The 230,686-nt window shown below is 68.9% G+C and carries 193 protein-coding genes and 7 pseudogenes (2 of these 200 cut by a window edge); 116 read left to right on the top strand and 84 right to left on the bottom strand.

The window, feature by feature from the left end:
* Window positions 1-305, top strand: a pseudogene (locus ACKTSN_RS40400) (ISAs1 family transposase); its annotated part reaches 257 nt to the left of the window's first position; the annotation flags it as partial.
* A gap of 66 nt (window positions 306-371) precedes the next feature.
* On the opposite strand, the gene ACKTSN_RS40395 reads toward ACKTSN_RS40400, so the two are convergent.
* From ACKTSN_RS40395 to ACKTSN_RS40380, 4 genes are all read right to left on the bottom strand, one after another.
* Window positions 372-1,625, bottom strand: coding sequence for an IS701 family transposase (locus ACKTSN_RS40395; RefSeq protein ID WP_409473602.1), 1,254 nt, complete (start codon window positions 1,623-1,625; stop codon window positions 372-374).
* Between the two features lie 180 nt (window positions 1,626-1,805).
* Window positions 1,806-2,432, bottom strand: a complete 627-nt coding sequence (locus ACKTSN_RS40390; RefSeq protein ID WP_224740285.1) for a YigZ family protein — start codon at window positions 2,430-2,432, stop codon at window positions 1,806-1,808.
* 567 nt (window positions 2,433-2,999) lie between these two features.
* A complete protein-coding gene (locus tag ACKTSN_RS40385) occupies window positions 3,000-3,902 on the bottom strand; it encodes an IS3 family transposase (protein ID WP_409468672.1) in 903 nt (300 codons plus the stop codon).
* Window positions 3,903-3,907: 5 nt separating this feature from the next.
* On the bottom strand, window positions 3,908-4,213 hold the full coding sequence (locus ACKTSN_RS40380) for a transposase (RefSeq protein WP_331269977.1): 306 nt from the start codon (window positions 4,211-4,213) through the stop codon (window positions 3,908-3,910).
* Between the two features lie 717 nt (window positions 4,214-4,930).
* Here ACKTSN_RS40380 and ACKTSN_RS40375 point away from each other — a divergent pair.
* The 7 genes and pseudogenes from ACKTSN_RS40375 (at window position 4,931) to ACKTSN_RS40345 (ending at window position 12,552) form a co-directional block, all read left to right on the top strand.
* Window positions 4,931-5,824, top strand: coding sequence for a reverse transcriptase domain-containing protein (locus ACKTSN_RS40375; RefSeq protein ID WP_409473601.1), 894 nt, complete (start codon window positions 4,931-4,933; stop codon window positions 5,822-5,824).
* A gap of 486 nt (window positions 5,825-6,310) precedes the next feature.
* Window positions 6,311-7,675 carry a group II intron reverse transcriptase/maturase gene (ltrA, locus tag ACKTSN_RS40370; protein ID WP_409473600.1) on the top strand — a complete coding sequence of 455 codons (1,365 nt, stop codon included), beginning with the start codon at window positions 6,311-6,313 and terminating at the stop codon, window positions 7,673-7,675.
* 874 nt (window positions 7,676-8,549) lie between these two features.
* Window positions 8,550-8,792 (top strand): annotated as a pseudogene (locus tag ACKTSN_RS40365) (reverse transcriptase N-terminal domain-containing protein); the annotation flags it as partial.
* A 62-nt stretch (window positions 8,793-8,854) separates the two neighbouring features.
* Window positions 8,855-10,318 (top strand): group II intron reverse transcriptase/maturase, encoded by a 1,464-nt coding sequence (gene ltrA, locus ACKTSN_RS40360; protein WP_409473599.1) that lies wholly within the window; start codon window positions 8,855-8,857, stop codon window positions 10,316-10,318.
* A 123-nt stretch (window positions 10,319-10,441) separates the two neighbouring features.
* Window positions 10,442-10,867 carry a group II intron maturase-specific domain-containing protein gene (locus tag ACKTSN_RS40355; RefSeq protein ID WP_409475038.1) on the top strand — a complete coding sequence of 142 codons (426 nt, stop codon included), beginning with the start codon at window positions 10,442-10,444 and terminating at the stop codon, window positions 10,865-10,867.
* Window positions 10,868-10,993: 126 nt separating this feature from the next.
* A pseudogene (locus tag ACKTSN_RS40350) lies at window positions 10,994-12,193 on the top strand (IS110 family transposase); the annotation flags it as partial.
* 50 nt (window positions 12,194-12,243) lie between these two features.
* Window positions 12,244-12,552: a hypothetical protein gene (locus tag ACKTSN_RS40345; RefSeq protein ID WP_409473598.1), complete on the top strand. Its 309-nt coding sequence runs from the start codon at window positions 12,244-12,246 to the stop codon at window positions 12,550-12,552.
* 62 nt (window positions 12,553-12,614) lie between these two features.
* On the opposite strand, the gene ACKTSN_RS40340 is transcribed toward ACKTSN_RS40345, so the two are convergent.
* Window positions 12,615-13,169, bottom strand: a complete 555-nt coding sequence (locus ACKTSN_RS40340; protein WP_409473597.1) for a SixA phosphatase family protein — start codon at window positions 13,167-13,169, stop codon at window positions 12,615-12,617.
* Complete coding sequence (locus ACKTSN_RS40335; protein ID WP_409473596.1) at window positions 13,166-13,942, bottom strand: hypothetical protein; 777 nt, start codon at window positions 13,940-13,942, stop codon at window positions 13,166-13,168. The genes ACKTSN_RS40340 and ACKTSN_RS40335 overlap by 4 nt, the downstream gene beginning before the upstream one ends.
* Before the next feature lie 143 nt (window positions 13,943-14,085).
* On the opposite strand from ACKTSN_RS40335, the pseudogene ACKTSN_RS40330 reads away from it, so the two are divergent.
* Window positions 14,086-14,310, top strand: a pseudogene (locus tag ACKTSN_RS40330) (CoA-binding protein); the annotation flags it as partial.
* Here the strand turns inward: ACKTSN_RS40330 and ACKTSN_RS40325 are convergent.
* Together ACKTSN_RS40325 and ACKTSN_RS40320 are read right to left on the bottom strand one after the other, a co-directional pair.
* Window positions 14,268-14,765 carry a transposase gene (locus ACKTSN_RS40325; protein WP_409473595.1) on the bottom strand — a complete coding sequence of 166 codons (498 nt, stop codon included), beginning with the start codon at window positions 14,763-14,765 and terminating at the stop codon, window positions 14,268-14,270. The pseudogene ACKTSN_RS40330 and the gene ACKTSN_RS40325 sit on opposite strands and share 43 nt — an antisense overlap.
* 260 nt (window positions 14,766-15,025) lie before the next feature.
* A complete protein-coding gene (locus ACKTSN_RS40320) occupies window positions 15,026-16,264 on the bottom strand; it encodes an IS701 family transposase (RefSeq protein ID WP_409475037.1) in 1,239 nt (412 codons plus the stop codon).
* Between the two features lie 174 nt (window positions 16,265-16,438).
* On the opposite strand from ACKTSN_RS40320, the pseudogene ACKTSN_RS40315 reads away from it, so the two are divergent.
* The 3 genes and pseudogenes from ACKTSN_RS40315 to ACKTSN_RS40305 all read left to right on the top strand — a co-directional run.
* Window positions 16,439-16,855: pseudogene (locus ACKTSN_RS40315) on the top strand (FtsK/SpoIIIE domain-containing protein); the annotation flags it as partial.
* Window positions 16,856-17,257: 402 nt separating this feature from the next.
* Entirely contained in the window at window positions 17,258-18,862 is a 1,605-nt protein-coding gene (locus ACKTSN_RS40310) for an ISL3 family transposase (RefSeq protein ID WP_409473594.1), read from the top strand.
* A gap of 54 nt (window positions 18,863-18,916) precedes the next feature.
* Entirely contained in the window at window positions 18,917-19,666 is a 750-nt protein-coding gene (locus ACKTSN_RS40305; RefSeq protein WP_409473593.1) for a class I SAM-dependent methyltransferase, read from the top strand.
* Window positions 19,667-19,789: 123 nt separating this feature from the next.
* Here ACKTSN_RS40305 and ACKTSN_RS40300 read toward each other — a convergent pair whose 3' ends face one another.
* From ACKTSN_RS40300 to ACKTSN_RS40205, 20 genes and pseudogenes are all read right to left on the bottom strand, one after another.
* Complete coding sequence (locus tag ACKTSN_RS40300) at window positions 19,790-20,869, bottom strand: 2-oxoacid:ferredoxin oxidoreductase subunit beta (protein WP_409473592.1); 1,080 nt, start codon at window positions 20,867-20,869, stop codon at window positions 19,790-19,792.
* Complete coding sequence (locus ACKTSN_RS40295) at window positions 20,862-22,775, bottom strand: 2-oxoacid:acceptor oxidoreductase subunit alpha (protein ID WP_409473591.1); 1,914 nt, start codon at window positions 22,773-22,775, stop codon at window positions 20,862-20,864. Before ACKTSN_RS40295 ends, ACKTSN_RS40300 begins: the two co-directional genes overlap by 8 nt.
* Window positions 22,776-22,903: 128 nt before the next feature.
* Window positions 22,904-24,199 carry a dihydrolipoamide acetyltransferase family protein gene (locus ACKTSN_RS40290; protein WP_409473590.1) on the bottom strand — a complete coding sequence of 432 codons (1,296 nt, stop codon included), beginning with the start codon at window positions 24,197-24,199 and terminating at the stop codon, window positions 22,904-22,906.
* Window positions 24,200-24,210: 11 nt separating this feature from the next.
* Window positions 24,211-25,176 carry an alpha-ketoacid dehydrogenase subunit beta gene (locus tag ACKTSN_RS40285; protein ID WP_409475036.1) on the bottom strand — a complete coding sequence of 322 codons (966 nt, stop codon included), beginning with the start codon at window positions 25,174-25,176 and terminating at the stop codon, window positions 24,211-24,213.
* A 17-nt stretch (window positions 25,177-25,193) separates the two neighbouring features.
* Entirely contained in the window at window positions 25,194-26,351 is a 1,158-nt protein-coding gene (gene pdhA / locus ACKTSN_RS40280) for a pyruvate dehydrogenase (acetyl-transferring) E1 component subunit alpha (protein ID WP_409473589.1), read from the bottom strand.
* Window positions 26,348-27,613, bottom strand: coding sequence for an AMP-binding protein (locus tag ACKTSN_RS40275; protein ID WP_409473588.1), 1,266 nt, complete (start codon window positions 27,611-27,613; stop codon window positions 26,348-26,350). The genes pdhA and ACKTSN_RS40275 overlap by 4 nt, the downstream gene beginning before the upstream one ends.
* A gap of 14 nt (window positions 27,614-27,627) precedes the next feature.
* On the bottom strand, window positions 27,628-28,149 hold the full coding sequence (locus tag ACKTSN_RS40270) for a flavin reductase family protein (protein ID WP_409473587.1): 522 nt from the start codon (window positions 28,147-28,149) through the stop codon (window positions 27,628-27,630).
* Window positions 28,149-28,973 carry a thioesterase II family protein gene (locus tag ACKTSN_RS40265; protein WP_409473586.1) on the bottom strand — a complete coding sequence of 275 codons (825 nt, stop codon included), beginning with the start codon at window positions 28,971-28,973 and terminating at the stop codon, window positions 28,149-28,151. Before ACKTSN_RS40265 ends, ACKTSN_RS40270 begins: the two co-directional genes overlap by 1 nt.
* Window positions 28,970-31,426, bottom strand: a complete 2,457-nt coding sequence (locus ACKTSN_RS40260; protein ID WP_409473585.1) for a beta-ketoacyl synthase N-terminal-like domain-containing protein — start codon at window positions 31,424-31,426, stop codon at window positions 28,970-28,972. The genes ACKTSN_RS40265 and ACKTSN_RS40260 overlap by 4 nt, the downstream gene beginning before the upstream one ends.
* Window positions 31,423-40,569, bottom strand: a complete 9,147-nt coding sequence (locus ACKTSN_RS40255; RefSeq protein ID WP_409473584.1) for an SDR family NAD(P)-dependent oxidoreductase — start codon at window positions 40,567-40,569, stop codon at window positions 31,423-31,425. The genes ACKTSN_RS40260 and ACKTSN_RS40255 overlap by 4 nt, the downstream gene beginning before the upstream one ends.
* 56 nt (window positions 40,570-40,625) lie before the next feature.
* A complete protein-coding gene (locus ACKTSN_RS40250; protein WP_409473583.1) occupies window positions 40,626-46,904 on the bottom strand; it encodes a type I polyketide synthase in 6,279 nt (2,092 codons plus the stop codon).
* A gap of 232 nt (window positions 46,905-47,136) precedes the next feature.
* Window positions 47,137-48,051, bottom strand: coding sequence for an NAD(P)/FAD-dependent oxidoreductase (locus ACKTSN_RS40245; protein WP_409473582.1), 915 nt, complete (start codon window positions 48,049-48,051; stop codon window positions 47,137-47,139).
* Between the two features lie 170 nt (window positions 48,052-48,221).
* Window positions 48,222-48,725: pseudogene (locus ACKTSN_RS40240) on the bottom strand (NAD(P)/FAD-dependent oxidoreductase); the annotation flags it as partial.
* 123 nt (window positions 48,726-48,848) lie between these two features.
* Window positions 48,849-51,653 (bottom strand): AAA family ATPase, encoded by a 2,805-nt coding sequence (locus ACKTSN_RS40235; protein ID WP_409473581.1) that lies wholly within the window; start codon window positions 51,651-51,653, stop codon window positions 48,849-48,851.
* 65 nt (window positions 51,654-51,718) lie between these two features.
* Entirely contained in the window at window positions 51,719-52,918 is a 1,200-nt protein-coding gene (locus tag ACKTSN_RS40230; RefSeq protein WP_409473580.1) for a cation:proton antiporter, read from the bottom strand.
* Window positions 52,919-53,070: 152 nt separating this feature from the next.
* Complete coding sequence (locus ACKTSN_RS40225) at window positions 53,071-54,345, bottom strand: NAD(P)/FAD-dependent oxidoreductase (RefSeq protein ID WP_409473579.1); 1,275 nt, start codon at window positions 54,343-54,345, stop codon at window positions 53,071-53,073.
* 147 nt (window positions 54,346-54,492) lie between these two features.
* A complete protein-coding gene (locus ACKTSN_RS40220) occupies window positions 54,493-55,503 on the bottom strand; it encodes an MBL fold metallo-hydrolase (RefSeq protein WP_409473578.1) in 1,011 nt (336 codons plus the stop codon).
* Between the two features lie 125 nt (window positions 55,504-55,628).
* Window positions 55,629-56,237, bottom strand: a complete 609-nt coding sequence (locus tag ACKTSN_RS40215) for a TetR/AcrR family transcriptional regulator (RefSeq protein WP_409473577.1) — start codon at window positions 56,235-56,237, stop codon at window positions 55,629-55,631.
* Between the two features lie 58 nt (window positions 56,238-56,295).
* Window positions 56,296-57,861, bottom strand: a complete 1,566-nt coding sequence (locus ACKTSN_RS40210) for an MFS transporter (protein WP_409473576.1) — start codon at window positions 57,859-57,861, stop codon at window positions 56,296-56,298.
* Between the two features lie 134 nt (window positions 57,862-57,995).
* Window positions 57,996-59,879: an AfsR/SARP family transcriptional regulator gene (locus tag ACKTSN_RS40205; RefSeq protein ID WP_409473575.1), complete on the bottom strand. Its 1,884-nt coding sequence runs from the start codon at window positions 59,877-59,879 to the stop codon at window positions 57,996-57,998.
* A gap of 316 nt (window positions 59,880-60,195) precedes the next feature.
* On the opposite strand from ACKTSN_RS40205, the gene ACKTSN_RS40200 reads away from it, so the two are divergent.
* Both ACKTSN_RS40200 and ACKTSN_RS40195 read left to right on the top strand, forming a co-directional pair.
* Window positions 60,196-61,035 (top strand): IS5 family transposase, encoded by an 840-nt coding sequence (locus ACKTSN_RS40200; RefSeq protein ID WP_409467188.1) that lies wholly within the window; start codon window positions 60,196-60,198, stop codon window positions 61,033-61,035.
* Between the two features lie 263 nt (window positions 61,036-61,298).
* A complete protein-coding gene (locus ACKTSN_RS40195; RefSeq protein WP_409467188.1) occupies window positions 61,299-62,138 on the top strand; it encodes an IS5 family transposase in 840 nt (279 codons plus the stop codon).
* A 388-nt stretch (window positions 62,139-62,526) separates the two neighbouring features.
* Here ACKTSN_RS40195 and ACKTSN_RS40190 read toward each other — a convergent pair whose 3' ends face one another.
* Window positions 62,527-63,348 (bottom strand): IS5 family transposase, encoded by an 822-nt coding sequence (locus tag ACKTSN_RS40190; RefSeq protein WP_409473574.1) that lies wholly within the window; start codon window positions 63,346-63,348, stop codon window positions 62,527-62,529.
* A 511-nt stretch (window positions 63,349-63,859) separates the two neighbouring features.
* Here ACKTSN_RS40190 and ACKTSN_RS40185 point away from each other — a divergent pair.
* The 7 genes and pseudogenes from ACKTSN_RS40185 to ACKTSN_RS40155 form a co-directional block, all read left to right on the top strand.
* Window positions 63,860-64,108: pseudogene (locus ACKTSN_RS40185) on the top strand (hypothetical protein); the annotation flags it as partial.
* A 291-nt stretch (window positions 64,109-64,399) separates the two neighbouring features.
* Entirely contained in the window at window positions 64,400-65,863 is a 1,464-nt protein-coding gene (locus ACKTSN_RS40180; RefSeq protein ID WP_409473573.1) for a B12-binding domain-containing radical SAM protein, read from the top strand.
* Between the two features lie 354 nt (window positions 65,864-66,217).
* On the top strand, window positions 66,218-67,570 hold the full coding sequence (locus ACKTSN_RS40175) for an iron-containing redox enzyme family protein (RefSeq protein WP_409473572.1): 1,353 nt from the start codon (window positions 66,218-66,220) through the stop codon (window positions 67,568-67,570).
* On the top strand, window positions 67,567-67,920 hold the full coding sequence (locus tag ACKTSN_RS40170) for a Rieske (2Fe-2S) protein (protein WP_409473571.1): 354 nt from the start codon (window positions 67,567-67,569) through the stop codon (window positions 67,918-67,920). The genes ACKTSN_RS40175 and ACKTSN_RS40170 overlap by 4 nt, the downstream gene beginning before the upstream one ends.
* Before the next feature lie 2 nt (window positions 67,921-67,922).
* The gene (locus tag ACKTSN_RS40165) at window positions 67,923-69,020 is read left to right on the top strand and encodes a 50S ribosomal protein L11 methyltransferase (RefSeq protein ID WP_409475035.1); all 1,098 of its coding nucleotides are present in this window, start codon (window positions 67,923-67,925) and stop codon (window positions 69,018-69,020) included.
* Window positions 69,021-69,120: 100 nt separating this feature from the next.
* A complete protein-coding gene (locus tag ACKTSN_RS40160; RefSeq protein ID WP_409473570.1) occupies window positions 69,121-70,401 on the top strand; it encodes an ATP-grasp domain-containing protein in 1,281 nt (426 codons plus the stop codon).
* A gap of 60 nt (window positions 70,402-70,461) precedes the next feature.
* Window positions 70,462-71,760 (top strand): MFS transporter, encoded by a 1,299-nt coding sequence (locus ACKTSN_RS40155; RefSeq protein ID WP_409473569.1) that lies wholly within the window; start codon window positions 70,462-70,464, stop codon window positions 71,758-71,760.
* A 564-nt stretch (window positions 71,761-72,324) separates the two neighbouring features.
* On the opposite strand, the gene ACKTSN_RS40150 is transcribed toward ACKTSN_RS40155, so the two are convergent.
* From ACKTSN_RS40150 to ACKTSN_RS40130, 5 genes are all read right to left on the bottom strand, one after another.
* Window positions 72,325-72,582, bottom strand: coding sequence for a group II intron maturase-specific domain-containing protein (locus ACKTSN_RS40150; RefSeq protein ID WP_409475034.1), 258 nt, complete (start codon window positions 72,580-72,582; stop codon window positions 72,325-72,327).
* Window positions 72,572-72,937: a LysR substrate-binding domain-containing protein gene (locus tag ACKTSN_RS40145; RefSeq protein ID WP_409475033.1), complete on the bottom strand. Its 366-nt coding sequence runs from the start codon at window positions 72,935-72,937 to the stop codon at window positions 72,572-72,574. Before ACKTSN_RS40145 ends, ACKTSN_RS40150 begins: the two co-directional genes overlap by 11 nt.
* A 6-nt stretch (window positions 72,938-72,943) precedes the next feature.
* Window positions 72,944-74,038: an IS630 family transposase gene (locus ACKTSN_RS40140; RefSeq protein ID WP_409473568.1), complete on the bottom strand. Its 1,095-nt coding sequence runs from the start codon at window positions 74,036-74,038 to the stop codon at window positions 72,944-72,946.
* A gap of 25 nt (window positions 74,039-74,063) precedes the next feature.
* Window positions 74,064-74,357: a LysR family transcriptional regulator gene (locus tag ACKTSN_RS40135; RefSeq protein ID WP_409473567.1), complete on the bottom strand. Its 294-nt coding sequence runs from the start codon at window positions 74,355-74,357 to the stop codon at window positions 74,064-74,066.
* 1,038 nt (window positions 74,358-75,395) lie between these two features.
* The gene (locus ACKTSN_RS40130; RefSeq protein WP_409473566.1) at window positions 75,396-75,968 is read right to left on the bottom strand and encodes a hypothetical protein; all 573 of its coding nucleotides are present in this window, start codon (window positions 75,966-75,968) and stop codon (window positions 75,396-75,398) included.
* 382 nt (window positions 75,969-76,350) lie between these two features.
* Here ACKTSN_RS40130 and ACKTSN_RS40125 point away from each other — a divergent pair, with 382 nt between their 5' ends.
* The gene (locus tag ACKTSN_RS40125; protein ID WP_409473565.1) at window positions 76,351-76,860 is read left to right on the top strand and encodes a hypothetical protein; all 510 of its coding nucleotides are present in this window, start codon (window positions 76,351-76,353) and stop codon (window positions 76,858-76,860) included.
* Between the two features lie 87 nt (window positions 76,861-76,947).
* Window positions 76,948-77,622 (top strand): hypothetical protein, encoded by a 675-nt coding sequence (locus ACKTSN_RS40120; RefSeq protein ID WP_409473564.1) that lies wholly within the window; start codon window positions 76,948-76,950, stop codon window positions 77,620-77,622.
* 123 nt (window positions 77,623-77,745) lie between these two features.
* On the opposite strand, the gene ACKTSN_RS40115 is transcribed toward ACKTSN_RS40120, so the two are convergent.
* The 12 genes from ACKTSN_RS40115 to ACKTSN_RS40060 all read right to left on the bottom strand — a co-directional run bounded on the left by ACKTSN_RS40115 (window position 77,746) and on the right by ACKTSN_RS40060 (window position 87,094).
* Window positions 77,746-78,198, bottom strand: a complete 453-nt coding sequence (locus ACKTSN_RS40115) for a hypothetical protein (RefSeq protein WP_409473563.1) — start codon at window positions 78,196-78,198, stop codon at window positions 77,746-77,748.
* Window positions 78,199-78,307: 109 nt separating this feature from the next.
* Window positions 78,308-78,739, bottom strand: coding sequence for a hypothetical protein (locus ACKTSN_RS40110; protein WP_409473562.1), 432 nt, complete (start codon window positions 78,737-78,739; stop codon window positions 78,308-78,310).
* Window positions 78,740-78,830: 91 nt separating this feature from the next.
* Window positions 78,831-79,718 carry a DUF7221 family queuine tRNA-ribosyltransferase-like protein gene (locus ACKTSN_RS40105; RefSeq protein ID WP_409473561.1) on the bottom strand — a complete coding sequence of 296 codons (888 nt, stop codon included), beginning with the start codon at window positions 79,716-79,718 and terminating at the stop codon, window positions 78,831-78,833.
* Between the two features lie 143 nt (window positions 79,719-79,861).
* Window positions 79,862-80,935 (bottom strand): hypothetical protein, encoded by a 1,074-nt coding sequence (locus tag ACKTSN_RS40100; protein WP_409473560.1) that lies wholly within the window; start codon window positions 80,933-80,935, stop codon window positions 79,862-79,864.
* A 71-nt stretch (window positions 80,936-81,006) separates the two neighbouring features.
* A complete protein-coding gene (locus ACKTSN_RS40095; RefSeq protein WP_409473559.1) occupies window positions 81,007-81,306 on the bottom strand; it encodes a hypothetical protein in 300 nt (99 codons plus the stop codon).
* 81 nt (window positions 81,307-81,387) lie between these two features.
* Window positions 81,388-82,338: a hypothetical protein gene (locus ACKTSN_RS40090; RefSeq protein WP_409473558.1), complete on the bottom strand. Its 951-nt coding sequence runs from the start codon at window positions 82,336-82,338 to the stop codon at window positions 81,388-81,390.
* A gap of 130 nt (window positions 82,339-82,468) precedes the next feature.
* Window positions 82,469-82,813: a hypothetical protein gene (locus ACKTSN_RS40085; RefSeq protein WP_409473557.1), complete on the bottom strand. Its 345-nt coding sequence runs from the start codon at window positions 82,811-82,813 to the stop codon at window positions 82,469-82,471.
* Window positions 82,814-82,899: 86 nt separating this feature from the next.
* On the bottom strand, window positions 82,900-83,322 hold the full coding sequence (locus ACKTSN_RS40080) for a hypothetical protein (protein WP_409473556.1): 423 nt from the start codon (window positions 83,320-83,322) through the stop codon (window positions 82,900-82,902).
* Between the two features lie 138 nt (window positions 83,323-83,460).
* Window positions 83,461-84,948 (bottom strand): hypothetical protein, encoded by a 1,488-nt coding sequence (locus tag ACKTSN_RS40075; protein ID WP_409473555.1) that lies wholly within the window; start codon window positions 84,946-84,948, stop codon window positions 83,461-83,463.
* Window positions 84,949-85,038: 90 nt separating this feature from the next.
* Window positions 85,039-85,404 (bottom strand): hypothetical protein, encoded by a 366-nt coding sequence (locus tag ACKTSN_RS40070; RefSeq protein ID WP_409473554.1) that lies wholly within the window; start codon window positions 85,402-85,404, stop codon window positions 85,039-85,041.
* 179 nt (window positions 85,405-85,583) lie between these two features.
* Window positions 85,584-86,714: a hypothetical protein gene (locus ACKTSN_RS40065; RefSeq protein ID WP_409473553.1), complete on the bottom strand. Its 1,131-nt coding sequence runs from the start codon at window positions 86,712-86,714 to the stop codon at window positions 85,584-85,586.
* A 143-nt stretch (window positions 86,715-86,857) separates the two neighbouring features.
* On the bottom strand, window positions 86,858-87,094 hold the full coding sequence (locus ACKTSN_RS40060) for a hypothetical protein (RefSeq protein ID WP_409473552.1): 237 nt from the start codon (window positions 87,092-87,094) through the stop codon (window positions 86,858-86,860).
* Window positions 87,095-87,354: 260 nt separating this feature from the next.
* Between ACKTSN_RS40060 and ACKTSN_RS40055 the strand changes: the two genes are divergently transcribed.
* From ACKTSN_RS40055 to ACKTSN_RS40000, 12 genes are all read left to right on the top strand, one after another.
* A complete protein-coding gene (locus ACKTSN_RS40055) occupies window positions 87,355-87,990 on the top strand; it encodes a hypothetical protein (RefSeq protein WP_409473551.1) in 636 nt (211 codons plus the stop codon).
* 68 nt (window positions 87,991-88,058) lie between these two features.
* A complete protein-coding gene (locus ACKTSN_RS40050; RefSeq protein WP_409473550.1) occupies window positions 88,059-88,283 on the top strand; it encodes a hypothetical protein in 225 nt (74 codons plus the stop codon).
* Between the two features lie 182 nt (window positions 88,284-88,465).
* A complete protein-coding gene (locus tag ACKTSN_RS40045) occupies window positions 88,466-88,840 on the top strand; it encodes a hypothetical protein (protein WP_409473549.1) in 375 nt (124 codons plus the stop codon).
* A gap of 91 nt (window positions 88,841-88,931) precedes the next feature.
* Window positions 88,932-89,738 carry a hypothetical protein gene (locus ACKTSN_RS40040; RefSeq protein ID WP_409473548.1) on the top strand — a complete coding sequence of 269 codons (807 nt, stop codon included), beginning with the start codon at window positions 88,932-88,934 and terminating at the stop codon, window positions 89,736-89,738.
* 99 nt (window positions 89,739-89,837) lie between these two features.
* Window positions 89,838-90,362: a hypothetical protein gene (locus tag ACKTSN_RS40035; protein ID WP_409473547.1), complete on the top strand. Its 525-nt coding sequence runs from the start codon at window positions 89,838-89,840 to the stop codon at window positions 90,360-90,362.
* A 150-nt stretch (window positions 90,363-90,512) separates the two neighbouring features.
* Window positions 90,513-91,343 (top strand): hypothetical protein, encoded by an 831-nt coding sequence (locus tag ACKTSN_RS40030; protein ID WP_409473546.1) that lies wholly within the window; start codon window positions 90,513-90,515, stop codon window positions 91,341-91,343.
* A 70-nt stretch (window positions 91,344-91,413) separates the two neighbouring features.
* On the top strand, window positions 91,414-92,271 hold the full coding sequence (locus ACKTSN_RS40025) for a hypothetical protein (protein WP_409473545.1): 858 nt from the start codon (window positions 91,414-91,416) through the stop codon (window positions 92,269-92,271).
* Window positions 92,272-92,368: 97 nt separating this feature from the next.
* Entirely contained in the window at window positions 92,369-93,079 is a 711-nt protein-coding gene (locus ACKTSN_RS40020; RefSeq protein ID WP_409473544.1) for a hypothetical protein, read from the top strand.
* 177 nt (window positions 93,080-93,256) lie between these two features.
* On the top strand, window positions 93,257-94,585 hold the full coding sequence (locus tag ACKTSN_RS40015) for a DNA cytosine methyltransferase (protein WP_409473543.1): 1,329 nt from the start codon (window positions 93,257-93,259) through the stop codon (window positions 94,583-94,585).
* 97 nt (window positions 94,586-94,682) lie between these two features.
* Entirely contained in the window at window positions 94,683-95,165 is a 483-nt protein-coding gene (locus ACKTSN_RS40010; RefSeq protein ID WP_409473542.1) for a hypothetical protein, read from the top strand.
* 181 nt (window positions 95,166-95,346) lie between these two features.
* Window positions 95,347-95,592, top strand: a complete 246-nt coding sequence (locus tag ACKTSN_RS40005; RefSeq protein ID WP_409473541.1) for a hypothetical protein — start codon at window positions 95,347-95,349, stop codon at window positions 95,590-95,592.
* Window positions 95,593-95,734: 142 nt separating this feature from the next.
* Complete coding sequence (locus tag ACKTSN_RS40000) at window positions 95,735-95,938, top strand: hypothetical protein (RefSeq protein ID WP_409473540.1); 204 nt, start codon at window positions 95,735-95,737, stop codon at window positions 95,936-95,938.
* Here ACKTSN_RS40000 and ACKTSN_RS39995 read toward each other — a convergent pair.
* Window positions 95,925-96,305, bottom strand: coding sequence for a hypothetical protein (locus ACKTSN_RS39995; protein ID WP_409473539.1), 381 nt, complete (start codon window positions 96,303-96,305; stop codon window positions 95,925-95,927). The two genes, ACKTSN_RS40000 and ACKTSN_RS39995, sit on opposite strands and share 14 nt — an antisense overlap.
* A 286-nt stretch (window positions 96,306-96,591) precedes the next feature.
* Here ACKTSN_RS39995 and ACKTSN_RS39990 point away from each other — a divergent pair, with 286 nt between their 5' ends.
* Together ACKTSN_RS39990 and ACKTSN_RS39985 are read left to right on the top strand one after the other, a co-directional pair.
* Window positions 96,592-96,975, top strand: coding sequence for a hypothetical protein (locus ACKTSN_RS39990; protein ID WP_409473538.1), 384 nt, complete (start codon window positions 96,592-96,594; stop codon window positions 96,973-96,975).
* A gap of 68 nt (window positions 96,976-97,043) precedes the next feature.
* The gene (locus ACKTSN_RS39985) at window positions 97,044-97,421 is read left to right on the top strand and encodes a hypothetical protein (protein WP_409473537.1); all 378 of its coding nucleotides are present in this window, start codon (window positions 97,044-97,046) and stop codon (window positions 97,419-97,421) included.
* 162 nt (window positions 97,422-97,583) lie between these two features.
* Here ACKTSN_RS39985 and ACKTSN_RS39980 read toward each other — a convergent pair whose 3' ends face one another.
* Window positions 97,584-97,814 (bottom strand): hypothetical protein, encoded by a 231-nt coding sequence (locus tag ACKTSN_RS39980; protein ID WP_409473536.1) that lies wholly within the window; start codon window positions 97,812-97,814, stop codon window positions 97,584-97,586.
* Window positions 97,815-98,059: 245 nt separating this feature from the next.
* Between ACKTSN_RS39980 and ACKTSN_RS39975 the strand changes: the two genes are divergently transcribed.
* On the top strand, window positions 98,060-98,542 hold the full coding sequence (locus ACKTSN_RS39975) for a hypothetical protein (RefSeq protein ID WP_409473535.1): 483 nt from the start codon (window positions 98,060-98,062) through the stop codon (window positions 98,540-98,542).
* Between the two features lie 100 nt (window positions 98,543-98,642).
* Here ACKTSN_RS39975 and ACKTSN_RS39970 read toward each other — a convergent pair whose 3' ends face one another.
* On the bottom strand, window positions 98,643-98,813 hold the full coding sequence (locus tag ACKTSN_RS39970; RefSeq protein ID WP_392759772.1) for a hypothetical protein: 171 nt from the start codon (window positions 98,811-98,813) through the stop codon (window positions 98,643-98,645).
* Between the two features lie 345 nt (window positions 98,814-99,158).
* Here ACKTSN_RS39970 and ACKTSN_RS39965 point away from each other — a divergent pair, with 345 nt between their 5' ends.
* The 12 genes from ACKTSN_RS39965 to ACKTSN_RS39910 all read left to right on the top strand — a co-directional run bounded on the left by ACKTSN_RS39965 (window position 99,159) and on the right by ACKTSN_RS39910 (window position 112,603).
* On the top strand, window positions 99,159-100,223 hold the full coding sequence (locus ACKTSN_RS39965) for a hypothetical protein (RefSeq protein WP_409473534.1): 1,065 nt from the start codon (window positions 99,159-99,161) through the stop codon (window positions 100,221-100,223).
* A gap of 144 nt (window positions 100,224-100,367) precedes the next feature.
* Window positions 100,368-101,849: a DNA-methyltransferase gene (locus ACKTSN_RS39960; RefSeq protein ID WP_409473533.1), complete on the top strand. Its 1,482-nt coding sequence runs from the start codon at window positions 100,368-100,370 to the stop codon at window positions 101,847-101,849.
* Window positions 101,849-102,271: a hypothetical protein gene (locus tag ACKTSN_RS39955; protein ID WP_393205360.1), complete on the top strand. Its 423-nt coding sequence runs from the start codon at window positions 101,849-101,851 to the stop codon at window positions 102,269-102,271. Before ACKTSN_RS39960 ends, ACKTSN_RS39955 begins: the two co-directional genes overlap by 1 nt.
* A 101-nt stretch (window positions 102,272-102,372) precedes the next feature.
* Entirely contained in the window at window positions 102,373-102,726 is a 354-nt protein-coding gene (locus tag ACKTSN_RS39950; RefSeq protein ID WP_409473532.1) for an HNH endonuclease, read from the top strand.
* A gap of 112 nt (window positions 102,727-102,838) precedes the next feature.
* On the top strand, window positions 102,839-103,429 hold the full coding sequence (locus ACKTSN_RS39945) for a hypothetical protein (RefSeq protein ID WP_409473531.1): 591 nt from the start codon (window positions 102,839-102,841) through the stop codon (window positions 103,427-103,429).
* A gap of 174 nt (window positions 103,430-103,603) precedes the next feature.
* Window positions 103,604-104,722, top strand: coding sequence for a DUF5677 domain-containing protein (locus ACKTSN_RS39940; protein ID WP_409473530.1), 1,119 nt, complete (start codon window positions 103,604-103,606; stop codon window positions 104,720-104,722).
* Window positions 104,723-105,147: 425 nt separating this feature from the next.
* Entirely contained in the window at window positions 105,148-105,789 is a 642-nt protein-coding gene (locus tag ACKTSN_RS39935) for a hypothetical protein (RefSeq protein WP_409473529.1), read from the top strand.
* Window positions 105,790-106,151: 362 nt separating this feature from the next.
* Window positions 106,152-106,838, top strand: a complete 687-nt coding sequence (locus ACKTSN_RS39930) for a hypothetical protein (RefSeq protein WP_409473528.1) — start codon at window positions 106,152-106,154, stop codon at window positions 106,836-106,838.
* A 269-nt stretch (window positions 106,839-107,107) separates the two neighbouring features.
* Window positions 107,108-108,904: a hypothetical protein gene (locus tag ACKTSN_RS39925; RefSeq protein WP_409473527.1), complete on the top strand. Its 1,797-nt coding sequence runs from the start codon at window positions 107,108-107,110 to the stop codon at window positions 108,902-108,904.
* 191 nt (window positions 108,905-109,095) lie between these two features.
* Window positions 109,096-110,025, top strand: a complete 930-nt coding sequence (locus tag ACKTSN_RS39920; RefSeq protein ID WP_409473526.1) for a hypothetical protein — start codon at window positions 109,096-109,098, stop codon at window positions 110,023-110,025.
* 17 nt (window positions 110,026-110,042) lie between these two features.
* A complete protein-coding gene (locus ACKTSN_RS39915; RefSeq protein WP_409473525.1) occupies window positions 110,043-112,175 on the top strand; it encodes an Eco57I restriction-modification methylase domain-containing protein in 2,133 nt (710 codons plus the stop codon).
* Window positions 112,176-112,378: 203 nt separating this feature from the next.
* Window positions 112,379-112,603, top strand: a complete 225-nt coding sequence (locus tag ACKTSN_RS39910; protein WP_409473524.1) for a plasmid mobilization protein — start codon at window positions 112,379-112,381, stop codon at window positions 112,601-112,603.
* 191 nt (window positions 112,604-112,794) lie between these two features.
* Here ACKTSN_RS39910 and ACKTSN_RS39905 read toward each other — a convergent pair whose 3' ends face one another.
* Window positions 112,795-113,214 (bottom strand): hypothetical protein, encoded by a 420-nt coding sequence (locus ACKTSN_RS39905; protein WP_409473523.1) that lies wholly within the window; start codon window positions 113,212-113,214, stop codon window positions 112,795-112,797.
* Between the two features lie 194 nt (window positions 113,215-113,408).
* On the opposite strand from ACKTSN_RS39905, the gene ACKTSN_RS39900 reads away from it, so the two are divergent.
* Window positions 113,409-114,416, top strand: a complete 1,008-nt coding sequence (locus ACKTSN_RS39900) for an IS110 family transposase (protein ID WP_409473522.1) — start codon at window positions 113,409-113,411, stop codon at window positions 114,414-114,416.
* Between the two features lie 398 nt (window positions 114,417-114,814).
* Here the strand turns inward: ACKTSN_RS39900 and ACKTSN_RS39895 are convergent, their stop codons facing one another.
* From ACKTSN_RS39895 to ACKTSN_RS39880, 4 genes are read right to left on the bottom strand one after another with little or no spacing between them, the layout of a single operon-like run.
* Window positions 114,815-115,981 (bottom strand): tyrosine-type recombinase/integrase, encoded by a 1,167-nt coding sequence (locus ACKTSN_RS39895; RefSeq protein WP_409473521.1) that lies wholly within the window; start codon window positions 115,979-115,981, stop codon window positions 114,815-114,817.
* A complete protein-coding gene (locus ACKTSN_RS39890; protein WP_409473520.1) occupies window positions 115,978-116,343 on the bottom strand; it encodes a hypothetical protein in 366 nt (121 codons plus the stop codon). The genes ACKTSN_RS39895 and ACKTSN_RS39890 overlap by 4 nt, the downstream gene beginning before the upstream one ends.
* 52 nt (window positions 116,344-116,395) lie before the next feature.
* The gene (locus tag ACKTSN_RS39885; protein WP_360393187.1) at window positions 116,396-117,367 is read right to left on the bottom strand and encodes a hypothetical protein; all 972 of its coding nucleotides are present in this window, start codon (window positions 117,365-117,367) and stop codon (window positions 116,396-116,398) included.
* A gap of 49 nt (window positions 117,368-117,416) precedes the next feature.
* On the bottom strand, window positions 117,417-117,821 hold the full coding sequence (locus ACKTSN_RS39880) for a hypothetical protein (RefSeq protein WP_409473519.1): 405 nt from the start codon (window positions 117,819-117,821) through the stop codon (window positions 117,417-117,419).
* Between the two features lie 78 nt (window positions 117,822-117,899).
* Here ACKTSN_RS39880 and ACKTSN_RS39875 point away from each other — a divergent pair, with 78 nt between their 5' ends.
* On the top strand, window positions 117,900-118,157 hold the full coding sequence (locus ACKTSN_RS39875) for a hypothetical protein (RefSeq protein WP_409473518.1): 258 nt from the start codon (window positions 117,900-117,902) through the stop codon (window positions 118,155-118,157).
* Window positions 118,158-118,557: 400 nt separating this feature from the next.
* On the opposite strand, the gene ACKTSN_RS39870 is transcribed toward ACKTSN_RS39875, so the two are convergent.
* Window positions 118,558-119,058 (bottom strand): hypothetical protein, encoded by a 501-nt coding sequence (locus ACKTSN_RS39870; protein WP_409473517.1) that lies wholly within the window; start codon window positions 119,056-119,058, stop codon window positions 118,558-118,560.
* Between the two features lie 633 nt (window positions 119,059-119,691).
* Between ACKTSN_RS39870 and ACKTSN_RS39865 the strand changes: the two genes are divergently transcribed.
* A complete protein-coding gene (locus ACKTSN_RS39865; protein ID WP_409473516.1) occupies window positions 119,692-119,850 on the top strand; it encodes a hypothetical protein in 159 nt (52 codons plus the stop codon).
* Window positions 119,851-119,856: 6 nt separating this feature from the next.
* Here ACKTSN_RS39865 and ACKTSN_RS39860 read toward each other — a convergent pair whose 3' ends face one another.
* Complete coding sequence (locus ACKTSN_RS39860; RefSeq protein ID WP_409473515.1) at window positions 119,857-120,657, bottom strand: hypothetical protein; 801 nt, start codon at window positions 120,655-120,657, stop codon at window positions 119,857-119,859.
* A gap of 578 nt (window positions 120,658-121,235) precedes the next feature.
* Here ACKTSN_RS39860 and ACKTSN_RS39855 point away from each other — a divergent pair.
* The 9 genes from ACKTSN_RS39855 to ACKTSN_RS39815 all read left to right on the top strand — a co-directional run bounded on the left by ACKTSN_RS39855 (window position 121,236) and on the right by ACKTSN_RS39815 (window position 128,631).
* Complete coding sequence (locus ACKTSN_RS39855) at window positions 121,236-121,559, top strand: hypothetical protein (protein WP_409473514.1); 324 nt, start codon at window positions 121,236-121,238, stop codon at window positions 121,557-121,559.
* A 205-nt stretch (window positions 121,560-121,764) separates the two neighbouring features.
* Window positions 121,765-122,007: a zinc finger domain-containing protein gene (locus tag ACKTSN_RS39850; RefSeq protein WP_409473513.1), complete on the top strand. Its 243-nt coding sequence runs from the start codon at window positions 121,765-121,767 to the stop codon at window positions 122,005-122,007.
* The gene (locus tag ACKTSN_RS39845) at window positions 122,004-122,669 is read left to right on the top strand and encodes a hypothetical protein (protein ID WP_409473512.1); all 666 of its coding nucleotides are present in this window, start codon (window positions 122,004-122,006) and stop codon (window positions 122,667-122,669) included. Before ACKTSN_RS39850 ends, ACKTSN_RS39845 begins: the two co-directional genes overlap by 4 nt.
* Window positions 122,666-122,935, top strand: a complete 270-nt coding sequence (locus tag ACKTSN_RS39840; protein ID WP_409473511.1) for a hypothetical protein — start codon at window positions 122,666-122,668, stop codon at window positions 122,933-122,935. The genes ACKTSN_RS39845 and ACKTSN_RS39840 overlap by 4 nt, the downstream gene beginning before the upstream one ends.
* On the top strand, window positions 122,932-123,204 hold the full coding sequence (locus tag ACKTSN_RS39835) for a hypothetical protein (protein WP_409473510.1): 273 nt from the start codon (window positions 122,932-122,934) through the stop codon (window positions 123,202-123,204). Before ACKTSN_RS39840 ends, ACKTSN_RS39835 begins: the two co-directional genes overlap by 4 nt.
* Window positions 123,183-123,422, top strand: a complete 240-nt coding sequence (locus tag ACKTSN_RS39830; protein WP_409473509.1) for a hypothetical protein — start codon at window positions 123,183-123,185, stop codon at window positions 123,420-123,422. The genes ACKTSN_RS39835 and ACKTSN_RS39830 overlap by 22 nt, the downstream gene beginning before the upstream one ends.
* A gap of 553 nt (window positions 123,423-123,975) precedes the next feature.
* On the top strand, window positions 123,976-127,410 hold the full coding sequence (locus ACKTSN_RS39825) for a CHAT domain-containing protein (protein ID WP_409473508.1): 3,435 nt from the start codon (window positions 123,976-123,978) through the stop codon (window positions 127,408-127,410).
* The gene (locus tag ACKTSN_RS39820; RefSeq protein WP_409473507.1) at window positions 127,407-127,883 is read left to right on the top strand and encodes a hypothetical protein; all 477 of its coding nucleotides are present in this window, start codon (window positions 127,407-127,409) and stop codon (window positions 127,881-127,883) included. Before ACKTSN_RS39825 ends, ACKTSN_RS39820 begins: the two co-directional genes overlap by 4 nt.
* Before the next feature lie 280 nt (window positions 127,884-128,163).
* Complete coding sequence (locus ACKTSN_RS39815; protein ID WP_409473506.1) at window positions 128,164-128,631, top strand: hypothetical protein; 468 nt, start codon at window positions 128,164-128,166, stop codon at window positions 128,629-128,631.
* 54 nt (window positions 128,632-128,685) lie between these two features.
* On the opposite strand, the gene ACKTSN_RS39810 is transcribed toward ACKTSN_RS39815, so the two are convergent.
* Complete coding sequence (locus tag ACKTSN_RS39810) at window positions 128,686-129,162, bottom strand: gamma-glutamylcyclotransferase family protein (RefSeq protein WP_409473505.1); 477 nt, start codon at window positions 129,160-129,162, stop codon at window positions 128,686-128,688.
* A gap of 85 nt (window positions 129,163-129,247) precedes the next feature.
* On the opposite strand from ACKTSN_RS39810, the gene ACKTSN_RS39805 reads away from it, so the two are divergent.
* Window positions 129,248-130,264: an NAD-dependent epimerase/dehydratase family protein gene (locus ACKTSN_RS39805; protein WP_409473504.1), complete on the top strand. Its 1,017-nt coding sequence runs from the start codon at window positions 129,248-129,250 to the stop codon at window positions 130,262-130,264.
* Between the two features lies 1 nt (window position 130,265).
* On the opposite strand, the gene ACKTSN_RS39800 is transcribed toward ACKTSN_RS39805, so the two are convergent.
* Window positions 130,266-131,591: a DNA-binding protein gene (locus ACKTSN_RS39800; RefSeq protein WP_409473503.1), complete on the bottom strand. Its 1,326-nt coding sequence runs from the start codon at window positions 131,589-131,591 to the stop codon at window positions 130,266-130,268.
* Window positions 131,592-131,882: 291 nt separating this feature from the next.
* On the opposite strand from ACKTSN_RS39800, the gene ACKTSN_RS39795 reads away from it, so the two are divergent.
* The 6 genes from ACKTSN_RS39795 to ACKTSN_RS39770 all read left to right on the top strand — a co-directional run bounded on the left by ACKTSN_RS39795 (window position 131,883) and on the right by ACKTSN_RS39770 (window position 136,739).
* Entirely contained in the window at window positions 131,883-132,362 is a 480-nt protein-coding gene (locus ACKTSN_RS39795; protein WP_409473502.1) for an ATP-binding protein, read from the top strand.
* The gene (locus tag ACKTSN_RS39790) at window positions 132,359-132,787 is read left to right on the top strand and encodes a DUF6415 family natural product biosynthesis protein (protein WP_409473501.1); all 429 of its coding nucleotides are present in this window, start codon (window positions 132,359-132,361) and stop codon (window positions 132,785-132,787) included. The genes ACKTSN_RS39795 and ACKTSN_RS39790 overlap by 4 nt, the downstream gene beginning before the upstream one ends.
* Window positions 132,784-133,494: a hypothetical protein gene (locus ACKTSN_RS39785; RefSeq protein ID WP_409473500.1), complete on the top strand. Its 711-nt coding sequence runs from the start codon at window positions 132,784-132,786 to the stop codon at window positions 133,492-133,494. The genes ACKTSN_RS39790 and ACKTSN_RS39785 overlap by 4 nt, the downstream gene beginning before the upstream one ends.
* Before the next feature lie 192 nt (window positions 133,495-133,686).
* Window positions 133,687-134,631: an endonuclease/exonuclease/phosphatase family protein gene (locus ACKTSN_RS39780; RefSeq protein WP_409473499.1), complete on the top strand. Its 945-nt coding sequence runs from the start codon at window positions 133,687-133,689 to the stop codon at window positions 134,629-134,631.
* Complete coding sequence (locus ACKTSN_RS39775; protein ID WP_409473498.1) at window positions 134,628-135,551, top strand: endonuclease/exonuclease/phosphatase family protein; 924 nt, start codon at window positions 134,628-134,630, stop codon at window positions 135,549-135,551. Before ACKTSN_RS39780 ends, ACKTSN_RS39775 begins: the two co-directional genes overlap by 4 nt.
* A 285-nt stretch (window positions 135,552-135,836) precedes the next feature.
* Complete coding sequence (locus ACKTSN_RS39770) at window positions 135,837-136,739, top strand: TauD/TfdA family dioxygenase (protein ID WP_409473497.1); 903 nt, start codon at window positions 135,837-135,839, stop codon at window positions 136,737-136,739.
* A 139-nt stretch (window positions 136,740-136,878) separates the two neighbouring features.
* On the opposite strand, the gene ACKTSN_RS39765 is transcribed toward ACKTSN_RS39770, so the two are convergent.
* Window positions 136,879-137,652, bottom strand: coding sequence for a glycosyltransferase family 2 protein (locus tag ACKTSN_RS39765; RefSeq protein WP_319645958.1), 774 nt, complete (start codon window positions 137,650-137,652; stop codon window positions 136,879-136,881).
* Between the two features lie 66 nt (window positions 137,653-137,718).
* Between ACKTSN_RS39765 and ACKTSN_RS39760 the strand changes: the two genes are divergently transcribed.
* The 8 genes from ACKTSN_RS39760 to ACKTSN_RS39725 all read left to right on the top strand — a co-directional run bounded on the left by ACKTSN_RS39760 (window position 137,719) and on the right by ACKTSN_RS39725 (window position 146,490).
* Complete coding sequence (locus ACKTSN_RS39760; RefSeq protein WP_409473496.1) at window positions 137,719-138,969, top strand: nucleotide sugar dehydrogenase; 1,251 nt, start codon at window positions 137,719-137,721, stop codon at window positions 138,967-138,969.
* 48 nt (window positions 138,970-139,017) lie between these two features.
* Window positions 139,018-140,403 carry a hypothetical protein gene (locus ACKTSN_RS39755; protein ID WP_409473495.1) on the top strand — a complete coding sequence of 462 codons (1,386 nt, stop codon included), beginning with the start codon at window positions 139,018-139,020 and terminating at the stop codon, window positions 140,401-140,403.
* Window positions 140,400-141,566 carry a glycosyltransferase family 4 protein gene (locus tag ACKTSN_RS39750; protein WP_409473494.1) on the top strand — a complete coding sequence of 389 codons (1,167 nt, stop codon included), beginning with the start codon at window positions 140,400-140,402 and terminating at the stop codon, window positions 141,564-141,566. Before ACKTSN_RS39755 ends, ACKTSN_RS39750 begins: the two co-directional genes overlap by 4 nt.
* Before the next feature lie 76 nt (window positions 141,567-141,642).
* Window positions 141,643-142,152 carry a hypothetical protein gene (locus ACKTSN_RS39745; RefSeq protein ID WP_409473493.1) on the top strand — a complete coding sequence of 170 codons (510 nt, stop codon included), beginning with the start codon at window positions 141,643-141,645 and terminating at the stop codon, window positions 142,150-142,152.
* 41 nt (window positions 142,153-142,193) lie between these two features.
* On the top strand, window positions 142,194-142,547 hold the full coding sequence (locus ACKTSN_RS39740; RefSeq protein ID WP_409473492.1) for a hypothetical protein: 354 nt from the start codon (window positions 142,194-142,196) through the stop codon (window positions 142,545-142,547).
* Window positions 142,547-143,551: a phage portal protein gene (locus tag ACKTSN_RS39735; protein WP_409473491.1), complete on the top strand. Its 1,005-nt coding sequence runs from the start codon at window positions 142,547-142,549 to the stop codon at window positions 143,549-143,551. The genes ACKTSN_RS39740 and ACKTSN_RS39735 overlap by 1 nt, the downstream gene beginning before the upstream one ends.
* A gap of 74 nt (window positions 143,552-143,625) precedes the next feature.
* Complete coding sequence (locus ACKTSN_RS39730; protein ID WP_409468959.1) at window positions 143,626-144,981, top strand: IS701 family transposase; 1,356 nt, start codon at window positions 143,626-143,628, stop codon at window positions 144,979-144,981.
* Window positions 144,982-144,999: 18 nt separating this feature from the next.
* Window positions 145,000-146,490: a hypothetical protein gene (locus ACKTSN_RS39725; protein ID WP_409473490.1), complete on the top strand. Its 1,491-nt coding sequence runs from the start codon at window positions 145,000-145,002 to the stop codon at window positions 146,488-146,490.
* 226 nt (window positions 146,491-146,716) lie between these two features.
* On the opposite strand, the gene ACKTSN_RS39720 is transcribed toward ACKTSN_RS39725, so the two are convergent.
* A complete protein-coding gene (locus ACKTSN_RS39720) occupies window positions 146,717-147,493 on the bottom strand; it encodes a DUF5677 domain-containing protein (protein ID WP_358278979.1) in 777 nt (258 codons plus the stop codon).
* A gap of 100 nt (window positions 147,494-147,593) precedes the next feature.
* On the opposite strand from ACKTSN_RS39720, the gene ACKTSN_RS39715 reads away from it, so the two are divergent.
* From ACKTSN_RS39715 to ACKTSN_RS39695, 5 genes are all read left to right on the top strand, one after another.
* Window positions 147,594-164,621, top strand: coding sequence for a hypothetical protein (locus tag ACKTSN_RS39715; RefSeq protein WP_409473489.1), 17,028 nt, complete (start codon window positions 147,594-147,596; stop codon window positions 164,619-164,621).
* A 10-nt stretch (window positions 164,622-164,631) separates the two neighbouring features.
* Window positions 164,632-164,901 carry a hypothetical protein gene (locus ACKTSN_RS39710; RefSeq protein ID WP_409473488.1) on the top strand — a complete coding sequence of 90 codons (270 nt, stop codon included), beginning with the start codon at window positions 164,632-164,634 and terminating at the stop codon, window positions 164,899-164,901.
* Window positions 164,902-164,996: 95 nt separating this feature from the next.
* A complete protein-coding gene (locus tag ACKTSN_RS39705) occupies window positions 164,997-165,602 on the top strand; it encodes a hypothetical protein (protein WP_409473487.1) in 606 nt (201 codons plus the stop codon).
* Window position 165,603: 1 nt separating this feature from the next.
* Window positions 165,604-165,813 (top strand): hypothetical protein, encoded by a 210-nt coding sequence (locus ACKTSN_RS39700; RefSeq protein ID WP_409473486.1) that lies wholly within the window; start codon window positions 165,604-165,606, stop codon window positions 165,811-165,813.
* A 140-nt stretch (window positions 165,814-165,953) separates the two neighbouring features.
* Entirely contained in the window at window positions 165,954-167,795 is a 1,842-nt protein-coding gene (locus tag ACKTSN_RS39695; protein WP_409473485.1) for an NUDIX domain-containing protein, read from the top strand.
* Between the two features lie 422 nt (window positions 167,796-168,217).
* On the opposite strand, the gene ACKTSN_RS39690 is transcribed toward ACKTSN_RS39695, so the two are convergent.
* The gene (locus ACKTSN_RS39690; protein WP_409468061.1) at window positions 168,218-169,225 is read right to left on the bottom strand and encodes an IS110 family transposase; all 1,008 of its coding nucleotides are present in this window, start codon (window positions 169,223-169,225) and stop codon (window positions 168,218-168,220) included.
* Between the two features lie 253 nt (window positions 169,226-169,478).
* Here ACKTSN_RS39690 and ACKTSN_RS39685 point away from each other — a divergent pair, with 253 nt between their 5' ends.
* The 22 genes from ACKTSN_RS39685 to ACKTSN_RS39580 all read left to right on the top strand — a co-directional run bounded on the left by ACKTSN_RS39685 (window position 169,479) and on the right by ACKTSN_RS39580 (window position 192,769).
* The gene (locus ACKTSN_RS39685) at window positions 169,479-170,768 is read left to right on the top strand and encodes a phage major capsid protein (protein ID WP_409473484.1); all 1,290 of its coding nucleotides are present in this window, start codon (window positions 169,479-169,481) and stop codon (window positions 170,766-170,768) included.
* An 84-nt stretch (window positions 170,769-170,852) separates the two neighbouring features.
* Complete coding sequence (locus tag ACKTSN_RS39680) at window positions 170,853-171,128, top strand: hypothetical protein (protein WP_280843911.1); 276 nt, start codon at window positions 170,853-170,855, stop codon at window positions 171,126-171,128.
* Entirely contained in the window at window positions 171,110-172,372 is a 1,263-nt protein-coding gene (locus tag ACKTSN_RS39675; protein WP_280843912.1) for a hypothetical protein, read from the top strand. Before ACKTSN_RS39680 ends, ACKTSN_RS39675 begins: the two co-directional genes overlap by 19 nt.
* 115 nt (window positions 172,373-172,487) lie before the next feature.
* On the top strand, window positions 172,488-172,949 hold the full coding sequence (locus ACKTSN_RS39670; protein WP_409473483.1) for an IPT/TIG domain-containing protein: 462 nt from the start codon (window positions 172,488-172,490) through the stop codon (window positions 172,947-172,949).
* Window positions 172,950-173,341: 392 nt separating this feature from the next.
* A complete protein-coding gene (locus tag ACKTSN_RS39665) occupies window positions 173,342-173,875 on the top strand; it encodes a hypothetical protein (protein WP_409473482.1) in 534 nt (177 codons plus the stop codon).
* A gap of 11 nt (window positions 173,876-173,886) precedes the next feature.
* Window positions 173,887-174,753: a hypothetical protein gene (locus ACKTSN_RS39660; RefSeq protein WP_409473481.1), complete on the top strand. Its 867-nt coding sequence runs from the start codon at window positions 173,887-173,889 to the stop codon at window positions 174,751-174,753.
* Window positions 174,754-174,772: 19 nt separating this feature from the next.
* Window positions 174,773-175,105, top strand: coding sequence for a hypothetical protein (locus ACKTSN_RS39655; protein ID WP_409473480.1), 333 nt, complete (start codon window positions 174,773-174,775; stop codon window positions 175,103-175,105).
* Window positions 175,105-175,635: a hypothetical protein gene (locus tag ACKTSN_RS39650; RefSeq protein ID WP_359585849.1), complete on the top strand. Its 531-nt coding sequence runs from the start codon at window positions 175,105-175,107 to the stop codon at window positions 175,633-175,635. Before ACKTSN_RS39655 ends, ACKTSN_RS39650 begins: the two co-directional genes overlap by 1 nt.
* Window positions 175,636-175,675: 40 nt before the next feature.
* On the top strand, window positions 175,676-175,942 hold the full coding sequence (locus tag ACKTSN_RS39645; protein WP_409473479.1) for a hypothetical protein: 267 nt from the start codon (window positions 175,676-175,678) through the stop codon (window positions 175,940-175,942).
* The gene (locus ACKTSN_RS39640; protein ID WP_409473478.1) at window positions 175,942-176,367 is read left to right on the top strand and encodes a hypothetical protein; all 426 of its coding nucleotides are present in this window, start codon (window positions 175,942-175,944) and stop codon (window positions 176,365-176,367) included. The genes ACKTSN_RS39645 and ACKTSN_RS39640 overlap by 1 nt, the downstream gene beginning before the upstream one ends.
* 72 nt (window positions 176,368-176,439) lie before the next feature.
* The gene (locus tag ACKTSN_RS39635; RefSeq protein ID WP_409473477.1) at window positions 176,440-177,036 is read left to right on the top strand and encodes a hypothetical protein; all 597 of its coding nucleotides are present in this window, start codon (window positions 176,440-176,442) and stop codon (window positions 177,034-177,036) included.
* Between the two features lie 101 nt (window positions 177,037-177,137).
* The gene (locus ACKTSN_RS39630) at window positions 177,138-177,662 is read left to right on the top strand and encodes a hypothetical protein (RefSeq protein ID WP_409473476.1); all 525 of its coding nucleotides are present in this window, start codon (window positions 177,138-177,140) and stop codon (window positions 177,660-177,662) included.
* A gap of 300 nt (window positions 177,663-177,962) precedes the next feature.
* The gene (locus ACKTSN_RS39625; RefSeq protein ID WP_409473475.1) at window positions 177,963-182,009 is read left to right on the top strand and encodes a hypothetical protein; all 4,047 of its coding nucleotides are present in this window, start codon (window positions 177,963-177,965) and stop codon (window positions 182,007-182,009) included.
* Complete coding sequence (locus tag ACKTSN_RS39620) at window positions 181,996-182,940, top strand: hypothetical protein (protein WP_409473474.1); 945 nt, start codon at window positions 181,996-181,998, stop codon at window positions 182,938-182,940. The genes ACKTSN_RS39625 and ACKTSN_RS39620 overlap by 14 nt, the downstream gene beginning before the upstream one ends.
* Window positions 182,941-183,024: 84 nt before the next feature.
* Entirely contained in the window at window positions 183,025-184,014 is a 990-nt protein-coding gene (locus tag ACKTSN_RS39615) for a hypothetical protein (protein ID WP_409473473.1), read from the top strand.
* Window positions 184,014-185,219: a hypothetical protein gene (locus ACKTSN_RS39610; RefSeq protein WP_409473472.1), complete on the top strand. Its 1,206-nt coding sequence runs from the start codon at window positions 184,014-184,016 to the stop codon at window positions 185,217-185,219. Before ACKTSN_RS39615 ends, ACKTSN_RS39610 begins: the two co-directional genes overlap by 1 nt.
* Window positions 185,220-185,366: 147 nt before the next feature.
* Entirely contained in the window at window positions 185,367-186,269 is a 903-nt protein-coding gene (locus ACKTSN_RS39605; RefSeq protein ID WP_409472455.1) for a transposase family protein, read from the top strand.
* 104 nt (window positions 186,270-186,373) lie between these two features.
* Entirely contained in the window at window positions 186,374-190,297 is a 3,924-nt protein-coding gene (locus ACKTSN_RS39600) for a hypothetical protein (RefSeq protein ID WP_409473471.1), read from the top strand.
* Window positions 190,298-190,311: 14 nt separating this feature from the next.
* Window positions 190,312-190,710, top strand: coding sequence for a hypothetical protein (locus tag ACKTSN_RS39595; RefSeq protein WP_409473470.1), 399 nt, complete (start codon window positions 190,312-190,314; stop codon window positions 190,708-190,710).
* Window positions 190,711-190,809: 99 nt separating this feature from the next.
* A complete protein-coding gene (locus tag ACKTSN_RS39590) occupies window positions 190,810-191,241 on the top strand; it encodes a hypothetical protein (protein WP_319646738.1) in 432 nt (143 codons plus the stop codon).
* A gap of 70 nt (window positions 191,242-191,311) precedes the next feature.
* Entirely contained in the window at window positions 191,312-191,635 is a 324-nt protein-coding gene (locus ACKTSN_RS39585) for a hypothetical protein (protein WP_280843930.1), read from the top strand.
* Window positions 191,636-191,947: 312 nt separating this feature from the next.
* Entirely contained in the window at window positions 191,948-192,769 is an 822-nt protein-coding gene (locus ACKTSN_RS39580; RefSeq protein ID WP_409473469.1) for a hypothetical protein, read from the top strand.
* A gap of 740 nt (window positions 192,770-193,509) precedes the next feature.
* Here ACKTSN_RS39580 and ACKTSN_RS39575 read toward each other — a convergent pair.
* From ACKTSN_RS39575 to ACKTSN_RS39540, 8 genes are all read right to left on the bottom strand, one after another.
* Window positions 193,510-193,680, bottom strand: coding sequence for a hypothetical protein (locus ACKTSN_RS39575; protein WP_409473468.1), 171 nt, complete (start codon window positions 193,678-193,680; stop codon window positions 193,510-193,512).
* Between the two features lie 56 nt (window positions 193,681-193,736).
* A complete protein-coding gene (locus ACKTSN_RS39570) occupies window positions 193,737-195,206 on the bottom strand; it encodes a hypothetical protein (RefSeq protein ID WP_409473467.1) in 1,470 nt (489 codons plus the stop codon).
* Between the two features lie 116 nt (window positions 195,207-195,322).
* Window positions 195,323-195,733 carry a hypothetical protein gene (locus ACKTSN_RS39565; RefSeq protein WP_359585646.1) on the bottom strand — a complete coding sequence of 137 codons (411 nt, stop codon included), beginning with the start codon at window positions 195,731-195,733 and terminating at the stop codon, window positions 195,323-195,325.
* Window positions 195,734-195,811: 78 nt separating this feature from the next.
* A complete protein-coding gene (locus ACKTSN_RS39560) occupies window positions 195,812-197,005 on the bottom strand; it encodes a DUF2637 domain-containing protein (RefSeq protein WP_409473466.1) in 1,194 nt (397 codons plus the stop codon).
* A 149-nt stretch (window positions 197,006-197,154) separates the two neighbouring features.
* Complete coding sequence (locus tag ACKTSN_RS39555) at window positions 197,155-197,976, bottom strand: ATP-binding protein (RefSeq protein WP_319646744.1); 822 nt, start codon at window positions 197,974-197,976, stop codon at window positions 197,155-197,157.
* A gap of 14 nt (window positions 197,977-197,990) precedes the next feature.
* Window positions 197,991-199,031 carry a hypothetical protein gene (locus ACKTSN_RS39550; protein ID WP_409473465.1) on the bottom strand — a complete coding sequence of 347 codons (1,041 nt, stop codon included), beginning with the start codon at window positions 199,029-199,031 and terminating at the stop codon, window positions 197,991-197,993.
* A 5-nt stretch (window positions 199,032-199,036) separates the two neighbouring features.
* Entirely contained in the window at window positions 199,037-199,330 is a 294-nt protein-coding gene (locus ACKTSN_RS39545; protein ID WP_280843937.1) for a hypothetical protein, read from the bottom strand.
* 56 nt (window positions 199,331-199,386) lie between these two features.
* Window positions 199,387-199,992: a hypothetical protein gene (locus ACKTSN_RS39540; protein ID WP_409473464.1), complete on the bottom strand. Its 606-nt coding sequence runs from the start codon at window positions 199,990-199,992 to the stop codon at window positions 199,387-199,389.
* A gap of 255 nt (window positions 199,993-200,247) precedes the next feature.
* Between ACKTSN_RS39540 and ACKTSN_RS39535 the strand changes: the two genes are divergently transcribed.
* Together ACKTSN_RS39535 and ACKTSN_RS39530 are read left to right on the top strand one after the other, a co-directional pair.
* Entirely contained in the window at window positions 200,248-201,510 is a 1,263-nt protein-coding gene (locus tag ACKTSN_RS39535) for an IS701 family transposase (RefSeq protein WP_409467247.1), read from the top strand.
* 185 nt (window positions 201,511-201,695) lie between these two features.
* Window positions 201,696-202,958 carry an IS701 family transposase gene (locus tag ACKTSN_RS39530; RefSeq protein ID WP_409467247.1) on the top strand — a complete coding sequence of 421 codons (1,263 nt, stop codon included), beginning with the start codon at window positions 201,696-201,698 and terminating at the stop codon, window positions 202,956-202,958.
* Window positions 202,959-203,094: 136 nt separating this feature from the next.
* Here the strand turns inward: ACKTSN_RS39530 and ACKTSN_RS39525 are convergent, their stop codons facing one another.
* Window positions 203,095-203,451 (bottom strand): hypothetical protein, encoded by a 357-nt coding sequence (locus ACKTSN_RS39525; protein ID WP_409473463.1) that lies wholly within the window; start codon window positions 203,449-203,451, stop codon window positions 203,095-203,097.
* A 49-nt stretch (window positions 203,452-203,500) separates the two neighbouring features.
* Between ACKTSN_RS39525 and ACKTSN_RS39520 the strand changes: the two genes are divergently transcribed.
* From ACKTSN_RS39520 to ACKTSN_RS39510, 3 genes are all read left to right on the top strand, one after another.
* On the top strand, window positions 203,501-204,478 hold the full coding sequence (locus ACKTSN_RS39520) for an IS630 family transposase (protein WP_409473462.1): 978 nt from the start codon (window positions 203,501-203,503) through the stop codon (window positions 204,476-204,478).
* 661 nt (window positions 204,479-205,139) lie between these two features.
* Window positions 205,140-206,852 carry a group II intron reverse transcriptase/maturase gene (ltrA, locus tag ACKTSN_RS39515; protein ID WP_409467920.1) on the top strand — a complete coding sequence of 571 codons (1,713 nt, stop codon included), beginning with the start codon at window positions 205,140-205,142 and terminating at the stop codon, window positions 206,850-206,852.
* A 38-nt stretch (window positions 206,853-206,890) separates the two neighbouring features.
* Complete coding sequence (locus tag ACKTSN_RS39510) at window positions 206,891-207,130, top strand: hypothetical protein (protein ID WP_409473461.1); 240 nt, start codon at window positions 206,891-206,893, stop codon at window positions 207,128-207,130.
* Between the two features lie 152 nt (window positions 207,131-207,282).
* Here ACKTSN_RS39510 and ACKTSN_RS39505 read toward each other — a convergent pair whose 3' ends face one another.
* On the bottom strand, window positions 207,283-208,545 hold the full coding sequence (locus tag ACKTSN_RS39505; protein ID WP_409467247.1) for an IS701 family transposase: 1,263 nt from the start codon (window positions 208,543-208,545) through the stop codon (window positions 207,283-207,285).
* A gap of 468 nt (window positions 208,546-209,013) precedes the next feature.
* Here ACKTSN_RS39505 and ACKTSN_RS39500 point away from each other — a divergent pair.
* Both ACKTSN_RS39500 and ACKTSN_RS39495 read left to right on the top strand, forming a co-directional pair.
* Window positions 209,014-210,248, top strand: a protein-coding gene (locus ACKTSN_RS39500; RefSeq protein ID WP_409473460.1) for an IS3 family transposase whose coding sequence is annotated in 2 segments (ribosomal slippage) — window positions 209,014-209,350 and window positions 209,350-210,248 — 1,236 coding nt in all. Because the reading frame shifts where the segments join, the coding sequence is not laid out codon by codon here.
* 53 nt (window positions 210,249-210,301) lie between these two features.
* Entirely contained in the window at window positions 210,302-210,700 is a 399-nt protein-coding gene (locus tag ACKTSN_RS39495) for a TnsA-like heteromeric transposase endonuclease subunit (protein ID WP_409473459.1), read from the top strand.
* A 73-nt stretch (window positions 210,701-210,773) separates the two neighbouring features.
* Here ACKTSN_RS39495 and ACKTSN_RS39490 read toward each other — a convergent pair whose 3' ends face one another.
* The 13 genes from ACKTSN_RS39490 to ACKTSN_RS39430 form a co-directional block, all read right to left on the bottom strand.
* A complete protein-coding gene (locus ACKTSN_RS39490; RefSeq protein ID WP_409473440.1) occupies window positions 210,774-212,012 on the bottom strand; it encodes an IS110 family transposase in 1,239 nt (412 codons plus the stop codon).
* Between the two features lie 268 nt (window positions 212,013-212,280).
* Window positions 212,281-212,586, bottom strand: a complete 306-nt coding sequence (locus ACKTSN_RS39485) for a transposase (protein WP_409473441.1) — start codon at window positions 212,584-212,586, stop codon at window positions 212,281-212,283.
* Window positions 212,587-212,722: 136 nt separating this feature from the next.
* The gene (locus ACKTSN_RS39480) at window positions 212,723-215,377 is read right to left on the bottom strand and encodes a non-ribosomal peptide synthetase (RefSeq protein ID WP_409475032.1); all 2,655 of its coding nucleotides are present in this window, start codon (window positions 215,375-215,377) and stop codon (window positions 212,723-212,725) included.
* A gap of 93 nt (window positions 215,378-215,470) precedes the next feature.
* On the bottom strand, window positions 215,471-216,847 hold the full coding sequence (locus tag ACKTSN_RS39475) for a hypothetical protein (protein WP_409473458.1): 1,377 nt from the start codon (window positions 216,845-216,847) through the stop codon (window positions 215,471-215,473).
* A gap of 81 nt (window positions 216,848-216,928) precedes the next feature.
* A complete protein-coding gene (locus ACKTSN_RS39470) occupies window positions 216,929-217,159 on the bottom strand; it encodes an MbtH family protein (protein ID WP_409473457.1) in 231 nt (76 codons plus the stop codon).
* A gap of 3 nt (window positions 217,160-217,162) precedes the next feature.
* Window positions 217,163-217,969 (bottom strand): hypothetical protein, encoded by an 807-nt coding sequence (locus ACKTSN_RS39465; RefSeq protein WP_409473456.1) that lies wholly within the window; start codon window positions 217,967-217,969, stop codon window positions 217,163-217,165.
* Window positions 217,966-219,510, bottom strand: a complete 1,545-nt coding sequence (locus ACKTSN_RS39460) for a condensation domain-containing protein (protein ID WP_409473455.1) — start codon at window positions 219,508-219,510, stop codon at window positions 217,966-217,968. Before ACKTSN_RS39460 ends, ACKTSN_RS39465 begins: the two co-directional genes overlap by 4 nt.
* Window positions 219,511-219,522: 12 nt before the next feature.
* Window positions 219,523-220,737 carry a cytochrome P450 gene (locus ACKTSN_RS39455; protein ID WP_409473454.1) on the bottom strand — a complete coding sequence of 405 codons (1,215 nt, stop codon included), beginning with the start codon at window positions 220,735-220,737 and terminating at the stop codon, window positions 219,523-219,525.
* 28 nt (window positions 220,738-220,765) lie between these two features.
* A complete protein-coding gene (locus ACKTSN_RS39450; RefSeq protein ID WP_409473453.1) occupies window positions 220,766-222,031 on the bottom strand; it encodes an ATP-grasp domain-containing protein in 1,266 nt (421 codons plus the stop codon).
* Window positions 222,028-222,270 (bottom strand): phosphopantetheine-binding protein, encoded by a 243-nt coding sequence (locus tag ACKTSN_RS39445; RefSeq protein ID WP_409473452.1) that lies wholly within the window; start codon window positions 222,268-222,270, stop codon window positions 222,028-222,030. Before ACKTSN_RS39445 ends, ACKTSN_RS39450 begins: the two co-directional genes overlap by 4 nt.
* Window positions 222,267-223,421: a cytochrome P450 gene (locus ACKTSN_RS39440; RefSeq protein ID WP_409475031.1), complete on the bottom strand. Its 1,155-nt coding sequence runs from the start codon at window positions 223,419-223,421 to the stop codon at window positions 222,267-222,269. Before ACKTSN_RS39440 ends, ACKTSN_RS39445 begins: the two co-directional genes overlap by 4 nt.
* A gap of 63 nt (window positions 223,422-223,484) precedes the next feature.
* Window positions 223,485-224,243: an FkbM family methyltransferase gene (locus ACKTSN_RS39435; RefSeq protein WP_409473451.1), complete on the bottom strand. Its 759-nt coding sequence runs from the start codon at window positions 224,241-224,243 to the stop codon at window positions 223,485-223,487.
* Between the two features lie 52 nt (window positions 224,244-224,295).
* A complete protein-coding gene (locus ACKTSN_RS39430; protein ID WP_409473450.1) occupies window positions 224,296-224,505 on the bottom strand; it encodes an MbtH family protein in 210 nt (69 codons plus the stop codon).
* Between the two features lie 261 nt (window positions 224,506-224,766).
* Here ACKTSN_RS39430 and ACKTSN_RS39425 point away from each other — a divergent pair, with 261 nt between their 5' ends.
* The 5 genes from ACKTSN_RS39425 to ACKTSN_RS39405 form a co-directional block, all read left to right on the top strand.
* The gene (locus ACKTSN_RS39425) at window positions 224,767-226,731 is read left to right on the top strand and encodes a non-ribosomal peptide synthetase (RefSeq protein ID WP_409475030.1); all 1,965 of its coding nucleotides are present in this window, start codon (window positions 224,767-224,769) and stop codon (window positions 226,729-226,731) included.
* 97 nt (window positions 226,732-226,828) lie between these two features.
* Window positions 226,829-228,064: an MFS transporter gene (locus tag ACKTSN_RS39420; RefSeq protein ID WP_409473449.1), complete on the top strand. Its 1,236-nt coding sequence runs from the start codon at window positions 226,829-226,831 to the stop codon at window positions 228,062-228,064.
* A gap of 6 nt (window positions 228,065-228,070) precedes the next feature.
* Window positions 228,071-229,459, top strand: a complete 1,389-nt coding sequence (locus ACKTSN_RS39415; protein WP_409473448.1) for a condensation domain-containing protein — start codon at window positions 228,071-228,073, stop codon at window positions 229,457-229,459.
* Window positions 229,456-230,226 (top strand): thioesterase II family protein, encoded by a 771-nt coding sequence (locus ACKTSN_RS39410; protein ID WP_409473447.1) that lies wholly within the window; start codon window positions 229,456-229,458, stop codon window positions 230,224-230,226. Before ACKTSN_RS39415 ends, ACKTSN_RS39410 begins: the two co-directional genes overlap by 4 nt.
* An 83-nt stretch (window positions 230,227-230,309) precedes the next feature.
* A protein-coding gene (locus ACKTSN_RS39405; RefSeq protein ID WP_409473446.1) for a thioesterase II family protein crosses the window boundary here: on the top strand, window positions 230,310-230,686 show its 5' portion. It continues 331 nt past the right edge of the window; the window shows 377 of its 708 coding nt (coding positions 1-377); the start codon lies at window positions 230,310-230,312; its stop codon lies beyond the right edge, outside the window.

Genomic DNA, 230,686 nt, shown 5'->3' with positions numbered 1-230,686 from the left:
TCCAGCCCCTGCTCGACCAGATCGACGACACAGACCTCACCGGGGCGGTCATCACCGCCGATGCTCTCCACGCCCAGCACTCCCACGCCGCCCACCTGCACGAACGCGGCGCCCACTACCTCCTCACGATCAAGAACAACCAGCGCCGTCAGGCCCGCCGACTCCACAAGCTGCCCTGGAAGAAGGTCCCCGTGATCCACCGTGACGACGCCCGCGGCCACGGCCGCCACGAGCAGCGTCACGTCACTCCTCTTTCTCTGGCCTCGCCCATGGATCTCAGTACTCCAGCAGCGGTTCGTGTCCTGAGCTGCGTTTTCGATAGTGGCAGCGGCGGGCGATGGCTTGGCGGCGTCTTCTCCAGGCCGACCACTTCAGTGCGTGGGTGACGGCGTTGCGGTCGGCTCGTGGGTGGGGCAGGAGAGCGTCCAGGAGTCGCCGTATCTCTGCCACGGTGAGCGGGACGAGGGCTGATCCGTTTCTGCAGCCCCCTTTGCGGTGGCGTCGGCGGCCTGGGCTGCGAGTGCTGTCAGGAAGGCGTGGGCGAGCATGGCCAGGGTGATGTGCCGGTACCAGCCGGTGTAACGGCGAACCTCGTACTGGTCGAGGCCGCATTCGTTCTTCGCGGCCTGGAAGCACTCCTCGATCGCCCAGCGGGAGCCGGCGATCCGGACCAGCTCGGCCAACTCAATCCCGACGGGTGCGTAGGCGAGGTAGTAGGCGAGTTCGCCGGGGTCGGACAGGCTGCGGCGGGCCATCACCCAGCGGTGATGGGTGGGCGGACCGGGGTCGAAGATGAAATTGGCGGGAAGCTTGGCCGCGGCCCAGTCGTAGACGCGCGGGCCCTTGGCGCCATCGCCGCAGGACAGCCGCTGCCAGGCATCGGAAGGGGCGTCCTTGATGAGCTGGTCGATGCGCCACATCCCGGCCAGGGACTTGATCTGCTGGGACTTGGGCACCGCAACCACGTAGCCGAGGTCGAGTTGTTCGAGCATGCGGCGGAAGTGCCAGTCCTGCCCGTAGGCCTCGTCCGCGGTGACCCAGGTGGCGGGCAGGCCGGCGGCGATGCAGCGACGGACGATGTTCCGGGCCAGTTCGCCCTTGGGGGCAAAGCCCCGCTCGTCAGGGATCTTCGCCGCCCTGCAGCGGTCGCGGTCGGATGTCCAGGCTTTCGGCAGGTAGAGGTCCCGGTCGACCAGGGCCCGGCCCGAGCTGGTGGCGTAGGCGGCGAACACTCCGATCTGGCAGTTGTCGATCTTTCCCGAGGTGCCGGTGTACTGTCGGCCGACCCCGGCCGAGGTGGTGCCTTTCTTGATGAACCCGGTGTCGTCGATGATCAGCACTCCGTCCGGGCCGAGACGTTCACCGACGTAAGCACGGACATCGTCACGCAGGGCATCCGCGTCCCAGACGCTGCTGTTCAACAGCCGCTGGAAGCCGTCCGGAGTGCGGTGGCCTGCCCATTCCGCAAGCTGCCAACCGTTCTTCCTTGCCGCTTGGCCCAGCAGACCGCGGACATAGTCCCGCATCCGCCACCGCAGATCCGCCCGACCGAACCGGCCCGCCACCCGCTCGAATACCGACTCCAACTCGGCGGCCCAGCAACCGACTTCAGTCATCCCCTCCATGCCAGGACAACGACAACCGCCAGCTCAGGACACGAACCACTGCTGAAGTACTAACGGCCGGGTCCGACACCCCGGGCGGTTACTCCTGTATCGCCCCGTCATGACCGGCCCTGCGCACATCCGTTATAGCCACTTGATGCAGATTGCCCCGTAAATCCTTGTGGTGCACAGCATCCTTCGCTACGCGTCCCCGTACGCCTCCCCGCCCAGCTCGAACCCGGCCGTCCCGGCGGTGACATCCGCGAGCCAGGCCCGGAAGGCATCCACATCGGCGTCCGGGAGTCCGATCTCGATCGTGACCGCCTCCGCGTAGCGCACGTCCCGCACCTCTCGGCCGGTGGCGCGCAGGTCGTTCTGAACCTTGCCGGCCCGCTGGTGGTCGACGGTCACCGTGGCCAGCCGGAAGCGGCGGCGGGTGATCGTGCCGAGGGCGTCCAGGGCCTCGCCGACCGCTCCGCCGTACGCCCTGATGAGGCCGCCCGCACCGAGCTTGACCCCGCCGTAGTAGCGGGTGACGACGGCGACGACGTACCGCATGTCCCGGCGCAGCAGCATCTGGAGCATCGGGACACCGGCGGTGCCGCCCGGTTCGCCGTCGTCGCTCGCCTTCTGGACCGAGGCGTCGGCGCCGATGACGTACGCCCAGCAGTTGTGCGTGGCGTCGGCGTGCTCCTTGCGCACGGCGGCGATGAAGTCCTGGGCCTCCTGCTCGGTGGCGGCCGGGGCGAGGGCGCACAGGAAGCGCGAACGGTTGACCTCGGTTTCGTGCACGCCCGCGCGGGCGACCGTGCGGTACTCGTCCTGCATCGGGCCAGCCTAATCCGTAGTTAAGGGCGTCCCGATGGAGCGGATGTTTCTCGGGACGTTCGAGTACGGGACTGCGATGCCTCCGGCCAGCCGGGTCTGCTGAGACCTCCGCACAGAGCGGCGCGCAGTCCCGGTGATTGGTGTGGTGGCGGTTGCGTGGACGCCGGGCGGACGCCTACTGAGGTCCCCGGCCCATGATGCCTCGCCCCAGAGCGAGCGCTGTTCGGCGTCTTCGTGGCCGCCACCACACAGCAGGGGTGTTGACGCCCGCCGGGGCCGGACGGACAGCTGAAGCCTGCACGGTCTGCGAGACCCAGGCTGAGACCTGATGCCGCCCGGCGCCGCCGAGCGTCAACACCCGAGGCTTGATCACTCGTTGGTGCTGGTGGTGCGAGCCCGCCACATGGTGACCTCTCAGTACGCCCGAGCCACTTGAGTTCCCGCGCAGACCGAGGCCCGTGAGGTGCGCTGGTGCCACGAACGGCTAGTGAGGTGTCGGCCCGACCCATCTGCGGTCGAGGCCTGGGATTAGGTTGAAGTTCCACCCTGTTCGTGGACAGCGGGTGGTTACGCTGCGGGGGTGAGGTCTTGCGTCGCCAGAGCTCTGGTTTCGAGCGGGGTGACGTAGCCGTACTCGGGGTGCTTGCGCAGGCGGGTGCGGTTGTACTCGACCTCGATGAAGCGGAACAGATCGGCTCGGGCGGTTTCGTGGGACTCCCAGACCGTGGTGCCGATCTCCGCTTTCAGCAGACCGAAAAAGCTCTCGGCAGCGGCGTTATCGTAACATGAGCCGGTTCGTCCCATACTCTGCCTCAGACCCAACTCCCGTATCACCGTGCGGTATTCACGCGAGGTGTACTCCGAACCGCGATCGGAGTGCGTGATGCAGTTCTCCTTCAGTCCGCCGCGGCCCGCGGCCATCCGAAGGGCGTCGACGACCAGTTCGGCCCGGTGGTGGTCGGCCATGGCGTAACCGATCACTTCGCGCGTGGCCAGGTCGAGGACCGTCGCGAGGTACCACCAGCCGGCGAGGGTGGGGAGGTAGGTGATGTCCGAGACCAGTTTTGTGCCGGGCTCCGTGGCGGTGAAGTCACGGCCGACCAGGTCCGGTGAGGGGGCGGCCTTGGTGTCGGCCCTCGTCAGGCTACGGCGCCTGCGGCGGGTGATACCGCGGATGTCGCGTTCCCGCATGATCCGCTCGACCTTCTTCCGATTGATCCGCCTGCCCCGGCGCCGCAGGACCGCCGTCACACGCGGGGCACCGTAGGCACCGCGGGACTTCCCGTGGATCTCCCTTATCTCCTCGGTGAGCTCGTCCTCGGCCCGCCGCCGCTCGGCGACGGTCTCCCGGCCGGCGAGCCACGAGTAGTAAGTGGAGCGGTTGACGCCCAGCACGCGGCACAGCCGCGCAACGCTGTAGCCATCGGGGTTGCCCTCGGTGGCCTTCTCCGCATCAATGAAGAGGCACACGGCGCCTACTTCACGATCTCCTTCGCGAAGAAGGCCGCGGCTTTTACCAAGATCTCGTTCGCCTTCTTGACCTCGGCCAGCTCGCGGCGCACACGCCGCAGTTCCTCGCGCTCGTCGCTGGTCAGAGCACCCGCCGGCCCCTCGCCCCGGTCGATCTTCGCCTGCTTCACCCAGCCCCGCAGGCCCTCCGGGCTCACGCCCAGGTCCCGGGCGACCTCCGTCACCGTCTTCTCCGACGACAACGCCAACGCGACCGCGTCCCTCTTGAACTCGGCCGAGTATCGCTTGCTCGTGTTGCTCTTCTTGCTCACTACCTGGGACTGCTTCCTCCGGGACCTGTCGTCCCAGTATCAGGCTGTCCAGCCCCAGGGTGGAACTTCAGAGGGAACACTTTGATCTACTGCGGAATCGACTGGGCAGAACGCACCGTGCGCCACGAGGCGCTTGAAGTCGAGCGGCGGTGAGAGACCTCCGCCTCCTGGCCGTCGCAGCGGCCGGGTGAAGCTGAGGGCAGCCTGATCCGGGAGACGCCGGGGAGGGTGGGAGCAGCCCTGACAACGCCGGGACGTGCCAGAACTGCCAGATGGCGCGGGCCCGGCTAGCGAGACGGGAAGGTGTACGAGAGAAACCAGTGCCTGATGCCCCTTAGCGGCCCACCAGCTCAAATCTGGCGGATATGGGCTGGTCGCGGTGCGTCCCTGCTTCGTGTGCGGAGCGGGGAACTCCAGGTTGTAAATGTTTGACCCGGCCTGGAGGCCACGGTGAATGTCTGCGGCGTAGCCGTGGCGATGCCGCAGGGGTAGAGCTGGGCGCCTCACCCGTCGATCGACTCTCAGGTGAACGTGGGAACCGTCCGGTGTCGTCCTCACCCCGCGCAGCCAGCGCGGCGGAAGGACAGGCACGTCGTCAGCTGACGGCACCGGGCGGGGCGGAGGCTCCGTAGTAGTCCGAGGCCGGGAAAGCCGGCCACATGGCGAAGGGGGCCAGCAAGTCGGTAGTGGAAGTGCTGGAATACCGGGAGACCGCTGGTGAATACGAGTGATCTGCCGCCCGGCTCGCTTCGGGCCGAGCGGCGGGTACTGGAGATCCAGACCAAGCTGCACCGTTGGGCGAACGACGATCCTCATCGTCGGTTCGACGATCTGTACAACCTCGTCTGTGATCCCGCGTTCCTGGCCATGGCCTGGGAGCGGGTCGCGGGGAACAAGGGCGCACGCTCGGCCGGAGTGGACGGCATGACCGTCGCCTTCGTCGGGGAACGGTTCGGCGAGGCAGGATTCCTCGCCGAGCTGCGGGATCATCTGAAATTCCGCAGCTTCCGTCCGGTGCCGGTCAGGGAACGGATGATCCCCAAGCCGGGGTCGCGCAAGCGGCGCCGCCTCGGGATTCCGACCGTGGCCGACCGGGTGGTCCAGGCGTCCTTGAAGCTGGTGCTGGAGCCGATCTTCGAGGCGGACTTCGCTCCGTGCTCGTATGGGTTCCGCCCAAACCGGCGGGCGCACGACGCGATGGCCGAGACGCGCTTTCTGGCATCCAAGACCTACGAATGGGTGCTGGAGGGCGACATCACGGCGTGCTTCGACGAGATCTCGCACTCGGCCTTGATGGACCGGGTGAGGGCTCGGATCGGGGACAAGCGCGTGCTCGCGCTGGTGAAGGCGTTCTTGAAGGCAGGCATCCTCACCGAGGTTGGCACCTTCAAGGAGACTGTCACCGGCACCCCGCAAGGTGGGATCCTCTCGCCGCTGCTGGCCAACGTGGCCCTCTCGGTCCTGGCCGAGCACTTCACCCAGATCGAGGGCGGTCCGCAGACCAGCCCGAAGCGACGGTTCACCCGGCGCCGGAAGGGGTTGGCCAACTACCGGTTGATCCGGTACGCGGACGACTGTGCGCCACGAACACAACAGGAGGTTCCGATGTAGACGGAAGCCCTTGACGTGGTGCTGCACTGGTGATGGAGGCAGGCCCTCTGGGATCGCCCACGCAGGGGGAGGTCTCAAACCACCGCAGGTTGCTCCGGTGAATGAGCCGGGGTGATGAGCACTGCGGAAAAGGCGCACGAGATGCGTCAGGTACGTGCCGAGAAGGCGAACGCGAGTGAACCACTGCTGAAGTGTCGTAAGCGTATGAGTGGTTGCCGAAACCGGGGTCCAGTTGTTGCCCCGGGATGAGTCTGACGGGTTCCTGTATTCCTGGTCAGGCGGCGGCCCGGCATGAAGGTGGCGCGAGCTCGGCGACAGGCACCAGTGCGGAACGTGGGAACCCCTCGCCACGATGCCGCCAACCGGTCCATGTTGAGGGCGGGTTGGTGTAAAGGGAGAACTCCAAGCAGCTGAAACTGCAAGGGGCTGAGTACCGATGCGTGGCAGGGGGACGGACCGCCTCGTAGTAGTGATGAAGCTCCTGTAATGGGGGTGGAGCGAAGGGGGCGGGTTGTCCTGATCTTGTTTGGTGGTCAACCGGGATTCTCCGGGAGGAGCCAGATGAACGGATCGAGGCCGCAGGCCAAGGTCAAGTCGTTTGATATCTCCAAGTCGATGGTGTGGGAGGCATTTCAACGGGTCAAGGCCAACAAGGGTGCACCTGGGGCGGATGGCGTGACGATCGAGCAGTTCGAAGAGAACCTGAAAGGGAATCTGTACAAGCTGTGGAACCGCATGTCGTCCGGCTCGTACTTCCCTCCGGCGGTGAAGGCCGTCGAGATTCCCAAGGCGGGCGGAAAAGGTGTCCGAGTCCTTGGGGTGCCGTCTGTGTCCGACCGGATCGCTCAGACGGTGGCCGCGATGTATCTGGAGCGGCGGGTGGAGGCAATTTTCCATCCGGACTCCTACGGTTATCGGCCGAGGCGGTCGGCGTTGGACGCGGTGGAGCAGTGCCGACGGCGCTGCTGGAGAAACGACTGGGTGGTCGATCTCGACATCCGGGCGTTCTTCGACAGCGTGGACCATGAGCTGATGCTCAGGGCCGTCGAGCGGCATGTCGACGCGGACGGGAAGTGGGTCCTGCTCTATGTCAAGCGGTGGCTGGTAGCGCCGCTGGCGAAGGCGGACGGATCGGTGCAGCAGCGGGATCGCGGGACTCCCCAGGGGTCGGCGATCTCGCCCGTGCTGGCGAATCTGTATCTGCACTACGCGTTCGATGTGTGGCTGGCGAGGGAGTTCCCTCAGGTCACCTTTGAGCGGTACTGCGATGATGCGGTGATTCACTGTGGCAGCGAGAGGTTGGCCCGCAGCGTGCGGGACGCTCTCGCGCAGCGATTGGCGCAGGTCGGTCTGGAATTGCATCCGGACAAGACGCGCGTGGTGTACTGCAAGGACGCTGATCGGCGCGGCTCGTACGAGCACACGTCATTCACATTCCTCGGATACACGTTCCGTCCGAGACTGGCCAAGAACCGGTACGGGAAGCACTTCTTAAACTTCCTGCCCGCGGTCAGCAAGGCGGCGATCAAGGCGATGGGTAAGGAGATCAGGTCCTGGCGCATCGCCTGCCGCAGTGACAAGTCCCTCACGGACCTTGCGCGGATGTTCAACAGCGTCGTGCAGGGATGGATCAACTATTACGGGCGCTTCTACAAGTCCATGTTGTATCCCCTTCTCCGGCGCCTCAACGAGTATCTGGTGCGCTGGGCTTGCCGGAAGTACAAACGACTCCACCGCCGGGAGAAGAAGGCGCGGGAGCTGTTGGCGGGCACCGCCCGCCGCTACCCGAACCTCTTCGCCCACTGGCGGTTCGGCCTCAAGCCTGACGGCTGGGCGATGGGAGCCGTGTGAGCCGAGAGGTTCCCGCACGGTTCTGAGAGCGGCGGCGGGTGCGATTCCCGCCGCCGACTCACCTCGTCATTCTGGTCTCGGGCACCCGAGCTCACACGGAAGCACTGCTTCCCGAAGTGGCGGAGGTCCTCTCCACCGTCGGCCTGCGGCTGTCGGAGGAGAAGACACTGATCACGCACATCGACGAGGGCCTCGACTTCCTTGGTGCGACACGATGTCGCTTGGTTCGAGTGAGCGCGCTGATTGGAGGGTTGAGCACGATGACAGCAGCGTAGCTCCGGATAAGTGTTCACAGGTCCGTCCCCTCTCTGACGTGCGTTGCTGGTAACGGCAGGGTGCGAAGCTCAGGGAAGACGCCCAAGGGCTCCCGCTCCATCCGGGGGTTACAGGCAAGGGGAAGGCCGGACGGGCGAGTACACGCGAACTCTCGATGATGCCTCGACATCGATACCCCCGGAGATGGGATGAACTGCTGGGGGCAGGGCTGGCCGTTGCGAAACGGCAGGCGGCGGCTGGTGACTAGGAGCCAGCCGCGCAGAACACCGCCGCCCCCGGGGTGCAGAGAGCGCCCACCCCGGTCGGGTCTCGACCATGCGGAACGTGAAAACCCCGTCGGGGTCCGGGACTTGTCCCGGTAAGCCGACCGTGAGGGAGGCCCAACTCCCCGGCGGGCGCAGGACGGTCCAAGAAGCCAATGCCGGTACGCCGAAAGGCGACGGGAAACCGGGACACAAGGCCGCACCCTTCGCGGTCGTCCCGCATAACCGGCCGGATACAGGCAGATGCCTGGCCCGAAAGGGAGCTGACGTGGACCGGGTGAGCCTTTGAGGCACCAAAGCTGAAGTACCGGAACCGAAGGACAAGTTGGACACAGATGACGGCACACGCATTCGCTCTCGCGATGGCGGCCCTCGGAGTGAACGGACCGGAGGACGCGGCACCCGACTGGGACGCCATCAACTGGCGCACCCACGAGGATCACGTACGGCGACTGAGGCAGAGGATCTTCAAGGCGACGAAGGAAGGGGACCTCAAGAAGGTCCGCAACCTGCAAAAGCTGATGCTGCGGAGCCGGAGCAACACGCTGATCAGCGTGCGGCAGGTCACGCAGCGCAATGCTGGCCGCAAGACGGCAGGCGTCGACGGCGAGGTCGCTCTGACCTCCCGCGATCGAGGGAGTTGGCGGAGCGGCTGCACCGCCATGCCTCGCCCCTCAAAGCCCTGCCGGTCAAGCGGGTCTTCATTCCGAAGGCGAATGGGAAACAGCGTCCCCTGGGGATTCCGGTGCTTGCGGACCGCGTGCAGCAGGCACGCGTGAAGAACGCGCTGGAGCCCGAGTGGGAGGCCCGGTTCGAGCCGAGGTCCTATGGATTTCGGCCCGGACGGGGCTGCCATGACGCGATCGAGGTCATCTTCAAGACGCTCTGCGGCAACCGCAGCAAGCGCCGATGGATCCTGGACGCGGACTTGGCCGGGGCATTCGACCGGATCGACCACGATCACCTTCTCGACAGTCTCGGCACCTTCCCCGCACGGGGAATGGTCCGGGCCTGGCTGAAGGCCGGCGTGATCGAGTCCGGCGAGTTCACGCCGACCGAGGAGGGAACTCCTCAAGGAGGCGTGATCAGCCCCATGCTGATGAACGTGGCCTTGCACGGAATGGAGCACGCGGCAGGGGTCCGCTACCGGCCCAGCGCACGCAGTGACGCTGAGACGGTCGAGGGATGCCCTGTGCTGGTCAGGTACGCCGACGATTACGTGGCGATGTGCCACAGCCGCGAGCAGGCCGAGCAGGTCAAAGCCAGTCTCACGGCGTGGCTGGAGCCGAGGGGACTCCGCTTCAACGAGGACAAGACACGCATCGTCCACGTTGAGGACGGTTTCTCGTTCCTGGGCTTCGACATCCGCCGCCGAGTCGACCGGCAGGGCAGCGGAAAGCTGCTCATCACTCCCAGCAAGGAGTCGGTCAAGCGGTTCCGGAAGCGGCTGTCCGCCGACGTGCGCTCCATGCACGGCGCGAACGCGGCCGCGGTGGTGTTCCGGCTCAACCCGGTCGTCCGGGGATGGTCGGCCTACTACCGGAGCGTGGTCTCCGGCCGGGTCTTCACCGGCCTGGACCACCACGTCTGGCACCTCACCTACCGGTGGGCCAGACGTTCGCATCCGAACAAGTCGAGGGGCTGGGTCGCCACCCGGTACTTCGGCAAGTTCCACAGGTCCCGGCAGGACCGGTGGGTGTTCGGCGACCGCGACAGCGGCGCCTACCTCACCAAGTTCGCCTGGACGAAGATCGTCCGGCATGTCCCGGTCCACGGCGGAGCGTCTCCGGACGACCCCGCTCTGGCCGAGTACTGGACCGAACGGCGGCGCAAGAAGAAGGCCCCGCCCGTGGACGAACACACCGCCCGGCTTCTGCGAAGCCAAGGCGGACGCTGTCCCGCATGCGGGGAATTCCTACTGCACGCCGAGCACGAGCCACGCAGCCCACGCGAGTGGGAGCAGTGGTTCATGACCATCCGGCGGGTGCTGGCCAAACAGCACATCGTCGAACAGGTCGACGGCCAGGACCGGACCTTCTACCGGCTCCTCCACGCGCACTGCCGACGGCAGATCCTTGCCGGAAGAACGGTGCACCAGCCATGACGCCGACGCGGAAACCTCGTCGCCCCCGGGGCTTGCTTGAGCCGTGGTGCCTGGAAAGCGGGCACGCCCGGTTCTTAGGGGGCGGGGACGCAGCAATGCGTCCCCGCTACCCGACGCTGGCGCATCCAGCGTCACCAGAAGCGGGGAGCTGACCGGCAGTACGTCTACAACTACCCGGCCAAGAAGGCACTTCGGTCCATCAAGGCCAAGACGAAGACGCTCTGTCGGATGAACGTCAGCCTGCCGCTGGCAGTCCTGCTGCACCGGCTCAACCAGGTGCTGCGGGGCTGGACCGCCTACTTCCGCGCCGGGGTGTCCGCCCGGGCCTTCCAATACCTGCGCATGATCGTCTGGCGTCAGGTCTTCGGATGGCTCCGGCGCAAGCACCCCAAGGCAGGGTGGAAGGAACTCCGCCGCCGCTTCTGCGACGGTGGATGGTGGCCGCGAGACGGGCACGTTGTCCTGTTCAACCCGGGATCGGTAGTCACCACGCGATACCGCCCCCGAGGGACGACCATCCCGTCTCCCTGGCCCAGCGCAACGAGCTGAGGAGAACAACGGCTCAACGGGGCTTGTGGAGAGCCGGATGCGGGGCCAACTCGCACGTCCGGTTCGGGAGGGCGGCGCGGAGAAACGGACCGGGAGGAATCCCGGCACCGCGCTCCGCGCCGACCCCACCACGACGTCGCCCTGGTCGACGACACCGGCCAGCTGGTGGCCAAGCGGCACATCACCGACGACGCGGACGGCTACAAGATCCTGCTGGAACTCCTTGCCGAGCACGGCGACACCGAGGAGAACCCGATCCCGGTGGCGATCGAGACATCCCGGGGCCTGCTCGTTGCCGTGCTGCGGGCCGGGACGCGGAAGGTGTTCGCGATCAACCCGATGGCGGCCGCCCGCTACCGCGACCGCCACTCGGTCTCGCGCAAGAAGTCCGACCCCGGCGACGCCCTCGTCCTGGCGAACATCCTGCGCACCGACATGCATGCACACCGGCCCCTGCCGGGCGACAGCGACCTCGGTCGTGCCATCGCCGTCCTTGCGCGGGCCCAGCAGGACGCTCTGTGGAACCGGCAACAGATCGCCAACCAGCTCCGCTCGCTGCTGCGTGAGTACTACCCGGCTGCCCTGGCGGCCTTCGCCGTCTGGGCCAACGGCTTGTGCCGTCCCGAGGCCCGTGAACTTCTCAGGGCCGCGCCGACCCCTTCGCGAGCCACGCGGCTGACCCGCCCACAGCTTCAGGCCGCACTCAAGCGGGCCGGCCGCAAGCGCGGTATCGAGGCGGAGGCCGACCGTCTCCGCGACGCCTTGCGCGCTGAGTGGGCCCACCAGCCGCCGCTGGTCGAGGACGCGCTCGGCAAGCAGATGCTCGCCCTCCTCATCCAGCTGGAAGCCACTTGCACCGCCGCAGACGACCTCGCGAAGGCGGTGGAGGAAGCGTTCCCCCAGCACCCGGACGCCGACATCCTGCTGAGCTTCCCCGGACTCGGCATCCAGCTCGCCGCCCGGATCCTGGCTGAGATCGGGGACGACCGCACCCGTTTCGCCGACGCCCGCGGTCTGAAGGCATACGCCGGCGCCTCGCCCATCACCAGGGCCTCCGGGAAGAAGTCGTCCATCACCCGCCGATGGGTGAAGAACGACCGGCTCAACCACGCCGGTTAGCTCTGGGCCTTCGCCGCCCTTCGCCACTCACCCGGAGCCGACGCCCACTACCGGCGCCGCCGTGAGATCGGCGACTGGCACGCCGCCGCTCAGCGCAACCTGTTCAACCGCATGATCGGCCAGCTCTACCACTGCCTCCAGAAGCGCGAGCTCTTCAACGAGCAGACCGCCTTCCCGGCACCGCAGTTGGCAGAAGCAGCCGCGTGACCAGCTAAGACGCCTTGCCCCTGGTGGCGACAGCAGCCGATCATTCGCCCATGAGACCCGAAGTGCAGACGTTCGTCGCCGAGGGCCCGCTTCCCGACTGGGACGCGAGCGAAGAAGAGATCGACAGGCGTGTCCAGCAGCTCAACGCAATCCCGAAGCCGGTCACGGGGGAGGAAGCCCGGGCGCTCGTCTCCTGCTTCGGCCCGGACGACTGCTACGGCGTCGCCTGGACGCTCCTGCACCTCATTGAGACCGGCCCGAACCCCGTCCTGGCCACCGAGCCCGGACCGGACGCCAACGAGTGGCACCAGCGGCTCTACGACCGTGCTGTGTTCGGAGGTCTCATCCCGAGAACTTGACGGCATAGCAACGTGAGGTGTCTATGCGGTACACGCACGTGCGCCCGGCCCGGGAGAGCGCCCTACTTCTTGCCCGGCTTCTTCTTGCCCCGCGGCACGATCATCGTCGTCAGCAGTGCCCTGCCCGGCGCGAGGGTGTGCCAGCCGCTGCCGTGCCAGGCCAGGACGGCGATCGCCGAGGTGGGGAACTTCGCCCGGACCCGGTCCAGTGCGTCGTCGAGGCCGTCCCCGGCAAGTGCCAGGACCAGCTCCTCCAGACCGGGGTTGTGCCCGATCAGGAGCAGCGTCTCGACCTCCGGCGGCACCTCGTGCACGACGGCCAGCAGGTCGGGCACGTCGGCTCCGTACAGCCGCGCATCGTGCCGTACGGGTGGCGGGGTGCCCCACTGGGCGGAGGCGAGTTCCCAGGTCTGACGGGCACGGGCGGCGGTGGAGCACAGGGCGAGGTCGGGCAGGCAGTCGGCCTCGGCGAGCGCGCGCCCCGCGGCCGGCGCGTCCCGTCGGCCGCGGGGCGCGAGCGGGTGCTCGTGGTCGGCGACGTCGGGCGGCCAGGCGGACTTGGCATGCCGGAGCACGACCAGACGGCGCAGCGGGCCGGTTCCCGCCCGCGTGATCATGCCGGGGATCCCAGATCGCGGGTCAGGTCGAGCCCGAGCAGCCGGTCCGTGTAGGCGTACGTCTCGAACCGCGCGCCCTCCGGCAGGTCCGGGTCGGTCTCCACGCGGCGCAGGACGCGCAGGACCGACGGGACGTCCAGATCGTCCTCCCATGCGGTACGCAGCTGTTCGCGGACTTCCTCGGGAACGGGCCGCGAAGGGCGGCGCGCCCAGGCGGCGACGGCCCGGCGCCAGCGGGCAAGGGTGTCGCGGGCCTCGTCCAGGGCGGCGGCGTCGAGGCGCACCGGACGACTTCTGTGCGGGGCGAGCAGCGCCAGACGCAACACGGCGGGATCGGCGCCGCCCCCGAGGGCCTCCCCGAGATCGACCGGCCCGGGATCCACGGGCGCGACCGCGACGCGCACCCCGTCGGGTGCCACCCCACCCTCCCCCACCACATGGAGGACCTGCCGCTCGACCGGCCCGGCGCCGACGTCGCGGCGGTCCTCGAAGGGCCGGATGCCGAGGGCCGCGGCGGCCGTGCGCAGTTCCGCCCGTTCCCCTTCGCCGGACAGCAGACCCCAGACCGGCGTACCGCCGAGTTCCAGGGCGCGGACCAGCACGTCGGCGACCAGCAGCACCCGCAGGGCCGTGACGTCGAGTCCGGGCGCGTGGGCCTCGACGCGGGTCAGTCCCCGGCGGGCGGTGGACGCGTCGACGGGTTCGCCGGTTCGGGCGTCGATGATGCGCAGCACGGGGCGAGCGTAGGCGGGCGAGCGGTCGTCCGCAGCCATCTGGTGTGGTTCCGGACGAGGTGGCGGGTTTTACACGATGCACCCCGGGTCCGAACGGGGGAATCTCCGTACGCGGCCGGCCGTTGCAGTCGGAGCAGTTGTGCCGCGTGTCCAGCAGGGCGACAAGACCGAAGGAGTCCACCGTGTACGGCGACGAAGCGACGGTCCGCAAGATCCTCACCGAGCTGGGAGACACCTGGGCGGTGGTGGGCCTGTCGTCGAACCAGGACCGCGCGGCGTACGGCGTCGCCCGGGTCCTCCAGCGCTACGGCAAGCGGATCGTGCCCGTCCATCCCAAGGCGGAGACGGTGCACGGCGAGCAGGGCTACGCCTCCCTCGCCGAGATCCCCTTCGACGTGGGAACAGTGTCGTGAGTACTTGATCCAATGCCCATGAGCAGGCGCGGGTCGATCCAGCCTTCAATCCGCAGAGGCGGCAAGGCTCCGGCGGGCGGCACCCGTGTCCCTTCAGCGTCAGCCAAGATCTCCATCACTTTCTCCCAGACCCCCGAAGCCACCCATCGGTGGTATCGGGCCTGACAACCAGTCGTCGGCCACGGAGCCCCGGTGCGAGCCTTGTGCAGGATTGCTTCCAGCACGTCCCGGTCTGGAAGAAGATCCTGGCGTTGCCGCTGTCGAGCGGCCATCAGGACCGGCTCAACCTTGGCCCACCCCGCTTCCGTCAGTACCGGCACCGGCCGATTCCGCTCACGGAACCACTTCGTCAGCGAGCAGTCGGACTTCCGCGCCCTGGGAACCGGCCCAGTCACGATGACGCATACATCCAGCAGTTCGAGAACCTTTTGCTGCTGGTCGGGCCCCATGCTGCGGAGTCGGCTCCGTGCGAGTTCCGTCAAGGCACACAGGTCCTTGGCCCGCTGCGCGGCCGCCTCGGATTCAGACTTCTAATACTCCAGCAGTACTTCGCGTCTTGACCTGCGCGGTTGTCGAGCGGTGGGAGTGTAGCGGGCACCGCCCGGTCAGGGGCGGCTTCTGACCGGGCGCCCCTCGAAGGAGTGTCCCCGACGGCGGTAGTGGCAGTGGCGGGCCACGGCTTGGCGTCGTCGACGCCAGTGCGACCAGTTCAGCGCGTGGGTGTGGGCATGGGAGCGTCGGGGAGCGTGAGCTGCCAGGAGTCGCCGCACTTCCGCCACAGTGAGCTCGATGACCTCGGCTTCCTCACCGATGCAGCCCCCTTTTCGCGGGCCTGCGCCGTCATGGCTGCGAGGAAGGCGTGGGCGAGCATCGCGAGGGTGATGTGCCGGTACCAGCCGACGTAGCGGCGGACCTCGTACTGGTCCAGGCCGCACTCGTTCTTCGCCGCCTGGAAGCACTCCTCGATCGCCCACCTGGTGCCGGCGACCCGCACCAGGTCGTCCACACCCGCGTCCAGAGGTGCGTAGGCGAGGTAGTAGGCGATCTCGTCCGACTTGCTCACGCTGCGCCGTGCCAGCGCCCACCGCCGACGTATTAACTCCTGTCCCTGGTAGTCGAATTCAGCGACTGCGGGCAGCTGTATCGCGGCCCAGTCGTACATCCGCAGGCCCTTGGCTCCCTGTCCGCACGAGCGGCGCTCCCAGGCGTCTGGCGGAGCCTGGGCGAAGAGGTGGTCGATGCGCGGGCATCCCACGGTGAACTGGGACTTCGGCACGGCCACGACGTAGCCGACACCGGCGTTCTCCAGCGTGCGGCGGAAGCGGCATTCCTGGCCGTAGGCGGAGTCCGCGGTGACCCAGGCGATGGGCAACGGTGAGGCCAGTGCGCGCAGCACGATCGCCTTGGCGAGGGCGCCCTTGGTCGCGAACTCGCGCTCGTCGGGGATCTTCGCGGCGCGGCAGCGGTCACGATCGCCTGTCCAGGACTTGGGCAGGTACAGCTCCCGGTCCACCAACGCGCGGCCGGCGGAGCTGGCATAGGCGGCGAAGACGCCTATCTGGCAGTTCTCGGTGCGGCCGGCGGTGCCGGAGTACTGGCGCTGGACACCGGCCGAGGTGGTGCCCTTCTTGATGAACCCGGTGTCGTCCACGATCAGTACCCCGTCGGGGTGGCCGATGCTCTTGGCGACGAAAGCCTGCAGGTCGTCGCGGATGTCGTCGGGGTTCCAGCGGGCGCGGGAGAGCAGGTGCTGCATGCCGTCCGGTGTGGCGTGGCCTGCGTGCTCGGCCAGTTGCCAGCTGTTTTTTCGAGCTACCGGGGCCAGCAGTCCGCGGACGTAGGCTCGCATGCGGCGGCGGGGTTCGACTCGGCCGAAGCGGTGTCCGATGTCGGTGAAGAGGTCGTCCAGGTCGTGGTCCCAGGTCTCGGCTGCCTGTTCGGTTGCGATCACGACGGGAGGCTTCCCGGCCCCGGGACACCGCTTGCCGTCGGGGACACTCCTTCGAGGGGTGCCCGGTCAGAAGCCGCCCCTGACCGGGCGGTGCCCGCTACACTCCCACCGCTCGACAACCGCGCAGGTCAAGACGCGAAGTACTGCTGGAGTAATAGGCGGCCTTAGCCGTGGCTGCTGGATCTGACCGTCGCCGGCGGACACGCGGCGGTCATCGGCGGCCCGCAGTCCGGTAAGATCACCCTGCTGCGCACCCTCGCCCTCTCGCTGTCCCTTACCCACACCCCGTACGACGTCGCCGTGTACGGCCTCGACCTGGTCGGCGGCGGTCTGTCGGCCCTGGCCGGACTTCCGCACGTCGGCGGCATCGCCTCCCGCGCCGACCACGAACGTGCTGCCCGCACCGTCGCCGAGGTGCGCGCCATGCTCGCCCAGCGCGAGGAGCTGTACCGCGAGCTGGGCATCGACTCCCTCGACCAGCTGCGCCACCTGCGTGCCCAGGGCCGACTGCCCGAACTCGGTGCCACGGACATCGTGCTGCTCATCGACGGCTTCGGCGCCCTGCGCGAGGAGTTCGTCGACCTCGACCTCGACCTCTTCGGCACCGACCAGCACCTGCTGATCCTCGGCGACAACGAGTGCGGCAAGACGAATCTGCTGAAGCTGATCGCCAAGCCTGGCAGATGCGGACAAGGCAGTCGGCCCAAGAGTGCTTCCGGCGGAAGATCGACGACCACAGGGCCGGCAGCGCCGAAGGGGATGAGGACTGGAGTGGGACCCGGGCCATCATCGACGCCGTGGTTGTCGCCTTCGAATGACTGGCTTCGTTGATCTCTAGGAGGTTCTGGCACAGATCTTGGGGAGCGGTTGCGGAGGGTGACCAAGGTGTTCGATGGTGCGAGGGTCCGCTCGCGTGAAACCGCGTACGCCCTGTCGCCCGACAAGCTGGAGTGACGCTCCGTCAGGTCTGTGACAGCCTCTGCTGTGGCCATGACGGTACTGGTCATGCAGGCCGACGCATCATTCTGGGACTCTCTCGTGTTCGACGGGATCGACGACATAGACGTCGAGACGGTGACCGCCGCCTTCGGCACGGTCGACGTGGTGGCGCGAGGCAGGGCAGCCGGGGCAGCCTGTCCCGACTGCGGTCGTTTCTCGGGCCGGGTGCACGACTCCTACCAGCGCAGGCTGAAGGATCTCCCGCTCGGTGGGCAGAGCATCGTGATCCAGTTGACGGTCCGACGCTTCATCTGCGGTGCAGGCAACTGCCCACGCCGTACCTTTGCCGAGCCGTTCGCTCGGCTGACCACTCCGTACGCGCGCTTCACCACGCGGCTCAACCACGCTCTGGAACGTGTCGGCGTCGCACTCGCCGGACGGGCCGGCGCCCGTCTGGCGGGCCAACTTGGTATCAGCGCGGGGCGGATGACCTTGCTACGCAGGGTCATGGCACTGCCGGACCCGCTGTTCAGCACGCCGCGCGTGCTGGGAGTGGACGACTTCGCGATCCGCCGGGGGCAGACCTATTCCACTGTCTTGACCTGCGGAGATACCCATCGCGTGGTCGATGTGCTCCCGACACGCGAGTCAGGACCGCTGGCCGCATGGCTGACCACCCACCCCGGAGTGGAGATCATCTGCCGGGACCGGGCGGGCGCCTACGCCGAGGGCGCCCGGCTCGGCGCCCCCGATGCCCTCCAGGTCGCCGACCGGTTCCACCTGTGGCAGGGCCTCGGCCGGGCTGTGGAGATTTGCGTCGCCGCTCATCGGGAGTGCTTACGGGCACCGGCACCGCTCAAAACGACGAGCGCCGGCAGTCCGCCGGACGGCTCGAAGCCTGCCAACCGGGAGCCGGTCGGCAGACGGGCTGAGCGCAAGAAGGCCGCGCACGCCCTGGTTCACGAGTTGCTCGCGCAGGGCCACTCTCGCCGGGCGATCGCCCGTCACCTGGGCTGGGGGCTCAACACCGTGCTGCGCTACGCGCGCGCCGCGCACTGGCAGGACACCCTCCGCGAGAACCGTCCCCGGCCTAGCAGGCTGGACCCCTACAAGCCCTACCTGGAGGAGCGGTTCGCCGCGGGCTGCTCGAACGTCACCCTCCTGCACCGTGAGCTCCTCGCCGAGAACGCCCCCGTCACCTATCAAATGGTCCGCGCCTACATTGCTACCCTGCGCGCCGCCCCGCCGCAGGCGCCGCCTCCACCGCCTACGGTGCGGCAGGTGACCGGCTGGCTCACCCGCCATCCCACAGCCCTGAGCGAGGAAGACCGCGCCGCACTGAAGGGTGTTCTGGCCCGCTGCCCCGAGTTGGACGCCGCCGCAGGGCACGTCCGCGACTTCGGCGAGATGATGGCCCACCGCCTTGGTCCCACGCTCCCTGCCTGGATCGACGCCGTTGACGGAAGTCAGCTGCCGGGCCTCACCAACTTCGCACTCCACCTGCTCCGGGACCTCGACGCCGTGACGGCCGGACTCACCCTGCACTGGAGCTCCGGCGGCACCGAAGGCGCCGTGAACCGCATCAAGAAGATCAAGAGGCAACTCTACGGACGAGCGGGATTCGAACTGCTCCGCAAGATGATCCTGTTGCAGTGACCCACCCTCGATATTCGAGTGAACGTACAGAAGGTGCTGCGTAGGGTGACCAGCGTGGACCCAGCTGACTTCTACACCGGCATCGTCGCGGAGATCTACGGACCGTTGAAGTCCTTCTCCCAGGACCCCGAACCCTACGCAGTCTTCATTCAGCAAACCGGCATGCCGGCACTGGAGCTGGGGTGCGGAGACGGCGATCCCCTGCTCGAACTGCGCCGACGCGGCCTGGACGTCGACGGCGTCGACTCCTCCGCCGACATGCTGGAACGGCTCCGATGCCGGGCAGACGAACAAGACATCCGTGCCACCGTGTTCCACCAGCGCATGGAGGCATTGAACCTGCCCCGCCGCTACCGGGCGGTCTTCCTCGCCGGGCCGACCTTCACCCTGCTCCCCGATGACGCCACAGCGCTCGCGGCCCTGCGCGGCATCCGCGCTCACCTGGCTGAGGGCGGCACCGCCTTGGTACCTCTGTTCACTCCCGCACCGACCCCCGCCGAACAGATCGGTCGGGTTCGCACGGCCGTCGCACCCGAGGGCGCTGAGCTCCGGGTGTCTGTCGTTGCCGAGCAACGCGACGAAACAGCTCGGACACAGACGACGCTCCTACGCTACGAACGCCACCACGGCTCAGACAGGACCATCGAAGAGCGCCCGTGGATCCTGCATTGGTACCCCCGGGACCAGTTCGAGAAGCTGGCCACGACCGCTGGCCTGGCCGTAACCGCGATCACGGACCCGGAGGGCAAGCCCACCCCAGCTGATACTACTGACCTGGTACATGTCAGGCTCCAAGCCACCTGAGCACCTCCCCGGGATTACCCTCCGCGACCGGTCCCCAAGATCTGTGCCAGAACCCACTACTGCTCGACAAAGCCAAATGACGGATCCCTGCGTCCCGGGAGTCACGAAGCGGCGCGTCTCTCGTCAGCCGACGACTGTCCAGGTGTCTCCGCCCGCGAGCAGTGCGGCGAGGTCGCCCTTGCCGTGTTGTTCGATCGCCGTGTCGAGCTGGTCGGCCATCTGGGTGTCGTAGACGGGCCGCTCGACCGAGCGCAGTACGCCGATGGGGGTGTGGTGCAGGGTGTCGGAGTCGGCGAGGCGGGAGAGGGCGAAGGCGGTGGTGGGGGAGGCGGCGTGGGCGTCGTGGAGCAGGATGTCGGTCTCGTTGTGCGGGGTCACGGTGACGACCTTGAGGTCGCCGGTCTGCTGGTCCCGTACGACACCACGCGCGTTGTCCCGGCCGAAACGGATCGGCTGCCCGTGCTCCAGCCGGATCACCGCCTCCTCGGCCTGCTGCTTGTCCTTCAGGGCGTCGAACGCGCCGTCGTTGAAGATGTTGCAGTTCTGGTAGATCTCGATCAGGGCCGTGCCCGGGTGGGCCGCTGCCTGGCGCAGTACCTCGGTGAGGTGCTTGCGGTCGGAGTCGACGGTCCGGGCGACGAACGACGCCTCCGCGCCCAGGGCCAGCGACACCGGGTTGAAGGGCGCGTCCAGCGAACCCATCGGCGTCGACTTGGTGATCTTGCCGACCTCGGAGGTGGGGGAGTACTGGCCCTTGGTCAGGCCGTAGATCCGGTTGTTGAACAGCAGGATCTTGAGGTTGACGTTGCGGCGCAGGGCGTGGATCAGGTGGTTTCCGCCGATGGACAGCGCGTCGCCGTCACCGGTGACGACCCACACGCTCAGATCGCGCCGGAAGGAGGCGAGGCCGGTGGCGATGGCGGGGGCGCGGCCGTGAATGGAGTGCATCCCGTAGGTGTTCATGTAGTACGGGAAGCGCGAGGAGCAGCCGATGCCCGAGACGAAGACGATGTTCTCCTTCGCCAGGCCCAGCTCGGGCATGAAGCCCTGCACGGCGGCGAGGATGGCGTAGTCACCGCAGCCAGGGCACCAGCGCACTTCCTGATCGGACTTGAAGTCCTTCATGGACTGCCTGGCCTCGGCCTTGGGAACGAGCGAAAGCGCCTCGATCGTGCCCGTGCCTTCCGTGGACGTCTCAGCCATCGATGGCCTCCTTGAGCGCCGTGGCGAGCTGTTCGGCCTTGAACGGCATCCCGTTGACCTGGTTGTACGAGTGGGCGTCGACCAGGTACTTCGCCCGGATCAGCGTGGCGAGCTGACCGAGGTTCATCTCGGGGATCACCACCTTGTCATAACGCTGCAGCACCGCCCCGAGATTCCGGGGGAAGGGGTTGAGGTGCCGCAGATGGGCCTGCGCGATCGACTTGCCGGCGGTGCGCAGGCGGCGGATCGCGGCCGTGATCGGCCCGTACGTCGACCCCCAGCCCAGCACCAGCATGTCCGCCTCGTGCGGGTCGTCGACCTCGAGGTCCGGCACGTCGATGCCGTCGACCTTGGCCTGCCGGGTGCGGACCATGAAGTCGTGGTTGGCGGGGTCGTAAGAGATGTTGCCGGTGCCGTCCTGCTTCTCGATGCCGCCGATGCGGTGCTCCAGACCCGGCGTGCCCGGGATCGCCCATGGGCGGGCCAGGGTCTGCGGGTCCCGCTTGTACGGCCAGAAGACCTCGCTGCCGTCCTCCAGCGTGTGGTTCGGGCCCTGCGCGAACTGGACCCCGAGGTCGGGCAGCTCGTCCAGCTCCGGGATGCGCCAGGGTTCGGAGCCATTGGCGAGGTAGCCGTCGCTCAGCAGGAACACCGGGGTGCGGTACGTCAGCGCGATCCGGGCCGCTTCGAGGGCGGCGTCGAAGCAGTCGGCGGGGGTGCGGGGCGCGATCACCGGCACCGGCGCCTCGCCGTTGCGCCCGAACATCGCCTGCAACAGGTCGGCCTGCTCGGTCTTCGTCGGCAGCCCGGTCGACGGCCCGCCGCGCTGGATGTCGACGACCAGCAGCGGCAGCTCCAGCGAGACCGCGAGCCCGATGGTCTCGCTCTTGAGCGCCACGCCCGGCCCCGAGGTCGTGGTCACGGCGAGCGAACCGCCGAAGGCCGCGCCCAGCGCCGCGCCGATGCCCGCGATCTCGTCCTCGGCCTGGAAGGTCCGCACACCGAAGTTCTTGTGCTTGCTGAGCTCGTGCAGGATGTCCGAGGCCGGGGTGATCGGGTACGAGCCGAGGAAGAGCGGCAGGTCGGCCTGCTTGCTCGCGGTGATCAGGCCGTAGGACAGGGCCAGGTTCCCGGAGATGTTGCGGTACGTGCCGACCGGGAACGCCTTGACGGCCGGTGCGACCTCGTAGGAGACGGCGAAGTCCTCGGTCGTCTCGCCGAAGTTCCAGCCCGCGCGGAACGCGGCGATGTTGGCGGTCGCGATGTCGGGCTTCTTCGCGAACTTGGACCGCAGGAACTTCTCGGTGCCCTCGGTGGGCCGGTGGTACATCCAGGACAGCAGGCCGAGAGCGAACATGTTCTTGCTGCGCTCGGCCTCCTTCCGGGTGAGCTCGAACTCCTTCAGCGCCTCGACGGTGAGCGTGGTCAACGGCACCGGATGCAGGTTGTACCCGTCGAGCGAACCGTCCTCGAGCGGGTTGGTCGCGTACCCGACCTTCTGCATCGCCCGTTTGGTGAACTCGTCCGTGTTGACGATGATCTCCGCGCCGCGCGGCAGGTCGCCGACGTTGGCCTTCAGAGCCGCCGGGTTCATCGCCACCAGCACGTTCGGCGCGTCACCGGGCGTGAGGATGTCGTGGTCGGCGAAGTGGAGCTGGAAGGACGACACCCCGGGCAGGGTCCCGGCGGGCGCCCGGATCTCTGCGGGGAAGTTCGGCAGGGTCGACAGGTCGTTGCCGAAGGACGCCGTCTCCGACGTGAAGCGGTCACCGGTGAGCTGCATACCGTCACCCGAATCACCCGCGAACCGGATGACCACGCGGTCGACGAGCTTCACCGCCTTCACCGAGGAATGGGCCAACACTGCGGGACTCCTCACATGTTCGGACGCTGGAAGTACTGGCATGACACGCGAAAGGGCGGGCCGGCCACCAGGCGGGGGATGGCTGGCGGCCGGCCCTGTCACGGGGGTGCTTCACAGTCTGCGAAAGCAGTCTGCAAAACCTCTGGACGTCGCCTGGAGGACGGTCGTGCTCAGCTCCAGGCGATCAGGCGGCTGGGGCGCTCCAGTACCGCGGCGACGTCCGCGAGCACCTTGGAGCCCAGTTCTCCGTCGACCAGCCGGTGATCGAAGGACAGGGCCAGTGTGACGATTTGACGGGACGTCACCTTGCCTTTATGAACCCAGGGGTGGGATCCGATCGCGCCGACGGCGAGGATCGCCGCCTCCCCCGGGTTGAGGATCGGTGTGCCGCTGTCGACCCCGAAGACACCGATGTTGGTGACGGTGACGGTGCCACCGCTCAGCGCGGCGGGGCTGGTCCGCCCGGCCCTGGCCGCGTCGACCAGATCGTCCAGCGCGCCCGCGAGGGCGGCCAGCGACAGCATATGGGCATCCTTGATGTTGGGGACGATCAGCCCCCGGGGGGTGGCCGCGGCGATGCCCAGATTGACGTAGTTCTTGCGGACGATCTCCTGCGCTTCGTCGTCCCAGGAGGCGTTGATCTCCGGGTTGCGCTCGATCGCGACGAGGAGGGCCCTGGCCACCAGGAGTAGCGGACCGACCCTGCGGTCCGCGAACCGCGGTTCCCGTTTGAGTTCGCGCACCAGCTTCATGGTCCGGGTCACGTCGACGGTGACGAACTCGGTCACGTGCGGGGCGCTGAACGCGGAGGAGGTCACGGCCGCAGCGGTGGCCCGGCGCACTCCGCGCACCGGCACCCTCGTCTCCCTGGGCTCGCCGCCCGGGGCGGGCACCGGCTCCGGCGGGGCGGAGGCCGGGACGGCCGCGGTGTCCGCCGCTTTCGCGGCCGCGTGCACGTCCGCCCGCGTGATGATGCCGTTCGGGCCCGAAGGCAGGACGCAGGCGAGATCGACACCGAGGTCCTTGGCGAGCTTGCGGACCGGCGGCTTGGCCAGGACACGTCCAGGGCCGGCGGGGCGGGTGGCCGTCGGGTCCGCCGTGCGGCGCCGGCGCTTGGCGGCCTCGGGAGCGACACCGTAGCCGACGAGCACCGGTTGCCGTTGTGGTGCCGCTTGTGGCGTTTCCGGCAGTTCTGGCGCTGCCTGCACCTCCGCGTCGGCGACGGTGATGACGACCGCGCCGACGGCCACCCTCTCGCCCTCCGCACACCGAAGCTCCTGCACCACCCCGTCGAACGGGATCGGCAGTTCCACCACAGCTTTGGCCGTCTCTATCTCGCAGACGGTCTGCCCGTCGACGACGGTGTCGCCGGGCCGCACGTACCAGGTCAGGACCTCCGCTTCGGTGAGTCCCTCGCCCACATCGGGCATCCGGAACTCGAGCAGCCGGCCGACAGTGTCAGTCATAGGGTGGTCCTTCAGTACGCCAGCGAGTGGTCGACGGCGGCGAGCACACGGTCGAGGTCGGGCAGGTAATGCTCCTCGAGCCGCGCCGCCGGGTAGGGGGCGTGGTATCCCCCGACCCTCAGAACCGGGGCCTCGAGCGCGTAGAAGCACCGGGTGGTGATCCGGGCGGCGATCTCCGCGCCGGCTCCGAAGAAAACGGGTGCCTCATGCACGACGACCAGGCGGTGTGTCTTCTCCACGGAGGCCTGCACGGTGTCGAAGTCGACGGGGGACACCGACCGCAGATCGACGACTTCCAGTGAGCGGTCTTCCTCGGCCGCCGCCTCGGCGACCTCCTGGCACAGCTTCACCATGGGCCCGTAGGCCACGAGGGTCAGGTCGGTGCCGGGGCGGACGACCTGTGCCCGGTGCAGGGGCATGGGTGCGGCGGCCGAGTCCACCCCGCCGGTGTCCCAGTAGCGGCGCTTGGGCTCGAAGAAGATCACCGGGTCGTCGCTGCGGATGGCCTGCTGGAGCATCCAGTAGGCGTCCGAGGGGGTCGAGGGTGAGACGACCTTCAGCCCCGCCACATGGGCGAAGAGGGCCTCCGGGGAGTCGCTGTGGTGTTCCACGGCTCCGATGCCGCCGCCGTAGGGGATCCGGACGACTACGGGCATCCGGATCGTGCCGTGCGAGCGTGCGTGGAGCTTGGCCAGCTGGGTGACGATCTGGTCGTAGGCGGGAAAGACGAATCCGTCGAACTGGATCTCGACCACGGGACGGTAGCCGCCGAGGGCCAGCCCGATGGCCGTGCCGAGGATGCCCGACTCGGCGAGCGGCGAGTCCATCACGCGGCCCTCACCGAAGTCCTTCTGCAGGCCGTCGGTCACCCGGAACACCCCTCCGAGCCTGCCGACGTCCTCCCCCATCACGAGGACGCCGGGGTCGTCCTCCAGCGCTTTGCGTAAGGACTGGTTCAGCGCCTTGGCCAGTGTCATCGTGTCCGCGGGCATGATCATTCACTCTCCGGGTCGGCAAAGGATCGGTGGTATTCCTCGAACTGCCGCCGCTCCTCATCCACGACCGCGTGCCCTTCGGCGTACACGTGGTCGAAAACGGTCAGCCGGTGCGGGTTGGGCATGGTCCGCACCTCGCGGCGGACGCGGTGGGCGAGTTCCCGGGCCTGCTCCTCGACCTTCTCGAAGAACTCCGGCGGCGCGTGTCCAGCTTCGGTCAGATGGACGCGCAGCCGGGCGATGGGATCCCTGGCCCGCCAGTGCTCCAGTTCCGTCTGGGCGCGATACCGGGTCGGGTCGTCCGACGTGGTGTGCGCGCCCATGCGGTAGGTGAACGCCTCCACGAGGAAGGGCCCGTTGCCGTTGCGGATGTGGTCCAGCGCGAACCGGGTCACGGCGTGCACCGCGAGGACGTCGTTGCCATCCACCCGAACGCCGGGGAAGCCGTAGCCGTGGGCTCTGCGGTACAGCGGGCCGCGCAGCTGCCGGGTGACGGGCTCGGAGATGGCCCACTGATTGTTCGGGCAGAAAAACAGCACCGGAGCGTCGTGGACGGCGGCGAAAGTGAACGCCTCGGCGACATCGCCCTCGCTGCTGGCGCCGTCGCCGAAGTAGGCGACGGCCACGGCGTCACTGCCCTTCTTGGCCAGGCTCATGGCGTACCCGGTCGCGTGCAGGGTGTGCGAGCCGACGACCAGGGTGTACAGGTGGAAGTTGGACTTGCGCGGGTCCCATCCGCCGTTGGTGACCCCGCGGTACAGCTTGACCACGTCGACCGGGTCGACTCCCCGGCACCAGGCGACGCCGTGCTCGCGATAGCTGGGAAACACGTAGTCGTCGGGGCGCAGCGCGTGGGCCGAGCCGACCTGGGCCGCCTCCTGGCCCGCCAGCGGTGGCCACAGGCCCAGCTCGCCCTGTCGTTGCAGGGCGGTGGCCTCGGTATCGAAACCGCGGGACATCACCATGTCCCGGTAGAGGACGCGCAACAGGTCGGGGTCGTAGCCGGGGGTTTCCTCCGGGGACGCCAGCAAGGTGCCCTCCGGCGTCAGCAACTGCAGTGTCTCTGGTTCGTCCGGGCGGGTCATGAAGGCGTTCAGTGCGTCCGTGAAGTCGGGCGCCGCCGCCCCGCGCGAGCGGTGGCTTCTGGGCAAGGTCATGTCACTTCCATCTCGAGACGGCCCGTCGGGACCGCCGGCCGGTGCGGGTTCTCAGGGCCGGGTCCCTGTGCCGGGCCCCCGGTGATGTCGAGGGTGTGGTCCGGTGTCCAGCAGCCCTGCCAGCCCGAGTACTGCACGTCCTCGGGCCACCAGGGCGGGCCGATCGCGACGATGGCGCCGACCGCTCCCTGCGGCAGGGTCTCGCCGCCGGCTCCGGTGACGCGCAGCCGAACGGGCGGCACCGGACTGCCCGCGCCGGGCTCGTGGGGCCGTCCGCCGTCCCGGGCGAACAACTCGTGGGCGGTCCACGGCACCGCGCCGTCGGTCGGGGCGAATTCGGACCACAGCCGGGTGCCCGGCCGGGCTGCAAAGTGGCGGGAGACGAGCTCGCGCGTACAGGGGCCACCGATGAGCACCACGGTGCCGGGGCCCACTGCGGTCCCGCCGGCCCGCCGCCCGGACGGCGGGCAGGAGTCGAGGTGGCGGACGTACTCGTCCGGAGTGAGCACCGTGACGCTGTCCTCGGCACCCATGAGCGGCCACTCGGGATCCGGGCTCCACGGCGCGGTGTGCAACATCGTGCCGCAGCTGAACGCCCACCACATGGCGGCCAGGGCGGGACGGGACATGGGTTCCTGATCGATGGTCACGGTGCCGCCCGGCACACCGGCCCGGCGGCTTCGATCGGCCGCAGAGCGCAGCCAGGAACGGTGGTCGATCAGCCGGTCCGGCCCGCGGTGGTCGAGCAGCAGGTGGGCACCGCCTTCCGCCGAGGAGCGAGGCAGGGCCTGCTCCACCGGAACCGAGGCGATCTTCCGCCAGGTGGCCGGGTCGTCCAGGGCCAGCGACGGAACGCCGCGGACGTCACGGTCGTAGGTGGAGCGGCTACACAAAACGGCACGCGCCCCCGTGTCGCGCGCGGCGGCCGCCGTGCCGCCGGGTCCGCTCAGGGTTGGGACGCACACTCCCCCGGCCTTGAGCACGGCGAGCTGGGCGACGAGCGCCTGGCGGTGGTTCTCGCAGTGAACGACCAGCGGGTCGCCGAGCTGGACTCCGCCGAGGACCAGGGCCGAGGCCAGGCGGACGGCCTGGCGCTCGGCCTGGGCGTAGGTGAGCCGGTGCCAGCCGTCCTGGATCGCGACCCGGCTCGGATGCCGGTGGGCGGTGTGCGCGAAAACCTGGTCGAGGGTGAGGGCGGCCGGTGGCTGCCCGTGCCCGGGCGGGAGGGTGCGGCCCTGCCGCTTCCGCTGCTGCGTGGTCACTGATCCCCGCCGTTTCAGGAGATGAAGTCGTAGGACAGGTGGTCTTCGGTGTCGGGCCAGGTGGCGAAGCGGCGAAGCCCGTACAACAGGGGGTGCTGCTCCTCCGCCATGCGGGTGACGCGGGTGACCCGGCCCATGATCACGACATGGTCGCCGACGACCTGGTCGTTGGTGACCGTGCAGTCGGCGATGGTGTGGGCGGCGTCCACCAGATGCGGGCCGGCCGCGCCGTCGTCAGCGAGCCAGGGCACCCGGTCGAAGCGGTCCGGTGCCCCGGAGGCGAAGAGTTCGGCGGTGACCCGCGCTCCGCGGTGCAGCAGGTTCACCGCGAACCGCCGGCCGTCCTGGACGGCGTCCAGGGTCGGGCTGCCGCGGCGCATGCACACCAGCAGGACGGGGGGTTCCAGCGACACACTGCACAGCGAGGTGAGGGTCATGCCGCGGGGCAGGTCGTCGGAACCGGTGGTGGTCACGATGGTCACGCCGGTGGGGAAACCGGCCATCAGGGTGCGGAAGTCGGCGGGATTCCCGTGCATCACGACGCTCCTTCCCGGCTGGCCGTGGTGCCGGAGGACGACAGGGTGCCCAGCGCCTCCCGGATCTCGGCCACCAGGGCCTCGGTGAACGCCGGGAAGGCGTCTTTGAGGAAGTGGAAGTGACCGCCCGGGAAGAGCCTGCGCCGGAAGACGCCCTCGGTCTCGGGGGCCCAGGCCGCCGCGCCGGGAGCGGGGGCCAGCGCGTCGTCGGTCGAGGCGAACACGGTCAGCGCGCTCGACAGCGGCTCCCGCTCGGGGTCGGGCCGGTAGGAGTCCAGGGCCCGCAGGTCGGACCTGATCACCTGAAGGAACCGGTCCCTGAACTCCGGGAGTTCGTCGAGCCGGTCCGGCATCCCGCCGAGTCGTGTGAGCCGCCGGACGAACTCCATGTCGGACAGGCTGGGGTCGAGGAGGCGGATGGCGGGCTGAATGCCGGGTGCCTGCCGCCCGGAGACGCCCAGCCACAGCGGGGCGATTCCGCGGGCCTGCAGGGACCGAGCGGTCTCGGAGGCGATGACCGCGCCGAGACTGTGCCCGAACAGGGCCAGGGACGTCCCGTCGGCGAAGGCGAGCACGTCGTCGGTGACCCGGGCGACGAGCGTGTTCATGTCGGTGATCGGCGGCTCCGTGTGCCGCTTGCCGCGGCCCGGCAGGTCCAGGAGCAGCAGGTCCCAGGTGGGCGGCAGGACCCGGGTCATGGGGTGGTAGACGCTGCCGGAGCCGCCCGCGTGCGGAACAACCACCAGACGGACGGCGGGTGCGGCGACGGTCCGGGGCCGGATGAAGGCGTCGGTGCCGGTGCCGGTGTCGGTGCTGACACTCACGCGCCCACCCCCTGACCGGCCGCCGCGGTCGCGGCGATGCTTTCGGCGAGCTTGCCCAGCAGGTCGTGCAGAGGCATGTCGAGGGAGAGCTCGTCGGCGGTCATGCCGACCTCGAAGCGCTCCTCGACCCGGGTGATGAACAGGGTGGAGATGAAGGAGTCACCGCCCACGTCGAGGAAGGACAGCTCGGGGTCGAGGACTTCTGCCTGCAGGACCTCCTGCAGCAGGTCCAGGAGGTAGCGGGTCAGCGCCTCGGGTTCCAGCGACTCCGGGAGGGCGACTCCGGCCGGGGCCTCGGCGCCGGGCCCGCGCGAGGGTTCGCCCGCCGGCTCGTCGATCCAGTACGTCCTGCGGCGGAAGGGGTAGGTAGGCAGGTCCGACACAAAGCGGGCCCCGGGAGCGGACAGCGCCGCCAGGCGAAGGTCGGCTCCCGCGGTGAACAGCTCGGCGAGCGCGGCCCGCAGCAGACCGGGAGCGTCCTGCGGGCCGGCGCCGGCCAGCGGCAGGGTGGTCCGCCGGCCGTGCGCCTCCCACGAGAGGTCGATCCGGGCATCCGGACCGGGGGCGGCCTGCCCGGCTCCCTCGGCCGGTGAGGCGTGGACGCCGAGCCGGGCCAGCATGCCCCGGAGCCTCGCTGCGGGGTCCTCGGCCACGGCGTCGGCGGCCGTGCCCGCCGGGGCGTCCCGCAGGCCGGGATGGGCGTCGGCGAGGGCGGCGACCACGGCCTCGAGCTGCCCGGCCGGGCCCTCGGTGCGGAGCGTGATCCGGCGCGGGGGCTCCTGCGCGGCGGCCGTCACCACGCCCTGGGCGCGCCAGTCCGCGAGCGCCTCGGCGAGGTCGCGCGGGGTGGCTCCGACGACGGCCAGCCGGTGGGCGAAGGGTGCGCGTCCGGCGCGAAGCGTGTGGCAGAGGTCGGCCAGACGCGTGTCCTCGGCCCGACGCAGCAGGGAGCCCACCCGGTCGGCGAGCCGGTCGAGTGCCCCGTGGTCCTTGGCGCTCAAGGTGAGGAGTTCCGGGCCGTGCGAGGCGGAAGCGGGTACGGCGGGCGGCCGATGGGCCTCCAGGACGGCGTGGACGTTCGTGCCGCTCATGCCGAAGGAGTTGATGCCCGCGACCCTGCGGGACAGTTCCGCGGGCCACGGCGTGTTCCGCCGGAGCACCGTGAAGCCGAGCTGCTCCCACGGGATGTGCGGGTTCAGCTCGCCGTCGTCCGGGTGCGCGGCGGCCGGGATCACTCCGTGCTGGAGCATCAGCACGGTCTTCATCACGGACGCGATGCCGGAGGCGCCTTCGAGGTGGCCGAGCCGGGACTTGACGCTGCCGATGTTCAGCGGGGTGCCCCGGCGGCGGACCGCCTCCCCGAGCACCCCGTCCAGGGCGCCGATCTCTATCGGGTCGCCGAGCACGGTGCCGGTGCCGTGGGCCTCCACGAAGCCGACGGCGGCCGGGTCGATCCGGGCGTCGGCCAGCGCCGCCCGGATCACCTCCTGCTGGGCCGGCCCGTTGGGGGCCGTCAGACCGGACGCCGCGCCGTCGTGGTTCACGGCCGTGCCCCGGATGACGGCGAGGACCGGCCGGCCCTCGCGCTCGGCGTCGTCGAGGCGCATCAGGGCGACGACCCCGATGCCCTCGCCGCGCCCGTAACCGTCGGCGGTGGCGAGGAAGGACTTGGAGCGGCCGTCCGGCGCCAGCGCCCTCGTCTGGCAGAGCGAGACCATCAGGCTCGCGGAGAGCAGCAGGTTGGCACCGGCCGCCAGCGCGTAGCGGCACTCACCGTTGCGCAACCCCTGCACCGCGAGGTGCAGGGTGGTCATGGAGGAGGAACAGGCTGTCTCCACGCCCAGGACGGGACCCGAGAAGCCCATCAGATGGCTGATGCGTCCGGCACCGAAGCTGAGGCCGCCGCCCGTGATGTAGTACGGGTCGATCCGGGACATGTCCGAGCGGTCCTCGTTCCGCTCGCTGTACTCGGAGGTCATCATGCCGAGGTAGATCCCGACGTCGAGCCGGTCGGAGCGGCGTACCGCGATCCCGGCCCGCTCCAGCGCCTCCCAGCTGGTCTCCAGGAGCATCCGCTGCTGGGGATCGAGAAGGCGGGCCTCACGCCGGGAGACCCCGAAGAAGTCGGCGTCGAAGTCGGCGATGGTGTCGAGGAATCCGGCCCGGTCGACGTACGAGCGGCCGGGCCGTCCGACGGACGGGTCGTACACCGCGCGCAGGCCGGGCCGGTCGGCAGGGATCCCGGACAGCGCCGAGTCGGTGCCGCACAGGAACTCCCAGTACGCCTCGGGCGTGTCGATGGCCGGCGGCAGCCTCAGTCCCATGCCGACGACGGCGACGGGCGCGTGGCGTTCGTCCTCCAGTTCGGCGATCCGGGCCCGCAGCCGGCGGGAGAGCCGGAGCTGGTCCTCCATCAGAGAGCGGACGCCTTCGGCGTCCATGGCCTCGCTCATGCCTGCCTGTCTCCTTTCTGGGATACGTCGCTGTGGACGGCCTGGACGAGTTCCTCGAAGGACAGCTCTGCGAGGTCCCGGAGGTCGACGGGTTCCGGGAGTTCCGCGTGGTCCGGGGACTCCTGGCGGTCCGGCCGGTCGGGGGTGGCGGGCCGGGTGGACTCGGGGTGGAGCAGGCCGAGGATGTGGTCTGTGATGCGCGGGACCGTGGGGTGGTCGAGGGCGACGGTCGCCAAGAGGTCGACGCCGAGGGCGTGGGAGAGCCGGGTGCGCAGATCGATCACCATGATCGAGTCCAGGCCCATGTCGCCGAAGGTGGTCTCCTCGTCGAGGGCCGCAGGCTGCCCGAGGGTCTCTCCGGCGGCCTCCCGGACGAAGTCCCGCAGCGCCGCGTCGCGTTCCCGCGGGTCCAGGGCGTCGAGGCGCGCGCTGAACCAGCCGCGCGGCCGGCCGGCGCGGTCCGCGACGGTTCGGCGGACACCGTGCGTGTCGCCGCGGCCGGCGGGCACGTCCAGCAGCCGGGCGCGCGGATGGTCGCCGAGCGCCTCGGTGAACCGGTCGGGTGCGAGGTCGACGGCGATGACGCGGGCCTGCCGGGCGGTGAGTGCGGCCAGCAGCAGCGACTCGGCCGTCTCGTCGGTGAAGGTACCGATGCCGAGACGGGCGGTGGCCCGGCGCACGGTCTCCGAGGCTGCCATTCCGCCCTTGCCGCTGGGCACCCATGGCCCCCAGGCGATGCTGGTGGCGGGCATGCCCTCGGCACGCAGCATCTCGGCGAGGCCGGTCAGGTAACCGTTGGCGGCGGCGTAGACGGTCTGTCCGGCGGAGCCGAGCACGCTGGACGCCGACGAGAACAGTACGAACGCGTCGAGGTCGTGGCCGTGCAGGGCCTCGGCGAGGACGTTCGCGCCGTGCGCCTTGGCGGCGAAGACGCGCTCGGCGGCGCCGCGGTCGACGCGGCCGAAGGCCCGGTCGTCGGTGGCCCCGGCGAGGTGCAGGACCAGGCGCAGCGGCTGGTCCGCCCCGGCCTGCGCGACGGCGCGTGCGCAGTCGGCGGGGTCGGTGACGTCGCCGCGCACCACGTGGACCGGCGTGCCGGTGGCGGTGATCCGGTCGATGAGGCGGCGGGCCTCCGCGTCCGGTTCCGAACGGGCCATCAGGGTGATGCCGGAGCAGCCGTTGCGGGCGAGGACCGCTGCGGTGCTCAGCCCGAGCCCGCCGAGTCCGCCGGTGATGAGGGCGGCGCCGGTGAGGGCGTCGGCCGCGGTGCCCGCCGGGCGGGTGACGGGGACGAGCCGGCCGGTGCGGGTCCGGACGGGACCGATCTCCAGCCGGGTCTCGACGAGGCCGTCGTCGAGGACCCGGTCGAGGGTCCGCAGCAGGCCGGGGGCGTCCCAGCCGTCCGCCAGGGTCACCCGGAGCAGGCGGCGTTCGCTCTCCTCGGCCTCGACGCAGGCCAGCAGGCCCCACAGCGTCTCGCGCAGGGGAGCTTGCGGCGTGCTGTCGGCGGCCAGGACGGCGTACGGCACGTCCTCGGGCACGGCCCGCAGGGTGGCGGCGAGGTCGAGCACGGCCTCGGTCGCGGTCCCCGCGTCGGCCGGTGCGGCGGCGGTGAGGAAGCGGGCGTCGACGATCAGGTCCGGGGATTGTGCGAGCGGAGTGTCCGCGTCGATCGCGAGGGCACGGTGGCCGGCTTCCCCGGCGGCCCGGGTGAGGAGCCGTCCGGTCGGTGTGCCGACGCCGACGACGGCCACCGTCCGCGCCCGGGAGGCGGGCTCGGCGGGGTCGCCCGCGACGGGCACGTCGGTCCAGGTGAGGTCCCAGGTGTGCCGGGTGCCCTGGCGCAGCGAGGACTGCAGCACGGAGCGGGAGGCCGTGCGGAACCGGAAGCCGTCCATGGCGAGGACGGTGGCGCCGGTCTCGTCGAAGAGGTGCAGGTCGGCGGTCTCCACCTGGTGGAACCGGTCGTCGGCCGTCTCCCGCAGCTCGGCCCGGACGTGTCCCCACAGGGGCCTGCCCGGGGTGGGCCGGCCGGGGAACGACACGCGGGCCGCGGCGAACGGGATGACCAGGGCCTTCTCCTGGTCCAGCGGCTCCGCGTCGTCCTCGTGGATGGCGAAGCAGACGGAACTCTGCAGGCAGGAGTCGAGCAGGCCCGGGTGGATCTGGTAGTCCTCGGCGGGCTCGTTCATCTTCTCGGGCCAGTCGAACCGGATCAGGGCCTCGTCGCCCCGGATCCAGGCGTCCCCGACCCAGCTGAAGGACGGGCCGAGCAGGTAGCCGATGCCGCGGAGATGGCGGTAGAAGGCCTCGCCGCCGAGGTGGCGGTCGGCGTGCGCGATGAACTCCTGCGGGTCGGGCGCGGACCTGCGTCCGGCGGGGTCGGCGGTGAGCCGGCGGGCCGTCAGGTGCTCCTGCCACAGGTCGCGTTCGGGGTCGAGGAGGCTCTGCACGCTGACCGTGCGGGAACCCTGCTCGCCGTCGCGCTCGATGATCTGGAGCTCGTAGCGCTCGCCGTCGTGCAGCACCAGCGCGCGCGGGAAGTGCAGGTCCTCCAGGACCACCCGGTCGCCGTCGCGGCCCAGCGCGGACAGCACCGTGGCGGTCTGGGACGCCCCCGCCACCTGGACGGTGCCGAACAGCCGGTGGTCGTCGAGGTGCGGCGGATACACGGTGCTGCGTTCGGTGACGAACACCCGTCCCTGGATCGCGGGCGAGCGCAGCTCGGTGCCCCACGGCGGACCGGCCGGTACGGCGCCGGGCGCGGGCAGCCGGTCCCGTACGGCGGACGACGGGGCCGGTGTGCCGTCCGGGCCAGCGCTCCGCCAGTAGGAGGTCGCGGCGAACGGGTAGAGCGGGGCCGCCGCACGCGGAGTGCGGCGCGGCGCCTGCACGGCCGCCCAGTCGAGGTCCTGGCCGAACTCGTACAGCTCCTCGGCGGCGGTGGCCATGGCGGCCCGGTCCGCGCTCCCTCGCCGCAGCGAGGTCAGCAGGGCGCCCGCCGGGGCCAGACCGGCCGCGCGCACCAGGTTCACCAGGGTGCCGTCCGGGCCGATCTCCAGGCAGATGTCCACCTTCTGCTCGGCGAGCCGTCGCGCACCGTCGTGGAAGCGGACGGGGTTGCGGGCGTGCCGCACCCAGTAGTCCGCGTCGATGGTGCCGGGCTCGGCGAGCCGGCCGGTGAGGTTGGAGATCAGCGGGGTGTGCGGGTCGGCGAAGTCCAGTGCGGCGGCGGCTTCGCGCAGGCGCGGCAGGACGGGGTCGAGCAGCTGGGAGTGGAAGGCGTGCGAGACGGTGAGCCGGACGCTGCGTACGCCGTCCTCGGTGAGCCGGGCGGCGAACCGCTCGATCTCCTCGGGGGTTCCGGCCACCACGGTGGCGTCGGGGGTGTTGACGGCGGCGATGTCGAGAGGGGCGCCCGCCAGCCGTGCGAGCACCTGTTCCTCAGAGGCGCGGACGGACAGCATGGCGCCGCGCTGCGTGCCCTGCATCAGCTCGGCCCGCCGGGCGATCAGCCGCAGCCCGGACGACAGGTCCGTCACTCCGGCGTGGACCGCGGCGGCGACCTCGCCGACGCTGTGGCCCATCACCACGTCCGGGGTGACGCCCCAGGATTCCCACAGGGCGGCCAGCGCGCTCTCGAGAGCGAACAGGGCCGGCTGGGTCACCCGCGTCTCGTTCACGGCCTGCGGATCGTCGCCGTACAGGGTGAGTTCCACGAGGGAGCCGCCCAGGACGGGGGTGAGTTCGCGGTCGCAGCGGTCGAAGACCTCCCGGAAGACCGGTTCGGTCTCGTAAAGCTCGCGGCCCATGCCGAAGCGCTGGCTGCCCTGCCCCGAGAACAGGAAGGCGATGCGCGGGCGGCCGGTGACCCGGCGGTCCGGGAGCGGGACCGCCAGCTGGGCGAGGAGCTTCTCGCGTGTCTCGCCCAACAGGGCGCGGCGGTACGGGAAGTGGGCACGGCCCGCGGACGCGGCGGCGGCCAGGCCCGCCAGTTCCTCGTCGTCGGCGGCGGTCAGCCGCTCGCGCCAGGCCTCGGTGAGCCGCTCCAGACCTGATGTGTCGGGGGCGGACAGGGGGATGAGGTGCGGACTGCCGGCCGGGTCGCCGTTCGTGGCGGCGAAGGACCCGGTCGGTGCGTCGGCGAGCACCACGTGCGCGTTGGTTCCGGTGAGTCCAAAACCGGAGACGCCGGCCACACGTGGGGCTGTGCCGGAACGCCAGGGGGTGGGGGTGTCCACCACCCGGACGTTCATCTCCGCCCAGTCCACGTGCGGGTTGGGTTCCCCGAAGTGGAGGTTGGCCGGGATGAGATCGTGTCTCAAGGCGAGGACGGTCTTGAAGACGGCCGCCATACCGGCGGCCGACTCGCAGTGACCGATGTTGCTCTTGACGGAGCCGACATGGAGCGGCTCACCGAGCTTGCGGTCCGGCCCCAGGACCCGCCAGGCCGCGCCCAGTTCGATGGGGTCGCCCAGGGCGGTGCCGGTTCCGTGCGCCTCCAGGTAGGAGACCTGGGAGCCGGTGACGCGGGCGTCGGCGAGGGCGTCGGTGAGCAGGGCCTGCTGGGCCGTGCCGCTGGGGGCGGTGAGCCCGGAGGAGGCACCGTCCTGGTTGACGGCGCTGCCGCGGATCACGGCGAGCACGCGGTCGCCGTCGCGCTGGGCGTCGGAGAGTCGCTTGAGGACGAGCACACCGCAGCCCTCGGCGCGGACGAATCCGTTGGCGTCAGCCGCGAACGTCCGGCAGCGTCCGTCGGGCGACAGCATGTGCGCGCGGCTGGCGGAGACGGAGGCCATCGGATCGAGGATGACGTTGACGCCGCCGGCCAGCACCGCGTCGGACTCGCCGCCGCGCAGCGACCGCACCGCGAGGTGCAGGGCGACGAGGGAGGACGAGCAGGCGGTGTCCACGGCCATCGCGGGGCCGTTCAGCCCGAGGGTGTACGCCAGGCGGCCCGCGGCGGCGTTGAGCGAGGTGCCGGTGCTGTAGTAGGCGTCGAGGTGCTCGGCACCGGGTCCGGCCAGAACGCGGGCGTAGTCCGCGTAGCTGATGCCGACGAAGACGCCGGTGCGGGTGCCGCGCAGCGAGTGCGGGTCGGTGCCGGCGTCCTCCAGGGCATGCCAGGCGGACTCCAGGAGGAGCCGTTGCTGCGGGTCGAGGTTCTCCGCCTCGCGGCCGGGGATGCCGAAGAAGGCGGCGTCGAACCGTGCGATGTCCGTGAGGAAGCCGCCCTGATTCGTGGTGATCCAGCCGGGCTCGGGGCCGTCGTCGCCGTGGAAGACGGCGGTGTCGTACCGGCCCTCGGGGACGGGGCCCACGGCGTCGCGGCCCTCGCGGAGCAGGGTCCACAGGTCGTCGACGGAGTCGGCCTGCGGAAACCGGCCGGCCATGCCGACGATGGCGATCGGCTCGTGCGCGGTGCTCGGGGGCTCGTCGGCGGTGTCGTACGGCGTGGCGGCGGGGGCAGGCCGCTGCTGCCGCGCGGGCGGGGCCGTGTCCGGTGCGGGGGCGGGCGACGGGGCCGCGGTGGGGGCGGCGGTCAGCAGGTACTCCGCCATCCGGGTGACCGTGGGGTGGTCGAACACGTCGGCCGCGCGCAGAGTGACCTCGAAGGCCTGGCCCAGACGGCCGACCAGGTCCACGGCCATGATCGAGTCCAGCCCCAGGTCGAAGAGGCCGGTGTCGTCCTTGATGGAGTCCGCGGAGTCGAAGCCGAGTTGGCCGGCGACGATCCGGGCCACGTGAGTGCGGGCGGCGGCGGGCCGGGCGCGCTCGGGCACCGCCGCCAGCTCGGCCACGACCGACGGCTCGCGGTCGCCTGCCGCGGCCTCGCCCGGAGTGGGGTCCGGCAGGTCCGCGGAGAACAGGCCGCGGGCCCGGAAGCGGGACATGATCGAGCGGAACCGGTGGATGTCCAGCGGGCAGACGACGACGTGCCCGGAGACGGAGGGGAACGCGGCGAGGGCGGCGCGGCCGGTGGCCGCGTCCAGGGCGCCCACTCCCAGCCGGGCGAAGGTGTCGCGGCTGGCGGAGTCGGCCATGCCCGACTCGCCCAGGTCCCAGGGGCCGTACGCGATGCTGACCGCGGGCAGACCCTGGCCCGTGCGGTGTGCCACGAGGGCGTCGAGGCCGCCGTTGGCCGCGGCGTAGCCGGCGCACCGGTCGGTGCCCCAGACGGCCGAGACCGACGAGATCGTGGCGAAGAAATCCAGCGGCCAGTCGAGGGAGGCACGGTGCAGCAGCCACGCCCCCGCGAACTTGCCGCGCAGGGCGGCGGCGAACTGCGGGACGCCGGTCTCCTCGGCCGGCACGCGCTCCAGCGTGCCCGCCGCGTGCAGCACTCCACGCACGGGTGGCATGCTTTCCAGCGCGGAGCAGGCGGCTTCCACGGCCTCGGGGGTGTCGCATCCGCCCGGCCGGTAGACCGCCTCGACGCCCGCGGCGCCGAGTTCGTCGAGCAGGCCCCGTGCTTCGGGGGCCAGGTCGTCCAGCGGCCGACGGCCGATGAGCAGGAGGTGGCGGGCGCCCCGGGCGACCAGCTCGGCGGTCAGCTCACGGCCGACGCCGCCGAGGCCGCCGGTGACCACATAGGTGGCCTGGGGGACCACCTGCAGCGGTTCGGCGGACGCGGCAGTCTCGACGAGGCGGGCCGTCAGGACGGCACCGTCGCGGACGGCGGCCCGGTCCTCGGCCTGCTCCCCGCGGGCGGCGCCGTCGCTCTCCTGCGCGACGAAGTGCAGCAGGGCGTCGAGATCCGCGTCGGCCGGGTCGGCGGGCAGGTCGACGACACCGCCCCAGCCGGCGCCGAGTTCGAGGCCGAGGACGGGCGCCAGGCCGTGCAGGAGACCGTGGTCGGTCGGAACCGTGGTGTCCTCCGGACGGGTCCGGCACACGTCCCGGGTCAGGGCGAACACCCGGGGGCCGCCGCCACGGGCGGACGCGGCGACCGCGGCCGTCACCGCCGCGCACAGGGCGGCTCCGGTCTCCGTGGCATCGCTGTCCGTGCCCAGGGCGCCGTCGGCGCCGGGGAGCGGGGTGGCGCGCAGGGCCAATATGAGGGGGAGGCCGGCATCGGGGGCCGCGGCGTCCCGGTGGGCGGCCCAGGCGGCGGCGTCCGCGGGGAGTTCCGCGTACCGCCAGCCGTCGGGCAGGGCGAGGGCGGACGGCGCGAGCACCGTGCCCGGCAGGCCCAGCGCGGCGGCCCGGCCAGCCAGCGCGACGAGCAGGTCCTCGTCGTCGCCGGCGAGGACGACAGAGCGCGCGGTCGAGGTGGCCGAGGGGGCCCGGGGCCGCCACACCACCTCGTGCACGAGGGGCACGTCGGGGGCGGCCGGGGCGGCATCCTCGCGGCCCGCGGTGGCGGCGGCACCCGAGGTGTCCGCCTGCGTCTGCGGCGCGAACCGGCTGCGCTGCCACGGGTAGGGGGGCAGGTCGACGATCCTCCGGGGCAGGCCGGCACCGGCTTCCGGAACGCTTCGCGCGCCGTCCGGTGCCTCGGTGACCTCCACCTCCGGCACGGTGCGTCCCTCGGCGAGCGCCCGCAGGGCCTCGGCCGCGGACCGGGGGTCGGCCGCCGTGACGGTCACATGGACGTCCATGGGCGTACGTCCGGCGGTCGTGGTGTGCGCGAAGGCCGGGTAGTCGGCGGGAGCGAGGGCGTCCAGCGCGGAGGCGTACCGGGCGGCGCGTGCCCGCAGCGCCTCATCGGTCTTCGCAGAGATCTCGAAGCCGGTGACGGTGACGGTGACGGGCGCGGACTCGTCGGCGGGGCGGGCCGGCAACTCGTCGGCCAGCAGCGGTCCGACGATCGCATGGGCGTTGGTGCCGCTCATGCCGAACGAGCTGACCGAGGCGCAGTCACCGGACAGCGGCGACCACTCCCGCAGCGTGTCGGGCACCGTCATACCGGTGCCGGACAGGTCGATCCGCGGATTGAGATGGCGGAAGTGGACGACGGGGGGCACCTGGCGCCGGGACACGCACAGCATCGCCTTGATCAGCCCGGCCACTCCGGCGGTGCCCTCGAGATGACCGAAGTTGGTCTTCACCGCGCCGACCGGCAGCGGCGCGCCGCCGTTGCGCCGGCCCAGGGCGGTGGCCAGCGCATCCATCTCGATCGGGTCGCCGAGCGCGGTGCCGGTGCCGTGGGTCTCCGCGTAACCGACGGCCCCCGGCTCCAGTCCGGCGTCCGACAGGGCCGACTCGATGAGCGACACCTGAGCGAGGACGTTCGGTGCGGTGAACCCGCTGGACCGGCCGTCCTGGTTGACGGACGTGCCCCTGATCACGCCAAGCACCCGGTCCCCGTCGCGCAGGGCCTGGTCGAGACGCTTGAGCAGCACCACGCCCACGCCCTCGCCGCGGGTGAAGCCGTTCGCCCGGGAGTCGAACGTCTTGCACAGGCCGTCCGGTGACAGCGAGCGGGTCTCCTGGACCAGGCGCATGGTCTGCGGCGACATGATGAGGTTGGCACCCGCGGCGAAGGCGAGTTCGCACTCGCCCCGGCGCAGCGCCTGCACCGCCAGGTGCACGGCGACGAGGGAGGACGAGCAGGCCGTGTCGACGGTCATGGTCGGACCGGTCAGGCCCAGGGCGTAGGCCACCCGGCCGGCGGCGAAGTTGTGTCCGTTTCCGGTGGCCCAGTAGGCGTCGGGTTCTCCCTCGCACCATTCCCGGTAGTCCTGCCACATGACGCCCAGGTAGAGGCCGGCGCGGGCCTCGGCGAGCGTCCCCGCCGGGACGGCCGCGTGCTCCAGTGCCTCCCAGGCCACCTCCAGTAGGAGCCGGTGCTGCGGGTCCAGGTGGCGGGCCTCGCGGGGGCTGATGCCGAAGAACCCCGCGTCGAAGTCGAGGACCTCGTCGAGGAAGCCGCCGCGCTGCGGCAGTCCCCGCCAGGCGTCGGCGAAGGGGCCCTTGCGGTGCTCCGGCATGGGGCGCACCAGATCGCGGCCTTCGGCGAGGGCGGTCCAGTAGTCGTCGAGGGTATCGATGCCACCGGGCAGTCGTAGCCCTGCGCCGATAATCGCGACGGGCTGGTTGCCCCGTTGCTCGCCAAGCTGCTGCCGGAGGGAGCGGATGGTGTCCAGGGCCCGGGTGAGGGGTGTCTGCTTGCCTCCCTCGGAGGCGCTTGTCTCGTGCATCGGGATTCCTTGCGGTCGTGGCGAGGCGGGGGTCGGTGGGGTGGTCCGGGCGGCGGTCACCGGGTCTCCTGTGATCGGGTGACCTGCTCGGTGAGGGCCTTGGCGAGGGTGCGGAGCGTGCCGTACGTCCACATGAGGGTGGGCGACAGGCGCAGCCCGAAGGCGGCCTCGAGCCGGTTGCGGAGTTCGAGGCTCATCAGCGAGTCCAGGCCGAGGGACTCGAACAGGGTGTCGCGTTCGAGCCGTTCGGGGGTGAGGCGCAGTACCTGGGCGGCGAGTTCGCGGACCTTGGCCTCCACCAGGCCGTGGCGCGCCTCTTCGGGTGTGTTCAGCAGGCTGGTCGCGAAGGCGCTTCCGGCGGTGACGGTGCCGTCGTCCTGAAGGGCCTCGTGCAGGGCGCGCCAGGCGCTCAGCGCCACCGTGTCGGGGGCGGCCTCGAACCACCGGCGCAGGTCGAGGGGGACGTAGCCGTCGACGGGCCGGTCCTGGGCGAGCAGGCGGGTGAGGGCGAGCCATGCCTCGTCGGCCGGGAAGCTGTCCATGCCGCGGTCCCCGAGGCGGGCGCCGGCCTGTTCGCTGCGTGCGGCCAGACCGATGTCCGCGAACGGCCCCCACTGCACGCTGAGCGCGGGTAGTCCGCGGCGGCGGCGCAGTTCGGCGGCGGCGTCGAGGTAGGCGTTGGCCGCGGCGTAGGCGGCCTGTCCCGGGTTGCCGACGAGGGCCGCGACGGAGGAGAACAGGACGAAGAAGTCTAGGGGGTCGTGCTCGGTCGCGGCCTCCAGGCTGAGCACGCCGGCGACCTTGGGCTGCAGCACCTTGGCGAGCTGACGCGGCGTCATGCGCCCGATGGTGGCGTCGGAGACCACACCGGCCGCGTGCACGACGCCGCGCAGCGGCGGCAGGCCCTGTTCACGCAGGCCGTCGAGGGCCTGGCGTACGGCGGTTCGGTCGGCCACGTCGCAGCGCGGGGTGTGGACGACGGTCCCCCGGGAGCGCAGGGCCGCCAGTCGGGCGGCGGCCTCCGCCGTAGGGGCGGACCGTCCGACCAGGACGAGCGTGCCGGCGCCCTGCGCCGCGAGGAACTCGGCGAGGGAGAGGCCGAGGGCGCCGAGGCCGCCGGTGATCAGGTAAGCGCCGTCCGCACGGAACCGTCCGTCGGGGAGGGGTTCGGGCGCGACGTGAGCGACACCGGTCAGCCGGGTGAGCACGAGCCGGGAGCCGTGCGGGTCGTGGTCGAGGTCGGCGGTCGTACCGGTGGCGCGGGAGCAGTCGTACGTGTGCAGGGGCGGGGCGGTGACCCGCCCGTCGGCGGCCAGCGCCCAGACGTCGGCGAGCAGGCGGGCGAACAGGGAGGGGCGGCGGACGCGCAGCGCGTCCAGGTCGACCGAGCCGAACGTGGCGCCAGCGGGCAGCGGCCGTTCGTCCGGGGCCGGGTCGGGTGCGGCCGCCCGGGTGATGTCCTCGACATAGCGTCCGTCCGGTGCCAGAAGCTCCCAGGCGTGGGAGGCGGTCGCTCCGCCACGCGGGCCGAGGACCACGTCGACGCCTTCGCCGCCGGTGGCCACTGCGACAGCCGACGGCCAGTCCGGATCAGCGGTGTCGAGGACCTCGTGGGCACCGGCGGCGCGCAGCGCGTCGCCGTGCCGGGGCGCGTCGCCGACGACGACCAGGGGGGCGGCGCCCCGGCTTCGGGCGATCTGTACGGCTGCCAGCGCGTCGGGCAGGGCCGGGGTGTGGATCAGTACGGTGTCGCCCTCGGCCAACCGGCCGACATGGGTCAGCGCATACCAGGCGGTGACGGCTGGGAGGGTCAGCGCGGTGGCCTCGGTGTCGTCGAGCCGGTCGGGCAGCCGGACGACATGGGCGGCCTCGGCGAGGACCTGCCCGGCGAGGGCGCCGAGCGCCACGGCGGCGACCCGGTCTCCGGGGTGCAGCTCGGTCACGTCGGGTCCCACCGCGCTGATCCGGCCGGCGCATTCGCGGCCGAGCGGCAGGGTCCCGGGGGCCTGCCCGGCCCGGATCCCGGCGAGGTCGCGCAGGTCGGCGGGGGACACGGCGGCGGCCGTGGTCTCGATGACGACCTGGCCGGGGCCGGGCACCGGCGGTGTGTGCGGGAGGAACTCGGCCGTCGTGGGGGTGCCCCTGTGGGCGACGCCCAGCCGGAAGGGCTGGGGGCCGGTGCGCCAGGCGGGGCGGGCGGTGCCGTCGGGGCCGGTCGCGTCGCTGCCGCGGACGATCCGGGCGGCCAGCCGCCGGTCGCCGCGCAGCGCGAGCTGGTCCTCGGCACCGTCGGCGAGCAGGGCGCGGCTGCACTCCTGGGCCCAGTCAGGGTGGGAGCCGTCCACGTCGACGAGCCGCGGCCGCAGTTCGGAGTGCTCGCGTTGCAGCACCCGCCCGTAGCCCCAGTACAGGGCGGCACCCGGATCGGGCGTGTCGGTCGCCGTGACGCTCTGGGCCCGGTCGGTGAGCACGGTGAGCCGGGGCAGCGAGGGCAGTGCCGCGCAGACGCGGACCACGGCGGTGAGGTGGGCGAGTCCACGCTGCTGGGCGTCGGGACCGACACAGGCGCGCGGCGCGAGGAAGACGATGCCGTCGATGTCGCCCGCAATGGAGTCCTCCGGCCGGGCGAGGTCACCCACCGGGGTGACCTCGGCGCCGGCCGCGCGGAGGGCGGCGACCAGGTCCTGGGTGCCGCCCGTGCTGCCGCAGACGACCCAGTGACCGGCTCCGGCCCGGTCGGCGTCGTCGGCCTCCGCACCGGTGACATCGGCCCAGTGGACGCGGTGCAGCCGGTCGGCATCCGCATTGCGGCCGTCCGAGGTGGGCAGGGACCGCAGGACCAGGCCCTCCATCACCAGCAGCGGACGCCGGTCGCCGGCGAAGAGGCGGACGTCGACGGTGCCGTCCGGTCGGCGCAGGACGTGGGAGTGGAGTTCGGTGACGGGTGCGGTACCGGCGGGCAGCACATGGACGGCGCGTACGGCGGTCGGCATCAGCGCCTTGGAGCTGTCGTCGAGCAGCAGGGCGACCTGGAGCGCCCCGTCCCACAGCACGGGGTGCGGGACCCGGGGCCGCAGGCCGGCCCAGAGCTCCTCCGGGAGCCGGATCTCGCCGAGGGCCTCGTCGCCCGATGGGTGCCGCCGCAGGGCGCGCACCGACCGGAATGCCGGCCCGTAAACCTGGCCGCGGGCGGAGCAGCGGCGGTAGAACTCCTCGGGGTCCTCGGCCGGGACCTCGTCGGCCCAGCCGGGGAGGTCGAAGGTGCCCGGGGCGTCCGTGCCGGATCCGGCGCCAGCGGTCGCGACGACGTCCCACTCGGCGGCACCGGGCGGCAGGGACAGCAGACGGAACGTGCCACCGCCGCCGGGCGTGTCCTGCCACTCGGTGGTGAAGCGGACCGGCTCCGCGCCGATGGTCACCTCCTTGCGGAAGGAGACGTCGACGAGCCGACCGGGCACTGTGCCCGTGCGGGCCAGCGCGGTGTGCAGGGCCAGGGCGAGCATGCCGGTGCCCGGGAGCAGCGCGGTGTCGTACAGCCTGTGGTCGGTGAGCCAGGGCTGGGTGACGGGGGACAGTTCCAGGGTGCCGTGCCACACACCGGGGCGGCCGGGGGCGGGTGTGAGCGGTGCCTCGAATCCCTGGGCGGCGTCGCCGGTGCGGCGGTTCTCGGCGGGCCAGAAGCTCTCGCGCTCCAGGGGATAGGCGGGCACCGGGAAGCGGCCGTCGCGGGGCAGTGTGCCGAAGGGTTCCAGGCCGGCGGTATAGGCGCGGGCGAAGGCGTGGGCGACGTCCCGGGTGCCGCCATGGCCGCGGCGCAGGGTGGTGAGCAGCGCGAGGGGTTCCTCGCGTACGGCCACCTGCTGTTCGAGCGCCGGGTGCAGGACGGGATGCGGGCTGATCTCCACCACGTGGGTCACGCCGCTGTCGAAGAGGGCGTCCATCGCGGAGACGAACTCGATGGGCTCGCACAGGTTGCGGACCCAGTAGTCGGGGCCCAGGGCACCGCCGTCGACGATGCGGGCCTCGACGGTCGACATGAGGGGGACGTCACCCTCGGCCGGCCGGATAGGGGCGAGCCTGGTCATAATGTCCTCGCGCAGGACGCCCATGCCGGCGCTGTGGGAGGCATAGTCGATGTTGACCAGGGCGCAGTAAGTGCCCTCGGCCTCCAGCAGTTCCTTCAGCGCGAGGATGTAGTCGCGGTCCCCGGACAGGACGCAGGCGTGCGGGCCGTTGTGCGCGGCGAAGGAGACGAGCTCCTCGAACCCCTCCAGGGCGCGCTCGGCGGCCTCGCGGTCGAGGTCGACGGCGAGCATCAGTCCGCGGCCGGACACCCGCTGGGCGATCAGCGCACCGCGGCGGGCGAGGATGAGGGCGGCGTCGTCCAAGGACAGGGCGCCGGCGAAGGTGGCGGCGGTGATCTCGCCCTGGCTGGTGCCGAGCACGACGTCGGGGGTGACACCGGCGGCACGCCACAGCTCGGCCAGGCCCAGGGACATTGCCCACAGTGCGGGCTGGAGTACGTCGGTGCGGGTGGTCCAGTTATCCGCGATCCCGTCGGAGCCCGCGCCCGCGTCGGGGGCGAACACGTCGGTCAGGTCCCAGTCGACGTGCGGGGCAAGGGCCTTGGTGCAGCGGTCGACGACCGAGGCGAACAGGGCGCTGTCCCGGTAGAGGGCCACGCCCATCTCCCGCCACTGCGAACCCTGCCCGGGGAAGACGAAGGCGGTGCGGCCGTGCGGCACGGCCCGCCCGGTGACCACCGCGGTGTCCGGGGCGGCGGCGGGATCGTCGAGGGCGGCGAGGCCGGCGGCAGCCTGCTGGAGGTCCTCGGCGACGAACGCGGCCCGCTCCGGGAAGTGGTCGCGGCGCCAGGCGAGCGTGCCGGCCAGCTCGGCGGCGTCGGGCTCCCCGGAGGCGCTGAGCGCGTCCTGCAGTTGGGCCGCCCGGCGGGCGAGCACCGGTGCGCGCTTCCCGGACAGGGTGATCACGGGGGGCAGTGCGGTGTCGTCGGTCCAGTCCCGGCCGGCTGTGGGCGCGGTCTCCGGCGGGGACGAGACGACCACGTGGGCGTTGGTACCGCCCCAGCCGAAGGAGTTCACCCCGAGGTGGACCGGGCCCTCAGCGGGCAGGGCGAGCGGCTCGCGGAGCACGCTCAGATTGAGGTCGTCGAACGGGATGTCGGGGTTGAGCTCCTCGGCGTGCAGGGACGGCGGGACCGTCCGGTGACGCAGGGAGAGCAGGACCTTGATCAGTCCGGCGAGGCCCGAACTCCCCTCCAGGTGACCGATGTTGGTCTTCACCGAGCCGATCGGCAGCGGGTCGCCGGCCGGGCGGGCGCGGCCGAGGACCGCGCCGAGCGCGCCGGCCTCCGTGGGATCGCCGCGCTTGGTCCCGGTGCCGTGGGCCTCGACGTACGACAGGGCGGCGGCCGGCACGGTGTGCTGCCCGTAGCTGCGGCGCAGCAGGTCCTCCTGACCCTCCTGGCTGGGGCTGACCAGGCTGTGGCCGCCTCCGTCGTTATTGGTCAGGGTGCTCACCAGGACGCCGTGCACACGGTCGCCGTCGCGCAGGGCGCGGCCGAGCGTCTTGAGGTACACGGCGGCGACGCCCTCACCGCGGACGAAGCCGTTGGCGGACTTCGCGAAGGAGGCGCAGCGACCGTCCGGGGAGAGCCCGCCGAAGTGGGTCAGGCCGATGCTGACGTGCGGGTCCATCATCAGGTTCGTGCTGCCGACGATGGCCGCCTCGATGTCACCGGCGCGCAGGGCGCGGGCGGCCAGGTCGAGTCCGACGAGCCCGGAGGAGCAGCCGGTGTCGACGGCGAGGCTCGGGCCACGCAGCTTCATGAAGTACGACAGCCGGTTGGCGAGGATGTCCCGGCCGGTGCCGACCAGGGAGTGGGAGGTGTGGAGGGCACCGCGCGCCTTCCTGAGCAGCTCGTAGTCGTGCCAGACGGTGGCGACGTAGACCCCGGTCCGCGAGCCCGCGAGGTCGCTCGCCCGCTGTCCGGCGTCCTCCAGCGCCCGCCAGCCGACTTCGAGGAGCAGCCGCTGCTGGGGATCCATGGCGGCCGCCTCCCGCGGGGAGATCCCGAAGAACCCGGCGTCAAAGAGGTCGATGTCGTCGAGGAAGCCGCCGACCGCCGGGATGCGCAGCCGGGGGTCCAGTTGCACGGAGGCGTCCCACCGGTCGGGAGGCACCGGACTTATCGCTTCCTGGCGGTTCATCAGGAGGTGCCACAGGCCGTCGACGTCCGGGGCTCCGGGGAAGCGGCCGGCCATGCCGACGACGGCGATGAGTTCCTCGGGATCGGGTGTGGAATGCGCGTTCATTCGCTGCCTTTTCGTCCTGGAAGGATTGACCGGGCTCGGCTTGGGACCTCACACGTGGTGCCGACGGCGTCGTGGGCGCGGACCTCGACAGTCCCCGAACGGGACCGGATATCCGTGAACTCGTCTGGTTCCAGGCTATGAAGAGCGCCGGACCCGGGAGAACCCCCTGCCGCGCGGAGCGGAGGGTTCTCCCGGTACCCCCAGACGCGGGCATAGGGGGTGCAGCGGTCGGCTATTTCCCGGCACGCAGCCGCATGCGGACCAGCCCCTTGCTCGCGTTGATCATGCGGGGGCCGATCTCCGGCGGAGCGTCCCTGCGGCACCAGCGTGCGTTCATCGCCATCTTGGCCGGCGACATGGCGAAGCAGCGGGTGTCGCGCTCGCCGAACTTGAACGACGGCGCGATGAAGTCGGCGTCCCGGACGTAGGAGAGGATCTTCCGGGCCGCCTCTCCGGGGTTCTCCGTGCCCTGGTCGACGGCCTCGCACAGCTCCCTGGTGAGGTGGCCCATGCGGTTGAAGCCAGCGCTCACGGGGAGCGGGGATCCGGGGTGCCCGTGCTGTTCCAGCTCCCGGAAGACGCCGTCGTCGCCGGTGCGCTCGAACCGGTAGTAGGCGTCCTCCAGCATGACGTTGCCGAGCATGGTGCCCAGCATCCAGGTGCGGTTGACGGCGTTCCACAGCTCGTAGTCGCGGAATCCGACGAAGGAGCTGTAGACGATGTCGTCGTGGAAGTCGAACAGGCCCTGCTGGAGGTCCTCCAGGTAGCCGAACCGCTCCATGGACCAGTCGCCGTCCTTGCTGGCCGCGATGAGGCGCCAGCCGAGGGCGTTGACGAGTTCCATCGTGTTGGTGAGGCCGCGGGAGTACAGGGCGTCGATGAAGCCGGCCGCGTGCGAGGTGAGGCAGAACCGCTCGCCGACCACCTGCTTGGCCGAGTACTGGAGCCTGCCCGTCGACACCCAGGGGCGGACCGCCTTCGCCTCGCGGAACTGGTGCGCGATCTCCGGGAACCGGGCCAGGAAGTCGTCGAACTCCTGCTGCGGGGTGCGGTCGTCCTTGGGGTGGACGCGAGGATCCAGGGTGAGGCCCACGCTGCACAGCGGGTTGAGCGAGTCGGGGTTGTTGTCGAAGGGGATGAGACCCACAGCCAGCCGCCGTCGAAGACGTGGTGCAGGGTGCCGTGGTGCCAGGGGTTGGGCTGGTCGTGCCTGCGGGCTGCCGGTGCCTTGTCGAAGGCCTCGACGCCGATCATGTGGGTGAACAGGCAGCGGGAGTGGGTCCTTGCCCGGGTGGGCGTCTCGCGCAGGGCGAACTTCTCGGCGAGCGGCGAGCGGAATCCGCTGCCGTCGACCACGTAGTTCGCGCGGAACTCCTCGCCGTTGTCGGTGCGCAGGACCACGCCGGTGTCCGGGTCGGTCTCGACGTCCACGATTCGGGTGCCGAGCCGCGGGTGGGCGCCGTACTTGACGGCCACGTGGAACAGGTATGCGTCGATGTCCTGGCGGAACAGGTGGGTCTCGGTGCGCAGCACGGAGGGGACCACCAGCTGGTTGATCTCCTGCCAGTTCTGCGAGGAGCCCTCGCGGTGGTAGACGAAGCCGAAGTTCTGCTTCTGTCCGCAGTTGCGCGAGACGTGCTCGCGGATGCCCTTGAAGCTCGACAGCGCGCGCAGCTCGGGTACCTGGTAGCGGTCGGCGATGAGCCTGGTCATGCCCGAGGTGTAGGGGATGGTCGACTCCCCCACCGCGAACCGCGGGTGGGTTCCGGCGTCAAGGAGCAGCACCTTCACGCCGTTCCGTGCCAGGACGGCGCCCAGCATTCCTCCGGCCATGCCGCTGCCGAGGATCGCCACATCGTATTGGTCACTGCGCTTCATGGAGTTCCTGACCCTCCTCGTGGGGTGGTGGTGGCTGCCCGTGACGGGCAGCGGGACCTGGGCGGTTCACCCGGCCAGGGCCCGGTCCTGGCGGAGATCGCCGCGGGCACGGACCCCGAGCTTGCGGAAGATCCGTGTCAGGTGCTGTTCGACGGTGCTGACGGTGACGCCGAGCCGTGCGGAGATCTCTTTGTTGCTGAGCCCCTCGGCGGCCAGCGAGGCGACGCGCTGCTCGGCCGGGCTGAGCAGGTCCAGGGCCTGCGTCCGCACCGCATCGCGCGCGCCTGGCGGTGCGATCCGGGTCGGCAGCATGTGCTTGAACTCTGTGGCGAGGGCAGGTGCGCCGCACTCGTCGGCCAGTTGCGCGGCCCGGTCCACAAGCGCGTCGGCCATGGTGCCCCGGCCGGAGCGCAGATGTGTGACCCCCAGCTCCGCGAGGGCCCCGGCGAGCTGCAGCCGATCCCCGGACTGCTCCAGGATGGCCGTGGCGCTCTTCAGCAGCGTACCCCGCTGCGAGGGGCGGCTGGCGGCGGCGAGGACCCTCAGGGAGATGCCACGGGTACGGGTCAGCGCGTCCCCGGCCAGGTCGAGCTGCTGCCGGGCCAGGGCGTGCGCCCGGTCGGTGGCGCCCAGGGCCAGGAGGGCACACGCGGCACCCGACCGCCAGGGGATGAGGGACGGCTGGTCCAGTCCCCATCTGCGCATCAAGGAACCGCAGTTGACGAAGTCGTCGAGGGCGGCACGGGGTTGCTCCGTGGCGAGGTAGTGGTGTCCGCGGGCGTGCAGGTAGTACAGGCCGAACCGGCTGTCGAACAGCCCTGGCGGAAGGGGCACTTCCAGGTACTCGGCCGCCGCGTCGCGGTCGCCGAGATCGGTGTTGGCCTGGATCAGGTTGGCGAGCGGTCCGCCGATGCACACCCCCCAGCTCTCCACGGGGATCCGCGCGAGGGCGGTCTCGGCCAGTGCGCGGGCCTCGCGCGGCCTGCCCTGGCGCAAGGCGATGCCGGCGCGCAGCGAGGAGAACTCGGCGATCCACAGCGGGACCCGGCGACCGCGCGCCTCGGCGAGCCAGTGGTCGCACCAGGCTGCGGCGGCCGCCGTCTGGTCCGCGAACAGCAGTGCGGACACGGCGCACGTCAGCCACTCGTGGGTGCTGCGGCCCAGCCGCATGGCCCGCATGGCCGCCTCCGCGGTGTCGACCACGCCCTGGCGGGGGCCGTGCCGCAGCACGTCGGAGAGGGCGGCCGCGCCGCGGGTGCGCGGGTCGCCGGCGAAGGCGACATGCCGTGCGGTGTTGTTGTCGGCCCCGCCGCCGGGCACCAGCCCGGGGTAAGTGACGGAGAGGAGTTCACGGGTGGCCCGGGCCTCGGCGGCGGCCAGCGGGTCGGTCATGCCGGCGTCGCGGCGCCCGATCCGCTCGACGGCGTCCGCGGCCTCGACGTACCGTCCGTGCCACAGCAGGTACTTGGCGAGCACGAGGGCGTACTGGTCGGGCAGCCGACCGTCCCGGAGGGCGTCGGCGAGTTCGACGAGGTGCCGCGCGCCCATGGTGGGGTCCAGCACCCAGGTGGCGCCGGCCAGCAGGGCCTTGAGCCGCAGCTGCTCGCCGTCGTCCCGGCAGTGCCGCAGGGCGACTTCGAGGCACAGCCTGGCCTCTGCGGGGCGGCTGGCGGCCAGGTGCCGTTCGGCGGCGTCCCGGAGCTGGTCCACCGCCCAGGGGGCGGTGGACGTCCCGGCCGCGACGAGGTGGCGGGCGACACCGATGACGGGGGCGCCGCCTTCCTCGTAAAGCAGTTCGGCGGCGCGGTGGTGCAGTACGGCACGCTCCTCACCGGTGCAGCCGGCCAGGGCGGCGGCCGCGGCGGCCGCGTGGCGCAGCCTGCCGTCGGCGACCAGGCCGGCGTCGTCCAGCGCCCGCAGGCCCCGGCTCAGCACGGCCTCCTCGACCCCGGCGAGGCGGGCCACGGTCTGCGCCGTGGGCCGGTCCTCGTGCAGGACGGCGAGGGCCTGGGCAACGTGCAGCAGAGCGGGCCAGCCGCGGTGGAGGCAGCCGGTGACGGCGTCCAGAAAGGCGTCGCCGACGACCAGGCGCCCGGCGGCGTGGGTCGTGTCGGCCGCGCCGTGCCTGCTGTCCTCCGCGAGCGCCCTGGCCAGCAGCGGGTTGCCGCCGCTGACCGAGTGGCACTCGGCGGCGAGCCGGGGGGCGAGGATGGCACCGACGTACGGGACGAGGACGGCCTCGACCCCGTCGACGGAGAGCCGCCGCAGGGCGAGGGGCCGGTGTTCGGGGCGGCGGTGCAGTTCCGCGCGCAGTCGGGGGTCCGCCGGCCGGGAGAGCCCGCGCTCGGTCATGACGAGGGCGAGGGGGGCGTCGGAGAGCCGCCGGATCAGCAGCAGGACCCAGTGCAGCGACAGTTCGTCCATGAACTGGACGTCGTCGAGGCACAGCAGCAGGGGGGTGCGCCGGGCCTGTTGCTCAACGGCGGCGCACAGACTCTGCAGGGTGCGCCCCGTCTCCGCGTCGAGGGTGTCCGGTCCGAGCCGGGCGACCGTGCCCGCGGTGCCGCGCGGAGCGCTGTCGGCGCCGCCGGTCACCCCGGCCGGCACCGCCCAGTCCCCGAGCGCCGGATCAATGTCGCGCAGCAGCTGCCCGAGCACCGCGCCCGGGGTGTGGCGTTCGACCAACGAGCCCGTCGCGCCGCGCACTTCGAAGCCGAGCTCCTTCGCGATGTCGCCGATCGCGGCGAGCAGGGCGGTCTTGCCGCAGCCGATGCCTCCGGTCACTAGGGCCACCTGCCCCGCGCCGCGGGCGCTGCGTCGGATCATGTCGGTGAGTGAGGTGAGCTCCTGGTCCCGCTCGACCAAGTGCATGTGCGGTCATCCCTTCGGTCCCTGTGCCGTTCTGTCCGCGCGCCCGCGCCGCCGCGGGACGGTTCCTACGGGGCCGCGCTGATCCGTTCACGGGGCGTGGTCTCGTCGGCCGCGGTCACCGACCGCCCGACCTTGATGCGGCTCAGGAGCGGGCCGGTCATCACCGTCGTCACCACGGCCATGACGACCATGAGCGAGTACAGCGAGTTGTCCAGCAGCCCGAGTTGGAGACCGACGCCGAGGATGACCAGTTCGGTGAGACCGCGGGTGTTCATCAGGGCCGCGAGGGTGGCGGCGGGCCGGGGGGCCAGTTTCGTGGCACGGGCGCCGAGATAGGTGCCGCCGAACTTGCCGACGATAGCCACCAGGAGGATCAGGGAGAGTTCGCGCAGCCCGGTGAGACCGACTCCGCCGAGGTCGACCTGGAAGCCTGCCACCACGAAGTACACGGGCAGCAGCACCGACGTGAGATGGCTCGTGCGGTCGTGGATGTCGACGCGCAGAGCCTGCGCGCGTTCGCGGGGCACCACCAGCCCGAAGAGGAAGGCGCCGAAGATGTGGTGCATGCCCATCGCCTCGGTGGCCGCGGCCGACAGCAGCGCGCCGACCAGGACGACAGCGAACTTGAGCGGTCCGGGTTCGGCGGCCTTGTTGCCGGGGGTGAGGAAGCGGCGCAGCAGCGGCCGGACGACGAAGAGCATGACGGCCAGGTAGGGCACGGTGAGCAGGACCAGCTTGTGATTGCCCTCCGCGCCGACCGACGCGTTGACCGCGGCCAGCGCGGACCAGGCGACGACGTCGACGAACGCCGCCGTGGCCAGGGCGATGCCGCCGATCGCGGTCCGGGTCAGCCCTCGTTCGGCGAGGATGCGGGCTAGCACGGGGAACGCGGTCACGGACACGGCGAGCCCGATGAACACGACGAAGGTCCCACGGTCGGTGGGCTCGTGCCCAGGCAGCAGGGCGAAGGCCAGCCCGATGCCCAGCAGGAAGGGCACGGCGGTCGAGCCGACCGCCGCTGCGACGGTAGTCCGGCCGTGGCCCTTCATCATGTTGCCCTCGATCTCGAGGCCGACCACGAACATGAAGAGGGCGACGCCGAGATTCGCCACGCCGGACAGCACGGGCCGGACGTCGTCGGGAAAGAGGGTTTCGCTCAGCACTCCGTCGAGCAGGGTCGGACCGAGCAGCACTCCCGCGAGGATCTCGCCGACGACCGGCGGCTGCTGAATACGCGATGCGAGGTATCCGAGTCCCCGCGCCATAACGAGAATGATCGCTAAATCGAGGAACAGGATTTGTAACTGATGACTGTTCATTTCCCCCGGCCTCATCTTCGATTGCAGAACGTGTCACATACGAAAATGGTGCTGGGGCAGCCGTCACACCGACCCGGCGGCTGCCCCAGGAAACTGGTTCAGGACTGCGTCGACTCCGGCGTCGAGTTGTCCGCGATCAGGTCGTCCAGCGTGATGTTGAATAGCGGGTGGTTTCCGCTGAGACCGGAGATGAGGGTGACGAAGTCGTCGGCGGGCTTCCGCTCGTGTTCCGGGTCGATCATCTCCTGGGCGAGGCTGTGGTAGAACTCCTTGTATTTCGTCTGGTCGTAGAAACGCTCGACGAATTCCCGGATCTCGTCGAAGAACCCGGAGTACGCGGTGGCGTACCGGTCCAGGGCCTTGGTCTCGATCTCCGGGTGCTTGATGACCTGGTCGACGATCTTGGCGAGCGTACTGCCGGCCATGCAGGCGAGGGCGACGCCCGTGGAGAACAGCGGGTCGACGAAGGCCGCCGTGTCGCCGACCAGCACCCAGCCGTCGCCGTAGAAGCGGTCCGAGTGGTACGACCAGTCCCGGGCGGTGCGGAAGCCTGCCGACTGCCGGGCATTGCCCAGCATCTTCTTGAGCTTGACCGTGCGGTCGCGCTGCTCGTGGAACAGCTCCTCCAGGGACTGCCCGGACTCCCCGGCGCTCGCCACGCGGGTGACGTACCCGACGCTGATGGTGCCCTTGTCGATCGGGATCGCCCAGAACCAGCCACCGTCCAGGCCCTCGATCAGGATGTTGGTGTACTCGTCGCCCTCGAGGCGCTCGCAGTTGTCGTAGTACGTCCACACGGCGACGTTGCGCAGCTGGTCGTGCCACTTGACGTCGGTGTAGCGGCGGCTGAGCACGCGGGCCTGGCCGGAGGCGTCGATGACGAGGCCGGCCCGCACCTCGCGTATACCGTCCATGCCGCGCAGGGCGTAACGGACACCGACGACGCGGCCGTCCTCCTCAATCGGATCCTTGACGGTGGCGTCCTCGACTATGTGCGCGCCGAGTTCGCGGGCCCGGTCCAGGATGAGGGCGTCGAGGTCGGCACGGCGGGTGTGGAAGGCATAGGGGTGCTTGCCCTTGAGGAAGGCGAACTTCCACGGCACCTGGTTGTTGCCCCAGACGAGACTTCCGCCGTACTTCCGCTCGAAACCGCGCTGGTCCATGCGCTCGGTGAGGCCGAGTTCCTCCATGGGACGCATGAACGCCGGGATGAGCGACTCACCGACGTGGTAACGCGGGAATCGCTCCCGGTCGAGCACCAGAACACGGTGTCCACGCTTTGCGAGGAGGCCGGCCGTCGTAGCTCCGGCCGGGCCTCCTCCGATAATTACGACGTCGTAGTCGGCGGAAATACCGTAAAGACTTGACGACATGCTGTGACCTTCCCCTAGACCCTGAAGCGGTGCGGAAGCTACGCGGGATTCGGCGAATTCAAGCCCCCGCCGTATTGCGCTTCGCCAGTCTGCATTGAGTCACCTGGAGAAGGTCTGCAACTCTTCTGGATAGGTTCTGGTCGTCTCCTACAGACCGGCCTGCAGGACTCTCGACGCGCCGATGGCGAGGTCCCAGAGGTGGTCCCGCGGCCGCCCGGCCGCCGCCCAGGCGGCACGGACCCGGTGCAACGGCTCTAGCGGCGGCTCCGCGGACAGCAGGAAGGTCGCCCAGTGCATCGGCGCCATGATCGTCGCTCCGAGGTCCTCGCAGGCCTGTACGGCCTCCTCCGGAGAGGTGTGCACGGACCGGAGCATCCAGCGTGGCTCGTAGGCGCCGATCGGTAGGATGGCCAGATCGATGCCGGGGTAGCGCCGGCCGATCTCCCTGAACCAGTGACCATAGCCCGTGTCACCCGCGAAGTAGACCCGGCGGCCGCCCTGGGCGGTCAGCATCCAGCCGCCCCACAGACTGCGGCAGGTGTCGGTCAGTCCGCGTCGGCTCCAGTGGTGGGAGGGAACCAGGTCGAACCGGACCGGGCCGAGCGGTCCTGGCAGCTCCACCGCCTCCCACCAGTCGAGTTCGGCGACCTCGGTGAACCCTCGGCGGCGGATCCACGCGCCGAGCCCCGCCGGTACGAGGAGGGGGGTGTCCGGCGGCAGCCGGTCGAGCGTGGCGCTGTCGAGGTGGTCGTAGTGGTTGTGGCTGATGACGACGGCGTCAAGGTGCGGCAGCTCCCGCCACGGCACACCGACCGGGGTGACCCGTTCCGGGGTGCCGACGATCCGGCGCGACCACACCGGGTCGGTGAGCACGGTGAGGCCGCCGACCCGTAAGACGCAGCTCGCGTGCCCGGCCCAGGTCAGGGACAGATCGGTGAGTGCGACGTCGGGGACGGGGGCGGGGTCGACGGGCAGTTCGTCGAGCTGGGCGAGCGCCTTGCCGGGCGGGCGCAGGCGCTGGCCGCGCAGCGCGAGGCGGACGAAGTCCGTCACCCCGGGCAGCGGGGAGGTGAGCCGGTCGGCGAAGGAGGCCGGCCATCTGCGGATCTCGCCGAACGGGCGCGGCGGCGACAGGGGCGGGCGGGCGGGAGTGGTCATCGGAGGTCTCCATCGGTCACACGAGGGCGACCGGCCCCGGCCCGCCCTCGGTCACTCTCGGGTGCGCGGGGGCGGGCGGGGCCGGTCACTGCAATGCGGGGGACGGCCTCAGGCACGAGAGGGCATCACAGAAGGACACCGCCGAGAACCGCATCGATCATCTCCTGGATCTGCTCGTCGGTCAGCGGCTTGCCATGGCCCAGGAACAGACGCAGGATCACCACACCGGCGAGCATGTCCACGACGGCGGTGAGGTTGACGTCCTGGCGGACCAGCCCGTCGGCCCGGCCCCGGACGAACACCGCCTCGACGGCGTCGCGCCAGGGACAGACCCAGGTGTCCATGTGGCTGGACGGGAAGTTGGGATCGCTGACCGCCTGAGCCGCGAGGTGCGGCAGAAGCCGCCCCTCGGGCGCGTTAAGCAGCCCGTCTCGAAGCCAGCGCGTCATGGCGAACAGATCCTCGTGAAGGTCGCCGCTGGGCTCGACGTCGAAGTCGGCCATCAGCGTGTCGAGTGCGCCGATGATCATTTCTTCTTTCGAATGCCAGCGCCGGTAGACGGTGGCCCTTCCCACTCCGGCCCGGCGGGCGACCTGTTCCATGGTCAGCCCCTGGAATCCGGATTCGCCCAGCACTGTCACTGCGGCCCGCAGGATCGCGGCGTCCGCGCGGTGGTTGCGCGGCCGCCCGATGGGGCTGGGTGCGGCCTGTCGACCTTCACGCGTCTCGTACATCTATCCCGTCAGCCTTTCGATATGGCCACTGTCGTAGACCGTGCACGCTCCGAACACATCATCGTACGTGCTCCGTCACGGGCGGGGAGGACTCGGACGAGGTCGAGGCTGCGGCATGTTCCGCGCCTCGACGCGGCATCCAGGCAAAGACCACCGCGGCGAGGGCGAAGACCACCACGGCTCCACCGATCAGGGCGGCGTCCATGCTGTCCACGTAGGCCCGGCGAGCGGCGTCGGCGAGCTCCTGTCCCTGAGGGCCCAGCTTCTGTGCGATGGTCAGCGCGGCGCCGACGGTGTCCTCGGCGGCATCGGCGGCCTCCGCGGGCAGACCGGCGACGGCCGGCTTCATGTCGTCCCGGTACCCCGTGCTGAGCACGCTGCCGAGCACGGCCACGCCGATCACACCACCGACCTGCCGGAAGGCACTGGTGATGCCGGACGCCTCACCGGACTTGTCGTCGGAGGCGGTGGCCAGCGCGGCGTGCATCGCGATGGCCAGGGTCAGGCCGATGCCGATGCCGAGCGGCACCTGGCAGGCGGCGACGGCGAGTTCACCGGAGTTGACGTCCGTAGTCGAGAAGACCAGCAGCCCGACGGCCATCAGTGCCAGCCCCGCCACCACAGGTCCGCGTGGGCCGACCCGCGGGGCGAGCCGCTCGGCCGTGCCCGCTCCGACCATGACGGCGAGCACCACCGGAAGCATCCGCACGCCGGTGCCCAAGGAGGAGTTGCCGAGGACGGCCTGGAGGTAGGGGCTCAGCATGAAGAGGAAGCCGGTCATCGCGAAGTGCACCAGCAGCAACGCCGAGATGGAGGCCCCGAAATACCGGTTGCCGAAGGACCGCACGTTCAGCAGCGGGTGCGGGATGCTCCGCTCGCGCAGGATGAACAGGATCAGGAACACCACGCCGGCCGCAGCACCGCCCAGCGTCCGGCCGCTCAGCCACCCCTCCTCCGGCGCCTGGGTCAGCGCGAAGGTGACGGCACCGAGCCCGATAACGGACAGCACGGCGCCCTGCCAGTCGAAGGCGTGCTCGCGCACGCCCCGGTGCTCGGGGAAGAGATAGAAGCCCGCGGCCATGGCGGCGGCCAGGATCGGAATGTTGATCAGGAAGACCGATCCCCACCAGAAGTGCTCCAGCAGCCAGCCGCCGGCCAGCGGGCCGATCGGCAGGCCGAGAGCGACACCCGCGGACCAGATGGCCAGCGCGCGCGCCCGCTCCTGCGGAGCGAAGAGAATCGGCAGCATGGCGAGGGACACCGGGGTGACGATGGCCGCCCCCAGACCCATCAACGCCCGCCCGAGGATGAGTTCACCGGAGCTGTCCACCATCATCGCGTAGCCGGAGGCGAGGCCGAAGATCGCGAGTCCCGCCAGCAGAAGCCGCTTGCGCCCGATGCGGTCGGCGAGCACACCGAACGGCAGCATCAGACTCGCGAACACCAGCAGATACGCGTTGTGGAACCACTGGAGGTCGGAGTTGGAGGCGCCCAGCGCTTCGACGAGCTCGGGCATCGCCACATACAGAATCGTCGCGTCCAGGCCGTTGACCAGAACGCACATCACCAGAACGGCCAGTGCCCACCAGCGCTTCGGGCTGGTCCACATTGCGGATGCAGACACAGCTCCCCCCTTTCATAGTTTTGATACGAGACTGACTCGTATCAAAACACGAGCCCACCAGCCCCGCACCCCCTGAAGTCGCCCTAGGGGGCGGTTTTCAGCCGGTCGCGTGAAGGTGACCTGCGGGGGCGCGGTCAGCCGGTGCGCAACTCGCCGTCACCCTGAACGGCCTTCGCCGATCGAGGCAGCGCGGAGGGCTGCCCCAACGCCCACTCCTCCTCCGCGCATTCGCTCGCGAAGATGCGCGTCAGGTCGTCGAACCGGTAGGTGCCGCCCCCGATCCGCTCCAACAGGCCCAGGTCGGCCAGCAATTCGAGTTGGGCGGCGACCTCGGAGCGGTGCACGCCCAGCAACTGGCTGGATTCGGGCACACCGATCACCTCCAGGCCTACCCTGCTGAGCAGCCGGAACAGATGGGCCGTCTCGGTCGGCAGGCTGCGATAACTGGCGGTCAGCGAGGCGCGCACGCTCATCCCGTCGTCACCCGCGACCGCCAGCAGGTCGAGCCGGGCGACCGGGTCCTCATAGAGGGCCGCCAGCCGCTCGAGGCTCGCATAGGGGTCTTCCAGCAACGCGGCGGCGGTGATCCGGATGCCCAGCGGGAGATATCCGCACAGCTCGACCAGACGGTGGACGGCCGCCCCTTTGCTCCTCTCACCCTCGCCGCCGAGGAGCTTGCTGAGGAGTTCGGTGGCGGGGCCGGGATCGAGCGGCCTGAGGCCGATGCGGTGCGCACCGTACCGCGCGACCAGCCCGCGCTGCGGTCGGCGACTGGTGACGATCACGCACGCCGACCCCTGAGGGACCAACGGCCGGATCTGCTCCATGTCCACCGCGTCGTCCAGCAGGATCAGCATCTGCTTCTCGTGCAGCAGGCTGCGGTACAGCATGGCCCGGCTGTCGAGATCGACGGGCAGGGCCGCCCGGCTGAGGCCCAGGCTCTCCAGCAGCCTCCCAAGGATGTGGAAGGGATGGTGCGGACGGTCACCTGTCCCGCCGAGGTCCGCGTAGAGCTGCCCGTCGGGGAAGCGGGCCGACGACTCATGTGCCAGTTCGAGAGCCAGGGCGCTTTTACCCACCCCGGGCGGGCCGTCGATGGCGAAGATGGGGGTGGCCCGGCCCCGCACGGGGTACGCCTGACTGAGCAGTGCGCGCACCTGCTCCAGCTCCGCGTCGCGGCCGATGAACATATGGGCCCGCGACGGCAGCTGACGTGGGTTCAGTCCCGTCTGGGTCAGTACGGCGCGCTCGCTCTCCGCTGAGGAGGGGGCCTGCAGGAGGGCCGGGCCGCTCGGCGGGGCCGGCCGCCGCGAGGCGCTGTCGTCCACCGTGCCCGCCAGGATTCGGGCGTGCAACTCCTGCAGTTCGGACCCGGGCTCTATGCCGAGTTCGTCACGTAAATGGGAACGGGCCTCGCCGTACGCCTGGAGGGCGTGGGCCTGCCGGCCACACCGGTAGAGGGCCAGCATCAGCAGGCAGCGCAACTTCTCGCGCAGCGGTTCCTGCGTGATGGCCTCACTCGTCACCACGATCGCCTCCTCGTTGCGCCCGGCGGCAATCATTCCGGCGATCCAATCCTCCGCGGCGGAGAAGCACATCTCGCGCAGCCGGCTTCGCTCCATGGCCGCGAAGGGGCCGGGCACTCCGGCAAGCGCCTCCCCGCGCCACAGCCCCAGCGCCTCGCCGAGCGTGGCGAACGCGGCGTCTGACCGCCCCTCCGCGGTCAGACGCCGGGCCTCCGCAACCTGCTGCACGAACTGGGTGGCATCCACCGACTCCAAAGGGAGACGCAGTTCGTAGCCGCCCGCCGCGGAGAGCAGAACTCCTCCCGAATCCCGTCCGCGACGTGTGGGATCCAGGACTCTGCGCAGGCCCGCGACGTAGGTGTGCACACCGTTCAGGGCCGTGTTGGGCGCCATCGGGCCCCACAAGCCGTCGATGATCTGGGCGGGGCCGACGACCGTCCCCCGATGGGTGCTGAGCAGCGCCAGCAGTGCCCGCTGCTTGGGCGGCCCCACGGCTAATTCCTGGTCACCCCGCCAGACGCGGAGTGGACCGAGAAGCTGAACAGACAGCGAATCGGCTGCAGCCGACATGAAATCCCCCTTGAGTGGGCATTTAGGTATGGCTTGCGGTGTTGCGTCGTTCTTGCGGCGTGATCTCTTTGGAGTGATTCACGCCCTACGTGCAGTTTCACGGCCTTCCAGGCTCCAGCCTCGGCGCCTATTTACTCCGCATCTCGCACCCAGATTCCGTCTGGTCTATGGACGTCATGGAAACGCCCAGCCGGTCAAGTACCGCTGTCAGCGGTGCTGTTCGTGTAAGAGCCCTTTCGTGAGCCAGCGCAAGCCGTACCCCAGCGACCTGTCCGACGCCCGATGGGCGTTGATCGAACCGACCTTATCCGCCTGGAGGAAAGCCCGACTCGACCGCAGACCCACCGGCCAGCCGGCCCAGGTCGAACTGCGCGATGTCTTCAACGCAATCCTGTACGTCAACCGCACGGGAATACCCTGGAAATACCTCCCGCATGACTTCCCGAACCACGGCACCGTCTACGCCTACTACGCCGCCTGGCGCGACGAAGGAATCCTCGCCCAGCTCAACTACGACCTCACCGGCCTGGCCCGCGTCAAGGAAGGCCGCAAACCCGAACCGACCGCCTCCGTGATCGACACCCAGAGCGTCAAGACCTCCACCAACGTACCCCTGACCAGCCAGGGAACCGATGCCGCAAAGAAGATCGTCGGTAGGAAGCGGGGCATCATCACCGACACACTCGGCCTACTCCTCGCCGTAACCGTCACCGCCGCAAGCCTGTCGGAAAACGCCGTAGGAATACAACTCCTCGACCAGGCCAAGAAGACCTACCCCACCATCTCAAAGGCGTGGGTCGACACCGGCTTCAAAAACGCCGTCATCGAGCACGGAGCCAACCTCGGAATCGACGTCGAAGTCGTCAACAGAAACCCCGAAATCCGCGGCTTTCATGTCGTCAAAAGACGCTGGGTCGTGGAGCGGAGTATCGGATGGATCATGATGCACCGCCGCCTCACCCGCGACTACGAGACCCTGCCCGCCAGCTCCGAAGCCATGATCCACATCGCCTCGATCGACAACCTCACCAAGCGCATAACGGACGAGACCACACCAACCTGGCGAGGAACTTACTAGGAAATAAACGGCAATTCGTCTACATCAAACGCCCTCTGAGTGGGCATTTAGGTATGGCTTGCGGTGTTGCGTCGTTCTTGCGGCGTGATCTCTTTGGAGTGATTCACGCCCTACGTGCAGTTTCACGGCCTTCCAGGCTCCAGCCTCGGCGCCTATTTACTCCGCATCTCGCACCCAGATTCCGTCTGGTCTATGGACGTCATGGAAACGCCCAGCCGGTCAAGTACCGCTGTCAGCGGTGCTGTTCGTGTAAGAGCCCTTTCGTGAGCCAGCGCAAGCCGTACCCCAGCGACCTGTCCGACGCCCGATGGGCGTTGATCGAACCGACCTTATCCGCCTGGAGGAAAGCCCGACTCGACCGCAGACCCACCGGCCAGCCGGCCCAGGTCGAACTGCGCGATGTCTTCAACGCAATCCTGTACGTCAACCGCACGGGAATACCCTGGAAATACCTCCCGCATGACTTCCCGAACCACGGCACCGTCTACGCCTACTACGCCGCCTGGCGCGACGAAGGAATCCTCGCCCAGCTCAACTACGACCTCACCGGCCTGGCCCGCGTCAAGGAAGGCCGCAAACCCGAACCGACCGCCTCCGTGATCGACACCCAGAGCGTCAAGACCTCCACCAACGTACCCCTGACCAGCCAGGGAACCGATGCCGCAAAGAAGATCGTCGGTAGGAAGCGGGGCATCATCACCGACACACTCGGCCTACTCCTCGCCGTAACCGTCACCGCCGCAAGCCTGTCGGAAAACGCCGTAGGAATACAACTCCTCGACCAGGCCAAGAAGACCTACCCCACCATCTCAAAGGCGTGGGTCGACACCGGCTTCAAAAACGCCGTCATCGAGCACGGAGCCAACCTCGGAATCGACGTCGAAGTCGTCAACAGAAACCCCGAAATCCGCGGCTTTCATGTCGTCAAAAGACGCTGGGTCGTGGAGCGGAGTATCGGATGGATCATGATGCACCGCCGCCTCACCCGCGACTACGAGACCCTGCCCGCCAGCTCCGAAGCCATGATCCACATCGCCTCGATCGACAACCTCACCAAGCGCATAACGGACGAGACCACACCAACCTGGCGAGGAACTTACTAGGAAATAAACGGCAATTCGTCTACATCAAACGCCCTCTGAGACCCCCGACGTGGACACGTCCTGGGGCGCGACCGATCCACACACGAGGGCAGAGAGGCATTGGGGAAGCCAAGCGGTGACACAAGCATCCATCACTCCCCCGCCCTCGTGGCAGCATGCCTTGGTCATAGTCCGACTTCACTGCGCCAACATTCGATCACATGACATCATCGGCAACAAGATGGCTCGACGCCATCAGACCCAGGGCAGACCAGCGAGGGGATCTCGGCGAAGCAGCTTGCCGCCGGGCTTCAGCTGGAGCTGGTGCCCGCGAAGATCGAGGGGGTGCGGTCCAAGGCGAGGCGGCTTGCCGAGCGGGGCTGGCTGGCGGCATCTCCGTCGGGCCGGTTCACGCGGCGACAGCCCACCGGTCCCGCTCGGCCCGGCGCCCAGAAGCGCGCCGGGCGAGACGGCGGCTGAGGAGCATGGCCTGCGAGAAGTAGATGAACGCCTCGCTGGAGGCGGGCAGTGTCTCGAAGTCCCGCACCAGGCGGCGCGAGCACATCAGCCATCCCAGACTCCTCTCCACCACCCACCGTCTCGGCAGCACCACGAACCCTGACATGTCGTCCGATCGCTTCACGATCTGCAGCGTCAGCTGCAGTTTCTCCTTCGCCCAAGTGACGAGCCGGCCGCGGTAGCCGCTGTCGGCCCACACCAGCTTGATCGCGGCGAACCGCTCGTGCAGGCGGGGCAGCATCATGTGGGCGGCCTGGCGGTCGGTGACGTTCCCGGCCGTCACCAGCACCATCAGCAGCAGGCCCAGGCAGTCCGTGATGACGTGCCGGCGCCTGCCATTGATCTTCTTGCCGCCGTCGTAGCCCCGTGAGACCCCGGGCACCGAGGCCGCCGCCTTGACCGACTGCGAGTCGATGACCGCCGCCGTCGGCTGTGCCTGGCGTCCTTCGGCCTGGCGGGCCTTCTCCCGCAGCCGGCCGTGGAACTCCTGGGCCAGGCCCTTCGTGCGCCACCTGCGGAAGAATGCGTAGACCCGGTCCCACGCAGGGAAGTCCGCGGGAAGCGCGCGCCATTTCACTCCGTTGTCGGTGATGTACCGCACGGCGTCCAGCATCTGCCGGTGGCAGTAGCCCTCCGGCTGTCCGCCCCGGCCCTCCAGCCAGGCCGGGACCGGCATCGCGTCGCGCACCACCTGCCACTCCGCGTCCGTCATGTCGGAGGGATACCGCCGCACCCGGCCGGGGCGGTCGGCCGCGTTCCCGAACCGGTGAGCGAGGCAATCGCACACCGACACACGCGAGTTGGACGGGACCGGGACCGGCACGCAAGACTGGGACAACAGGGCCTCCCTGCACTCGAGTTGGCTTCGCAACCCTCGTGCTGCACCGGAGGTCCTGCTTTCATGCGCCCACCCGGCCAAGATCACCCGACCAGGGATCCCGTTCGATCAGAACCATCCCCATGATCGATAGGGCAACAGCTTCTCAAACACTACTGCCTTAGCAATCCTCATTCTCGGGATCAGAGGCACTTTCTGCTTTCTTGATCACTGGCCGGACAGCCCGCTTCGTGAAAGCCCGAGGTCAGACGTCAGGCTCAGGGTGAGCCACTGGGGCAAGGGCTGCCCAGGAGAAATACAGAATCCTTCCAGACAGCCCCCGCAGACTGTCATCTGCCCCCGTGGTGGGTCGGCCCCGACAGTCCCCCGGCTGGGGGCCGACCCACTGCTCCGTCCTTCGAGAGCGATCATTAAGGAGCCACCTGTGTTGGTCGACGCCTCGGCTAAGACGGTGAAGGGCGTGGACCGGGTGACCATCCGGTTCATGGGTGACTGGGGTCACGGTATGCAGCTGACGGATGACCGGAGGCCCGGCGATGCGCCGAATGTGCTCGTGTCGATGAACCCGGCCGCGTTGAAGGCGAACATCGGGGATGCGTCGTGGCTCGCGGAGCTGATCGTGAACACGGATGAGAAGGCCTTTCCGGCTGGCACCTACCGCAACATCTCCGGGAACCTGGCGCAGCTTCGAGGCCGCGATCAGCCCGTGGCCAATCCATCTTCTCGGCCCGCATCGCGGCTTGGGAAAGGGGTTGGACGGTCCCGCTCCGTACGCCGACCTCGCGAAGCGAGCCGCTTGGCAGGCGTCCGGGCTCGACGGCAGGTCAGCTTCTTGTTGACCGGCTGCACGCACTTCCGAATTCACCCTCATGTCTGACTTCGAACGAATCCAATGCACCCGGTTCCTGACCGTACTGGAGTAGCCTTGCATATCGCATTCATTCACACCCCGATCCCGCTTCGAGAGGTCAAGAATCGGGGCGACTACTGGCGGAGCTTCGACACGCGGTACATCGCCGCACATCCCAACGTTCAGCCCATGCGCAAAATTCTCTGGGAGCTACCCCATTGGGTTCCCTGGTTGGCCGGCGTTCTCGAGGAGGCCGGATTCGACTCGATGGAAGCCTTGGACTTCTACGGAGACTGCGCGGTCATCGACGGCATGGACGAGGTGAAGATCACTGAGCGCTTGACGAGCCATCCCGCTGACGTATACCTCTTCTCTCCGATGACCATCAACCTGCCGCAAGCACTGCGCATCGCCGAGATAGTAAAGGGGTTGTACCCACGCGCGATAACCATCTTCGGCGGTGTGGTGGTGACGCCTCTGCACGAGGAAGTGGCCAGGAATCGCAGCGTGGACTACGTCGTCCGTGATCGTGGTGAGTACGCCCTGCCTGAGCTGCTGCTCGCTCTGCGTGACGGAAAAGACCTCGCCGGGATCCGCAATCTCGTCTTCGAGCAGCCCGACGGTGAGTTGGCCGTCGCAAAGCTCAACCCCTACATGCCGGTGGAGAGGATCCCTTTCCCCAAGGTCGACATATTCCCTAAAGACACCGGGCTCGACCTCAGGTACATCCGACAGAACTACGCGCTGGGGTGCCCGTTCACCTGCGACTTCTGCACGATTCAGACCATCGGCAGGAAGCCGGAATATTTCTCGCCTGAGCGGGTTGTCTCCGAAGTTGCCGCCTATCGCGCACAGTTCGGTGAACATCACCATGTCTACTTCGGTGATGAGACGTTCACTGCGAACACACGGCGTACCTTGGAAATCTGCAGCGCACTGGAGGAGCAGGGAAATATCACCTATGACTGCCAGACGCGCCTCAACTGCCTCCGGGACGAACGTCTTCCGGACGCGTTGCAGCGGAGCGGCTGCCGTTGGCTGGAGATCGGTCTGGAGTCGTCAAATCCTGATACTCAGCACACCTTCAAGCAACACACGAAACTCGACCCACTCGAGGGTACTCTGGCCCGGCTCCGGGATGCCGGCCTTCCCACCTGTTCCTATCTCATAGTGGGCCTGCCCAACGAAAAGCCCGACGCCATGAGGCACACCGTCGAGTGGGCGGCATCCCTCATCGACCGCGGATTGCTTTATGCGTCATATATATCGCTGTTCGTCCCTTATCCGGGTACGCCCATGTTCGACCACCCGGAACGCTATGGGATGAAGTTGCTGCATCGTCAATACGACCTGTACAACGAGGAACTCCCTCCAGTGGTGGATACAAAGTACGCGACGAGCGACGAAGTGTACGAAATCTTCGTCCAGGGTGTCGGGACCCTTGCCGAGGCAATGGGCCGAGCGCCGGCTCACACCTTCGCGCATTCGGATCAGGTTCCCGAACACCGCGCCTATGGAGAGTTTTGGCGAGCCAACTGACACGGCTCGGCAAGCACCTCGGTCACGGTCTCGCGGGGTCGGCCAGCCGCCGAAGTGGGCATCAGAATCTTCCAGATCTTTCATGCGGGCGAAGGGGTGCTCGGCGAGGCCTGGCATCGGCCTTGTATCCCGGGGCCGGCCAGGCAGTGGCCACGGCCAGGCCTGTGGCGGCATCGACACGCGGGCTCGGCCCTCGACACCCCGGCCATACGCCGGAGACGCCCAGTTCACAGCCCTCTGCAGCAGGCACATAGTTGTCGTACAGGTTTCGTACAGATGGCCCGGGTCATACTTGCGCACCGTACCTCTCGAACCGGTGCATCACAATCAAGGAAGCAACGGAGGACCTAGGGGATGACAAACCAGACATCCTTGCGCGATTCCCCGAGTGATATCGCCGCGCTGAGCGAACAGTTCAGCAGGCTGCCGCAGTTCCGCTCAACCAATAGGCCATTCATTGTGGACAATCCCTATCACCGGCCTATGAATCCCGATGCGCTGCTGGGGCTGGACTGGGGACACCCTCTCACCGAGGGAACCTTTACATCGAACGACAGCCTCATTGTGAACCGCCTCCTGATGAACGTCTATGAGAGCGATGCGCTGTTCCTGCCGGAAGCGGGGCTGAAAAGGTTCGAGAGTGAATTCGTTGACTTCTACCACCAAGACAGCAAGGTGCTGGGCGACCGCATACGCCCCACTGCCGAGAACTTTGCCTTCGGTTTTCTCGACGACTCCGTCGGAGTCTCCGGGAAATGGGACGAGGATAGCCTCCGTGCCCATCTGCGGCACGCGGTCGACCAGGCCGATCACGGCGGGCGTCCGGTGTTCGACGCGATCCTATCGGCCCGCGACCTCAAGGTCGCCGCGAGTACCCAGATCGTGCAGATGGCGCTCGACGGCCTGACCGAGGCGACCGCGATGGCGCAGAACCTCGGCGGCGCTTTCGGCCCCGAGCAGAGCGAATTGTTCAAGATATTCGTGGACGAGTTCGGTTACGGTGTATTCTCCGCGAAGCACAGCACTCTTTTCATGGATATGTGCCGCAGTGTGGGTATGTCCACGACGCCGCACCACTACTGGTTCTTCTACCTGCCTAGTTCCATCGCGATCAACAACTACTTCTACTGGGCCACCAGGAACCGAACTGGATTCTTCCGCTACATCGGGGCCATGGCCTTCCTCGAAGCCAGTTTCGCCTCCTTCTTCGAGGAGCTCAACAAGGTATTCCGTGAGGCATACGGCGAAACCGTCGATACGCGGTACTGCGGCGAGCACGCGCATATCGATCAGCACCACGGCCGGATGGCGGTCGAGGACCTGCTGATTCCCCTGGCGCGTAAGCACGGCCCCGTCGCAGCGAAGGGGCTGTTGCAGGGCGTCGAAGAGATCCAGCTGCTCGCCCGCCTGGGCGATGCCGATCTACTTGCCCAGCTGACCTGGGACCCGGCGCTCATCGATCAGGTGGTGGCAACCGAACGAACCGGTCCTGTCACGGAGATCGACAGCGACACCGCCTTCGACACAGAGGTCGCATCGGCCGATACCCGGATACAGGTGCTCGGCGGGGAAGCGCTGCTCTACAACTCGGCCACCGGGGACCCCCTGCGCGTGCCCCAGGGCAAGGCTGTGATCGTACCGGCCGGCCGGCTCTACGGAATCCGTGCTGACCATCGCACACAGATCACGAAGGAACCGGTCGCATGAAGAGGGGCAAGGCCGCACCCGTGCCACGCACACGGGCGGAGTTCCACCGGGCCGAGCACAACGCGGTCGTCGTCGACGGCGAGGTGTACTTCGCCGTCGAACGCGACGACGCGGTCCATGTCCTGAGCAGCCGGTGCCCGCACCGCGGTGGTCCACTGCACCTCGGTGACGTGGAGGGAGGGAAACTGCGCTGCCCCTGGCACGGCAGCATGTTCCCAATGGCGCGTTTGTGCGACCAGTCGCATCCGGCCATACGAGTTGGAGACACTGTCGCGGTGTATCTCCCGACGGGTAAGTCCGAACCAGTCCCGGTCAAGACGATAGTCCGAGCAGGAGTGGCGCCCGCGTGAACATGATCACTGCAATCGAGGACGTTGCCGAGCCCCTGTCGGCGCATGATCCGGTGGCCGGCGTGGACGATCACTTCCCGCTGGAACCCTCACACCCTTGCTACATGCTGATGAGGCTTGCCGAAGAAGCCATGGCGCAGCGTCAGTACGAGCGCGCTTACGAGATGTTCACCGCCGCCGCGCGTGCCGATGCCGGCAGCGGCCGCTTCACCAGGAAGATCAACCGGGCGATGCGGGCCGTGGTGCCTCGGTGGCACTTCAGGATGATGCACGACGCCGAGCGGAGCCGGGCTTATGCCCAGGCGATCGAGCAGGTCGTGGGGCCCGGCCAACTGGTGCTCGACATCGGTAGCGGGGCAGGGCTGCTCTCCATGCTTGCGGCGCGGGCCGGGGCCGACCAGGTCGTCGCCTGTGAGGCTGTAGGTATGGTCGCCTCGGGGGCGCGGGAAGTCGTCAAGGCGAATGGATACAGCGACCGGATCACGGTCGTCTCCAGTCCGTCCACCGACCTGCGCGTGGGATCCGAGCTGCCGCGCAAGGCGGATGTTCTGGTCACCGAGATCTTCGACTGTGCGCTGCTCGGAGAGTTCGCGCTGCCGGCTCTGCGCCATGCGCGCCAGGAGCTGCTCAGCCCAGAGGCGGTGGTCCTGCCCAGATCGGGCGGACTGTTCGCCCAACTGGTGGAGAGCCCTGAACTGCGGTCGATGAACCACATCGGTGAGATCGAGGGCTTTGACTTCAGCCCGTTCACGTCGCTGGCCTCGCTCGAGTACTTCTCGACGAACTTGGGCAACTACCAGCACCGTGTGCTCACCCCGCCGGTGGAGCTATTCCGGTTCGACTTCGGGGCCGATACCCAGCCCGAGCAGCAGATCGTCGAGGTAGTGCCGCAGGAGAGCGGCAAGGCTCACGCGGTGGTGATGTGGTTCGAGCTCGATCTGGTGCCCGGCATCACGCTGACGAACAACCCGGAGACCTCCGGCTTGCACTGGAAGCAGGCCGTTCAGACCTTCCGGGAGCCAAGGGAGTGCCGGTCGGGAGAGCCGCTTGGCCTGCGGGCCACGCACGACATGGAGTCCGTGCTCGTCAATCTCTGCTGAGCTCTGTCGGAGTCAACTCCTGCCGCGTACCTGCGGGGTCCCGTGAGTTGACCGCGACACCTGTCGCTCTCGAAGCGCCCTCAATGAAGGAGGACGAACCTTGGAAAACGCCGACCGGTCGACCGGCGATCCCGCATCGCCGGGGGTACTGCTCGTCATCGGCATGGGCAGCCTGGGGGACCGCGACAGCAGCCCCTATCGGGAGACCCTGCTCGCGGGGATGGCTCGCAGATACCCGTTGTGGCTGATCGACACGGAGGAACCCACGTGGCAGCTCCCGTACGCGATCGGCTCGACGCTGCTGACGGGCCGGGGAATCGCGCACATGCACCAGGCGGTACGTGAGGCGACGGCGCAGTGCAACGTGATCGGCGCCTCCTGTCCTGACGAGGGGCTGCTGCTGCCCGCCGCCATCGCCGTCGAGGCCTTGGGGCTTCCGGGCGCGGGCGGAGAGGCGGTGGCGGCGTGCCGCGACAAGAAGTTGTCCCGCGAGCGACTCACCGCGGCGGGGCTGCCCCAGCCTCGCCATTCCACGGCGTCGTCGGCCGAAGAACTGGCGGATGTAGCCGCTGACTTGGGCTATCCGGTGGTGCTCAAGCCGCGTGCACTCGGCGGCAGTGCCGGAGTCATCAAGGTGTCGAACCCGGACGAGGTGGCGAACGCCTACGCGGTGGCCACCGCGGCGAGCTACCCCGGGATCGAGCATTCGGCGAACATCGTGGTGGAGCAGTACCTCGACGGTCCCGAGATCAGCATCGACGGCTCTATGTTCGAGGGCAACTACCAGGCCTACACGATCGCGCACAAGGAGCTGGGCGAGCCGCCCTACTTCGTGGAGACCGGCCATGTGGTGACCGGTGACGACCCGCTGCTCGAGGACACGGAACTGCACGGCATCCTGGAGCGTGCCCACAAGGCGCTGGGATTCGACCATGGACTGACGCACAGCGAGATCAAGTTCACCCGGATCGGGCCGGTCGTCATCGAGATCAACGGCCGTCCCGGCGGTGACAACATTCCTCGGCTCGCACTGCTCAGTACGGGCACGGACCTGGGCTGGATCGCGGCGGGCATGGCCGCGGGCCTGGCTCCGGAGCCCCCCGTCCGGCGTCCCGGCACGGTCGGCCTCCGCTTCCTGCGGCCGGAGCGGAATTCGCGGCTCGTCGAGTTCCCCGTCCCGGACCCGGCCGATTATCCCGGACTGGTCGAAGCCAAAGTGGTGGTGAAGCCGGGTGACAAACTGCGGACGCCGCCCGCGCAATACACGGCCCGCTACGGGTTCCTCATCGCGAAAGGCGCCGACCCCCAGTCCTGCCGAGCTCTTCTCGATCAGCTGGAGGCCGAGGTGGCCGACACCATCCAGTCCGAGCCGTTGAGCTGACCTAACGGTACGGCCCGGACCGTCAACTGCCCCCGCGACGATGAGGAAAGAGGAATCGGAGTGACTGAGAAGACCGGTGCGAATGAGGAGGACGCACGCGATCAGCGGGAATCGCCAGGCGTCTGGACGGCCTTCCGCGAATCCTCGCTGGCGGTCAAGGCGGTGCTGGCCGGGGTGTTCATCAACCGGGTCGGCGGTTTTCTCCAGATTTTCCTCGTGCTGTATCTGACGGCGGAGGGGTACTCGTCCAAGGACGCCGCACTAGCCCTCGGCGTGTACGGGGCGGGGGCGGTGGTCGGCGTGCTGATCGGCGGACTGCTCGCCGGCCGCCTCGGTGCGCGGAATGCGACGGTGCTGAGCATGACCAGCACCGCGGTCCTGGTGGTCTCGGTGCTCTATCTGCCCACGTACCAGACCGTGTTGGCCGCCGTCGCGCTGTGCGGGCTGGCGAGCCAGATCTACCGGCCGGCCTCGGCCGCTCTGATGGCGAACCTGACGCCCGACGACCAGCAGATCATGGTTTTCGCCATGTACCGCTTCGCTCTCAATGTGGGGGCTATCGCCGCACCCTTGGTCGGGTTCGGGCTGTACCGAGTCAACGGGGACAGCTACACCCTGCTCTTCTGGGGCGAGGCCTTGATCGCGTTGGGCTACGCCGCTTTCGCCCGAATGGCACTGTCGGCCGGGAAGGCACGGGCGTCCGACACGAAGCCCGGGGAGACACAGTCCGGCGAGTCCGCACCCCAGCGGAGCGCCCTGTTGCGGGACTACAGGTTCGGCGTGTACCTGTTCGCCGCGCTGTTCGGGTCCATCGTGTACGCCCAGACGCAGTCCACCCTGCCGCTCGAGGTCAGTGCCGAGGGCATCAACATCTTCTGGTACACGCTCGCCGTGTCGGTCAACGGCCTCATCGTGATCGTCTGCGAACTGCCGCTGACGAAGATCTCCCAGTACTGGCGCTACCGGGTCACGGTGGGGCTGTCCTATGGCCTGATCGCGATGGGCATCGCGCTGTACGGTCTGCCGCTGGGGCCGGCAGTGATCATCTGTGGCACTGTCGTCTGGACCATGGGAGAGATCATCGGCGGCCCCGCGGTGTTCTCGTACCCCGCGGTGGCGAGCCCGCCGCGCTTGCGCGGCCAGTACATCGGCAGCTTCCAGTTCATGTGGGCGCTGGGCGCGGCGGTCGGGCCGGTCATCGGCGGAATCCTACTCGGGAGGATCGGCCATTCCGTGTGGCCGGTGATGGCCTGCTTCGCCGTGCTGTCGACCGTCCTGGGCGTGTGGTCGGTGGACGAATCGAAGAAGTCTGCACCGGAGGACAAGGCCGTACCTGAGGAGAGTGAGCTGCCGCGGTAACGCGAGAAACAGCCACAGGACAACCCGCGGATGGCGAGCAGCAGCCCCAGAATCGAGAGGTCCACGGCTGGCGCCACCAGGGGTGCGACCCAGCTTGGTACGCCGAGTCGCAGGGCAAGCGCCCAGACGTTGCCGAATCCGAACAGGAACGTCAGGCCCACGACCACCCCCATGATCGCGGTGATCGAACGGAGGGCGATCCTGCAGTCGGGGGCACCGCCGCCTGTCGCCCCCACGTCGATCACGAGCCGGCCGACCGGAACGCCCAGGTCAGCCCCGCAACCTTCTGCACGTTGCCCCGCCGACGGTTCGAACCTGCGCAACGCCCGTCTTCTGACACCCGGGCACGCCTCGCACCTCGCACTCAGAGCGAAACGGTCGCCGTCACACCCGCGCCCGCACCTGCGGCGGCATTCTCGGTGGCCGCGAAGGCCACCGGCAGCACTGGCTGGGTCCGGTCCAGGGCTTGGGTGAGTCGGCGGCGGGAGTTTCACCCGCCGCCGCTCTCAGAACCGTGCGTAAACCTCTCGGCTTACACGGCTCCCATCGTCCAGTCGTCCACGGTTACGGCTTGACGAGTTTCCAGTGGGCGAAGAGACCGGGGAACCGCCTGGCGTGACGGTTGAGGGCCTCTCGCGCTCTTGCTCGTTTTCGCTTGAACCGCTTGTACTTGCTGACGAGCCACCGCACCAGATAGTCGTTGATGCGGTTGAGGGTGGAGAGCAACGCGGACGGGTGGAACCGTCCGAAGTAGTTGATCCAGCCCCGCACGACCGGGTTGATCTCCCGGGCGAGCTGCTCCAGGGTCGTGTCACTGCGCAGGTGCAGTCGCTATCGGCGTATCTGCGTCCGGATCTGCTTGGCGGCGTCGTCGCTGACGGCCGGGTTGAAGCCGAAGAAGTAGTCTCACGTCGGCCGCCAGGCAGGCCACCCGGCGTTCAGTGGCGAGATGGCACAGTTTTATGCCGTCCGGTACAGGGGGACGCAGGAAGACCACATCAACCTCCCGCCGTTGCAGGGCAGCTATGTGATCGACGAAGTTCAGGTTCCGCAGCTCCACCGACATGTGAGGGTTCCGCTCCAGAAGCGCCTGCAGTGTGGCGCGGGTGTGGGGCGTTGCTGCCTCGGCGTCGGTGGTTCCGACAACAAGCCGGTCGGCTAGTGTCTCGTGATCCAGTTCGTGTCAGTTCGAGTTGTTATTGACGAGTTTCCTCACGCTGGTCGCGACGAGCCGAACCTTTGCGAGGATCTCGCCGGTGGTCGCAGTCCAGGTGAAGGGTTTCGGGTTCTGGTTCCAGGAGTCGATGTAGTCGCGGATCTGTTTGACCAGGACGTGGACGCTGGAAAACGTGCCGCGACGGATCGACTGCCGGGTGATGACCCCGAACCAGATCTCGATCTGGTTCAACCAGGAAGAGCCGACGGGGGTGAAGTGGAAGTGCACGTGAGGGTTCTTCTCCAGCCACGCCGTCACGTCCGGGGTGGTGTGCGTGGACAGGTTGTCCAGCACGATATGGATCTCCTTGCCGGCGTGCGGCTTGACCGCCTTCTTCAGGAAAGCCAGGAAGTTCCTGCTGTTCCGGTTCGGCTTGCATTCGCCGAGCACCTCGCCGGTGGCGACATTCAGTGCGGCGAACAGGTTCGTGGTGCCGTGCCGCACGTAGTCGTGGGTGCGCTTCTCGGTGGCAGCGAAGGTCACGGGCAGCACCGGCTGGGTCCGGTCCAGCGCCTGCACCTGCGTCTTCTCGTCGACCGACAGAACGACAGCGCCCCCGGGCGGGTCCAGGTACAGCCCGACGATATCGGCGACCTTCTCCGCGAACGCCGGGTCTTTCGACAGTTTGAAGGTGCCCGACCGGTGCGGCTTCAGGTTCTCCTCCCGCCAGATGCGGGCGACATAGTGGAAGGAGACCCTGATGCCCTCGCGCCGCTTCAGATGATCGGCCAGCGTGCGCGTCGACCAGTGCGACAGGCCCGATTCCGGCGGCGGAGTCATCCTCGTCAGAGCGATCACCCGGCCGCGGGTCTGCGGCGGCACCTGCTCCTTTCCGCCCCCGCGCTTCTTTTCCACCAGGCCCGCCACTCCGCGCTCCGCGTACCGGGTCTTGGTGCGGTCCACCGTCCGGGCGGACACCCCCGCCAGTTCGGCGATGTCCTTGCGGCGGTGCCCCTCGCCCGCCCACAACACGATGCGGGCTCGCAGGGCCACATCCGCCGTCACGTGCCGGTCCGCCGCCAACGTCCGCAATTCTGCGGCCTGTTCTGAAGAGAGGTTCACGCAGTGTCCAACGAGTCAAAGAGCCTCAGGTGACACGAACCGGATCACGAGACACTAGCTGACGTCGTTGGGCGTCAGCCGTGCGGCGCAGCTGGTCGAGGGCATCCACCACTGTCCTGGCGTCGGAAAGCAGGACGCGTCCTGGCGCGGTGAGGCCCATCGTCTTGTTGCCCCGCTCGAACAGCCGCACCCCCAGCCGCTTCTCCAGATCCCGGATCTGCTGGCTGAGCGCGGACTGAGAGATAAACAGCCGTGCCGCAGCTCGCCCGAAATGAAGCTCCTCGCCCAGCACCAGCAGCAGACGCAGCTGGTGAAACACTGGGCTCCGTCGGCACTGCCGCCTCAGTCCAATTACCTGGGCCGCGGTTCGGGCCAGTGCCGCGCCCGCCCCACCCTCCAGCCCCTCTGCACCCGCCGCGTCCACGATCCGGGCCCTCGTGGTGTCACGTTGTTCGTTCCGTCTGCTCACCGCAGGGCTGACTGCGAAGAGAGGCGAGCACACCCTCTGACACGAAACAGGCATCAGGATCGGCCGTCGGTTCGGCGCCGAAGCACGGGTTTCAGCCCGACCCTCCTGGGCAACATCACGTCACTCCGCCGGGGGATACGTCGGACGATACTTTCGAGCGCGTCCGAGGCTTCCCGTCCGGCTGTCCGCCAGCCTCAGACCACCCTCGCACCCACACGGCGCTCGATATGCCCCCTCCTGTGCATCCGTGGATTGGACGGGCCGAACAATACGCGAGGGCGAATTCGACCCGTATTCGACCCGAGAGGTTTGTTCACCTACAAAACATGGGCTCTGATCTGCGGAAATGCAGAGCGGCAGACGAGTCGGGCTGTACGCCGGGGAAGATCACCGCAGCGCTATCACCTGCGCAAACATGCAGGATGGCCCCCTCCGCGGCTACTTTGATGGCTACTTACGTTTCCCGTCCTCGCTCCATGCCTTCGTGGTGGCGCCCCTGGCACAGCAACGAGGGGTCATAACGCAGACGCGCCAGCGCGACCCGGGAGCGTCCAACATGTGGACACTACCCGTGATGCGCGTCACATCCCCATAGTCGTCAGTGTTACAGGTGAGCATTTCCGCGCGAGGCGCTACCGGAACTCGGAGCACCAAGCTACGCCACGCTGCAATTCACCTCGAACGGCCTACCGCCAGACATCGGCTCACGTTTGGCCAAACGACAGACGGAGTAATCCCAATCCGCCCCCAAAGGAGGCCGACGGCTCTGCCCTGGGGCATGCCCGATGGCGGGACCAGGTCACGATTTCCGAGCGGCAACCACCCTCGGAGAGCAAAGGGTCACCCCTCCCGAAACGCCAAGTGGGCGGAAACGTGGGGTGACTTAGACTACTGGACCTTCGGTCGAACCGGAATTGACACCCAAGTCGCGTACCCGTCGTCATCGTCGCGGTACTGGCCGATGTCGTCGACCAGGCGGTGGACGATGAACAGACCCGGCTCCTCCTCCGGGTCAGGCAACCTTTGATCCATCTCCCCGACGGCGATCAGGACATGCTCCCCGTCGTATGAGACCCGGCCGCTCAGATCGACGCTGGCACGGTGCCGGGCGGTGATGTCGACGAGTTCGGTCAGCACAGCGAGCGCCGCTTCCCCGACAACGTTGGCATTGGGCGCGCCGGCGAGCAGCGCCGGCAACACCTTCGCAACGAAACCGCGGGCGCGGCGCATGCTCTGGACGGAGGTGTGCTCGGGGCCGAGACGGAACTCGATCGAGCTCTCAAGGTCGGGCAAGCCCAGCGGGGCGGCAGCGTCCGGCTTGACTGCGGCGAACAGCAGCCTGGAGGCCCAGAGTTGAGGCATGGCGTCGGAGATCGTCACAGTTGACCCGTCCCGTCGGATATCTCGTGGGCGAATGTTAGTTCGATTTACCTGAACGCGCTGGTTGACATCCTGTGACATGGAGAGAGGACCCATCGCCCTCCCGCGCGACCGCGAGCAGAGTGGACTGTGAGCCGAGTGCGGGGGATCCGATGCGGTCCACCGCCCAGGATCGCTCATGCCTGCCGCTCTCTCCTCAGTAGTGTGCTCTTCCGGGAATCGACCGCACGACGAGCCGGTGACGCCCAGCGACCTCCTGGAAGGCAGGCCCGGTGAAGCCCCACGGGCCCATGACCCAGAAGCGGAATGTGTGCACGCTGCGCACAATCTGTGATCATGCCTTCGGCGCCTAACTGTGTCAACTAAAGTACACAGAGACAAGATCGAAGAGAGCGAGACGGTACGTGGTTGAGTGCAGTCATCGGCCGGACGGCTTCCCGGCCATGCCCGGCAAGACCGGCGCGTGGTGAGCCCCAACCCTCCGTCGCTGGCAGACAAGCTCAAGGCCCTCATGACCAGCCGACGGGACACCAACGGCCGGGCACACACTTCACGGTCGCTGTCCGCCTCTGTCGACGCGCTTCCCGGCAATCACGTATCGGTCTCCCACGCCGCTGTCGCCAAACTGGCCAACGGGTCGCAGGACAACCCGACCGTCGCGACGATCATGGCCCTGTGCGAAGCTCTGGGCCGCGTACCGCCCGCACACCTGCTTCCTCACGACAGCTATGACGACCTTGACGCGCTGGAGGCATTCGAGGATCCGTCTGCGCGGCGTGTCCTAGCTCTCCTAAACGGGTTGCCCGAGGGTGAGTTGCGGAATGTCATTGCAGACTTGGAGCGCCGACGCGCTGACCTCGGCATGGCACCGGTGCCGCGCAGGGAGGCGGCCGAGAGGCCGGGCCGGCGTCAACGACGGCGTAGTAAGGACGAGGCCGCCCAATACGCGGCCGATGCATTGGAAGGGCTCTAAGTGGACGGCATAGTCTTCGGGATATGCACTGTGGCCGGCTTATTGGTCACCGCTCTCTGCACCAGGAGAGCTGTCGGCAACCCGCGCGTGTCGACCTGGTCTATCGCCGCCGCGTTCGGCATCTGCACCCTCGGCGTCTTCTTCGCCGTCCCCGTGGTCGCGCAGGCAACAGAGGACGCCACCGGTGTCGCCAACGTCGGCAAACTGATTGCCCACATCTGCGCGATCCTGTGGTGCGCCGCTCTCCAGATCACGATGGTGGACCTGACCTACCGTTCCGAGTACCTGCGCGCCGCGATGTTCCAGCGGGCCTTCGCGGCCATGGTGGAGCTGGCGGTCATGGTGCCGCTTTTCCTGGCGACGAACGAGCCGGACATGGAGTTCACCACCGCGTATGTCGACAACGAATCGGTGGCCGCATACCTGCTGATCTACCTGTCGTACGTCATGGTCACCTGCGGCGAGTTGGCCTTCATGTGCGGAAGGACCGCGCAGCGCAACTGGGGCATCCGGCCTTGGAGCGGTGCCGGCTACGCACTGTCCTCCATGGCCGCGACGCTCGGCATGGCGTACACCGTGTCCAAGGGCTCGTACATCATCTTCTACGTCCTGGGCGACCCGTGGTCGCTGGACGTCGAGGAGGTTGTGAGTCCCTCGTTGAGTGGCCTGGCCGTGCTGTTCCTCTTCCTGGGCTTGACGCTTCCCATGGTGGGCGCGCTGCGTGCGCGGGTTCGCCAGCGGAAGGAACCGGCCGGTAGCTGAGGCTGCCTCAACGTGAGCGTGGGCCGCCTGCAACCCGCATAGTGGTCCACGTTCATGTTGAGGCAGCCGGCGGCCGGAGAAACGGATGGCCGCGGAGCGCGCAGATCCGCGGCGCTTGTGGCGTCAGAACAGACCGGATTGCCCGGCGTCCTCGAGGGCCCGCCGCTGCTCCTCAGCGCGTTGCTGCGTCTCCTGCTGCCGCATGAGAGCCGCGAGTTGGGCCTGACGCGCTCCCTGTGCCGCTTTGCGGGCCTGCAGCTCCGCGGATGTCGCCCACCGCACCAACAGCTCGTGGTCGGCGAGCCCGGCCACGTCGCCGTCGACGTGACACTTCACGTACGGCTGCTCCAGCCGGTGACGGGCCTCGCGCTTGGTGGCGAACCAGTCCGGCCCGAACGCTCCGACGATGACGAGCAACGCCCCGGTGGCGTCGACGTGCTGTCGGGCGGCGAACCCGTCGGTCTCGTGCCGGGCGGGATGGCCGGCCTTCTGCGTGGCCTCGCCGAGCTCGAGGTCGACGAGCCCGCCTTCGACGAGGTGACGGCGGATCGTGTTGACGCGGGTGGCACGGGACACGGGGGCGGTTCCTTCCTTCGGGACGGGGCCGGTGCTCTCCGGCCCCAGGTGCAGACGGACGGGCCGCCCACGGCGCTGGGGCGGGCCGTGGACGGCTCGGAGGGGCCTACTAGGACGCGCGGGCCTCGATGACGCTGAGGACGTCGGGAGACCGCCGAACTGCCTGCCGTCCCAGCTCCCGCACCATGCGGATGCCGAGGGCATCGGCGACCTGACGAATGGTGGTGTCGTCGAACATGCCCAGCTCCGGCCAGTCGGCCTTGGCGGCGGCGATCTGCTCGTCAGTGAGGCGGTCGATGGTCCACGCCGACGGCGCCGTGCTGTCGATGACCCGGCACTTGGACATCTCCGCGTCGATCGTTCCGAAGTCCTCCACGATCTTCGCGGCGATGTCGTCTCGCTCCTCCATCAGCTCGACGTCCCACGCGAGTCCCTTGCCCTTGCGCTCCTCGGAGGAGTGCCGCGCGAGGCTGGTCTTCCACGCCTCGGTGTTCGCGCGCAGGTTGGCGAGCGGGGTGTTCAGGTCGGGCTTCACGTACATGGTGGTGTCCCTTCGTTCGGGTCGATGGCGGGGTGCTCACCCGCCGGTGGGCCCGGGGCGCCCGTGGTGGGCGCCCCGGAAGTCTGGTGGATCAGGCGGTCAGCGTGAGGAGCTGCCGGTGATCGGGGAGGGAGTTCAGCAGACGGTTCCGCCACGCCAGGGCGTAGCGCGGGCAGTTGCCGCAGTGCTTGTGCGTGCACCCGGGCATGGGGGCCCGCTTGGTGGCGTTCAGGCTCCACGCGAGGGAGTCCGAGGAGTAGAGCAGGTGGGAGGTCTCGCGGAGGCCGGTGACCTTGAAGCCGAACCCGTGGAGGCGGATGCCCATGGACCACAGGGTCTCGATGATCCGTACGGCCTCGTTCGTGGTCTGTCGACGGCACACGGAGCCGATGCCGACGACCGGCTCATACGTGAGGTCGACACCGGCCCGCTCGTACAGGTCCACACAGCGCAGGTAGTCGTCGAGGGTGAAGCCCTGGAGGACGGGCATCCACGGGAGATCCGCGTCCAAGCTCATGAGGTTGAGGAAGGACGCCACGGTCTTGTACTGGTGGCGCTCCACCGTCAGGCCGGTCTTCGCCAGGATCTCGTCCTCGCACATCCAGTCCTGAATCGCACAGACGTCCATCATCCCGATCTCGTCGTGGTACCGGCGCGCGGCCGCGGCGTACTCGTACGGGGTGACGGTCCACTGGCCGTACTTCGACAGCTCCGTGAAGCCGCCGCTGTCGAGCATCCACGGGGTGACGGAGCGCGGCAGTGTCTTGCGGCCGGAGAGACGGTGGTTCGCGACGCAGAGCGGGACGCAGTCCTCGCCGAACTCCGGCCGGGCGAGCCACGACGGCTGATGCGTGCCCAGGTACGTCACGCGGTCGACGTCGTCGTACGAGCGACGCCCGGGGTTCTTCGGGGCGGCCGGTCGCATGGCTGCACTGTTCTCGGCAGACACCGGAAGGTCGAAGAGGACGGCATAGGACATGCGGGATTCCTTCGTTCGGGACTCGTCGGCGGTGCTCTCCGCCAACACCCCAGATAGTACAGCAATGAGACTCGCGGGGAAGGGGCAACCCACAGAAAAGCGGGGACCACCCGGCCGGCGGCCCCCGCAGCACACCGCGGCGCTCAGCTCTCCTCGGCGCCGGCCTGCTTGTGCGCCTGCACCTTGCGGACCAGGTTGGCCATCTGCCACGGCGCCATGCCCATCTGCGCCAAGGTCGCCACCATCCCGCCCAGGGCACGCAGTTCGGGCCGCTTCTCCAGCTCCGCCGCGACCTGCTCCTCGGACAGCTCCCGGCCGATGCTCCACGCCTTCGGCGCACGCCGATCCGCCGTCGCCTGCTGGTCGAACTCGGCGAACCGCTCCGCCAGTTCGTAGCCCGCGGTCGCGCGCTCCTCGAGGGTCTTCACCTGCTCCCAGGTCTCTGCCCCGGGCGTCATCGGCTTCACCACCGCGGCGGCGAGCCCGCGCAGCGCCTCAAGCTCGGCGTCCAGGGTCGGAGCGGGCTTCCTGTCGGTCATCGTGTTCCTTCGCTCGTCGGATCGGTCGGCCACGGTGGTCGTGGGGACCTGGGGCGCGGGGCGGATCTGCTCGGCCGGCACGGGCCGGTCCCTGCATGCTGCGTAGCTGAGGTGGGTGCCTACTGGCATTACGTAGACGGTGCCGTTGGCGAGCGGCCAGCCGAGGATCGCCACGGGCCGGGCGGGCTCCCCCTCCTTCTGCTTCCACATCGCTCGGGAGCCCACGGGGTGGCGCTCGGCGAACTCGGGAGCTGTCAACGGCATGCCGACCAGTCTCCGGCCGCGCTCGGTGATGCGCAGGGAGTTTCCACGCTCCCAGCGGTCCGCGACAGGCACGGGGCGGCCGTCGCTGTCCTGGAGGACGGCAAGACCGTCGCGGACCAGGGCGAGCATGTCACTGTGCCCGGTCGTGCCCGGCAAGCTGCCCGTCTCGGGGTTGGCGCGCGCCAGGAGGGAGAAACGGCCCAGCGGCGCAAGCGCGGCACGTCCCTCGGCGGTGAGGAACCGGCCCCCGGCCGCCGCGTCGGTGCGCGCCCAGGTCTCCGGGATGTTGTTGAGCACGCGCTGATTGGCGCCATCGGGCAGTTGGCCGTCCGCGTCGACGGCGGCGAGCATCACGCGGCGCTGTCCCGGCGTGAGCTTGTCGGTGGTGTAGTCGGCGGTGGTGAACACGGACACGGGTCTTCTCTCCGGGGTCGAGGGGGAACGGCGGGGCCGGGGCGCATCGGGCACCCCGGCTGGGCAGGCGGCTACGGGTGCCGCGGGCGGCCCATGCGCTCCTCGCGGGGGAGCAGCGAGCGGTCGACCGGCGGGCGGGGCACCGGACGGCCGTACGCCCCGAAGCGCAGTGCGGACTCCCCCCGCTCCACGCGCGCCTTGAGCCACGGCGCGGAGCGGCGCTCCCCATACCGGTACGAGCGGGCGAGGCAGGCGCGGGCGGCGCCGACGGTGCTGCTCATCGACCGGATGCTCGCGGGGCGGGGACGGCGGTCGGTCCAGCGGGGAGAGCGGGCCTTGCGGGCACGGTGGGCGCGGATCGTGGCGTGCATGGTGAAGTCCTCGAGGTCAGTGGAGCGGTCGGGGTGGCGTACGGCCGGGGCGCGTTGGGGGCGCCCCGGCGGCGGGAGCTGCTACGCGGCGGCGCGGGCCTGCCGGGCGGCGTGCGACTCGGCGCAGCCTCCGCAATCGGGGAGGCCGAGGATCATCCAGCTGTCGGGGCGCCGGATCTCCCCGTTGTGCCGGTACCAGGAGGCGAGCTGCCATTCCTGCCCGCACAGGGTGCGGCGGCCCAGCTTGGTGGGGTTGGGCAGGTGCCGGGTCCTCGCGGAGTGCGTACGGACGTAGACCGGCTCACCGGTCTGCGGGTCGGGCCCGGGGTGCTCGCCCTCGTCCCACTCCAGCGCGGCCGCCCAGCACGCGGTCACGGTGCGGGTGCCGTCGTACAGGTACGCGGCGCGACGGGCGACAGAATCACGGCGCACGGTGGGCAGTGCGAAGAACCTGGCCCGCCTCTTGGCGAACCCCGGGGCCTTATTGCCGCCGGGACCGTCCGCCGCGTGCAGGTCGGCGATTGCCTCGGCCGCGTCCTCCTTCGAGGGGTAGAAGCCGACGATGCCGCCGCGGTTGCGGCACTTCGAGGACCAGGCGGCGAACCCGCCGCGTGCCAGCTTGGCCGGGGACTCGTCGAAGACGACGCCGATCATCTCGCCATCCAGTTCCACGTTCAGCTTCATCTCGCCACGGCGCGGGGAGTCGGGGGTGACGGTGAGGCCGGCGCGCATGGGGTGCACCTGGGGCTCCTCGACGGCGACCGGTTCGACGGTGGACGCCTGCACGGTGGGCGTCTCGTCCTCGACGACCGTCGCCGCGGTGGCCTCGTAGCGCTTGGCGTACGGGTTGGACGACCGGGGCGCCTTCACGGCCTTCGCGTACGTCTCCTGCGAGCTGTAGCCGAAGTGCACCAACCCCTTGCCCAAGTCCCCCCACGTGATCCAGCGGATCGGGCGGCCGCCCTTGGTGAAGGTGACTTCCTCGTTGGTCTCGGGGTGGATGGTGCGGTACGTCGTCTTGGTGCGGGCCATGGCGCGGACTCCTGGTGTGCGGAAGAAGGTTGGGGGAGGGTGCCGGGGCGCGGCGGTGAACGTCGCGCCCCGGCCGGTGGGGGGCGCTACGCGGTGCGGGGAAGGCCACCGCGCAGCCGTACGTGATCGGTCACCGCGGCATGTCCGGTCCGATGCACGTGCACTCCGCGCGTCGGGCGAGCAACGTGCGTGTCTCCGTCCAGGCGTTGTCCCGCTCGCTCGTGAGGGCCTTGTGCCGGGCGTTGCGCTCCTCCGGGTGGGCGGCCCAGTAGCGAACCTCGGAGCGGTTGCCGGTCATCGAGTGCAGCGCGTTGTGGGCTCGCAGCTCGGCCTGCTCGGCGCGGTAGATGGCACGCGCGGTGATCCACGCGAAGCAGGTGGGGGCCTCGGGCTCCTGCATCCAGGAGCGGCGGCACTCCGGGTAGGTGGGGCGCTCGGTGACAGCGGCGGCGTTGGCGACGGTGGCAGTGGACATGGGGCTCCTCGGGAAGCGTGTGGCAAGTGGGGGCGGAGGCCGGAGCACAGCAGGTGCCGCGCCCCGGCCGTGAGAGACCGGACCGGTCAGATGACGTCGGTGACGTCGTAGAAGCTGGCCACGCCGCGCGTGAACCGCTCGGGGGTGAGCTGAAGCCGCGTGTGCCGGACTTCGTCGCGCACGGCCTTCTCGTACGACAGCTCCGCCATGGCGCCCGTCTCGTGGTCGCTGGCCCAGTACCGCAGGACCGACCAGTAGTCGACGCCGTACCGGGTGCGCTGAGTTACCGGGTCGATGTACTCGACGAACCGGATGATCAGGACCGGCTTACCGTCCGCGCCGTTCACGACGGACTCTCGCTTGCCCTTCCCGCCGAGGATGTTGAAGCGGTAGACGTCAGCCTGTTCGCTGGGGACGTCGGTGGGGGCGCTGGAGTTCAGCACGGTGCGCATCGGCCCGTACTGCGCGGTGAGCTGTGCCAGGGGCTTGATAGCCAGGACAGCGTTCATCGGCGGTGTTCCTTCCTTCGGGACATTGGCGGTGCTCTCCGCCAACACGGAAGACAGTACAGCAATGAGACTCACGTGTGTAGTACCCCCATCGATACAAGGGGAACGCGTGCGCGAGTCTCATTGCTGGATCATCAGTCATGCGATGAGCGTGACGCCCCCGATGGTCTTCGCCCGCCGGATGAGTACGGTCCCGCCCGTACGGCGCTTCGGGCCCGGCTCCGGCAGCTCCCGCACCGGCGTGCCCATGGTCCCGTCCCGGCCCGTGAGCTGAGTGAACCGCTCCTCGAACCTCGGGCGCTGCTTGTCGTGCACCCCGGCCGGCGCCGCCACCAGGTACGCGGACGCCGTGGGGTAGCTATCGCCCGCGGTCATGTAGTGCGCCCGCTCGATCCCGGAGTGTTCACCCCGCTCGAGCCGCATGTCGTATGCGACGGCCAGGGCCCGCACGTACGCCTCGGCCTCCGCCCGGGTCCCCTCGAACACGGTGCGCACGGACCGCCACGCTTGGCTCTTCGTCGTCTTCCCCCGGCACGAGTCCCAGTAGCCGGAGCACCACGGCTCGAACCGGCCCGCGGGATGCCCCTGGACGCACTCCTCCGTACGAGCCTGACGGCACCACCAGCGGGGCGTCCGGCAGTTACCGCCGTGCCACTGGCGGCACTCCGCCGTGCGGGCGGCGAAGTAGATCCGGCGGACCTCGTAGACCGCGTGCGGGGCCTGATCCAGCGACAGCGCGAACGCGTCGAGCACCGCGGTGTTCCGCCCGTCGTCCGTGAGCCGCTTCCGCAGCGACGTCGTCCCGTACAGGGCTACGCGCTCGTTCAGGGCCTGGGAGACGTACTCCATGCGCAACACATCGGCCGCGACGTGCGGGTGAGTCCTCAGCCGCTCCTCGTGGGCGTCCCGCGAGGCACAGACGCCACTGAACGGGCACTGCGCGCAGTACGACTTACGGATGGGCTCCCCGAGCTGCGCCAGGGCGTACGCCTCCACCGCGGCCCGGTCCATCTTGGCCAGGATGAGCGGGTAGTGCGGCTCACAGATCGTTCGACCAGCCTCCGCGTTCAGGCGCCGCTGAATGCTCGTGTCCTTCTCCGCCCGGCCCATCTCGCCCGCGTGGTAGCCGATCACTCGCCGGAAACTCGACGTGCCGAACTCATGGATGGCCCACGCGTCCAGGCACCAGCCCTTGAACTTGATGGAGCACGTCCTCCGCCCGTTCGCCATCTGGGGGACGGTCCCGGCCGCACGCAGCTCGTCAGACAGTCTCCACGGTCCCTGAGCGAAGATCTGGCGCGGCTGCCGGGAGTCGTCCAGGATCACCACCCCGTCGGCGTCCTCCGGCCCCCCGCGGGCTATCTGAACCAGCCGAACCCGAGCCCGGCGCAGCAACGGCAACACCAACCGGTCGACGTAGCTCAGGGAATCGGGCCACTCGTCCCCGGTGACCGCGTGCACCACCACCAGGTCCGACAGGTCCGCCCTCAGCCCGTACTTCTCCGGGGCCGTGAGGAACATCAGCAGGATCGCCGTCGAGTCCGCGCCCAGCCCATGCGACAGCACCGTGATGCCGGACCGGCGGAAGGTGGCCGGCACAGCCGCGGAGCGAGCAGAAGCGGGCACGGGAAGATCGAACAGAGCAGGCGCAGACACGGGCGTTCCTTCGGAGATCCGGCGACGGCCGGGAGTAGGGGAGCTGAGAGACGTGCGGGATCAGCGGCGGCGCAGCAACCGGGCCAGCAGGGTCCGAAGAGACTGGACACGCCCGCGCCGCTCGTACGCCCGGACCATCGCGGCGACGTCGGCCGGGTCCGGCGAGTTGTGCCAGATCACCTTGATGACCAGGGCCTGACGCAGCTCCCCCTCCGGACGGTCCATCAGCAGCACCGCCCCGTACCGGTCGGGCTTCCACAGCAGCCAGACGTGATCCGTCTCGGAGCTGCGCTCGAACTCCCCGGTGCGCATGGTCGGCGGGAGACCCAACAGGCGGGCCACCTCGTCGGCGAACGACTCGAACGTGTACGGCGACGGCGCGGCGGCGGACAGGTGGGAGTGGAGCCAGGACGGCAGCAGAGACATGGGGCTGGAACCTTCCTCGGAGCGGCGAACGGACCACGGCGGGCCCGGACGCCAAGAGCGGGGGCAACAGGACAGACAGGCGGGGTTATGGGACTTCTGGGACCGTCCACACGCGCGCGGGCGCGTATGGGCCCGTGGGGCGCCGCCCGACCCCTCCGGCCGGGCGGCGCCGGGACGAGTCAGGGACGGCGGTCGAGGACGTACTCAACGGGGACGGCGACGCGGAACATGCGGCCGAACATGCGGCGGGTGTTCTCGGCGGCGTCCTCGCGGCCGTCCCGCTTGCGGAACTTCAGGACGATCGGCGGGTGCGCGGGGGCGTGCCCGATGGGCGAGTTCAGTCCGGCGGTGATCGTCGCGGTGACGGTCCATCCGGTGCCGGAGTCGCTGCGGCAGTGCACGCGCACGGTGGACGTGCCGGTGGCGACGGCGGACAGTTCCTCGGGCGTGGCGTCGACGGCGTTGTACGCCAGGGCCGCGACGCGGATCTCCTCGGCCGTGCCGGGCATGTCCGTGCCGTGCATCCGGTGCGCGCGGGGGGCGACGGCCAGGATCACCGCGCGGGCCCGCTCGACGGCGGCGCGCGCCTGGTCGTGGGCGGCGTTGCGGGCGGTGAGGGTGTGGGCGGTGCGCAGCGCTTCCCACGCTTCCTCGACGTCCGCGCGGGTCTCGACGATCTCGAGGTGGTGCTCCGGGGCGGAGATCTTCCCCAGGGTGAGCAGGTGGCGGTCGAGGTTGGCGAGGTCGCGGGGCGCACCGCCCAGGGAGGCGTGCACGGTCGATTCGTACGCGGCCAGGGCGGCGTACAAGGGCGTGGTGTCGGGCGCGGCCGGAGCGGTCTCCTCGGCGGGGGCGGGGCGCTCCTCGACGGCGGCCGGGCGCGGCATGCGCCACAGGCGGATGGAGACCGGCTTGCAGCCCTGCAGGCGGCGGGTCTGCTGACGGTGGGAGAGGCTGACGGAGATGGCTTTCGTCAGGGCCGGGTCCCAGCCGCGCGGGTCGTCGTCGCCGCCCTCGGTGATCTCGTCGCGCAGCGCTTGAACCGCGTCGGTGGTCATGTGGTGGAGCTGTTCGCGGATGGCCCAGTACCGCTCATCCTCGGTGAAGATGACCCGGACGCGTTCGGACTCGGCGCGCTTGCGGATGATGCGGCGCACCATCTCCTTGTTCGCCTTGCCCTGCTCCTTGTCGGCGTCGCGGCTCATGACGGCGTCGACGAGGTCGTGGGTGATGACGCGGCCGTTGTGCTCCCTGGCAGCGATGAAGATCTGCAGCGCCATCCAGTCGGCGCGCTCCGTGGCAGTGATCACCGGGTGTTCCTTCGTTCGGGACGTCCCGGTTGCTCTCCGGGACTGTGTGGTGGGGCGGTGCGCCCTGCGCCCGTTCCGGCGTGTGCCGGCCTCGAGGGCGGGGCGCACCGCCCGCCGGGGGTGGCGGGCGGTGCGGGTGCTGGTCAGTGCGCGTTGTGCTGTTCGGCGGTGACCTCGTTCAGGACGTGCACGGTCATGGGCGACCGCTTGATGACGGGGAGGGTGAGCAGCCGGGCGCGCTCCTCGGGGCTGAGCTTTTCGGCCCACTGTCGGGCACCCCGGTACTGCTGGCGTGCGAAGTAGTCGCTGAGGCCACGCCGGACGTAGGCGGCGATCAGGGGCTCGGGGGCGTCGGTGGGCTTGGCGAGAGACACGGACATGGCGACTTCCTTCGTTCGGGACTGCCCCGGTTGCTCTCCAGGGCGCGGTGTGAACCGCTGAGAGAACAGTACAGCAATGCGACTCTAGGGCAACAGGAGCCCTGTAAAAATCTGTAAACGTGCAGGTGAAGCGGCATGCTTGCTCTGAGGTCGGTCTCATGGCTGTACTTTTCCGTGTCGGCTGTGTACGTTCTGGAGCCCCGCCACCCGGCGGCCCGGGGTCGAGCAACCCCGGGAGTCCCGAACGAAGGATCACCACCATGCGCATGCCGCGCCTTCTCGCCCGTCGCCCCCGTCCCGCCGCACTCCTGACCGCTGGACTGGCTACCGCACTCCTCGGTGCCGCCGCCGCTCTCGGCCCCACCGCGGACGCCGACATCCCCGCCGCGACGCCCAAGGCGCACCCCGCCGCGACCGTCACCGTGGACACGGCCGACCTGGTCGCCGCATACAACGGCGGATGGATGGCGGGCGTGGCCGCCCTCGGCGACGGCTCCAAGCCCACGTATCCGGACGTCGTCGCCGACGGCAGCGCCCCGGGCACGGTCGCTTGGATGGACGGCTGGACCGACGGGCAGGCCGATGCCCTCGGCGACGACAACCGGGACGGCGTCGTCGACGAGGATGAATCCGGCTGGGACTGCCACACCATGGGCAACCGCAAGTGCGGCCCCACGGTGCCCGCCCAGTGCCTTGGAGAACTCGACTTCGCCGACCTGTGCGCGACGGTAGCGGAGCGCCCCGCGTACGCCTGGACGGACGCCGACGGCACCCCGCACTCCGTGGCGGCCGGGCGGGAGCTGCTGACCCGCATCACGGCTGTCCCGGGCACCGAGGAGTTCGCCGCCGCCCTCTTCGCGCTCGACACCCAGTGGGCACAGCACAACGAGGACTGACCGCCCGCCGTCCCCGGCCGGGGGCGCACTGCTCGTGCCCCCGGCCCGGCCCCGGACAGGAGACCGCTGTGACCGCCACCAAGCTCCCCGGGCGCAACTGGCTACGCATGGCGCCCGCCAACTTCGACCGCGACGCCCCAGACGCCCCGGACACTGTGGACCGCCCCGTCCCCGCCGTCCCCGACGAGTGCGGCACCGCGCCTCTGTTCGGGGAGGACCCGGCGGCCGTGCGCACCCCTGACGCCCGTATGCCGGCCGCGACGTTCCCCGAGCAAGCTGACACCCTTTTCTAGGCCGCGAGAACAGTGCAGCCGTGAGACCTCCGGCGCACACCGCGAACCGTGTCGATCTGTGTCTCACCTGCGAGATCTTCGATTCTTTCCGGGATCTTATAGCGCCCCGAAGTCTCATTGCTGTACTATCAAGGGGTTGGCGGAGAGCACCGCCAACAAGTCCCGAACGAAGGATCACCACCATGGCTTCTGTCGCCGCCCGCCGCGTACTCCGTGACCGCGTCCGCGCCAACCGCGCCGCCTCCACCCAGCGCCGCACCGTCGCCCAGGCCACCCGCCGTGTCCGCACCGGCGCCCGCTCCCTGGTCACCCACATCATCGCCACCGGTGCCGACCGCAAGACCGTTGAAGGCGTCGCTGACGCCCTGCGCACCGTCGCGAAGAAGAAGGGCGTCAAGGGCCGCCGCGCCCGCATTCGCCGCTCCTTCAACGGCGCCCGGAACATCGTCAAGACCGTCTACCGGTACACCCGCGCCCAGGTCGCGCAGATCGCCGCGCAGTACAAGCCGCGCAAGGCCGAGTACAAGGCCGTCCGCGCCGCGCTGATCGCCGCCTGACAGGCCCCCTGACCGCCGGGGCGCGGCCCTTCCCCCCCGCCGCGCCCCGGCACCCCACAACACCCTTCACGCCCCGGAGACGGAGACACCCATGCCTGCCACGCCCAACGCCCTCGCCGCCGCACACCGCGCCAACACCATCGCCACCATCGCCCGGACCCGCGCCGCCTCCCCCGCGCCCGTGCCGAGCGCTGAGGGCCGCGCCGCCCTGCTGGAGATCGCCGCCCTGCTGGAGGCCGCCGCTCACTCGCTCCAGACCGAGGAACCCGGCACCTGGGACGGCATCGTGATCACGAACACGATGGACTGGGACGCCTCGCACGCGCTCCGCACCGCCGACGAGATCGCCGCCGCCCACCCCGCCATCGGCTTTCCGCCCCTGTTCAGCCAGTACGTCACCGCCCCCGTGTACGGCAACGAGGTCGACCTGCCCACGTCACTGCTCCCCGGCGGCTCCGTGCTGATCGCCCGGGAAGGGGACCTGTTCGCCCGCCTCCACGCGATCCACGGCCACCTGCGGCTCATGCCCCCGGCCCGGGACACGACCGCGCTCCTGGAAGGCGCGTTCGCCCTGCACTGGAAGCACACGCTCCTCGCCGCCTCCGAAGCGGTCGCCGCCGACCGCCCGTGCAACCGGCCCGCCGTCCCCGCCGCCGTCGAGATCGCGACCCCGGGCACCACCATGGCGCTGCGCCGCGCTCACGAGGCGTACGGCCCGACCGTGACGTACGGGCTCACTCACCGGCGCCTGCCCTGCCACATCAGCGACCAGGGAGTCACGCACACCGCCGTCCGCATGGTCTCCCACCTCGGCGCCACCATCGCCACCTGCGACGACGACAGCCACCGCAACGCCGCCGCCGTCGCCGCCCGGGAGCTGTACGACTCCCACGGCTGACACCCACCCCGCCGGGCAGGGCGCGACGCAAGCCGCGCTCGCCCGGCCTACTCCCCGGCGAGAGCACGCCGGGCCCGCCCGAACGAAGGGACACCGATCGTGAACCTGCTGGCCATTCACACACACGTCGCCGACACCGGCGGACAACCGGCCGGATGCACGTGCCCCCGCTCCGCGTGCGGCGGCACCGAGTCCGGACCCGGGGTGCTGGCGTCCGGATGCACCGCCAACCACGGCACCATCACCATCACCCACCACCGCGCATTCGACTGCCCTGCGCTTCCCGCCGACACCGACCTGTCCCGCCTGTGGATCCTGGTCACGAAGTGGACCGCGGACGGGCCGGTCATGCTCCGCGCTTACCAGTTCGACCGCGTCCTTCTGGCCGACCTGCGCGGCAGTTCCGCCCTGTGGGACGTCTCCGAGGGTGGCACCGCCGAGGACGCCGCCCGCGCGTGGCAGGACCACATCGACGCCATGCGCGCCGACGCCGCCCGCCGACAGGCCGAAGAGGTCGCCGAGGCGCGGCACCGTGGCCGACTGCGGGAGCAGTCGCTCGCCGCGCTCCGCCGCTCCTCCCGCAGTTTCGCCCGCCGCGCCCTCGCCCAGGACGACGGCCTGTAGACCGTCGCGCCCCGGGGCCTGGACGTACGAGCCGCCCCGGGGCCTGGACGTACGAGCCGCCCCGGGGCGCGACGCAAGCACCCCCCGCATGACCACATCACCCGGCCGGAGAGCACCGCGCCGGAACACCCCGAACGAAGGAACACCGCCGTGACCCTGTCCGCCGTCACCCACGCCGAGATGGCCGCGCCGCTCGCCGCACTCCTGCCCGCCCGCCGCGGCGACGCCTGGACCGTCGGCGAAGCCCCGTACGCGATCCGGCCGCACGCCGCGACGTCCCGGCTCACGAACGGCCGTCACACCCTGTTCGTCGTCGAGCAGGCGGACCGCATCGCGGTGTACGCCGACCGGCCCGGCCTGTTCCCCAGCACTCCCGACGTGGTGGTCGACGCGACCGACCCGGCCCCCGCGCTCACCCTCGCCGCCCGCGTGCTGCGCTCTGTCCTCCCCGACCTCGACCGTGACCAGGCCCGAAAGACCGGCCGCACGAAGGGGTGGGACCAGGTCCTCTCCGACCGCGCGGGAGAGCTGGTGGAAGTCGGCTTCGCGGTGATCGACCACGGCGGGCACGCCGTCCCGGCCGAGGGCGTGAACGGGCCCGGCCTGATGTGGACGGCCAGCACGGGCGGCACCTGGGGCCTGTGGGTGTACGGCCTGAACCGGGACGTGGTCCTGACCTACGAAGGGCCCGTGAGCGGCCTGTACGGCTTCTTGCCTGCCGTGACCACCCCGTACGCCGGGCACGCCGAGGACCACGCCGGGAGCGCCTTCACGCGCAACCTGACCGATCGGCTCCCGCAGCTCCGCCCGGTCGACGACAGCGAGGTCCAGTTCGGCGCCCGCCGCGAGCCCTCTGGCTGGATCGCGCTCCCCGCCGCCGACGAGCCGACCGACCCCGCCGACGACGACCAGCGCGTGGTCGCCGAGATCAGCAGCCTCGGCGTCGACCTGCTCCTCACCACCGTCGCGTACCTGGTCTGACCCCCTCCCGCCCAGCCGCGCCCCCGACTGCTCCCGGGGGCGCGGCCCCACTCCCGAAAGGCCCCCCGCCATGACCCCGCCCGTCACCGCCCCCGCCCGCCCCACCTGCCCCGCCCAGACCCTCGCCGGACGCGTCGCCGCCCTGCTGCCCGAGCGGGCCGGCACACAGTGGACGGTCGAGCCCTACGCCCCGTGGTGGACCGTCCGGTACCCCGCCGCCCGCCTGGTGCAGGGTGGCCGCGCCCTGGTCCTGGTCGCTCGTACCTGGGACACACAGATCGGCTGGCAGCTCCCCGACCGTGAGCCGACCCGCCCCGACCTCCACCTCGAGAGCATGAGCCCGGCCGTCATCGCGCGGGAGGTGCTGCGCCTGGTGCTGCCCGTCCTCGACGACGAGGCCGCCGGGCGCGCCGACGCAGACGGGCCGCGGGTGATGGGACGCCTGGAGCTGCTGAACGAGATCGGGCACGCGATGCGCCTGCAGGGCGTGGCGACGTACAACCGGATCGGTCTCCTGGCGAACACGTCCACCCTCGCGTGGGCCGCGCCGTCGGGCGCCCGGTACTCCGTCACCCTCCACGGCACGAACCCCGTGGCCGACGTCCAGATACAGGGCCCGGTGCGCGCCGTCGAGAAGGCCGTGACCTGCTGCCTGCCCCCGGCCGCTGACGTGCGCCCGGAGATCCCCCGCGTCCGCGGCCGTCTGCAGCGCCGCCTGGCCGCCGTCCTCGCCCGGCACGGGCACGTCGAGCAGACCGACCAGGGCGGACTCGCGTTCAGCACCGGCCCCGGCCCCGGCCCTTACGGCTACACCACCCCGGCCGCCGACGCCCAGGCCCGCGCACACGACACGACCCCGGCGTCCATCGACCTCCACGGCATCGGCGCGGACTTCCTGATCTCGCTGGCCCCGCAGCTCTGCCGCTGACCCGCCCCGGCGCCCCGAGGCCGGCCTCCCCCCTGCCCGTTCCCTTCCGCGCCCGGCACTGCTCGCCGGGCGCGGCCCAACCCACTGGAGAAACCACATGCCCACGCACAAGCCGACCCGCGACCACCGCCCCGGCGAGGACCCGCTCCCCGACGAGCGGCTGGCCGAGATCCGCGCCGCCGCGGGCACGCCGGACCTGCGCGACCTGCTCGGGGAGCTGGACCGCGTCCGCGCGCTGCTGAGCACCACCCTGGAGGCGAACGGCACGCTCCTCGACAACTGGGCCCGGCTGGAGGGCGTAGCCCCGCACCCGTTCCTCGGGGTGTTCTGCCGGACATGCCGCTCCGAGGTTCAGGTGGGAACGGAGGGGTGCCCGCGGCACTCGCCCACCGTGATCGGTCGCGCCCTGTACGCGATGTACGGGGAGACCCGGTCGCTCCTCGACGCGGAGGAGGCGGGCAACCGGGCGGTCGCGATGCTGGACACGGCGCTGCCCCTGCTCGCCGCGGTGCTGAACCCGGTGGACCACAAGGAGGGGTGCCGCCCGCACGACTGCCGGTGCGCGTGCGACCGACGGCAGAACTGCCAGGACTGCCACCGGTGTATGTGCTGGCGGTCGGAGTGCTGCGCCGAGAAGGCGATTCGGTGGCACGCCGAGGACCGGTGGGCCCGGCTGGTCGTCGAGGCCGACCTCGGGCCCGGTGGCTCCGGTGCCGACGCGGAGGGCCCGAAGTGCGCGGTGTGCCTGACCCCGATTGCCGAGCACGAGGGGCGGCACTGCGAGCGACCGGCCACCCGGTACTGCTGAGCGCTGCGCCCGGTCCCCTTCGGCCACGGGGACCGGGCGCGATCGGCCTTGATGGTGCAGCCGTGAGACTCGCACGGGCATTTTCCCTGTTTCCCTGTTGTGCGAGTCTCATTGCTGTACTGTTCGGGATGTTGGTGGAGAGCAGCCGCCGACAGTCCCGAACGAAGGAACGCCGCAATGAGGACCCTCCCGGCCAAGGTTCAGACCGCCGTCCACGTCGCCACGCTCGCCCGCAAAGCCGGTCTGCCCATCCCCGCCAAGGTCCTCCCGGTCCTCGAAGAGGCCGCCGCCCCCTGGCCCGCCGAGTGGCTCCTCGCCCCGCTCCCCGGTGACCCGATCCGCGTCGTCGAGCTGTTCGCGGGCCCCGGGGGCTGGTCCGAGGGCATCGCCGCCGTCCTCGGCGTGGCCGTCGACTCCTGTGGCGTCGACATCTCCCCGGACGCCTGCGCCACCGCCCGCGCCGCCGGACACCGCCGCATCTGCGCCGACATCACCACCCTCGACCCCGAGCACATCGCGCTGCGCCACACCGCCGCCGTCATCATCAGCCCGCCGTGCCCCACGTTCTCCCCGGGCGGCAAGCTCTCCGGCCTGGAGCTGGGCAACATCCAGATCCTCGGCGACGCCATCGCCTACGTCGGCGAGACCGCCGGGTTCATCCCCATGGAGTGGCACCACAACGACGAGGGCGACGAGTGCGAGTGCGACCCGGACGCCCCCGACGGCAAGGGGTGCCACGGCGACGGCTTCGCCCCCCGCTCCGGCGCCACCTGGGACGAGGTCCGCGAGATGGCCGCGGGCGTCAGTGACCCGCGCATCGCGCTCATGCTCGAGGTCGCCATCTGGCCGATCGCCCTGCAGGCCGCCGGTGCGCCGATCCGCTGGATGGCCATGGAGCAGTCCAGCAACCTGCCCGAGGAGATCATCAGCGACCTGACCATCGAGTTCCAGTGCGCCGAGTGGTTCTACACCAGCCACGAGATCAAGGAGGCCGCCGACTACGGCCTGCCCTCCCGCCGCAAGCGCGTCTACATGATCGCCTCCCGCTGGTACTCCCCCACCGTCACCCGCTGCATCCGCCCGCTGCCCGCCACCACCATGGCGCAGGCCCTCGGCTGGCAGCCGGGGGAGCGCGTCAACACCCGCGGCAACCGCCCCATCGACCCGAAGACCGGCCGCGCCAAGGGCGGCAACGCGTTCTCCGCCGACGGCCCGTCCTGGTGCCTCACCGGCAAGTCCCGCACCTGGAAGCGCGAGAGCGACGGGTACCGCCTCACCGCGGCCGAGGCCGGGCTGCTCGTCGGGTTCCGCCGCTCCTACCCGTGGCAGGGAAGCCGCTCCAGCACCTTCCAGCAGGCCGCCGACGTCGTCTCCCCGGTCATGGCCGCGATCGTCCTCAGCGGCGTCCTGGGCGGCCTCGCCGAGGCCCTGGTGCGCGACTACCTCGCCCAGCTCTACGAGATGGACGACATGCTCAGCCCCGACGACTACGACCTAGTCAGCTAGGCCCCGGAGCGCCCGGCCCCGCACCCGCGGAGGCCGGGCGCTCCGGCGTTCCCGGGACGGCTATAACAGCCCTGAACCGCCCGGCGTTCCCCCGGGCATGAGCATCCACCGCCTCAGCGTCCATCAGGGCGTCAGCGCGGAAGAGGTCTTGTACGTCCTCAACCGCCGGGAGACCGTCCCCCTGCACTGCCTCAGCTTCCTCGTGATCACTGGCACGTACACCCCGCACGAGCGCGAACCGCAGAGCTGGCCGTTCACGCCCGGGGATGTCCTCGCCGTGCAACACACGCCCGACGGCATGCGCGAGTTCCTTGGCCAGGGCCGCGACTTGGAAACCCAGGAAGACATGCACTGGTGCACCCACCGGGACGACAACCTCCAGGCCGCCCTGGACGTCGCCGCCCTCGTCACGAGCAACCGGCCCCGCGGCTACTACGAGTGGACTGCCGACGGCCTGACGTACTGCACTGACCAGCGTGACGGCGAGGAGCTGTGGTGCTCCCGCGGGGACGGCAGCGTCGTACGTGTCGCCGACCACACCGGGCGATGTCACCGACTCGAACTAGGCTCCGAAGGGTGAGCGCCACTACCCCTTCCCTGAGCAGACCTCCGACGACGAGGAGAAGAAGCCGTTCGATCCCCACGGCTTCCCCCGGGATCTGCGGGACGCGCAGCGCGAGGCGGCCGAGCTGTACGCCGAGCTCCACGCCCTACAGAAGCGTCTCCCCTGGTCCCGTGAGCCTCACGAGGGGTGGCCGGAGGTGAAGGAACGGGGCCGGGCCGGCTGCGAGCCCTCCCCCGGCTGGAAGCCCGACGAGGCCGCGGCGTACGACCAGCTCTGGGAGAGGCTGCGCGAGAAGACGGCCGCCGTGACGGCACACGGCTGGTGGAAGACCTGCAAGGAGCAGGGCATCCAGGGCCCGGACCTGGTCACCGCCCGGCAGAAACTCAAGACCGCGAAGGGCGCCGTCCCCCTGGTCCGCGAGGACATCGACGCGGCCGCCTGACAGCCCCCGGCGCGCGCCCGGCCCCGCACCACCACGGCGGCCGGGCCCCGCGGGGACGGGCGTTCCTGTCCGATCGGGCCCGAGACCCGCTAAGGGGTACAGGGCGCCCGTACGGACGGCGCTCCCGCCGAGAGGCCACGCCATGGCTCACCGCCCCGCCCGTACCTACCTGGTCACCAACTCAGGCCCGCTGTTCGGCGCCCGCCGCATCACCTTCCGCAGCTCTGCCCCGGCCGGTGCCGTCGTCCGCCTGGACTTCGACGGCCGCCCCGTCCGCGCGCTGCTCACCGACACCCCGTTGAACGGCGGTCTCCTCGCCGCGGAGCTGGAGATCACCTACCTGTAGTCGAACGCCCCTGCGGCCCCGTACGAGGTCGACGGCGCGGCGCCTGCGGCATCTCACCCTGGCGCCGCTCGTCGGGCCCCCTGGACGGCTTGGCGTCGCTTCCGTGGCACTTCCGCAGCCCGGGGTGTCCCCACACGTACGTGCGATGCGTGATCGTCGTGTCCCCGCGGAGGTCCACCAGGACCTGGTACCGGAACGTGCCGTCCGCCCAGTCCTGCCGGGCCGTCACCGGCGCGTACCGCCACGCCCCGGCCGACCACACCTTGAGCGCCGGACGGTCGCCGGGCGGCCACGTCCACACCTCGGGCTCCGGCCCGTCCTGTGGGCGGCACGGGCGGGCTGGTTCAGGCTCCGGGATCGCGCTCATGCCCTCGACTGTAGGCGCCACGCCCTCGAGCGCCTGGAGGTGGGCGAGGAACTGAAACGCACGGCGCTCGCAGGGGGACTCGAACCCCCTCGGTGGCACCGGGATGCGTGATCGTGGGCGACCCGTGGGTCCGCCCCGCTTCCCGTCCTTGGTGCGCAGCGCCGTGCGTGATCACACCCTGGCCGGCCGGGACCCGTTCGGGCAAGCCGATTGCCCAGCGCGCGACGCAAGCCCTCCTCGGCCTCCACGATCCGCGGCCTCATCCCTCCCGTTGGAAGGCCGCACCGTGACCAAGCTCCTGCCCCCGCCGAACGACCGCACGTCCCGCCTGATCGTCTCCGTCGCCGTCGGCATCTTCGTGCTGGCCCTGGTGGTCCTGGTCGCGTTCCTGGCCGCCGACATCGACGTCGACGACGACGACAGCGACGGTTCATCGGGGCGCTGCGCCCCGGCCTTCGCGGGCACCGTCGACCCGGTGACGTGCCTGCCGTACGGCAGTACGGGCGCCGCGGCCGGTACCAACAACTCCGGGAGCAGCGCGCAGAAGCCGAAGGCGCCCGCGGCGAAGCTCCCGGCCGCCCCGAAGGCCCCGGCCCCGGCCGCACCCAAGGCCCCCGCCGCGCCTGCCATGAAAGCGCCCGCCCCGCCGCCGGTCCGGCTCACCAAGTGACGCCGCGACGCAAGGCGCCCGGGTCGGACACGGTCCGGCCTTCCAGTTCCCGAACCGAAGGACCCACCGTGTCAGAACCCACCCCCAAGCCCGCCTGCAGCTCCCCGTGCCCGGCCGCGCTGGAGCCCGCCGAACTCATCTCGGACGGCAACTGCCGCACCTGCATCCGGTACAGCCGCGCCATCCTGGCGCTGCTCGTGGTCAACCTGCTCGCCACGGTCATCTTCGGCGTGCTCGGTGCCGTACGGGACGACTCGACAGAGACGGGCCCGAAGCCGTCCCCAACCGCCACGGCCACGCCGAGCCCCAGCGATCCGGACCCGTCTGGCGGCCCGACGGCCACCCCGGAGCCGACCCCGACCGCGCCCATGCCGTCGGACCCGAGCGACGGCGGATGCAACATCTTCGACCCGGAGTGCTCCAGAACCGGCGGCACCGACGCATAGCCCCTCAACTGCGCAACCGCGCCCCGGCCGCACCACCCGCGGCCGGGGCGCAGCCGTAACCCCGGCACGCCCGGGGCGTTGGTCCTGGTGACGTGCCCGCCTCCCCGTGGACACAGCGCGCGGGGCCCCTCGTCATGGCAGGTGTGGGGCCCCGTTCCGCCTCTACGCGCCGACCGTGCACATCAGGTACTCGGCAGTCGAACACGGCCACGGGTTCCCGCTGAAAACGCAGTCCGGGTCCGTCTCGTTCTCCGGGCGGTGCTGCTTCAGCAGGGCAGCCGACTTGCGATGCGATTCGCGCACCTTGTGATCCGTGGCGTGCTCCTTGGCCGCCTGGAGCTTCGCCTGCGCCCCGTCGTACCGCCGACGCTCGGGTGTGTCCAACACGCGCATACCGCCTTCCGCCCATATCAGGGCAATGCTCGAAAAATAGAGCAAGTGAGCGAACGTCGGGTGATGTCCTATCCAGGTAGCGCAAAGGTGCGGGGCGATGTTCCGAAGGTGATCGACGTCTCACCGTCTGACCTGGAGTTTTCTCGGACGTAAGCACGCCGGCGTAGGCACGGTGCGCCGTCGCTCAGGGCACGTCCCGCGGCCGCCACCCGGCAGCCCCGTGACCTGGGCAGACGGGAGGAGACGTGCAGACACACGTCCAGAAGGCTCTCGATAGCTGGTACGGGGCGTGGGAGCTACACCAGGAGACGGCTCAGGAGGCCTTCACCGCGGCGTTCCCCGCCCTCACGCCCGCCACCCGGTGCCAGTGCTTCGGGCCCACCCTGCGGTGGACGACGCCCGGGGAAGGCGGGGGGAAGGTCTGCCTCGACGACCACGGCCGCGCCACGATCGAGTTCGAGAACGTCCCGAAGACCGCGGTCGGCACGGCCATGACGGAGTGCTGGGGCGCGGACTGGTTCGACGAGGGGGCGGGCGGGTTCGCCGAGGCGGAGCCCGGCCAGTACCACTACGAGGACGAGCAGACCTACGCGGAGTACGAGTTCGACGTGAACGCCGACGGCACCGTGACGTTCGGGATCTCCTACGTGAAGGTCGACGACATCGTCACGATGCTCGACGCCCTCGAGCGAGCGCTCGCCGAACACCGCACCGCTCGACTCGGGTGATGTGAGGAGACCCGACCGCGTCCGCCAGAGATCGTTCCCAGAGTGCCGGGAACCGGCGGGGGCGTGGAGGGCAGCACCTCCACGCCCCCGGCCTTCAAGATCAGCGGAGGTTAACCTCGACCTTGACCTGCAGGCAGGTTCCGGCGGTGATGAGCGGGCCGCCGACGAAGGGGAAGCCGGTGAAGCACAGGGCGACTCCGGAACCGACGCAAAGTGCGGAGAATCCGAGCTGGCACCAGCCGAACGCCCCCTCGGAGCGCCTCCTGCTCACGGAGACGACGGGCTGGTGCTGTGCCGGATCTGCTGGGGTACCGTCGTTGGTAGTCAGGATGGACCACCTCTTTCCTGTAGGCGCAGGCCCAGGGCAGTTCTGCTTGCCGGCTCTCTGCCCGGGGCCTGCGGGACTTCTACGGCTGGAGGGTTCCAGCTCGTGAGATCCATGGTGCGCGGGCTTGACAGGCCCTCGGGGTACACTGGCCTACGGATTGATCCGCATGCGTCGAGTCTCAGGTAAATGGAGCTGAAACCAGGAGATGGATAACTGGACTAGTAACCCGGCATACGGATCAATCGGTAGCGGATAAACCGCAGCAGTTTTTTTGAGGAGGCCGGGGCTGTGGCCCTTGAGAGGGACGGCAAGGTCGAGGTCCGCATGGAGCAACTGGCGGCCTTGATGGGGAACGACCTCCCCGAGGCGGTCCGGAAGGCTCGGGAGATCTACGAGCGGGGCAGGAAGCCGAAGACCGTGCGCGTTCGGCGGTCCTTCGTGCGGCTGGAGAAGTTCGGCGGGATGGTCGAGAACGAGCGCAAGCCTCTGCCTAGGTCCGAGCGCCCCTTCTCCGCCCAGATGATCACGCCGAAGGGGCTCAGCCTGAAGCTCTACCTCGTGATGCTGTTTGCGGCGCAGTGCGAGGCGGCAATCGGGAAGGAGTGGCCCCAGCCGTACCCGATCGAGCCGAACGCCCAGACGACCGACTCGTGGGAGGGGTTGGTGGCGACCGTCGCCAAGTACGCCGGTCCCGGGGTTCAGGCGTCCTCGGTCCGCACGAACAAGCTGAGGCAGATCACCCAGGCGATGAAGACGCTGGAGGGGATGGAGCTGCTGAGATCGGCGACCGGGGTCAAGGGTCAGGTCAGCCGCGGCGTCCTGCTCCTGTGCGAGAACGGGAAGAGCAAGGACACCGGCGCAGCGAGCATCGCGTACACGGTGCCGGCGGATGCCGAGCTCTTCCTGGAGATCCCCGTGGGGTTCTTCACCAACGGCTGGATCTACGCGCTCACCAACAGCGAGATCGCCGCCATGTTGATGTGGTTCGACGTCCTGAAGTTCGACGGCATGAAGGTGACGCCGGAGGGCGGGACACCGATGATCCTCGGCTTCGTGCTGAGTAACGTGCGCCACGGCTTCTACGGCCTCGGCCGGGACGCGTACGAGACGCACCGGCCGTTGGAGGCCTTCGGGGTCCTTGAGGTCCACCGCCACTGGAAGCGGTACGACAGCGGCAAGTGGATGGACTTCAAGGAAGAGAGCAGCGACATGGTGTGCCACCGAGTGACGCTCCAGGACGGCGCCTTCGACAGGGAGGCGGGAGCGGTCGTGCACGAGGTGCTCCGACGGCGTGACGCCACCAACGAGTGGCGGCAGCCCATGAGCGGGTTCCTACAGCCCGGAAGGCTGTAGAAACCCGCCGCGGCAGAGTGTCACGCGCGCCTGATCGCGACGTAAGCCTCCTCGGCGCCCCATGGTCCTTCCTCGCTCCAGCCGTCTTCCCGCGGCCGCCGTTCCTGGCCGGTCCGACGAGCCGGGGCAGGACGGACGAACCTCGTGGCGGCAACGAACCTCGCCCCCGCCGGGCAGGAAGCCCTGATACCTGTGGAGGAGCTGACGGGCCCCGAGCCGGTCGTCCACTGCGCGGACGCCCTCGACCACCTGCGGGCCCTCCCCGACGCCTCGGTGGACGCGGTCGTGACCGATCCGCCGTACGAGTTGGGGTTTCTCGGGAAGGCGTGGGACGCCTCCGGCATCGCCTACAGCGTGGACATGTGGGCGGAGTGCCTGCGCGTCCTCAAGCCGGGCGGACACCTGGCCGCGTTCGGCGCGACCCGCACCTACCACCGCATGGCCGTGGCCGTCGAGGACGCCGGATTCGAGATCCGTGACTCCCTGCAATGGCTGTACGGCACCGGCTTCCCCAAGGGACAGGACGTCGGGAAGCTGATCGACCGGCGCCGCGACGACCACCCCGCCCGCCGCCGCTTCACCGCCGAGTTCGCCGCTCTCCGCGACTCCGTCGGCTGGACGAACCCGCAGATCGACGCCCTGTTCGGCTTCAACGGCATGGCGCAGCACTGGACGACACAGAGCAAGACCGCCGCCGTCCCGACCGTCGAGCAGTGGGAGCAGTTGAAGGCGGAGATGGGGTTCGAGGCCCCGATCAGCGTCGAGGATCTGGTGCACGAGCTGAACGGGCGGAAGAACGCGCCCGGGGAGGCGTGGGAGGACCGGGAGGTCATCGGCAAGGGGCACCGGGCCCGGGGCGGCTCCGGGGTGTTCCCGCAGCTCCAGTCCGACACGTTCGACGTGACCGCACCGGCGACCGCCGACGCCACCCGCTGGGACGGCTGGAACACCGCCCTCAAGCCCGGCCATGAGCCGATCGTCCTGGCGCGGAAGCCGCTCGAGGGCACGGTCGCCTCCAACGTCCTGGCGTACGGCACCGGCGCGATGAACACCGCGGCGTGCAAGACCCCGCCCGGCGACGCCGAGGGGCGTTGGCCGACCAACGTGCTGCTGTCGCACGCGTGGGCCGTCGACGAGGCGGGATGGATCGTCGACGGCTGCGCGGACGGTTGCGCCCAGGGGTGCCCGGTCGCTGAGCTGGACGGCCAGTCGGGGCGGCTCACCTCCGGGGCGAACCCGCGGCGCCGCGGTTCGGACAAGTTCCGCGACGTGTACGGCGACTTCAAGGGCCAGGCCGTATGCAAGCCGGTCCGGGGCGCGGACTCCGGGGGCGCCTCCCGCTTCTACCCGGCGTTCCGCTACCAGGCCAAGGCCCCCACCAGTGAGCGGCCGCGCCTCCCGGACGGCACGGTGCACCCCACGGTGAAGCCGGTCGCGCTGATGCGCTGGCTGGTCCGGCTACTCACCGCGCCCGGCGGGATCGTCCTGGACCCGTTCGCCGGCACCGGCACAACGCTCGAGGCCGCCCGCCTGGAGGGCTTCGACTCCATGGGCGTGGAGGCCAAGGCCGAGTACGCCGAGCTGTGCCGCCTCCGGCTGCGCCGCGAGACCGTGAGGAGCAACTGATGCGCATGACCGGCTTCGACTCCACGCGCCTGCCCGGGGGCGTGTACCTCGGCTTCCAGCGGTTCGCGGACGAGGGCGCCACCTCTCGCACCTGGTCCCTGAGTGGGCTGGGGGCGCCGAAGCTGTCGCTCAGCACCCTCGTGCAGACCCGCGAGGAGTTCTACGGGCCCCGGGGCAAGCGGCCGCCGGGGCTGTGGAAGCGAGTGCTGCACGCAGTCGTCAAGAGCAACGGGCGTACGACGTCGTACTACTGCCCGGACATCCCGCCATCCCGGCTCGGGATCTCCCTGGCCGTGCCCCGCTACGTCCTCCACCTGCGATGGGAGACGCGCCGCTTTCGCCAGGCGGCGACCGAGCACCTGGGACGGCCGTGTCCGGCGTGCACGGCCGCGGGCTGGCGCCGGGCCGAGGACGCGACGTAAGGCGCGGCCGCCGTCCACTCTCCCCGCCTCGCCCGGGGCGTGCCCGACCAGGACCGCGACTCAGCGATCCGGCGCCCGGGGCAGACGAGGAGACCAGTGCTGTGGCACGACGACGGACCGGCCCCACCGACGTGGTGAAGGCCATGGTCTACGACCGCGACGGCGGCGCCTGTGTGCGCTGCGGAGCGCTGGAGAACCTGACCGTCCACCACCGGGTGAACCGCGGCATGGGCGGGGCGCGGGAGCCCTGGATCAACCAGGCGCACAACCTGCTGACCGCCTGCACCGTGTGCAACGGCTGGTTCGAGGACAACCCGCGGGAGTCGTACGAGGCCGGGTGGAAGGTGCGCCGGCCGCAGCTCCCCGGCGAGGTCCTGGTGCGCTACCCGGACGGCAGCCAATACCGGCTCACCCCGGACGGCGTCCGCGCCACGACCGTGGCGGCCGCCCGATGAAGCGCCGCCGCCGCACCCGCGGCTCCTCGACGTCCCGAACGGACTGGATCGCCGCCGCGGTGGAAGGCCTCTTCGACGCCGTGGCCGAGTTCCTGTGCTCCTGGGGGCGGCGATGAAGCGCCGTCGCCAGTGCTCCGCGATCCCGGCCGCGCTCGTCGGCTCCCAGGGCTGGCGATGCCAGCGCCTCGTCGACCACGACGGCCCGCACAAGGCCTCGTACTCCGACCGGTCGACCATGCACTACTCGTGGGAGGGCGACGCCACCAGCATCTTCGGGTACCGGACCCTCCCCGGCACCGTCCGCTTCCGGACGCCGTTCTGGACGCCGCAGCGCCGGTACCGCGCTGGTGAATGGACCATGAGCCTGCTGATCGCCCTGGTGCTGGGGTGGTGCTGGTCGCTGAGCGCGGCCGCCGTGTTCCTCGTGCTGGAGCTGTTCACGTCCATCCGGCGGGCGCACTTCGTCGACGTCGGCCGGTTCACCGCCGGCGTGTACCTCGTACGCCGGGACAACTACCCGGCGTTCTTCGCGATCGGCTTCGCCCGGTACGGGCCGGAGGCCAACGCGAAGAGGAGCGGCCTGCAGGTCGTCGTCGGGCGCATGTCGCTGATCGTGTGCGCACTGCTGCCGCAAGGCGAGTGGGCCGACTACCAGCACCGTAAGGCCGAGCGCGAGGCACGTCGGAAGGACGTCACCCAGTGAGACAGCGTATGGACGAAGAGAGGTCGGCCGGGGCTGAGCGTAGTCGTCTCCTGGCGAGTGACTCGAACGGCCCCAGGTCTCGTTCAGATGCTGTGACTGGGAAGTGAAAAAATCAGTACAGAGCCGGTTACTCGCGAGCTAAGATGCCGACCAAACTAGCCGCAGAAGGTCTCCATGTTCCAGAAGTTTCACCGTTCCCGCCACGCCGGAGATGACGACTTTCTCAGGCGAATGATCAGCGACGCCGTGATGGATAAAGTTCGGGATGGTTTCGACCCCGAGCGTGTCGACGAGCTGGTCTCCAAAGCGGTACCTGAATTCATCGACATGATGGCGCCCCAGCTGGCCCTCTCGATGATGCGCAATAAGCGGTCTCTCAGGGCCAATAATCGAATGGAGCGTGGGTATGACCGGCGGATCCGGAAGCGTTGGGGCAAGGCATTCGACCTCTATGTCATAGTTCATACTGTGTGTATCGAATTGGGCGAGAAGGTGTCCAATAGGGAGAGGGATGGCCTCACCTCCGCCCAGGTGCACACGCTAGAAGCTCTCACGGGGCTCCATGTCACTGCGTCTCGTATTGCAGGCGAGGTTCTGGCCCTCCTCTCCCAGGGATACCCCAGGGGAGCCCTGGCGCGTTGTCGCACGCTGCACGAGGCGGCTGTCATTGCTTGCATCATCGCGGACTCGGCTGCGGATCCAGACCATAGCGACCTGGCTGAACGGTTCCTGGAGCATGAAATTGTCACCTTGCGGCGAGACGCTCTTCAGTTCCAGAAGGATCACGAGATCCTTGGTGAGGAGCCGCTGGATCAGGAATATCTCGATGAACTAGAGGCAAGGTACGACGAGGTAATTGCAAAGTATGGGCAGAGCTTCGCGCGTGAGTATGGTTGGGCTAAAAAGTTTTCGCCCGATGACAATTTGCGCGCACTTGAAAAGAAGGCATCCCTTAGTCACGTTAGGCCGCACTATCAGTCGGCCAGTAGTGAAGTGCATTGCGGTTCCAGGGGGCTTGGCAACAACTTCATCGAAATGCGTGGCGTCACGCTTCGGCATTCAGGAAAGATCAACGTTGGCCTGACCGGACCAGCCGACTTGGCGCTTAGTTCGCTCCTTCAAGTCACTTTCTCGCATGCAGTACAAGGACATCCTGACGGCCTTAACGTTGAGTCACTTCTGTGCATGAAGACACTGGAAGAAATACGTTCGGCCTGTTTGGAGGAGTTCTTGGCTACGCAAAAAGCCATTGACCGTGCAGAAGAAAAGATCCTGAAGCGCATGCAGCGGTGAGCCGCAAGCGCCGCTAATGTGCGTTGTGGCGAGTCGGGGTTGTTGCTTGGCTCGTCCTCATTCAGGGCACTGTTCAGAGGCTGGCTACAAGACCCGCGTACGGCGGCCGCGCGGACTGCGGCTCGGGCCGTGGCTCCTCTGGGTCGTCCGTCTCCCCCAGGGCCCGAACCTCGGCCTTGGGCGGATCGCGATCACGGACACCCCCCGCGACCCAGCTCCCGGCCAGACCCGGGCGCGAGATGGGCAAGGCCGGGTTCTGATCGTCGGCGGCGTCGCGTTCGCAGTGCTTCGATGCAGGTCAGTAGCTGTGCGCTGACACGTCGCTCTCGTGGCTGTATCATTTCCGGCTGTGCGCAGGCGCGGGGTTAACCCAGTCGGCGTGAGGCGCAGCCCCGCGCCACAGCTTGAGACGGGAATTGGCAGCCATGCCCAAGGCCGGGATCACCTACTCGAAGAAGAAGATCGAGAAGACCGACTTCAAGGCCCTCCGCGAGGCCGCGGAGCGCGCCGTGACGGAGGAGCTGGGCCGGATCACTCGCCCGGACGACCGGATCGAGCGCGCCGCCGAGGTCATCCGCCAAGCGGACGCCGAGGTCGCACTGCACCTCGATGACCGCGACAAGGCCGTGGCCTCCCTCTGGTTCTACGAGCACGTTCCTGGTCTCGCTGGCGCGATCGGTGTCACGCCGACCGCCTACCGCGAGGTCCTGAGCAAGGCGTTCTACGGCGGCCCCGAGCGAGTGCGCACCGAGAGCGGCCACTACGAGCTGCGGCCCGTTCCCGACCTCCCGGGCGCTGAGCTGGTCAAGGCGGCCCGGGAAGCGGGCGTGCCGTTTGTTGAGGACGCCGACGAGAAGCTGCCGAACCTGGCCACCGTCGTCGCCGAGGCGCGCGCCCGCCGCGGCGCCGCCGTGGTGTTCATGCGGGATGCCGCGCTTGCGCTGTCGGAGGAGCCGTACGGATGGGACGGGCCGAGGATCGCCGAGCACGCCGGCGTGCAGAAGAAGCTGATCTGGCAGCAGCAGGCAGCCGCCCGCGCGGCCCGCGAGCGCGCTGCCAAGCGCTGACCGATCCGCCGCACACTCCCAGGCCGGCCCCGAGCAGCTTCGGGGCCGGTCTCCTTTTGCCCGCAGGTCAGGCCGGGGCCTGATTATCAGGCGCCGGTCACCGGGGCCTGGAAATCCGGCTTCCGGTGGGACGGGCACCGGTAGTCCGGTCGCCGGTAGATCAGGCGCCTTTAGTAACAAGATCAAGCACCACAATGAAGTAAGAGTTCCGATGCCTTCGCTTCGCTCAGGCATCGGCGTGCATCGCCTCCGAAGGGCCCTCGAACCGGCCCCAAGCGCAGCAGCAAGGAACGGGGCGGCGAGGGGGAGGGGTGTCACAGAATCCGGCCGTTGGCGTTCCCTCCGACATGACGATGCGATCCATGCCCCCGCGCACGATGCTCCCGCCGAACCTGGCCCGGCACTTCTACGAGACCCGCCGGGCGTTCCTCCAGAGTGCCGGACAGGACTCCACCCCGTGGTTCCAGCTCTCCCCGCTGGAGCGCGGCGTCGTCGAGTCGGAGATGGAGATCTTCCGGCAGTCGATACGGCGGGCCGAGGAGGAGCAGGACCTGCTCGCCAGCCTCGACGCCACCCGGGCCGCGGCCGTCGAGGAGCTGGCCGCCGAGGAGACATCGGAACCCGCGGCCGCCGGCGAGGACGCTGAGGAGGAGTGCTGCCTCGGGTGCGCGGCCGTCGCCGCGGTCCTGACCCTCATCGAGGGGGTGAGCCAGAACCTGAAGCCGTCCGCCGAGGCCCCGGTGACGAACCGCTTCCCGTTCAGCGTCGCCGAGGTCACCACCGTCCCCCTCGACACCCGCCCGTGGGGCGTGCCGCTGAGCGAGGAGGAGAAGGCCCGCGTGAAGGCCGCCAAGGGCAAGCTGCCCGCGTGGCTGATGACCGCGGGCATCGATCTCGACGTCCTCGATGGCACCGCGCCGCGTCTCCCCGTCACCTTCGAGGCCCGCCCGATCAGCGTCGACCGCCTGCTGATGATGGATCGCTCCCCCTTCGGCGACGTCCGCGCCGAGTTCTGGCGCAAGAAGCCGCCGGCCGCCGACAAGGCGTAACAGAATCCGGCGCGCGACGTACTACAGAGTGCGGCTGGCCCCCTGCCCCCGAGATCCCCCGGGGAAAGCACTCCAGCCAGCACCCCCGGCCGGGGTGACGGCCCTGCTCCACCTCCCCGGTGCAGGGCCTCACCCCGGCAACAGACTTCCGGCAGGCCGTGGCCGCTCAGTGCGGGCCTCGCCGGACCCCCGCGGCCTGGCCGACGGTCTGGGCATGGACCGATCGGCCAGGCCCGACACTAGATCCCCGCGGGCGGCACCTTCCCGCCATGTCCCGCGCGCAGCTCTCGCCCACCACCCGCCCCCGCGTGGTCCCACCGGCCCGGGAGCTGCACAACGGGCGTCAGCCGGGCGTCAAGTCCCGCGACGCGTCCAACGTCGCCGACCTCCTCCTCCGGGCCCCCGTGCCCGCCAGGCGCCGCGCCTTCAAACACGACCTCACCGCCCGCGAACGGCCGCACGTCATGCGGGAGGTCGAACGGGCCACCGGGTCGATGTACGGGCTCTGGCACGACACCCCCAGCGGCTTCATCGAGGACGTCCTCGGCGAAAGCATCTGGAGCCGTCAGCGCGAGATCGTCGACGCCGTCCCGTTCCACAAGCGCATCGCCGTACCGGCCGGCTTCGGCGTCGGGAAGACCTGGATCGCCGGACGCCTGGTCGCGTGGGCCGGAGCCGTCAACGCCCCCGGGACCATGGTCATCGTCACCACCGCGACCCGATTCCGACAGGTACGAAACCAGCTCTGGCCGCACATCAGGAAGACCGTCGCCCGCGCGGGCCTGCCCGGATACTGCGACACCACCCAGTGGAAAATCCCTGATCAGTGGGGCAATGACGTCATCGTGGCGTACGGCTTCACGGCGCCCGAGAACGACGAAGCGGCGATGCAGGGCATCCACGGCACGCCGAAGTTGCTCATCGTCGTCGACGAGGCGGGCGGTATCGCCCGCACGATCGGCAACGGCACGAACAACCTCCTCACCGGCGATGCGCGGATGCTGGCCATCGGCAACCCCGCGATGGATGACCCGCGGAGCTGGTTCGAGACGCTGTGCGAGGAAGGCGAGGACCCGGAGGAACGGGGAACGGTCACGATCCCCATCGCGACGTTCGCCTCCCCGGCCATCACGAAGGAACGGGTCCCGTACTGCAACGACTGTCCCGACGGTGTCCCCCCGCACTCCCTCGCCATCCACCTCCCCGATCAGGAGTGGGTGGACCGCACGATCCGCGAGTACGGCGATGACCATCCGTACGTCATCGCCAAGGTGCACGCCCGCTTCCCGAAGGGCGGTGGCGGCCTCGCGATACCCGTGACCTGGGTCGAGGACGCCCAGAACAACGACGACCCGACTGGGGCCGGCTGGCACCGGCTATGCGACCTCGGCCTGGAAGGCGAGACCGCCAAGCACACCGTGCGCGAAGGCGCCTGGGTCCGCCTCGGCGTCGACGTCGCCGCGGACGGCGGCGACGAATTCACGATCTACAGAGCCGTGGGGGATGCGATCGAGATGCGGCACGCCAGCTCTGGCATGGCCAACGACAACCAGGTGAAGGTCGCCGAGAAAATCTTGGAGGAGATCCGCGCGGCGCAGCACCTCGCGGACGCCCTGAACTCGCCCCACCCCGTCCGCGTAAAGATCGACAAGAACGGCATCGGCCACGGCGCCACCAGCATGCTGGAGGTATGGGCGGAGAACGGCACCCACCAGGCGCAGATCGTGGGCGTCATGGTGTCCGAATCGCCGTCGCAGGACGACCCGGGCGCCGTCATGCGCCCGTATCGCAAGCGAGACGAGATGTGGCTCGCGACCAGGGCGTTGCTCCAGCCGGACCCCGCGACCGGCACCGGCCGACTGCGCCTGCGCGTCGACCGGCAGGCCGGAATCCAGCTCTCCACGCCCAAGCTGGGTTCGAACACCGCCGGGTACAGCATCATCGAGTCGAAGAAGACGATGAAGGCACGCGGCATGAAGTCTCCCGACCGTGCCGAGGCCGTCCTCCTGGCCGTGTACGAGCCCGAGCCGCTGAACCAGCCTCGCCGCCGCGGTCTCCTCAATTAGCTAGTTCATGAAGTCGCCCGTCGTCGGTGCGACGTCTCCGTCAATGTGTTGGGCCCGCACCCCGCCACCAGCTAAAATCCCGGCTTCGCTCGGCAAGGCTGTGCGACACGCACTGCCTGCACGACAATGGCCGACGGGACCAGACGTCCCGTCGTTGCCATATACGCCTTGACGCTCTTGGAGCCCTCACCTTGACGCTCTCCGTCCCTCCCTCGCCTACCGCGCTCGAAATCGTGTTCAAGCGGATCGTCGAGCGCAAGGCTGTGCGCGCCGAAGCGACACTGCAGGCCGACATCCGCCAGTTCCTGCTGGATGCGGACCTCAACCTTGGCGAGCAGGACCTCCTGGATCCCGTGCTGGAAGCGCAGGTGGGCGACGGCACCGGTCACCGCATCGATATTGAGATGGGCGCGACCGTCATCGAGGTCAAGAAGGACATCAGCCGCCCAAAGATCCGCAAGGAAGCGGTCGCGCAGCTGGCGAAGTACGTGCGGGCCCGGACAGAGCAGCGCGAGCGCCGGCACGTCGGCATCCTCACCGACGGGGCTGACTGGCGCGCCTACACGCTGGTCAACAACGAGCTGAACGAGGTAAACCATTTCGATGCGCGGGAGCGCAGCGTCAAGGCGCTGAACCTGGTCCGGTGGCTCGAAGGCGTCCTGGCGACATCCGAGGGCGCAGCACCCACGCCGGATGCCATCGCAATCCGCCTTGGAGCGGACAGTGTCGCTCACTCCATCGACAAGGCTGTCCTCGCTGCGCTGTACGAGGAAAACAAGAGTCTGCCGACCGTTCAGCTGAAGCGGGACTTGTGGTCGCGGCTGCTGCGCAGTGCCCTGGGCGCCCAGTTTGAGGACAGCGACGATCTGTTCATCGAGCACACGCTCCTCGTGAACACCGCCTCGATCATCGCCCACGCGGTGATGGGCATCGACGTGAAGGACACCCCGCCCGCTTCGCTGGTCAACGGTCAGCTGTTCACACAGGCGCGGATCTCGGGTGTGGTCGAATCGGACTTCTTCGGCTGGCCGCTGGAGGTCGAGGGCGGCGAGGGCTTTGTCCAGATCTGTCTCGTCGCCTCGCCGGCTTCGACTGGTCAAGGGTCGAGCACGACGTACTGAAGGTTCTGTACGAGTCGGTGATCGGCGCCGAGACCCGTAAGAAGCAGGGGGAGTACTACACACCGGACTGGCTGGCTGAAGCGACGGTGATCGAGGCTGTCCCCGATCCGCTGAACCTGCGAATCATGGACCCGTCGTGTGGTTCTGGCACGTTCCTGTTCCACGGCGTCCGCCGCTATCTGGTGGCCGCACGGGACATCGGGATGCCTCTGCGAGAGGCGCTGGATGGGCTCCATGACCATGTTGCCGGCATCGATCTCCACCCCGTCGCCGTGGCGCTGGCCCGCGTCACGTACCTCCTCGCCATCGGCCGCGAGACGCTGACCTCCGAAGAGCGCGGCCCGATAAGCGTCCCCGTCTACCTGGGCGACAGCCTCCAGTGGGACCAGCGCACCGACCTCATCGACCACGGCCACCTCGTCATCAAGACCGGCACGGGCAACCAGCTCTTCACCAACGAACTGCGCTTCTCCGAAGACTTGCTGCAAGACGCCAGCCGTTTCGACGCGATCGTCAACGAGCTCGCCGACAAGGCGGCCGACCCACACCGGGCTCACGGCAAGTTGCCCTCCCTCGCTGCCCTCTTCAACCGGCACGGGGTGTCCAGCTCGGACGACCGGGAAGAGCTGACGGACAACTTCCGTGTCCTATGCGATCTCGTCGACGAGGGCCGCAACCACATCTGGGCGTACTACGTTCGAAACTTGGCCCGTCCCATGTGGCTGTCCCGCGCCGAGAACCGCGTTGACGTTCTCGTCGGCAACCCGCCCTGGCTCTCCTACCGGCACATGCCGAGCGATATGCAGACGACCTTCAAGGAGATGATGCAGGCCCGCGGCCTCTGGAAGGGTTTCGAGGTCGCCACCCACCAGGACCTTTCTGGCCTGTTCATCGCTCGTGCTGTCCAGCAGTACCTACGCGAGGGCGGTTCCTTCGCCTTCGTCGTCCCCAACCCCGTGCTGGACCGCCCCTATTGGACTGGCTTCCGCAGCGGGGAATGGACCGACCCCGACCACCCCGTCAAGGTCAACTTCACCGGCTCGTGGGATCTGCGCCGACTGCGTCCGCACTTCTTCCCTCGCGCTGCCGCCGTCATCTTCGGCCGTCGCCGTTCTCTCGCCATCGGTCAGCAGGGCAACAGTGCCGTCCCGCTGCCCCGGCAGACCGAGATCTGGACCGGGAAGATCGCCAAGAGAGCGGAACATTGGGAACGCGCCAAGGGCTGGATCACCCGGAAGGCGGGTGAGCTGCGTTATCCCAAGGACGGGCTGATCAACTCGCCGTACCGGGACCGGTTCGGGCAGGGGGCGATCGTCGTGCCCAAGGTGCTCTTCTTCGTCAAGGAACAGGCTGCAAGCCCCCTCGGGCTCGGTGGCGGTCGAGTCTCGGTCCGCTCACAGCGCAGCACCCTGGAGAAGAAGCCCTGGAAGGACCTCCCCGACCGGGAAGGATCGGTCGAGAAGCAGTTCGTCCGGCCCGTCCTGCTCGGCGAGCACGTCGTTCCCTACCTGATCATGGGCGCCGATAAGGTCGTCCTGCCCATCGAGGGGACGAACACTCTCATGGATGGGGACCATGACCACCTCGATCGTTACCCCGACCTGGCGAAGTGGTGGCGCGACGCCGAACGGCTCTGGGATGACAACCGCTCCAGCGAACGACTTTCCTTGATCGAGCAGCTCAACTTCCGGAAGAAGCTGACCGATCAGCTCCCCGGCGCTCCCCTGCGGGTTGTGTACGCGAAGGCTGCTATGTACGTCACCGCCGCGCTGGTGGACGACCCGAATGCGATCATCGACCACAAGTTGTACTGGGGAACCGTCGCCACCCGGGAGGAGGGCATGTACCTGCTCGCAGTACTGAATTCGCCCTATACCACCGAAGTCGTGCGCCCACTCATGTCCTACGGCAAGGACGAGCGAGACATCGACAAGGCCGTGTGGGAGCTGCCCATCCCGGACTTCGACCCGACCGACGCCAAGCACGTACGAATCGCTGAGCTCGGCGAGGCCGAGCATCAGCGGATCGCGGAGCTGAAGTTCGAGGGCGGCAAGAGCTACATCCAGATCCGTCGCACCCTGCGCGACTTCCTCCTCAGCTCCCCCGACGCCGAGGAACTAGATCTACTGGTCACCGAACTACTCGGCTGAGAAGCGTCCCGAATTCAAACGTTCCCCTCTCTGGCCGCTTCGACGGCCGGGGGGGAGCGCACGTCACCAGGGAAGAGCCGTCCCCCCTTCTCAGAAGATGCCGCCGGCGCTGATGCCACGCCGACCACGCCTGCAGCTACAGGCCTACGGTGCGTCGACGGCCGCACCACTGACGGCGCGCAGGCCGCTGGTACCGTCCCCGCATGGATCTCGCCCAGGCTCAGGCCCTCTCCACGCCCCTGACGGCCGCAGAGCACGACCAGGTGCAGCGCGCCGCGGCCGCTGCCGGGCAGAGCGTGGAGGAGTTTGTACGGGCCGTGGTACTCGGTGCTGCCACGGATCCGCTCTTTGCGGCGCTCGAGCAAGCAGTCGACACCGTGGTCGCGCGCGCAGCCGACGAGCAGATTCGGCACGACTACGCCGGCTGAGCTCCGAGTAGACAGTGAAGGGCCCGGTACCGACGGGGGATGTGGTACCGGGCTCTATTGCACCGTACTTGCTGGTGCCGTACAGATGGGTCTGTTCGATGGTGTTGGTGCCTGGGGGTCAGATGATCTGCTCCTCCCATGCCGTGGGGCCTACGGACGTCGTCCGTCGGCCCCACGGCTGTTGCCTGGGATCAGGCGATCGGGTAGGAGCCGGTGACGGTGATGATCTCCGCCGCCGTGGCCCCCTCGGCGTCGCCGTACAGGTGCTCCACGTTCAGCACCGCGGCACCGTTCGAGCCGCTGGTGACCCGGAGTCGGTCAATCTGCGTACCGTCCGACCCAGCGTAGATCTGCGCCTCACCGGTCCAGACGCCGTTGTCCGCGTCGCGGCCGTCGAGGCTGGCCTGGAAGACGTACCGGACGCCGGCCGCGGCCGGAACCGGCAGGGTCAGACCGAACCCGAGGTTGGACGCCGATACGGTCTCCTTCTTCGCCGCGATCTGAGCGGTGAACGTGCAGACCCCGTTCGCGGAGACGTACTTGCCCGTGCCGGACGTTCCGTCGACGCCAGCAACGTTGGTGAGCTTCGGAACCCAAGAGGTCGCGGTCACGCGCACTCCCTTCTGTTCGGTAACGCTGCCTCGGTCGGGACAGCCAGCGAAGAGTGCGCGACTCGGCACCCTAGTGTCGCGTCCTAGGTTGCAAGGGCTCTGGCCTGACCCTATGAGGGCCGGGCCCCCTTCCCTGCTCAGCCGGGCGGTGCCTACCGTCCGGGTATGGAACGGGCTCGGGAAGGAGGCCCTCGATGTCTGTCTACGTCGGTATCGACGTGCATCGCAAGCGGTCGCAGATCGCCGTGGTGAACCACGGTGGTGCAGTGCAGGTCAACCGGAATGTGCCGAATGGGGTCAAGACGGTGCTGTCGGTGATCGGGGATCTGCCGATCGGGGCACCAGTCGCGTTCGAGGCCGCCTACGGCTGGGGCTGGCTGGTGGAGCTGCTGGAGGATTACGGCTTTGAGCCGCACCTGGTGCATCCACTGCGGTGCAAGGCGATCGCCTCCGCACGACTGAAGAACGACAAGGTCGACGCCGCGACCCTGGCCCAGCTGCTGCGGGCCGACCTTCTCCCGGAGGCGTGGATCGCCCCGCTGGACGTGCGGCAGCAGCGGGCCCTGCTGCGGCACCGCTGCCAGCTGGTGCGGCTGCGGACCCTGCTGCGCAACCGGGTCCACGCCGTCCTGGCGGACCACGGCTGCGACCGGCCGGGCGGCTACTTCACCGCCCCGGGCCGGGCCTGGCTGGAGGGCCTGGACCTGCCGGACGCCTCCCGCCGCGTGGTCGAGGACCTGCTGGTCCTGATGGACGCACTCAAAGAGCCGATCGACGTGCTCGACCGGCAGCTGCCCGCGCAGGCGCGGGGTGATCCGCGCATCAGGGTGCTCACCCAGCTGCCGGGGGTCGGCACGCTCACCGCCCTGGTCATCGTGGCCGAGGTCGGGGACATCACGCGCTTTCCCTCCGCGCGCAAGCTCACCGCTTGGGCCGGGCTGACGCCCACCGTCCGCGGGTCGGACCTGACCGTGCGGCACGGGCACATCTCCAAACAGGGTTCGGACTGGCTTCGGTGGATCTTGTGCGAGGCCGCGCAGACTGCGAAGCGGTCGCCGGAATTCGCCGCCGCCTACCAGCGCCTTGCCCACCGCCGCGGCAAGAAGATCGCCACCACCGCCATCGCCCGCCGCCTGCTGGCTCGCGCCTACCACCTGCTGCGCGCGGTCCAGGACCAATGCGGCCAGCCGGGGGTCCGATGAAAGCAGCCGACAACCGCCACCGGCGGTCGCAGACCCCGGGTGAGCTCGTAAAACAGCATGAGACGGCCCGTCGGCCGCGCTCGATGACCTGACTGAGCAGCCCGGATCCCCGCACCACGGTCATGACGCCGGCCTGTGCGGCCAGACGTCGAATGGGTGGATGTGAGACCACTCCGCCGACCAGCCAGCATCGGGGATGCCAACGGCCATATCCGCGAACGTCCATGACGTTTCCTCGGCCTCCATTGTTGACCGCCTGTCGGCGTACGAGGAAGAGCCGCGAGGACAACGCCCCGGCAACCAACCGAAAGCCGCGGGCGGGGGTCGTCTACGCCCCTTGACAGGCCCGGCCCTCATGGGTGCTGTTTTCTCCTAGGTGCCCCTTCCATCTCCCCACATCACCCCTGTGCTCGGGCCTCTGGGTCGTGCGTCGGAACCTTCTTGAAGGGGTCCTTGGACGCGTCCTTGGCCGGGCGCACGTACCTCTCCCGAGGGATGCGCGAGCCCTTCTTCCAGCGGCCGGCCTCCTCGAGTTCTTCATCCGTCGCGCCGTTCATACCGAGGTCGGTGGCGCCGCCAGCGCGAAGGCTGTGCGAGGACACAGGGCGGCCGTCGGTCTTGAGGCCGGCCGCGGCGAACCACACCTTCACGCGCTCGTTGACGGTCTGCGGGCGTAGGTAGTCACCGCGCTTGGTGGCCGTCTTCGCGCGGGTCTCCGACGAGGCGATGGTGCCGTTGCGCTTGACCTCGCGGAACACGGGCCCAGTGGTGATGCCCTGCGACGCGAGGTAGTCGACCCATCGACGCATTCGGAAGACAAGTCGCAGGTCCTCCCGATCGTGGAGGTAGAGGGTCTGTTCCTCGCCCTTGTGCGTCTTGTCCTCGGCGAGCCACACCAAGACCATGTCGTCCAGGATCGTCAGGTCCTCGAGGTCCAGGTCGACGTCCTCGATGCTGCGGCCGAGGAACCGGTACCCGAAGGCGAACATGGCTGAGTCGCGCCAGCCGATCGGCCGGTCGTCTGCCTCCGCCTTCTCCATCATCGGGACCAGGTACGGCAGCGTGATGGGGAACGCTTCCTTGCGGCGCAGCGCCCGCTTGTTCTTCTTCCGGTACTGCGTCAGGAGCAGCAGGAACAGGCTGTTGTCCGGCTTCTTCCCGGGCGGCATGGACGTCCGGATCAGCGACATGTAGTGCCGGATCGTGGTGACCTTGAGCTGTCTCGCCATCAGGTGGCGGCCGTACTCCGTGTACGTCGCGGTCGTGCACGGTTTCGCCACCCGCCCCTGCTCCGCACACCACGCCTCGAACAGCCGCATCGCCGTACGCCGCTGCGGCGAACCTTCCTCCTCGGCCTCCTTGAGAGCCTGGGCGGTCTCCTCGCTGACGTACAGATCGCGCTCGGTGTACGTCGTGCGTGGATCGTCACTGGTCGGGATCTCCTCGCCGGGCATCAGCACCGTGTGCTCGTTGACGAGAGGACGGGCAGCCGGCGCGGCGCGCACCAGCCTCCCGTCTTCGACGAGTTCGGCGTCAACGATCTCGTCCTGGTCGCGCAGGCTCATTCCGGTGTCGCATCTTCGTCGGGCTTCGCCCGGAGCTGATGCAGCAGCGCGTGCAGGGTGATGATCTGCGAGTTGGTGGACGTGCCCGTCTCGGTGAGCTGTCGAACCAGGTGCAGGAGGCTTCCGACTCCCTGCAGGTCCTGGTTGTAGAGCAGAACGAAGGCGGTTTGGTCAGTCGGGAGCTGCGTGGGGAAGTACCCGACGCGTTGGGCCGCGAGTTCCCGCTCAATGCCTGCGATGATGCGTCGCCCTGCCTTACGTTCGCCCGCCACCGCGAGCAGCTCCTGCACACTCGTCTGCCGCCAACCTCGGTCCCCCTCGGCGATCATCTCGGCGTACGTCTTCCACGGCGTATCAGTCATCGGTCGCTCCACTTCCAACAATCGGGGGTGCAGTCTTTCGATATGGCGGTAGTCAGTAGCGTTGCATTCTGTGCTCGACACAGTTGCCGCACATGTCTGCTTCCGGGATGGCGAAGGTGCTGACGGCGAGACCGCAGTATCCGCAGACTCCCGCGCATTCGATCCCGCAGAAGAGGCAAAGTAGCGTCGAGGTTTCGCCGTCACCGCCGATTGGTACATCGGTCACGGCTTCTGTGCCGCACTCATCGCATTGGTGCACCGGGGATGGGCCGCCACCAGTGATGATCTCGTGCTCCGAGGTGTCCGCGTAGATCCAGGCTGCTTCCGTCGGTGGGCCCAGGTGGGAGTCACAGACCACGCAGGCAAGATCGGCGCCGCCATGTACAGGGACTGCGAGTGCTGCACAGACAGGACAACCGAGGATGGTGGGAAACTGGCCCAACAGCTCCCGGGCGGGCTTCATGCGCCGGTCTACGAGACGTTGGATGCGGCCCAGCCCCGGGCGGATGCGTTCCACGGCCTGCTCGGCAAGCGTCAGCTCCTCTTCCTCTACCAAGGGCAGCAAGTCCTCGCGTACGAAGGTGAGCAGGTTGTCGAGCACGGGCGTCGTGAGCACTTCGACAGTGATGGCACTCTCCGTGACTCCGACGTGCGCGAAGCGGTTGCGCATCTGAGCGAGGGCCTTGAAGTGCCGCGGTTCCAGCAGCATGGCCTCAAGGTCGCACTCCTTGATGACTCGCTTGCGGGCGTCCTCCCAGCCGCAGCTCTTGAAGTCCCCTCGTGCATGCTTGGCCGGGTCGTAACCGTCAGGCGTTGCCCACACGAGGGCAGGGTTCTTCATCGCGAGCCGCGCCTTGAACAACGTCTCGGCCGCGGATGCCAGGTGCACCACGGCGTACTTCAGGTTCCGGGGCGGTACCTCTTCCTGCACGGAGAGCAGATCGACGGTGCTCTCCAAGAAGTCGAGCCCATTGAGCACGGGCGGAAAGTTGACGCTCGGCCCGCTGCCCTTCGTCACGCTCACTGCCGCGCCTCCGCAGAGGGTCCGTAGTGACTCTGCCCGTCGACGGCGCTCACGGCTTCCACGGCCGGTTCACTCCTCTACGGTCGGCGTTCAGCTTCAACGACGTGACTTCCTTGAGGGCAAAGTCCAGGCGGTGCACCGTCGCGTTCAGCTCATCCGCCGGGTCCTGGAGGGCGAGTTCGTGAACCAGGCTCAGGAGGTAGCCGATCCCGTCGTGTTCCTTGCTGTAGAGCAGGACGCGACGCGTGCTGTCGGTCGGGAGTTTGGTCGGCAGGTGGCCGATGTTGTGGTCGGCCAGCTTCTGCTCGATGCGCTCGATGACGCGGGCGCCGGCCTTCTGCGCGCCGGCGATGCGCACCAGGCTCTCAACGTCGCGCGCCTCGTGCCCGGCCCATCTCAGCCTGTGGGCCAGACTCTCCCACTCGTCCATGTCTTCCCACCGCTTCGCGGCCATGCGTACCCCGCCCTCGTGTTGTGGTTCTGACGCGCCGCCAACTTTACCGACAACAATCACAGTTGTTGTCGGCTACTGATGGGTAATCCTGTGGCCTTCATCGAGGATGGAGAGCACCGCCCGAGTCCCGAACGAAGGAGCACCGCCACGGCGAGCTGGACCAACAGCGCTCAGCAGAAGCTCGACCACAACGGGCAGCGGAACGTCTGCGCCGCGGACGGCCATCCCGGCACCGCGGAGGACTCGCTGGTCAAGGCGACCGACGGTTTCCGCGTCCACCTCTCCGACACCACCAACCCGAGCAGCGGCTACTACGGCCAACAGCAGGCGGGGTGAGATGGGTGCCCTGTTGAAGCTCGCGGCGTGCGCCCTCGCCCTCTTGGTCATCGTCCCGCCCGTCCTCGGTGCGCACGGCATCGCGATCGCGGCGGTGGTCGCCATCCTGGGGTGGAGGATCCTGGCGAACCTGTGCTCACCCTCACGGTCGCGGCCGGCATTACGCTCGCCCATGCCTTCCCGGGCGTTTCCGCGATGGTTGGGTCGCGCGCTGGTCGCTGCGGTCGCTACCGTGGCCCAATCAAGGCGTAACGGCCTGGCCGTTCGAGCCGTTCGATTCTTTGCTCAGAACGATTCTCCACTCAGCCCCGTTTCCCACTTTCCCGTGACAACCGCTTGAGCGTGTGCCATCCGAGGTTGGGTGCGCCTGGAATGTGGCAGCTCGGGGCCTACCAGGCCCCTACTGATGGGTATTGAGGTGGGCGCGCGCGGCTCGGGCGAACTCTTGGATGGATTCCTTCAAGCGTGCATGAAGGTCACATGGGGGAACCTCTGACTCTGTCTCCTCTCGCCGGGGCGGCATGAAAGGGGCAAGCGCCATCCTGGCCCAGCAGCGTTGAACGGACATGGCGTGGCGTCGGAGCTGTTCGGCCAGTTCTGCGAGATGGTCAGGGCCTTCGAGCGTGACCACGACTTCGGCATGGACCAGGCCATCGACCTGGTTGGCGTCATGGATGTCCTGTTGCCAGTTCGTGGACGCCTCTTCGATCCACATCAAGGCACGGTCGATGGCCGGTGGAACGTCTGCCGGAGCGAAAGCATCGGCCAGGTCCCCCCTGCGGATGCCTGGGCGGGTCAAGCTGGTCCCCAGCCGGAAGAGGGCGTCCGGAGAGAGGTCTTTACGGCGCAGACGGGCACCGTGCACTCCCTCCACTATGTGCAGGACGGCGCCGGTGCTCATGAGGTAGGACCAGGCGGCTCGGATGAGTTCGGCGTACGCGTCTCGCTGGTGCTGCCGGCGTACCGCGTCGACCGGCCCTCGGTGCGCGGCTCGAGCTTGGGCACGTCCAGCCGCGTAGGCGGCTGCTGCGGCGACGACAGCGGTGGGGGTCGTGATGAGTGCGGCTGTGACTGCTGGGTCCATGAGAGAGATCCTGCCGTGCGCACCGGAGGCTCATCAGTCGGATCGTCACAAGGGGATAAGTTCCGGTGTCCGGCAACATGCCTCGCCCCGGGCTGAGCTGAGCAATCAACCTTGCCTGTCACGCCAGGGTCGATGACACAGGACACCCACCGCGCCTCGTGCGCGCGCTCCGGAGCATCCGTGCGTACGCCCGCGCGGCGCTATCCGGCGGAGAGCACCGCCGGAGTCCCGAAGGAAGGAACCGCGTTGCCCCGTCGTCAGATCGTCACCCTATGTACTGCCCCCGCCCGAGCCGGCGTACGAGCTGCACCGAGAACTGAGGCACGAACCCGAGTTGAGGAGCCGGCTTCCGCGGGGACCGGATGATTACGCGCCGGGGCCGCCACTGGTCCACGGCCGTACTTGGGCGCGGCTTCCCCGGGATCGATCGCGTCTCCACGCTCGTCGGCGGTGACCAGCATCCTGCTGTCGACGGAGCTGTTGGCCAAGACTGAGTTGGAGATGGCCAAGCGCCGCTGGAACCTCGTGGCACCGCGAGGATCCGCCCATGTGTTCGCAGCGCGGCGACGCCCGGGGCACTTCACGGTGTTGATGTGGGGGCGCCCGTAGCGGGTCTTACCTAAGCATCTGCTCGTCATACCTATCGAAGCGCACTTTCGGCGGGAATACCTGCTCGGACAGATCGTACAGACTTCTACATTCGGCTGTTCTGCGGAATCCGCCGGTCTTGGCAGTGTCCGGCGGGCTGAACTTTATATCGTTGGGGTGCTCAACCTCCAGCGTGTACTCATTGGCTGGCACTATGGCGGGGAACGAATATTCGTCCGCAATGAGTCGCCACATGGTGACTGACGCCACTGATTTATGTACGGCAACTATGTTCGGCCCCGTCTTCTTCCATGAGTTGCCGGCCATCCCATACTTCGTATGCTCGGGCTGTTTTGCCCGCCTATAGTAGACCGCGAGCGGAGATTTCGAGTACCTGATTCCGAGATAGTCGATAAACTCCAGACTGAGGTCATAGTATCGTTCCTGATAGAAGGGAACCACATACTTGTCCCCCGTTCCACCGGTATGCTGCACATTCCGCCTTCTGGAGAATTTCTCCTTGCGTGTGGTTCCGCTTCGGTGCCCGAGCGCTTCTTTCATGCTGTCGCTGAGCTTGGCTTGAACGCTCGATTTGATCTTCCCACCCACCTCGCCAGCCGGGAGGATCCCGCCGGGACCCTTGACAAGCAAGGAGAGCTCCGTTGCCAATTCCTGCATGACCTCCTCTGATCGGAGGACTTCCCGCAAGGTAGTCTCTTCGTCGATTACCTCCATGGTTTTCTCGATAATACTCTCTTCTTCCGTCTTGATCCCAGAAGGCGCGGTGAGTATCCCTATTTGCTCACCCTTCCGGAGGGTGGAATTCACGCCTGCGAGTCGAGCGCAAAAATGGAATCTCAGTTGCAGCCAACGCCACTTGTCGTTGGGGTCCGCATTCCAATCGCTGACCTTGGTGAGGTCTCGCTCGAATGGGACACTGAAGACAATGTCATCTGGTGGCACTCGGGACATCGGTCGCTCCTTGGCCTATTACTCCCCGCATGAGGGCCTCACCCCGCAGGCGGCACGCGGCAAATGCACGATGCCGTGTGCGCGATGGGTGTCCGCCGCTTGGCTGGGAAGCTGCCTGTCGGCATCCTTTCAGCGATCCACACTCCAGTATCTAGCGCAAATTGAAAGAGTCGCAACTTGTCTTCCCGTTCTGGATACAGGTGCTTCACGCGAGCCAGCAGGTGACGCTGCGGGTGGCCATCTCTCGCTGAGCAGAGTGGCCAAGTGTCCCTGCAGTGGAGCCCTCGGCCGGAAGGCCGACGTGCGAGTGAAGATGCTCCAGGACAAGGGATGGGCCACGCCGGACTCCGCGTGCAGCGCGACGCAAACGGTGCAGCACGGCCAACGTTGGCGGCTCACTGAAGGCGGAACCGCCGTACTGGAGGGCTGACGCCGTGGTCCGAATCACCGCCAAGCAGTACCAGGAGGCCTTGGCGCGCCGTCGCGGTGGCCAGCCGTACGCGGCCGCCGCAGCGCCGAAGAAGAAGGCCAGCAGGAAGCCGGCCGTGGACCCGGGCCCGCCGTCCACCCCGGAGCCGCTCGCGCTCGAGCCGCTCCTCGCCGGCCTGTCCGGCGTGCGCTACGTGAAGACGATGCTCATGCCGTACGCGGCGGAGATGCTGACCAGCAATCAGCGCCTTCACCACATGGCCGAGTACAAGATCAAGAAACAGCTTCGCGCTGCACGGCTCAAGGTAGGTGCGGCCGAACGCAACTAGACCGGATCCCGGTCGAGTTGGGGTGGGGCTGACCAGCGGATACGAAGAAGACGTAACAGGAACTGGGAGTTCGACGTACAGCACATGAGGGATGGCCCGCTCTCGCCCCCAGCAACAGGAGATGCCCCTCCATGAGCACTGAACACGCTGCGCCCCACACACCGATCTCGGATCGCGCCCCCTCGGCTGGCCAGGGCGGTCACGCGTGATATCTCCCCTGTCCGTCCTTATCCCGTCCCTGGCCGCGGACGCCGCCCACGACGCCGCACATCGGACGCACGCACAGTTCCGGCACGGCGTCTACTCCGTGCCCTGCGAGACATGCCACGTCCCGGCCGGCGAGCTGTGCCTCGCCCGGCGCGCCGTGCACCCCGCCCGCCGGGACCTATACCGGAAGAACCAGGAGGCCACCACGCTGGTGCCCCTACCGGTGGGGCGCGCCCGATGAGCGCCCTCGCCGTCGAGGTCCTGGCCGCCCCGCCCGAGTGGGACAGCCGCCTGGTCGTGCGCGCCGCGGGCCGCCCCGTCCTGCACATCGGCGTCGAGGGCATCACGGCCCCGTCCGTGCCCGTCTTTGCCGTGGCGCTGGAGTGCACGCCGGACGCCGAACGGGCCCCGGGCGTACGGCCGTGGGACGGCCCGGTCGCCGAGTCCGCCATCTGCCCGGCCTGCCTGCGCTCCCTACGTGGAGAGCCGGAACCCGAGGCGCCCCGGCTCGTTCCCGCCGGCGTCGCCGAGGCCCTGCCCGAGCAGGCGCCAGAACCTGACCGCCGCGGCCGCCACGTGCAAGCCGTCCCTGCCCCGGTCACGTACGCCGAGGTGCCCCTGCCCACCGAGCATGCTGGACGTCCGATCGCCTGGTCCCGCTGGACGATATCGCCCGTCATCTCCCACTACGACCCATCGTGTGAATGGTGCGGGGACCCGGGCCCTTGCGAGATGGCAGGCGGCCGCCAGGGCAGCCCGACGTTCCAGACCGATCCCCTGCGCCGGTACGTCGCCTACCGCTGCACGGCATGCCAGTTGATGACTGCGTATGAGCAGGTCGGCAGCGACCTCCAGACCATCGCACACCACAAGTCGCGCGCTCCGAAGGACTGCAACCGATGACCACCACCCTCACCGCCGTGCCCGATACGGCATCCACCACGGCAGACCTCGATCAGCGCGTCGCGCTGATCGCGTGCGGCACCCGCGAGGACAAAACCCAAGCGTGCGACAGCCACCGGAAAAAGGGCGCTGCCTTCGTAGACATCGCGTCGACGGGCGCAGTGGACGCCCTCGCCGCAGCTATATGCGGCTCCAACCAGGGCTGCCGGAAGTGCACCGGCAAGGCCGTCGAGATCATCCGCGTCTACAACGAGGAGGCGGAATGACCACGGCCGTTGCCATGCGCGACGCGGTCGCCTTCGACCTCGAGGGCGGTCTCATAGACGTCTCCAGCATCAACCACCTGGCGAACGACGCCTCCGCGCTCCACCGCGCGATCCTCGGATGCCCGCCCAACCACGACTTCGTGGCCGCTGCCCGGCGCGCGCACGAAAGCGGAAGGGCCGTCCTCGTCATGACCGGCGGGGACCGCCGCCTCGAGCAGCTCGTCCTCACGTGGCTCGGCAGAAAGGTGTGCCCGCGACCCTGGTCCTGATGCGGGGCCGCGGCGGCTACCGTCCCGGCGCCGTGGTGAAGCGGGAACGGCTGCGCGCCGCCCACCGCCAGTTCGCCAACCTCAGCGTGTGGAGCGCCGACCCGAACGTGACCCGCCTGTCGGAGCAGGAGGGCCTCCACGTAACGGTGCTCCCCGGCTGCTGGGGGGACGAGCAGCGAACCAGCCCGGGAACAAGGAGTTCGCCCCTCCGGCCATAGCGGCCAAGCTTCGCGGGGACGAACTGGCCGCGCGCCTGCCACTCGAGGGCTGGCGGACGATGACCTTGCATTGCCAGATCGACGCTACTGGCCCCTCCAGCCAGCATCCGGACTTATCTGCACCAACACGGCGGCCGTCGATGCCAGGGCGGCGTTGCGTTGAGATCTGCGCACCTGGACTCTCACCGATATCATGGATATGACCACTCGCCCAGTCCGTGGGCAATGTGGTCCGGCAGCTCGGAATGAGCAGGCCAGCGAGCACATGAATCGGTACGGTCAACCTGCGCCTCGTTTACGCCATTCGAAAACCTTGCCAGATTAGTGATGCGAAACCGGCGTGGCGTGGTGGCGACCGGAGTGCTGCCAATCATAGCGGAAATGGCGCGAACGAATACACTCAGTAGCGATCGAGGCGGAGGTATCCGCTATGTCTCGCCCAAGCTCTGGAGACGGAGAGAGCGCTCTTCCTGGCCGAGGAGCATCAAAAGAATTTATCACCTGCCCGGCCTGCCGCGTGCCGCTGGCAATGCCTCCGGACCTGGTGGACGAGGTGAACTATCCCGATGACTTCCGCATGATCGCAGACATCTGTTACGGGCGCTTCAATACGCGCCTTCATCAGTGCGGCAAGAGGATCTCCATCACTGTTCCTGTGGTGGCAGCACGAAGCGCTTCTATGGAATTGGTCATAGTCGGAGAGCCTCCGGAGGAGATTGTCCGGTCCCTGAGCGCTCGAGGTTGGTCCGTTTCTGTCGTTGATGATTACAACGGCTTGGCATATCACGTCTTGAAGTGGATTGAGCAGGACAGCACTACCTTTTGGTCCAGCATTTTGGATGGCTCGTTCAGGAAATTGAGCCTTCGAGAGGCTGTGAACAGATTGAGTGCCATCCAGTTGCTGGCCTTCAAGTTGACCCGAGATAGCCGTGTGGGCGTACTGGTTGCACCTGAGGGCAACCCTTCTGCGACACCGGTGCCCTCATCAGACGACGAGCTGGTCAGCCACGTGGTTCGCATTGGGACGAGACTGACGGTAGACCAACTTAAGCGTGTTGTTCGACTCGCGATCTTTGATGGCCTTGGCGGTCGGCTGGAGGAGGCAGTGCTGGGCCGGGTGCCGATCGATTGTCTGGATGACCAGGTCCTTGACAGTTTGGCGACCGATGCCGAATCGGCCTCTGCCCTGTCTCCGAACGATGTGCTTGAGGTGTATTACCTACTAGTGACTTGCGCGGTAGCGCACCGGCTGGCGCAGAGCGAGAATCCGGCAGGCACGCTGTTGGCCGCATTCCTGGCAGAGCTGTATGAACTTGGGCAGCGTGACTACGTCGACCTCGATGAGCGCGTCTGGCTGACGCGCGAGCAGCTGCGACGCCTCGTGGACGCGGGCTCGGCACTCGGCGCGGCAGCCGAGCTTGGGCGGCGTGATGAGCGCGGTCCTCTCAGCCTGCTGTCCCAAGACTTCCTGGATCGGATCGGCTGGTTGGATCTCATTTCCGGCATGACCGTCAGGGTCAGGGACTACGAGGCATTTGGTGAATTCGACACCGCCGCCTTCGCGGAAACCATGCTGACGGTCGCCCTGAACCAGAAAGACACAGGTGGGGACGACTGGGAGTTGGGCCAACTGACCGCCGGGGCAGTCTTCCAGACGATGCGCACTAACCTGCCGATCGACGAACAGGAACTGCTCAACCACCTTGCCAAGGGTCTTGCCGAGCGGGCTTCCCTCATCGCGCACCTGGCTTTTCAGACCGGCGTCATTGAGTATGCCAACCGAGTCCACAGAATCGATCTTTCCACTGCTGCCGCACTAAAGGTGCTACGTGGCCTCTCAGAGGCCGACGTGGGACCGGAGCGGGCCGTTGCTGCCCTGGTGGAGGTCGGCAACACCTTTCGCTACCTGCAACGTTGGAATGAGGCGCTGCAGCTCTACGAGAGTGCCATGAGAATCAGCAGACTCATGCCCGAAGGCCACGCGAAACGCGAATCGGTGCTGGCACGGAACCGGGCGCTTGTCCTCCGAGACGCTCACCGGTTCAGCGAAGCTGAGGCCATACTTAAGGAGCGGCTCAGGACCCACTCCGAGGACTGTGATACCCAGGAGTCATTGATCCTCCTCTACGAGCGGGTAGGGCGCCGGAAAGAGGCGCTCACCATGGTCGAGGAACAGCTCGCCCGAAACGATCTTAGCCCGTACGACACCGCCCGCTTCCTGAGGCTACGAGCGCTACTGAAAGCCTGGTTTGGCCAGCACGACGCAGCAGCTGCCGACTGCCAGGCCGCGCTCGAAGCCCATGTAGATCCGTGGGAACGCCGGGAGATAGAGACGTGCGCCCTGCTGACCGAGCCCGCCGACGAGCAGTTGGACACATTCGTGGCCGACTGCGAACATCGCGCCGCTGAGATCCTGGACGGTCCGCACCTCGAGAACCCTTTCATGGCCCTCTCGGCCGCGACGCTGGCCACGCTACGCCGACTGCGCGCTGGGCGAATCACGCAGGCTGGAGAACTGATTGGGAAGATCGCCGATTGGCTTGATGCACTGAAGGCAAAGGGCTCCTGGCAGTTCGAGCTGGCGGTGGGCTGGCATGCGGTGGAGACGGGCAGGGCAGAGGCTTTCGGTCACCTCACCACCGCGATCGCCGACCTTGACGCGCAGCTGCCCGTGGCCGCAGAGGCCGGCTATGCCGTCGGCGTTCTCGCTGACTTCGCCATCGATGACCTCCAGCGCCTAGCTGCCCGGACGGGTGCCGCTGCGATTGCGTCTGGCCGGAACAAGCCCGCTGACCTGGTCCCCGTGCTGGACGTCGCGAATGGACGCGATCTCACCGCGCGGGCCAGCGTGAGCACAGGGATACCCGACGCTGGTCCTGCGACGGTTGAGGCACTCGACCATTTCCAGGGGGCGGTCGGCGCGGATGTGGTCGCCTTCGTGGATGACACGCCGACGCTGCAGGTGCTCCTCCAGCCTGCCGGTGGGAACAAGCGCCTGGTTGACACCGATATCCCAATAGCTGAAGTAGGCACCGCAGTGCGCGCGCTCCGGGCCTTTGACCTCACCAATCCGTTGGCGCCGCATCGCATGGACAGCCATCTCGCACCATGGTGGGATTTCGCCGCAGCCATCGCATCGCTCCTCCGGCACGAGCTGCCAAGTACCCGGGAACTTGTGGTATTGCCAGGTCGCCTGCTTGTGGCAACGCCGCTGCACGCGGCGGGTTGGCCCGGCCGGCCGCTGATCGCGGACCGCCCCGTCTCGGTGAGCCCGAACCATCGCCTCCTCGTTGGATGGCCCACGGTCGCTGCCCCTGGTCATGGCACTGTTCCGTATGGCCTGATCGGCGTGCCGAAGGCCACCGACACAGCGGCTTTCACCGACAAGCTGGTCTCTTTCATCGATGAGTTCCGGGCCAGAGCACCGCAGGCACGAGTAGTCCCGATGACGGAAGCTGATGAGGCGGCGAGTCTTGCCGTCCTGGGCGAGGCTGAGATGGTTTTGCTGCTCTGCCACGGCGTGCACGGCGGACCCGAGCTAGGCCCAGGAATCTGTGTCGCCGCAGGCGGCATCCTGCCACCCTCATACCTGGACGTCGCGGCAGATGCGGACCTCGGGGTCTTCGTCCTGAGCTGGGACGACATCATTCAACTGCCGCACTCTCCGGCCCTACTGGTGTCCATCGCCTGCTCCAGTGGCCGTACGGTTGTAGGTTCCGGGGGGTCCCGCTTGGGCCTGGAGCAGGGGACGCTGGCCAACGCCACGCGCTTCGTCGTGGCACCGCTATGGCCAGTCGAACAGCACAGCGCGCTGGCCTGGGTTGACGCCCTCCTCGAACCGATGGACCTGGCCGCGGACCAGCTCGCGTTGCAGCGCCTGCCAGAGCTGCATCGGGCCGCCACGCTCGCACTCGCTGACAAGTATCCGCACCCATATCACTGGGCGCCGTTCGCACTCTCGACCGCCCTACGAGGAGAAGCCCCATGAACGACCTCCACACTCGCATCAAGGAGCTCGACCGGGCCACCGCATACGAGGCATCCAGGTTGCTGGCCGCTGAGCTGGGCGCAGACCCTGTTGTCAAGCCAATCGACCATGAAGTCCTCGCTGACCCAATGACCCATCAGGACGACCTGGAAGACCTGGCCAAGGTGCTGCTTCTGGCTACGGCCGACCTCGACCCGGATGCTGTCAACCGTGCCATCGACGGCGCCGGGCACGTGCAGCTCGTGCTGGGCGGGTTCGAGCTGATCGGTCTGGCAATCCTCATCGTGGGTGGCATCCAAGTGGTCATGTCGAGAGGCAAAATCACCGAGCACGTCGAGACGGTCGTGATCGAGCGCGACAGCAGCGGGCAAGAGCAGATGACCACAACCAATAGGACCACGCGCTACGGCATTTCCGGTCGTGTAGCAGGCCTCCTCGAGCTCCTCACCCAGACGCCCTCAGGTCCCCCCTGAACAGTTGAAACGGCGGCCATCCGCTCTTGCAGCCAGCGCCGCCGCAATTGGAAGCCGAGCGGTGGGCGAAGTGGGTCGCGCCCTGCCCGGTCCGTGACGCCAGCCAACCAGCGCCGAGACCTACGCGCCGGCGCCGCCAGCTGCGGCCGAACGCGCTGCGGAGCCTGTTCGACGGCAAAAGGGGGTAGCGGGCGACTGCTTCGGGGAGGGGCCTCAGCCGGTCGACTGAGGACCGACCTTGTCGTGTCCGTGTCGGCGGCCCATGCGATGATCCTCCGTCATGGGGAGACACACATGGGGGAAGACTGCCGGCGCGCTGGTCCTGGCCGTGACTGCGGCGGCCGCGAGCGCCTGCAGCAGCTCGAACGACGACGGCGACGCAAAGCCGGCCGCGAAGGCAAAGACGGTGACCGTGGAGGCCGCGACCACCACGTTCCAGGACGCGGTGACCAAGTTCGACACGGACGGCGGCTGCCTTGAGCAGGAGCCGGGTACGTGCTGGGACCAGATGCAGGCGCTTATGAAGCCCGCGCGCGAGCTGCGGAAGGCGCTGAATGCGGAGAAGTCCGTGGGCGCCGACTTCTGGACCGAGGCGTACGCCCTGATCGACACCATGGAAGACGGCATCGCGGTCGGCGAGGACCAGGGCGTTCCGGCTGGCGGCGCCACGGAGCTGACGAACCGGGACGACGTCCTCGGCTCCGCGCACGACCTGTCCGACTGGCTCGACGCCCACCCGATCAAGTAGCGGAGATAGGGCCGCATCCGCGCGGGCAGCCGCTCACTGGCGGCCCGCGCTGGCCTACTCGCCCTTCGGCTCGCCTGCAGCCAAGCGAGGACCGATGCGCCCGCACCGTTCCGCATAAGCCGACAGGTGCCGGGCCTGGAATTCCTCAGCGTCCCAGTCCTCGGTGCGGACATCGCCTCCCTGCCAGACGTACGCCAACCCCATCGTGCCGGTGGAGAGGGACAGTTCCCGCAGTTCGTACTGATCGTCCTCGAACGCGTCCAGAATGCGCCACTCCTCGTTGCTCAGATCGGTGAGCACCACGCCGGCCGCCGAGCCGCCGAGAGCTTGGACGACGAGGCCAGGGTAGACACGCCCCTCAAGGGCGGCTGCGCGATAGCCGGGAGCGGACGCTGGCAAGCGTTGGGGAACCCGCCCCAACAGCCCCTTGAGGACGTCATCGAACTGGAGCGTGCCGTAGCAGAACAGCCCCTTGGGGCCTGCCGGGGAGCGATCTAAGCGCCGTGAGTTGCCTGACACCAGGATATCCACCTTCCATAGGCTTCGACTTGAGCAGAAACCTACCGGTGCCCTCCCCCGCTTCCCGAAGCCCGATACAGACAGGCAGGATCGGCACATGAGGATTCTGGTAATCGGCGGCACCTGGTTCCTGGGGAAGTGCATCGCAGAGGGGGCCTTGGCGAGAGGGTGGTCCGTCACCACGTTCAACCGGGGGCGGTCCGGCCGAGATGTCGAGGGCGTGAGTCCCGTGCACGGCGACCGCACCGACCGGGAAGACCTTCAACACCTCGCCCAACACGGCCCGTGGGACGCCGTGGTGGACACCTCCAGCTCCGACTTCCCGCCACGCGACGTGCTGCTCGCAGCGACCGCGCTACGCGGCGCCGCGCGACGCTGGGTGCACATCTCCACCGTATCTGTGTACCACGGCTGGCCGCACCAGCCGCTCACTGACGCCTCACCAGTTCTGGACTGCCGCGCGGATGCTGACGAGTCGTACGGGTACACCGGTGAAGACGGCAGCCCGACCGTCTACGGGTTCCAGAAGGCCGGCGGCGAGCGAGCAGTGGCCGAGGCGTTCGGCGACGCCGCGGTTTTCCTCCGGCCCGGAGTCATCCTGGGCCCCGGCGAGTACGTCGGTCGGCTGCCCTGGTGGCTGACCCGGGCCAAGCGCGGCGGGCGGATTCTGGCGCCCGCCCCGGCCGATCAGCGCATCCAACCCGTCGACGTCCGTGACGTCGCCGCGTTCGCGCTCGACCAGGCCACCAGCGACACAAGCGGCGGGTACAACGTCACCCACCCGGAGGGCATCACCTTCGCCGACTTCATCAGCGAGTGCCTGACGGTCACCGGCGGAGCCGGCAAACCGGAGTGGGCGGCGCCGGACGTCCTAATCGACCACGGCGTCGTGCAGTGGACGGAACTCCCCCTGTGGCGGACGCACGCAGGCGTGTGGTCGGTCGACTCCAGCCGGGCCGTGGCCGCGGGCCTACGCTGCCGGCCGATCGCCGACACCATCCGCGACACCTGGGCCTGGCTGGCATCCGACGGACGTCCCGTGGACCACCCGAGGTGGGCGGAGCACGGGATCGCCGAGGAGAAGGAAGCGAAAATCCTCGCCTCCTTCGCCTGAGTCAGGCTTCCAACTGGAGCAGCGCTGAGCGGGTGCTGAGCTGGTGAGTGCTCGCACTGCGGGTGAAGTCCTCGACGCGGTCGCGCAGCTCGCGCGGCAGCGTCGAGGCACGGTAGACCGGCTGGGCGAGGAACTGCTGGATCTGCCCCGTACGCACGAGGACACCGGTCACCCGCTGGTCTCCCGGGATGTCCCACAGCGGGGTCAGCGCGTCGGCAGCTCCCTCGACGTCGTTCGCCAGGAGCCGGGCCATGGCGAGATCGGCAGCAGCACCACCGAGGACATGCGCCGAACGGCTGGCCTGCGGCCTCTGGCCGATGAGGTCCAGGGCACGACGTGCGGACTGCTCCGCCTGCTCCCCGTCGTGGATGAGGAGGGCGGTGGAGCTGCTGGACATGGCCAGGCGCTCCGGGGTGAAACCGAACTCGCCCCCGACACCATCGTGGAGGTCGTCGCGGACCCCGCTCTCCGCCGCCATGGAGAGCTGGAGGGCCTGGCGGGCGGAGTCGGTGTCACCGAGGTATCCGTGCGCCCGCGCCTCGATGGCGAGAAGCCGGCGCCGGGCCACATCGCCCAGTCCGCCGTAGGTCTGCGCCCGGCGGGCCTTACTGACGGCCTCGCCCGGCATGCCGGTGAAGTAGGCGATGTACGCCAGGATGCCGTCCGCGTACGCCCGCAGCGGCTCGAACCGGGCGCTCTCGCCGTAGAGGTCAGCCGCGCGGGCCAGACGGCGGGCATTGTCGAAGGAACCGAGGTCGAAGGCCGCCGCGGCGAGCAGCGCCATCGTCTGGCCGGTCAGCTCGAGGAGGCGCTGCTGCTGCGTGGGAATCTGTGTGCGGTCGCGCTGGCCTTGCAGCTCCTCCTGGAGCGCGCGGCCGCGCCGGAACACCTCCATCGGAGGGAGCGAAGCGTAAGCGCGCGCGAGGGACGCCACGTCATCGGTGAGTTGGTCGAGGCTGGTGTCGGAGACGGACGCTGCGGCTGTTGCGCTGGCGTCGTCCTGAGCGTCGCGTGCGGTCATGTTGATCTCGTGCTCCAGGTTGAACGCGGGTGCCTGGGAATCCTCGGTGGGAGGAGGAGCGAACAAGGCTGCGACGTCACAGCCGAACATGGCCTGTAAAACGCGCCTGGTGTCCGCAGAAAGCGACTCGGGACGGGCCTTGCCCGCCTTCCAACGGAACACTGTCCGCTCACTGCAGGTCGGGTTGTTGCCGCCCTTCCCGACGACCTCGTCAGCGGTTCTGTCGAACAGCGTCACGAAGTCGGGAGCGCCCAAGTTGCGCCTGTCGCAGAGGACCTTGAGCAGCGTCTCGGGTTGTTCGGTCACATCGCCCCCAGATATCGCGCCTCGGCCAGTTGGCGGCCCACCTACGGATCGATCCCTTTGTACGAAGGGGATACCGCCGTCTCGGTCCAGTGCAACACATCTCGCACAGATGGCAGTTGGCTAGCAGTCAGGTGTCAGTCCGCCGCCCCGATGTCGCTGAGACGGCAGCCCCTCGACATGGCGGTGACACCGCGTGCGGGACCACGCTGATCAACACCCTCGCTGAGAGTGTCCAAACACACACGTGGACGTAATCGCCGCAGCGACAGACCAACACCCCTAGAGGACGTGATGACGACGACAGCCGTACGGACGCCTCTCGCGGGTCTACGCCGCGACCAGGACGTGCTGAAGCAGTGGGTCGACATCGGCCCCCGCCAAGCCGACGGCACGCCCGGACGGGCGGCCGCGCACTACGTGGGAGTTCTGCGCCGGATCGCCGTCGCCCGAATCCGGTACCACGGCCTTGGCGCGCTGACGGACGAGGTGATGCTCCTCGTCTCCGAGCTGGTGACCAATGCGGTGCTGCACAGCGGGACCCTGAAGGTCGGCCTGGAGATGGCTGTGAAGGACGGCTTCCTGGACATCGCTGTCATCGACGGCATGCCGGGCGTCGCGACGCTCAAGGAGGCCGACGAGGACGCGGAGTCGGGGCGGGGCCTCGCCTTGGTGGAGATGGTGGTCAAGGAGCGCGGCGGGGCCTGGGGAACGAGGGACGCCGGCGCGACGACTTGGTGCCGCCTCGCCGTACCAGAGGAGGCGGAGAAATGACGGCCGCCGCCCTCTCCCCCGGCTGGGCCCATCCCGTGCGGGCGGCCGTGCCGCCCTTCACCGAGGCCGGACTGAGAAGAGTTCTGGAGAAGGTGCAGCGCTGGGCCCCGTACGTCGATGGCTCCCTGCTCGAGGACGTCGCGGCCGTCCTGGACAACTACACGCCACCCGAGGACGAGATCGAGGAGCACGCGCAGCGGCTCCGCGGGCATCTGATGCGACTCGTCAACCTCGCCGTCACCTCCCAGACGGACCAGAAGGACCAGCGAATAGCCGGCCTCGTCGAGCGGGGCCGCCACATCCGATCCGAGGAATTACCCAGCGACCACCGCCGGGCCGTCGGACACGTCCGACAGATGGCGTGGACGCTCAACGAACTCCTCGAACTACTGGTGGAGAACCAGTGCCTTACGGAGGAGCCGTGACTTTCCCGCCCCTCAGACTCGCGTACGACCCCCGGGCCATAGACCCGCGGGACCGGCGCCTGTCCCTAGTGCCCTACATCACCCAGCGGGCCGGGGAAGACGCAGCGCCGGACAACCTCGTCATCGTCCGGCACTCGTCCGGCGCGCGGCTGTACTACCGAGACGAGGACCCCAGGGACCGCGACCCGCGAGGAGCCCTGTGGGCCCGGTGCGGATGGAACCCTGTCGACGCGCAAGGCCGGATCACCGGTGAACCGCAGTGGAAGCTGATGCACCCTCACCGGCAGATGGTGTGCATGCAGACGATGGTCTGCCAGATCTGCGCGCTCCCGGCCCGCACACCGCTCGGTTTCATCTTCCTCGCTGGCCCCAGGGACCATGACCCGTCCCAGGCAAGCATCCTCACGAACCAGCCTCCCGTGTGCCGCAAGCACGCCCGTGCAGCCGCGAAACTCTGCCCACACCTGGAGGACAACCCGATGGTGTTCCTGGCCAGGAGCGCGCCCCTGTACGGCGTGCACGGCACCCTGTACGGCCGCGACGGTGGAGGCGTGAAGGTCGTCGCCCAGCCGGACGCACCGTTGCCCTACGGCCACGCGAACATCGGGACATTTCTCGCCTCGCAGTTGGTTCGCCGCCTCCAGTCGTTCCGCACCGTCGGCCTCGACGAGCTGCTCGAGGACCTGGCGGCGCCCGCCGCGGCATAGACCCCTGCCTGGTGCCCACACGACCGGCTCTGTGGCCATCAGGCAGGCAGCAAGCTCCGCCCGTACGACAACGGCTCTCGGTGCGGGCGGAGGAACGGCGCTGGGGCCCACGTCCCCCAAAGGCCCCAGCGCCAGCCGGACGTTCAGAACGGCACTCCGAAGACACCTCAAGCCCCGAAGGGAAGGGACCTGTTGAACTCGACCGATGAGTTCCGCGTCGTTTCGTGGAACCTCGAGCACAACGGCATCAGCAACAGCGGTGATGATGCCAAATGGCACCTGGCCATGGATGTCCTCGTCGAACTCCAGCCGCACGTACTCCTCCGCCAGGAGATCACCCGCGGGGACATGTTCGGAGGGCGAGCCATATGGGCGGAGGCTGCTCGTCTCGGCGGCAACGGCCCGGCGCACACGGCGTTCCTCGCTACTGCCACCCCGGAGTCAGCGAATCCGACCGGTGTCTACACCGACCCGTCTCTGTGTACGCCCGTCCAATACTTCGAGCACGTCACCAGCATGTGGCATCCGATCTGCAACCCGGTCGTACGGCTCAAGGGCGCGCCGTCGACGCTGAGTCTGGCCTCATTCCACCTGTGTTCCTTCGACCCAGCCCAGCGGGCGAGCGAAGCGAAGCGTCTTGCCATGTTGGGGCAACCGAACATGGCGGCGATCATCGGCGGCGACTGCAACTCCTATCCACACCGATCCGACGACGAGACGGCCGCGTTACCCGATTGGGACAAGATCGCTGACCGGTCGCACTTTGAGGCCCGCACGATCGAGCGGGGCGGCGAACGCGTCTCCGACACCCGGCCGGACGAGATCCTCGCCGGCGAGCACGACGGGCGACCGCCGGTCTTCAAGGACCTGGGGCACCACGCCGCGACCGTGCTCGGCCAGCCGGATGCGCTCGCCCCCACGGCATCGCTGTGGCGCACGGACCAAGGCCCGATGCGGCGGATCGACCGCATCTATGCGACCCCGCAGGTAGCCGAGGCTCTGACCGGGCTGGAGGTCATCGTCACCGACGACGTTCGCGAGGTATCCGACCACGCCCCTGTTGTCGCCACCTTCAGCCTCGCCAAGCTGCGCCGCGCCCTGTCTGGGACCCCTGGTGAGAAGGCGGTCGCAGCATGAGCTCTCGAATCACTGTGCTCTCCTGGAACTTCGAGAACAACGGCGGGGGTGACGCCGCAAAGCGTGTTCAGGCGCACGAGAGGCTGGTGTCCCTGAGCCCCCACCTCGTGCTTCGTCAGGAGATGTGGCGTGCGGACACCGACGGCAACGCGATCCTGTACGAGCTGGAGAACGTTCTCGGTATGCGCGGCTGGCTCGGCCCGGAATCGTGCACCGCGATCTTCGCCGACCCGCGTTTCTTCCACCCGGTGCGTGAGTGGCCCAAGCCCGGCCCCATGTGGGTGCTGCCGCCCACAGCGCTGACCATGCGCTACCTGCCCGCTGGCACCGAAGCCACACCGCTCGGTGTGGCCTCCTACCACCTCAACTACGCATCAAGCACCAACCGTGCTGCCGAGGCGGAATGGCTGTCGACGTGGGCCGACAAGAAGTGGACCAACCCACAGGGGGAGACCATACGGATGCCGTGTCTTGTCGCCGGCGACAACAACAGCTATCCAGTCCCCGGCATCGAGGGCGATCCCGCGCTACCGGTGCTGAACGAGATCAAAGACCGGCCGCACCGCCTACACCGCTCGTTCATAGGCCCGGACGGTACCCGGGTAATGGATACCCGACCGGATGAGGCGCTGCGCACCGCCGGCCTGGAGGACGTGGCCCGCCACTGGTCTGCCAAGCACGGAGACACGGCCGCAGTCTCCCGAACGGTCAACGCCTGTGAGACGCACGGGCCGGACTCCCGCATCGACCGCCTTTACGCCACCCCCGAGTTGTTGGACGCGGTGACTGGTGTGGATGTGATCGAGGTCCCTGAGGAGGTTTCGGACCACCACATCGTTCGGGCCACGCTCGACGGCGTCCGTCTTTCGGACATCCTCAACCAGCAGCCGAACACGCTCGAGTCGCTGGTCGCCCCCTGAGACTGCCGCTCGGTGGGACGAATGCCCGACCTGGCCGCCCGGCGGGTAACAAGCTCCGCCCGTACGACAAACGGCATTCGGTACGGGCGGAGACGCGGGCGCTGGGGCTATACCCCCTGGGCCCCAGCGCCGGACCAATTCGCCGCAATCCGACAGTCGATCGCTGCCCCCGAGGCCCCACGGCCCCACGAGACCCACCCGCTGTCGGACCGCCTTCGGCGCCCGGGCGGCAGCACCAGCACCAGAGCGACACCCCACGGACCCCAAAAGAGAAGGAAGCTCCGCGTGTTCATCGACATCCCGAGCGAACTCGAAGCCTCTCTGATCGGACGTTCTCTCCCGCCCTGGGAACTGGACGGTTCGTTCCTGGCGCAGTCCACCATGGCGGATTACCGGACCGAGCTGACGGCCGCCCCGCGATTCGAGGAGGTCACCGCGACCCTGCGCCACGAACTGACCGGAGAGGGCGGCGGATACGCCGTGCTACGCCTGGGAAACCTCGCCAAGGCGCTGGGGACCGACGACGACCGGTTCCTGCGGCTGGCGACGGGCTTCGCGGCCGAGGTGGCGGTCCCCTTCTCGCCCTTCCCGCGGTGGCCCCTGTGGAAGGACATTGGGGTCAAGGTCGACAAGGACCCCGGCAAGTCCAGCGGCATCGGGTACAACGCGTTCCACATGGACCTGGTGAACGGGACCCTGCCCCCGGACTACACCACGCTCCTATGTGTTCGCCGCGACCCGCTCGGCGGCGGCCCCAGCATCCTTTCCGACGCCCACGCGGCGGTGGCGCGGCTGTCGAAGGACAGCCGCGCTCTGCTGGCCGAGTCGGCCTACCACTACGGGACCTTCTTCGACCTGTTCGGCGTGGGCGAGGAGTACAAGCCGTTTCCGATCCTGGACGGCTCCGACCCGGGCGAGGGGTTCGTCCGGTTCACCGCCAAGATGCTGGAGAGGTCCGAGCTCGGCCAGGCGCACGCCGACGCCGCCAGGGAGCTCGCCGAGGAGCTCGTCCGGGGTCAGGTCTCCTTCATGCTTCAGCCCGGGGACTACCTCATCGTGAACCAGCGCCGCTTCCTGCACGGTCGGGAGGCGCTCCACAGCGGCCAGGAAAACGTCCCGGTCTCCGACCGGCGGCTGCTCCTCCAGTTGTTCCTGCGCGCGAGGGCCGGCGATGGCTCGGCCGCGTAGCCGGCCGACGGCACCGGTGCCCCACCGAGTCCCGCCCCCGGGTCCAGCCCCGCAGCACGCGGCACGGCCACGGGGCTGGGGCCGGTCGGGCGCCCCCAGAAACCGTCGCGCGCCCGGTTCCCCGGGCCCGTGCACGGACCTAGATGCGCGAGTTGCTCAGCGACTGCCACACAGCGCCGGCCAGCGCCCGCGTCGCCCGCGGGACCGACAGGCGCTCGTGCCGGCGGTACAGGGCCCAGTTGTATTGCACGAGCGACAGCTTGTTGGAGGACAGCGATCCCGCCTGGTGGGCCCTGTAAATCGCAAGTGGCTCAGCCAGGCCACGGGCGTCAGCGCCGTCCCGCATGATCGACAGCCACAGGGCGTAGTCCTGGCGTTTGCGCATCTCCGGCATCAGCCTCGTGCCCAGGACATTGCGGTCGTACATGGCGGTGAGTGCACCGATGTGGTCTCGGACCAACATCGCGCGGTAGTCCACGTGCTCCCGCGCACGGACCACCCGCCCGTTCGGGACCCAGTCGGTGCTCTCGCCGTCGTAGTCGGCGTCCATCTTGAAGTACGAGGTGAACGTCAGCGGCGCACCACCTTCCGCGGCGAAGGCGAGCTGCTTCTCGGTCTTCTCCGGGAGCCACATGTCGTCGCTGTCGAGAAAGGCGATGTAGTCCCCGCGGGCCCGCTCGATCGCGAGGTTGCGGGCCCGGCCCGCACCGCCCCGTTCGGGTGCCGACTGAGGCAGGACGCGCTCGTCCTGCTTGGCGAACTCGCGGAGCAGGTCCATGGAGGCATCGGAGGACTGGTCGTCGGTGACCAGCAGCTCCAGGTCGCTGTGGGTCTGCGTGAGTACCGATCGGACGGCCGCGCCGAGGGTGGCTGCCGAGTTGTACACGGGCATCACGACCGACACCAGGGGCACAGCACTTCTCCTTGCCAGACCAGGAACGACGGTCCATTCAAGCACCGGAATCGAGTAGGAGCTGCCATGCAGATAGTTGTCGCTGGTCAGGGCTATGTAGGGCTTCCCCTGGCCGTACGCGCGGCCGAGGTGGGACACCGTGTCGTCGGCTACGACGTGGACACGGACCGTGTCCAGCAGCTCGCCGCCGGCCAGTCCTACGTGCGGGACGTGGACTCCTCGCGGCTGCGCGCAGTGCTGGACTCCGGGGCCTACTCCGCGACCGCCAACGGTGCCGCGCTGGCCGGCTTCGACATCGCGGTGATCACCGTGCCCACCCCGCTGCGGGACGGCGTGCCCGACCTGACCTACATCGAGTCCTGCGCCCGGACACTAGGGGAGCACCTCTGCCCCGGCGCGACGGTGGTCCTGGAGTCCACGAGCTATCCCGGCACCACCGAGGAGCTGCTGCTGCCGATCCTGGAAGAGACCTCGGGCCTCAAGGGCGGGGCGGACTTCCTGGCCGGCTTCAGCCCCGAGCGGATCGGAAACAAGCGGTGGTCGTTCGACGGGACGCCGAAGCTGGTGTCCGGAATCGACGCCAAATCGCTCGACGTGATCAAGGGTTTCTACGACGGCATCTTCGAGACCACGGTGCCGGTGTCAGGGCCGAAGGTCGCCGAGCTGGCCAAGCTGCTGGAGAACACCTTCCGGTTCGTCAACATCTCCATGATCAACGAGATGGCGATGCTGGCCGATGCCCTCGGCGTGAACATCTGGGAGGCGATCGACGCCGCCGCGACCAAGCCGTTCGGATTCACGAAGTTCACCCCGGGGCCGGGGGTCGGCGGGCACTGCCTGCCCGTCGACCCGATGTTCCTCTCGTGGAAGGCCCAGCAGGAGCTTGGCATCCCGTTCCGGTTCGCGGAACTCGCCGCCGACGTGAACTTGCACATGCCCGACTACGTCGTCCGGCGCCTCGTGGAAGCACTCAACAAGCGAGGCATGCCGGTCAACGGATCTCGGATTCTGCTGCTCGGCCTGACCTACAAGTTCAACGCCACCGACCTTCGCAATTCCCCTTCGGCACGTGTCGCCGAACTTCTCATCGGCCTCGGCGCCGATGTCCGCGGCGCCGAACCCAACATCCCGGACAACGACGACGCCGGGCTGAACGTGCCCCGGGTCGATGCCACCCCGGAAGAGGTGGCCGCCGCTGATGCGGTGGTTCTTCTCATGGATCATCCGCGATTCGACCTCGCGATGATCGAGGAGCACGCGCCGTACGTGCTCGACTGCCGAAACCGCCTGTCCGGAGCGAACGTCGAGACCCTGTAGCTCCCGAACTCCCCTGGCCTGCTGCTGACTTCAACCCCCGGAGTTCCCTTGCGTGAAGAATGGGAGCACGTGCACACGGACTACGCCCGGCCCGCGCAGCGCCCCGCTCCTGCCTCGTTGGCCGAGAGCGAGGGCGACTGGCGCCGCTACCTGGAAGATGACACCCCGAACGGTTGGCTGATCCAGCACAGCGCGATGGCGGAAGCACTCGCCAGCGGCCGACCCATGTACCTGCTGCACACCACCAAGGACATCGCTGCGATCCGCACCAGCGGTGAGCTGCACGTCTCCACCGGGTGCCTGGTCGGGGCCCTGTACTGCTCCCCTCTGGTACGTCAGCGTGAAGGAATGCGTCCGCACAATCTCGGCGCCTACCTGATGCAGACGAAGCCCGACACCACGCCCATGATCTTCGAGGTCATCCCGGACGCTCCGATCCCAACCAAGGGTGTGGATTATCTGCATCTCGGTGCCATCCACCTGCGTACCTACCTGCGCTACCGGAGCTTTCTCACCCGGGCCGAGAACGGCCAGCTCGACCATGTTGTGCTGGCCGGACTGGGCGCCGCGGCCGGATTCCTCGACCTGGCCCTGCGCAACGCAGTCGGCCGCGCCACGGCGGCCCCCGAATTCATCGACCAGTTGGCCGCTGCCGTGCCCGCCGTACCGTTTCTCGGCTACCTGTACTTCGAGGTGCTGTCCGAGTACCTGATGCTCAACTCCACGACTCCGGAGACCAAGGGCTACTCCCAGGTCGGAGAGCTGAACAACTGGCTGTACAAGCGACTCGCGTTTGCCGCCGTGGACGGCATGCACCGGTTGTTCGACCTGGCCCGCTTCCATCCGCGCCACCAGCAGCTCGTCCAGCTCATCGCCGGCGTGGAACCGGCACTCGCTCCGGGAGTCGCCGAGTACGTGCGGCGGCGGCTGTCCCATCTGTTCGCCCGGATCGCGCTGCACCCGTCCCAGGACGCGGCCACGGTGACCTTCCGGGGCATTGATCTCAGCGCGCTCCGGTACGTCGCGCCGGGACTGATCGGGCAGATGATCTTTCGCGAGATCCGGTACATGCCGCGCTATCGGCAGCTCTACCACTGCTTCGAGAAGGCCAAGGCACTGGAGGCTTGGGACTACTGGAACCACGAGGGCATCGCCACGCCCTTCAACGGCATCCTCCCCAAGGGCGAGATCGGGATACATCCCGTCTACCCCCGGTCGGCCGTCAGGGCGTGGACGGCAAAGCAGGACAGCAGAGGCTTCCTGCACCCAGCCCAGGAGATCACCGCGGTTCTCACGCCCCACCTGGCGTCGTGGTGGGCGCCCCCTCGCAACCGCGGACGGGTGATCACCACCGATCCGCAGGTCACAGTGGACCGTAGTGCCCCGCCCTCGGTTCCCGCCCACCGATCATCCATCGAGGGGATCTCCGCGTGACCACGAAACCCTTGACGATCCTCACCGGCATCAACCGCACGTCCGAGCCTTCGTCCGGCAGCATGATCCTCGTCAGCGACCTCTACCGCGCCATGCCCGACACCCATACGACCTTCCTCGGCCGGACACCGGTCCATCAGGTGTGGAAGACCGCGTTCGATCACCTGATCCCCCTCTCCACGACGAAACGACCCCAGGGCCCCGGCTTCGACACCTACGTGGACGAGCTGACGCAAGAGGTAGGGACGCTCATCGAGCAGATCCGACCGGACGCCATCCACGCCCAGAACGTTGGGTTCGCCCTCAGCCTCGCGTTCAGTCGCACCGCCGGAACCATCCCGATCATCTCCATCGCTCACGGCCCCGAAGTGATGGCGGCCGAGCGCAACACGGCGGAACGCGAGGCCGTGCTCGAAGTCGCCGGCGCCAGCGCCGCGATCGTCACCCCGACCTCCGTCCTCGCCGACCGCATCGACCGCCTCACCGGGCGCCGGTTCACCGACCGCATCGCCATCATCCCGTGGGGCATCCGTCTGGCCGATGCCCATGTACGCGATCAGCCTTCCGCAGGGACCGGACCCCTGTCTCTGGTACAAGCCGGTCGCCTGGACGACAACAAATCCACGATCACCGCCATCGAATCCCTCGCATTCACCGATCAGCCGCACCACTTGACCGTGATCGGCAACGGACCCCTACGGGAGCATCTGGAGCAGCGGGCTATCGACCTCGGCCTGCGGGATCGGGTCCATTTTCATCCGTTCCTGCCCCGCGCCGAACTGTGGCGCCGTCTGCCGAACTTCGACGCCTGGGTCTTCACAACCACGGGTCTGGAGGCTTTCGGGCTCGTCCTCATTGAGGCTCAAGCCCACGGACTCCCGGTTGTCTACTCCGATCTTCCCGGAGTGAGGGAAATCCTCGGAGGCGCTGGCATCGCCTCCACTCCGGGCGACCCGCTCTCGCTGGCTGCGGCCCTAGACGAGATGGGCCGGGACTCCCACCAGCGCCGGGCCCTGAACAAAGCGGCTCTCAATAACGCGCGCCGATACGACATCACTACCACCGGCCGCCAGCTTAGCGAACTGACGCTCCGCGTTACCTCCCCACGGGGCAGTCATCGGTGGGGCCCGTGCACCAAGGGCCCCACCGATGTTGGGGTGTAACAGAACGCGGTCGTTGACGTTCCGGCTGTGAAGGGGGTTGCGCTTTACGTCAACCCCGCGTTGATCCGGAGGAACGGTGACGACCGCTATAGCTGCCCTTTCGTCCACGACCGGCAGGTCGCACCTGCAGGAGTCTCTGTTCTCGTGGCTCGCCCCGGAGAGCACTCCGTCCCTGCCCGAGACCAAGGCCCTGGTGGAGTCCGACCCCGAAGGCCCGTCCGAGCCCCCCGCCGAGGAGGAGAAGGCCGACCTCTCCCACGTCTGGGTTGTGGCCGCGGAGATCGAGGTCATCCCGAAGATTGCGAAGGTGGCCGACTACCGCGGCAGCTTCAAGGCGACCGAGGGCCAGCGCATCGATGCGCTCGAGGTCTACTGCAAGGGATGCCGACGCCCGTACGACGAGGTCACCGGCCAGGACTGCTCAGCGAAGATCGACAACCGGCACTTGATCGGCGGCGACCAGAGCACCCGGGCCAAGCGGAAGATCCCCGTCCCGCCCCGGAACGCCCGGGTCGTGCCCGGCGGCCGTATCCAGCGCCGCGGCATCGAGGCCTACGTGGGAGGGGTGTCGCGGCCCCCGCGCTGACCACGCGACACTAACGCCGCCCGCTGTCCACTGTGCGCGGCGTGACTACTCAGCGAACCTCCTGGGCGCTCGTGCGTGAAGCCGCCGGCCTGTTCCTCACCGCGTTCGGCCTGCTCGGCGTCCTCGTGGCGTTGGGCGCACTCCACTGGGCCGCCGGACTCTCCGCCGCGATGGCCGGTCTCCTCGCCACGGGCCTGTTCATGCGCCCGAAGCCGACTGCAGCGCCCTGGGCGCACCTTGCCCGTGCCGCCGTCTGCATCCTCGGCTACGGCGGTCTCACCGGCTGCGCGTTCGCCCTCTGCACCCCCCTGGGCTGGATCGGCGTCGCCCTGGCGGTCGTGCTCCTCGGCCTGTGGCTCACCACCCGTGAGCACGAGGACGAGGGGGCCGCCTGATGCCCCGCCAGTTCCTCCCCACGCTCCGGGGACTCCTCGTTCCGCGCTCCGCTGCTCCCCCACCCGCACCGACCGCTGAGACCAAGGACCTGCTCGCGGGCAACGCCTACGTGTCGATGACGTACGCCGGCGTCACGAACGTGTGGGGCACGCCCGGCCGCGCGGACGGCTGGGACATGGAACGCGTCATCGTCGAGGGCTACGAGCGCTCCATCTGGACCTTCAAGTCCATCGAGGCAATCAGCAAGCACGCCAGCACCCTCCCGATCCAGATCGGCCGGGGCGGAGACGAACGGCGCTTCGAGGAGACGCTCGACGACCACCCGCTGCTGAAGCTGCTCAACAAGAAGGCCAATCCGCTGGAGACCGGCGATGTCTTCAAGAAGCGGCTGAGCGCGCAGCTCCTTCTGTCGAAGAAGGGCGTCTTCATCGAGAAGACCTACAGCCGCGGCGGCACCCTCGTACGCCTCGACCTGCTACCGCCGGACCGCGTCCAGATCATCCCGGACGACCGTAACGCCGACTACGTGAAGCACTTTGAGTTCACGGACTACAGCGGCCACGTCCGGGAGCTGCTGCCCAAGCACGTCATCTGGATTCGCGACCCCCACCCCCTCGACCCTTTCTGCGGCGTCACCCCGCTCGAAGCGGCGGGCCTGTCCATAGACCTGGACGTCAAGGCCCGCACCTACAACATCAGCTTTATTGACAATGACGGCAGACCGGGTGGAATCGTCGGTATCGACCTGGACGGAGTCGACCAGCGCGAAGTCGACCGCATCCAGAAGCGATTGGCGCCCGGCGCGCACAACGCCGGCCAGCTCACCCTCGTCGGTACCGGGCCTGGAGGCGTCACCTACGTCGACACCTCCGCCCGCCCTCGCGAGATGGCCTACGAGACGCTGTCCGGCACCTCCAAGGGGGAGATCCTGGCCGCGTTCGGCGTACCCGAAAGCATCGTCGGTAACGCCTCCGACACGGCAGCTGTAGTTCGTGATCGGTAACGGATCCGGGCTGGTCAGCGGTTCCACGAGGCTGCTTGCGGGCATGGGTACGGCCACCGTGATCATGACCGTTTGTGACGACGAATCAGGACGCGGTGGCCGTGGAGGTCACGGTAGCGCAGGCGGTGTGGCGGGACGGCTTCGGGGCGGCCATGGGGCTGGTAGCGGACTGCTTTCCACGCCGTGAGACGCGGCGGACGCTGCGGGAGACGGTCGAGGCGGTACTGATGGGGCTGGAGCGGATCAACTGCTGGACGCTGGCCGAGGCGCTCGGGCACTGCGGTCCGCACCGGCTGCAGCACTTCCTGTCCAGGGCGGTGTGGGACGACGAGGCGGTCCGTGCGCGTCTTGCCGCCTTCACTGTGGGACATCTCGCTGATGACCAGGCGATGTTGGTGGTCGACGAGACCGGCGACGCGAAGTCCTCGACCGATGCGGTGGGCGCCGCCCATCAGTACTCTGGCGCGCTGGGCGGTGTCGGCTTGTGCCAGGTCGCCGTCCATCTGACCTACGTGGGCCCGGCCGGGCACGCGCTGATTGACCGCGCCCTGTACCTGACCCGGGACTGGGCCGCTGACGAGGAACGGCGGCTGCTTACGGGGGTGCCCGACGAGCTGGTTTTCGCGACCAAGCCGCAGCTGGCCGCCGCGATGCTCGCCCAGGCCCGCGCTCAGGGCTTCCCGGCTCGCTGGGTCGCCGCCGACGAGGTCTACGGTGGCGTCGACCTGCGCAGACGCATACGCGAGCTCGGTTTCGACTACGCCGTCGCCGTACCCGCCTCGCACCGTGTGACCACCCCGGCCGGCCGGTTCGACACCGCCGGCGTGCTGGCGAAGCTGCCCCGCAGGGCCTGGCAGCGGATCCGCACCGGCCACGGCACCAAGGGCGACCGCCACTACGACTGGGTAATGATCGAGGTGACCGCCGACGACATCCCGCAGGGGCACGAGACGGGCCACAGCTTCCTGCTTGTCCGCCGCCACCGCTACACCCGTGAACTCTCCTTCTATCGCTGCCACTCCACCACCCCCGTCACCCTGTCCGACCTCGTCGAAGTCATCTGCTGTCGCTGGCGCGTAGAGGAAGATTTCCAGGCCGCGAAGTCCCTGGCCGGGCTCGACCAAGGGCAGGCGACCTGCTGGAACTCCTGGATGCGCTGGAGTCTGATCAGCCTCATCGCCGCTTCCCTTCTCGCCGTGGCCGCCGCCCGGCACCCCGGCGACACCGAAAGCGGTGAGCCCGACACCGAGCACGAACCGATGATCGCCCTCACCCGACCCGAACTCCTGCGGCTTCTACGGGCTTTCGTCCTGCCGCAGCCCGTCACCGACGCCCAACACGTCCTGCACTGGTCACACTGGCGACGACGCCACCAACACCGGGCCGCCACCTGCCACCGCTACTGGAACGAGGTCACTGCAGCGGCGTGATCACGAACTACAGCTGCCGTGTCCGAGCGGACCTATGCGAACGCTGACCGCGAGGAATACAACTTCTGGGACCACACGGAGCTGCCCCACCTCAACCTGATCGCCTCCGGGTTCGACCCGGACCTCGATGACGAGTGGATCGTCCGCTTCGACACCTCCAGTGTCCAGGCGTTGGAGTTCCCCCGCCGCCAGGCCCGCGAGGAAGCCCGCAAGGAGTGGGAAGCCGGCCTCATCACGATCGACGAGTACCGGGAGATCGCGGGGCGACCGGCATTCAACGTCCCACAGTCCCGGGCCCTTTGGATCTCTCCGCAGAAGGCCCCCGTCCCCGCCAACGACCAGGACGCCGCCGCACTGGGCCTCGGCCCCGATCCGGCCGCGGGCGGAACACCCGGAGCCGCGCTCACCGGCGCCCCGCTCCCGCCGGGCACCGCTCCGGACGCCGCGGCCGCCGACGTCGCCGCCGCCCGCGCTCTGGACGCTGGCCCGAGCGCCGCCGCGGATGTCGCCGCAGCACGGGCGCAGGGCACGCCCCTCGCCCTGCCCGCCGGTTCGACGGCTACCGACGCCGTCGCCGCGGCCCGCGCCGCCACTACCGACAGCGGCCCCGGCGACGCGGCCGCCGACGTCGACCGTGCCCGCAGCACCCAGAACGCTGCACTCCCCGGCGACGCCGCCGAGGACGTCGACGCCGCACGCGCCACGGTTGAGACCAAGGCCCTGCCCGAGGACGACGGATACGAGGTCACTGACGACGACTTCGACGCTCTGTCCATGGCCGTGGCCGCGGCTGTCACCGCGCTCCTCGCGCGCCAGGAAGGCGTCATACTCGCCCGGCTCCGCGCCCCGAAAATCCGCAAGTACACGAGGTACTGGGAGCCAGAGAACGACGACGACGTCCGGCACGTCGACGCCGACCTCGACCAAGACCGTGTGGTCAGCGCCGCCCGCTGGGCCGAGGAGATCAGCCAATCCCTGACCCCGATCCTCCAGCAGGCGGCCATCGCCACGGCACGCAAGGTCGGCCAGGCCCTCACCGGCACGGACGAGGTCCCGCCGTCCGCGGCCGCGGCCGCCATCGTCACCGCGGCGTACGCCGGCGAGGCCATCACCGGATTCCTCACCGAACTCGCCACCGTCCTCCGCGACGCCCAGCACGACGCCGCTGATGTCGGCGACTTGGCGCACGCCGTCGTCAGGTACTACCACTCCGCAGAGTCTGCTCTGATCGCCCGCGTCGCCGAGACGTGCGCCGTGGCGACCATCAACGGCGCAGCGGACGCCGCGGCAGAGCACGCCGGTCCGCACGTCGTCCGGACCTGGGTCACCCGCGCAGACAACCGAGTACGGCCCGCGCACAAGGCCCTCCAGGACAAGACGCTGCCGGTCGGCACCCCGTACACCATCGACGGCGCCAGCCTCCGCTACCCCGGCGGCCCCTTCGCCCCGATCGCCCTCACGATCAACTGCCGCTGTCGCCTGCACTACGCCACCGACTCGAAGGAGTGACTGACATGTGGGCAGCGATTTGGATCGCATGGACCGCCGCGTTTGCCGTGGCAGAGGGCATCGCCCTGGCCAATCGGCGCGACGAGGACACCCTGTCGGAGAACGTCCGTCGCCTGTTCCGTACCCGCACCAGCAGAGCTGGAGAGCCGCCTTCGCCGTCGGTTGGTTCGGGTTCTCGGGCTGGTTCGCTCTCCACATCCTCACGGAGAGCATGTGAGTGCGGCCGTCACGGGCGCTTCGGAACCAGTTCCTCGGGCAGCCCCAGGTCACGGCATGCCTCTCTGATCAGCTTCTTCATGGGATCGCCCTTCAGAAGGGGGCTCATCACGCTCGCTGCTTGAAGCAGGGGAACGGGCATCCAGCACAGATCGGCGAGCCGATCGGCAGGCGACTGCTCGTACAAGGTGACCTTGTCGTCCTCGACTCCTGAAACGAACGCCGAGGCCGTGAGGTCGGTGGTGTGGGCGTACGAGGACAGGTTCCGGTAAACCGGGTACATCATCGCCGATCCGTACGCCTTCACCATGTTGTCGAAGTTGGACAGCTCGCCGACGAGTCGCCCATGTCGCTTGCGTTCCTCCTCCGTGTTGAAGCCGAAGTCGGGCTTCTCCCCGAGATCGACGCTCTCCGGCAGCTGCCACCCCACACCTTCCAGGTTGGTCAGCAGCTTCTCGCGGGACTTGTACGACTCGGAGACCAATGCCTTGTAGGCATCGTCACCGTTGTCGGCCAACCAATTGATGGCATAGGCGTGCCCCACAAGGTTCCTCATCAAAGGCACTACCTCGACTGTGAATCCCTGGTCGTACAGGGCGATCATGGCGTCTGCCGTTCGGTTGGTGAACCGCCACCACCCTGCGAGAACCGCAAATACGGACGTCGATGTCTCAGCCGACGCCAACTCCTGCACGTGTAGGGCAGCCCCAGCCCCCGCTGTCAGTTTCGGCACAATCGCCCGGACTCGCTTCGCGGTCTTCTCATCGGCTCGATACGCAAAGGTCATAGCGAGCGACGCTACGCCCCGCGGGAGCAGCACGGCAGCCGAATATGGCCAGGTCGCCGGGGCGCGACGCTAACCACCTGTGCTGTGCATGGTCCGCGCCATGCTGAATCGCCCCACTGCACAGGCTGAGTCGCAGGACCTGAGTCGCGACCTCGAGGTCAAGGTCACGCGTCGGCCGTGGAACCCTGCCCTGCACCCCCGGGACAGCAAGGGCCGCTTCATCGAGACCGGCGGCGTGGTGAGGACCTGGGGCGGCAAGCTCGCGCGCGTCATCCGCGCGCTCCCGCACGACCGCATCCTCGTCCAGGACCAGACCGGCCCGGACGAGTTCCGCGGCCGCAGGCACACCACCAGTGCCAAGTGGGTCAGCATGGTCGCGCGCCCCGACGGCAGCGCGCCCACCGACGACGAAGAGAAGGTCGCCGAAGAGGACGAGCGGCGCACCCAGGACCCGCGCCGCGGCAACGGCGTTGCCCGCGACGACGACGGCGACCCCAACACCCCGAACGAGCCGCACGACCAGGACGACAAGGGCCGCCCGATCGGCGACGACGACGGCGACGGCCCGGACGACGATGACGACCAGGACGAGCCCGAGGACGGCGCCCACCCGGTCAACGTCGATGCCCTCCCGAACCAGCAGCATGCCGCCGGGGCCCGGTACGCCGATACCGCCGCCGTCCGCCGCCACTTCATGCAGGTAGCCGCCCAGCCCGGCACGAGCACGGACATGGCCACCTTCCTGCGCTCGGTGGCACACGACGACGACCTGCGGACCACCTCGTCCGGCCGACTCGTCATCCTCCTCGACGACCGGCCCGAGCACGCTGGCCGCTGGAACCTCACCGCAACCGGCTCTGGACAGCGCGTCGACGCCGCCGGCACCTTCGCCACCGCCGAGGACGCCGCCCGATTCGCCGAACACCTCGACAAGACCGCCGTGAACGGTCAGCTCACCAAGTTTCAGCAGCCGTTCGACTTCTCCGACCCGCAACTGGACCGGGAGGCCCGCGACTGGCGCTCCACCAGGGGCGAGAACATCCAGGGCGCCATCCAGCGGGCCCGTAAGGAGTTCGACGGCACGGACACCGCCCCGGCCTCCCCGAAGCCCGCAGAGGCCCCCTCCGCCGCTACCGCGGACGGACGCCGCTTCACCACCCTGCAGGACGTCCGCGCGCACTGGACTGACATGCGTACCCGCCTGAGCCAGGGCGGCCCCGCGACGCAGAACGCCGTGCGGATTCTGGACACCCTGATCAACGACGACCGGCTCAAGCTCGTAGGCCGTGGGCAACTCGTCACGCGACGAGACGAAAACGGCGACTGGCTCCTCGTCGCCACCGGCAGCGGCTACACCCTGCGCGGGCAGACCCTGCACCCCCGCTTCGAGTCGCAGGAGGAGGCGCAGCGCTTCGGCCGCTTCCTCGTTGCCTCCGGCATCAAGGGCGAGAACGGCGAGTCGCTGGACATGTCCCGCGGTGCCATCAGCCGGTGGCGCTCCGAGGACAACCAGTCCTTCAGCGAGGTCGTCGACGAGGCTCTCGCCAAGTGGCAGAGGGAGCGCGGCGGAGACGCCCCGGCCGGACAGAACGCACCAGCGCCGGACGCGCCGCAGGCCCAGGACGAGACCGGCGCCCCTGCGCAGCCGGAGGCAGAACCCGCACCGGCCCCGGCCATCCCCGAGGGTGCTGAACCCGTCGACGGCGTCGACGGCTACCGCTACGTCAACGACGGCGGATCAATCACCCTGTACGGCCCCGACGGACAGGTCGCCGCGACCAGCGAGCGCGGCTACCCGCCGAAGGCCAAGATCGACGGCGTCACCGTGCCCGTCCCCCAATACCCGAAGCAGGGCGCCGCGGTGATGGCCCGGCTGCACCGCGCCGCCCAGAACCCGGACCAGCGCGACCGGATCACCGCGGCGTGGGTGATGAAGCCCGGCAAGGACGGCAAGCCCGCCAAGAGGGTCATGGTTTTCCGGGGCACCATCAAGGGCGACGATCGGGACTACGACGCCGTGGGCTCCACCCGCGCTATCAAGTGGGCCCCGTCCCTGCGGGCGTACTCGACCCAGTCGAACATGACCGAGGCCCTGCGGGACGAGCGGATCTCCGAGGTCCTGTCCAAACTCGCCCGCCAGGGCCGCAACATCCACGTCACCGACGAGACCGCCGCGGGCAGCCCCGATGCACCGGCCAACGCCGTCGACGAGACCGAGGCCCTGCGCAAGGCCATCGCCAACGCGGACGACCCTCGCCTGTCGCAGTTGAAGTACGAGCGGTGGGGATCGCTCAACCGCACCCGCTCTGAGGCCAACCGCAAACGTCTGAACTCTGAGATCGCAATGATCGACGACGAGTTGAAGCGCCGCCGGATCGAGCGGGACGAGGCCGCCGCCCGGGACGCCTCCTCGCTCAGCGACGACGACATCGCCAACCGCATCCGCGAGTCACAGGAGGAGCGCGGTACATACGGTGCCCGCAAGGGCCAGGACGCTAACGACGTCGAGCGGGCCATCTACAGCGAGCGCCGCCGCCGCTCGCAGGCCCTCGTCGACGACGACACCGACCTGACCACGGCCGCCGAGGACGACCTGGCCAAGGCCCGCGAAACCATCGCCGAACGCGTCCGCATGCACCAGGCCGCCGGCGACGACCCCGAGGCCGAGCGCACCATGCGCCAGGCCCTGCAGAACCGGCACGACGCCATCGTGGGCGAGCAGCAGAGCCGCCATGCCCAGAAGATCGCCGACCGGCCGCCGGTCGCCGACCTCACCGACGAGGAACTGTCGCAGGAGTACAACGACTTGCTCCGGCGCGACTTCCGGAAGGCCCCTCCGGAGGCGCAGCAGGTCCTCGAGGGCCGCATGGAGGACGTCAAGCGGGAGCGCCGCGACCGGGAAAAGCGGGCCATCACCGACCGCGATGCCCCCGAGAACCTGAGCGATGAGGACCTGAAGGCGGAGTACACCGAGCTTCGCCGCACGCGCTCCTCGTACACCGGGACCGACGACGTCAAGGCGGCCCGCAAGGAACGTATGGCCGCGCTGGAGGCCGAGCAGAACCGCCGCAGCTCCACGCCGGAGGTCGAGCAGCTCGTCGCCCGCGTCGACAACCCCGACGACAACGGCATGATCAGCATCGGTGGCGGCAGCGATTACGGCTACGTCGACTACCGGGACCAGACGCACGGGCACACGACCCGCGAGATCGGGTGGACCTGGGGCAAGCACAGTTGGGGGCACGCAGACACCGCCTATCCCTCCCGCGCCGCAGCTCTGGCAGCGATGGTCCAGGCGTACGACAACGACCCCGACACCCGAGGTGAGCGCACCTGGGGCCGTAAGCTCCCTGTGTTCGTGCCGAAGATGTTTGTCGAGCTGTACCAGAACGAGCGTCTTCGTGACCGGCTCGCCGGCGCCAGCGAGGAACGGCAGTACCTCTACAGCCTGTTCCGGGACCGGTACGGCTGGGACGACGGCGTGAACCCCCTGGTGCCCAGCAGCAAAAAGGGCCACCACATCAAGGGCCGGAAGCTGTGGGTGCCCGAAGGCCTCCTCGCCGAGTTGAACCGGGTGACGGAGGAGCTGTCCCGGGACATGTCCGTGCGGGCCGCGGACCGGGACGCGGACAGTTCTGACCGGCAGAAGGCCAAGACCCGGCTCGCGTCCATCAACGTGGCTCTGCACGGCATTGAGGCGCAGCGCGAGTCAGTCCGCAAGAATGGCGGGGACGACGACCGAAAGGTCATCTCCCGCGAGGAGATCGAGGCACAGCAGGCCGCGCTCCGTGCAGCGCTGGGAGGCGACGATGACGAACATGTTCAGTCCGATGGTCCGGGATCACTGGCGGACGTACCGGCCCAAGGAGTGGGCGGCGATGACCGATCCGGAGGCGTTCGTCGAGACGAAGGCCAGGGAGATCGAGACTCAGATTCTGAAGGCCGAGGAGGCGCTGGAGAAGACCGTTCCGGAGCCGACGGAGTACGAGGAGCAGGTCGGCCGGCACAAGCAGATCAGGGCGGACGCAACAGCGATGGTCCTGGCGGATCTTCTGCCGGAGCCGGAGCCCGGGGCGGAGAAGGCGCCGGAGCAGACGCCGATGGAGCAGCACCTGCAGGAGATCAGGGACCTGATGTACGACGCGTAGCGCGGTTCCGGCCTAACCCGGCCGACGCGCCCAAGGGCGCCCGCGCGCGTGCGACGGCCAACGTCGAGGCCATCCGCGTTCTCAAGAAGCTGGAGGCCGAGAACCGGCCGGCCACCGACGAGGAGCGCCGCATCCTCGCCCGCTGGTCCGGCTGGGGCTCGGTACCGATCCTCTTCGCCAACGAGCCGAACGAGAAGGAGCCCCGCTACCAGCAGGGCGGCACCCGGTACGGCAAGTTCGCCAAAGACCACGAGCGGTGGTCCGAGTACAGCGACATTCGCAGCGAGCTGCAGCGCGTGCTCACGCCTGTGGAGTTCCGGCAGGCATCCCGCGGCGTGCTGTCCATGCACTACACGCCGCAGCCCATCGCCGAGGCGATGTGGGAAGGCCTTCGGGCATTCGGCTTCGACCGCGGCGACGTCCTTGAAGCCGGCTCCGGCGCGGGCACGTTCTTCGGCGTCGCTCCGGACGGCGCCCGCCTGACCGGCGTCGAACTGGACCCGACCACGGCCCGAATCGCTCAGGCGATCTACCCGCACGCCAACGTCCTCAACGAGTCTTTCGCGGAGACCGACGCCCGGCCGGGCACCTTTGACGCCGCCATCGGCAACGTGCCCTTCGCCCGGGTCCCCTTCGATGACAAGCGGTACCCGGCGGAGAGCCTTCACAACGGCTTCGTCACCAAGGAGATCGCCCTCGTCCGGCCCGGCGGCATCACCGCCGTCATCACCTCCCGCCAGACCCTCGACTCCAAGGGCGACAAGGCCCGCCGCCAGATGGCCAAGTACGGCGACCTGGTCGGCGCCGTCCGCCTGCCCTCCGGCGTCTTCACCGACGCCGGCACCGGGGTCACCACCGACGTCCTCGTGTTCCGCCGCCGCGAGGACGGCACCGAGCCGGCCGACACGTCATGGCTGGACGCCCCTGAGCGGGACATCAACGGCACCGCACACCACATCAACGCCTACTTCGACGAGCACCCCGAGCACATCCTCGGCACGCTGACCACGCAGTCCGGCCCGTACGGGCCCGAGGTGACCGTCAAGGGCGACCCGGCCAAGGCCGCCGAGCAGCTTCGCGCCGCGCTCGACGACATCGCCACCAAGGCGAAGGCCGGCGGCCGCGGCTATGAGCCGCACCCCGACGGCGACAACCGGCCTCCGGTACAGCTCCAGACGGCCCGGGAGAAACACGCGAACGACTGGACCGGACGCCTCTACGAGGGTGATGACGGCCAGTTCTACCAGCACGTCAACGGTGCCGAACCGGTCCTGCTGGAGCCCGCCAACGGCAACACCGCCCAGCTTCGCGCCCTCATGCAGCTCCGCGACGTCGCCGCCGAACTGCGCGAACTGGATCGGAAGAACGACGAGGAGGAGCGCGCCGAGGCTCTGCGCGCCCAACTCCGCGACCTGCACGCCGCCTACGTCGCCGAGTACGGCCCCCTGTCTAAGCCGGGCCAGCACCGCACCAAGGGCGGCCGCCCGACGGCGTGGGGCTACTTCCGGGCCGACCCGGACGCCGCGGCGGTCCTCGCTCTGGAGCGGTGGGACGCCAACAAGGGTGAGCCCGTCCTCTCCCGCGTCTTCACCGAGCGCGCCGCGGCCCGCCGGCAGCCGCTCTCGTCGACCGACGACCCGAAGGCGGCCCTGGCCGCGGTCGTCGCGGCCAAGGGCGAAGTGGACCTCGGCGAGATCGCCCGGCTCCTCGACGTCACCCCGCAGGAGGCAGTGAAGCGCCTCGGCAACGAGGTCTTCACCGACCCGGAGACCGGCCGCCTCGAGCTGGCCAGCGCCTACCTGTCCGGCGCCGTCCGCGACAAGCTCGACACCGCCCGCAAGGCCGCCGAGCGCGACCCGGCGTATGCGGTCAACGTGGCCGCGCTGGAGGCCGTTCAGCCGCCGGACCGCACCATCGGTCAGTTCACCCCGGAGATGGGCGCCCACTGGACGCCGCCGGATCTTCTGCAGGGCTTCCTGCGCGAGTACCTGGGCGACCGCACACTCCGCGTCGCGCATGACGACCGGTACGGCTGGATTCTCAACACCGGCCGTGTGCCCGAGGCCAACAACGTCATGTACGGCGTCCCGGCCGTCGAGCCCGACCCGGATAACGGCATCAAGGGCAACAAGGGCAAGAACGCCGTGGAGATCGCCCGCGCGATCCTCGGCTTCGGCTCGCTGACCGTCTACGAGGACGACAAGCGCAAGGAAGTCGACGAGGCGACCTCCCGTCTGATCCGGCAGAAGGCCGACCAGATGCGGGCCGAGTTCGCCAAGTACGCCACGGCGAACGCCGATCGGCTGAGCGTCCTCACCGACTCGTACAACCGCATCATGAACGGGCACATCGTCCGTTCGTACGAGGGCATGTCGCCCACGCTCGAGGGCTTCACCCCCGACCGGAACCCGCACGCCTGGCAGCGCTCCGGCGCGGCCCGGATGCAGTTCGAGCGCGGCGTGATCCTCGCCCACGAGGTGGGCCTCGGCAAGACGTCCACGCTCGTCATGGGCACCCAGGCCCTCAAGGCGTCCGGGCAGATCGAAAAGCCCATGGCCGTGGTGCCGAACCACCTCGCACGCCAGTGGTACAACGAGGCTCGGTTCCTGTACCCGAACGCCGACATCCACCTGATCACCTCGGCGGACCTGGCCGGCGACCGGCGCGGCAGCACGCTGGAGTGGCTGCGCGCCAACAGGCCGGACCTGGTCATCTTCACTGAAGAGGCGTTCGGCTCGATCAAGATGAGCCCGGAGGCTCAGGACGAGTACGAGTTCCGGGAGCTGGAGGCGCTGCGCGAGCAGCTTGACCGCCAGTACGAGGACGCCGACAACCCGAACCACCCGTTCATCGTCGCGAAGATCGAGCAGCGCATCGCGACGGTCAGCAAGAACATCAACAAGAACGCCGCACCGATGCGGCGACCGGGTGAGACGTACTGGGACGACCTCGGGTTCGACTACTTCGTCGTCGACGAGGCCCACAGGTACAAGGGCGTCGGCTTCCGATCGAAGGAGGGGGGCGGCGACCCGGCGTCCATCCGCGGCGTCGACCTGCACCAGAAGACGAGCGACCTGCACCGCCGCCGCCAGGGCCGAGCCACGATCACGCTCGCTACCGGTACGCCGCTGTCGAACAGCATCAGCGAGCAGTTCACCATGCTGATGTTCGCGGCGCCGTGGGTGCTGGACGCCTACAAGGCGGGCGCCCCCGACCTGTGGGCCAACACCTTCGGCCGCAAGACCCTGCGCATCGAGAACGCCCCCGACGGCTCCGGCCTGCGCGTCGTGGAGCGGTTCTCCGAGTTCCACAACAAGCGCGCCATGAAGACCATGTGGGGCCTGGTCGCGGACACCAAGCGCGGTGACGACGTCGGCATTCCCCGTCCGAAGCTCAGGGGCGGCAAGCCGAACCTGATCATGGTCGACGCGACGCCCGACCAGAAGAAGCGTCTCAAGGGGCTCGTCGCCCGCGGTCGCGCGATCCACAACGGTGAGGTCGACCGCCACCAGGACAACATGCTCGCGGTGTCCAACGAGGGCACCAGCGTGGCCCTCGACCCGCGGCTCATCGACGCCAAGGCCCCGGCCGGCAACAAGCTCAAGGCCGTCGCGGACCGGCACATCGAGCGCTACCACCAGCACAAGGACCGGCTCTATCCGGTCGCCCTCGACAGCCTCGTCAACCACCCGGTTCCGGGTGCTCTCCAGATGATCTTCCTGAACGAAGGCGTCCCGGGAGGCAAGAACAAGGGCAACTTCGACGCCTACGCCGAACTCAAGCGGCTCATGGTCGCGGGCGGCATCCCCGCGGACAAGATCGCCTTCGTCCAGGACGCCAAGAAGTCCGGCAAGCCCGAGGACATGACGGAGCTGTTCCGGAAGGCCCGCGAAGGCGAAATCGCGGTCCTCATCGGCTCCAGCGCCGTCGCGGGTACGGGCATGAACGCCCAGGACCGCATGATCTCCCTCTCGCACGTCGACCTCGACTGGGGCGCCGCGCAGATGGAGCAGCGCAACGGCCGCATCCTGCGGTACGGCAACCTGAACCCCGAAGTCGAGATCGACATCTACGCGACCAAGGGCTCCATGGACGGCTGGAAGGCCGGATTCGTCGCAGCCAAGGCCGAGGGCCTGGTCGACATTCAGCGGCCGGAGCCGGAAGACGGCGACTCCAGCGACGTCGTCCAGGAGATCGACGGCGCCGAGTTCGACTACGAGACGATGGAAGCCGAGATCGGCGGCAACCCCTACATGAGCCAGCTCATGAAGGCGAAGCGCCGTCTCAAGGATCTGGAGATCGACCAGCACAACGAGGCCGCCGAGCGTATCCGCCGCGCCGAAGCCCTCGATGCGCTGCGCCAGGAATCCCAGGCCACCCGCGACGGCATCCAGCGCCGCGAGCAGGCCCTGCCCCGCATCCAGGAGGCCGACGACCGGTTCCGCATGACCATCGGCGGCTCCCCGTACGGCGAGCGCTCCGACGCCGGCAAGGCCCTGCACCGGCAGATCACCTCCCGCCTCCTCGAGCACAACCGCGAGGGCCTGAGTGACTGGCACATCCTTGGCCAGTTCCGCGGCTTGGACTTCGGTGTCCGCACCGAGAAGACAGCGGACGGCAAGCTCGTCGCGCACGTCGGCTTCCCCGACCTGCGGCAGTCCGACTTCGAGCGGACCGTGGAGGACTTGCAGAAGAAGGGCGCCGGGTCGGGCATGATCACCCGCCTCGGCAACGCCCTCGACAAGGCGCCCGCGTTGCAGGAGTCGGACCGGGCCAAGGTGCCGGAGCTGGACGAGCAGATAGCCCTGCTCCAGTCCGCGCACGCGGCCGCGGACCTCACCCCGCAGATCGACCACGCTCGCAAGCGGTCGAACCTGCTCGAGGAGATCGTCGCCCGCGTCACCAACCTGGACGCGAAGCCGGAGATCGACCCCGACGAACTCGACAAGGAGCGGTACAAGAACAAGGACGACCGCGAGAAGATCGCCAAGGGGCGGCGCGAGGAACGCGAGCCGCTGCAGGCCGCCGTCGACGAGGCCGTCGCGAACCTGCACCGCTGGGACGAAGAGAACCCGGCACCGGAGCAGGACGACACGGTCCGCCTCTCCGAGGACGAGGTGCGCGAAGCACTCGCCCGCCTCAGCCCGGAGCCCAGCACCACCCCGCAGCCGGACGCCTCGGAGACCAGCGACCGCAGTTCCGAGGGCGCCGACACTGACGTCGACGAGCCGAACACCGCCGAGACGGAGACACCTGACACCACCGGCGGGGGCAGCAGCGACGAGCCGCCGGCCGACACGCCAGCCGCGGACGACACCGGCGCCCAGAACGACGGCCAGGACCAGGACGACGTCGTTCGCCTCTCCCAGGACGAGGTGAACGACACCCTCGCCAGCATCCAGCCGGACGCCGACACGACCGCCACCGAGGAGCCGGACGAGCCCCTGCGGTACGCGTGGGACAAGCCCGAGGACTTCGTCACCCTGACCATGCCGGCCGCACTCGCCGACTTCCTCAACGTCGACGAGACCGCCGCCATGGAGGACCCCGACACCCGGAAGGCCCTCAAGGAAGCCACGCCCGGCCGCCGCGGCACACTCCAGGTGACCGGCCCGATCGAGGTACACCGGGCCCTCCTCCAGTGGGCATGGACGCTCGAGGGCGGCGAAGGCCTTGAGTCCGACCCCAGCGAAGTCCGGGCCTACAAGGCGTACGCCAAGCGCATCGACGAGGCCGACGCCGACCTGCAGCGCCGTCGCACCGAGCGGGAGGCCGCGGCCGCCGCGGACACCGACGAGAACAACACCCCGGACGCCGACGGCACGAACGACGGCGGCAGCGACGAGCCGCCGACTGACGCCCCCAGCACGTCTGAGCCGGACGACGAGGGCGACCAGGACCAGAGCACCGACGAAGACACGGAGACCAGCGACACCGTCACCCTGACTCCGGACGAGGTGTCCGACCAGCTCGACGCTGTACGCCCCGAGGGGTCCAAGGCTCCGTCCTCGATGGACGATGGCGAGATCCGCGACGAGATCGTCGACCTGATGGGCCGGGAGATGGCGGATGAGCTGTCCGGCGCGGACCGCACCCGCCTGCAGGTCCTGGAAGCGGAGGAGGCACGACGTGCCGGCCGGGCCCCGAAGCAGGAGCCCAAGCCGAAGCGGACGACCGAGGAGCCCGGCGGACTCTTCGACGTCGACCAGCCCACCACCCAGCAGCCGAGCAGCGCCGCCGACGTCGACAACCCCGAGGACCAGCCCGACGACCTCTTCGGCACGCCGGACATGATCGCCGACGCCGAGGGCCGCAGCACCGAGGGCCTGCGCCCGGCGCGCATGCGCAACGCCGCCGACCTGAACCAGGGCGACCGGTACACCGACGCAGACGGCCGCACGCACACCGTGTCCGAGCCGCCGGTCAAGACGCCTCGCGGCCGGACCCGCATCGTCACCGACGACGGCGAGGAGCGCTTCTACAACGCCGACGCCCAGGTGCGCCTGCGCGACCCCGACGAGGAGATCCCCGACAACGAGACCGACGAGCGGTCCGCCGACGACGATGCCGACAACGCCCCGGACGTCGACGAACCGGAGACCTCCGAGCCGGACGTCGACGAACCGGAAGCCACCTCCGACAGCAGCAGCACCAAGGACCGCGCCGACCGCATGACCGGCCTCATCGACCAGGCCACCGACGGGGCAGGCGGTGACGAGCTGCCCGAGGTCAGCGAGGTCCGTGATGCGTTGGGCAGGGCCGAGGACTCCGACGACCCGGACGCCGAGCTCCGTTCCGCCGCCGACCGGCTCGACGACCTCGCGGAGATGTACGAGCTGGGAGGCCCCGAGGGGGAACGCGCCGCAGACCTGTTCCGGCAGGCCGCCCGCATCGCGAGGGGCGAGGACGAGGACGATCGCCGCGGCGACGACAACGACCGCAACGAGGACGGCAGCGAAGCCTCCGACGCTACGAATCAGGGCTCCGAGGAGGACCAGGACGACGAGGAACGCCAGCAGCGTCGGAACGGGGACGCAGACAGCGACGCCGCCGACCCGGACGGCGCCCCCGACGGAGGCGTCGCCGGTACCCCGAACGCTCCCGCCGACGAGGAGGACGAGAACGGCAACCCCGACGATGCGCCCGACAACTCCGACGACGAGCAGGACGAGCCGGAGGCCGGGGAAGACGACGAGCAGGACGACCGCAACCGGCGTCGTCGCCGGCGTCGCCGCAACGGCGGTGGCGGCAGCGGCGGTCCCGGTGGCCCCGGCGGGCCCGGCCTGCCGCACCTGAACCTGCCCGACCTCAACACGCCGGCCGCCGGAGGCGCCGACGGCAACAGGGACGGCGGAGACGGCCGCGGCACGCGCAACCGCGGGCGGACCCCTGTGCGGCACCGCGACGTCGATTCGTTGCGCCGCGCCTGGAAGAACGGCGATGGGCTCACCCCTGCCGAGGACACTCCGCAGCGGCGCGAGGCCCTGGCACAGGCGGCCGACCGGGACGGCTTGGCTCTGTCCCCGGGCGGGGGCCTGGTGACGTGGCCCGAACAGCAGGAAGACGGCACCACCTTGTGGCGCTTCGCCCAGGCCCGCAACGGCACCAACCTGACCGGACTGACCCTGACGACCGAAGACCCCGAAGAGGCCCGCGCGCTCGCAGGCCGCTTCGAGGAGATCACCGGTCGCGACGGGCAGCCCTTCGACTGGCAGCAGGCGTGGGGCCCGAGCACCGTGGGGCAGTGGCGCGACGGGGAGGGCCGCAACCTGCAGCGGGCACTCCAGGCCGTCCTCGACGACTTCGAGCAGCAGCGGGCCGCCTCCGCCCAGCCGGAGCCAGCGTCGGAACGGAGGGCTCTGCCGGACGACCTCACCGGCCTGGAAGACGACGAGCTGGTTGACGCGTGGAGCAACGACCTCAGCGACGAGGACCAGAAGCGCCTTATGGCGGAGATGGACCGCCGCGACGGCTACACCGACCAGCGCGTTCGTGACGTGCTGCCGGACACCCCGCCGGCCGACGCCGAAGAGGCCGAGCGCCGCGCCAAGGCCGTCGACGAGGCCCTCGGCTTTGGGGGCGCCGACGTCCCGCGCGTGCGCCGCACCCGTGAGGACATCATCCGTGCGGAGTTCGCCGACTTCGACGAGGCCCGCTACCAGGCCGCCATCGACGCCACGAACGGCTACTTCTACGCCCGGAAGTACAAGTACGGCAGCGGCATCAACGAACGAGAGCTGTTCTCCGGCGGTGAACTCGCCAAGTTCAACCTCTGGGAGAAGTACGCCAGTGAGGAACTGAAGAACTGGTACAAGGCCAACGGCGGCCGCATCACGTACAACCAGTTCCGGCAGACCTACCGGGACAACGACCGCCGAGACCGGCAGCAGTTCGAGGAGGAGCAGCGCCGCCAGGCGGAAGCCGGGCAGACCGAGGAGCCCACCACCCCGGAGACCGAGCCGTACGACCCGGCCACACCGCGCTTCGCGGACGAGGCGACCCTTCGGGACCACATCCGCAGCGGGCAGCTCGACGAGGTGCCCGAGGACCAGCGTGGAGACGTGCCCTCAGCCGAGGAACGCGCGGAGATCGCCGATGCCGAGAGCACCCAGCTCTCCGACGGCGGCCGACTCCTCATCTACGGCAACGAGGCCGGTCGCGCCGGCAGTCGCAGCGGGCAGCGATTCGACGTGGCCCTTCCGGGCAGCATGCAGCCCCTGTTCCGAAGCGGCTTCCACAGCGCCGCGGAAGCCCGCCGCTACGCCAGCGTCCTCGACGGCATCAAGGACACGGACGGCAACGCGTTCCCGTGGGACGCCCCCGACGTCGCCGACCGCGCCCGCGCGTTCCGGACCGCCGACGGCAACCGCCTGTTCGACGAGATCACGGAACGCCTGTACGGCTTCAACGACCTCTACGAGCCGTGGAACAGCGACCGCGGCCAGGCATTGCACCACCGGACGTGGAGCCAGCAGGAAGCCGACTGGAACACCCGCGAGGAGGAAGCCGGTTACTCGATCCCCATCGACCTGACGGACATCCGTCCCGGTGACGAGATCAGCTTCCCCGTGGCCACGAGCCGCGGACAGAACACGCGGCCGCAGGACGAGTACGTGGGAACCGTGCACGCCACGGTGACCGGCGAGGGAGAGCCCTTCCAGTACCGCTCGCAGTTCTCCGCCTTCGGGAACCAGCAGCTCTACCGGTTCCCGGTCGAAGGCTCCTGGACCAACCAGTACGGGGAGCACACCGAGATCGACGAGGCGTTCCCGAACCTGGGTGTCGTCCGCCGCCGCCCGCGGCCCGACGAGGTGTCCAGCACGGCCGACGACCGTTCGTCCCGCTCGGACACCCCGCAGGCGGAGACGCCGGGCACCGCGACGCCCCCCGCGCGCCAGCAGCCCGCCCCGGACCGCGCTCCCGCAGAGCCGGAGCCCGCCGCGCCCTCGGCGCCGGCCGACCAACCGCAAGGTGAACCCGAGCCCGTGGGCGGTCAGCCCGCACACTGGGCGCGCGTCCGCGACCTGGTGCAGGGCGACATGGTCCGTATGGACGGCCGCACCAGGAACGGCCGCGCCATCACGCGGTCCGGCTACGTCTTCACCGGGCCCGTCGACGTGGAGGTCACCCGCAACGGCCGCACGGAGCGGATGCTGCGCACGTACGTCACGGAGAACCCGGACGGCACCGGGAAGCGTGGCAACGTCTTCACGCCGCTGAACGCCACCGCGGCGCGGGCCGAGACGCCCGACGACGTGGTGCCCGGGTCTCCGACCAGCGGCGCTCAGAGCGCCGTTCAGGCGGGCAGCCTCCCCGACCTGGTCCCCGCAGACCGGAACGGCCGGGGCTTGTTCCCGGGCAGCACCGTCACCGGCGTTGACGGGCTGCGTACCCGTGAGGGCACCGTCACGGGCGCCACCAGCACCACGGTGTCGGTGCGCTGGGACAACGACGACACCGCCGACGGACTCTCTCCGAACACCCTCACCGTGACCGGTGGCGACCGCCCCGACGGCTGGACCTCATCCGGGCAGCGCGTGACCCCGCGGCACATCGTGACCGACACCGAGGGCGCTCTCCTCGGACCGGTCGACGAGGTCAACGGCGACCGCGTCACCATCACCACCGCCGAAGGCACCATCACACGGAGCGCCGGAGACCTCCGCGTCGCCGGCGAGGTACGCGACGACGCCCCTGGCACCGACCCCGTCACCAGCATCGACGACCCTGCGGCCGCGGACCTCAAGGAGGACGACGTCGTGGTCCTGGACCTCGACGGCACGCCCACCACCGTGGCGGTCATCGGTATCCACCGCGAAGGCGACCGCGTCACCATCGACTTCGCCGACACCACCACGGCCGAGATCGGCCAGATCGACGTGGACGCCTCCCAGGTCATCCCCCGGGCCCACGGCGCCGACGACACTCCGCCCGACCTCGGGCCGGACGACGCCCCGGATACTCCGGACGACCTGACCGTGCACGAGCCGCCGCACCGCGTCGAGCCCGTCACCGGCCCGACCGTCGATCCCGACCTCACGATGGGCGACCGAGACACCATCGGTGACCTCGCCGACGGCCCGGACGACGCCCCCGACGCCCAGCAGGCCGCCGTACGCATCACGGCCGACCTGCCCGTCACCCCGGAGCAGGCCGCCGCGCTCGCCGCGCAACTCCGCGATTCCGCCGACCCCTCGACCCCGGAGGGCCGTGCCGCCCTGCGCGCCGCCAACCACCTGGACCGGGCCATCGGCCGGACCCCTCCGCCCGAGCTCAACCGGCCGCGGCCGTCGAACGCCGCACAGGTCGCGGAAGACGACACGATCGCCATCCCCGACAACCAGGGCAACGGCGTCCGCGTCTACCGCGTCCGGGGTGTCGAGGACGGCCCCGGCGGTACGCGCAGCCTCTTCCTGGAAGGCGAGGACGGCCGTACACGCCGCCGTGTCGTCCACGGAGCGATGCCGCTGTGGCAGCTCGGTGAGCCCCAGTCGGACGGCGAGAACGGACCGGACGACACCGCCCTTGTGCCGGGCGCCCCGACTGCGCCGACCCCGAGCCTGCCGCCCGCCGGTGCTCCGCGGGACCCCAACCCGTCCCCGCAGTCCGACGCCGACCGCATCGTCGCCGACCACCCCCGCGCGGTCGCCGCGCGGATCATCGACGCGGCGATTGCGGGCACCGAACCGCCCGGCGACATCCACGCGCTTCGTGAGCAGATCGCCCAGCGCCTCACCGCCGAGGCCCTGCGCGATGCACGTCAGGCCGCTCGCGACGACGCCGTGGCCGCGTTGGACGCTGCGGGTATCACCGGCCGCGACCGTTCCGCAGCGCTGCAGGCCCTCAAGCGGGCACGGCAGAAGGCGCACACCGCGACGGTGCGCGCCGCCCTGCGCACCATCAACGACCTGGAGCCGCTGCCGGACGAGACCGACGAGGACCTCGCCGCGCGCGCCCGCGACCTCCTCAGCCTCATTCCCGATCAGATGGGAGGCGCCCCCAACGGGCCCGACAACGGCGGCGATGCAGACGTCGCCCGCACCGTCGCCGGGCACGTCGACGACGCCGTGAATGCGATCATGCAGCAGCTCCAGGCCGCGGGCGTGGACCCGGGCGACGCCGACCGCATCGCCCGCGTCCTCGCTCAGCAGATGAACGGCTCCCGACAGGCCACCGCCCGGCAGATCGCCCGCCGAGTCACGGCCGTGTCCTCGCAGGCCGGCCGCCAGCCGGGTCTGCTCGCCCGGATCGTGGCCGCGCTTGTCCGTCTCGCCAAGCGCTTCGCGGAACTTGTGCGGGCCGCAGCCCGGAAGATCGCCGAGAAGTACCGCAGTGCCCGCGAGCGCCTGCGTCGCCTGCGCGCCTTCCTCGGCCGCCTCGTCCGTCGCGTACGGGAGTGGCCGGAGTCCCGGCGCCTGGCCCGCCTGCACCGCGCCCTCGACCTGCCCGGAGCCGACGGTGAGTCCCTGGCCGCCCGGATCTCCCACTGGGCTGGCCTGATGCCGGAGGCCGGTCGCTTCGGCCAGGCTCAGCGCCGTGTCACGTGGTGGAGGCCCACGACGTGGGCGCAGCTTGCCGCCGGGCGGCTCCCGGGCCGAAGCGACCGCACTCAGTGGGCGCCGGACCAGGCCGCGGATGGTGGCCCTGGCCTGACCGCGCTCCGCCATCTGGCAGCGCTGAGGGCGGCCGGCGGCGACGTCGACCAGGACGTGACGCGTCGTCTGGCCGACGCTCTCGGCGACGACTTCGGCGGCGACCCTCACGGCACGCTGCAGCGCGCGGACGACTACGTGGCGCTCACCGAACGCCGCCTGGTCAACCTCCAGGCGGCTCGGACGGGCGGCACCCTGCCGGATGACCCTGACCTCGAGGTCGAGATCACTGCGGCTCGGGCCGAAGCCGCGGCCGCGCGCCGAGAGTGGGCGGACCTTCGGGCCCAGTACGTCGCGGCGGTCCCGGACGCGGTCGCGGCGACCCTCGCCGAGATCCGCAACATGGGCCCCGAGGGGAGCGCCAGCATCGTGTTCGGCCCGGACTCCACGCCGGACGCTGAGCGGGCCGTACGGGGCGTGCAGCGCCTCGTGCCTCGGGCGTGGCTCAACACCCCTGCTGCGCGCCGCGTGACGGCCGTGGACGGCGACGAGGGCCGGTACGAGCCCAACGGACAGAGGATCACCGTCGCTGATCTCGCCGACGACGGGCTTGGCACGGCCGGGCACGCCTTGGCGCAGCACCTTGCCCAGCACCTGGGAGACCTGGATGCCGCCCAGCGCGCGTTCTGGTTCAACCAGACCCACACCGGCCGGCCGGGCGCCCGCCGCATGCGGCGCAGCACTCTCAGCCGCATCTTGCGTCGCCAGCAGACGCAACCGGACACCGGTGACACCCTCGCTCGGTCCGTTCAGTCGATGTTCAACGGCGACTGGTACCTGGATGACGACCTTCGGGCGTTCCTCCTGGGCCTGCTCGCCACCCGATGAGGAGGTAGCCGTGCCGTTCGCCGTCACCGGCGCGTTCGAAGACGGGGCGACTTACAGCGTGCAGGTCACCGGGCGGGCCGACCGCCCGGTGATCGGGTCGCACCGTGCCACCGCCCTGGTGGAGCTCCACCAGGGGAGCCCGGTCTCCCTGTCCCCGACCGGCCCCGTCCGTACAGTGGCCGGGGACGACGAAGCGACCGTGCTCGCAGTGCTGCGAGAGTTCACCAGAGTCGTAGAGGAGGGGCCCGGCGCTCCCCGGCAGGCCAGCGTTCCCGGGTGATTCAGGAGCTTGCACAATTGTGCAAGAACGATCTTGGTTCGGGGTGGGGCGGGCGTGGCCGGGACACAAGCGGCCCCGCCCGTCATCCTCCGCCCGTGACCAGATACGGATTCGCCATCAAGGCTCTCCCCAAGGGCGGTAAGCCGTTCGGGGACGAAGAAGACGACGAGCAGCCCGAGGGCACCGAGGAGGAGACGCTCGAGGGCGACGACCCCGCAGCGGCGCTCGAGGACCCTTCCCCTGACATGGGCCAGGACCCCGCAGCGCCGCCCGAGGACCCGGCCGCGCCCCCGGAGGAACCAGCCGCCGAACCACCCGCAGAGGGAGCCGAGCCCCCGGCCGAGGGCGAGGAGCCGGTCGACGTGCCGGAGCCGCCTGCCGACGACGCCCGGCCGTGGGCGGGCGACATGTACGACGAGGGCGACGAGACCGACCCGGCCGACTCCTTCTCCGCGTACACCGGCAGCAACGGTGAACAGGCTTGGTTGGATCGGGCCCCAGACGGCACACTGACGGGGTGGGTCAGGGACGGTACGGGCCAGGTGTGGCGCTACACCGATCCGAACGCGTGGGCGGTCGACGTGGACGGCGCGCACATGACCCGCACGCACAGCCAGGCCGACGAACCCTCCGCCCCGCCCGCGGACGCCTCACCCGGCAACCGCGGCGTACAGGACTCGATGTTCCAGCAAGGGAGCTGACGTGCAGTTGACCCGCAGCACCGCCCTCACGCTCCAGCAAGAGGGCAAAGCCGCCTTCGAGGCGGGCGACCCCGCTGACTCCAGCCCGTACAACCGGTTCGGCAACGCGGAGCAGCAGTTCGGCTATCAGTTCTGGACCCGCGGCTACATCACGGCGCGTTCGGCCGCTGAGGGCGCCCAGGAGCCTGCAGGAGCCAGCGCAGGACGTTAGCCAGACGCGAACGGCACGGTGCCCGGCGGCCCACTGTCCACCGCCGGAGGTTCCCCGCCGTGCCGAGCGCTCCACCCACCAGATCGTCACACCCGAACACCCTGCGAGGCACCAGCCGGGCAATCTACGCCGTCACTGGCGTGGTCGACGAGGTCAACGACCTCATCGTCCCCGGCGCCTTCGCCCACACCCTGGCCACCCGTCGCGTCAAGGCCGTATGGCACCACGAATGGAAGGACGTCGTCGGCGTCGTCCTGCACGTCGAGGAGTGGCTACCCGGCGACCCCAGGTTCGCCGACGTCCCCGACTGGCCCGCCGAGGCCGGCGCCCTGGTCGCGACCGTCGAGTACAACCGGCGTACCAGCAAGGGCCGCGACACCTACGAGCAGGTCAAGCAGTGGTACGAGCACGGCGAAGCCGCGTTCTCCATCGGCTACCGCGTGCCCGCCGACGGAGCCACCCGCCGCGGTGACGGCGTCCGCGTCATCCACCGTCTCGACCTATTCGAAGTGAGCCCCGTCCTGCACGGCGCGCACCCGATGACCCGGGCGCTCGAGGTCAAGGCCGCGGCCAACCCCGGCATGGAGTACAAGGCGACGCCCAACGTCGTTGAACTCGACGCAGGGAAGGACGAGGACCGTATCAAGATCGCCGGACTCGTCCTCAAGGCCGAGGACACCGGCCGCGTCCTGCTCATCCAGCGCGCACTCGACGACGAGGACCCGGCCGCCGGAACCTGGGAGTTCCCCGGCGGGCACCTGGAGAAGGACGAGGACGCGCTCGCCGCGGCGCTGCGCGAGTGGCAGGAGGAGACCGGCGCCGAACTCCCCGGATCGGCAAGCGTCGTCGGCTCCTGGACCGCCCCGAACGGCATCTACCGAGGGTTCGTCGCCATAGTCCCCGGCGAGTCCCACATACCGCTGAACCGGCCCTCCAGCGAACGACGGGTGACCAACCCCGACGACCCCCAGGGCGAAACGCCAGAGGTCACCGCCTGGTGGCCGATCACCGCTCTCCCCGACATGTCCCTGCTCCGGCCTGCATGCCGTGAGACCCCCTGGTCCCTCCTGGCAGGCGCCACCCTGCCGCAGGGCCCGGCGGCCAAGAAGCCCAGCGCCGAGGCCGAGCAGTTCGCCGCCGGCGTCATGAACACCTACGCCGCTCTCGGCACCACGGAAGCGAAGTCCGCGCGCGCCACAGTGGCCGCCGCCCGCTCCGTCCTGCCGCGCATCGAGCACAAGTCCGCCCGCTCCACGGTCGCCGAGGCCAAGAGCCATCCCATGCCCCTTCCGGAGGCTTCTGTGATGTCCCGCAACCCCCTGCCCGAGTCCCAAGAGCAGTTCCGTGCCCGTCTCTCAGACAGCGTCCGCGAACTTCTCGACCAGGACGGCCAGACCTGGACGTGCATCGAGGGCACTTATCCGGACCGCGTCATCGTCTCCGTGCACAGCGAGGACGAGCGGCGCAGCAGCCACTACGCCATCCCGTACACGGCCACCGCGAACGGCGAGATCAGCCTCGGCACCCCTCAACCCGTCGAACTCGCCACCGTCGTACTCCCGGAGGGCGCCAGCGCGCAGCGCACGGCCACCGACGCGGAAGACGTCGATGCCCGCGTCGTGCAGCCAACCGTGGAAGCCCTCGCCGATGCCACTGCCCGCATCAACACCACTGAGGCCGACCCGGACCAACTCACGGGCGTACGGGACAAGGTGCGCACGCTGATCGCCGCTCTGTCCGCGAAGGGCCTCGACGTCGCCGACGACGACACCGGAGCCCCGGAGGCCGCCCCCCGGGACCGCACGGCTGGCCCTACCGGCATGGACCTGTGGGACGAGTACTCGTTCAACGACGAGGAGGACGAGGACGAAGTGCCCACGGAGGAGGCTCCGCCGCCCGCCGAGGACGACGTCGACGACGAGGACACGGTCCGGCTCGACGAGGACGAAGTGAAGTCCGCGCTCGCCATGATGCGGAGCTGAGTCGCACGACTCAGTCTCACCCTTGCTCCCGCACCCTGTGCGCGCCATCCCGCAAAACCGCACCCATGAGGGCCGGGCCTGTCAAGGGGCGTAGACGACCCCCGCCCGCGGCTTTCGGTTGGTTGCCGGGGCGTTGTCCTCGCGGCTCTTCCTCGTACGCCGACAGGCGGTCAACAATGGAGGCCGAGGAAACGTCATGGACGTTCGCGGATATGGCCGTTGGCATCCCCGATGCTGGCTGGTCGGCGGAGTGGTCTCACATCCACCCATTCGACGTCTGGCCGCACAGGCCGGCGTCATGACCGTGGTGCGGGGATCCGGGCTGCTCAGTCAGGTCATCGAGCGCGGCCGACGGGCCGTCTCATGCTGTTTTACGAGCTCACCCGGGGTCTGCGACCGCCGGTGGCGGTTGTCGGCTGCTTTCATCGGACCCCCGGCTGGCCGCATTGGTCCTGGACCGCGCGCAGCAGGTGGTAGGCGCGAGCCAGCAGGCGGCGGGCGATGGCGGTGGTGGCGATCTTCTTGCCGCGGCGGTGGGCAAGGCGCTGGTAGGCGGCGGCGAATTCCGGCGACCGCTTCGCAGTCTGCGCGGCCTCGCACAAGATCCACCGAAGCCAGTCCGAACCCTGTTTGGAGATGTGCCCGTGCCGCACGGTCAGGTCCGACCCGCGGACGGTGGGCGTCAGCCCGGCCCAAGCGGTGAGCTTGCGCGCGGAGGGAAAGCGCGTGATGTCCCCGACCTCGGCCACGATGACCAGGGCGGTGAGCGTGCCGACCCCCGGCAGCTGGGTGAGCACCCTGATGCGCGGATCACCCCGCGCCTGCGCGAGCAGCTGCCGGTCGAGCACGTCGATCGGCTCTTTGAGTGCGTCCATCAGGACCAGCAGGTCCTCGACCACGCGGCGGGAGGCGTCCGGCAGGTCCAGGCCCTCCAGCCAGGCCCGGCCCGGGGCGGTGAAGTAGCCGCCCGGCCGGTCGCAGCCGTGGTCCGCCAGGACGGCGTGGACCCGGTTGCGCAGCAGGGTCCGCAGCCGCACCAGCTGGCAGCGGTGCCGCAGCAGGGCCCGCTGCTGCCGCACGTCCAGCGGGGCGATCCACGCCTCCGGGAGAAGGTCGGCCCGCAGCAGCTGGGCCAGGGTCGCGGCGTCGACCTTGTCGTTCTTCAGTCGTGCGGAGGCGATCGCCTTGCACCGCAGTGGATGCACCAGGTGCGGCTCAAAGCCGTAATCCTCCAGCAGCTCCACCAGCCAGCCCCAGCCGTAGGCGGCCTCGAACGCGACTGGTGCCCCGATCGGCAGATCCCCGATCACCGACAGCACCGTCTTGACCCCATTCGGCACATTCCGGTTGACCTGCACTGCACCACCGTGGTTCACCACGGCGATCTGCGACCGCTTGCGATGCACGTCGATACCGACGTAGACAGACATCGAGGGCCTCCTTCCCGAGCCCGTTCCATACCCGGACGGTAGGCACCGCCCGGCTGAGCAGGGAAGGGGGCCCGGCCCTCATAGGGTCAGGTCAAAACCTATGCGCTGCCCGCTCTTGACTCCCTGAGCGGGCAGCGCGCGACGTTAACCCCTCTCTCCCTCTTCACTCCCGCCTCGCGTTGAGGCTGTCCCGGTGCTGGCCGGGCGGAGCGACGCACGTCAACCGCACCCCAGCACCAGGGAGAGAGCAGCAATGCCCGACAACGCTCGCATCAAGGAACTGCAGAAGCAGCTCCAGGCCAAGAGCGCCGAGGCCGAGGAGATCAGCAAGTCCTTCAAGGTCGAGGACGGCGGGTTCGTCGTCTCCACCGAGCAGGCAACCAAGTTCCGCAAGGTCTCCAGCGAGGCGCAGGAGATCAAGGCACTCATCGACGCCGAGCAGGGCCTGGTCGAGATCAAGCAGTACCTCGACGCCCCGGAGACCACGCCGGCCGCGGCCGCGCACTACGGCAAGACCCCGACCATGGAGGAGAAGTCTCTGGGCGACATGTTCATCGACTCCGACTCCTTCAAGCGCGCCAGCGCCGCGGGCTTCGACGATCGCCCGTACATCCGCGCCGCGATGGAGGGGAAGTCGATCTTCTCCCTGAGCGCCGGCACGGTTACGCACCAGACCCTCGGCAGCGTCCAGAACCTGGGCATCGCCGAGCGGGCCTACCGCAAGTGGCACATCCGGGACCTGTTCCCGAAGTCCTCGACCAAGCAGGCCGTCCTCTACGGCGCCCGGGAGACCGGCTGGACGAACAACGCGAGGCAGGTCAAGGAGCGCTACGGCGCCGACGGCACCAGCCCGGCGACCGGCGCGGACACCGACACCTGGGGCCGCGCGCCTCGGTCGAAGCTGTCCCTGACCCCGGTGATGTACCCGGTCGCCGAGGTCGCGCACCTGATCGATGCGCACAAGAACATCCTGAGCGACGAACCGAGGCTCAAGACGTTCATCAACGGGCGCATGGTCGAGGGCGTCAAGTACCAGGAGGACTGGGACTTGCTCCACTCCGTCGGCGACGGCCAGTCCCTCACCGGCATCTACAACACCCCCGGCGTTCAGCAGTACACCGGGTTGGCGACCGACAAGTACTCGGTCCAGATCCGGCGTGCCATCACCAAGGCGCTCCTCGCCGAGTACGAGCCGACCGGCATCGTCCTGTCGCCCACGATGTGGGAGCACGTCGAGGTCGAAGAGGACGACAACGGGGCCTTCCGCGTCGCCATCGCCGTGGCCATCGGCGCGGAGAAAAAGGTCTGGCGCCTGAACGTCGTCGAGACCACGGCCATGTCGGATGGGGACTTCCTCATCGGCGCCTTCGGCCTCGGCGCGCAGCTCCACGACAGGGAGAACGTCAGCGTCACCGTCTCCTCGGAGAACGCGGACAACTTTGAGAAGGGCCTGATCACCTTCCGCGCGGACGAGCGCCTGGCGCTCGAGGTCCCGCGGCCCGAGTCCTTCGTCATCGGCACCTGGACCCAGCCCACCGGCTGACCCGCACGCGGGTGAGGGGGTGCGTCCCGCCGCGGGCGGGCGCGCCCCCTCCACGTACCACCACCACGACCACGGAGGACGCCGGTGCTTGAGAAACAACCCATTGGCCTCGCGGAAGAGTTGGACGCGCTCGCCAACGCCCCCACCACCCACCGGGGCCCACAGTGCAGCGTCGGCGCCTTCCTGGCCGCCGCGGACGAGAAGGCAGCGGCCTCTCTGCGGGCGGCCCTGGACTCCGACCGCGTCACGGCGAAGTCCATCGCCGACACCCTCAGCCGGTACGGCGACGCAGTGACCGCGTACACCGTCGCCCGGCACCGGCGCCGCGGACAGTCCAACGGATGCCGGTGCGAGCGATGAGCCTCGACAGCGACCTGCAGGCGCTTCTCGAACCGGCCTCCCCCGAGCAGAGCCACCCCACGCAGGCCCAGCGCACGCAGCCGGCCGCCCCCCGAGGCTGGGAGGCAGGAGTGCGGTTCGAGCCCGGCGGCACGATGGTCGTCACAGCCCCGCCCACTGAGGCGAAGCCCGGCGGCGAAGCTGACTGGCGCGAGCGTGTCGAGGCGATGGGACTCGCCATCCCCGATGGGTTCCGCGTCCGTCTCGTGGAGGCCAAACACGACCCGGCCGCCTGGCATCGCGACAACCAGGGCGACGACGCGGTGACCCGGGCTGTGTGGCGCTGCCGCTACGTAATCGAACCGGCCGCTCCCGCCTGGCAGTCCGCCGGCGACGTCGACGCCCTCGTGCGCGATGCAATGCGCCGCCGTCGCAAGACCCGGCCAGCGGTCGACACCGCGGACCGCGCCCTGGTCGTCGTCTACGCAGACGCCCAGGCCGGAAAGGTCGGCCGGGACGGCGGAACCCCCGAGCTGATCGCGCGCGTCGCCGACCGCTTCGACAAGCTCGACGACCACGTACGCGACCTCAAGGCCATCGGCCGCGGCCCCACCGCGGCGTACTGGATGGATGCCGGGGACTGCGTCGAGAACTACGAGAACACCGCCCAGCAGGCGTACACCAACGACCTGACCATGACGGAGATGATCCGCGTCCACCGCCGGATCACCTTCGAGGGCCTGGACCGACTCGCCGGACGCTTCGGCCGTGTCGTCGCCGCAACGTGCGGCTCGAACCACGGCCGAGTGCGGCGCGGCCGTGAGGCCGTCGGCCCGCCCAGCGACGACTGGGGCATTGAGGTCCTGTCGCAGATCGCCGACGCGTACGCCCGCAACGAGGAGGCCTACGGGCACGTCAGCTTCGTCATGCCGGAACGGTGGCGGGAGTCGGTGTCGCTGGACGTCGCGGGCACCATCGTGGGCCTGTCACACGGGCACCAGTACCCGCGGCCCGACAAGGCCCTCGACTGGTGGCGCGGGCAGACCTTCGGACGGCAGCCGATCGCCGACGCGGACGTGTTGATCACCGGTCACTTCCATCACTTCCGGGCCCAGCAGGCGGGCAACGGCCGTCTGTGGATTCAGGCCCCCACCCTCGACAACGGGTCCGACTGGTACACCGCGCGCAGTGGAGAGGTGTCCGCGTCCGGCCTGCTCGTGTTCAGCATCGGCCCCGACGGCTGGGACGACCTTCGGCTCCTGTGAGGGCACCAAGATCGTTCTTGCACAATTGTGCAAGCCCCGCCCAGGGCGCGACCGTAGCGCTCTCTGCCCTCCATCCTTCCGAGGCCACCACAACGGAAGCAGCGGAAGGAAACCCATGGGGCTCTACCGAGAGAACGGGCAGCGGATCACGAAGGCGGCGTTCCCGGCCGTCACCATCACCGACCCGCCCAAGCGCATCACCGAGAACGTCTACCAGACCGAGCCGTACGGCCGCGGCGACGGCCGCCCCGAGGGCTCCCGCCGTCACCTGCTCTACGAGGCCGGGGACATGGTCCCTCAGTCCGTGATCGACCGGCTGTTCACTGCGGCGACGATCGGCACCGTCACACCGGCCACCGGCCCGGCCGCGGGCGGTACAACCGTCACCATCACCGGCACCGCCCTCGACGGCGTCTCTGCGGTGAACTTCGGCGCGACCGCCGGGACCGAACTCAACGTCGTCTCCGCGACCGAGCTGCGCGTCAAGACGCCCGCGGGCGCGGCCGGAGCGGTGAACGTCGTCCTCGTCGACGACGGCGGCAACGTCACCAAGACGGGCGGCTTCACCTACGCGTGAGGACGAACACGCAAAGAGCCCCGGGGCTTGGGCCCGGGGCTCTTTTGCTGCTTGCGGGTGGCCTTAGAACAGCTCGCCGGCTAGCCAACGCAGGAACTCCCACACAGCCCTGGTCGCCAGACTCACGCCCAGACGACGGACCAGTGACTCCCTGTCCTTCGGTTCGTTCTGCTTTCTCAAGCATCACGCCCCCCTTCCTGAGAAGTACCTCGAGTTCTCGAGGCCTTTTGGCCCCTATCCACAAAGGTCTTCGTCCAGGAGAGCGAGCTGATCGTATCGCCGATCCCCCGTCATCTGACCCGCACTGCAGGGATCGCGCAGGACGCGACACAAGCCGCGTCCGGTGTGCAGGGTGCGCGCCGACCGGACTACCACCCGAGAGGGAGCCACCCATGGCAGGCACCACCCGTACCCGTAAGACCGCCGCGGCGCAGCCCGCGGGGGCGGGCGACACTCCCGTCGCCGAGACCGAGAAGACCACCGCGGAGCCCACGGGCGATCCGGCCAGCGAGGAGGCCACCGCCGCGGCGGCTGCCGAGGAGTCCCCCGCAGTCGAGACCAGCCCGAAGGCGCCCGACGTGGCCCCGCTGGAGCCTCCGGCCGTCCACGAGGCCCCCGAGCCCCCGGCGGAACCCGGTTACGTCTCCCCGACCGAGGTCATCCCCGACGACATCGCCGAGGTCATCCTCGACGACGCCACCAAGCAGCCCCCGGCCGACATCGACGCCGTGTTCCAGCCCGTCACCCCTTACGGCTCCACCCTCCGATGCACCGTCCGCCTGGTCGAGCGGACCTACGTGGGCCCGCACCGCAACCCGATCGAGCGGCTGCTGCAGCCCAAGGGCGCCCACGTCTCCGAGAGCATCGCCGCCCGCATCCGTGAGCGCCTGGTCGCGCAGGCCGACGCCACCAGCACCGAGAAGTAAGGGGGCCCGGGGTGTCGGTCGTCGACTACGAACCCATGTACGGCGGGGCGCACTACGACCCCGAACCGGCCGGCGGACAGGTCACCAGCCTCGTCCTCTACAACGGCCCGGAACGCACCACCGAAGTCGCCGCGGCAGGGCCGGGCACTCGACTGCGGCCCGGGACGTACCGGTTCGCGTTGCCCGACGTGCCGCCCGGCCGGTACTGGGCCACCGTCACCTTCACACCAAGCAGCGGCGCCCAGCCCGTCAAGGACCAGTCCCTACGGCTGGACCTTCCCCTCGGGCTGGGCCTCGCCACCTCCCCGGAAGCCGTCGCCGACGACCTCGGCGTACCGCTCCCGCTCACCCCCGCGCAGCGCGACGCACTCACGACCGCGATCCGCCGGGCGCAAGCCGACGTCGAGGGATACCTGGGACGGTCTCTCGTTCCCCGCGTCGTCACCCGCACCGCGGTCACGCCCTACTGGCGCCCCACCGAGGATCTGGCCGACCCCGAGGCATGGCCGTTCGACATCGACGACGATTGGCAGGTATCCGCCTACCGCGACCGCGGAGACGGCACGTACGACGTCGACCTCCTCGTGGGGCTGAACGGCGCCGCCGAAGACCCGATCGTCCGCTACGTCACCGCCCACGCCGCGGAGTCCGAACGTAACCGGCCCGGCGGCGTCGGCGCCCAGGGCCGCCGTGTCTCCTCCGTGAGCGCCGAAGGACAGTCGATCTCGTACGACTCAGCGCCCACGACCGGTCAGGCCGGCGCCCTGCCGACCATCGACACCCTGTCCCGGCTGAAGCGCCGCCTGTGGCAGCCGCTCAACATCCCACCGCGCCCTCCGTGGCCGTACTCCTCGACCCGCTACCGCAGCGGCCGCTGACGAAGGGAGCTGCCCCGCCATGGCCGTCGTACTGCCGAACGCCAGGCTGACGGTGTACGTGCTCGCACACCCCTGGGAGCGCGACGCCAACGGCGTGCCGGTACCGCCGAACCCCAACGAGAAGCCGCCCCCGCGCGGCACCTGGCCCGGGTCGGTCCTCGAGCAGAGCGACGGTTCATGGTCGGTGCGCCTCGACCCGCAGGCGTGGCCACTGGAGGCCGGCGACACCATCACGGACGAGACCGGCCGCTCCTGGACCTTGTCCAGCGCCCGGCTCCACGCCGTTCCCGGCTGCGCGGATGCCGACTACGTCCAGGCCGCGGCCACGCTCAACCCTCCGGAGGTCCCCTGATGGCGAAGTTCACGCCCGCGCCGGGCCTCGAAGAGGCGCTCGCCAGGATGGTGGCGCCCTCCGTCCACCGCATCGCTCAGCAGGTAGAGATCGAGGCGAAGCGACTCGCCCCGCCCGTCAAACGGTGGGTCACCGTAGCCGACGACAAGGTGCGCCCGACCCACGTTGCTGCCCAGGGCCAAGAGGTCCCGGGCAATCTGCGGTTCGCCATCAACTCGATGGACTGGGACCGCCGTCACCGCGGCGTCGGAGCGAAGACGTACATGCGGGAGCCCAGGGACCAGTCGTCCCGCGCCGTCGCCAATATCAAGAACTGCCGGTGCACGACCCACAGCGACCCGGACGGCATCGCGAAGAACATCAACACGGGCCAGCCCGTCGTCGCCGGGAAGAAGGTCACCGTGACCGTCACCGCTCGCGGCCGCCTGGTCGTCGAGGCCGAAGTGGGCACGGTCTACCCCGGCAACCTCGTTGCCGACGGCGCGCACTTCATGTCCCGCGGCGCCGCCATCGTCGCCGCCCGACGCTGAGCACGCGACACAAGCGGCCCGCGCCCACACAGTGCGCACCATGGCTACGAACACCACTCCCAGGAAGCCGGCGGAGGAGTCCGCCGAGACCGTTACCGACACCGCCGCGGCCCGCCCCGAGCGCGCCATCCGCCGGGCCCCGGCTCTCGTCGGCCCGCCCCTCGGCGAGGGCCAGGAGCCGGTCACCGTCACCCTGTCGCATCACCTGCGCATCGACGGCACCGACTTCACACCCGGCGCCGAGATCACCGTGTCCCCCGACTACGCCCGCCGCCTCCGCGGACAGGGCTTCACCGCCCGCACCTGATGGCCGAACTGACCTTCGCGGACGCCGACCCGGTCTCCGTACTCCTCGCCTGGCTCCAACAGAGCGCCGCGGCCGCCGACGCGCTCGGCGGCTCCGGCCGCGTTTCCGGGATGGCCGAGGCCCCATGGCCGCACCTCGCCATCGGGCACGGCCCCGGCGGAGATCTCCGTGACCTCCGTTGGGCCACAGCACCGGAGGTGACGCTCGAGGCGTACGGAGATCCCGGCGGCTGGCCGGGCAAGGCGGAGCTGCGGCGCATCCTCATCCGCTGCGCGAATGCCGCCCAGGACATCGTCGAGGCGCCCCACACGCCCGACCGGCCGGTCATCAACGGTGTGAAGCCCTCCGGCCTCCTCGTCTGGTCGCCGCTCGTCGACGGCCAACCCCGGTGGTTGATGAACCTCTCCGTGACCCTCCACCCGTGACCACGCGACGTTAACCACCCCGGCTCTCCAAGGTGTCCGCGCCCTAGCACCGGACACCTTGGAGAGCACGTCATGGCAGGCGAGAGCGCCAACAACAACGAGATCGTCATCCCGGCGATCACCCGGATCTACCTGGCCCCCGTCGGGTCGCAGGCCCCGGCCGACGCTACGTCGCCGATGCCCGAAGCCCTGCGGAACGTGGGCCTCACCACTGAGGACAGCCTCAAGTTCAACAGCGAGCCGAACTTCGAGCAGGTGCGGAGCGCACAGTCCTCCTACCCGACCCGGACGTTCCAGACGACTGACGCGGCGACGATCGAAGTCGACCTGCAGCAGTGGTCCGGCACAAACTTCCGGGCCGTGTACGGCGGGGGCGAGATCACCGAGATCACCGTGGCCGGCCAGACCGGCGTCAAGCACTACAAGTTCGCCCCGCCGAAGATCGGCGGCCGCACCGAGGTCATGGCCGTCGTCGAGGTCGTCGACGGTGGCAAGCACTACCGGTACGTCTTCCCGCGCGCGATGCAGATGGAAGGCGTCTCCAAGGACCTCGCCAAGACGAAGGAGGCCGTGCTGCCCCTGCGTCTCGCGGTCCAGGGCGGCGACGAACTCGACGCCTGGTACCTCATCACCGACGACCCAGCCTTCGCGCTGCCGACCACTCCGTGACCCCTCGCGGCAGCGCGCGACGCAAGCCCTCACGGCTTGCCACTGTCCGCGCGCTGCCGCACCACCGCGACTCAGCTACGCAGACACGAGAGGTCACGCACATGTCGTTCGTCATCGACCTGGACGCCGAACGCCGCGAGGTTCAGTACCCCGACGGTATCCCGGTCAAGTTCGGCGGAGAGCAGTTCATCTTCCCCGCGGAGTTGCCGGCCGAAGCCCTCGATCCGATCCTGTCGGACGAGTTGGACCTGGTCGGCCTCCTCGGTGACGTCATCGACTCCGCCGACGGCGACGCCGGTATCTCCGAAGTCGTCACCGCCCTGTTCCGGCGCCCGTCCCTGCCGCGGAAGTTCCTCGCCGCGATCCGGGAGACGTACGCGATCCTCCTCCGCGACCAGCACGAGGACTTCCTCAAGCAGCGCCCGTACATCGGCGACTACGTCCGCCTGACGACCGCCCTGACTCGCGTCTACGGGGTTGAGCTGGGGAAACTCTTTCGGTCGGTCGACTCCTCCGCGAACGATTCGCAGACGTCGAATCCGACCTCTCCCGCTACCACGGCATCGACGCCCGACGCGTCTGGCTCCGACCAGGACAGCGCGGATTCCTCGGAGTCCGACGGCTGATCTCCCTCGTCGACGGACTGCCAGACGACTCCCGGGTCCGCTCCGCCCCCATCGGGGGCTGGACCAAGGTCCTGGAACTTCTGGCGCTGATCGTCGACGAGGTCGGGCTCCTGGCCGCAGACAAGCGGCGTGAGGAGCCGACCCACGTCATCCGCCCGCTTCGCTCCAGCGAGGGCACCGCACGCCAGCGCAGCGGTTCCGCACCGCAGGCAGCGCAGCCCGCCCCGGAGCAGCAGGCGCCCCGCATGACCGGCCACCGGCAAATGCTCGCGGCCGCCATGCAGAGAGGAATGGTCCGAAGTGGCTGAGGGCCTGCAGGCCGGTCGCCTCGACGTGCCGGTCGTCGCTGACCTTGCAGGCTTCGCCGCGAAGCTCCGCACCGAGGTCGAGTCGGCCGCCGAGGGACTGGCCGCCAAGATCAAGGTTGAGATCGACTCCAAGGGCCTCAAGCGCCGCTTGAAGGAGGTCGTCAAGGAGGCGTCCAAGGGCGTCTCCGCCACCGTCCGCGTCAAGGTCGACGAGGAGCGGTTCCGCGCCGATCTAGACGGCATCCGTCGCCGTCTCGATGACGCAAACCTCAACCTCCCCGTGCGCCCCAGTGGTGACGGGGATGGAGAGCGAAGCGGCGGACTGCTCAGCGGACTGCGAAACCTGATCACCGGCGCCCAGGGCGAGGCCGACCGGAACCCGGTCAACGTGCCGGTCCAGATACGCATGCCCGGCCGCGGCCGGGGCCTGCGCATGCTCGGCGTCGGCGCGATCGTCTCCCTCCTGCAGCCCGCGGTCGCCCTCATCGGCCAGTACGGCGCCGGCCTGACCGCGCTCGTATCGGCGGCCGCGCCCGCGGTCGGTGTCCTTGGTGCGATACCCGGGCTGATCACCGCGGCGGGCACCGCAGCGATCGGCACGAAGATCGCGTTCAAAGGCTTCGGTGAAGCGCTCAAGCAGTCGAACGCGGCGCAGCAGATGCTCGCCACGGACGGCAAGGTCACCGAGGCCCAGCAGAAGAAGCTCAAGGAGGCACTGGACAAGCTCTCCCCTTCAGCCCGCGACGCGGTCAAGGCCGTTTCGTCGCTGCAAGGGGCGTGGAGCAAGGTCCGCATGTCCGTCAGCGACCGTTTCTTCTCCAAGGTCGCCGACGACATCAAGCCCCTGGCGAAGACCGTCTTCCCGCTCCTCGAAGACGCCCTCGGCGACTCCGCGTCGCAGATGGGCTCCCTGGGGGAGCGCGCCGCGAAGGCGATGCAAAGCGGCCCGTTCCGCAAGGACTTCAAGACCGTCGCGTCTTCGAACTCGCGGGTCATCGGCCACCTGACAGATGGCATCGCCAACATGGCCGGCGCCACCGGGGACTTCTTCGTGGCCAGCGGCCCGTTCGTCGAGCGGGTCGCGCGTGGCGGTGAACGGCTGACGCAGTGGGTCAGGGCCTCCGTGAAGGCCGGCCGGGAAACCGGCAGCCTCGCGAAGTTCCTGGACCACGCCGGAGACAAGGCCGCGCAGCTCGGACGGACCACCGGCAGCCTCATCCGAGGACTTGGCGGTGTCGGCCGCGCGGCCATGGACACCGGCAACGCGCTGCTCAACGGTCTCGAAGGGAGCATGCTCCGGTTCGAGCGCTGGGCCAACTCGGGCGTCGGCCAGGGCGCCATGCAGCAGTTCTTTTCGGACGCTGCGCCCGTGTTCCACGAGGTCAACGCCTTGTTCGGCGACCTCATGCGCGGGATGGGCCGGTCCATGAAGGACGGCGGCATTCTCGACCTGGTCCGCCAGATCCGAACCGAACTGATGCCGGCCTTGGGCACCTTCTTCAACGCCCTCGGTCAGACCGTCGGTCCGGCGATCATCTCAGTCATCTCGAACATCGCTACGGCGATCGGGAACCTCTCTGCGGCCGGGTCCGGGCTCGGCGTACTGCTCGTGGCGTTCAGCGGCCTGCTCGAGGTCTTCAACACGCTCATGAGCATCATCCCCGGTGCGAACACCGTCCTGGCTACCTTCCTCGGCACGATGCTCGCCCTCAAGGTGATCAGCGGCGTCGTCGGCATGCTGGGTCGCTTCGGTACCTCCGTCGCAGCCGCGGGAACGTCCGCACGCACGCTCGGCACCACCATGCGCGGAAGCCTGGGCCCCGGTGTCATGGGCCCTCAGATCACCACATGGCAGCGCATGGGCCTCGCCTACCAGGGCGCGGCAACACAGGGAAACCGCCTGTCCGGCGCCATGCGCGGAATCGGCGCAGCCAACCGCGTCGCCTCCCGAGCCATCGGCGGCATCACCTCTGCGCTCGGCGGGCCGCTCGGTATCGCGCTCATCGGCGTCACTATCGGGCTCGGCCTGCTTGCCTCACGGCAGGAAGAGGCCGCCCGCGCCACCCAGGCGCACCAGGAGCGGGTGAAGTCGCTGACGGACGCACTGGTCGCGTCCGGCGGGGCAATCGACGCCAACGTGAGGGCCCAGGCCGCCCAGCTCCTCCAAGACACGGAGCTCGCCGACGGCAAGGGCAAGCTGGTCGACAGTGTCCGCGAGGCAGGCGTCAGCCTCGGCGATCTGACGAACGCGTACCTCGGGCAGGGTACGTCCCTCGGTGATCTGCAGAAGAAGCTCCAGGAGACAGCCGACGCGCACAAGGTGTGGGTCCGAACCGCGACCGGCGCCGCACAAGCATGGGACGACGAGGGCCTCGCCGCGATCCGGGCCCGGGACGCCATCGGCACCGTGAAGGGCGAACTCGAGGACAGCCAGAAGAAGCACAAGGAACTCGCCAACGCCATCAACAACTCCGGCACCACCGGCACCGATGCGTACGGCCGGCTCCAGTCCGCCGTGACGACATTCAGCGACAAGACGAAGTCCGCGGACGAACGTGTCGATGCCCTCAAACGGGCTCTGGACGCACTGAACGGCAACACCCAGAGCTTCCATGACGCTGAGGCCCAGCTCAATGCTGTGATGCTGCAGATCGACGACACGATGAAGTCGAACATCGAGAAGGCCGACGGCTGGGGCAAGGCGTTGGTCGCCAACGACGGTCTGGTCAACACCACGACCAAGAACGGCCAGAACCTGAACGGTCAGCTCACGGAGCTGCGCGACGGCATGCTCGGAGTGGCGACCCGGGCGCAGGAAGCTGCGGAACAGGGCCTGATGCCCATGTCCACCGCGATGGACAAGAGCCAGGAGGCGATGGAGCGGGCCCGCGCGAAGGCCATCCAACTCGCCACGGACATGGGCATCCCGAAGGCTCAGGCCAAGGCACTCGCCGATCAGATGGGGTTCGTCCCGGACACCATCACCACCCTGGTCACCGCAACGGGCATCCCGGCGGCGACCGCCGAAATCCTCGCCCTGCGCGGCAAGCTGGAGAGCATTCCGCCGGGCAAGGGCATCCAGATCAAGGCACCCACCATCGAGGCCCGCACACAGCTCGAGGCCCTCGGCTTCACCGTGCAGCGAATCCCCGGCAGCAAGAACGTCTCAGTCACCGCCCCGACCGGCGGCGCGCGTGTGAACATCTCCGCCCTGGCCCAGGACATCGCCAACGCGCCGGACAAGAAGAAGGTCACCGTCCAGGCGATCATCAAGCAGGCCGCTGGCGACCTGAAGAACGTCCAGGAGAAGGTGGCGGGCCTGCCCAAGGGCAAGAGCATCGACGTCAAGGCGCCCACGAAGACCGCGCAACAGGCGTTGAAGGATCTCGGCTACAAGATCAAGACGGTCGACGGCTCCAACGGCAAGACGGTCCGGATCACCGCCCCGACGAAGACTCCGCTCGCGAACGTGCAGTCCATCCAGCGGGCGATCAACGGCCTTACCGGCAAGACCATCAACGTCACGGTGCAGTACAGCGAGTCGGGCAAGCCGTCTGTTGTCAGGACGCACGCGGACGGCGGGATCGTCCACTACGCCAACGGTGGCATCCGCGCGGCTACCAACCGAATCAAGGCGTTCGCGGCCGGCACTGAGCGGCACATCGCACAGATCGGAAGAACGGGCGAAATACGCATATGGAATGAACCAGAGACTCAGGGGGAGGCTTACCTCCCTTTGGCCCCCAGCAAGCGCAAGCGCAGCAAGGCCATCCTCGAGCGCGTTGCGGAGATGTTCGGCGGCCAGGTCGTGTACTTCGCGCAGGGCGCCCTTCGCCAGTACGCGAACGGCGCGGTGCGCTCCACCGCGGCGAGCGCGCCCCGTTCCCGGGCGACCGCTTCACCGGCCGCCGCGGCGCTCGTCGGCGGCGACCTCAACCTGACCATGACCGGCGCACCCATGACCCCGGGCGCGGCCCTGAGCGACGCTCTGTTCGAGCTGCGCCGTATCCGCCGAGGAGGCGCACATGCCACTCCGTGAGGGCGAATGGAACCTCTCCTACGGTGCCAACGGGGTTCACCCGGCGGCGAACTTCACCTTCGGCACGATCGAGTCCGGCTATTACCTGTTGGAGCCGTACGAGATCACCTATGCCGACGTCGACGCCGGGGACACCCCCATGCCGCGCGAGGACGGGGCCCGGTTCGGCGAGGACTACCGCGGCCAGGCCACGGTCACCTTCGAGGTGGGAGTGGACACCGTCGACGACGCCGCGAACATGCTCGGCCGCCACGCTGCCAACCTGGACGCGGTCTCGGTTATGGGGCAGGCCTGGGACGGCAAGGCGGTCCGCAAGCGGACGGCAACCCCGGCGGTGCTGCGCACCACCCAGGGCGGCCGGCCGCGCCGCTTCTACGGCCGCCCCCGCAAGTTCGCTCCCGCCGGGTCCAGGCTCACCCGCCAGGGGTACACGCCGGTCGTGGCCACGTTTGTGTGCGTCGATGACACCGCGTACGACGACACCGAGCAGACGCTCCGCGTTGACCTCAATCCGCCGCCGCATCGCGGGCTCGTTGGGCCGCTTGCGGAGCCGCTGTCGATGACAGGGCAGGGAGCGACCAAGGTGCCGGGCGAGGCAGTCATCGGGGGGAAGAGTCCCACCTGGCCCGTCATCAGGTTCTACGGGCCGATCAGCAATCCGACGTGCGAGGTTGTCGGCGGCTGGAAGCTGACGTTCAGTGGCCTGACGCTGGGCGCCGGACAGTACGTCACCGTCGACCCGCGGCCGTGGGCTCGGACCGTCCTGCGGAACAGCGGGGCGTCCGTCGCGGGCGACATCACCCGCGGCTCTCCTCGACTGCAGGACCTGCTCCTGCCCGTGGGACGGCACGACTTCGTCCTCCGCGGGACCGACGCCACCGGCACGGCGTACATGACGATCGCCTGGCGCGACGCCTACCCCTACCTGTGACCCGGGCGCCCCGGCAGGGCGCGACGTTAAGGCCCGCCGGGGGTGAGCCTCCGCTGTCCATCAACAGCAGCGGAGGTAAGACACATGGCGTGGGATTCAGTGCCCTGGTTCACCGAGGGCGGCGCCGAGCACAGCTCCGAGGTGGCCCGACTTCTGGCCTACGCGGCGTTCGCCGGCGCCGAGGGCATAATCGGTAACTCGGATCTGCAGGTGAAGGCCCTCAGTTCGCCAGGGTCCTCGGTGCAGGTCATGACCGGGGCGTGCGCCATCCTCAACCGCGCGTCCGGGGCGAGGTACCAGGCGTACGCCGCACGGCTTCCCAGCGCGGACACCGTGAACATCGCGGCGACCGGCGCGACCGCGCGCAGTGACCTGATCGTTGCGCGCATCGAGAACCCCTACAGCTACGGCGAGACGTGGAACCAGCCAGCCGACCCGACCGTCGGCCCGTACATCTTCACTCGGGTCATCTCCGGTGTTCCGAAGACTACGACCCGGGTCAAGCAGGTCCGCGCCGGTGACTCTGCGATCACCCTGGCCCGCATCGACATTCCGGCGAACACGTCCGCGATCAACCAGGGCATGATCAAGGACCTGCGGGAGATGGCGAACCCCCGCCGCCGGCGAGTCGTGCGCGCGCTGCGCGGGACGTGGACCACGCCTGACGAGGTCGGGAACACCAAGTTCCCGAGCTGGGAGGAGTTCCCCAACGGCGCCCGCTGGGACATCGAGGTTCCTGAGTGGGCCACCAAGGCGACGATCATGGCGACCTGGGCGGGGCTCGACCAGCGCAACGCGAAGGACTCGTACGGCCATCTGCGGGCAGTCCTGGGGTCTCTGGCGACTCCCATCACGAACTTCAACTGTGACTGGGTCGGCAGCGCTCAGCGGTTCACGTTCGTCGGTGGCGGCGATGTCACCATCCCGGCCTCCATGCGCGGCAACGTCTACGACCTGGTGCTTGAGGGCTGTGGCGCGTCGAGCGGATACACCGGGGTCCTGGAGGCAGACGGCGGTGCCACGGTCTTCGCGGACATCGAGTTCGTCGAGGACCCGACGGAGGACGCGGTCTGATGCAGGGGTGGCGGTTCATCGCTCAGCGCGCCCTCGGCGATGAAGTCCTCGACTGGGAGGTGCCGTTCGCCCTGTCCTCGAACCCCAAGCGGGACCTGTCCGGGCCGGGGGCGATGACGGGGACCATCACCCCCGAGTACGCGCGCATGATGGGCTCGGACGGCACCCCGATCCTGCAGGAGTGGGGCACCAAGATGTATCTGGAGATCGACGGCGACATCCGGTGGGGCGGCATCATCACGAAGACGTCGTTCGACGGGCCCCAGTTCACCGTCGCCTGCGAGGGGTTCAGCAGCTACCCGCACGGCATCCCGTACGAGAGCTACATCATCTCCGGGAAGAAGATCACGCCCAAGGACCCGTACGCCGGTAAGGACAAGAACCATGACGGCTGGGTCGACGGACAGAAGGGCAAGAAGAAGGTCCCTCCGCCGCCGAAGCCGTACGGCGGCCCCCGCATTGACGTCTTCGACGGCTTCCGGCACGTCTGGGCTCACGTCCAGGGCAAGCCGGGCGGCAACATCGGCATCAAGGTCGACGCCCACGACCTCGGGGAGCTCCTGGGCACCTCTAATGGTGAGGACCCGTGGGAACTGGCCTGGTGGGACAACCCCGACTGTGGGCAGGTCCTCGACACCCTGACCACACAGACCCCGTTCGACTGGCTCGAGACCCACGAGTGGGCGAACGCGACCAGCAACACCATCAACCACCGCATCCGGCTGGGGAAGCCACGCCTCGGCCGCAAGCGCCCCGACCTGCGATTCATGGACGGCGAGAACATCGCCGCCATCGCCAAGCCCGAGGGCATGGGCGACGACTACGCCAACGAGGCCATCGTCCTGGGCAAGGGCGAGGGCAAGAAGATGAAGAGGGCACAGGTCTACCGCCCACGGACCGGCGGCCGACTGCGCCGGGTCGTCACGGTCACCGACAAGACCCTCGCCTCCGACAAGTCGCTTCGCAGCCGCGGGGACAAGGAGCTTGCCGGCCGCACCGCGAACCTGCAGATCCCCGCCATCCAGATATGGGACCACCCGAACGCCCGCTTCGGATCGTGGTCCCTGGGCGACGACATCCGCGTCCAGGTGCACGTCCCGTGGGTCGGCGACATCGACGTGTGGCACCGCATCATCGGCGACGAGATCAGCGCGGACGGCCGCTGCACCCTCGCCTTGAGGCGTTCGGACTCCTTCCATTACTAACGACCTCGGGGGAAATAGTGATCGCCCAGGTCGGGCCGTGACATGAGAAGGACCGCACGGGTTGGGTGAGTTGTGAAGCTGACCTGGGCCCGTGCGGTCTGTTCCCATCCTGCCCTGTCTGGTGTCTCCCGCGCACATTTCGGCGAGTTGTTCGCCGAACTTGCCGGACCGTGGGAAGCGGCCCGTCAGTCCGTGCTGCGTGCGGCACGAGGTGGCCCGCGCCGACGGGCGGAAGGGGCGGGGCGCAAGCCGAAGCTGGTCTTTTTCGACCGGCTGCTGGTCGCCCTGGTCCATCTGCGCCACCAGTTGCCGCACGCGGTCCTCGCCGAGCTCTTCGCCGTGGACCGCTCCACCGTCTCCGAGGCCATCCGTCAGGCCCGTCCGCTCCTTGCGGCCCGCGGCTTCGCCGTACCCGACCGGGCGGGACTGCGACTGAAGACCCTGGAGGACGTCTTTGCCTATGCCGAGGCCGAGGGCGTAGAGCTGCGGATGGACGGGGCCGAGACCCAGGTCCGCCGCCCTCAGGCGGGCCGTCCGGGGCGCCGGGCGTTCGTCTCCGGCAAGCGCAGGCAGAACACCATCAAGACCACCACGTTCAGCGACGGCCAGGGCCGCATGCTGCTGTCCGGCGTGGTCCGGCCGGGCCGCATGCACGATCAGACCGCCCTACGCACCGAGGGCATCGCTGAGCAGTTCCGGACTCGTCCCACGGTCAAGGCCCGGGTCGACTCCGGGTACCAGGGGCTGGCCAAGGAGTTCCCCGACCAGGTCAGCGCACCGCCGAAGAAACCCGCGGACGAGGCGTGCGACGGCGACAAGAACGCCTGGCAGGAGGCCAGGCGCCGCCAGTCCTCGGCCCGGATCTGCGTCGAGCACACCAACGCCGAGCTCCGCCAGTGGGCGCCCCTGCGCAGGTTCACCGGACGGCGCGACACCTACGCCGAGACCCACCTTGCGATCGCCGGTCTCGTCTCCGACCGATCCGCCCAGCGCACCACCCGCCGACAGACGAGCACCGAACTGGTCCTCGTCCGCGACACAGCCTGCTGATCACCCACCAGCCGAACCGCCAGGCCAGCACGCCCGGATCTCAATTTCCCCCGAGGCCGTAAGCACGCGACGTTAGCCATGGCCGCCGTTCACCATCCGCGGCCATGGCGAACTTCCTCGACGATCAGACCGATGCGAAGCGCCTGGCGCAGTTGCTTGACGACTACGACCGGCGCCTCAAAGCGCTGGAGCGCACCACCCAGGCCAGCTACACGAGCATCGAGGGCGGCTCCCTCGACATCTACGACGACGAGGGCGTTCTCAAGGGCAGCGTCGGCGTACAGCCCGACGGCGGCGTCGCCCTGGTCCCGGTCAACACCACCCCGCCCCCAACACCCACCGCCCCGACCGTCGAGGCCGTCCTCGCCGGCCTCCTCGTCGGCTGGGACGGGCAATGGGATGACGCCTACACCACCCCCACGGACTTCTCCCTCGTCCAGGTCCACGTCAGCACGACCGCGGAGTTCACGCCGGACCTGACCACGCACGTAGCCACGATCACGGCCCAGCTCGGCGGCACGGTGACGATCGCCATCGAGGGCTACGACACCGTGTGGGTGCGCCTGGTCGGCCAGAACACCGGCTCCCTCACCGGGTCCCCTTCCGTGGCCGTACAGGGCCAGCCCCGGCAGGCCGTGGAGCAGGACCTCATCGACGGCATGGTCACGGAGAAGAAGCTCGCCGAGAGCGCCGTGACCGCCGCGAAAATCGCGCTGGGAGCTGTCGGCACCACCGCGCTCGCCGACGGGGCAGTCCTCGAGGACAAGCTGGCCAAGGCCGCGGTCACGCTCGGAAAGATCGCCAACGGGGCCGTCACCATCAACGCCCTCGGCGGCGCCCTCAGCGACAGTGCGGCTCAGCGCTACGTCGACACGATGAACGACCCGGCGGCCTGGACGGTCACTGACAAGGGCACCGGGGCCACCTGGGAGTTCCTTACCGGTGTCGCCGATGCCCCGACCAGCCAGCGGGTGGGCCAGTCCACGGGCTACAACCGGCTGCAGGGCACCACGACCATCCCGTACGAGCCGGGGGTGCTGTACCGGCTGAGCGCCCGGGTGCGCCTCAAGGCCGGAACCAGCGACACGTTCTATGTCGGCATCGCCGGCATCGGCGCGGACGGCACGACCCTCGTCAACCGCATGGGTGTCGCCGGAAGCCCGAACTCGCACTACTACGTCGCCGCCTCCGGACGGGCCATCACGCAGGCAGACGGCTGGGTCACGGTCGTCGGGTTCGTGAAGGACCGGGCCGCGACCGGCTCGGCCGGCCCCAACAACGACCCGCGGTCCCCGGGCCTGATGCACAACGACGTCCGGTTCATCGCGCCGTACGTGTGGCTCAACTACACGGGGCTGGGCGCAACGTCGACGAACGTCACGCAAGTCGACTGCGTGACGCTCGAGGCGCTCAAGACGGGCATCGTCGACTCCGTCAACATCACGGCCGGGGCCGTGAACACCGCGGCGCTTGCCGCGGACGCCGTGACCGCGGGGAAGGTCGCCGCGGACGCGATCAGCGCCCGGGAGCTGCAGGCCAATTCCGTCACCGCGCTGGAACTGGCGGCCGGGTCCGTCACCGCGAATGCCGTAGCGGCCGGAGCCATCACGACGGACAAGCTCACCGTCACGGGCGGATCGAACATCCTGCCCGACCCCAGTTTCGAGGGCGCGGTCACCGCCTCACTGATCCTCGGCCTCTCCTACGCCACGCAGGACAAGACCAAGGGCAACGGCTCGGCCGCATCCTTGAAGATCGACGGCCGGTCGGCCACGGCCTTGTACCGGGACGTTCCGCTGACGTTGATTCCAGCGTTGCCGGGGGATCAGTTCTACCTCGCCACGGACTACTTCGTATCCGCGGACTGGGTGGGCACCTCCCTCAACATTCACGCGCGCTGGGAAGACGCCGCAGGGGCAATCGTCGGGTACGGCGTCGTCGGCACGACCGGCACGCCGGTACGGGAAGCGTGGGCGCGGATATCCGGCACTGTTACGGCGCCGGCCGGAACGGTCCGCGCTGCCATCCGTGTGCAGACCGCACTGACGACTGCGGGTGACGCCTGGTACGACAACGCGGCGGTCCGTCCGGTGGTCCCGGGGGTTCAGATCGCAGACGGCGGCATCACCGCGCCGAAGATCCTTGCTGGGGCGGTCACCACCGACAAGCTCCTCGCCCTGGCCGTGACCGCCGAAAAGATCGCGTCCTTGGCGATCACCACGGACAAGCTCAACGCGCTCGCCGTGACGGCCGACAAACTCGCGGTGAACTCCGTGACCGCTACCAAGATCGCGGCCGGAGTCATCGACGCCACTCACGTCAAGGCCGGGTCGCTCACTGCGGACCGGCTCGCGATTGGCGCGGACGGTGGCAACCTGATCGCCGACCCCTCCTTCGAGGGCGCCGTGAGTGTCCAACGCGTCTCCGGGAGGGCGGCGTGGACGCTCGTCGCCGGCGGCAACGGCACCGCGCAGGCACTGCGCCAGGATGCCACCAACACCGATGAGCTTCCGCTCGTCGGCCCGATCCCCGCCACGCCTGGTCAAAAGATGTACCTCGCCATCGACTACAACGCCTCCAGCGACTACGTGGGCGAACAGGTCCTCATCTATGCCGAGTGGCAGGACGCTTCTGGCACCGCCATCGACTGGGCCAACGTCACCACCGGCGCGGGTCCTGTCGTCCGGGGCGCATGGGCGCGAATCGCCGGGATCGGATCAGTCGTCGCTCCGTCCGGTACCGCGCGGGTAGTCGTCCGCCTCAAGTCGTTCCACTCCACGGCGGGCAGCGTGCTGTGGGACAACGCCGTCGCGCGCTTCGTGACCGCATCCGGCCACGCCGGAGCGCGAGCCGAGCTGTCGCCGCTCGGGTTGCAGTTGTACGACGAGGAGGGGGAAGAGGCCGTCGCGCTTCTGACCGGTCGCCCCAACTACCTGACCCTCAGCGCGGACGGCGTGCCGGTCGCCACGATCGACCAGGAGGGCAAGGCGGGGTTCCAGTCCCTGGCCATCGCGGAGGGCTTGACCGTGGGCGGTGACGACATCGCCTCGATTCTCGATCAGCGACCGCGCGGCATCGTCGCGTACGGCGTGCCCGCAACCACGGTGACATCGACCGGCACGGAGATCGGGTTGTTCGAGCTGCCCGCCACAATCGTGGCGGGGCGGATGTACCGCATCAAGTTCCACGCCACGGCCGACTTCGACACGGCCAGCGACGGCGAGGCCCGCGTGTATCTCCGTGACGGTGGTGCCTCCACACCATCGATCAACTCGACACTGCGCCAGCACGTCGTCCTGACCCCGTCACACACCGGCCGGTACTGGACGGCGGAGTTGGAGCACATCGTTCCGGCGAGCGCGCTGGGCGCAGGCCTGCACCGGTTCCTGATCTCCTTCGAGAACACCGGCGGCACCACGGGGCAGACCTTCGAACTCGGCTTGCCGACGACGGGGCGCAGTTGCTACTTCATCGTCGAGGACATCGGCCCGGAGATCCCGAAGACAGGCGGCAACAACACCGGCGGCGGCACGGCAGCACCGCCTGTTGTCCAGTACACCAAAACGTACTCCGCGACCTGGTCCGGGTCGTACGCGAGCCGCGGCTCGTACAACTCGTACTTCGGCAACTCCTGCTACCAGGGCTACTACAGCTCCACCAACGGGATGCAGGCGAGCCTGATCGGTTTCGCCTCCTCTTTGGGCACGGACCTGTCCGGCGCCACCATCCAGAAAGCGGAGGTCTACCTCTACTTCGATCACTGGTACAACAACAGCGGCGGGAAGGCCGTGATCAAGGCGCACAAGCACACCTCCCGTCCGTCGACCTTCTCCTGCGACGCCGAGTCCAAGACTGTGACCTGGGCGAAGAACGAGGGCAAGTGGGTCGACATCACCTCCGTCTTCGACAGCACGACGTGGCGGGGCATTGCCCTGGACCCAAACACCTCCGGCCTGACGTACTACGGCCGCGCGCGCGGCTACGGCCAGACCAATCCCCCGAAGCTGCGCGTCATCTACACCAAGTGAGGAGGGGCCCCGCCTTGCCTGACCTGCCCCTGTCCCTGAACGCCATCTGCGGTCTCGCCTGCGAGCCGACGTTACTTCCCCGCATTCGCATGGCCATCGCGATGGTTGCGCAGGAAGTATTTGCCGAGCCCCCGGAGACGGCGGGGTACCCCATGCGCTGGAACCTGTCGAAGACCGTGCTCAGCCCCACCGAGTCGCAGGCCGCGCAAATGATGGTCGGCATCGTCGCCTCGCCGCCCATGCTCGCCGCGGCCGCCGCTGCTGCCGCGGGCGGAGCTACGGACTCGGCGGCCATGGCCGCAGCCATCACGGATGACCAGATCCTCGACGCGATCCGAAGGGGCTGGAACGCCGTCGCCGGCGTCGGCCCCACGTACGCGCAGACGAGGCAAGCCGAGCAGCAGGAGACGTAAGCGCCCGTCGGGGTGCAGCGTTCTGGGCCGCGGGGAGCCGCGGGCCTTCGGGCCCCGGCTCCCGCGCACCCCCATCCGACTGACGATCTAGGAGGCGCCATGGAATGGCTTATCTCCCTGGCGCCTGTCCTCGGCCCCCTCTTCGGTATGACGGGCGTGCTGGGCGGGGCCTGGATGGTTCACCGCCGGGAGAACCGTAAGAACAAGAAGGACGCCCATACGGCGGAGGCGAACACCTACGTCGCTTCCGTCCAGACGGTCACGGACGGCTTTACGCAGCTCCTCGAACAGCAGCGGGCAACGAACGCCCAGACCCTTGAGCGGGTCGCCACTCTGGAGACCAAGCAGACCGCACTTGAGCGGAAGGTCGAGGTCCTGGAGGAGGAGCAGCGACAGTGGCGGCGCTGGAAGGCGGCCGCGGTTGAGTACATCCACCAGCTTCGCGACCTGGTCGCCAAGCTCTACGAGCGGCCCGTACCGGCCCCGCCCAGAGAGATCGCGGAAGACCTCGGCGACAGCCCCACCTCCTGAGCCCGCGACACAAAGCCGGGGCGCCCTCCAGAGTCCGCCCGTCACACAACCTCGTGAAGGGCAGGACCTCATGTCGCAGACGCTCGAATCCCTCTCCAACGGCGCCCAGGTGGGCGCCGTGCTGCCGCTCCTCACCGCGGTGGTCCAGAAGCCCGCCTGGTCGGCGAAGTACAAGAAGGTCGTGGCGGTCGTGGCCGCGCTCGTCGCCGGCGTCTTCGCCGTGGCAGCAGACGGCGGATGGGACCAGTTCCAGCACGGACAGCTCACGGCCGCGACCCTCCTCGGCGTCCTGGCGGCCTCGCAGACGAGCTACGACCTCGTCTGGAAGCCGAGCAAGCTCGCCCCGATGATCGAGGCCCTGACCACCAGGAAGACGGCTCAGCAGGCCGAATAGCGCCCAGGGCACCTGCCCGGCCCTTCGCCGGCGGGTACCATCAACTCTCGAGGTGGCCGTACCGCTGCCGCGACAACAGCGTTGAGATAGCCGTCAGGCGTCATTGGATTCTCGGACACCGCGGTGACCCTTCTCCAGGGACGCGCCTGACACCAGGCATCGAGACCACCGGGTGCGTGCAGAGCACTCGGGGCCGGGGAGCACTGCTCAGCGATGAGCCGGCACACGCTGTCGCAAAGCTCGGTACGGCCACCTCTTGCTGCCCCGGCAGCGCCGAGAGCAGCGGGCCCAACCCGAGGAGGAACAGACCGCATGGCCGAAGCACAGGAGATCGAGGCGGAGATCAAACGCCTGTCAGGCATGTCTCCCGATGGCCTGATGAACGCGGTCGTCCAGTACGTCACCGGCGGGTCCAAGACCGGCGCCCCACGCGACGTCCAAGGCGCGGCACTGCTCTCCCCTCAGATGGCTCCGCGGACCCTCGATGCGCTGGAGCTGGCGCTCAAGCGGGTGCGCAGCTTCATGCCCCGCCAGGAGGGCGAGAGCAAGAACCAGCAGGCGGCCCGCATCGCTCCGTTCCGGGCAGCTCTCCAGGCGGCCACGCGTCCGTATGAGGACGTCGTCGACGACCTCGCGCACGAGGAGGCCAAACAGCTCGCCGCGCTCGACGACGAGACGTTCGCCCGTCGGTGGACAGCGTTCGTCCGCGACCAGCCGGTCACAGGACCGGTGCCGCGGCGGGTGCAGGCTCTCGCCTTCCGCTCACCGAGAGTAGCGAGCAGGGCTGAGGCGATCTGCCGTCTGATGATGGAGGAACCGGCCCGGTTCCTGCCGTCGGCCGCGGCTGGCGAAAGCCGCAAGGCGCGCGATACCCGGGTCAAGGAGTTCCGCGACCGGGTCCTGACGGAAGCGCGCTTCCTGCGGTACGGCATCCAGTTCGCCGAGGCGCGCCACGGCCGGATGCCGAGCGAGCCGAACGTTCGACTGCGCGCGCTCCGTCTCCTCGGCCAGCAGCACCCCGAGGAGCTGTCGAGTCTCCTGCGCCAGGTCCGCGAGGAGCTGATGGAAGGGAAGAAGCAGGCGCGCCGAGACGCACGAGCGGTCCGCCGTGCCGCCGGGCAGAGCGCGCTCTAAGGGCGCGACACCGGCCGGGTCGTGGAAAGAGGGCGCGCCTGGGGCGCGCCCTTCGTCGTCCCCGTGCGCGCGCGATCGGCCCGGCCAGGCGCGCCACTGGCGCGCGCTCGAGGGGAACCGGCGCGCGCGCTCGATCAGTACCCCGCCGAGCGGCGCGGCCGGACCGCGCGGTCGACGGCGCGCTCGAGGACCCGCGCCCTGCTCGCCGCACGCCTCCTGCGCTGGCCCGTTCACCCCACGCCAGGCAGGCGCGCGCCACGCAGCCCACGGGGCGCGCCTCGATGAATTCGCAGGTCACAGGGCGCGCGCCATCGACTCGGAGGGGCGCGCCGTCCTGAGCGCGCCATACCGCGCGGCTACGCAGGCGTGGGCGCGCCGGTCGAGATCAAGCGCGCCGCGCCAGGCGAATCGGTGGGCGCGCTGCGCGCCGATCGGGGGCGCGCCCTTCCCCGGCGCGCGCCATCGCGCGGGTTCGCAGGCGCGCCAAGATCAGCGCGCGGCGCGCCCCACGGAGGCGCGCCAGGGTCCCGGTGGCGCGCCTCGGATTGCGCGGGCGCGCGGCGCGGGCGCGCCCCGGGAGGCGATCATGGGCGCGCCGACCACCGATCGGAGGCGCGCCTGCAGGCGGTGGCAGGGCGCGCCGCGTCCCGTGAGGTGAGGTGAGGTGACGCAAGGAGGGAGACGCGCGAGAGCGGTGGGCGCGCCCCAGAGGCCCCGGGCGGCCGTCACCTCACGTCACCTCACTGCCCTGCGGGCGCGCTGTCGAAGTAGGGGGCGAACTTCTTCGCGAGACCAAGATCCGGCATCGGCGCGCGCCGGTAGACGTCGGCAAGGACGGGCTGGTCGTTCTCCTCCAGGAGCGCGATCACCTCGGCGCGCTGCCCCTGCACGAAGTCCCGGAGCTGAGCCAAACCCGGCTCTCCGTTCGCGTAGATCGGCTGGAGTAGGTCACGCCGAGTAGTGAACTTCAAGCGGGCCTGTACCTCGGCTTCGTCGAGCAGAGCCTGGCGCGCGATCTCCGTCGGGTCGTTCGGCTTCTTCCTCGGGGCGCGTCTGGCCGCGGGCCGGGCCGGGATGTCCTGCGGCTCCTCGGCCGCGCTGGTGTCCTCGGGTGTCTCAGCGGACGGCGGCTCCTCGGCCTGCGGGTCCGGCGGCGGAGGGGTGCGCCTTCGGCCGGAGGCTCCTGCTCGGGCGTGGGCGGGACCGGCGCCGAGGACTCCGGCGGCGTCTCGCGGTGCTCGCGCGCCTGGTCCTGCTCGACCGCGGCCGGCGGAGTGCTGGTCGTCTCTCCCTGCCCGTCGTCGGTGCCGGTCGTCTCTCCCCGCTGCTGGTCCCCCGCGCCCTGCTGGCACTTCTCGGCCTGTGCCTTGATGTACGCGAGGGAGCGGGCGATCAGGGCGTCCGCGCTCATCTTCCCGAGCCGGGACTCGGTGGGGATCTGCTGAAGGGTGCGGATGCCCCACTCCTCGCGGATGCCCTGCAGGGCCATCTCGGGGTTGGTCGGGTCTTCCAGCGCCTTCTTGATGAGCGCGGCCGCCTTCGGGCCGGTCAGCTCGTTGTCCGCGGGGCGCTGCTGAGCACGCTGGGGCTGGGTGGGCTGCTGCTCGTCGAGGTAGGCCTCCGGGCGCGACTCGGTGACCTGGCGGTGTGTGGCCGCTTCCTCGAACCCCATACGGCGCAAAAGGGCGTCGATGCTGAAGTCCTCGAACCGGACGGTATCGCCGGGCTTCACGTCCCAGTGCAAGGTGCGCACTCCCGTCAGGTACGCATCACCGATGCCGCGCATCTCCACGATCGCGTCGACGGCGGCCGGAAGATTCTTCTCCGCCTTGATCTTCCGGGTCGTATTGCGGGTGGGCTTGTCGTTCTCGAAGGCCGTGACAACCTCCTGACGGGCGATCATCACCACGGGCCCGGCGTGGCGGCGGAGCATCCAAAGGATCTCGCCCCACCTGTCCTTGGCCCGGTTCCACAAGTCAGGGTCGACGACGACCGGATCGTCCAGGCTGGGTGCGCGGCGACGGCTCTCCTGTGCCTTGTTCACAGCTCGTCGCCGGGCGAACAGGGCCTGCTCGTCGCTGATCATGTCCCACAGGTTGGAGCCATTGTCGATGACGATCATGTTCGGCTTGCCTGCGACGCGTTGCGGCTGGTGCACGGCCCATCGGATGGCGTCGAGGATGTCCTGGTAACTGCCGTCATGCGGAACGATCTCGTAGTTGGCGCCAGGGACTCGACCGTAGTAGTCGGCTGTTCCCTCAGACCCGCCGATCTCAATCCAGAACGCGATGCCGATCAGGTCGGAGCCGGTACCACGGGCGGCCTCGTGGCTCTTGCCGCATTTCTCCGGACCGCACAGCACGATCATGGGCGGGTTGGGGAGACCGGTCGGCCGGCGGGACTTGCGTTCACGCAAGGGCGTGGTGATACCAGGCATCGGTGATCCTTCGTTCGGGACGCGCGGGTTGCTCTGCCCGCGCAGAATGAGACAGCGGAACCGTTAAGCTCTCACAGTCTCATTGCTGCACTATTCTACCCGTACGAAGGCCTGACTCAATGCCTGTTCAGCAGATCAGCGACAGGTTTTTCGAGGTCAGGGTCGTGATCCTCGCGATGCCGGGCGTACCAGGCGTCTAGGTCCTCTGCGCCTTCGCCCTCGGCGTCGGCCTCGCCCTCGTGCGCGCTCCACTCGGCGACGGCGTCCGCGTATTCCCCCTCGACCGTCTTCGGGTCGCGACGGTTCAGCGCCTTGCTGATCTCCTGCCAGTCGGCGCCAGCCAGGGCTTCGCCGAGTACGACTCGGTCCACGTACTCGTTGACCATCTGTCGCAGTTCGCGTGCGCGCTGGATGCGCTCGGTGGAACTGACTGGCTCGGCTGTCGCGCCGACCGCCTGACGGGCCAGGTCGGAAAGGTCGCGGGCGGCACGGGCGGCGGCGATCCGGGCCAGGATCTCCGGTCTCATGAAGGGTCCGATCATGCAGGCGGCGGGCACCCCCGTGGAGGGTGCCCGCCGCGTTGGTGCGGGTGGGTGCAGCATGCCTTACGGCAGTGCTGCGGTCATCACGTCCTCGACCGTGAAGTTGTCGGGCAGGGTCTGGTTCAGGAGGTTGGCCGCGTACGTGGAGAGCAGGCGGCGGCGGACCTTGCGGCCGTTCTGCGCGGTCTGGCCCATCGCCCGGCCGATGGCGGAGCCGGTCAGGTCTCCGCTGTTGAAGCGGTCTATGTCGCGGGCCTGGATCGCATCCTTGATCATGTCGTACACCTGCGCCTCGGTGAGCGGGGTCGACGTCGCCGCCGGAGTCGGGGCGGGCGGCTGAGCAGAGGGTGCGGGCGCGGGGGATAGGGCTGAGGGCGGGGCCGCTGTGGGTGTGGGAACGGTGGCGGTCACCCGGCGGGGCGTCGCCTGCGCAGCCGGGACGGGCGCGAGCGGCTTGGCGCCCCCTGCCGCGGGAGCAGGCAGAGCAGCGAAGGGCTCGGTGGTCTCGATGCCGGCCGCGGCGAGCCCGTCCGGCGCGGTCTCGGCGAGGGGGATGCCATTGCGCGCCAGGCGCAGCGGCAGCAGTGCCTCGACCGGCGCCTTCCGGCGCCACTTCCGGCCGAACCGTCCGCGGAGCTTGGCCTGGTAGACCAGGCGCTCCTGCTCCAGTTTGAGGACGGTGTCATACGACTCCTGCTCCCACAGATTCATGCGGCGCCACAGCACGAACGTGGGCCCCGGGGAGAGGAGCCAGCGCTTCCAGCGGACCTTGTCGAGGCGGCGGCGACGGCCGGTCGCGGCGCCGATGCGGACGGCGTAGACGTGTGCGGCGATCTCGGAAACGCCTACCCACAGCAGGGAGATCGCGCCGTGTGCGACCTTCGCCCACAGGGAGTTGCCCGCGGCGACGTTCAGGGCGCAGGTGATCAGGCTCAGCGCCCAGGGCACGAACCGCACCCACGCCAGAGCCATGTCCATACGGATCAGGTAGAGGTTGGCCGCGGTGAACACGGGAATCGCCGAGTCGATGGACACGGGCAGAACCCATGGGTCATCGAATCCCCAGGACACCGCTTTGAGTGAGACCGCGTCGAAGGACGCGTAGAAGCCCAGGGCGCCGACGCCGACGGCGAGCAGCGAGGTGAGGACGGCGCCGAAGCACTCCCAGCGGGTGAGCGGCGGCACTCCGGACTCGGTGAGCGGCCTCGGCTGCTTCGCCCTGCCCTTACGGGCACGCAAAAACGGCAGATTCGACAAGACACCATCCCTTCGTTCGGGTCGCCCCGGCCGACGTATGCTCATAGCCGTCCGGGTCGATCAAACGATATAGCGTCTTTCCTTCGCACGCTCTGACGTAATTCACACCGCGTCAGTTTCGTCCCGTAAGGGGGCATTTCTCGGCGCGGTCACCAGTCGAGAGGCTTCGCCGGCTTCCGTCGGTCCGGTCCGTGGATCTTCACGAGGTGGGCGGAGGCTTCGAGCCGGGACAGCAGCCGCTCGCCGAGGATGTCCACCACACCCAAGCCGGGGTGTTCCTCCGACCGGCGGCTGCGCAGGTTTGTGGAGAACGCCGTGGCGCGGCCGGCCGCGAGCCGGGAGTCGATCAGGTCGATGGTCTCCTTGCGAGCGAACTCCGTGGCGGTCATGTCCATCTCGCCGCACAGCTCGTCGAGAATCAGCAGATCGCAGGTGACGAACCGCTCCCGCACCTGGTGCGCGGTCAGGTTGTGCGGAGCGGAGTCGGGACGGCGCCATGTCAGGTAGGTGGCGTGCTTCACGAACCGCACGACCAGGCCCTGCTCCGCGGCCTCGTTGCCGAGCGCGCACACTGCGGCCGTCTTTCCGCTGCCGATGTTCCCCGGCACGATCAGGTTCAGGACCTCCGGCCGCGCCTCGCGCTTCTTCGCCTCAACCAGTGAACTCATCCAGTTCCGCAAGGTGTTCGGCTTCTGGCTCGGGTCCAAGTGCTCGAAGCGGAAGTGCAGGTACTCGTCGTGCGCCGCGTCCGTCATGCTGTTCCTCCACAAGTTCCGCCGTGCGCGGGCCTGCGGAACGCTCACGTCTTCCCACAGTCCGTCTTCCGGCTCCGGCTGCGCAGGCACGCCGAGCTTGGACATGTCCGCCCCGCCGCGCTCCAGAACAGCCATCAGGTGCTCGCTGAGCGCGCCGAAGGAGTTCATCCCGCGGGCCGGTGCGGGGACCGCCGGGGCGTCCGTGGTGAGAGACATCAGGGTCACGCTCCTTACGGTCGTTCGACGATGCCGAACGTGGCGTCGTCATGGTCGTCATCAGCGGGTGTGCTGGGCGGCGGGGCGTTGGTGGCTCCCGGGATGATCGACGTGCTGTCGCCCGGACCGCCCCACGTCGCGGCGTCGTTGTACGGGACGCGGCCGCCAGCGTTCCGGGGCTGGATGTGGTTGGTGACGATGCCGAGGGCGTCCTGCCACTGCTGTGCGCTGGGCCAGTGCTTCGCGGCGCGGATAAGGGCCTTGCCGCACTGATTCTTGGTGTAGCCCTTCTCCAGGGCGTTGCGGACCTGCTTGCGCATGCCGAGGTATCCGCGCTTGTCCCCGACGTACGGGCCGTACCGCTTCTCCGCGTCCGCCCACCACCACTTGGCGACCTCCTCGGCGTCCGCGTCGAGGAGGGCTTTCTCCGCTGCCTTCTGGGCGGCCGCTTCCTTCGGCTCCTCGGCTGAAGCCTTGGGCGTCGCCTTCTTCGCCGGAGCCTTCTTGGCGGCCGCGGGCTTGGCAGCCTGGGAGGGCTTCGGTGCCGGGGAGGCCGGCGTCTCCGGCTCCTCGGCGGGCGTCTCCTCCTCGAGCTCGTCGTCGAGGTCGGGCTCGGCGCCCGCGGCCTCGGTGGTGAACCCATCGGTGCCGAACGAGCCGTCGGGGTAGTGCACTTGGAAAGAGCCGTCCTCCTGCTCGACCACCGGGACGGTCAGGTTCTCACTGAAGGTGACGTAGTCCTTGGCCCACTGCTCGACGCGGAACTCGGAGATGGCGGTACCCATGGCGTTCTGGCCGTTGCGGAACCGGCGGCGCTCCAGGCGGTAATGGCCGCGGCGCGCCAACTCGTGCAGCGCTTTGCGGACGGCGTCCCGTCCTTCCCGGCCCTCTCCCTTGGAGAGCTGTTCGGACTTCACCTGCCAGTCCTCGCTCTGATCCAGGAGGTACGTCAGGATTCCCAGGGCGCGATAGCTCATGGCGGTGTCGCGAACCGTCTGGGAGTCGACGTGGACGTAGGGGCGTCGGTTGATCCGGACGCCGTTACGACTGGTCAAGCGGCTCACGGAGTGGCCTCGGTGGCGTTGTCGTCGACGAGGCGGGCGTACGTGCGCCACGTCGGTCTGCCGGTGCTGCCCCTCTCGTAGCGCCGGTCGTGCTCAATGAGGCCGGCCGCGCGCAGTTCGCTGATAGGCAGGCGGATCTGGTGGGAAGTCATCTCGAGCTGTTCAGCGACGGAGGAGAGCGGGACCCATCCTCGTTCCATGTCTACCGCGAGCACGTAGAGGATGCGGAACGCGCGGTCGGATATGCCGCTGGCAAGTGCCGGTTTCATCACGTCAGTGGGCGTGGCCATCGTTGTTCCTCAGGAGGGAAGCGGGGCCCGGCCGCCGGGGGCTGGGCCCGGGGCGGTCAGTGCTGGGCGTCCTCGGCGGTGGGCCGTGGTCCGGCCATCAGCTCTGGCTTCTCCTTGAGGAGGTCGTTCAAGGCCCCCTCCTGGTAGAGGCGCATCAGCCGCTTCTTGCCGACCTCGCCCTGCTCCCACGTCCACGTCAGGTTCCCCGTGGGGTCCCCGCCCTTCTCGTACTTGAGGCCCCGCACCACTTCGCCGTTGCGGGTGTCGATGATCTGTCCCGTGTCCTCGTCGTACTTGGCGTACGTGAGCAGGGACGCTTCCCATGTGGGGTTCCGGCGGATGATGACCTCTATGCCGCCGTGGCTGTCGGCGTACTCGTTGAGTGCCGCTTCGTTGTCTTCGTCGACGACGACCTTCGGCTGCGCCAGGTTGACCTTGTACCGGCCGATCACGTCGTCACCGACTCGGATGATGAGGTCCGACTGTCCGCCCTCGACGTACCCCTTGATCAACGGGACCTTCGGCGCGTCCACCACCGGCTTGACGACCTTCTTCTGATGGTCGTTCAACAGGCGGGCAAGGGCGCCGATCAGACCGACGTCCGAAAGACGAGGCTCGGCTGACTGGTCGGCCTGCGGGTCCTCCACGGCGTCGTTCACCATTGCGGTGTTCCTTCCTTCCCCGGACGCCAAGGCCCAGGGTTTTGGGACTGTCCCGGGCGGGGTGTTCCGGGGCGTCGTATGGAGGTACGACAACCGCCGATTTTTGTTACACCTAGGCCCAGGTAGCTGGGTCGCTCTCCCAGCCGCTTTGGATAGTACAGCAATGAGACTCGCGTGTGTAGACGCGACGTTAGTAGGGCTTTGTTAGGTACCCCGATTGATCATCGTCAGGTAGATTGTGATGTTCTGTCAGGTGTGACACCTGAGGAGATGGAGACGGTCCGCCCGCGCCTGGAGGCGTTCGCGGCGGAGATGCTCGGTTCGCTGGCGCGTCGGGACCAGCGGGCCAAGGGCGAGCTGTATCTGCGCGGGCTGATGCTGGACGGCAAGCGCAAGTCCATGCAGCCGATGGCCGAGCGCCTGGGCGTGGACCACCAGCAGCTGCAGCAGTTCGTCTCATCGTCCACCTGGGACTACTCCAAGGTCCGTGAGCGGCTGGCCCGTTGGGCTGCCGCGCACATTTCTCCCGAGGCGTACGCGATCGATGATGTCGGCTTCCCCAAGGACGGCTACGACTCACCGGGGGTGGCGCGGATGTACTGCGGCGCCCTGGGTAAGCGCGGCAACTGCCAGGTCGGCGTCAGTGTGAACCTGGTCAGTGACCGTGCGTCATCGGCTGTCGACTGGCGCCTGTTCCTGCCCGAGAGCTGGGACGACACCAAGTACGGCGAGGACGCGCTGATGGCCGAGGCGATCCGGCGCCGCCGCGCCAAGGCGGGAATCCCGGACACCGAGCGGCACCGGGAGAAGTGGCGCCTGGCGCTGGACATGCTCGACGAGGTGCGCGACAACTGGGAGTTGCCCGACCTTCCGGTCGCCGCCGACGCCGGATACGGCGACGCCACCGGCTTTCGCGAGGGCCTGACCGAGCGCGGCCTGACCTACGCGGTCGCGGTCAAAGCCACCACGACCGCGCACCCCGGCAATGCCACACCCCAACGCCCGCCGTACTCCGGGCAGGGCCGCCCTCCCGTGTCCGCCTACCCCCAACCGCACACCACCCTGCGCGCCCTGGCCCTGGCCGTCGGCCGAGCGGCCACCCGCACCGTCACCTGGCGCCAGGGCAGCAAGGCCACCAGACGCAACCCGAACGCCGAGATGCGCTCGCAGTTCCTGGCCCTGCGGGTCCGACCGGCCAACCGCACCATCCGCCGCGCCGCCGACGGCTCCCTGCCCGACTGCTGGCTGCTCGTCGAGTGGCCACCCGACTCCGCCGAGCCAACCGACTACTGGCTCTCGACGCTTCCCGCCGACACCCCACTGCGCGAACTGGTACGAATCGCCAAGATCCGATGGCGAGTTGAGCACGACTACCGCGAGCTCAAGGACGGTCTGGGCCTGGACCACTTCGAGGGCCGCAACTACCTCGGCTGGCACCGCCACGTCACCCTCGCGTCCCTCGCCCAGGCCTTCTGCACCATGCTCAGGCTCGACCCAAAAGCCCCTGCGCCGGCCTGACCCTCTACGCGGTCCTCCGCGAACTCCAGGCCCTCCTGGCCACCTGGACCGGCGCCTGCTCGATATGCGGCCAACCCGCACCAGCACCCGAACCCCACCACAGGACCTAACAAAGCCCTACTAGTAGGGCTTTGTTAGGTACCCCGATTGATCATCGTCAGGTAGATTGTGATGTTCTGTCAGGTGTGACACCTGAGGAGATGGAGACGGTCCGCCCGCGCCTGGAGGCGTTCGCGGCGGAGATGCTCGGTTCGCTGGCGCGTCGGGACCAGCGGGCCAAGGGCGAGCTGTATCTGCGCGGGCTGATGCTGGACGGCAAGCGCAAGTCCATGCAGCCGATGGCCGAGCGCCTGGGCGTGGACCACCAGCAGCTGCAGCAGTTCGTCTCATCGTCCACCTGGGACTACTCCAAGGTCCGTGAGCGGCTGGCCCGTTGGGCTGCCGCGCACATTTCTCCCGAGGCGTACGCGATCGATGATGTCGGCTTCCCCAAGGACGGCTACGACTCACCGGGGGTGGCGCGGATGTACTGCGGCGCCCTGGGTAAGCGCGGCAACTGCCAGGTCGGCGTCAGTGTGAACCTGGTCAGTGACCGTGCGTCATCGGCTGTCGACTGGCGCCTGTTCCTGCCCGAGAGCTGGGACGACACCAAGTACGGCGAGGACGCGCTGATGGCCGAGGCGATCCGGCGCCGCCGCGCCAAGGCGGGAATCCCGGACACCGAGCGGCACCGGGAGAAGTGGCGCCTGGCGCTGGACATGCTCGACGAGGTGCGCGACAACTGGGAGTTGCCCGACCTTCCGGTCGCCGCCGACGCCGGATACGGCGACGCCACCGGCTTTCGCGAGGGCCTGACCGAGCGCGGCCTGACCTACGCGGTCGCGGTCAAAGCCACCACGACCGCGCACCCCGGCAATGCCACACCCCAACGCCCGCCGTACTCCGGGCAGGGCCGCCCTCCCGTGTCCGCCTACCCCCAACCGCACACCACCCTGCGCGCCCTGGCCCTGGCCGTCGGCCGAGCGGCCACCCGCACCGTCACCTGGCGCCAGGGCAGCAAGGCCACCAGACGCAACCCGAACGCCGAGATGCGCTCGCAGTTCCTGGCCCTGCGGGTCCGACCGGCCAACCGCACCATCCGCCGCGCCGCCGACGGCTCCCTGCCCGACTGCTGGCTGCTCGTCGAGTGGCCACCCGACTCCGCCGAGCCAACCGACTACTGGCTCTCGACGCTTCCCGCCGACACCCCACTGCGCGAACTGGTACGAATCGCCAAGATCCGATGGCGAGTTGAGCACGACTACCGCGAGCTCAAGGACGGTCTGGGCCTGGACCACTTCGAGGGCCGCAACTACCTCGGCTGGCACCGCCACGTCACCCTCGCGTCCCTCGCCCAGGCCTTCTGCACCATGCTCAGGCTCGACCCAAAAGCCCCTGCGCCGGCCTGACCCTCTACGCGGTCCTCCGCGAACTCCAGGCCCTCCTGGCCACCTGGACCGGCGCCTGCTCGATATGCGGCCAACCCGCACCAGCACCCGAACCCCACCACAGGACCTAACAAAGCCCTACTAGTGCTGCTCCGCGTTAGTTCGTGGAGGGTGGTGTGGTCCAGGCGGTGGGGTCGTTGAGGTAGAGACCGCAGGCACAGTCGAGCGCTTCTTCGGGTGAGCCGAATGGCAGGCCGGTAGGCAGGAAGTTGTCTTGGTATTTGCCGCTGCTGGCGAGGTAGATGGCAAAGCCCCAGGTGTGTAGGACGCCGGTGAAGCGCAGACGGCACAGTGGCAGCGGTTCCTCCGTGCCCGGCATTTCGCCTGCCACGTAGGCGAATCCGGTCCGAAAACGGACCTGGACGCCCGAGAGCTGGGGCCAGCGTTCCCGCGCGCGGTCGCGCAGGCGGACGCGGAGGTTGTGCTGCATGGATTCGGGCGGGTTCTTCGGCACGGTCCCCATCCTGCCCGGCAACGATCGCGCTGCGCCATGATCACCAGTCATGGGCGGGAAGAGACAGGCAGTGTCGGTGGTGCTGGACGAGGCGTTACGAGCGCGGCTGACAAGCCTTGCCGGCTCCACGCGCGGGCAAGTGCGGGAGGTGCTGCGGGCGAAGATTGTGCTCGCTGCCGCTGCGGGGGCGTCCAACGCGGCGATCGCCCGCACGCTGGGAGTCAGCGTGAACACCGTCCGCAAGTGGCGAGGGAGGTTCACCGCCGTTGGGATGGAGGGACTCAAAGACGCTCCACGCCCAGGACGGCCCCGCCTTTACGACAGCCGGGTGCGGCTGGCCGTGGTGGCTTCCGCGACCAGTGCACCGCCCCACCCGGAGTCGACATGGACGCACCGGACCATCGCCACCCTGGTCGCGGACACCACGTCCGCCCGTATCTCCCCGTCCCAGGTCGGCCGGATCCTGGCCGGCCTGGACCTCAAGCCGCACAAAGTCCGCGGCTGGCTCACCCGCCGCGACAATCCCCAGTTCTGGGAACGGGCCGCCGATATCTGCAATCTCTACCTCAACCCGCCGAAGGACGCGGTGGTGCTGTCCATCGACGAGAAGACCGCCATCGCCGCCCGCTCCCGCAAGCACCCCGGCCGTCCCGCCGGACCCGGCCGGCCGTCCCGCCAGGAATTTGAGTACATCCGCCACGGCACCGTCTCGATCAGCGCCGCGCTCAACGTGCGCACCGGCGAGGTCCTCACTCAGCCCATCGCCCGCAACAACGCAGTGACCTTCATCGACTTCCTGCAGATGCTCGAGCGGACCATCAACCCGTGCCACGCCATCCACGTCGTGCTGGACAACGGCGCCTCCCACATCGCACGGACAACCAAGGCATGGCTGGCCGACCACCCCCGCTGGCACGTGCACTGGACCCCGCCGCACGCCTCCTGGCTCAACCAGATCGTGCGACACGAAAGCCGCTTGAGAAGAGCGGACTCACCGAAGGAGGATCGACTGATGTCGAAGGTGTAGCTCCCGAGCCAGTGCACAGGGCTCGTTCCCGCCTCAGCGTGCGTCGTGAGTAATCGCGGGGTGCGAAGCCTGGGGAAATGCCCAAGGATCCTCGTTCCATCCGGGGGTTACAGGCTGGGAAATGCCGGACGGGTGAATGCGAATGAACCCTTGATGATGCCTCGTCATGAGCACTCTCGCCGATGGGTCGTTTCAGCGAGAGATAGGGACTGGCCGCTGGAAATCGGCAGGCGCCGACTGGGGAAATCTGGCCAGTCGGGAGTGCACCGCCGTCCCCGGGGTGCAGAGGGCCCCCTCACCGGCAGCATCTCTCTCATGCGGAACGTGACAACCCCGATGGAGTCCAGGCAATGCAATTCTGACCTGGTAAGCCAACCGCAAGGAAGGCCCAACTCTCCAGCGGGCGCAGGAAGACCCAGCAAGCGAATGCCGGTCGCCGAAAGGCAACAGGAAACCGGGAACCATGCGCTGACACCTCCGTCGGTGGTCCCCGCATAACTGGCCGGATAGGGGCCGACGTCCCGGCCTGAAAGGGCGCTGACGTGGGTCTGGTGAGCCCGTGAAGAAACGATGACCAAAGACACCTGAACCGAAGGGCAAGTTGGACGCCGTGACGACACACGTGGCTGGGGCGGCGCAAGCCGCTGCGACCGCAGCCGGCATGGCGAACGGACCGGAGGACGAGATCACCGACTGGCCGTCGATCGACTGGCGGACCGTCGAGGACGACGTACGGCGTCTGCGGCAACGCATCTTCACGGCATCGCAGGCAGGAGACCTGGCCAAGGTCAGGAATCTGCAGAAGTTGATGCTCCGCTCCCGCGCCAACACACTCGCGAGTGTGCGGCGGGTCACGGAAGTCAACGCTGGCCGCAAGACGGCGGGCATCGACGGGAAAGTCGTCCTGCTGCCCCAGGGAAAGGCCGAGTTGGCCGACTGGGTCCAGCATGGCGCGGCCCCGTGGAAGCCCAAGCCCGTCAAGCGGGTGTATATAGCCAAGGCGAATGGGAAGCAGCGCCCACTTGGAATTCCTGTGATCGCCGACAGATGCCTTCAAGCTCTGACGCTGAATGCACTGGAGCCCGAGTGGGAGGCACGGCTGGAACCGAAGGTCTACGGTTTCCGTCCAGGCCGTGGCTGTCATGACGCGATCGTTGCCATCCACACGACGGCGAGCGGCAAGAACGCCAAACGCTTGTGGGTGCTCGACGCGGACTTGAAAGCGGCATTCGACCGAATCGACCACGATCACCTGCTCGCGTCATTGGGCTCCTTTCCCGGGAGGGGAATGATCGCCGGATGGCTGAAGGCGGGTGTGGTCGAGAAAGGTTGGTTCACCCCCACGGTGGAGGGAACTCCCCAGGGCGGGGTGATCAGTCCCGCGTTGTTGAACATCGCCTTGCACGGCATGGGAAAGGCTGCTGGAGTCCGCTACCAGAATCTCGGCAGTGATGCCACGATTCTGGCGCGCGATTCTCCGGTTCTGGTCGTCTACGCCGACGACCTTCTCGCCCTGTGTCATTCTCGGGAACAGGCCGAGCAGGTCAAGGCGCGGCTGACTGTGTGGCTCGCGCCCCGGGGCCTGGCCTTCAACGAGGACAAGACGCGCATTGTCCACCTCGATGAGGGCTGCGACTTCCTGGGGTTCAACATCCGACGCTACCGCAGCAAGCTGCTGACCAAACCGAGCAACGCGGCCTTGCGGCGGATCCGGGAACGGCTTGCCGCCGAGGTGCTGGCCCTGCGAGGGGCCAACGCCGACGCGGTGATCGCCAAGCTCAACCCGATCATCAAGGGCTGGGCTGCCTACTACCGGATCGGGGTGTCCAAGCGGGCGTTCAACTCGCTGGACGCCTACGTGTGGAGACTGGTCTACAAGTGGGCCAAGTTCTCCCACCCGAACAAGCCGATGCGCTGGGTGACTGCCCGGTACTTCGCCATGTTCAACCCGTTCAGGCAGGACACATGGGTATTCGGGGACCGCACCAGCGGTTTCTACCTCTACAAGTTCGCCTGGACGCCGATCGTCCGGCACCGGATGGTGCCAGGGAGGGCGTCAACCGACGATCCCGCCCTGGCCGACTTCTGGGCCAAGCGGTGCCGCCGCGGCAAACTCCCGCTGGGCAAGGGCACCTTGCATCTGTTGCAGATGCAAGACGGCCGATGTCCGCTCTGCGGAGGGCTGCTGCTGCACGCCGACCACGAGCCGCAAACTCCCGACCAGTGGGAGCAGTGGCTCAAGGTCACCCGCATCGCGATCCGCAAACACGCGGTCACCGCCGAAGCGGGCAACGGCAAGCCGGACAAACCCGCCGCCTCACGCCTGATACACACCCACTGCCGGCGTCGGCTGGCCACTGGCCCCGGCCGGTGACCAGCACTTCTGTTCGCCCGCGAGCCCAAGGGGCTTGCTTGAGCCGGTTGCCTGGAAAGCGGGCACGGCCGGTTCTGAGGGGGGACCGCTGCAGCAATGCAGCGGTCCTACCCGACGAACTGTTCTTCTCAGCCCTGACCCGCCGGGTCCTACGGCACGGCGACTTCCCCAGCCGCGACGACCTCATCGACAAAATGGACGCCTACGTGATCGCGCACAACACCACCGCCAAGCCCTACCGCTGGACCTACGACGCCAGGCCACTCAAAGCCGCATGACACCTCCACGAACTAACGCGGAGCAGCACTAGTAGGGCTTTGTTAGGTCCTGTGGTGGGGTTCGGGTGCTGGTGCGGGTTGGCCGCATATCGAGCAGGCGCCGGTCCAGGTGGCCAGGAGGGCCTGGAGTTCGCGGAGGACCGCGTAGAGGGTCAGGCCGGCGCAGGGGCTTTTGGGTCGAGCCTGAGCATGGTGCAGAAGGCCTGGGCGAGGGACGCGAGGGTGACGTGGCGGTGCCAGCCGAGGTAGTTGCGGCCCTCGAAGTGGTCCAGGCCCAGACCGTCCTTGAGCTCGCGGTAGTCGTGCTCAACTCGCCATCGGATCTTGGCGATTCGTACCAGTTCGCGCAGTGGGGTGTCGGCGGGAAGCGTCGAGAGCCAGTAGTCGGTTGGCTCGGCGGAGTCGGGTGGCCACTCGACGAGCAGCCAGCAGTCGGGCAGGGAGCCGTCGGCGGCGCGGCGGATGGTGCGGTTGGCCGGTCGGACCCGCAGGGCCAGGAACTGCGAGCGCATCTCGGCGTTCGGGTTGCGTCTGGTGGCCTTGCTGCCCTGGCGCCAGGTGACGGTGCGGGTGGCCGCTCGGCCGACGGCCAGGGCCAGGGCGCGCAGGGTGGTGTGCGGTTGGGGGTAGGCGGACACGGGAGGGCGGCCCTGCCCGGAGTACGGCGGGCGTTGGGGTGTGGCATTGCCGGGGTGCGCGGTCGTGGTGGCTTTGACCGCGACCGCGTAGGTCAGGCCGCGCTCGGTCAGGCCCTCGCGAAAGCCGGTGGCGTCGCCGTATCCGGCGTCGGCGGCGACCGGAAGGTCGGGCAACTCCCAGTTGTCGCGCACCTCGTCGAGCATGTCCAGCGCCAGGCGCCACTTCTCCCGGTGCCGCTCGGTGTCCGGGATTCCCGCCTTGGCGCGGCGGCGCCGGATCGCCTCGGCCATCAGCGCGTCCTCGCCGTACTTGGTGTCGTCCCAGCTCTCGGGCAGGAACAGGCGCCAGTCGACAGCCGATGACGCACGGTCACTGACCAGGTTCACACTGACGCCGACCTGGCAGTTGCCGCGCTTACCCAGGGCGCCGCAGTACATCCGCGCCACCCCCGGTGAGTCGTAGCCGTCCTTGGGGAAGCCGACATCATCGATCGCGTACGCCTCGGGAGAAATGTGCGCGGCAGCCCAACGGGCCAGCCGCTCACGGACCTTGGAGTAGTCCCAGGTGGACGATGAGACGAACTGCTGCAGCTGCTGGTGGTCCACGCCCAGGCGCTCGGCCATCGGCTGCATGGACTTGCGCTTGCCGTCCAGCATCAGCCCGCGCAGATACAGCTCGCCCTTGGCCCGCTGGTCCCGACGCGCCAGCGAACCGAGCATCTCCGCCGCGAACGCCTCCAGGCGCGGGCGGACCGTCTCCATCTCCTCAGGTGTCACACCTGACAGAACATCACAATCTACCTGACGATGATCAATCGGGGTACCTAACAAAGCCCTACTAGGGCGACGACCTCGCCTCGCCGAACTTCCTGTAGGTTCCGCGCCCGAATGAACAATGCGGGTACTTCCTGAACACTGCTTGAACAGTGGTTGGGAGTGCGCCGCTGAGCATTTCGCAATCATGCCCACTCCGACGGGGTGCATGCGGAGCAGCGTGAATTTCTACCGGTGAGGGTGAAGTCCGGTGATCGGTGGGGGTGCTCGGGGTTCGACTGCTTGATCGTATGGGCCAGTTGCTCGTGATCAGCGCGGGCTGAGCGCGAAGGTGCGCGATGGTCGCAATACGTAGGCGTGGTGCCGCAGGAGCGGCGGCGTGGATCCGGTACGGCGAGGATGGGCCTTGTCCCCGAGTGGTGGACACCTCTGAGCCCGGCCCCGGCAGGGGCCGGGTAGGAGGGATCTCTTATGGTGATGAAGGTCTACTCGCCGGAGTTCAAGGCGGACGCTGTCGCGCTGTACCTGTCGGACCCGAGCCACACCTTCGAGGGCATCGGCAAGGATCTGGGGATCAGCCGGGAGACGCTGCGCAACTGGGTCCGGGCCGAGCGGGCCCGCCATGGCGGGGGCAGCACGACGAGCACGAGCACGGAGAAGAACACGGTGGATTCCCCGCCGACGGCCGAGGAGCTTCAGGCCGAGAACGAGGCCCTGCGCCGGGAACTGGCGGCGGTGCGCAAGGAGAACCAGAAACTGGCTACCGAGCGCGACATCCTGCGCAAGGCGACGAAGTTTTTCGCGCAAGAGATGACCTGGTGAACCGCTTCCAGTTCATTGAGGACCACCACCGCGCCTGGGGCGTGAAGCGGTTGTGTGCCGTGCTGGAGGTGGCCCGCTCCAGCTTCTACAAGTGGCGGGCCGGCCGCGAGGCCCGCGCCGCGCGCGAGCGGGCCGATGCCGCGCTTGCCGGGCGGATCCGGACCGTGCATGCCGAGTGGGACGGTACCTGGGGCCGCCCCCGGATCACCGCCGAGCTGCGCGACCAGGGCGAGCGCGTGAACCACAAGCGCGTCGGGCGGGTGATGCGGAAGTTCGGTATCGCCGGGCTGCGGCTGCGCAAGCGCCAGGTCACCACCGTGCCCGAACCGTCCGCCACGCCGGTGCCAGACCTGTTCCGGCGCGACTTCACCGCAAGCATGCCGAACACCAAGTACGTCGGGGACATCACGTACTTGCCGGTGGGCGACGGCGAATTCCTGTATCTGGCGACGGTGATCGACTGCTTCTCGCGCCGCCTGGTGGGCTGGTCGATCGCCGACCACATGCGCACCGAGCTGGTCGCCGACGCGCTCCGGGCCGCCGCCGCGACCCGCGGCAGCCTGGCCGGCGCCGTCTTCCACAGTGATCACGGAGCCCAGTACACCTCTCGCGAATTCGCCGACGTCTGCGCCGAGTTGGGGGTGCGGCAGTCGATGGGCGCAGTCGGCACGAGCGCGGACAACGCCCTCGCCGAGTCGTTCAACGCGGCCCTCAAACGCGAGACGCTCCGTGGCACCCGCCGCTTCGACGGGGTCCGTGCCTGCCGCCTGGCGGTCTTCCGCTGGACCACGCGCTACAACACCCGCCGACGGCACTCGGCGAACGGACAGCAGGCGCCGATCGCCTACGAGCAGCAGTCAGCTACCCTGACATTTGCCGCATAACGACACGAACAGGTGTCCACTCCTCGGGGACAAGGCCCGATGAGGTGCGGGAGGTGTCGTTCGAGCAGCTTGGGCAGCGGCATTTCGAGGGTTCGGTTCCGTGGCGGGCGATGCGGTCGAGACGTGGGCAGGCGCATCTGCCGGGCAGTTACTGGTCGTCGACGATGGGTGGCCAGGTGATCTTCGAGAGTCAGTTGGAGCTTGCCCAGCTGCTTCTGGCGGACTTCGACCCGGATGTGATTGGGATTCGGGCGCAGCCGTGTTGGATGCGGCACCGGGTGAAGGAGCGGGTGCGTCGGCATGTCCCGGACTTCCTGCTCACGCTGCGCAGCGGCTTGGTGCGGGTGGTGAATGTGAAGCCGGCCGACCGGGCGAAGGATGCGAAGGTTCGTGAGGCGCTCGCGTGGCCGGGGGAGCTGTTCACCGCGCACGGGTGGCTGTATGAGGTCTGAGATGTGAATCCGCCGTTCCGTAGGCAGGGGTGACCGTCACCCGGCAGCAACGGAGAAGCGGGGTGGGCGACAGTCAGTTGGCAGGTTCGGTTGTGACGTTCAGGCCGAGCTCTTCGAGCTGGGCGATCAGTCGGCGGGCACGGTGTTCGGGCGAGTAGCGCCGGCTGATCCAGTCCGCTCCGAGTTCCCGAAAGGGCACCCGGTCGCGGACGATGTGCCAGTAGGCGACGATGATGTCGTGCCGGGTGGCGCCGATCGCCTTGTAGCGTCCGGCCCGGCCTCGGATCTGCGCATGGTGGGCAGCGAGGTAGGTGCCCTTGGTGCGGGCCGCGCCCCAAGCCGCCTCGGTCAGGGCCTGCTTGAGCCAGCGGGAGCCGGGCCGGGTGCGTCCCGAGCGGCGCTTTCCGCCGGAGGCATTGTTGCCGGGGCAAACCCCGGCCCATGAGGCGAGGTGTCCGGAGGTCGGGAAGATGCCCATGTCCAGGCCGATCTCGGCGATGAGGACCTGGACGGTCTTGGGCCCGACACCGGGAATCGTGCACAGCAGGTCCAGCATCGGCTGATGCGGCTCCAGCCGTCGGGCGATCTCGGTGTCCAGCTCGGTGATCGCGGCATCAAGGGTGTCCAGGTTGGCCAGCAGCCGGCGGGCGAGCACCCCGTGGTGTTCGACGCGGAAACGGTGCCCGAGTGCCTCCTCCAGCCTCTCCCGCTTGGACCGCAGGCGGCCCTTGACCAGCGAGGCCAGGACCTTCGGATCGCGTTCCCCGGCCACCAGCGCGTCCAGGATCGCCCGGGCGGACTTCGAGTACGCCTGGGAGGCCACCGAGGTGAGCTTGATCCCGGCGTCCTGCAGCACCTTCTCCAGCCGCTGGATCATCCGGCTGCGTTCCTGGGTGACCGCCGTGCGCGACCGGGTCAGGTCCCGCAGGTCCCGCATCTCACACGGCGGGACGAACGAGGGCCGCACCAGGCCGTGTTCGAGCAGCTGGGCAATCCAGACGGAATCGGCCACGTCCGTCTTGCGACCCGGTACGTTGTGCATGTGCTGGGCGTTGAGCAACCAGCAGGTGAACCGCTCCTCCAGCGCGCTGAACACCGGCTTCCAGTACACCCCCGTCGCTTCCATGCCGACGAGCTCGACCCGCTCGACCAGCAGCCAGTCGCTCAACTCGGCCAGCCCGCGCTGGGTCGTGGGATACGTTCGCGTCTCCTGACCCCGGCTGTTCCTGCGCTTGCCCGGCCAGCGGACCGTGGCCACCACCGTGTCGCGGTGCACGTCCAGGCCCGCACAGCGGGCCACCACCACATCCATCCCGGCCTCCCCTCGCACGCGGCATCGCTGGCGGACGCCGCCCGAAGGGGCCTACCGGTTCGAAGAGTCTGAGATTCGCGCTCGTGGCAGCAGTCAGAAGTTCCTCAAGCCCCAGCGTCATACTTTTTTCCGGACTCGCAGTACCACACGGCACCGACGTCTGCCGGGCGACGCCCCCTCGATGATCGCCCACCCTGCGGGACCCACGCACCAGCGCACGGCAGCAACCCCAGCGGCGCGTGAGAGCACCAGCCACCGAGGCGCATTCTCATCGCGCGCCGGTGCGGGCCCGCAGGGCCCCCATGGATACTTTTTTCAGGATCTCGATCGTCTGCTGCTGTTCACGCACCTCCTTGCGCAGTTGCTTCAGCTCCTCGCGCTCGGCGCTGGTTAGCTCGCCGGACTCGTCCTCGCCCTGGTCCGCCTTTGCCCGGCGGTACCAGGCGCGCAGGGACTCGGAGCTGATGCCGAGTTCCCGGGCGACGGCGGTGACCGTCCTGCCCGACGAGTCAACGCGCGCGATCGCGTCCCGCTTGAACTCCTCGGTGTACCGCTTCGTGTACTTGCTTCCCACCTGGTGCTACTTCCTCTGGAACCTCAAGATCCCAGTCTCCAGATGTCCACGATCAAGGGGAAGCTTCAGCCAGTCGGTTCACACAGGCATCCTCGCACCGAAGCGCACGGCCCGGCAATCGAGCCCCGCCCGGGACTCACTCCGAGGGGCCGACGCCGCTAGCGCCGCCGCTGGCCACAGACTCGCTCACGACGAGCGCCAGCTTCGCCGCGGTCCGCTGCTCCATCATGTCGCGGGGGGAAATGTCGAGCCCGTGACCACGAACCCTGGAAACCACCTTGATCGACATGATGCTCTCTCCTCCGAGGGCGAAGAAGTCGTCGTTGACCCCCACCAACGGTCGGTCGAGAACCTCCGCGAACACCGTGCAGAGGATCTGCTCCACGGGAGTACGCGGGGCGCGGTAGGCGCTGTCGAGCGATCCGGGATCGGGGAGGGCCGATCGGTCGAGTTTCCCGTTCGGGGTCATCGGCAATCGATCGAGCTTCACGTACAGCGGCGGCACCATGAATTCCGGCAGGTGCCGGCCCAGGAACTGCCGCAGCTCGCCGCCCCACGCCTCGCGCCGTTCGCCGCCGGTCGCCGTCTCGTCCGCATGCGGCTCGCCCACGGGGTCGGAACCGACCACATACGCAACCAACTGCCTGCTACTCACCGACCCGGCGACATCGCGCACCACGACCACGGCGTGAGCTACCGCGGGATGCCGCATGAGAGCCGATTCGATCTCGCCCAACTCGATCCGATACCCGCGGACTTTCTCCTGCGTGTCCACGCGACCGACGAATTCGAGATCTCCTCCGGCGTTCCAACGGACCAGGTCTCCCGTGCGATACATCCGCTCGCCCGGCGCTCCGAACGGACAGGCGACGAAACGGCTCGCCGTCATGGCGGGACGCCCCAGATAGCCCCGGGCCAGACCTGCTCCCGCCACGTACAACTCGCCGACGACTCCGACGGGAACCGGCTGGATTCGCTCGTCCAGAACGTACACGCGACTGTTCTGAATCGGAAGACCGATAGACGGCGGGCGGCCGTCGGCCAGATGCGCGCACATGGTCGGCATGACCGTGGTCTCCGTCGGACCGTACGCGTTGGCCATCTGCCGATGCGGAGCCCAAGCGGTGACCAGCTCCGGCGAGATCGGTTCGCCCGCGACGATGAGACAGGAGACGCTCGGCAGCGAGCCGAGCGGCAGCGCCGCGAGCACGGAAGGCGTCAGCAGGACGTGGGTGACCGCGGCCGCACTGATCGTATCGACCAACGGCTGTCCGGGTTCGAGCCGTTCCTGCGTGTCGACGACGAAGGTGGCCCCGGAGAACAGCGCCATACACAGTTCCCATATCGACGAATCGAAACTCGGCGAGTTGAACTGCAGCACTCTGGACTCCGGCGTGACGCTCAGCCGCTCGATTTGCGCCGCCAGCAGGCTGGCCAGTCCCCGATGAGTGACCGCCACTCCCTTGGGCGTACCGGTTGATCCCGACGTGTAGATGAGGTAGGCCGTGTGTGCCATCGTCAGTGGCGCCAGCCGATCGGTGTCCGTCACAGCGGTCGTCTCACAGTGCGTGAGTGCGGTGATCAGCGCGGGGTCGTCCAGCCGCAGGACGGGCGTCGACCGACCAGCCCCGTGTGCGGCCGTCGCGGATTCGGCGATGATGACGTGCGCGCCCGAATCCTTCAGCATGAAGTCGATGCGCTCCGCCGGATACGCGGGGTCCACGGGCATGTAGACGCCGCCCGCCTTCGCGACCGCCAGCGCCGCCGTCCAGAGGTCGGGAGAGCGCGTCACCATCACGGCGACGACCACTTCGGTGCGCACACCATGCTCGATCAGGAGACGGGCCAGCCGGTTGGACCGGGCGTCGAGATCGCGATAGCTGATCGTCTCATCACGGAACACGATGGCGGGGGCATCCGGACTCGTCATGACACGTCGTCCGAAGAGTTCGGGAATCGTGCCGGGGTTCACCTGCGCGCGCGTCTGATTCACAAGATCGAGCACCTGATGCCGCTCGGCCGGGTCGATGACGTCGACGGAGTTCACGGCCACGGTCGGATCGCCGGCTGCGATCGTGGCCGCGCGCACGAGACACCGCACCAGCCGGCGCGCGGTGTCCGCGTCGAACACGTCCGTGGCGTAGACGATGTCCACGCGAAGGCTCGCCCCGTCACGGGGCGAGACGACGATCCGCGCGTCGAACGGCGCGGTTCCCGGCCGCTGCGGAGCGGGTCCCACCGAGCGGCCGTCGCGACTGTCGGCCCCGCCGTGCCAATCGAACCCCACCTGTGTCAGCGGAAGATGGGCCGTCGGTGGATCGACGACCAGAACCGAGACCACGTCGTCCAGCGCCATACCCCGGTGCTGTCGGGCCGCCTGGACCCGGTCGTGCACCGCGCGGAGCAACTCCCCGAACGAGATGTCGCCGGGCATGTCAGCGCGCAGTATCCAGCGGTCATCGCTCGATCCGCCCTCCATGCCCGAACACGCCTCGGCGCCGCGCACGTTCCGTGCGCCGATCGTCACCGTCGTCTGCCCGGTGAGGCGCCGAAGCGTCATCGCCCATGCGGACAGCAGGACGACGGCCGGGGAGACCCCCTGCGCAGCGGCCAGCGCCTCGACTCGGCCCCGAACGTCGGCGGTGAGTTCCACACCGACGACCCCGACGTCGAGGCTCCGATGTGGCGGGCGCGGTCGATCCATCGGCAAGGGCAGGGGCTGAGGCACGTCGGCCAACTCCTTCGCCCAGTAGGCGGCGTGCCCGGCGGAGGACCCCTGCTTCGGCGGCACGGGCCCTCGTGCCTCACTGGCGCTCACGACAGAACCCACCCCTTCACACCGCGGCCACTCCTCGGGCGCGGCCGACTGAGAGGCCACCGGTGGTCAGACTTCACGTCGCGGAGGGCGCGTGAAGGACGGCCTCTGGGAGAAGAAGTTCAGCCGCTCCTGAACATCACGGAAGTTCGCTTGCGTCACTTCGCCGGTGATCGAGAGGAGTAGCTGGTCCGAGGACTTCGGGCCGTCCAGATAGCCGTCGAGAGGTCCCGCGACCGCCGCGGGACGATCGTGTGTCTTCGAGCGCGTCGGGTCCGCGGACGCCGCACTGTCCCGCATCTTCTGCACGGTCCTGACCGCGTCGGGCGCCCCCGTCAAGGACTTCGTCTGCGTCCCGCCGAGATTGTTCCGCGGAAGGTGCAGGTGCATGTCTCGCCACGAGAAGATGAAGACGCGCAGATCGGCGACGTGACGCCTCAGCCGGGCAACGCCGCTCCCATCGGGGGCGGTGTCCTCCAGAGCCATGACCTGCTGCGCGAACTGTTCATACAGATCTGTGAACAGGTGGAATCGCATGGCGACGGAATGGCTGCCACTCGTCATCCCCAGATTCTCGCGGATCTGGTGGTAATCGAACGTGCTCAGATTGTCCACGATCGGCGGCAACGACGCCTCGATCGCGGGATACAACGACGCGGCGCCGTCGAGCAGTTCGAGCGCGCGCGCGTCATCGCCGTCGCGCAGCGCCTTGGTCGCCAATTCGAGCCGATCGTTGATCTCCCTGACCAAGAGCTCGGGAATCTGATGCAATGCGCGGAACTGCGTGAAGTAGGTGTCGCCGACCAGATGATGTTCATGGACGGCATGACGCAGATGGGAGGAGGCGAGCGCTGCCTCCAGCGCCTCTGCGGGCTGGGGGTGAACCGCGCGAGCCAGATTCGTGGCCCACACGCGCGCGTCGTGATTCACGACGCGCACGCAGTGAAGAATCGCGTACGCGCTGTCGGTCAACGATGCCTCAGAGATGGCGGTCCTGACGTCCAGCTCCCCCCGGTCGACGAACTCGGCCAAGGAGCCGTCGAACGACTCCAGCGCCCTCGTGAACTCGGCGAACGCAGGCGTGTCCTGGAGTGGCCATCGCGGCGCGGTCACTGGCCAGTTGCTGCTGATGCGCAAGGCGTCGCCGCTCAACCGCACCAGCAGCCGATGGAAGCTCCGGGTCCACAGCAGCTTGATCGCACACGCATCGACATCACCCGATGCCAGATCTGCGCCGGCGCGCGTGAGGAGATCGGCCACGTTGTACATGGCGATCTCCGATGACTGATAGAGCCCGATGAGCAACGCCTCGGGTGTGGCGCCCGGAACCGTCATGGTCGCACGAGCCGCCTCGATGGCGCCGATGCTCTGCAACTCGTGATAGTTCTCCGCTATGACGCCGCGGTCATTCTTGATCTTGCCCGACTCCATCAGATCATCTGACATCTGAAATCCTCCTCATAGACGACGAACTGCAACGCACGAGAAGACCGCGCTTTGCAGGGTTGAGAACTATCTGACGGCACGTCATGCCCGACGCACCGGCGCCTCGTCCACGACATCGCGAAGCGACCGCGGCCTCATATCCGTCCACTCACGTTCGATGAAAGCGAGGCACGGTTCCCTCCCGTCCGACCCGAAGACGCGCTTCCATCCCGTCGGCCTGTCGGCGAAGGCCGGCCATAGTGAGTACTGCCCCTCGTTGTTGACCAGGACAAGGAATTGCGCCTCGTCATCTTCGAACGGATTGCTGCTCATCGTCTACCCCCTGCCATCCCTGATCCTCTCGGCCAAGAACGACAGAACGGCCGCTTTCGCACCTGGATCGAGCACCAAGCCGTCTCGGTCCGTCGAGATCTCGACGACTTCCTCCGAGCGGCTTCCCACCCAATCCGCCACCGGATGCGACTTCGAAATCAATTGGAGTACATCCCCGCCCCAATGCGGCCACTGAGCATTATGAGCGGCAATCAGATAGACCAGCCAGTCGGAGAACCATTCAGCGAAGATCCCGACATCCCTGGCGATGCCGGGGCCCTCTCCGTCGGGGCGCTGTTGCGCACCGATCGACGTCATCGAGTCGTGGATCTCCCGGGCGATCTCGCGAGGCTGAGCGAGCAGTTCGTCATCGGAGAGTGCGCGTGTCACACCGTCGGCGACGTCGGCGCCCACCATCTGGGCGATACGTCGCAGGGCTGTCCCCCACTGCTCTCGGATCGCCTCGCCCGTCGACGGCTCACCGTCCAGGACCACGAGGGGCACCTCGTAGTGAGGTGACGAAAGCCTCGCCGCCACCTCCTGCGCGATCGACCCGGCCATGCAGTAGGTCACGACCGCCGCCACCTCGGAACCCGCGTAGGTGTGCGGTTCGATGAGCGCGGACGCGTAGCCTGCGGCGTCGAAGGCGCGGACATAGGGCGGTCTCAGGATCTCGACCACCCGGAACCCGTGGTCCTCCAAGCGAAGCGCGGTCAACGGCGGCTCGGACCTCAAGCCCACGTAGTCGACGACGAGGATGGTCCGTCGACCGGTGAGCGTGCGTTCTTGATTGTCGTGCATCGACGTCACCGAGGGCCCTTCGCGTCGCTGACGAGCCGGGTCAACGCCGTGATGTAGGCACTCGTCATCGCCTTGAGGTCCTCGTTCGTCCACCAGTGAGCGCTGGCCGAGCCTTCCACCCGCATCGCACCGCGGCTCGCCTCGTGAACGACTTCGATCAGGAGGGGCAGACTCGTCGCGTCCACAATGCGTGTTTCATCGATCCAGACCTCCGGGCGCTTCTCGAACTCGACGTAATTAAAGGCGCCGTCGAAAAGCGCATGCCCGGCCATTTCCCTGATCTTCAGATACGGGAAGTTCCCGAAGGTGGTGATCTGGCGTTCGGCCTCGAAGACCCGCCGCACCAGTTCCGTACCCGTGGCGTCCACACGACAGTGCAGCGGAAGCAGGTTCAGGAAGAGTCCCACCATCCGCTCCGCCCCGAGCACGGGTGGGCGCCCGTTGATGACCACCCCCGTCGACGGGGCATCCACGGCATGGATTTCACCCCACGCCACGAGGTGGGCGGCCAGTGTGAAGCTCTTGACGGGAAGTCCCGTATGCGCCGCGGCGCGCACGAGGTCGGTTACAACCTCGGGGTCGACGTCAGCGCGAGTACGCACCGTTTCGCCGCCGACAGGCCGCGGGCGTGTCCGGGGCAGGGACTCGGCATAGGCCGACCAGAACTTATGGGCATCGGGCGAGGTCAGGGCCTCCCGCTCGCGTCGGACCAGCTCATCCATGCCGGCCACGGCGGGCGGCAGAGCCGGGACCGCTCCCCGCAGTATCGACGCATAGCCGGACATGAGCTCCGAGGCGAACACCGTCTCGCTCCAGCCATCCATGATGGCGTGGTGGAATCCGTAGGTGAGCCAGAACGAGCTGTCATCCGGCACTGAGACGCAGACTCGGAGAAGCGGCGCTATGGTCAACGCGAATTCCTGGCCGGCGCACGCGACATCGTCGGTGAGATCGACTTCGTGCTGGCCGGTCCGTGCGTCGTGCACGTGGACGGGGATCGTCGTCGACGCCTCCGTTACGCGCATCACCTCGTCGTAGTCGGTCAGATTGAATCCGGTCCGCAAAGTTTCGTGCCGGGCCGTGAGGATGTCGAGCGCGGAGCGCAGAGCGGTCTCATCGAACGGAAGCCGGACGCGATGGGACACTACGTCCAGGTACACCGCACCCGGTCGCAGTTCGGACTCGAAGAGGAGGCCCTGCTGCAAGAGGCTGGCCGGACCGATCTGCGGTCCCTCCGCCACCGGCTCGGCCGCAATGGCCGGCGCCGAGGAGGCCGAATCTCCGTCGGGCGCATCCTCGACTGCTGACACCACCTGGCTGAGCTCCCTGATCGTCGGGCTTCCGAGCATGTCGACGAGGGTGGTCACGATCCCGCGCGACTCGGCATCGACGATGGCTCGAACCGCGAGCATGGAGTTACCGCCCAGAGCAAAAAAGTTGTCGTCGAGCCCGATCGACCCCGTCTCGAGGACGTCGGCCCATACCTGAGACAGGACACGCTGAATGTCCGTCAGACTGAGGTCGACGGCGCCATTGGATTCAGGGTTCATATCCATCCTTCGTCACTGCATCCGCAGGGGAAGCTTCGAATACCCACTTAGCAGGTTCGAGTAAATGGGGAGCGGTTCGCCGGCCAGTTCCATCTCGCGCACTTCCTCTCGCATCGTCCGCAGCAGGGCCGCCACCTCGATCTTCGCCAGATAGGCACCGATACAGAAGTGCGGACCATGGGACAACGTCACGTGGCGGTTGGGCGCCCGCGTCACGTCGAAGTTCGCGGGATCGCTGAACTCGGCCTCATCGAAATTGGCCGATGACAGCCAGGCGATGATGAGGTCGCCCTCGGCCATCTCACGCCCGCCCAGCGTCACCGACGCGCCGGCCGTACGCCCCACGTGCATGACCGGTGTGCTCCACCGGAGCACTTCGTTGACCGCCGCGTCGATGGGCGTCCCTGACTTCAACAGCGTCCATTGATCGGGACGACGGACGAGCTCCAGGACCCCGCTGATCATGGCGAGTCGCGTCGTCTCATCTCCGCCGAGGATCAGACTGTAGCAGTTGTAGATGATCTCCTCAGGCCGCAGATTCTGGCCGTCGATGGTCCCGTCGATAAGCACATCCATCAACGGAGACCTTGAGGACGACGGCTGACGAGAGCAGTCGGCAACGAAGCGGGTGAAGTAGAGCAGGATTTCGCTCTTGGAACGCATGGTTTCCTCGGCCGTGTGCTCCTCAGTATCCGAGCTGAGGGCCGAACTCGCGTGGCGCAGGATGAACGCCCGGTCCGATGCTGGAATGCCGAACAGATCGCAGATGGCCATGAGCGGGATATGGGCCGCCACGTCATGCGCGAACTCGCACGACCCGTCGGCGACCGCTCGACGGATCAGGTCGCGGGTGTTGGCCCGGACACGGTCGGCCGTCTGACTCAGGGCCTCGGGCGTGAGCGCCCTCCACAGCAGCTTGCGAATCGCGGCATGGCGCGGACCGTCCGAGACCGCGAGCATCTGCTGGGCCGCCGTATCACCACCCGCGAGCAGCGTGTTGAGCACGTTTCCCCGGCCGGACGTGAACACATCGGCCGATCTGCATACCTGCACGACGTCGGCGTATCTGGTCACATTCCAGAATCCCGGAACGCCATCGCGGGCAGGCTGCCACGCCACCGGGTCATGCCGCCGGAGCTGCCGAAGGTGGTCGTGCGCGGCTGTACCCGCGTGGAATCCTGGATCGGCGAGGTCCGCTGCCGGCTCTACGGGCGTGGTGAAGGTCATGTCGCTCCCGCCATATCTGCGTGGCCATTCATATGGCCACCAATTCCCGTGCCGCCACGGCGAATTCGGTGCCGTCCATATCAAGTCGATAGACGACGTGGTCGAGGAGTCTGTCGACCTGCTGCAGCATCTCTTCGTGGGTCTTCGAGTGCCCAGAAATGACATCGAGCGGATTAGTCATGACGTTCAGGTCCAGTGGATCGCCCTTCTGGTAGTAGGGCGTGTATTGCGAAACGCCCTCAAGAGCGGTGACCGTGGCCCCATGGGCGTTCGCCGCCAATCGGGCCGGCCTCCGCGGGGCAGGCGTGTTGTATTGCCAGTACACCCCGGGAGGGGGACTGAACATCGACGGCGCCGGATCCTCTCCGAGCGCGATGGTCCCCGCGATCTCGATCGGCGATGGGACGCCGGTGCGTTGCGCGAGTTCGTGGATGTGGCCGCCGAGCCGACCGTTGATCTCGATGATGCGAGGTCCGTCCGGTGTCAGTTTGATCTCGGTATGCGTCACGCCCTGACGCACGTCCAACGCGGTAAGGCCGGCGGTCGCGAGGTCCAGTGACGCGCGCCGTACGTCCTCGTCCAGCAGGGCGGGCCAGAACTGTCCGACCTCTCGGAACGGCGCCGCGAGGGCGAACTTGCCGGTCACCGCCAGATGGGTGATGCGCCCGTCCACGACGGCGCTCTCGATCGAGATGTAGTCCCCGACCCCGGCGGGCATCCAGCGACCGCCCAGCAGCTCTTCGATGACCAGCCCCGCCGGGAGATACCTGTCGAGGATCGCGTCGACGAGCTGCGCGCCCTGGTCCGGGGCAGTGATCACATGCGTATCCCGGCTCGCCCCGCCTCGGGCCGGCTTCAGGATGACCGGCGCGTCGATTGCCGCCATCGCCGCGGCGACGTCAGCGCGGGTCCGAATGCGACGGGTCACGGTCGCGTCCACACCGCGTTCGCGCAGGCGCAGCCGCTGCAGATGCTTGTCCTTGAGGCATCCCAAGGTCGGTTCCTGATGGTAGGGAAGACCCAAATGCCTCGCGAGCTCGGCGGTGGGTTCCACCATGTCCTCGCTGAACGTCACGATGCCCGCGGGTGTGAACCCCCGCAGGCGATCTGCGGACTCGCTCGCCGAGGACCCGAGAACCACCGTCTCGCCCAGCCTCTCGACCACGTTGAGGACCCGCTCACCGTGTTCCGACGGGGCCACGGCGAACACAGGCTGCGCGATGGCGGACAGCCCGGTGTAAGCGTCGAGTGGGTTTACCGCGCCCTTGTCATAGACGACGATCAGCTTCTTCATGCGTCCGCGATCTCCAGAGCGCTCACGAATGCGCCGAAGGTGCTGTTCTTGAGCAGCACCTTCACCGGCACCTTGTGGCCGAGGAGGCTGCTGAGGCGTGCGCAGAGGCGCAGCGCCTTCAGGCTGGTGCCGCCCGTCTGGAAGAAGTTGTCTGTCTCCGCCGGGACGGCTCCGTTCAGGACCGCCGCCCATGCGGTAGCTGCGTGTTCCCGGGTGCGGCTGACGATTTCGTCGGTCAACGTGTCTCCCTCGACAGGGCAACCGGCAGGCGGTCGATACCCCACATGAAATTGGACCTCATACGCTCCACCGGGCCGGTGATCTCCATATGCCCCACCCGTTCCGCCAGCACCTGCAGCAGCACCTTCAGCTCGGCCCGTGCCAGGGGCGCTCCCAGGCAGAAATGCGGCCCTATCCCGAACGTGAGGTGCCGGTTGGGTGTACGTCCGAGGTCGAATCGGTCCGGGTCGGGGAAGACGCTCTCGTCCCGGTTTGCCGAGGCGTTCCACAGCACCACGGCTTCGCCGGCCCGGACGTGCTGCCCGCCAAGCTCCACGTCCTGCGTGGCGACGCGCATGACGTGCAGGGCGGGACTGGTGTAGCGGAGCACTTCGTCGACTGCGGACTCGATGTCGACCTCGCCCGCTTTCAGACGCTGCCACTCCTGTGGGTTCTCGATGAGCGCGATCAGCCCGGCGGACGAGCCATGACGGGTCGTCTCGTTCGCGCCGGTGACGAGTCCGTCACAATTGAGCAGGACTTCCTCGTTGGTGAGCTTGCGTCCGCCCATGTCGCCCCGGATCAGCGCGCTGACCACATCCTCCCCGGGGTTGCGTCGGCGCTCTTCCACGAGATCCATGTAGTAGAGGAAGATCTCCGCGTGGGCTTCGGTCTTCCGTAGCTGGTCCATGGGGCACCCGCTCGAGGTACCTACCGATGCGCCGAACGCCTGGCTGGTCAGCTCGATCATCCTCGAGCGTTCCGCCTGCGGCACGTTCATGATGTCGCAGATGATCGCCGCGGGCAGGACTGCGGCGATCTCTTCGACGAAGTCGACGCTGTCTTTCTCCAGCGCCTGCTCCACCAGCGGCTCGATCACCCGGCGCATGGATTCCTCGAGCGTAGCCACCACCCGGGGCACGAATGCCGAGTTCATGAGCTTGCGCAGGCGAGGGTGGACGGGTGGGTCGCTGACAATCAGCATCTTGCCGGCCGCCGCCTTGACCGCGGCTGAGTCGGAGTCGACCCGCATGCCCTGCTCGGAGGTGAAAGCAGTGGTGTTGCGGTAGACCTGGAGGGCGGGCTCGTACGACATGACGGACCAGAAGCCGGGGCCGGGTGGGTGCTCGGTCCAGACGACAGGTGTCGTGGCGCGCAGTTGTGCCCACACGGCGATCGGATCGCCGGACTCGTAAAGGCCGGGGTCCGCGACATCGATGATGTCGGACACAGCTCAGGCTCCCTTCCGGACAGCGAAGGCCTCGTAGATTTCGGTGCCGTCCAACAGCGCGTCCTGCTCGAGAGCGACCGCGAACCCGTGCTTGTGCAGCAGTGAGGTGAACCTTTCGAGCGCACCGTCGATGTCGTGGACTTCGGCGACGACTTGGCGAACCTTCGGCCAGTCCTCGTCCGCCAGGCCGCGCAGCACCTCCAGCTCGCTCTTCTCGACGTCGATCTTCAGGAGATCGATCGAGGTAATGCCGCGCTCGGCGATCACCTCGGACAGGGTTCGCACCGGACATTCGACGGTCTGCGTCGCATGCCGGCCGCTGACCATGTCATCGACGTCCTCGTCGTCGAGCCCGCTGCGCGTCAGGAATGTACGCATCAGGGCCGACTCGGCCTCCGGGTCGGCGTGGAAGCCGGACATCGAAGTCGAATCCGGGTAATAGGTCAAGGTGGCGGCACCTGAATGATCGGAGAGTGCGCAGGGCGTCGTATGCCCCTGGATGCCGTGCAGGGAAAAGTTCTCCTGCAGCGCCGCATACGGAATGGGCGCCGGCTCGAAGGCATGAAAGGTCAGCCCTTGGCATTCCAGATGCAGAAACAACGAGGCCATGCCGATATTTGCGCCGACATCGAGCACCGTATCCCCGGGGTTGAGCGATATCGCGTGCTGCATATAGCAGCGTTCGACAAATATGTCTCGGTACAGCAGGGCGGTCTCCCCTGCGTTGACATGGCTCACCGTCAGCCCATTGGGGAGTTTCATCGCTTGCATTACCGCGACCCTTCTAGGGAAATACCCTGAACTAGCAAACCCCTTAGGCCACGGAAGAGTCGAGTGCTTCCCGAAGACTCAGCGGTCTCATGTCCGTCCAGGCGGAGTCCACGTGACGCATGCATTCCTCTTCGGTGCCGGTGTATCCAGCGTCCCGCCATCCTGCGGGAAGCGGCAGGTCAGCGGGGTGCAGCCCGTACTGTTGCTCCGAGTTGACGAGAACGGTCCAGGCGAGAGTGGTGGCGTCGGCCATGAGTCGCTCCAGTGGGTGAGGGGAAGAACACGCGGATCCAGAGTGGTCTCCAGGTGGCGCCGGCGGCCGCACTCACAACGAAGTCGAGCTCGACGAGAACGTACTGAAATCACTTTCACCGTATACGAGAGTGAGCGCATTCCTAGCACCGATGCATCGGCCAAACAATATGCGCAAGGCGCCAAGAAGTCCATCCACTATTTTCAGCCAACGATATGAGCAAGGCGGCAAGAAACCCACCCTTGATTTTATGCGTTGAAGATGATGTACTGCGAACCGATCCAGCGCTCACGCCTTCAGGGCAGCCACCGAAGTCCGTATCAACTACGCGTCTTGCATACTCCGCCGCCAAATGGACTTTCCCGACATCTTTCGCGTGCGGGAGACGCGCAGTTGAGCGCTCACGAAAGGTTCCCTTCACTCAGTGACGGAAGTGGGTTTCAGGCAATGACTGCACAGCAGGATGTCGTGGATATCGCAGTGTGTGACGACGGACGAACAACAGCCGGAGATCCCTTCAATCCCGCAGCAGCAGTTGCCGTACACGCTTGCAAGACTCCTGGAACCGTGGCCGTGCGTGCGTATGACGGCACCTACACGTTCGGGGAGCTGAACGAGCGGGCGGACGCGATCGCCGCCGAACTGCTGCGCCTGGGCGTGGGCCCGGAGACGGCCGTAGGGGCGCACCTCGACCGGTCCCGCGATCTGGTGGCCACGCTCATCGGTACTTGGCGCGCAGGCGCCGTGTTCGTAGCGCTCGACCCGGGTCATCCGGACGCCCGGCTGGCCACACTGGTCCAGGACTCCGGCGTCGCAGCAGTCGTGTCCCGCGACAAGGCCGCATTCGCGGCCGGCCAGATCGCACACCTTGACCCGGCAGTCGTCGGCACATCGCCGTCAGCCGTTCTGCCCGGCCCGCTGTCCCCGCATTCCATGGCCTACATCGTCTACACCTCGGGCACGACGGGCGCTCCCAAGGGTGTCGGAATCACCTACGGAAACATCACCAACCTGCTCGCTGCCGTCGACACCCTGGCGCCGGCCGAAGGCCTCGAAGGCGGCAATGTACTGGCCCCCTCCTTCGACGGCTGGCTCTGGTCCACGCTCATCCCGCTGGTGAACGGGCGGGGCGTGGTGCTCTCGGACCCGCGGGACGAGGGCGGCTCGCTCCTTCGTGGCGAGGTGGCCTTCATGACGGCTACCCCTTCTCTTCTCGCCGTCAACGAACCACCGGCACCGGATGCGGGCCTGCGGGCCCTGGTCTCCGCGGGTGAGGCATGCCCTCCCGACCTCGCGGCCCGCTGGGCGAGCGGACGGCGGTTCATCAACGCCTACGGACCGACCGAGACGACGATCTGCGCGACATGGGCGGATACGGACGCCGGCGACGACCCGTCGACCATCGGCCGCCCCCTGCTCAACTACCGCGTTCAGGTCCTGGACGAACGGCTGCGTCCGGTCGCGCCTGGGGAGGTCGGAGAACTGTGCATCTCCGGTGCCGGTGTAGGCCGCGGCTATCTGAACCGGCCGGGCCTCACAGCCGCGCGCTTCGCTCCCGACCCGTCGGGAGATGGCGAGCGGATGTATCGCACCGGCGACCTCGTGCGCAGCCGTCCCGACGGAGCACTCGAATACGTCGGACGGGTCGACGGCCAGCTCAAGATCCGCGGTTTCCGCGTGGAGCCCGGCGAGGTTGAGAGTGCCGCGCGGGCATTGCCCGACGTACGGACCGCCGTGGCCTTCGCCGCGACCGTGGCCAGTGACTCCGTGCTCGCCTTGGCTGTGGTCCCCGAGGCCGATGCGGTGCTGGAACCCGAAGCCGTACGGGATGCACTTCGGGCAGAACTGCCCGAACATCTGGTGCCGTCCCGGATCCTGCGTCTGGACCACATACCACAGACCGTCGCTGGCAAGGCGGATCTGACCCAACTGGTGCGGCTGGCCCAGGAGGCCGACCAGACGCTGCCGGCGGCTGGCCTCAATACGCCGACTCAGGAGCTCGTAGCCGAGGTCTGGGCCGCCGTGCTTGAGGTGCCGGTCGAAAGCGCTGACGCGGACTTCTTTGAACTCGGCGGCCATTCACTGATCGCCACGCGCGTCGTCGCCATGCTCCGCGACCGCCTCGGCGTGCGCCTGACGATGCGCCAGCTGTTCGCCTCCCGCACCGTCAGAGCGCTGGCGGCCGAGCTCGACGATCTGGTCGCCGCCCAGCCGGCCGACGCCTGATTACGTCGACACCTGATCCTCCGCCGACACGCAGACCTCAGCCCAGGAGCCTCTCATCTCAGCTCGCTACACAAGCCCCTCCGGCTCTACGCCGACCGTGTCGACTGCGGGCACCAGGAGCGCGGCGCGGCTGCCGGGTTCCTACTTGCTGTGGCTGGCCGGCGTTCTGGCGTCCCTTGCCGGGGACGCGGTCTTCTACTTCGCGATCGGCTGGGCGGCGAGCGCGAGTGGCGGCGCGGTCGCAGGACTGGCCCTGAGCGCCATCACCCTGCCGAGGGTGCTTCTGCTCCTCATCGGCGGTGCCGTCAGCGACCGGTTGAGCGCGCGTCGCGTCCTGATCGCAGGTGACGCGGCTATGCTGGTCTTCTCCCTCATCCTGGCTGCCGTCGCCTACCGCCTCGGAGCCTCGCCCGCCGTGCTCATCGTGGCCGGCGTCGTGGTCGGCGTCATCGACGCGTTCTACCTTCCCGCCTCCGGCTCCATGCCCCGCCGCCTGGTAGGCAAGGAGCAGTTGCCCCGTGCGCTCTCCCTGCGCCAGGTGGGCGGTCAGGTGGTCAACATGGGAGGTGGGCCGCTGGGCGGCATCGTGGTCGGCCTGGCGGGGCTGGCAGGGGCCGCCCTGGTGAACGCCGTAACCTTCGCGCTCGTGCTGGCGGTACTGATCGCCGTCCGGCCCCGGCACGAGCCACCTCCCGCGCCGAGGACGGGCCATCTGGTCAAGGACGCCTGGGACGGTGTGAGCGTCGCCTTCGCACACCCGGTCCTGCGTCCGGCGCTGCTGATGACCGGTGCCGCAGCGGGCTTCCTGTTGCCGGTCCTTCCCCTGCTGCTCCCGCTCCTGGCGCGCGAGCAGCACTGGGACGCGAGTGCCGCCGGGCTGGCGATCGGAGCGCAGGGGGTCGGTATGGTCGCCGTCACGCTCCTGGTCCTGCGCCGCGGAGCGCTGGGCCGACCCGGGCTCCTCGCCGCATGCGGCCTCATCGTGGCCGGTGCCGGTGTCCTGGGCATGGCGCTCTCACCCGGTGCGGGAGTTGTGCTCGTGGCCAGCTTCGGTGTCGGCATCGGCAACGGCCTCTTCGCCGCACACATCATGCCCCTGGTCCTCGCGGTGACACCCGACAGTCACCTTTCGCGCATCCAGGCGGTGCTCGTTCTCGTCCAGAGCCTCGCCCTGCTGCTCATGAACAACGTGCTGGGCAACCTCGCCGGATTCAGCAGTGCGGTAACGGCCCTCACCGTCTGCGCTGCCGTGATCGTCGCCGTCGGGCTGCTGGGACTGGCCTCGGGCCCGCTGCGCAACAACCGCGCGGGGCTGGATTCGGCCCCAGCCTGAGCCACGATGCGCCGTACCTTGGAGAGAGACATGCCTGACACCGGTGATCCGGTTGCTCTGTCTGCAACGCAGGAACGTCTTTGGGTCGTGGACCAGCTGGCCCCGGAGGGCAGCTACAACGTCCCCTTGTGCTTCCGGCTCACAGGGGCGCTCGACGACGCCGCTCTGCACCGGGCGGCGCAGTCGGTGACGCGACGCCACGGCGCCCTGCGCACGCGCTTCGACGACACCATGGGCGTGCCCTCGGGGAGACTGACACCGCCGGAGGACGTCCGGGTCGACGTGAAACGAGCCGAAGCAGACGGCCGAGGCCGTGCCCTGGACAGGCTTCTGTACGACGCGGCGATACGGCCGTTCGATCTGAGCACGGGGCCCTTGCTGCGCCTGCAGGTCGTGAATCTGCCGGGGGCGGTCCATATGGTGCTCGTCGTCGTCCACCACGGCGCCTTCGACGGACTGTCCGGCCCCATCCTGACCCGGGAGCTCTGGCACCTCTATGACGCCTACGCCTCCGGGAAGGACCCAGCTCTACCTGAGCCATCCGCCGCTTACGGCGACTTCGCCCGGCTGCAGCGTGACTGGCTTGACAGCGCCGACGCGGCTGAACAGCTGACCTACTGGACACAGCGGCTTCTCGATCCGCCCGCACCGCTGCACGTCACCGCACCGGACCTGCGTCCCGCCTTCCCTGACGAACTCTCCCGGGGGGTGGTCGAGTTCGACTTTTCGCTCGAGGCCGTGCAGGCCACCGCGCGGGCCTGCGCCGACCTGGGGGCCACCCCGTTCATGGTGCTGCTGGCCTCGTTCGCCGCGTCGCTGGCACGCCGCACCGGCGCTCAGGACCTGATCATCGGCACGCCGGTCACCGAACGCCCCGCAAAGGAGTTCGAGGCCGTCATCGGTCCTTTCGACAACACGTTGCTGATCCGTCTCGACGCGGAACCCGCCGCTACCGCCGGACAGTTCGTGGAACAGGTCAGCGACGTCACGGTGCAGGCCCTGCTCCACAAGGACATACCGTTCCAGCACGTGGTCCGCTCGGCGGCTCCGGCCCGAGGTGAGTCCGCCGCACCGGCGCTGTGCAACGTGGCGTTCTCCGTGGAGGAACGGCCGCTGGACCCGGGGGCGGTGCACGGGGCCGTGGTGAGCGCGGACCCCTGGCTTTTCGTCCCGCCGGCCCGGTTCGACCTCACTCTGATGGTCGAGCTGTCCGAAGGCTGCTTCACGGGACGTTTCTACTTCGACCCCGAGCGGGTGGGTGAGTCCGCGCTGCGGGCGCTGGCCGAAGACCTGGTGGCGATGCCGGTCCTGTTCGCGCGTGAGCCGGATTCTCCGCTGTTTCCCGCCGGCAGGCAGTCGCGCAACGCATCTCATGAGAAGAAGGGATCTTCATGAGCACGGCGAACGCCGATGCCCTTGGCCAGGGCCTGAACAAGTGGTTGTGGGAACCACGGCCGACCGCAGCGGGACCGCGCGCAACACTGGCCATCCTGCCGCACGCCGGCGGGCTGGCCCAGGGATACGCCAAGTGGGCCCGGTGGTTCCCCGACGATGTGCGGGTCGTCGCTGTGCAGTATCCTGGTCGCGGCCCCCGCTTCGCGGAGCGCGCCGCCCTCTCGGTGGCCGAGCTCGCCGACCCGGTAGCCGAAGCCCTCGCAGCGGAGGAGGAGCTTCACGTCTTCGGCCACAGTCTCGGCGCCATGCTCGGCTTCGAGGTGTGCTGGCGCCTGGCACGCATGGGACGGCCGGTCAGGGCCTTCTTCCCCTCGGCCGCCCCCGCCTCGCACATCCGGCGTGACGTCCTCGTGCCGGACGGCGAACCGACCGACGCGGAACTCATCGAGGCCCTGGTGGACCGCGGCGGAATGGACCCGGAAGCCTTCGAACACCCCGAACTCATGGAACTGGTCCTCGAAACGCTGCGCGCCGACCGCCGGATCTCGCTGTCGTACCGCTACGGGGAACAGCACCGCACGCTGGACTGTCCCGTCGTGGCCTTCGGCGGCACCGCCGATACCGCCGTCGTCCCAGCGGACGTCGCGCGGTGGGCGGAACTGACGACGGGCCCCGGCGAGGTGCACCTTCTGGAAGGCGGCCACTTCTACGTCAACGATCATATGGCGCCGGTGACCGCCCGTATCCGGCGGCAGATCGCGCTGTGAGCAGTCGTGCGCACTCGACCCCACGGCTGACACCCGACCATCCGAGCTGACCGTTCGAGTCGCTCCACAACAACTCCAGGACCATGACGAACCAGCCTTTCACCCTCGTTTGTCTCCCCTTCGCTGGCAGCGGAGCGTCGTTCTACCGCGCCTGGCCGCCGGTTCCCTTCGGCGGCCAGGCCCGCGTCCTGGCCATTCAGTTTCCCGGTCGGGAAGAGCTGTTCGGAGAGGAGCCCTTCGACGACGTCCGGTCGGCCGGGGCAGCCCTCGTCCCAGACGTACTCGACGAAGCCGATCCCGACGCGCCCCTGGTTCTGTTCGGGCACAGCCTGGGCGCAGTGGTCGCGTACGAGATGGCGCGGGCCATCGAACGATCACACCCCGGCCGCCTGAGCCACCTCTACGTGAGCGGGTCCCCCGGGCCGCGGGGTGGCCGCACCGAGCGGGCCACCGGTCTCGA

Source organism: Streptomyces flavusporus (genome assembly GCF_046267975.1).
Taxonomy (GTDB): domain Bacteria; phylum Actinomycetota; class Actinomycetes; order Streptomycetales; family Streptomycetaceae; genus Streptomyces; species Streptomyces flavusporus.
This window is presented reverse-complemented; position numbering and strand designations above follow the sequence as displayed.

Bases quoted from the DNA above. Each gene is read 5' to 3' on its own strand.
- ACKTSN_RS40395 (WP_409473602.1), bottom strand. From the start codon at position 1,625: ATGGAGGGGATGACTGAAGTCGGTTGCTGGGCCGCCGAGTTGGAGTCG.
- ACKTSN_RS40390 (WP_224740285.1), bottom strand. From the start codon at position 2,432: ATGCAGGACGAGTACCGCACGGTCGCCCGCGCGGGCGTGCACGAAACC.
- ltrA (WP_409473600.1), top strand. From the start codon at position 6,311: ATGGGGGTGGAGCGAAGGGGGCGGGTTGTCCTGATCTTGTTTGGTGGT.
- ACKTSN_RS40345 (WP_409473598.1), top strand. From the start codon at position 12,244: ATGAGACCCGAAGTGCAGACGTTCGTCGCCGAGGGCCCGCTTCCCGAC.
- ACKTSN_RS40340 (WP_409473597.1), bottom strand. From the start codon at position 13,169: ATGATCACGCGGGCGGGAACCGGCCCGCTGCGCCGTCTGGTCGTGCTC.
- ACKTSN_RS40335 (WP_409473596.1), bottom strand. From the start codon at position 13,942: ATGGCTGCGGACGACCGCTCGCCCGCCTACGCTCGCCCCGTGCTGCGC.
- ACKTSN_RS40325 (WP_409473595.1), bottom strand. From the start codon at position 14,765: ATGGGGCCCGACCAGCAGCAAAAGGTTCTCGAACTGCTGGATGTATGC.
- ACKTSN_RS40310 (WP_409473594.1), top strand. From the start codon at position 17,258: ATGACGGTACTGGTCATGCAGGCCGACGCATCATTCTGGGACTCTCTC.
- ACKTSN_RS40300 (WP_409473592.1), bottom strand. From the start codon at position 20,869: ATGGCTGAGACGTCCACGGAAGGCACGGGCACGATCGAGGCGCTTTCG.
- ACKTSN_RS40295 (WP_409473591.1), bottom strand. From the start codon at position 22,775: ATGCCAGTACTTCCAGCGTCCGAACATGTGAGGAGTCCCGCAGTGTTG.
- ACKTSN_RS40290 (WP_409473590.1), bottom strand. From the start codon at position 24,199: ATGACTGACACTGTCGGCCGGCTGCTCGAGTTCCGGATGCCCGATGTG.
- ACKTSN_RS40285 (WP_409475036.1), bottom strand. From the start codon at position 25,176: ATGACACTGGCCAAGGCGCTGAACCAGTCCTTACGCAAAGCGCTGGAG.
- pdhA (WP_409473589.1), bottom strand. From the start codon at position 26,351: ATGACCTTGCCCAGAAGCCACCGCTCGCGCGGGGCGGCGGCGCCCGAC.
- ACKTSN_RS40270 (WP_409473587.1), bottom strand. From the start codon at position 28,149: ATGCACGGGAATCCCGCCGACTTCCGCACCCTGATGGCCGGTTTCCCC.
- ACKTSN_RS40260 (WP_409473585.1), bottom strand. From the start codon at position 31,426: ATGAGCGAGGCCATGGACGCCGAAGGCGTCCGCTCTCTGATGGAGGAC.
- ACKTSN_RS40255 (WP_409473584.1), bottom strand. From the start codon at position 40,569: ATGCACGAGACAAGCGCCTCCGAGGGAGGCAAGCAGACACCCCTCACC.
- ACKTSN_RS40250 (WP_409473583.1), bottom strand. From the start codon at position 46,904: ATGAACGCGCATTCCACACCCGATCCCGAGGAACTCATCGCCGTCGTC.
- ACKTSN_RS40235 (WP_409473581.1), bottom strand. From the start codon at position 51,653: ATGCACTTGGTCGAGCGGGACCAGGAGCTCACCTCACTCACCGACATG.
- ACKTSN_RS40230 (WP_409473580.1), bottom strand. From the start codon at position 52,918: ATGGCGCGGGGACTCGGATACCTCGCATCGCGTATTCAGCAGCCGCCG.
- ACKTSN_RS40225 (WP_409473579.1), bottom strand. From the start codon at position 54,345: ATGTCGTCAAGTCTTTACGGTATTTCCGCCGACTACGACGTCGTAATT.
- ACKTSN_RS40220 (WP_409473578.1), bottom strand. From the start codon at position 55,503: ATGACCACTCCCGCCCGCCCGCCCCTGTCGCCGCCGCGCCCGTTCGGC.
- ACKTSN_RS40215 (WP_409473577.1), bottom strand. From the start codon at position 56,237: ATGTACGAGACGCGTGAAGGTCGACAGGCCGCACCCAGCCCCATCGGG.
- ACKTSN_RS40190 (WP_409473574.1), bottom strand. From the start codon at position 63,348: ATGACGGACGCGGAGTGGCAGGTGGTGCGCGACGCGATGCCGGTCCCG.
- ACKTSN_RS40175 (WP_409473572.1), top strand. From the start codon at position 66,218: ATGACAAACCAGACATCCTTGCGCGATTCCCCGAGTGATATCGCCGCG.
- ACKTSN_RS40170 (WP_409473571.1), top strand. From the start codon at position 67,567: ATGAAGAGGGGCAAGGCCGCACCCGTGCCACGCACACGGGCGGAGTTC.
- ACKTSN_RS40165 (WP_409475035.1), top strand. From the start codon at position 67,923: ATGATCACTGCAATCGAGGACGTTGCCGAGCCCCTGTCGGCGCATGAT.
- ACKTSN_RS40130 (WP_409473566.1), bottom strand. From the start codon at position 75,968: ATGTCACAGGATGTCAACCAGCGCGTTCAGGTAAATCGAACTAACATT.
- ACKTSN_RS40110 (WP_409473562.1), bottom strand. From the start codon at position 78,739: ATGTACGTGAAGCCCGACCTGAACACCCCGCTCGCCAACCTGCGCGCG.
- ACKTSN_RS40105 (WP_409473561.1), bottom strand. From the start codon at position 79,718: ATGTCCTATGCCGTCCTCTTCGACCTTCCGGTGTCTGCCGAGAACAGT.
- ACKTSN_RS40095 (WP_409473559.1), bottom strand. From the start codon at position 81,306: ATGCACGCCACGATCCGCGCCCACCGTGCCCGCAAGGCCCGCTCTCCC.
- ACKTSN_RS40090 (WP_409473558.1), bottom strand. From the start codon at position 82,338: ATGGCCCGCACCAAGACGACGTACCGCACCATCCACCCCGAGACCAAC.
- ACKTSN_RS40085 (WP_409473557.1), bottom strand. From the start codon at position 82,813: ATGTCCACTGCCACCGTCGCCAACGCCGCCGCTGTCACCGAGCGCCCC.
- ACKTSN_RS40080 (WP_409473556.1), bottom strand. From the start codon at position 83,322: ATGAACGCTGTCCTGGCTATCAAGCCCCTGGCACAGCTCACCGCGCAG.
- ACKTSN_RS40070 (WP_409473554.1), bottom strand. From the start codon at position 85,404: ATGTCTCTGCTGCCGTCCTGGCTCCACTCCCACCTGTCCGCCGCCGCG.
- ACKTSN_RS40060 (WP_409473552.1), bottom strand. From the start codon at position 87,094: ATGTCCGTGTCTCTCGCCAAGCCCACCGACGCCCCCGAGCCCCTGATC.
- ACKTSN_RS40055 (WP_409473551.1), top strand. From the start codon at position 87,355: ATGCGCATGCCGCGCCTTCTCGCCCGTCGCCCCCGTCCCGCCGCACTC.
- ACKTSN_RS40045 (WP_409473549.1), top strand. From the start codon at position 88,466: ATGGCTTCTGTCGCCGCCCGCCGCGTACTCCGTGACCGCGTCCGCGCC.
- ACKTSN_RS40040 (WP_409473548.1), top strand. From the start codon at position 88,932: ATGCCTGCCACGCCCAACGCCCTCGCCGCCGCACACCGCGCCAACACC.
- ACKTSN_RS40025 (WP_409473545.1), top strand. From the start codon at position 91,414: ATGACCCCGCCCGTCACCGCCCCCGCCCGCCCCACCTGCCCCGCCCAG.
- ACKTSN_RS40020 (WP_409473544.1), top strand. From the start codon at position 92,369: ATGCCCACGCACAAGCCGACCCGCGACCACCGCCCCGGCGAGGACCCG.
- ACKTSN_RS40015 (WP_409473543.1), top strand. From the start codon at position 93,257: ATGAGGACCCTCCCGGCCAAGGTTCAGACCGCCGTCCACGTCGCCACG.
- ACKTSN_RS40010 (WP_409473542.1), top strand. From the start codon at position 94,683: ATGAGCATCCACCGCCTCAGCGTCCATCAGGGCGTCAGCGCGGAAGAG.
- ACKTSN_RS40000 (WP_409473540.1), top strand. From the start codon at position 95,735: ATGGCTCACCGCCCCGCCCGTACCTACCTGGTCACCAACTCAGGCCCG.
- ACKTSN_RS39995 (WP_409473539.1), bottom strand. From the start codon at position 96,305: ATGAGCGCGATCCCGGAGCCTGAACCAGCCCGCCCGTGCCGCCCACAG.
- ACKTSN_RS39980 (WP_409473536.1), bottom strand. From the start codon at position 97,814: ATGCGCGTGTTGGACACACCCGAGCGTCGGCGGTACGACGGGGCGCAG.
- ACKTSN_RS39955 (WP_393205360.1), top strand. From the start codon at position 101,849: ATGCGCATGACCGGCTTCGACTCCACGCGCCTGCCCGGGGGCGTGTAC.
- ACKTSN_RS39945 (WP_409473531.1), top strand. From the start codon at position 102,839: ATGAAGCGCCGTCGCCAGTGCTCCGCGATCCCGGCCGCGCTCGTCGGC.
- ACKTSN_RS39940 (WP_409473530.1), top strand. From the start codon at position 103,604: ATGTTCCAGAAGTTTCACCGTTCCCGCCACGCCGGAGATGACGACTTT.
- ACKTSN_RS39935 (WP_409473529.1), top strand. From the start codon at position 105,148: ATGCCCAAGGCCGGGATCACCTACTCGAAGAAGAAGATCGAGAAGACC.
- ACKTSN_RS39930 (WP_409473528.1), top strand. From the start codon at position 106,152: ATGCCCCCGCGCACGATGCTCCCGCCGAACCTGGCCCGGCACTTCTAC.
- ACKTSN_RS39925 (WP_409473527.1), top strand. From the start codon at position 107,108: ATGTCCCGCGCGCAGCTCTCGCCCACCACCCGCCCCCGCGTGGTCCCA.
- ACKTSN_RS39910 (WP_409473524.1), top strand. From the start codon at position 112,379: ATGGATCTCGCCCAGGCTCAGGCCCTCTCCACGCCCCTGACGGCCGCA.
- ACKTSN_RS39900 (WP_409473522.1), top strand. From the start codon at position 113,409: ATGTCTGTCTACGTCGGTATCGACGTGCATCGCAAGCGGTCGCAGATC.
- ACKTSN_RS39895 (WP_409473521.1), bottom strand. From the start codon at position 115,981: ATGAGCCTGCGCGACCAGGACGAGATCGTTGACGCCGAACTCGTCGAA.
- ACKTSN_RS39890 (WP_409473520.1), bottom strand. From the start codon at position 116,343: ATGACTGATACGCCGTGGAAGACGTACGCCGAGATGATCGCCGAGGGG.
- ACKTSN_RS39880 (WP_409473519.1), bottom strand. From the start codon at position 117,821: ATGGCCGCGAAGCGGTGGGAAGACATGGACGAGTGGGAGAGTCTGGCC.
- ACKTSN_RS39875 (WP_409473518.1), top strand. From the start codon at position 117,900: ATGGGTAATCCTGTGGCCTTCATCGAGGATGGAGAGCACCGCCCGAGT.
- ACKTSN_RS39870 (WP_409473517.1), bottom strand. From the start codon at position 119,058: ATGAGCACCGGCGCCGTCCTGCACATAGTGGAGGGAGTGCACGGTGCC.
- ACKTSN_RS39845 (WP_409473512.1), top strand. From the start codon at position 122,004: ATGAGCGCCCTCGCCGTCGAGGTCCTGGCCGCCCCGCCCGAGTGGGAC.
- ACKTSN_RS39840 (WP_409473511.1), top strand. From the start codon at position 122,666: ATGACCACCACCCTCACCGCCGTGCCCGATACGGCATCCACCACGGCA.
- ACKTSN_RS39835 (WP_409473510.1), top strand. From the start codon at position 122,932: ATGACCACGGCCGTTGCCATGCGCGACGCGGTCGCCTTCGACCTCGAG.
- ACKTSN_RS39820 (WP_409473507.1), top strand. From the start codon at position 127,407: ATGAACGACCTCCACACTCGCATCAAGGAGCTCGACCGGGCCACCGCA.
- ACKTSN_RS39815 (WP_409473506.1), top strand. From the start codon at position 128,164: ATGGGGAGACACACATGGGGGAAGACTGCCGGCGCGCTGGTCCTGGCC.
- ACKTSN_RS39805 (WP_409473504.1), top strand. From the start codon at position 129,248: ATGAGGATTCTGGTAATCGGCGGCACCTGGTTCCTGGGGAAGTGCATC.
- ACKTSN_RS39795 (WP_409473502.1), top strand. From the start codon at position 131,883: ATGACGACGACAGCCGTACGGACGCCTCTCGCGGGTCTACGCCGCGAC.
- ACKTSN_RS39790 (WP_409473501.1), top strand. From the start codon at position 132,359: ATGACGGCCGCCGCCCTCTCCCCCGGCTGGGCCCATCCCGTGCGGGCG.
- ACKTSN_RS39775 (WP_409473498.1), top strand. From the start codon at position 134,628: ATGAGCTCTCGAATCACTGTGCTCTCCTGGAACTTCGAGAACAACGGC.
- ACKTSN_RS39760 (WP_409473496.1), top strand. From the start codon at position 137,719: ATGCAGATAGTTGTCGCTGGTCAGGGCTATGTAGGGCTTCCCCTGGCC.
- ACKTSN_RS39735 (WP_409473491.1), top strand. From the start codon at position 142,547: ATGCCCCGCCAGTTCCTCCCCACGCTCCGGGGACTCCTCGTTCCGCGC.
- ACKTSN_RS39720 (WP_358278979.1), bottom strand. From the start codon at position 147,493: ATGACCTTTGCGTATCGAGCCGATGAGAAGACCGCGAAGCGAGTCCGG.
- ACKTSN_RS39715 (WP_409473489.1), top strand. From the start codon at position 147,594: ATGCTGAATCGCCCCACTGCACAGGCTGAGTCGCAGGACCTGAGTCGC.
- ACKTSN_RS39690 (WP_409468061.1), bottom strand. From the start codon at position 169,225: ATGTCTGTCTACGTCGGTATCGACGTGCATCGCAAGCGGTCGCAGATC.
- ACKTSN_RS39685 (WP_409473484.1), top strand. From the start codon at position 169,479: ATGCCCGACAACGCTCGCATCAAGGAACTGCAGAAGCAGCTCCAGGCC.
- ACKTSN_RS39675 (WP_280843912.1), top strand. From the start codon at position 171,110: ATGCCGGTGCGAGCGATGAGCCTCGACAGCGACCTGCAGGCGCTTCTC.
- ACKTSN_RS39670 (WP_409473483.1), top strand. From the start codon at position 172,488: ATGGGGCTCTACCGAGAGAACGGGCAGCGGATCACGAAGGCGGCGTTC.
- ACKTSN_RS39665 (WP_409473482.1), top strand. From the start codon at position 173,342: ATGGCAGGCACCACCCGTACCCGTAAGACCGCCGCGGCGCAGCCCGCG.
- ACKTSN_RS39655 (WP_409473480.1), top strand. From the start codon at position 174,773: ATGGCCGTCGTACTGCCGAACGCCAGGCTGACGGTGTACGTGCTCGCA.
- ACKTSN_RS39650 (WP_359585849.1), top strand. From the start codon at position 175,105: ATGGCGAAGTTCACGCCCGCGCCGGGCCTCGAAGAGGCGCTCGCCAGG.
- ACKTSN_RS39645 (WP_409473479.1), top strand. From the start codon at position 175,676: ATGGCTACGAACACCACTCCCAGGAAGCCGGCGGAGGAGTCCGCCGAG.
- ACKTSN_RS39640 (WP_409473478.1), top strand. From the start codon at position 175,942: ATGGCCGAACTGACCTTCGCGGACGCCGACCCGGTCTCCGTACTCCTC.
- ACKTSN_RS39635 (WP_409473477.1), top strand. From the start codon at position 176,440: ATGGCAGGCGAGAGCGCCAACAACAACGAGATCGTCATCCCGGCGATC.
- ACKTSN_RS39630 (WP_409473476.1), top strand. From the start codon at position 177,138: ATGTCGTTCGTCATCGACCTGGACGCCGAACGCCGCGAGGTTCAGTAC.
- ACKTSN_RS39620 (WP_409473474.1), top strand. From the start codon at position 181,996: ATGCCACTCCGTGAGGGCGAATGGAACCTCTCCTACGGTGCCAACGGG.
- ACKTSN_RS39615 (WP_409473473.1), top strand. From the start codon at position 183,025: ATGGCGTGGGATTCAGTGCCCTGGTTCACCGAGGGCGGCGCCGAGCAC.
- ACKTSN_RS39610 (WP_409473472.1), top strand. From the start codon at position 184,014: ATGCAGGGGTGGCGGTTCATCGCTCAGCGCGCCCTCGGCGATGAAGTC.
- ACKTSN_RS39600 (WP_409473471.1), top strand. From the start codon at position 186,374: ATGGCGAACTTCCTCGACGATCAGACCGATGCGAAGCGCCTGGCGCAG.
- ACKTSN_RS39590 (WP_319646738.1), top strand. From the start codon at position 190,810: ATGGAATGGCTTATCTCCCTGGCGCCTGTCCTCGGCCCCCTCTTCGGT.
- ACKTSN_RS39585 (WP_280843930.1), top strand. From the start codon at position 191,312: ATGTCGCAGACGCTCGAATCCCTCTCCAACGGCGCCCAGGTGGGCGCC.
- ACKTSN_RS39580 (WP_409473469.1), top strand. From the start codon at position 191,948: ATGGCCGAAGCACAGGAGATCGAGGCGGAGATCAAACGCCTGTCAGGC.
- ACKTSN_RS39570 (WP_409473467.1), bottom strand. From the start codon at position 195,206: ATGCCTGGTATCACCACGCCCTTGCGTGAACGCAAGTCCCGCCGGCCG.
- ACKTSN_RS39565 (WP_359585646.1), bottom strand. From the start codon at position 195,733: ATGAGACCGGAGATCCTGGCCCGGATCGCCGCCGCCCGTGCCGCCCGC.
- ACKTSN_RS39555 (WP_319646744.1), bottom strand. From the start codon at position 197,976: ATGTCTCTCACCACGGACGCCCCGGCGGTCCCCGCACCGGCCCGCGGG.
- ACKTSN_RS39545 (WP_280843937.1), bottom strand. From the start codon at position 199,330: ATGGCCACGCCCACTGACGTGATGAAACCGGCACTTGCCAGCGGCATA.
- ACKTSN_RS39540 (WP_409473464.1), bottom strand. From the start codon at position 199,992: ATGGTGAACGACGCCGTGGAGGACCCGCAGGCCGACCAGTCAGCCGAG.
- ACKTSN_RS39520 (WP_409473462.1), top strand. From the start codon at position 203,501: ATGGGCGGGAAGAGACAGGCAGTGTCGGTGGTGCTGGACGAGGCGTTA.
- ltrA (WP_409467920.1), top strand. From the start codon at position 205,140: ATGGCGAACGGACCGGAGGACGAGATCACCGACTGGCCGTCGATCGAC.
- ACKTSN_RS39490 (WP_409473440.1), bottom strand. From the start codon at position 212,012: ATGGATGTGGTGGTGGCCCGCTGTGCGGGCCTGGACGTGCACCGCGAC.
- ACKTSN_RS39475 (WP_409473458.1), bottom strand. From the start codon at position 216,847: ATGTCAGATGATCTGATGGAGTCGGGCAAGATCAAGAATGACCGCGGC.
- ACKTSN_RS39470 (WP_409473457.1), bottom strand. From the start codon at position 217,159: ATGAGCAGCAATCCGTTCGAAGATGACGAGGCGCAATTCCTTGTCCTG.
- ACKTSN_RS39460 (WP_409473455.1), bottom strand. From the start codon at position 219,510: ATGAACCCTGAATCCAATGGCGCCGTCGACCTCAGTCTGACGGACATT.
- ACKTSN_RS39455 (WP_409473454.1), bottom strand. From the start codon at position 220,737: ATGACCTTCACCACGCCCGTAGAGCCGGCAGCGGACCTCGCCGATCCA.
- ACKTSN_RS39450 (WP_409473453.1), bottom strand. From the start codon at position 222,031: ATGAAGAAGCTGATCGTCGTCTATGACAAGGGCGCGGTAAACCCACTC.
- ACKTSN_RS39435 (WP_409473451.1), bottom strand. From the start codon at position 224,243: ATGAAACTCCCCAATGGGCTGACGGTGAGCCATGTCAACGCAGGGGAG.
- ACKTSN_RS39430 (WP_409473450.1), bottom strand. From the start codon at position 224,505: ATGGCCGACGCCACCACTCTCGCCTGGACCGTTCTCGTCAACTCGGAG.
- ACKTSN_RS39425 (WP_409475030.1), top strand. From the start codon at position 224,767: ATGATGTACTGCGAACCGATCCAGCGCTCACGCCTTCAGGGCAGCCAC.
- ACKTSN_RS39415 (WP_409473448.1), top strand. From the start codon at position 228,071: ATGCGCCGTACCTTGGAGAGAGACATGCCTGACACCGGTGATCCGGTT.
- ACKTSN_RS39410 (WP_409473447.1), top strand. From the start codon at position 229,456: ATGAGCACGGCGAACGCCGATGCCCTTGGCCAGGGCCTGAACAAGTGG.